Annotated in this window: 184 protein-coding genes, 1 tRNA gene, 1 pseudogene and 1 riboswitch (2 of these 187 only partly in view); of the genes and pseudogenes, 85 read left to right on the top strand and 101 right to left on the bottom strand. The window is 64.9% G+C overall.

From position 1 onward, the window contains the following. Positions 1–688, top strand: partial view of a histidine ammonia-lyase gene (gene hutH / locus GC088_RS05290; RefSeq protein WP_323961133.1) — the 3' end only. The gene continues 887 nt to the left of window position 1, outside the view; 688 of the gene's 1575 nt are visible here — the last part of the coding sequence; the start codon falls outside the window, past its left edge; the stop codon is at positions 686–688. Positions 689–695: 7 nt separating this feature from the next. Here hutH and GC088_RS05285 read toward each other — a convergent pair whose 3' ends face one another. Beyond that, positions 696–1238 (bottom strand): AMIN-like domain-containing (lipo)protein, encoded by a 543-nt coding sequence (locus GC088_RS05285; RefSeq protein ID WP_323961131.1) that lies wholly within the window; start codon positions 1236–1238, stop codon positions 696–698. 275 nt (positions 1239–1513) lie between these two features. Between GC088_RS05285 and GC088_RS05280 the strand changes: the two genes are divergently transcribed. Together GC088_RS05280 and GC088_RS05275 are read left to right on the top strand one after the other, a co-directional pair. Next, a complete protein-coding gene (locus tag GC088_RS05280; RefSeq protein WP_323961129.1) occupies positions 1514–2188 on the top strand; it encodes a hypothetical protein in 675 nt (224 codons plus the stop codon). After that, complete coding sequence (locus tag GC088_RS05275; protein ID WP_323961127.1) at positions 2185–4533, top strand: multicopper oxidase domain-containing protein; 2349 nt, start codon at positions 2185–2187, stop codon at positions 4531–4533. Before GC088_RS05280 ends, GC088_RS05275 begins: the two co-directional genes overlap by 4 nt. 40 nt (positions 4534–4573) lie before the next feature. Here GC088_RS05275 and GC088_RS05270 read toward each other — a convergent pair whose 3' ends face one another. From GC088_RS05270 to GC088_RS05215, 12 genes are all read right to left on the bottom strand, one after another. Next, the gene (locus tag GC088_RS05270) at positions 4574–5752 is read right to left on the bottom strand and encodes a cation:proton antiporter (RefSeq protein ID WP_323961125.1); all 1179 of its coding nucleotides are present in this window, start codon (positions 5750–5752) and stop codon (positions 4574–4576) included. 7 nt (positions 5753–5759) lie between these two features. Continuing rightward, complete coding sequence (locus GC088_RS05265) at positions 5760–6242, bottom strand: cation:proton antiporter regulatory subunit (protein ID WP_323961123.1); 483 nt, start codon at positions 6240–6242, stop codon at positions 5760–5762. Positions 6243–6348: 106 nt separating this feature from the next. Beyond that, positions 6349–7455, bottom strand: coding sequence for an NAD(P)/FAD-dependent oxidoreductase (locus GC088_RS05260; protein WP_323961121.1), 1107 nt, complete (start codon positions 7453–7455; stop codon positions 6349–6351). Between the two features lie 22 nt (positions 7456–7477). Next, positions 7478–8224, bottom strand: a complete 747-nt coding sequence (locus GC088_RS05255; protein ID WP_323961119.1) for a hypothetical protein — start codon at positions 8222–8224, stop codon at positions 7478–7480. Further along, complete coding sequence (locus GC088_RS05250) at positions 8221–9108, bottom strand: aminoglycoside phosphotransferase family protein (protein ID WP_323961951.1); 888 nt, start codon at positions 9106–9108, stop codon at positions 8221–8223. Before GC088_RS05250 ends, GC088_RS05255 begins: the two co-directional genes overlap by 4 nt. Positions 9109–9153: 45 nt before the next feature. Beyond that, positions 9154–10668 (bottom strand): Asp-tRNA(Asn)/Glu-tRNA(Gln) amidotransferase subunit GatB, encoded by a 1515-nt coding sequence (gatB, locus tag GC088_RS05245; RefSeq protein ID WP_323961117.1) that lies wholly within the window; start codon positions 10666–10668, stop codon positions 9154–9156. Then, positions 10668–12167 (bottom strand): Asp-tRNA(Asn)/Glu-tRNA(Gln) amidotransferase subunit GatA, encoded by a 1500-nt coding sequence (gene gatA / locus GC088_RS05240; protein ID WP_323961115.1) that lies wholly within the window; start codon positions 12165–12167, stop codon positions 10668–10670. The genes gatB and gatA overlap by 1 nt, the downstream gene beginning before the upstream one ends. Positions 12168–12171: 4 nt before the next feature. Beyond that, entirely contained in the window at positions 12172–12468 is a 297-nt protein-coding gene (gatC, locus tag GC088_RS05235) for an Asp-tRNA(Asn)/Glu-tRNA(Gln) amidotransferase subunit GatC (protein WP_323961113.1), read from the bottom strand. 43 nt (positions 12469–12511) lie between these two features. Next, positions 12512–13039, bottom strand: a complete 528-nt coding sequence (locus tag GC088_RS05230) for a GNAT family N-acetyltransferase (RefSeq protein ID WP_323961111.1) — start codon at positions 13037–13039, stop codon at positions 12512–12514. A 76-nt stretch (positions 13040–13115) separates the two neighbouring features. Beyond that, entirely contained in the window at positions 13116–13607 is a 492-nt protein-coding gene (locus GC088_RS05225; RefSeq protein ID WP_323961109.1) for a GNAT family N-acetyltransferase, read from the bottom strand. 86 nt (positions 13608–13693) lie between these two features. Further along, on the bottom strand, positions 13694–14155 hold the full coding sequence (locus GC088_RS05220) for a DUF2087 domain-containing protein (protein WP_323961107.1): 462 nt from the start codon (positions 14153–14155) through the stop codon (positions 13694–13696). Positions 14156–14210: 55 nt separating this feature from the next. Continuing rightward, a complete protein-coding gene (locus GC088_RS05215) occupies positions 14211–15707 on the bottom strand; it encodes a CitMHS family transporter (protein ID WP_323961105.1) in 1497 nt (498 codons plus the stop codon). Positions 15708–15901: 194 nt separating this feature from the next. Between GC088_RS05215 and GC088_RS05210 the strand changes: the two genes are divergently transcribed. Continuing rightward, entirely contained in the window at positions 15902–17632 is a 1731-nt protein-coding gene (locus GC088_RS05210; RefSeq protein WP_323961104.1) for a sensor histidine kinase, read from the top strand. Then, the gene (locus GC088_RS05205) at positions 17625–18287 is read left to right on the top strand and encodes a response regulator (protein WP_323961102.1); all 663 of its coding nucleotides are present in this window, start codon (positions 17625–17627) and stop codon (positions 18285–18287) included. The genes GC088_RS05210 and GC088_RS05205 overlap by 8 nt, the downstream gene beginning before the upstream one ends. A 28-nt stretch (positions 18288–18315) precedes the next feature. On the opposite strand, the gene GC088_RS05200 is transcribed toward GC088_RS05205, so the two are convergent. From GC088_RS05200 to GC088_RS05110, 19 genes are all read right to left on the bottom strand, one after another. Then, positions 18316–19152, bottom strand: a complete 837-nt coding sequence (locus GC088_RS05200; protein ID WP_323961100.1) for an inositol monophosphatase family protein — start codon at positions 19150–19152, stop codon at positions 18316–18318. Next, positions 19149–21311, bottom strand: a complete 2163-nt coding sequence (gene ligA, locus GC088_RS05195; protein ID WP_416377517.1) for an NAD-dependent DNA ligase LigA — start codon at positions 21309–21311, stop codon at positions 19149–19151. The genes GC088_RS05200 and ligA overlap by 4 nt, the downstream gene beginning before the upstream one ends. Before the next feature lie 128 nt (positions 21312–21439). Continuing rightward, positions 21440–21709, bottom strand: coding sequence for a WXG100 family type VII secretion target (locus GC088_RS05190; protein ID WP_323961098.1), 270 nt, complete (start codon positions 21707–21709; stop codon positions 21440–21442). Between the two features lie 200 nt (positions 21710–21909). Further along, positions 21910–26349, bottom strand: a complete 4440-nt coding sequence (locus tag GC088_RS05185) for a type VII secretion EssC family protein (protein ID WP_323961096.1) — start codon at positions 26347–26349, stop codon at positions 21910–21912. Between the two features lie 72 nt (positions 26350–26421). Then, positions 26422–27132 (bottom strand): flagellar basal body rod protein FlgC, encoded by a 711-nt coding sequence (locus tag GC088_RS05180; RefSeq protein WP_323961094.1) that lies wholly within the window; start codon positions 27130–27132, stop codon positions 26422–26424. A 16-nt stretch (positions 27133–27148) separates the two neighbouring features. Further along, positions 27149–28822, bottom strand: a complete 1674-nt coding sequence (locus GC088_RS05175) for a serine/threonine-protein kinase (protein ID WP_323961092.1) — start codon at positions 28820–28822, stop codon at positions 27149–27151. Continuing rightward, entirely contained in the window at positions 28819–30603 is a 1785-nt protein-coding gene (locus GC088_RS05170; RefSeq protein ID WP_323961090.1) for an FHA domain-containing protein, read from the bottom strand. The genes GC088_RS05175 and GC088_RS05170 overlap by 4 nt, the downstream gene beginning before the upstream one ends. Next, positions 30600–31412 (bottom strand): PP2C family protein-serine/threonine phosphatase, encoded by an 813-nt coding sequence (locus GC088_RS05165; protein WP_323961088.1) that lies wholly within the window; start codon positions 31410–31412, stop codon positions 30600–30602. Before GC088_RS05165 ends, GC088_RS05170 begins: the two co-directional genes overlap by 4 nt. Beyond that, complete coding sequence (locus GC088_RS05160; protein WP_323961087.1) at positions 31409–32482, bottom strand: RDD family protein; 1074 nt, start codon at positions 32480–32482, stop codon at positions 31409–31411. Before GC088_RS05160 ends, GC088_RS05165 begins: the two co-directional genes overlap by 4 nt. Before the next feature lie 179 nt (positions 32483–32661). Then, complete coding sequence (locus GC088_RS05155; protein WP_323961086.1) at positions 32662–35082, bottom strand: transglutaminase TgpA family protein; 2421 nt, start codon at positions 35080–35082, stop codon at positions 32662–32664. Further along, entirely contained in the window at positions 35079–36461 is a 1383-nt protein-coding gene (locus GC088_RS05150) for a DUF58 domain-containing protein (RefSeq protein WP_323961084.1), read from the bottom strand. Before GC088_RS05150 ends, GC088_RS05155 begins: the two co-directional genes overlap by 4 nt. 14 nt (positions 36462–36475) lie before the next feature. Beyond that, positions 36476–37447, bottom strand: coding sequence for an AAA family ATPase (locus GC088_RS05145; protein WP_323961083.1), 972 nt, complete (start codon positions 37445–37447; stop codon positions 36476–36478). 91 nt (positions 37448–37538) lie between these two features. Beyond that, on the bottom strand, positions 37539–39479 hold the full coding sequence (locus tag GC088_RS05140; protein ID WP_323961081.1) for a fibronectin type III domain-containing protein: 1941 nt from the start codon (positions 39477–39479) through the stop codon (positions 37539–37541). Then, positions 39473–43630 (bottom strand): Ig-like domain-containing protein, encoded by a 4158-nt coding sequence (locus GC088_RS05135; RefSeq protein WP_323961079.1) that lies wholly within the window; start codon positions 43628–43630, stop codon positions 39473–39475. The genes GC088_RS05140 and GC088_RS05135 overlap by 7 nt, the downstream gene beginning before the upstream one ends. 127 nt (positions 43631–43757) lie before the next feature. Next, entirely contained in the window at positions 43758–49715 is a 5958-nt protein-coding gene (locus GC088_RS05130; RefSeq protein ID WP_323961077.1) for an Ig-like domain-containing protein, read from the bottom strand. 359 nt (positions 49716–50074) lie between these two features. After that, the gene (locus GC088_RS05125; protein WP_323961947.1) at positions 50075–51145 is read right to left on the bottom strand and encodes an adenylate/guanylate cyclase domain-containing protein; all 1071 of its coding nucleotides are present in this window, start codon (positions 51143–51145) and stop codon (positions 50075–50077) included. Positions 51146–51225: 80 nt separating this feature from the next. Continuing rightward, positions 51226–51810: a PH domain-containing protein gene (locus GC088_RS05120; protein WP_323961075.1), complete on the bottom strand. Its 585-nt coding sequence runs from the start codon at positions 51808–51810 to the stop codon at positions 51226–51228. 3 nt (positions 51811–51813) lie between these two features. Further along, positions 51814–52695 (bottom strand): biotin--[acetyl-CoA-carboxylase] ligase, encoded by an 882-nt coding sequence (locus GC088_RS05115; protein WP_323961073.1) that lies wholly within the window; start codon positions 52693–52695, stop codon positions 51814–51816. A 53-nt stretch (positions 52696–52748) separates the two neighbouring features. Continuing rightward, positions 52749–53597: an SDR family oxidoreductase gene (locus GC088_RS05110; protein ID WP_323961071.1), complete on the bottom strand. Its 849-nt coding sequence runs from the start codon at positions 53595–53597 to the stop codon at positions 52749–52751. 230 nt (positions 53598–53827) lie between these two features. On the opposite strand from GC088_RS05110, the gene GC088_RS05105 reads away from it, so the two are divergent. The 8 genes from GC088_RS05105 (at position 53828) to GC088_RS05070 (ending at position 63893) form a co-directional block, all read left to right on the top strand. After that, positions 53828–55462, top strand: a complete 1635-nt coding sequence (locus tag GC088_RS05105; RefSeq protein ID WP_323961069.1) for an acyl-CoA carboxylase subunit beta — start codon at positions 53828–53830, stop codon at positions 55460–55462. Further along, positions 55459–55695: an acyl-CoA carboxylase subunit epsilon gene (locus GC088_RS05100; RefSeq protein WP_323961067.1), complete on the top strand. Its 237-nt coding sequence runs from the start codon at positions 55459–55461 to the stop codon at positions 55693–55695. Before GC088_RS05105 ends, GC088_RS05100 begins: the two co-directional genes overlap by 4 nt. 127 nt (positions 55696–55822) lie before the next feature. Next, on the top strand, positions 55823–56266 hold the full coding sequence (locus GC088_RS05095) for a pyridoxamine 5'-phosphate oxidase family protein (protein WP_323961066.1): 444 nt from the start codon (positions 55823–55825) through the stop codon (positions 56264–56266). 121 nt (positions 56267–56387) lie between these two features. Beyond that, positions 56388–56462: riboswitch (cyclic di-GMP riboswitch) on the top strand. Positions 56463–56476: 14 nt separating this feature from the next. Next, complete coding sequence (locus GC088_RS05090; protein WP_323961065.1) at positions 56477–57769, top strand: glycoside hydrolase family 26 protein; 1293 nt, start codon at positions 56477–56479, stop codon at positions 57767–57769. A 106-nt stretch (positions 57770–57875) separates the two neighbouring features. Further along, on the top strand, positions 57876–59588 hold the full coding sequence (locus GC088_RS05085; RefSeq protein ID WP_323961064.1) for a DUF885 domain-containing protein: 1713 nt from the start codon (positions 57876–57878) through the stop codon (positions 59586–59588). A 231-nt stretch (positions 59589–59819) separates the two neighbouring features. Continuing rightward, complete coding sequence (locus GC088_RS05080) at positions 59820–61223, top strand: dicarboxylate/amino acid:cation symporter (protein WP_323961062.1); 1404 nt, start codon at positions 59820–59822, stop codon at positions 61221–61223. Between the two features lie 127 nt (positions 61224–61350). Beyond that, a complete protein-coding gene (locus tag GC088_RS05075; protein WP_323961060.1) occupies positions 61351–61974 on the top strand; it encodes a Maf family protein in 624 nt (207 codons plus the stop codon). A 128-nt stretch (positions 61975–62102) separates the two neighbouring features. Continuing rightward, a complete protein-coding gene (locus GC088_RS05070) occupies positions 62103–63893 on the top strand; it encodes an acetyl/propionyl/methylcrotonyl-CoA carboxylase subunit alpha (RefSeq protein WP_323961058.1) in 1791 nt (596 codons plus the stop codon). A gap of 81 nt (positions 63894–63974) precedes the next feature. Here the strand turns inward: GC088_RS05070 and GC088_RS05065 are convergent, their stop codons facing one another. The 3 genes from GC088_RS05065 to GC088_RS05055 all read right to left on the bottom strand — a co-directional run bounded on the left by GC088_RS05065 (position 63975) and on the right by GC088_RS05055 (position 67421). Beyond that, positions 63975–64646, bottom strand: coding sequence for a hypothetical protein (locus GC088_RS05065; protein ID WP_323961056.1), 672 nt, complete (start codon positions 64644–64646; stop codon positions 63975–63977). After that, positions 64643–65875, bottom strand: a complete 1233-nt coding sequence (locus GC088_RS05060; protein WP_323961054.1) for a protein kinase domain-containing protein — start codon at positions 65873–65875, stop codon at positions 64643–64645. The genes GC088_RS05065 and GC088_RS05060 overlap by 4 nt, the downstream gene beginning before the upstream one ends. A 145-nt stretch (positions 65876–66020) precedes the next feature. After that, on the bottom strand, positions 66021–67421 hold the full coding sequence (locus tag GC088_RS05055; RefSeq protein WP_323961053.1) for an MFS transporter: 1401 nt from the start codon (positions 67419–67421) through the stop codon (positions 66021–66023). A gap of 245 nt (positions 67422–67666) precedes the next feature. On the opposite strand from GC088_RS05055, the gene GC088_RS05050 reads away from it, so the two are divergent. From GC088_RS05050 to GC088_RS05040, 3 genes are all read left to right on the top strand, one after another. After that, positions 67667–69067: an MFS transporter gene (locus GC088_RS05050; RefSeq protein WP_323961052.1), complete on the top strand. Its 1401-nt coding sequence runs from the start codon at positions 67667–67669 to the stop codon at positions 69065–69067. Positions 69068–69179: 112 nt separating this feature from the next. Further along, positions 69180–71246, top strand: coding sequence for a molybdopterin oxidoreductase family protein (locus GC088_RS05045; protein WP_416377499.1), 2067 nt, complete (start codon positions 69180–69182; stop codon positions 71244–71246). Further along, entirely contained in the window at positions 71243–72787 is a 1545-nt protein-coding gene (locus GC088_RS05040) for an FAD-dependent oxidoreductase (RefSeq protein ID WP_323961050.1), read from the top strand. Before GC088_RS05045 ends, GC088_RS05040 begins: the two co-directional genes overlap by 4 nt. A gap of 133 nt (positions 72788–72920) precedes the next feature. Here GC088_RS05040 and GC088_RS05035 read toward each other — a convergent pair whose 3' ends face one another. After that, a complete protein-coding gene (locus tag GC088_RS05035; RefSeq protein ID WP_323961945.1) occupies positions 72921–73736 on the bottom strand; it encodes a DUF559 domain-containing protein in 816 nt (271 codons plus the stop codon). Positions 73737–73988: 252 nt separating this feature from the next. Then, the gene (locus GC088_RS05030) at positions 73989–75389 is read right to left on the bottom strand and encodes an NAD(P)H-quinone dehydrogenase (protein WP_323961048.1); all 1401 of its coding nucleotides are present in this window, start codon (positions 75387–75389) and stop codon (positions 73989–73991) included. A 106-nt stretch (positions 75390–75495) separates the two neighbouring features. Between GC088_RS05030 and GC088_RS05025 the strand changes: the two genes are divergently transcribed. Together GC088_RS05025 and GC088_RS05020 are read left to right on the top strand one after the other, a co-directional pair. Next, entirely contained in the window at positions 75496–76308 is an 813-nt protein-coding gene (locus GC088_RS05025) for a purine-nucleoside phosphorylase (protein WP_323961046.1), read from the top strand. A gap of 2 nt (positions 76309–76310) precedes the next feature. Next, positions 76311–78059: a phospho-sugar mutase gene (locus tag GC088_RS05020; RefSeq protein WP_323961044.1), complete on the top strand. Its 1749-nt coding sequence runs from the start codon at positions 76311–76313 to the stop codon at positions 78057–78059. Here the strand turns inward: GC088_RS05020 and nirD are convergent. Continuing rightward, a complete protein-coding gene (gene nirD / locus GC088_RS05015; protein WP_323961042.1) occupies positions 78056–78430 on the bottom strand; it encodes a nitrite reductase small subunit NirD in 375 nt (124 codons plus the stop codon). The genes GC088_RS05020 and nirD overlap by 4 nt on opposite strands. Before the next feature lie 214 nt (positions 78431–78644). Here nirD and nirB point away from each other — a divergent pair, with 214 nt between their 5' ends. From nirB to GC088_RS05000, 3 genes are read left to right on the top strand one after another with little or no spacing between them, the layout of a single operon-like run. Beyond that, positions 78645–81296 (top strand): nitrite reductase large subunit NirB, encoded by a 2652-nt coding sequence (gene nirB, locus GC088_RS05010; protein ID WP_323961040.1) that lies wholly within the window; start codon positions 78645–78647, stop codon positions 81294–81296. Between the two features lie 8 nt (positions 81297–81304). Continuing rightward, positions 81305–82345 (top strand): uroporphyrinogen-III C-methyltransferase, encoded by a 1041-nt coding sequence (gene cobA / locus GC088_RS05005; protein WP_323961038.1) that lies wholly within the window; start codon positions 81305–81307, stop codon positions 82343–82345. Further along, complete coding sequence (locus GC088_RS05000) at positions 82342–83490, top strand: uroporphyrinogen-III synthase (protein WP_323961035.1); 1149 nt, start codon at positions 82342–82344, stop codon at positions 83488–83490. The genes cobA and GC088_RS05000 overlap by 4 nt, the downstream gene beginning before the upstream one ends. Positions 83491–83591: 101 nt before the next feature. Here GC088_RS05000 and GC088_RS04995 read toward each other — a convergent pair whose 3' ends face one another. Together GC088_RS04995 and GC088_RS04990 are read right to left on the bottom strand one after the other, a co-directional pair. Next, positions 83592–84275, bottom strand: a complete 684-nt coding sequence (locus GC088_RS04995; RefSeq protein WP_323961943.1) for an ArgP/LysG family DNA-binding transcriptional regulator — start codon at positions 84273–84275, stop codon at positions 83592–83594. Beyond that, positions 84176–84460: a LysR family transcriptional regulator gene (locus tag GC088_RS04990; protein ID WP_323961033.1), complete on the bottom strand. Its 285-nt coding sequence runs from the start codon at positions 84458–84460 to the stop codon at positions 84176–84178. The genes GC088_RS04995 and GC088_RS04990 overlap by 100 nt, the downstream gene beginning before the upstream one ends. Positions 84461–84530: 70 nt before the next feature. Between GC088_RS04990 and GC088_RS04985 the strand changes: the two genes are divergently transcribed. The 5 genes from GC088_RS04985 (at position 84531) to GC088_RS04965 (ending at position 88052) form a co-directional block, all read left to right on the top strand. Continuing rightward, a complete protein-coding gene (locus tag GC088_RS04985) occupies positions 84531–85130 on the top strand; it encodes a LysE/ArgO family amino acid transporter (RefSeq protein ID WP_323961032.1) in 600 nt (199 codons plus the stop codon). Between the two features lie 52 nt (positions 85131–85182). Further along, the gene (locus tag GC088_RS04980) at positions 85183–85470 is read left to right on the top strand and encodes a hypothetical protein (protein ID WP_323961030.1); all 288 of its coding nucleotides are present in this window, start codon (positions 85183–85185) and stop codon (positions 85468–85470) included. Positions 85471–85653: 183 nt separating this feature from the next. Further along, positions 85654–86487 (top strand): amino acid ABC transporter substrate-binding protein, encoded by an 834-nt coding sequence (locus GC088_RS04975; RefSeq protein ID WP_323961028.1) that lies wholly within the window; start codon positions 85654–85656, stop codon positions 86485–86487. A gap of 142 nt (positions 86488–86629) precedes the next feature. After that, entirely contained in the window at positions 86630–87295 is a 666-nt protein-coding gene (locus GC088_RS04970; RefSeq protein ID WP_323961026.1) for an amino acid ABC transporter permease, read from the top strand. Continuing rightward, on the top strand, positions 87282–88052 hold the full coding sequence (locus tag GC088_RS04965) for an amino acid ABC transporter ATP-binding protein (protein ID WP_323961025.1): 771 nt from the start codon (positions 87282–87284) through the stop codon (positions 88050–88052). The genes GC088_RS04970 and GC088_RS04965 overlap by 14 nt, the downstream gene beginning before the upstream one ends. 18 nt (positions 88053–88070) lie before the next feature. On the opposite strand, the gene GC088_RS04960 is transcribed toward GC088_RS04965, so the two are convergent. Then, positions 88071–89102, bottom strand: a complete 1032-nt coding sequence (locus tag GC088_RS04960; RefSeq protein ID WP_323961024.1) for a helix-turn-helix transcriptional regulator — start codon at positions 89100–89102, stop codon at positions 88071–88073. Between the two features lie 87 nt (positions 89103–89189). On the opposite strand from GC088_RS04960, the gene GC088_RS04955 reads away from it, so the two are divergent. Together GC088_RS04955 and GC088_RS04950 are read left to right on the top strand one after the other, a co-directional pair. After that, a complete protein-coding gene (locus tag GC088_RS04955; RefSeq protein ID WP_323961023.1) occupies positions 89190–89693 on the top strand; it encodes a cupin domain-containing protein in 504 nt (167 codons plus the stop codon). Continuing rightward, a complete protein-coding gene (locus GC088_RS04950) occupies positions 89690–90097 on the top strand; it encodes a DUF1304 domain-containing protein (RefSeq protein ID WP_323961021.1) in 408 nt (135 codons plus the stop codon). The genes GC088_RS04955 and GC088_RS04950 overlap by 4 nt, the downstream gene beginning before the upstream one ends. Positions 90098–90142: 45 nt before the next feature. On the opposite strand, the gene GC088_RS04945 is transcribed toward GC088_RS04950, so the two are convergent. From GC088_RS04945 to GC088_RS04925, 5 genes are all read right to left on the bottom strand, one after another. Next, the gene (locus GC088_RS04945) at positions 90143–91273 is read right to left on the bottom strand and encodes an NAD(P)/FAD-dependent oxidoreductase (protein ID WP_323961019.1); all 1131 of its coding nucleotides are present in this window, start codon (positions 91271–91273) and stop codon (positions 90143–90145) included. A 3-nt stretch (positions 91274–91276) separates the two neighbouring features. Continuing rightward, the gene (locus GC088_RS04940) at positions 91277–92365 is read right to left on the bottom strand and encodes a Gfo/Idh/MocA family protein (RefSeq protein ID WP_323961018.1); all 1089 of its coding nucleotides are present in this window, start codon (positions 92363–92365) and stop codon (positions 91277–91279) included. Continuing rightward, a complete protein-coding gene (locus GC088_RS04935) occupies positions 92362–93258 on the bottom strand; it encodes a carbohydrate ABC transporter permease (protein ID WP_323961017.1) in 897 nt (298 codons plus the stop codon). Before GC088_RS04935 ends, GC088_RS04940 begins: the two co-directional genes overlap by 4 nt. Beyond that, positions 93258–94145, bottom strand: coding sequence for a carbohydrate ABC transporter permease (locus tag GC088_RS04930; protein ID WP_323961016.1), 888 nt, complete (start codon positions 94143–94145; stop codon positions 93258–93260). The genes GC088_RS04935 and GC088_RS04930 overlap by 1 nt, the downstream gene beginning before the upstream one ends. Positions 94146–94223: 78 nt before the next feature. Next, on the bottom strand, positions 94224–95534 hold the full coding sequence (locus tag GC088_RS04925) for an ABC transporter substrate-binding protein (protein WP_323961015.1): 1311 nt from the start codon (positions 95532–95534) through the stop codon (positions 94224–94226). A gap of 168 nt (positions 95535–95702) precedes the next feature. Between GC088_RS04925 and GC088_RS04920 the strand changes: the two genes are divergently transcribed. Then, positions 95703–96794 carry a LacI family DNA-binding transcriptional regulator gene (locus GC088_RS04920; protein WP_323961014.1) on the top strand — a complete coding sequence of 364 codons (1092 nt, stop codon included), beginning with the start codon at positions 95703–95705 and terminating at the stop codon, positions 96792–96794. Between the two features lie 96 nt (positions 96795–96890). Here GC088_RS04920 and GC088_RS04915 read toward each other — a convergent pair whose 3' ends face one another. The 7 genes from GC088_RS04915 to GC088_RS04885 all read right to left on the bottom strand — a co-directional run bounded on the left by GC088_RS04915 (position 96891) and on the right by GC088_RS04885 (position 108812). Continuing rightward, positions 96891–97772: an aldehyde dehydrogenase family protein gene (locus GC088_RS04915; RefSeq protein WP_323961012.1), complete on the bottom strand. Its 882-nt coding sequence runs from the start codon at positions 97770–97772 to the stop codon at positions 96891–96893. Further along, entirely contained in the window at positions 97769–99274 is a 1506-nt protein-coding gene (locus GC088_RS04910) for an aldehyde dehydrogenase family protein (RefSeq protein WP_323961010.1), read from the bottom strand. Before GC088_RS04910 ends, GC088_RS04915 begins: the two co-directional genes overlap by 4 nt. 10 nt (positions 99275–99284) lie before the next feature. Continuing rightward, entirely contained in the window at positions 99285–100301 is a 1017-nt protein-coding gene (gene deoC, locus GC088_RS04905; RefSeq protein WP_323961009.1) for a deoxyribose-phosphate aldolase, read from the bottom strand. A gap of 342 nt (positions 100302–100643) precedes the next feature. Then, a complete protein-coding gene (locus GC088_RS04900; protein ID WP_416377516.1) occupies positions 100644–101966 on the bottom strand; it encodes an aspartate kinase in 1323 nt (440 codons plus the stop codon). Positions 101967–102079: 113 nt separating this feature from the next. After that, positions 102080–103387, bottom strand: coding sequence for a diaminobutyrate--2-oxoglutarate transaminase (gene ectB, locus GC088_RS04895; RefSeq protein WP_323961005.1), 1308 nt, complete (start codon positions 103385–103387; stop codon positions 102080–102082). A 455-nt stretch (positions 103388–103842) separates the two neighbouring features. Beyond that, positions 103843–106473: a helix-turn-helix transcriptional regulator gene (locus GC088_RS04890; RefSeq protein WP_323961003.1), complete on the bottom strand. Its 2631-nt coding sequence runs from the start codon at positions 106471–106473 to the stop codon at positions 103843–103845. After that, positions 106470–108812: a LuxR C-terminal-related transcriptional regulator gene (locus tag GC088_RS04885; protein ID WP_323961001.1), complete on the bottom strand. Its 2343-nt coding sequence runs from the start codon at positions 108810–108812 to the stop codon at positions 106470–106472. The genes GC088_RS04890 and GC088_RS04885 overlap by 4 nt, the downstream gene beginning before the upstream one ends. Positions 108813–109111: 299 nt before the next feature. Between GC088_RS04885 and GC088_RS04880 the strand changes: the two genes are divergently transcribed. From GC088_RS04880 to GC088_RS04860, 5 genes are read left to right on the top strand one after another with little or no spacing between them, the layout of a single operon-like run. Beyond that, positions 109112–109636, top strand: coding sequence for an alternate-type signal peptide domain-containing protein (locus tag GC088_RS04880; protein WP_323960999.1), 525 nt, complete (start codon positions 109112–109114; stop codon positions 109634–109636). 30 nt (positions 109637–109666) lie between these two features. Beyond that, positions 109667–110251, top strand: coding sequence for a hypothetical protein (locus GC088_RS04875; protein ID WP_323960997.1), 585 nt, complete (start codon positions 109667–109669; stop codon positions 110249–110251). Continuing rightward, the gene (locus GC088_RS04870; RefSeq protein WP_323960995.1) at positions 110248–110853 is read left to right on the top strand and encodes a signal peptidase I; all 606 of its coding nucleotides are present in this window, start codon (positions 110248–110250) and stop codon (positions 110851–110853) included. Before GC088_RS04875 ends, GC088_RS04870 begins: the two co-directional genes overlap by 4 nt. Continuing rightward, entirely contained in the window at positions 110850–111572 is a 723-nt protein-coding gene (locus GC088_RS04865; RefSeq protein WP_323960993.1) for an LPXTG cell wall anchor domain-containing protein, read from the top strand. Before GC088_RS04870 ends, GC088_RS04865 begins: the two co-directional genes overlap by 4 nt. Further along, positions 111569–112054, top strand: a complete 486-nt coding sequence (locus GC088_RS04860; protein ID WP_323960991.1) for a hypothetical protein — start codon at positions 111569–111571, stop codon at positions 112052–112054. Before GC088_RS04865 ends, GC088_RS04860 begins: the two co-directional genes overlap by 4 nt. Before the next feature lie 432 nt (positions 112055–112486). On the opposite strand, the gene mfd is transcribed toward GC088_RS04860, so the two are convergent. Beyond that, entirely contained in the window at positions 112487–116116 is a 3630-nt protein-coding gene (gene mfd, locus GC088_RS04855; RefSeq protein WP_323960989.1) for a transcription-repair coupling factor, read from the bottom strand. Between the two features lie 326 nt (positions 116117–116442). Between mfd and GC088_RS04850 the strand changes: the two genes are divergently transcribed. From GC088_RS04850 to GC088_RS04825, 6 genes are all read left to right on the top strand, one after another. Beyond that, a complete protein-coding gene (locus GC088_RS04850; protein WP_323960987.1) occupies positions 116443–119775 on the top strand; it encodes a VWA domain-containing protein in 3333 nt (1110 codons plus the stop codon). After that, positions 119772–120629 carry a hypothetical protein gene (locus GC088_RS04845; RefSeq protein WP_323960985.1) on the top strand — a complete coding sequence of 286 codons (858 nt, stop codon included), beginning with the start codon at positions 119772–119774 and terminating at the stop codon, positions 120627–120629. Before GC088_RS04850 ends, GC088_RS04845 begins: the two co-directional genes overlap by 4 nt. A 38-nt stretch (positions 120630–120667) precedes the next feature. Continuing rightward, entirely contained in the window at positions 120668–121165 is a 498-nt protein-coding gene (locus tag GC088_RS04840) for a DUF2505 domain-containing protein (protein WP_323960983.1), read from the top strand. Beyond that, positions 121165–121386 (top strand): SCO4848 family membrane protein, encoded by a 222-nt coding sequence (locus GC088_RS04835; protein ID WP_323960982.1) that lies wholly within the window; start codon positions 121165–121167, stop codon positions 121384–121386. The genes GC088_RS04840 and GC088_RS04835 overlap by 1 nt, the downstream gene beginning before the upstream one ends. Before the next feature lie 91 nt (positions 121387–121477). Further along, positions 121478–122824 carry a Na+/H+ antiporter NhaA gene (nhaA, locus tag GC088_RS04830; protein WP_323960980.1) on the top strand — a complete coding sequence of 449 codons (1347 nt, stop codon included), beginning with the start codon at positions 121478–121480 and terminating at the stop codon, positions 122822–122824. A 131-nt stretch (positions 122825–122955) separates the two neighbouring features. Beyond that, positions 122956–124017, top strand: coding sequence for a hypothetical protein (locus GC088_RS04825; RefSeq protein WP_323960978.1), 1062 nt, complete (start codon positions 122956–122958; stop codon positions 124015–124017). Positions 124018–124024: 7 nt separating this feature from the next. On the opposite strand, the gene sufU is transcribed toward GC088_RS04825, so the two are convergent. From sufU to GC088_RS04780, 9 genes are all read right to left on the bottom strand, one after another. Further along, positions 124025–124477, bottom strand: a complete 453-nt coding sequence (sufU, locus tag GC088_RS04820; protein WP_323960977.1) for a Fe-S cluster assembly sulfur transfer protein SufU — start codon at positions 124475–124477, stop codon at positions 124025–124027. Further along, positions 124474–125775 (bottom strand): cysteine desulfurase, encoded by a 1302-nt coding sequence (locus tag GC088_RS04815; protein WP_323960976.1) that lies wholly within the window; start codon positions 125773–125775, stop codon positions 124474–124476. The genes sufU and GC088_RS04815 overlap by 4 nt, the downstream gene beginning before the upstream one ends. Positions 125776–125865: 90 nt before the next feature. Beyond that, positions 125866–126459: a DUF305 domain-containing protein gene (locus tag GC088_RS04810; RefSeq protein WP_323961941.1), complete on the bottom strand. Its 594-nt coding sequence runs from the start codon at positions 126457–126459 to the stop codon at positions 125866–125868. 28 nt (positions 126460–126487) lie between these two features. Further along, positions 126488–128596 carry a heavy metal translocating P-type ATPase gene (locus GC088_RS04805; RefSeq protein ID WP_416377498.1) on the bottom strand — a complete coding sequence of 703 codons (2109 nt, stop codon included), beginning with the start codon at positions 128594–128596 and terminating at the stop codon, positions 126488–126490. Between the two features lie 49 nt (positions 128597–128645). Then, positions 128646–128969 (bottom strand): heavy-metal-associated domain-containing protein, encoded by a 324-nt coding sequence (locus GC088_RS04800; protein WP_323960975.1) that lies wholly within the window; start codon positions 128967–128969, stop codon positions 128646–128648. Between the two features lie 346 nt (positions 128970–129315). Continuing rightward, positions 129316–132009, bottom strand: coding sequence for a LuxR C-terminal-related transcriptional regulator (locus GC088_RS04795; protein ID WP_323960973.1), 2694 nt, complete (start codon positions 132007–132009; stop codon positions 129316–129318). Positions 132010–132015: 6 nt separating this feature from the next. Further along, entirely contained in the window at positions 132016–134643 is a 2628-nt protein-coding gene (locus tag GC088_RS04790) for a helix-turn-helix transcriptional regulator (RefSeq protein WP_323960972.1), read from the bottom strand. Between the two features lie 459 nt (positions 134644–135102). Then, positions 135103–135690, bottom strand: a complete 588-nt coding sequence (gene pth, locus GC088_RS04785) for an aminoacyl-tRNA hydrolase (RefSeq protein WP_323960971.1) — start codon at positions 135688–135690, stop codon at positions 135103–135105. Positions 135691–135711: 21 nt separating this feature from the next. Next, positions 135712–136362, bottom strand: a complete 651-nt coding sequence (locus GC088_RS04780; RefSeq protein ID WP_323960969.1) for a 50S ribosomal protein L25/general stress protein Ctc — start codon at positions 136360–136362, stop codon at positions 135712–135714. 253 nt (positions 136363–136615) lie between these two features. On the opposite strand from GC088_RS04780, the gene GC088_RS04775 reads away from it, so the two are divergent. From GC088_RS04775 to GC088_RS04755, 5 genes are all read left to right on the top strand, one after another. Then, positions 136616–137515: an ABC transporter ATP-binding protein gene (locus tag GC088_RS04775; protein WP_323960967.1), complete on the top strand. Its 900-nt coding sequence runs from the start codon at positions 136616–136618 to the stop codon at positions 137513–137515. After that, positions 137515–139134 (top strand): ABC transporter permease, encoded by a 1620-nt coding sequence (locus GC088_RS04770; protein ID WP_323960965.1) that lies wholly within the window; start codon positions 137515–137517, stop codon positions 139132–139134. The genes GC088_RS04775 and GC088_RS04770 overlap by 1 nt, the downstream gene beginning before the upstream one ends. A 46-nt stretch (positions 139135–139180) precedes the next feature. Further along, on the top strand, positions 139181–140398 hold the full coding sequence (locus GC088_RS04765; protein ID WP_323960963.1) for a glycosyltransferase: 1218 nt from the start codon (positions 139181–139183) through the stop codon (positions 140396–140398). A gap of 170 nt (positions 140399–140568) precedes the next feature. Continuing rightward, entirely contained in the window at positions 140569–141072 is a 504-nt protein-coding gene (locus GC088_RS04760) for a sigma factor (protein ID WP_323960962.1), read from the top strand. Then, entirely contained in the window at positions 141069–141272 is a 204-nt protein-coding gene (locus GC088_RS04755; RefSeq protein ID WP_323960960.1) for a hypothetical protein, read from the top strand. Before GC088_RS04760 ends, GC088_RS04755 begins: the two co-directional genes overlap by 4 nt. Before the next feature lie 55 nt (positions 141273–141327). On the opposite strand, the gene GC088_RS04750 is transcribed toward GC088_RS04755, so the two are convergent. The 4 genes from GC088_RS04750 to GC088_RS04735 form a co-directional block, all read right to left on the bottom strand. Continuing rightward, a complete protein-coding gene (locus GC088_RS04750; protein ID WP_323961937.1) occupies positions 141328–143136 on the bottom strand; it encodes an APC family permease in 1809 nt (602 codons plus the stop codon). Positions 143137–143334: 198 nt separating this feature from the next. Then, a complete protein-coding gene (locus tag GC088_RS04745) occupies positions 143335–144009 on the bottom strand; it encodes a response regulator (protein WP_323960958.1) in 675 nt (224 codons plus the stop codon). Next, positions 144006–145442 carry a sensor histidine kinase gene (locus GC088_RS04740; protein WP_323960957.1) on the bottom strand — a complete coding sequence of 479 codons (1437 nt, stop codon included), beginning with the start codon at positions 145440–145442 and terminating at the stop codon, positions 144006–144008. Before GC088_RS04740 ends, GC088_RS04745 begins: the two co-directional genes overlap by 4 nt. Continuing rightward, positions 145433–146452, bottom strand: a complete 1020-nt coding sequence (locus tag GC088_RS04735; protein WP_323961935.1) for a magnesium and cobalt transport protein CorA — start codon at positions 146450–146452, stop codon at positions 145433–145435. The genes GC088_RS04740 and GC088_RS04735 overlap by 10 nt, the downstream gene beginning before the upstream one ends. Before the next feature lie 230 nt (positions 146453–146682). Here GC088_RS04735 and opgC point away from each other — a divergent pair, with 230 nt between their 5' ends. From opgC to GC088_RS04700, 7 genes are all read left to right on the top strand, one after another. Next, positions 146683–149136: an OpgC domain-containing protein gene (gene opgC / locus GC088_RS04730; protein ID WP_323960955.1), complete on the top strand. Its 2454-nt coding sequence runs from the start codon at positions 146683–146685 to the stop codon at positions 149134–149136. Positions 149137–149233: 97 nt separating this feature from the next. After that, a complete protein-coding gene (locus GC088_RS04725; protein WP_323960953.1) occupies positions 149234–149809 on the top strand; it encodes an arsenate reductase/protein-tyrosine-phosphatase family protein in 576 nt (191 codons plus the stop codon). Continuing rightward, positions 149806–150285 carry a VanZ family protein gene (locus GC088_RS04720; protein ID WP_323960951.1) on the top strand — a complete coding sequence of 160 codons (480 nt, stop codon included), beginning with the start codon at positions 149806–149808 and terminating at the stop codon, positions 150283–150285. Before GC088_RS04725 ends, GC088_RS04720 begins: the two co-directional genes overlap by 4 nt. A gap of 116 nt (positions 150286–150401) precedes the next feature. After that, positions 150402–151400 (top strand): polysaccharide pyruvyl transferase family protein, encoded by a 999-nt coding sequence (locus tag GC088_RS04715; RefSeq protein WP_323960950.1) that lies wholly within the window; start codon positions 150402–150404, stop codon positions 151398–151400. A 280-nt stretch (positions 151401–151680) separates the two neighbouring features. Continuing rightward, complete coding sequence (locus tag GC088_RS04710; protein WP_323960948.1) at positions 151681–152643, top strand: O-antigen ligase family protein; 963 nt, start codon at positions 151681–151683, stop codon at positions 152641–152643. Continuing rightward, a complete protein-coding gene (locus GC088_RS04705; protein ID WP_323960946.1) occupies positions 152636–153811 on the top strand; it encodes a glycosyltransferase in 1176 nt (391 codons plus the stop codon). Before GC088_RS04710 ends, GC088_RS04705 begins: the two co-directional genes overlap by 8 nt. Beyond that, the gene (locus tag GC088_RS04700; protein WP_323960944.1) at positions 153811–155028 is read left to right on the top strand and encodes a hypothetical protein; all 1218 of its coding nucleotides are present in this window, start codon (positions 153811–153813) and stop codon (positions 155026–155028) included. Before GC088_RS04705 ends, GC088_RS04700 begins: the two co-directional genes overlap by 1 nt. A gap of 493 nt (positions 155029–155521) precedes the next feature. Here the strand turns inward: GC088_RS04700 and GC088_RS04695 are convergent, their stop codons facing one another. Continuing rightward, positions 155522–156364, bottom strand: a complete 843-nt coding sequence (locus GC088_RS04695) for a glycosyltransferase family 4 protein (protein WP_323960943.1) — start codon at positions 156362–156364, stop codon at positions 155522–155524. Positions 156365–156654: 290 nt separating this feature from the next. Further along, the gene (locus GC088_RS04690) at positions 156655–157440 is read right to left on the bottom strand and encodes a WecB/TagA/CpsF family glycosyltransferase (protein ID WP_323960941.1); all 786 of its coding nucleotides are present in this window, start codon (positions 157438–157440) and stop codon (positions 156655–156657) included. Between the two features lie 156 nt (positions 157441–157596). Here GC088_RS04690 and gmd point away from each other — a divergent pair, with 156 nt between their 5' ends. From gmd to GC088_RS04660, 6 genes are all read left to right on the top strand, one after another. Then, entirely contained in the window at positions 157597–158628 is a 1032-nt protein-coding gene (gene gmd, locus GC088_RS04685; RefSeq protein ID WP_323960939.1) for a GDP-mannose 4,6-dehydratase, read from the top strand. Continuing rightward, complete coding sequence (locus tag GC088_RS04680) at positions 158625–159629, top strand: GDP-L-fucose synthase family protein (protein WP_416377497.1); 1005 nt, start codon at positions 158625–158627, stop codon at positions 159627–159629. The genes gmd and GC088_RS04680 overlap by 4 nt, the downstream gene beginning before the upstream one ends. 62 nt (positions 159630–159691) lie before the next feature. Beyond that, on the top strand, positions 159692–161152 hold the full coding sequence (locus GC088_RS04675) for a tyrosine-protein kinase domain-containing protein (RefSeq protein WP_323960936.1): 1461 nt from the start codon (positions 159692–159694) through the stop codon (positions 161150–161152). 9 nt (positions 161153–161161) lie between these two features. Beyond that, a complete protein-coding gene (locus GC088_RS04670) occupies positions 161162–162628 on the top strand; it encodes a sugar transferase (protein WP_323960934.1) in 1467 nt (488 codons plus the stop codon). Between the two features lie 297 nt (positions 162629–162925). Beyond that, positions 162926–164569, top strand: coding sequence for a DUF4012 domain-containing protein (locus tag GC088_RS04665; RefSeq protein WP_323960932.1), 1644 nt, complete (start codon positions 162926–162928; stop codon positions 164567–164569). A gap of 236 nt (positions 164570–164805) precedes the next feature. Next, on the top strand, positions 164806–165435 hold the full coding sequence (locus GC088_RS04660) for a peptidase (protein WP_323960930.1): 630 nt from the start codon (positions 164806–164808) through the stop codon (positions 165433–165435). Between the two features lie 136 nt (positions 165436–165571). On the opposite strand, the gene GC088_RS04655 is transcribed toward GC088_RS04660, so the two are convergent. From GC088_RS04655 to GC088_RS04645, 3 genes are all read right to left on the bottom strand, one after another. Then, positions 165572–166552 (bottom strand): ribose-phosphate diphosphokinase, encoded by a 981-nt coding sequence (locus tag GC088_RS04655; protein ID WP_323960928.1) that lies wholly within the window; start codon positions 166550–166552, stop codon positions 165572–165574. Continuing rightward, positions 166549–167964: a bifunctional UDP-N-acetylglucosamine diphosphorylase/glucosamine-1-phosphate N-acetyltransferase GlmU gene (gene glmU / locus GC088_RS04650; protein WP_416377515.1), complete on the bottom strand. Its 1416-nt coding sequence runs from the start codon at positions 167962–167964 to the stop codon at positions 166549–166551. The genes GC088_RS04655 and glmU overlap by 4 nt, the downstream gene beginning before the upstream one ends. A gap of 127 nt (positions 167965–168091) precedes the next feature. Further along, positions 168092–168163: transfer RNA gene (locus tag GC088_RS04645), tRNA-Gln, on the bottom strand. A 753-nt stretch (positions 168164–168916) separates the two neighbouring features. Here GC088_RS04645 and GC088_RS04640 point away from each other — a divergent pair. Next, positions 168917–169057, top strand: a complete 141-nt coding sequence (locus GC088_RS04640; protein WP_323960924.1) for a hypothetical protein — start codon at positions 168917–168919, stop codon at positions 169055–169057. A gap of 21 nt (positions 169058–169078) precedes the next feature. On the opposite strand, the gene GC088_RS04635 is transcribed toward GC088_RS04640, so the two are convergent. The 4 genes from GC088_RS04635 to GC088_RS04620 are packed head-to-tail and all read right to left on the bottom strand — an operon-like array spanning position 169079 to position 173906. Next, positions 169079–170683, bottom strand: coding sequence for a gluconokinase (locus GC088_RS04635; protein ID WP_323960922.1), 1605 nt, complete (start codon positions 170681–170683; stop codon positions 169079–169081). Beyond that, positions 170683–171699 carry an L-idonate 5-dehydrogenase gene (locus tag GC088_RS04630; RefSeq protein WP_323960920.1) on the bottom strand — a complete coding sequence of 339 codons (1017 nt, stop codon included), beginning with the start codon at positions 171697–171699 and terminating at the stop codon, positions 170683–170685. Before GC088_RS04630 ends, GC088_RS04635 begins: the two co-directional genes overlap by 1 nt. Positions 171700–171753: 54 nt before the next feature. Continuing rightward, on the bottom strand, positions 171754–172524 hold the full coding sequence (locus GC088_RS04625; protein ID WP_323960918.1) for an SDR family oxidoreductase: 771 nt from the start codon (positions 172522–172524) through the stop codon (positions 171754–171756). After that, a complete protein-coding gene (locus GC088_RS04620; RefSeq protein ID WP_323960916.1) occupies positions 172524–173906 on the bottom strand; it encodes a GntP family permease in 1383 nt (460 codons plus the stop codon). The genes GC088_RS04625 and GC088_RS04620 overlap by 1 nt, the downstream gene beginning before the upstream one ends. A 90-nt stretch (positions 173907–173996) precedes the next feature. On the opposite strand from GC088_RS04620, the gene GC088_RS04615 reads away from it, so the two are divergent. Further along, positions 173997–174758 (top strand): FadR/GntR family transcriptional regulator, encoded by a 762-nt coding sequence (locus tag GC088_RS04615; RefSeq protein WP_323960914.1) that lies wholly within the window; start codon positions 173997–173999, stop codon positions 174756–174758. Positions 174759–174792: 34 nt separating this feature from the next. On the opposite strand, the gene GC088_RS04610 is transcribed toward GC088_RS04615, so the two are convergent. Beyond that, on the bottom strand, positions 174793–175137 hold the full coding sequence (locus GC088_RS04610) for a hypothetical protein (RefSeq protein ID WP_323960912.1): 345 nt from the start codon (positions 175135–175137) through the stop codon (positions 174793–174795). A 71-nt stretch (positions 175138–175208) separates the two neighbouring features. Here GC088_RS04610 and GC088_RS04605 point away from each other — a divergent pair, with 71 nt between their 5' ends. From GC088_RS04605 to GC088_RS04595, 3 genes are all read left to right on the top strand, one after another. Then, the gene (locus tag GC088_RS04605) at positions 175209–175640 is read left to right on the top strand and encodes a DUF6098 family protein (RefSeq protein WP_323960910.1); all 432 of its coding nucleotides are present in this window, start codon (positions 175209–175211) and stop codon (positions 175638–175640) included. 116 nt (positions 175641–175756) lie between these two features. Beyond that, the gene (locus GC088_RS04600) at positions 175757–176149 is read left to right on the top strand and encodes a DUF7793 family protein (protein WP_323960908.1); all 393 of its coding nucleotides are present in this window, start codon (positions 175757–175759) and stop codon (positions 176147–176149) included. 38 nt (positions 176150–176187) lie between these two features. After that, positions 176188–177204: an ATP-dependent DNA ligase gene (locus GC088_RS04595; RefSeq protein ID WP_323960906.1), complete on the top strand. Its 1017-nt coding sequence runs from the start codon at positions 176188–176190 to the stop codon at positions 177202–177204. A gap of 126 nt (positions 177205–177330) precedes the next feature. On the opposite strand, the gene GC088_RS04590 is transcribed toward GC088_RS04595, so the two are convergent. After that, positions 177331–178413: a TerC family protein gene (locus tag GC088_RS04590; RefSeq protein ID WP_323960904.1), complete on the bottom strand. Its 1083-nt coding sequence runs from the start codon at positions 178411–178413 to the stop codon at positions 177331–177333. Between the two features lie 306 nt (positions 178414–178719). Between GC088_RS04590 and GC088_RS04585 the strand changes: the two genes are divergently transcribed. After that, the gene (locus GC088_RS04585; RefSeq protein WP_323960902.1) at positions 178720–179376 is read left to right on the top strand and encodes an HNH endonuclease family protein; all 657 of its coding nucleotides are present in this window, start codon (positions 178720–178722) and stop codon (positions 179374–179376) included. A 56-nt stretch (positions 179377–179432) separates the two neighbouring features. Here the strand turns inward: GC088_RS04585 and GC088_RS04580 are convergent, their stop codons facing one another. Continuing rightward, positions 179433–181256, bottom strand: coding sequence for an ABC-F family ATP-binding cassette domain-containing protein (locus GC088_RS04580; RefSeq protein WP_323960900.1), 1824 nt, complete (start codon positions 181254–181256; stop codon positions 179433–179435). Positions 181257–181613: 357 nt separating this feature from the next. On the opposite strand from GC088_RS04580, the gene GC088_RS04575 reads away from it, so the two are divergent. Further along, positions 181614–181844: a hypothetical protein gene (locus GC088_RS04575; protein WP_323960898.1), complete on the top strand. Its 231-nt coding sequence runs from the start codon at positions 181614–181616 to the stop codon at positions 181842–181844. Positions 181845–181905: 61 nt separating this feature from the next. Here GC088_RS04575 and GC088_RS04570 read toward each other — a convergent pair whose 3' ends face one another. The 3 genes from GC088_RS04570 to GC088_RS04560 form a co-directional block, all read right to left on the bottom strand. Then, complete coding sequence (locus tag GC088_RS04570) at positions 181906–182880, bottom strand: 4-(cytidine 5'-diphospho)-2-C-methyl-D-erythritol kinase (protein ID WP_323960896.1); 975 nt, start codon at positions 182878–182880, stop codon at positions 181906–181908. Between the two features lie 89 nt (positions 182881–182969). Beyond that, entirely contained in the window at positions 182970–183125 is a 156-nt protein-coding gene (locus tag GC088_RS04565) for a hypothetical protein (protein WP_323960894.1), read from the bottom strand. An 87-nt stretch (positions 183126–183212) separates the two neighbouring features. Further along, positions 183213–184640 (bottom strand): M20/M25/M40 family metallo-hydrolase, encoded by a 1428-nt coding sequence (locus GC088_RS04560; protein WP_323960892.1) that lies wholly within the window; start codon positions 184638–184640, stop codon positions 183213–183215. Positions 184641–184749: 109 nt separating this feature from the next. Between GC088_RS04560 and GC088_RS04555 the strand changes: the two genes are divergently transcribed. Beyond that, a complete protein-coding gene (locus tag GC088_RS04555) occupies positions 184750–185490 on the top strand; it encodes an MBL fold metallo-hydrolase (RefSeq protein ID WP_323960890.1) in 741 nt (246 codons plus the stop codon). On the opposite strand, the gene GC088_RS04550 is transcribed toward GC088_RS04555, so the two are convergent. The 4 genes from GC088_RS04550 to GC088_RS04535 all read right to left on the bottom strand — a co-directional run bounded on the left by GC088_RS04550 (position 185487) and on the right by GC088_RS04535 (position 187546). Then, positions 185487–185951, bottom strand: a complete 465-nt coding sequence (locus GC088_RS04550) for a hypothetical protein (RefSeq protein ID WP_323960888.1) — start codon at positions 185949–185951, stop codon at positions 185487–185489. The two genes, GC088_RS04555 and GC088_RS04550, sit on opposite strands and share 4 nt — an antisense overlap. 179 nt (positions 185952–186130) lie before the next feature. Beyond that, the gene (locus GC088_RS04545; RefSeq protein ID WP_323960886.1) at positions 186131–186520 is read right to left on the bottom strand and encodes a hypothetical protein; all 390 of its coding nucleotides are present in this window, start codon (positions 186518–186520) and stop codon (positions 186131–186133) included. A 106-nt stretch (positions 186521–186626) separates the two neighbouring features. Continuing rightward, complete coding sequence (locus GC088_RS04540; protein ID WP_323960884.1) at positions 186627–187079, bottom strand: hypothetical protein; 453 nt, start codon at positions 187077–187079, stop codon at positions 186627–186629. Between the two features lie 119 nt (positions 187080–187198). Beyond that, a complete protein-coding gene (locus GC088_RS04535) occupies positions 187199–187546 on the bottom strand; it encodes an ArsR/SmtB family transcription factor (protein WP_323960882.1) in 348 nt (115 codons plus the stop codon). 92 nt (positions 187547–187638) lie between these two features. Between GC088_RS04535 and arsB the strand changes: the two are divergent. The 9 genes and pseudogenes from arsB (at position 187639) to GC088_RS04490 (ending at position 195567) form a co-directional block, all read left to right on the top strand. After that, positions 187639–188768: pseudogene (gene arsB, locus GC088_RS04530) on the top strand (ACR3 family arsenite efflux transporter). Beyond that, positions 188765–189178 (top strand): arsenate reductase ArsC, encoded by a 414-nt coding sequence (locus GC088_RS04525; RefSeq protein WP_323960880.1) that lies wholly within the window; start codon positions 188765–188767, stop codon positions 189176–189178. The pseudogene arsB and the gene GC088_RS04525 overlap by 4 nt, the downstream one beginning before the upstream one ends. Before the next feature lie 11 nt (positions 189179–189189). Continuing rightward, the gene (locus tag GC088_RS04520) at positions 189190–190542 is read left to right on the top strand and encodes an FAD-dependent oxidoreductase (RefSeq protein ID WP_323960878.1); all 1353 of its coding nucleotides are present in this window, start codon (positions 189190–189192) and stop codon (positions 190540–190542) included. A gap of 86 nt (positions 190543–190628) precedes the next feature. Then, positions 190629–191870, top strand: coding sequence for an MFS transporter (locus GC088_RS04515; RefSeq protein ID WP_416377514.1), 1242 nt, complete (start codon positions 190629–190631; stop codon positions 191868–191870). Between the two features lie 12 nt (positions 191871–191882). Beyond that, a complete protein-coding gene (locus tag GC088_RS04510) occupies positions 191883–192242 on the top strand; it encodes an ArsR/SmtB family transcription factor (protein WP_323960874.1) in 360 nt (119 codons plus the stop codon). 232 nt (positions 192243–192474) lie between these two features. Continuing rightward, a complete protein-coding gene (locus GC088_RS04505; RefSeq protein ID WP_323960872.1) occupies positions 192475–193614 on the top strand; it encodes a hypothetical protein in 1140 nt (379 codons plus the stop codon). Positions 193615–193833: 219 nt separating this feature from the next. After that, on the top strand, positions 193834–194970 hold the full coding sequence (locus GC088_RS04500) for a glycosyltransferase family 2 protein (RefSeq protein WP_323960870.1): 1137 nt from the start codon (positions 193834–193836) through the stop codon (positions 194968–194970). Positions 194971–194974: 4 nt separating this feature from the next. Beyond that, the gene (locus GC088_RS04495; RefSeq protein ID WP_323960868.1) at positions 194975–195163 is read left to right on the top strand and encodes a hypothetical protein; all 189 of its coding nucleotides are present in this window, start codon (positions 194975–194977) and stop codon (positions 195161–195163) included. Between the two features lie 23 nt (positions 195164–195186). Further along, positions 195187–195567: a hypothetical protein gene (locus GC088_RS04490; protein ID WP_323960867.1), complete on the top strand. Its 381-nt coding sequence runs from the start codon at positions 195187–195189 to the stop codon at positions 195565–195567. On the opposite strand, the gene GC088_RS04485 is transcribed toward GC088_RS04490, so the two are convergent. Beyond that, a complete protein-coding gene (locus tag GC088_RS04485; protein WP_323960865.1) occupies positions 195564–198188 on the bottom strand; it encodes a helix-turn-helix transcriptional regulator in 2625 nt (874 codons plus the stop codon). The two genes, GC088_RS04490 and GC088_RS04485, sit on opposite strands and share 4 nt — an antisense overlap. A gap of 279 nt (positions 198189–198467) precedes the next feature. Here GC088_RS04485 and GC088_RS04480 point away from each other — a divergent pair, with 279 nt between their 5' ends. Further along, positions 198468–199406 carry an SRPBCC family protein gene (locus GC088_RS04480; protein ID WP_323960864.1) on the top strand — a complete coding sequence of 313 codons (939 nt, stop codon included), beginning with the start codon at positions 198468–198470 and terminating at the stop codon, positions 199404–199406. Between the two features lie 210 nt (positions 199407–199616). Here GC088_RS04480 and rsmA read toward each other — a convergent pair whose 3' ends face one another. The 3 genes from rsmA to GC088_RS04465 all read right to left on the bottom strand — a co-directional run bounded on the left by rsmA (position 199617) and on the right by GC088_RS04465 (position 202544). After that, complete coding sequence (gene rsmA / locus GC088_RS04475; RefSeq protein WP_323960863.1) at positions 199617–200489, bottom strand: 16S rRNA (adenine(1518)-N(6)/adenine(1519)-N(6))-dimethyltransferase RsmA; 873 nt, start codon at positions 200487–200489, stop codon at positions 199617–199619. 113 nt (positions 200490–200602) lie between these two features. Then, a complete protein-coding gene (locus GC088_RS04470; protein WP_323960861.1) occupies positions 200603–201748 on the bottom strand; it encodes a resuscitation-promoting factor in 1146 nt (381 codons plus the stop codon). A 403-nt stretch (positions 201749–202151) separates the two neighbouring features. Beyond that, positions 202152–202544 (bottom strand): MerR family transcriptional regulator, encoded by a 393-nt coding sequence (locus GC088_RS04465; RefSeq protein ID WP_323960859.1) that lies wholly within the window; start codon positions 202542–202544, stop codon positions 202152–202154. Positions 202545–202724: 180 nt separating this feature from the next. On the opposite strand from GC088_RS04465, the gene GC088_RS04460 reads away from it, so the two are divergent. Further along, positions 202725–204236 (top strand): SulP family inorganic anion transporter, encoded by a 1512-nt coding sequence (locus GC088_RS04460; RefSeq protein ID WP_323960857.1) that lies wholly within the window; start codon positions 202725–202727, stop codon positions 204234–204236. 42 nt (positions 204237–204278) lie between these two features. On the opposite strand, the gene GC088_RS04455 is transcribed toward GC088_RS04460, so the two are convergent. Continuing rightward, a complete protein-coding gene (locus tag GC088_RS04455) occupies positions 204279–205226 on the bottom strand; it encodes a TatD family hydrolase (protein ID WP_323960855.1) in 948 nt (315 codons plus the stop codon). Between the two features lie 138 nt (positions 205227–205364). On the opposite strand from GC088_RS04455, the gene GC088_RS04450 reads away from it, so the two are divergent. The 3 genes from GC088_RS04450 to GC088_RS04440 are packed head-to-tail and all read left to right on the top strand — an operon-like array spanning position 205365 to position 210386. After that, positions 205365–206411: an AAA family ATPase gene (locus GC088_RS04450; protein WP_323960854.1), complete on the top strand. Its 1047-nt coding sequence runs from the start codon at positions 205365–205367 to the stop codon at positions 206409–206411. Between the two features lie 4 nt (positions 206412–206415). Further along, entirely contained in the window at positions 206416–207990 is a 1575-nt protein-coding gene (locus tag GC088_RS04445) for a DUF58 domain-containing protein (protein ID WP_323960852.1), read from the top strand. Then, the gene (locus GC088_RS04440) at positions 207987–210386 is read left to right on the top strand and encodes a transglutaminase TgpA family protein (RefSeq protein ID WP_323960851.1); all 2400 of its coding nucleotides are present in this window, start codon (positions 207987–207989) and stop codon (positions 210384–210386) included. The genes GC088_RS04445 and GC088_RS04440 overlap by 4 nt, the downstream gene beginning before the upstream one ends. A 148-nt stretch (positions 210387–210534) precedes the next feature. Here GC088_RS04440 and GC088_RS04435 read toward each other — a convergent pair whose 3' ends face one another. Continuing rightward, entirely contained in the window at positions 210535–212016 is a 1482-nt protein-coding gene (locus tag GC088_RS04435; protein ID WP_323960850.1) for an NAD-dependent succinate-semialdehyde dehydrogenase, read from the bottom strand. Between the two features lie 186 nt (positions 212017–212202). Continuing rightward, positions 212203–213027 (bottom strand): 16S rRNA (cytidine(1402)-2'-O)-methyltransferase, encoded by an 825-nt coding sequence (rsmI, locus tag GC088_RS04430; RefSeq protein ID WP_323961933.1) that lies wholly within the window; start codon positions 213025–213027, stop codon positions 212203–212205. On the opposite strand from rsmI, the gene GC088_RS04425 reads away from it, so the two are divergent. Both GC088_RS04425 and GC088_RS04420 read left to right on the top strand, forming a co-directional pair. Further along, a complete protein-coding gene (locus tag GC088_RS04425) occupies positions 213026–214822 on the top strand; it encodes a dolichyl-phosphate-mannose--protein mannosyltransferase (protein ID WP_416377496.1) in 1797 nt (598 codons plus the stop codon). The genes rsmI and GC088_RS04425 overlap by 2 nt on opposite strands. A 110-nt stretch (positions 214823–214932) precedes the next feature. Continuing rightward, positions 214933–216726 (top strand): AMP-dependent synthetase/ligase, encoded by a 1794-nt coding sequence (locus tag GC088_RS04420; RefSeq protein WP_323961931.1) that lies wholly within the window; start codon positions 214933–214935, stop codon positions 216724–216726. A gap of 112 nt (positions 216727–216838) precedes the next feature. Here the strand turns inward: GC088_RS04420 and GC088_RS04415 are convergent, their stop codons facing one another. Next, positions 216839–218359, bottom strand: a complete 1521-nt coding sequence (locus GC088_RS04415; RefSeq protein WP_323960848.1) for a TIGR01906 family membrane protein — start codon at positions 218357–218359, stop codon at positions 216839–216841. Between the two features lie 157 nt (positions 218360–218516). Here GC088_RS04415 and GC088_RS04410 point away from each other — a divergent pair, with 157 nt between their 5' ends. Beyond that, positions 218517–220052: an HNH endonuclease signature motif containing protein gene (locus tag GC088_RS04410; RefSeq protein WP_323960846.1), complete on the top strand. Its 1536-nt coding sequence runs from the start codon at positions 218517–218519 to the stop codon at positions 220050–220052. 189 nt (positions 220053–220241) lie between these two features. On the opposite strand, the gene GC088_RS04405 is transcribed toward GC088_RS04410, so the two are convergent. Beyond that, positions 220242–221234 carry a stage II sporulation protein M gene (locus GC088_RS04405; protein ID WP_323960844.1) on the bottom strand — a complete coding sequence of 331 codons (993 nt, stop codon included), beginning with the start codon at positions 221232–221234 and terminating at the stop codon, positions 220242–220244. 116 nt (positions 221235–221350) lie between these two features. On the opposite strand from GC088_RS04405, the gene GC088_RS04400 reads away from it, so the two are divergent. Then, complete coding sequence (locus GC088_RS04400) at positions 221351–222154, top strand: RDD family protein (protein ID WP_323960842.1); 804 nt, start codon at positions 221351–221353, stop codon at positions 222152–222154. Here GC088_RS04400 and GC088_RS04395 read toward each other — a convergent pair. The 4 genes from GC088_RS04395 to GC088_RS04380 form a co-directional block, all read right to left on the bottom strand. After that, positions 222151–223431, bottom strand: coding sequence for a L,D-transpeptidase (locus tag GC088_RS04395; protein ID WP_323960841.1), 1281 nt, complete (start codon positions 223429–223431; stop codon positions 222151–222153). The genes GC088_RS04400 and GC088_RS04395 overlap by 4 nt on opposite strands. Before the next feature lie 134 nt (positions 223432–223565). Beyond that, positions 223566–225044, bottom strand: coding sequence for an adenosylhomocysteinase (gene ahcY / locus GC088_RS04390; RefSeq protein ID WP_323960839.1), 1479 nt, complete (start codon positions 225042–225044; stop codon positions 223566–223568). Beyond that, entirely contained in the window at positions 225041–225280 is a 240-nt protein-coding gene (locus GC088_RS04385) for a Trm112 family protein (RefSeq protein WP_323960837.1), read from the bottom strand. Before GC088_RS04385 ends, ahcY begins: the two co-directional genes overlap by 4 nt. Positions 225281–225587: 307 nt before the next feature. Continuing rightward, entirely contained in the window at positions 225588–225968 is a 381-nt protein-coding gene (locus GC088_RS04380) for a DUF3499 domain-containing protein (protein ID WP_323960835.1), read from the bottom strand. Between the two features lie 291 nt (positions 225969–226259). On the opposite strand from GC088_RS04380, the gene GC088_RS04375 reads away from it, so the two are divergent. After that, entirely contained in the window at positions 226260–226574 is a 315-nt protein-coding gene (locus GC088_RS04375) for a metallopeptidase family protein (RefSeq protein ID WP_323960833.1), read from the top strand. 29 nt (positions 226575–226603) lie between these two features. On the opposite strand, the gene GC088_RS04370 is transcribed toward GC088_RS04375, so the two are convergent. Next, positions 226604–228247: a DUF5719 family protein gene (locus GC088_RS04370; protein ID WP_323960831.1), complete on the bottom strand. Its 1644-nt coding sequence runs from the start codon at positions 228245–228247 to the stop codon at positions 226604–226606. A 1-nt stretch (position 228248) separates the two neighbouring features. Then, positions 228249–230686, bottom strand: partial view of a glycosyltransferase family 2 protein gene (locus tag GC088_RS04365; protein WP_323961928.1) — the 3' portion only. The gene runs 1105 nt beyond the window's last position; the window shows 2438 of its 3543 coding nt (coding positions 1106–3543); its start codon lies off the right edge, out of view — the gene reads right to left on this strand; it ends in the stop codon at positions 228249–228251.

The following is a 230686-nucleotide window of genomic DNA, read 5'->3' as shown; positions in this document are numbered from 1 at the left end:
GCAGGTGCACGGAGCTGCGCGGGCAACCCTGGCGCATGTCGAGTCCGTTGCCGCGATCGAACTGGGCTCCGCCGTCGACAATCCGGTGGTCACGGTGGACGGTCGGGTGGAGTCGAACGGGAACTTCCACGGTGCGCCGGTCGGATACGCGCTGGACTTCCTGGCGATCGCCGTAGCCGACGTGGCGTCCATGAGCGAACGGCGGACGGACCGGTTCCTCGACAAGAGCAGGAACCACGGGCTGAACCCGTTCCTTGCGCATGATCCCGGCGTGGACTCGGGCCACATGATCGCCCAGTACACTCAGGCGGGAATCGTCTCGGAACTGAAGCGGCTTGCCGTTCCGGCATCGGTGGACTCCATCCCGTCGTCGGCCATGCAGGAAGACCATGTGTCCATGGGCTGGGCGGCCGGGCTGAAGCTGCGGAAGGCGCTGGACGGTCTGGCGCGCGTGCTGGCGGTGGAGCTACTGACTGCGGCGCGGGCACTGGACGAGCGCGACGGCGGCCTGGACAGCTCGGAGAGCTCCGATGCTATCCGAGCCGCACGGGTTGTCATTCGGGTGGTAGTGGCCGGTCCCGGGACCGACCGCTACCTTGCGCCCGAAATTGAGGCCGTGCGGCTCCTGGTCGAAGCAGGGTCACTGCTGGAGGCCGTCGACGCTGCCTTGGGTGATCCGCTCCTGTAGTCCCCTGCTACCAGCGGTGGGCCACGTCGATGACGAGACGTGACGAAGTGCCCGGCCCGTTCAGGGTGAACACGCGGAACGGCAACCGTGCCCGGACGCCGAGGCCGAAATTGGTGTGTGCCTCGAAACTGTCGATGTAGGCAACCTGACGGAACGTGGTGAAGCCGGCCACGTTGACTGCTTCCCGACGATTCGCCGGGCGGTAGGTCGCCCTGCCGGACGTGTCGTAGGCGGGCGCGTTGACCGTCACCTGGAGGTCGGCCGCACCGCGGAGCGGCGTGGCGAGGCCGGAGGTCCCGACGACAGCCTTTACGTACCGGACGGTGTAGCCGGCACGGCTGCCGCGGACGTCGATGACCAGACGGTCGAAGCAGGCGTGGCGACCGGCGCGGGCGTTGACCACGGGACCGAAGGACTGGGTTGTGCTGGTCTTCGCCAGCGATCCCCACGTGATACCGCAGAACGGGGCTGCCGAAGCCGGAGCCGGCGCCACCAGGCCGAACCCGACAATGAGGAGCAGGCTCGCCAGCAGCGCACGAATAGTGTGCATGGTGCACCACCTTTCGAAGGAGTAGGTGCACTCATGGTAGGACCGCCTCAACCCGCGGGAGCCTGCGAAGAAAGCATCGGCGCACAACTGTTACTGCAGGCAGCTGATCCCGATTTTCCCCGTCACGATCCGGCCATCATTGCAATCATCCAGTGGCCTCAATGTCACCGACTGCTTCCTGTTCATACGGCGCGCACCCGACGGACAGGTTCAAGTTTTCCTCAAGGTTGCGGGATCACCATGGCGGTTCGAGCTTGTAATTCCGGGGGGAAGAAATGGACTTTTCACTCAAGCTGTTCCAGGAAAATTTGACCCGCCGACAGTTCGGCCTGTTACTCGGTGGAGGTGCGGTCCTCGTGGCCGCAGGTGGAACATACGGCGTCATCGCACACAGCGAAAGCAGCGGAAGCGCACCGCTGAGTTTCGCCACACCTTTCGGCATGGTGATCCTTCGCCGAGCGGGACGCTTCGCACGTCTCGACGCCCAGGGACGCAGGGCACCCAGCAACCTTGCGATGGCCGCTTCCCACTTCAGCGGTCACGGCGGAGCAACCGCCCATCTGCTTGACCAGACACCCGGGACGGTTCCGGTCCTTGAGGACCACAGCCACGGAGGGTCAGCTGTAACAGGCGGCCGGCGGCCGCTGAACCTTACCTGGGCGCACGTGGTGGTTCTGGAGGTGGAAGTGCGGAACGACGGCGCAGCGCCAGTTCTTTTCAGCCCCGGCCAATTGCGGCTCAAGCTCGCACCATCGGAGGTGACCGTCACCCCACAGGACTCGGACCATCCCCCGGGAACAGTCCAGCCACACGCGATCGAGCCCATCCTGATCAGTTACCTTGCCCCTGAGGACTGGACACAGCTTGAGCTCGAGTACACGGATGACGTCAATCTGACCCGCCAGCGGCTCGCCCTGCCGCCGCTTACCGGTACGGCGGTGCTCTCATGAGCCCGCTCACCATGCACATCAATGAAGGCTACCTTCCCATGGTGGACGGGTCGCTGGTGTACCACCGCGGTTTCGGTGACCGGGCCAGCGCTATCTCCGATCCGCAGCCGGCGCTGAAGCTCAGTCCACACGTGTTCACGGCCGACGGGGTGATCATTGCCAGCCGGGCCTATCCGTTGGAGGCAGCAACGCCGGCAAGCGGCCGGCCGGCGCCCCTGCAGGCGGACCCGGAGTATCCGCTGCACTATCTGGCCCGTCGTGCACACTGGGCCAGCTACTTCCCGGAGCGGACGCTCATAGCGGAAGCCGGGAGCACGATCAGCATTCAGCTGCACAACAACCTTGCGCAGCCGCATTCCCTCCGCTTTCATAGCGCCGGCCCGGCTGGGGAAGATGTCACCAGCCCGGCGGTTCCGCCCGGCGGGACAACCCTGCTGACCTTCGACGCCCCTGAGCCTGGTACGTACCTATTCTCGGATCCTGTGAACGCGCCCGTCGAGCGGACCCTGGGGCTCTATGGTGCATTGGTGGTTATCGACCCCGAGAACGCGTGGCGCCTCAGCGCCGACGGAGCGGAGTTCGAGCGCCAATGGTTGTGGATGTGCCACGATGTGGAACCGAATTGGGCACGGATAGCCGCGTCCGGACAGACCGTCGATCCAGTGACCACCCCGGCGGTGCCCCGTTATTTCACCTTGAACGGGTATGCCGGCTTCCAGTCCCTCGCTCTCACTACCGACAATGAGTTCAACACACGCCGGAAGGAAGACACGTTGCCGTCCGGGCTCCCTCGGGAAACCGACGTACGGAACTTCAGTGCCTCTCCAGGACCCGGCGCCATTCGCACCGGTCACCTCATGCGGATGGTGAATGCCGGGGTCGCGGACCACCAGTTGCACTATCACGGCAACCATGTCTGGACCGTGCGTGCCGACGGCGTGGACTTCCCACGCATCAACGGCGTCGTCAGCCCGGTGGGGGACGTCCTTTTGCAGCAGTGGGAGGACACCATTCAACTGCAGCCGCTGCAACGCAAGGAAGCCATACTTCCGATGCGCCGCCCGCCCGAAGTGACCGATGAGGTCTGGAACGCCAGGCAGGAGGAATGGGTCTATCCAATGCACTGCCACGCCGAGCCTTCACAGACTGCAGCCGGCGGACTGTACCCCGGCGGACTGCTCGCAGACTGGATACTCGCAGAGGACACAACACCCGAATCGGGACTGCCTGGAACCGCGGCTGATGATCCTCACCACGTGTTTCGCAGCCAGGTGGACTTTGCTTCAGACCAGCCGCATGAAGGCAGTCCCGAGACGGAGTTCCCGCTTCGACCGGACGTCTCCATGGAGCTCGATTTCTTCAGCCGGGATCTCGAGTTCCCGGACGGCGCCGAGTACGAGGTCTGGTCTTTCGAGAATGACAAGTCCGGACGCCAACTTCCCGGCCCTACGGTGAGGATCACGGAGGGGCAAATCTTCCACGGAACCATCAAGCCCAGCAAGAACGTCCACACCGTTCACTGGCACGGGATCGAACCGGACCCCCGGAACGATGGAGTGGGCCACACTTCCTACGAGGTGACGGGACATTACACCTACCAGTGGCGCCCCGATGCCGCTGAATTCGGCAACCCCAACCGGGGCTCCGCGGGAACCTATTTCTATCACTGCCACGTCAATACGCCGCTCCACGTGCAGATGGGCATGTTCGGTGCCATTGTGGTGGACCCACCCGTCGATCCAGCGAATCCGGCACCTGCCGGCGCCCGTCGGCACTCCTCGCAGGGCCCGTTCTACGACATCGCGACCGAGACCCTGATTGGGCCGTACTCAATCGATCCGCGGTGGCACGAACTCAACCACGCAGCGGGACTCTCCGGTGAGGATGTGGGACTCAATCACTTCGTGCCCAGGAACTTCTACCTGCTCGGCGGCGTCATACCCGCCCGCCCCAATGACGACCGGGTGTGGGCGATCTCGTCGATGCGCGCCAATGTGGTCGGGCCGGAGAGATATCCCACCCTGGTGCGATTTATGAACATCGATTATTTCCCGACCGTGACGAGATTCTTCGATGGGGCCGGAAACCCGGCACCGATCGCGCAACTGGTTGCACACGACGGACGCCCTTTTTGGAACACTCCTGATCCGGAAGGTCCTGCCACGCAACCCTCTGAAACCGGGGACCAGCTGTTGACCAGCATCATCAAATCGGGGGCAGCAGAGAAGTTTGATCTGCTGCTGCGGCCACCGACGCCGGGAACGTACACGATCGCCGTCGACTTCCTGCACTGGATCACCAGCGAAGTCCTCGCGACGCGCACCGTGACAGTCACAGCCAGTTAGCACCGCAAGCTGCCCCCGGCGCCCTGGCCAAGGGGGAAGCCTATGCGGGTTGCGGCGCTCTTCGGAGCAGGAGGTTCATGGCTGGCTCGGCAAGGCGCGCGGCAATGGGCCCGAGCACGGCCATGAACAGCACGTAGGCCGTGGCGAGCGCTGCGAGCTCACCGTCTACGGCACCTGAGCCCACGGCCAGGCCGGCGATGACGATGGAGAACTCACCGCGGGCGATCAACGCTGCCCCCGCGCGTGCCCGTCCCAGCCGCCCGACACCCTGCTGTTTTGCTGCCCACCACCCGGTGATTACCTTCGTTGCGGCGGTCAGTACGGCGAGCAGGAGGGCATAACCGAGGACAGGTGGGATGCTGGCCGGATCCGTGTTGAGACCGAATGCCACGAAGAAGACACCGGCGAAGAGGTCCCGCAACGGTTCCAGGAGACGGGCGGCGTTGGTGGCCGTTGCACCCGAGATGGCGATCCCCAGCAGGAAGGCGCCGACTGCCGCAGAGACCTGCATTGCGGACGCGATTCCGGCAACCAGGAGCGCTCCCCCGATCAGCGTCAACAGGAAGACCTCCCGGTCTTTCGAGTCCACGATTGCGGACACCGTAGGGCCGAACCGAAGGGCTATAACCAACACGGCGGTGACTACCAGCAGGGAGATTCCTACTGCCGTAAGTCCTCCAGCGAAGCTGACTCCCGCAAGCACGGTGGTGAGGATGGGCAGGTACACGGCCATTGCCAGGTCCTCGAAAACCAGCAGTGAGAGGATCACGGGGGTTTCTCGGTTTCCGAGCCGGCCCAGGTCGGTCAGCACTTTGGCGATGATGCCGGAGGATGAGATGTAGGTGACTCCACCGAGGACCAGGGCGCCGATCGCACCCCAGCCGAGCACCAGCGCGATCAGCACACCGGGAAGGAAGTTCAGCACGATATCCAGCAGGCCCGCCATCCAGGACTGCTTCAGGCCCGTCATAAGCTCGCCCGCAGTGTATTCGAGTCCCAGCAGCAGGAGCAGCAGGATGACCCCGATCTCACTTGCGATGGTGCTGAACTCGGCGAGTCCGTCGAGCTCGATCAGTCCGCCGTGCCCGAAGAACAGTCCGCCGACGAGGTAGAAGGGTATGGGAGACAGACCGATCCGCCCTGCAAGCCGTCCGAGAAGACCCAGCCCGAGAAACACTGCTCCAAGTTGGATGAGAACCAGCGCGCTGTGACTTCCCACGGGCGGTTCAGTCGGCGCGAAGGATCTCGGCGGCGGCGTCGAGTCCCTCCGACGTACCTACCGCAACCAGCAGGTCGCCTGCTGCAAGGGTGAAGTCGGGAGTGGGTGACGCCTGGACTTGTCCGCGTCGCAGGATGGCAACAATGGAGACGCTGGTTCGGGTGCGAAGCTTGGTGTCGCCAAGCTTCCGCCCGTCATAGGGAGAGTCGACGTCGATGAGGATCTGCCGGGTGTTGACTCCCGGCAGATCGCGGTGCTCCTCGGTCAGCTGGGCAACAAGAGTGTGTGCTCCCAGCAGGTTTCCAAGGGTGGATGCCTCTTCCGACGTCAGCGGGATCGAGGCAAGGCAGGCATCGGGGTCATCAACCCGCGAGATGATTAGCTCGGTGTCACCGTCGCGCTGGATCACAGTCCCGATCCGGCGGCCAGAAGCAGTCACAATATCCTTGCGAACGCCGATTCCAGGTAACGGCGTTTCTTCAACCTTCATGCTTCCACTCTAGTCCTGTGCTGCCCGCCCGGAGCGCCGGGATCCGTCCACCTATGGCGAAACATCGGCTCCCCTGGCACATGCCGCTCACCGCCTCCTCTGGTGCTCAACGGCGGGGTGCGAGGGCAGCCGCGATATCAGCACCGCAGGCGCGTCCGGGTCCGCTACCGGTGATCAGTCCCGCTGCCAACTCGGCAATGCCTGCTGAAGTCTGGAAGCCGTAGCCGCCCTGGCCCGCCAGCCAGAAGAACCCGTCGGCGTCCCGGTCGAATCCTACGACCGGCAGTCCGTCCGCCACCTGGGTGCGCAGACCGGTCCAGGCGCGCCGCACCCCGCTGATGCCGAGACTGGTCAACCGGTTCAGGCGCGAGATGAGCGCCTCGATGTCCCCGGGTCGCGGCTGTGCATCCTCGGGAACGCTGGGTACCGATTCCGAAGGCGAGATGAGCAGAGCGTCGCCGTCGGGGCGGAAATAGAAGCTGTCGTCTGCAGCCGCGACCATGGGGGCACCGGGCCCGGGAAGGCTGCCGGCGTCGACGATTGCCGCCGTGCGGCGGTACGGCCGCATGCCCTGGGTGGATACCCCGGAGAGCACCGCGAGTTCGTCCGCCCATGCGCCCGCTGCATTGACGACGACGGCGGCCTGCAGTGACTGTCCGCCCGCCCCGACCTCCCAGGCGGTCCGCAACCGCTGAACCGAGTGGACCGGCGCTCCCGTCAGGATTGCGATCCCGCCGGCATCGGCTGTGGAGCGGTGGTACTCGAGCAGTGCGTCTGTGTTGCACCCCACGGCGGTGGTGTCCAGGCCGGCCGCGTCGAAACCAGCGCCGGCATTTGAGGGCGCGATCTGCGGACACAGTTCCACCGCATCTCCCCACGGTATCCGCTCCATGGCACCGCTGGCGCGGGAGTCGACGTCGTTCTCTGATCCGATCAGCAGGAAGCTTCGCGGCGAGAGGATCGGGAGTTCCGGATCGCGGTCGATGTCCCGGACAAGGTGCAGGGTGCGCTCTGTCAGCCGCTGGATTTCCGGCGGTCCGTAGCTGGGGATGAGCTGTCGGGCGGACCGCGAGGACGTGTGGTAGGCGAGGGTTTGTTCGCCCTCCACCAACGTGACCCGTAGGCTCACCCGGTCATTGGAAGCCAGGGCAGAGGCAAGCGACAGTCCCGCGATGCCGCCGCCCACAATGACGATGTCAGCTGTTTCAGCCATAGCCTTCCAACTCCCCCTGGGTCTACTCCCGCAGTGTCACACACAGTACCGAGGCGTCGTCGGCCGATTCGCCGATCTCCTCCTGGGTGGTTCGCAGCATCAGCATAAGCTCGAGCGCCCCCATCGGCGTCTGCACCGCGTCGAGAAAGTCAGCCGGCCCGCTGACGACGCCGAGGTCCACAGCCCGCCAGGCCCCGTCGGAGGCGAGGGCAACGGTATGACCGGGACCCAGTTCGGTGAGGCGTGCGTGCTGGGCCGCCGCGGACTCCCGTCGGGCGACCCAGAGCCCGCCGGGCGTATTCCGTTTTAGTCGGTCCTGGCGCAACTGCTCGCGCGTCCAGGACGACGGCGCCTGCAGCGGATGCCCTACATGCGCCACTTCGCCGTCATTCAAGGCAGCCACGACGTGGCAATCAGCGAGGCTGAGGACGGAAAGGGCGCCGTCGTCGTCAGCTGTCACCAGTGAAACTGCGGCGCTTGGAAAGCGCTGGGACTCCGGTCCCACCAGCTGGCGGCCAAGTTCGTCCACGCCGGCTAGCGCGCCCGCCAGCACTGTCCGCGGATTCGCGGGGCCGGCGTTTTCGGCGAGGGCGAGATTGAGCACCTGCGCATACCAGGAAGGGTTGGAGGCGGCGGGAAGGTCGAGTTCGTCCAGAAGGGAGGTGGCGCCGTCGATCATCCAGGCTGCATTGCCGCGATAGCCGCAGGCGTCCTCCTGGATGTGTCCATCGCCCTCGGTCTGCACCCGGGAGACGTGGGAGAACCTCATGCGGTCCTCCCGTCGTCGGTCAGGACCTCGGAGAGTACAGCCAGTCCCATGCTGCGGAAGGCCGGGTGGTCATCCGACATGGCGGCCAGTGCGCTGCCCATGCAGAGTGCCCAGCCCCGCGCACGCTGCCACGTTTCGGCGTCAGTCCGGCGTTCCCGATTGATCCGGTCCATGAACTTGCCGCGACCGCCGCGGTCAAACACCATCCACGCTGCCGCCAGGTCCGTGGCCGGATCCCCTGAGGCCAGGTCGCCGAAGTCGAGGACAGCGGCAAGATGGCCATGTCCCGTAAGGAGCAGGTTCCCGGCATGCAGGTCCCCGTGAAGCCACATCGGCGGACCCTGCCACTCCGGGATGCTACAAAGCTCCCTCCACAGGGCAAGGAGGTCCGATGGCAGGGCCGCGGCCGCGAGCCTCTCCTCGACCGCACCGCTACGGGAGGACAGCTTTCCTCCTCGCACAGGGTTGCGCGGGGCATCGGCGGGCGCCGGCCGGTGAATCGAGAGGACAAATTCGGCCAGATCCTCCGCCGCCGCGGACCGTCCGGCGGGCGGCACCTCGATCGCCGGAATTCCCTTCAGCCAAGGGGTGATGCTCCAGTTCCAGGGGAAGTACGACGACGGCACGCCCGTGCGTACCGGCACCGGCGTCGCGATCGCCAAGCCGCGGGACAGCTCCGGCAGCCAGCGTTGTTCGTTACGAATCAGTTCGGCCGCCGCCTGCCGACGAGGCAGGCGGACGGCGAAGTCGGAACTGAGCCGAAAGATCGCGTTATCCCAGCCGTTGGCAACGAGCTCCAGCGGGAGCCCGACCAGATCGGGATGCTGTTCCGCGAGGAGGCGCAGCACCAGCGAGGGAGAGATTTCCACCTCGGCTGCCGGCATATTTGCCACTGATGCGCCTCCTGCGGTTCGCTCCTTAAGGCGTTCCTAGCCTTCGACGCCGAGGCGCTCCAGGATAAGCTGACGCACTCGTCCGGCGTCGGCCTGGCCGCGGGTTGCCTTCATGACGCCGCCGACGATGGCTCCGACCGCCTGCAGCTTTCCGCCACGGATCTTGTCGGCAACGTCCGGCTGCGCGGCGAGTGCGCCGTCGATCGCTTCCAGGAGGGCGCCGTCGTCGGACACGACCTCCAGGCCGCGCTGCGCCACCACTTCTGTGGGTGTGCCCTCACCTGCCAGGACGCCGTCCAGCACCTCGCGGGAAAGCTTGTCGTTGATCTTGCCCGAATCGATGAGACCCTGCAGCTCCACGATCAGCGCCGGGGTGACGCCCAATTCGGCGGGTTCGACGTCGGCCACCTTCGCGCGGCGCGAGATCTCTCCCATCCACCACTTGCGGGCGACGGCGGGCTTGACGCCCGCGGCGACGGTCTCCTCAATGGAGTCCATGACCCCGGCGTTCACGACGTCGCGGAACTCGGCGTCCGAGTAGCCCCAGTCGGTCTGCAGCCGCTTGCGGCGGGCGGCCGGCGGCTCGGGCAGTTCGCTGCGGAGCTTCTCGATCCACGCGTCGTCCGTGACGACTGGCACCAGGTCCGGCTCCGGGAAGTAGCGGTAGTCGTCGGCGTCGGACTTGGGACGTCCCGCCGTCGTCGACCGCGTGTCCTCGTGCCAGTGGCGGGTTTCCTGCGTGATGCTGCCGCCGGCGTCGAGCACTGCGGCGTGGCGCTGGATCTCGTAGCGGACAGCGTGCTCGACGGCGCGCAGCGAGTTCACGTTCTTGGTCTCGGTGCGGATGCCGAACTTCTCCTGGCCCTTGGGCTTGAGGGAGACGTTGGCGTCACAGCGGACGTTGCCCCGCTCCATGCGCGCATCCGAAACGCCGAGGTTCTTCACGATCTCGCGGATGGCCGCGACGTACGCCTTGGCGAGTTCGGGCGCACGCTCGCCGGCGCCGACGATGGGCTTGGTCACGATCTCCACCAGGGGAACGCCTGCGCGGTTGTAGTCCACAAGCGAGAACTCGGCACCCTGGATACGCCCGGTGGAACCACCCATGTGGGTGAGCTTTCCGGCGTCCTCTTCCATGTGCGCCCGCTCGATCTCGACGGTGAACACTGTGCCGTCAGCGAGTTCGATGTCGATGTGCCCGTCATAGGCGATCGGCTCGTCGTACTGCGAGGTTTGGAAGTTCTTCGGGGTATCCGGATAGAAGTAGTTCTTCCGGGCGAAGTGGCACTTCTCTGCGATCTTGCAGTTCAGCGCAAGGCCGATCTTGATGGAGGATTCCACCGCCACGCGGTTGATCACCGGAAGGACCCCCGGCAGGCCCAGGTCCACCGGCGTCACATTGGTATTCGGGTGGTCGCCGAAGGCATTGGGCGCCGAGGAGAACATCTTGGTGCGCGTGTTCAGCTCAACGTGCACCTCGAACCCCAGTACCGGGTCGAACTTCTCCATAGCCTCATCGAAGGACAGGATTTCGGCGGTTTCAGTAGTCATTACTTCACTCCAGCGATCTCTGGTGCCTGTGCCAGCAGCGGCGCACCCCAGGTGTTTTCGAGCAGCGTCTCGAGCGCGGCGCCGGCACGGTACAGGCGGGCATCCTGCCGTGCGGGGGCCAGGAACTGGATGCCCACGGGCAGTCCGTCAGCGAGTCCACCGGGCACGGAGATACCGGGAACACCGGCCATGTTGGCCGGGATGGTGGCTACGTCATTCAGGTACATCGCCAGCGGGTCGTCCAGCTTCTCCCCCAGCTTGAACGCAGTGGTGGGAGCGGTGGGCGAGATCAGCACGTCGGCCTTCTGGAAGGCGGCGTCGAAGTCGCGCTGGATCAGGGTTCGGACCTTCTGCGCGGAGCCGTAGTAGGCGTCGTAGTAGCCGGCGCTCAGCGCGTAGGTACCCAGGATGATGCGGCGCTTGACCTCGTCGCCGAAGCCGGCCGCCCGGGTGGCGCCCATGACGCGCTCAATGGTGGGTGCACCGTCCGGCACAACGCGCAGTCCGAACCGGACGCCGTCGTACTTGGCAAGGTTGCTCGACGCTTCCGAAGGCATGATGAGGTAGTACGCGCCCAGCGCGTACTTGAAGTTGGGGCAGGAAACCTCAACGACGTCGGCGCCCGCCTGGCGCAGCAGGTCCAGTGCTTCGTCGAAGCGCGCCTGCACGCCGTCCTGGTACCCCTCGCCCTGGAGCTCGGTGATGACGCCGATGCGCATGCCCTTGACGTCCGCGTTGCGGGCGGCTTCGACCAGGGCGCCGACAGGATCGGTCAGTGACGTGGAGTCGTGGGGGTCATGGCCGCCGATGACCTCGTGCAGCATTGCCGAGTCCAGCACCGTGCGCGTCACCGGGCCGATTTGGTCAAGCGAGGAAGCCATGGCGATGGCGCCGTAGCGGGACACCCCACCGTAGGTCGGCTTGACGCCGACGGTGCCGGTCACGGCGCCCGGCTGGCGGATCGACCCGCCGGTGTCGGTGCCGAGGGCCAGCGGAGCCTCGAAGGCTGCCACCGCAGCAGCTGAGCCACCGCCGGATCCGCCGGGGATGCGGTCAAGGTCCCACGGGTTGCGGGTGGGTCCGTAGGCCGAGTGCTCGGTGGAGGAGCCCATGGCGAACTCGTCCAGGTTGGTCTTGCCGAGGATCGGCATCTTGGCCTCGCGAAGCTTCCGGACTACGGTCGCGTCATACGGGCTGTGCCAACCCTCGAGGATCTTGGAACCGGCCGTGGTGGGCTGGCCCTTGGTGACTATGAGGTCCTTGACTGCGATGGGCACGCCGGCGAGCGGGTGCATGGCGTCTCCGAGGGACCTTTCCTTGTCGACCTCGGATGCGACCCGCAAAGCCTCCTCCGTGTTGACGTGGAGGAACGCGTTGATCGCCGGGTCAACCTCGCCGATACGGTCGAGGTGTGCCTCTACTGCTTCTACCGCTGATACCTCGCGGGAGGTGAGCTTCTCCGCCAGTTGGGCGGCGCTGAGCCTGGTGAGATCTGTCATCGGGTTACTCCTCATCCAGGATTGCCGGGACCTTGAAGCGTCCGTCAGCCTGGTCCGGAGCTCCACTGAGCGCCTCATCGTTGCTGAGGGTGTCACCGATGACGTCGTCGCGGTACACGTTGCTCAGCGGGATGGGGTGGCTGGTTGCCGGAACGTCGTCGCCGGCTGCCTCGCTGACTGCCTTCACGGAGTCGACAATGACGGCGAGTTCGCCGGCCATCCGGTCCAGCTCCTCCGTACTCATGTCGATGTGGGCGAGCCGCGCCAGGTGCGCGACCTCCTCACGGGTGATCTCGGGCATGTTTCTCCAGGATCTTGGGGTGGGCTGGGTTTCGGGTTCTAGTCTATGCGTGACCGGGAACAGTACTGGACTGGTGCAACGGCAGGCGGAACACCCACAGCTCGATGTCCTCTCCCGGTACCAGCCAGTCCCGGCTCGGCACGCGCTGGAAACCGAGCGACTCGTAGAGACGGTGGGCACGGACCATGTCCGTGCCGCTGGTGAGGCTGACCGCCTCGATGCCCTCGAGGCTGCGAGCATACTCGATGATCCACTCGACCATCCGGCGGCCGTAGCCGCCGCGCTGCGCTGCCGGATCCACGGCCAGCATACGGAACTCCAATTCACCCGCGATGGCGATATCGGTGTAGCGCTGCCCTTCGAAGGTCACGGCAAAGGAACCGACGACGACGCCGTCATCCTCCGCGACCCACACCTGGGCATGCTCGGCACGGTGCTCGACGTCAGCCAGCACCTGCACGTAGGGGTGATCGGCGGCGTCGAAGTAGCCCGCGTGCAGGTACGCATCGCGCGTGATCCGGCGGACGTCGTCGTAATCTGCCGGCGTGGCACGACGGATGGTGAAAGTCATGGGTAAGGCCTCTTGCAATGGAAAGGGCGCGGAAATGCGCCTAACCATTGTGCCCCGATCAGAGGCGCAGCAATGCCTAGAGTGCCAGCTTGTACACGTGGAGCGCGAAGGAATCCGTCAGCATGAAGTCCCGCGCCGGGATCCGGGTGAAGTTCATCTCCTCATACAGCTTGTGCTGTCCGTCCATTTGAGGCGCGATGGTCAACACCACTCCGGACACTTCGGGATCCTGCCGGGCGTGGTCGATGACCGCCTGCACCAGGTGATGCGCAATTCCCTGATGCTGGTAGTCGGGCGCCACAGCGAGCATCCGGAACTCGAGCTCGCCGTCGTGGGCCACGTCGCTGAAGTCACCCCCCGGCCGGGTGAGGAACACTGATCCCACAATCTTGCCGTCCGCCTCGGCCACCAGCAGCGATGACCCGGACGTGCCCTCCTCCAGTGCTGCGAGGATGTGGTTGTAGGCGTATTCGTCGTCGACGTACCCGGCATCCGAGTATGCATCGACCGTGATGCGCCTGATGTCTCCGAAGTCGCTTTTGCTGGCCTGCCGAACTGTAATGTCCACGAACGCCTCCTCCTGCGTTGGACGACCGATAGTTAGAGGGTGACAGACAAAAGCCGCGGCGGACCCGGAGCAATGCAACAATCAGATTAATCTTCGCTGCGTGCGGCCCGTCGGTAGCCCGTTCCATCGGCATTCCGCTCCAGGTATCCGTAGTCGACAAGCGCCCGCCTCAACGTCGGGATGTCCCTGGTGACGGTCGCGATGAGAAGGTTCACGGTCGGCTCATCCAGTTCCCGATCCGCTGGGAAGAGCCGGTCGGCGAGGTGCTCCAGAACCGACTGCCGGTCCACATGCCCGGCGGGTAGTCCGTCGAGCATGCCGTTTCGAAAGAAGCGGTCCACTCCCTCCGGCCGGGGACGGGCGGAGGCGGCAAGCAGCTCGGAGAACACACCGCCGTCCACTCTCCCCTCCGGTAAAAGGAGGCCCGCCTCGGTCAGCTTTCGGCGCGCCCGCGGGTCCGCATCGAGTTCCTGACCGAGGACCGCCCGGGCGTAGGCTTCCCGCAGCCCGGGCGAGGCAAGGGTTGAGAGGACTTTTTGCCAGCTCATGGATGTTTCGGCCTCCTCGACAGCGCAGGAGTTGGAGGAAAGCGGGAGCTTCAGGCTAGCCGATGCCGATGGCCCCAGTCAGCATTCCGACCCCGAGCATGACCAGGGAAACTACGGCGCTGCGCCACAGCACCTTCTTGTGGTGATCGCCCAGGTCGACCTTGGCCAGTGACACCAGGAGCAGGATCGCGGGCACCAACGGGCTCTGCATATGGAAGGGCTGTCCCGTGATGGAAGCGCGGGCCATTTCCGCTGCGCTGATGCCGTAGTGGCCGGCCGTCTCGCTCAGAATGGGCAGCACGCCGAAGTAGAACGCGTCGTTACTCATGAAGAACGTCATCGGGATGCTCAGGACACCGGTGATGACTGCCAGGAACGGTCCCATGCTGGTCGGGATGATCTGCACCAGCCAGGCCGACATGGCCTCCACCATTCCGGTACCGGTGAGCACGCCGGTGAGGACGGCAGCTGCCATGACCATGCTGACGACGGCAACGATCGACGGCGCGTGAGCCACCAACTGGGCACTCTGGTCCTTGACGTGTGGGAAGTTCACCAGCAGCGCGATGGCGGAACCGACCATGAAAACGTAAGGCAGGGGCACCAGGTCCGCGATGAGCATTCCCATTACGGCGACTGTGAGGGCGAGGTTGAACCACTGCAGCCGGGGACGGAGGGTCTTGCGGTTCGGGTCCAGGGCGGTGCCCTGCAGGGCGTTCCCGCCGTCTTCGGTCGGATCGCTCAGATCAGAGGAGAGACCACCGTTGCGTTCCAGCACTGCCACGGACGAGTCTCCGACGGCGGGGCCGCCCACCGGGGCGGTTCCGCCGGGATGGCCCTTGCGTCCCCTGCCAGCGGAAGAGCCACCGACGCCGGTACCGCCCGCGGGGGCGCCGTCGTCGTTCGCGGAACGGGTTCCCCAGATCTCCGGCTGGGTGGCACGGAGGCGATTGCGCTCCTGGATGCCAAGCAGCCACGCGAACCCGAGGACCACTGCGATACCTACCAGCAGTGCGGGAAGCATCGGAACAAACACGTCATTGACCTCGAGGCCCAGCGCGGTGGCGGCGCGGGCGGTAGGACCGCCCCACGGCAGGATATTCATGGTTCCGTTGGCCAGGCCGGCCACACAGGTGAGGACCACCGGGCTCATCTTCAGGCGAAGGTAGATCGGCAGCATCGCGGCTGTGGTGAGGATGAAGGTGGTGGAGCCGTCGCCGTCTAGCGATACCGCTGCCGCAAGCAGTGCGGTACCGAGAACCACCTTGGCAGGGTCGTTGCCGAGCTTGCGCAGGATGAACCGGACCAGCGGGTCGAAGAGACCCACATCGATCATCAGCCCGAAGTAGATGATGGCGAACATCAGCAGTGCTGCTGTCGAGGTCATGGAGGCCATCGACTCCATCACCATGTCTCCGATGCCAAGCCCGGCACCGGCGAAAAGTCCAAAGACTGTGGGGACGATGATCAACGCCAGCACAGGCGTCAACTTCTTCGTCATGATCAGCACCATGAATACCGCAATCATTGCGAATCCAAGCAATACCAGCACGGCCGGCTCCTTCTTTGTGAACGGCGGCACAGCGTTGTGACGCGTGCTACAGACTGTAGGGTGACCGCTGTCACGGTCCTGCCTTTGGCAGAATTGATTGGCATACTGCTTATTGCGAGCATTTTGCTCATTCTGCTCACCGCACTTCGGGACGATTCCACGCCCGTCCGCCGCCCATGAGATCAAGGAGGATCATGGCCCGGTCCGAACCACGGACGCCGCTGCGCTTCTCCACCCAGACGCTGCTGCTGCAGCTTGCGGTAGTACTGCTTGTGGTCCTGCTCAGCGCCGCAGTCCACGCCTGGCTGACCTACCAGCGCGTGGGAGATGAGGCCGAGGCGCGCGCGCTGACCCTGGCGCGGACGGTGGCCTCGGACCCGTCGGTGAGAACGGACGTCCTGGAGATCAGCCGGCAGGCCGGCACTCCCCCGGCCGCCGAACTCGCCGACGGACCGCTTATGGCCACGGCCGAAGCTGCCCGGACCCGTACCGGTGCACTGTTCGTAGTCATCACCGACGAAACAGGCCTGCGCCTGGCCCACCCGGATCCCCAGCGGCTCGGCGAGAAGGTCAGCACCGACCCCTCGGAAGCCCTTGCCGGCCGGGAGGTCACCACCCGGAATACCGGAACGCTCGGCCCCTCGGCAGGGGCCAAGGTGCCGGTCTACGCCCCCGGCAGCGAAGTGGTGGTGGGCGAGGTGAGCGTCGGCTACTCCATGGAAACCGTCGGCCAGACGGTGGCACGCGACATCGGTCCCGTTGCCCTGACCGCGGCCGGAGCGTTGGTGGCCGGCGTCCTGGGCTCCTTCCTGCTCCGCAGGCGCCTGCAACGGCTGACCCTGGGCCTCGAGCCGGAAGAGATCAGCACCCTGGTCCACGACCAGGTGGCGGTGCTGCAGGGCGTGGACGAGGGCGTCATCGGCATCTCCGCCGACGGCAGGATCAGCGTATTCAACGCCGCAGCCGGGCGGCTCCTGGGACAGAAGGACCTCACCGGATTCCGGTGGGAGGACGCTCCGGTTCCCGACCAGCTCAAGTCCCTGATCGCTCCGGGTTCGGGATCCGCTGACGCTGTGGAGCTGGTGGCAGGGGGACGCGTGCTGGTGGTGAGCGCTCGAAAGACCCTCCACCGGCGGGAGGACCTGGGGTGGGTCGTGATGCTGCGGGACCGCACGGAGCTGCAGCAGCTCACCCGGCAGCTCGACGCGGTCGGAACCATGGCCACGGCCCTGCGTGCCCAGCGCCACGAATTCGCGAACCAGTTGCACACCCTCGCCGGATTCCTGAGCATCGGCCAGCACGCACAGGCGCGGAATTACCTGGCCCAGCTGGCCGCGACCGGGCCGCTGAAGTTCCCCGTGGACCAGGCGGAGCTGCTGCAGGACCCGTACCTCCAGGCCTTCGTCGGCGCGAAGTCAGTAGAGGCTGACGAGCGCGGCGTCGCCCTGCGCATCGGCCCGGAAACGCTTGTCCGCGGACAGGTCACTGAACCCCAGGATGTCACTACCGTCCTGGGTAACCTCATCGACAACGCCGTCAATGCCGCCGTCGCCGGCTTGGCCGAAGAGCGCTGGGTCGAGCTGGAAATCCTGGATGAACCGGCCGACGACGGCGGGACCCTCTATGTGGTCGTTGCGGACTCCGGAGACGGGTTGGCCGCCGGAACGGACCCTGAGTCGGTCTTCGCCGAGGGTTACACCATGGCTTCCGGGCCGGTCCGCGCCGGCGGCGGCCAGGGTTTCGGGCTGGCGCTTGCACGGCAGCTGGCCCGGCGGCGCGGCGGGGACGTATCACTGCTGGATCCGGGCAAGCCTGGTGGGCCGGGTGCGGTCTTCATGGCCACCCTTCCGCAGACGACCGCTGCGACCAGGGCGTCCCGGGTTGCGAATGCTGGTGGAACAGGAGGAGAGGAAGAGCATGGCTGAGGACTTCCGGGTTCTGATTGTTGATGACGACTTTCACGTGGCCAAACTTCACGCGGCCTACGTGGACTCCGTTGCGGGATTCCTGGCACTGGCACCGGTGGGAACAGCTTCGCTGGCGCTGCAGTCCATCCATAGCCTGCGGCCGGACCTGGTTCTGCTCGACGTCTATCTGCCGGACGCGTCCGGGCTTGACCTGCTCCAGCAACTGGATGTCGACACCGTGATCCTGAGCGCGGCCTCCGACGCCGTTTCCGTCGGGACTGCATTCCGACGTGGAGCACTCGGGTACCTGCTCAAACCGTTCACCGCAGAGTCCCTGTCCCAGCAGTTGCGTTCCTACGCCCGGTACCGCCGGGTCCTGTCCCAGCCCGGCGCGCTGAACCAGGATGCCGTTGAGCGAGCCAAACGGTCCCTCATCCCAGGGGACGTGACGCCGTCGTTGAAACCACGGTCTGCCACTGAAGCGGCGGTCCTCGAGTCGCTCCTGCCCGGCGAACAGTACTCCGCCGCGGAAGTCGCAAACCGGGTGGGCGTGTCCCGCGCTACTGCACAGCGGTACCTGTCGTCGTTGGCCGACGACGGCGCTGTGGAGATCCAGCTGCGCTACGGGACGACCGGCCGCCCCGAGCACCGCTACGGCCTGCCGGCAATCTGAGCTGCGCCTGCAAGCTAGCCGCGCCTGGTCAGGCCCTCGATTCGAGGCGCTCGGCCAGCTCCACGATCTGCTGTGTGCCCGCGACGGTGAACGCGGAGAACCGCTCGTCGTCGTCCGGACCGCCCTCTAACGCCGGCGTCAGCGCCGGACGGCGGACGACGGCGCCGGCTTCCTCCGCAATCAGCGCACCGGCTGCCCAATCGTGTTCGTTCAGTCCGCGTTCGAGATAGGCGTCGAGGCTGCCGTCGGCGACCATGCACAGGTCCAGCGCGGCCGAGCCGATGCGCCGCAGGTCCCCGTGCCCAGCGAGCAGGTCGGCAAGCTCGCTCAGCTGTTGAGTGCGCTGAGCCGGGTTGTAGTTGAACCCGCTTCCCAGGATGGTGCCCGGTCGCCCTTCGACCGGACCGTGAAGCTGGCGGACCGTGCCCCGCTCGCGGACCCAGGCGCCCTGCCCGCGGGAGGCCCAGTAGGTGCGGTCCAGGGCTGGAGCGGAGACGACGCCGGCAACCCAGGTACCGTCTTCGTCCACTGCGGCCACTGAGGTGCAGTAGTAGACGATATTCCGGATGAAGTTGGTGGTGCCGTCAAGCGGGTCGATCGACCATCGCACGCCGGAAGTCTCGCCCTCCGGAACTGTGGTGCCGTACTCCTCGCCGGTGATGGAATCGTGCGGGCGGGCCCGCCCGATCACATCACGTACGGCCCGTTCCGCCGCCGTATCAAACGCCGTTACCCAGTCGCTGTCCGAGCTCTTGTTCTCAGCTTCAAGCTCACCCTCGCTGCGGGCGCGCAGGACGTCCGCCCCGGCTTCGGCCGCCTGAAGTGCAACATGGAGCAGTTCGGCCGGACTGGCGCTGGTTGTCATACGCTTCCTTCCTGAAGCAGCTTGCGGAAGCCATCCTCATCGAGGATGGGCAGGCCGAGCTGCTCGGCCTTGTCGAGCTTGGTGCCCGCGTTCTCGCCTGCGACCACGTAGCTGGTGTTCTTCGACACCGAACCGGCCGCCTTGCCGCCGCGGAGGATGATGGCCTCCTTGGCCTCGTCCCTGCTGAAGCCCTCCAGCGATCCGGTGACGACGATCGTGAGGCCCTCGAGCGTGCGGGGCATGGACTCGTCCACCTCGTCGGCCATGCGTACGCCGTCCTCGGCCCACCGGTCCACGATCTCGCGGTGCCAGTCCTCGGCGAACCACTCCTTGAGGGCAGCGGCAATAGTGGGACCAACGCCGTCGACGTTAGCCAGTTCCTCTTCGCCGGCACTGCGGATCCGGTCCATCGACCCGAAGGCGGTGGCGAGAGCACGGGACGCGGTGGGACCAACGTGCCGGATGGACAGTGCAACGAGAACCCGCCAGAGCGGCTGCGACTTGGCCTTCTCGAGCTCGGCGAAAAGCTTGCGCGTGTTCGCCGTGGGCTCGGAGGGCTTTTTCGCGGTCCCCCGGGTGAAGAAGTACGGGACGAGCTCCTGCCCGGTGACCACTCCCTTGACCTTCTTGTCCCGGAGGATCCGGACGTCGGCAAGCTTCTCGGGGGTGAGCCGGAACAGGTCCGCTTCCGTGGTCAACGGGGGAACTGCGGGTTCGGCCGGCTGGGTCAGGGCGATCGCTGCTTCCCAGCCCAGCGCCTCGATATCGAAAGCGCCGCGGCCCGCAACGTGGAAGACCCGCTCACGCAGCTGAGACGGGCAGGACTTTGCGTTGGGGCACCGGATGTCGACGTCGCCCTCCTTGGCGGGCGCCAGGGCCGTGCCGCAGGACGGGCAGTGCGTCGGCATCACGAACTCGTACGGCGGCGGGTCCTGCTGCGAGCGCAGCGCGACGACGGGGCCCACGATCTCCGGGATGACGTCGCCGGCCTTGCGCAACACCACGATGTCCCCGATCAGCACACCCTTCGCTTTGACTACTTCCTGGTTGTGCAGGGTGGCCATCTCCACGGTGGACCCCGCGACCTTGACGGGCACCATCATCCCGTAAGGGGTCACCCGGCCTGTGCGGCCGACGTTGACCCGGATATCCAGGAGCTTGGTGTTCACCTCTTCGGGCGGGTACTTGTAGGCCACAGCCCAGCGGGGCACCCGGGAGGTGTGTCCGAGGGCGCGCTGCAGGGCGAAACTGTCCACCTTGACCACGATGCCGTCGATCTCGTGGAGGAGGTCGTGGCGGTGCTCCCCGTAGTGCTCGATGAACTCCAGCACTTCCTGGTAGGTCGAAAGGACCTTGAAGTACGGCGAGACAGGAAGCCCCCACTCCTGCAGGAGGCCGTAGGTCTCGGACTGGCTTTCGGCTGCCAGGCCCTCGCGGGCACCGATGCCGTGCACGTACATGTCCAGGGGGCGCTGGGCTGTGAGGGCGGGGTCCTTCTGACGCAGCGAGCCCGCCGCGGCGTTGCGCGGGTTCGCGAAGGGCGCCTTGCCGGCCTCGACCATCGACTCGTTCAGCTGGGCGAACTCCTTGGACGGGAAGAACACCTCCCCGCGGATCTCCACCTCAGCGGGATGGCCGGTGCCCTTGAGCGTGCGTGGGATGCTCTTGATGGTGAGCACGTTGTGGGTGATGTCTTCGCCCGTGGTGCCGTCACCGCGGGTGGCTGCACGAACCAGCTCTCCATTTCGGTAGAGCAGGTTGACCGCCAGGCCGTCGATCTTCAGTTCCGTCAGCCAGGTGACGCTGCTTCCCGGGCGCTGTGCCTCGATGCTCGCCTCGGCACGACGCACCCAGGCATCGAGCTCGTCGGTGGAGAACACATCCTCCAGGCTGTACATGCGCTGCAGGTGGGCCACCGGAGCGAACGCAGCGGAGACATCTCCCCCGACTTCCTGGGTGGGCGAGTCGTTGGAAATGAGCTCCGGATGTTCGGCCTCGATCTGCTCCAGCCGCTGGAACAGTTCGTCGAACTCGGCGTCGGAGATGAGCGGCGCGTTCTCGTTGTAGTAGGCGAACCGGTGCCGGCGCACCTCGTCGACGAGGCGCGCGTACTCCTCCTTCAGCGGGTCTCCCGGCACCTCGTCTGCGGGCAGTTCTATCCCGTCGCCGGCTCCCGCTTGTTCATCAGCCTGCTGGTTCACTGTAGCCACCGTCCTATCTTGCCCCACCAAAAGCAGAACGGCCCGCAGCCGAAGCTGCGGGCCGTTGGTGCCGGAAGACCGACAACCTACGCGTTCGAGACTGATTCCTGGTCCTGGCGGTTGCGCTGTACGGTTGCGCTGACTTCCTGCAGCTGGCCGGCGATCTGGGCCAGCTGTGCGCGGTGGGTCTCCCACTCGCCGCGGAAGCGCTCCGAGTCGGGGCCGACCCAGGCCGTGTTGGCAAGCTGCTGAGTCAGCTGGGCTGCTGTCTGGTTCAGTTCCTCGGACTTCACGGTAAGCAGCTGCGCCAGCTGTCCCATCTGCTCCGGGTTGTTACCGTGCGTAACGTTGCTCATTGTCCCCACCTTTCGTTGTGGCGGTCCGGCGTGTCCGGCACCTGCCTGCCCTCTCCGGGATAGTTTCCCCGGGCGACTGATTACAACCTATCCAAGCCTGTTCAGCAGTGTCGATGGGGACCGCTCCCCAAGCAGGACTCCCCAAGGACCGCTCCCCAAGCAGGACTCCCCAAGGAGTACTACCCAAGCACGGATCCCCATCAATCGAGTGCGCCCATGGCGGTTGCCACCTGGAGCTTGTAGGCCTTGCCCCTCCCAATCACGTACCCGCGTCCGGGAATGAACCGGTTGCCCGCTGTCCTGCCCAGCGATGTGTTCAGGAGGGTGTCGCCGTCGAGCTCATTGGGATTCAGCAGCAGACCGCGCCGTCCCGACTTGAATGGACCGGACAGGTTCCAGGCACTGGACCAGGTTGAGGTCTCAGCCTCCCCTACTACCCATTGGCCGGCTTTGACTGCGGCCTTGACCAGCGTGGACAGTTCGAGTTCGGCCAGGGAGTCGGTGAACTCCGTAACCCCCTCGATGAAGAACGCCACGGAACCTTCCGGTCCCTCCACAAGGGAAGCCAACCGGGAGAGTTCCGGCTGGACCAGCGCCGGCGTCGCGTACGCCTCGTCCCACACGCCAAGCGATGCCACGGTCGACCTGCGGGCACCGAGGTAGATGCGCTTTACCGACGGCGACGACTTCTGCAGCGCCGCGGCAAGGGTCACCAGTGCCACAGTCCGGCCGGAGCCGGGCGGACCGGAGACCATGAAGGCGCCTGATGCCGGTACGGCGGCCGGCTCGAGGTTGAAGTCATCAACACCGATGACGGCCATTCCGCTGTTCCCGGGCGGCAGGACGTCGAGTTCGATCGACTCGGGGAGGCTGAGCACGCCGGGTGCCTGAGGTACACCCTGGCGCACCATTGCGTCGCGCATCCGTTCGAGCTCGCGTGCCTGGAGCTCGAGGTTGGCGTTACCTCCGAAGACCGCAAGCTGCACCTCGAGCCCGTCAAACAGACCGCGCCCCGGCGGGGAGGAGCTCGACAGGACATCGCGGGGCACCCCGAGCGTCGAGTAGTCGTCCTTGCCTGCCATCCGCAGGACAATCCGGCGGCTGATGGAGGACGCCAACGACGGCGGCAGTGAGTTGGTGCGCTCACCCGTCACCACTACGTGGACCCCCATTGGGCGGCCGTCGGTTGCGATCTGCTGGAACAGCTCGAAGTGCCGGTCACGGCCCTTGAATTCGTAGGTCTCGCGGAACGTGGTGATTCCGTCCACCAGGAGCAGGATCCTCGGCTCATCCGGGCGGCCGGCGAGGCGGCGGTACTCGGTGATCGTTCCGGCCCGCACCTCGGCGAACCGGTCGGCGCGCTCGTTGATGATCCCGCGCAGGTACCTCAGCAGGCGGCCGATGCGCTCGGAGTCTTCGCCGTCGAGAATTGCCCCGACGTGCGGCAGTTGAGCGAGCATCTGCAGGCCGTTGGACGCGCAGTCGATGCCGTAGACCTGGACCGGGCCGCCTCGCACCGTGACCGCCGAACCGATGGCAACCGTGCGCAGCGCAGTTGACTTGCCCGAGCCGCCGGAACCGAGGATCGCCAGGTTCCCGTCGGTATCGGGGTGGTAGAACACGGTGGGCTGCGCCTGGTGCTGCGGGTCGTCAACCACGCCGAGCAGCAGTGATTCATCCGTGCGAGGGTTCGGCAGCTTCGAGAAGTCGTAGGCCTCAGCCAGCTCAGCGAGCCAGGGTTTGCGGGGCGGCTTGATACCCAGTTCCAGCGCCGCCTGCGAAACGTTACGCACAATGCGTGCGATGTCATTCGGGCCACCCGGATCGGCAACCTCACCGTCGGCGGCTGATTCCCAGCGCACGCCGGAGCCGAAGTTCATTTCGACGACGTCGATGCGCGGCCGGGCAGGAGTCCGCGTAGTCCAACCGCCGGCATAGCCGGTCTGGAAGCTCTGGATGCGGCCCGGGCCGGTCTTCGCGGCGCCGCGGCCGGGAATGGAAGGGCTGAAGTAGGCAGCCATCGGGATACCGAGGATGTCCTGCGAATCGTCGGTGTCAGCCATGCGCAGGGCGATGCGGAGGTTCGTATTGGCACGCAAGTTGTCCTTGATGACACCCGACGGCCGCTGTGTCGCCAGGATCAGGTGCAGGCCGAGCGAACGGCCTCGCGCGGCGATGTCCACTACGCCGTCCACGAACTCCGGCACCTCGCGGGCAAGGGCCGCGAACTCATCCACCACAATCACGAGCGATGGAGGTGTCTCCGGATCGGCCTCCCGCTCCATTGCAAGCAGGTCCTTGGCCTTCTTCCGGTTGAACAGGTGCTCGCGGTAGTGCAGTTCCGCCCGCAGGGAAGTCAGCGCACGGCGCACAAGGTGGGGAGAAAGGTCAGTGACCAGGCCGACGGTATGGGGCAGGTTCACGCAGTCGGCGAAGGCAGCCCCGCCCTTGTAGTCGACGAACAGGAAGCTGAGCCGGTCAGGGCTGTAGGCAGCCGCCATTCCCAGGACCCAGGACTGCAGGAACTCGGACTTTCCGGCGCCCGTGGTTCCTCCGACGAGGGCGTGCGGCCCCTCCGTCTTGAGGTCCAGGTACATGGGCTCTACGCCCTTGGACCCCACCAGCGCCCGCAGTGACCCCTGGTGCTTCCGGTTGGGTACTGCCCGGGATGCCACCGAGTTGTTCTCGGTCCAGCGGTCGGCAACTGCCGCCGTCGTCTCAACCAGTTCGTGGCCCGCGAGGGTCACGTAGGACACGGCACGGGGAAGGTCGGAGTCGTCCTCGACGGGCTTTCCGATATCGACGACGGGAGTCAGCATCCGGGCAAGCTGACCCGCCAGCTCCAGATCCACGCTCTCGCAGCTCACCGGCGTCGAAAGTTCGCCGAGGCGCACCTGGCCGCTGACGTTGGCGCTGTCGGAGTCGACGAACAGGAAGTCGCGGCAGGCGGCCGGCAGGGCGGCTACCGTGCCCGCGATCCACAGCACGTGGACGCCGACGTCGGCCCCTGCCTCCGCGATGCGGGTCAGGCGCGCGCGGTCCACCGTCACATCGTCTTCAACGATGACCAGCACGGAGGGTGTGACGGGAGAGGGCAGCTGAATTTCGCGCTTCGCGTCGACGCGCCCCCGCAAGGCGGTACCGCTCCGCTCGCGGGCGCGGACCGACACCAGGTCCTCGAGCCGGGAGAGCAGCAGTCCGCCCGCTGCGGGACCTGCGGCGAGGTGGTCTCCGGTCAGCGGGCTGTGCACCGACCCTGTGTGCGGCAGCCACTGGAGCCAGGACCACCGCTCCTTGGACTGGACCGAGGTCAGGGCCACCACCGCCAGCTCAGCCGGCGAGTGCAGACCGATCGCCTGGATCACGAGGCCACGTGCGACGTCGTCGACAGTTCCCCGTGCCCCGGCCACGCCGAGTGCACCTGACAGGCGCAGGTTCGCGACGATCGGTACGTCGTCGATGTACGCGAACTCTTCGGCAGTGTCGCGGATCTCCTCGGAGAACTCCGGCAGCGTATCGGATCCGGCGGGCTCCGAAATTTCGATGCGGGACGGCGCCCGCCCGGTCCCGAAGCGCAGGGTCAGGAAGGAATCGTGCTCAGGCCGGTGTGTCCACAGCAGCGGCCCGAGTTTGTAGATGGCATCGACGGTATCGGCCACGGACGGCGCCTCGGCATGCCGGACCGCGCGCTCCACCTTGCGGGTCCGTTCGATGTCGCTGCGGAAGAACGCCATCGCGTCACGGAACTGTGCGACGGCTTCCTTGAAGGTGCGCTCGGCGTTGATCCTCTGGTCCAGGTAGCTGCCGACGAGGATCATCGGCATCATCAGGACGAAGATCAGGCTGAAGGGGCTGCGCGTAATCGAGAACATGATGCCGCCCAGCAGTATCGGCGCGATTAGCAGCAGGTAGGGAAAGCGCATCGGGTTGGGGCGGCGCGGCCCCGCCGGGAGTTGGCGCGGCTTCTCATCGAACGCCGGCACCACACGGGGTGAGCGGTTGAACTCGATGACGGGATTCGTGGGGTCTGCGGAATAGCCGCGGGTCAGGGGCACCACGGCAATGGTCGTGTCCCCCAGGGTCACTTCATCGGCGGAGGTCAGCGACGTCCGGGTGACCCTGGTGCCGCCCATGAGCAGCCCGTTGGCAGAGTTCGTGTCGATGATCTCGATGCCGTCGCCCACGTTGATCCGCGCATGGCGCTTGGACATCATCGGGTCCGAGAAACGGATGTCCGAGTTACGGTCGCGGCCCAGATAGCTGGCGCCGGCGGGCAGCGAGAACTCCTTGCCGGCGTCGGGACCGGACAGCACGCGCAGGGTGGCCACGGCCGGTCCACGGTCCTGTCCGGGCACGTTGAACTGGTCGCTGACCCGGCTGATGGTCACCGTGGAGCCCGGCCGCAGGCCGGATTCGAAGAGACTCACCGCCGGGTTGAGGGTGCGTCCGCGCATGCCGCCGGCCACATAGGACTCCTCGACCGTCAGCGACAGGTCTCCCGGCGGCTGCGCCCCGGCACGTCCCGGATCCGCGACATACAGCTCATGGGCTACATCGCGCACCGTCGCCAACCCATCCACTGTTACGGCGAGATCCTTCGCGGGGTCGGGGTCACGCCGCAGGGTGAGGCGCAGCTTCATACGGGAACACTCCGGTTTCGGTAAGGGGTGACGTGGGCAGGCGGTACAGAAGCGAGGACGACGGCGGCAGCGTCAGTCCTCGTCCGCCTTGCCTTTCATGGTTTCCAGCAGGTGCAGATCCTCAGGCGTGACGATGTGCGAGGTCACTGCGTGCTCCACCAAGCGGGCGCGGCGGTTGGTGGCGAGCTTGCCGCCTCCCCCGCGCAGGCCCACGACGCCCACGCGGTCCAGCTTGTCGCACACGTTGTCGAGCTTGCGGTTGAACTTGGTGAGCGCCCAGCCCAGCCGCTTCGCGGCAGCCGCCGAGGACGGAATGGAACTGAATCCGGTGCCTTCACGGCGCAGCATCGGTTCGGCGAGCGCAACGATCAGGGCGCGCTGGGAATCGGTGAAGCGGACCGGGCCGATCGTGGTGGTGCCGGATCCGTCGTCGTCGACCTGGCGTTCCTGGCGGAAGGGCGGGGTCTTGAGGTGGACGTCGAATTCGTAGGTGGTGGGGCCGGCCGTGAACACAACCCGCGTCTGCCCGAACACCAGCGGGATGCGCGCTCCCGGGGCCACCCAGGCCTGCATGCCGCCGGTGGTGTCCGCAACCGTGGCGGAAAGCATGGTGCCGACGTTGCTGAGCCACCAGATCCCGTTTTGGCGGGCGATCTGAAGGAACTTGCGGTGCAGGTACGGGTTGTCGTCTACCTCGAGGTCGCCCTCCCTGCCGATATTGAACGGACCGTCATCCTTCGGCTCATGCCACTCGCCGCAGAAATCGATCGCCAGTTCCCCCACGTGTATTCCCTTTCCATCACTCGGGCCAGCAAGCACGTTCAGGCTCCGATGCGGTCCCGTTGGCCCGCACTATCTGTATATCAGCGCACGTTTGGCCGTCCGGGTTGGCCACGACGGGCGCTTCTGTCTGCACTGTCCGCTTCCACTCGCCCTCGTCCTGCACGGTGACGGTACGGAACCGGTAGACATCGCCTTCCAGCGGGTCGGAGTTGGTCCACGTGAACACCACGTTGTTCCCCGATTGGGCTGCCTTGATGTCTGCGGGCGGCGGAACCACACCTTCCACTCCGGCGAGGGCGTCCGGCGGTGCCTGCGTGGGTGCGGTGACCACCGGGTCCTCCCCGGACTGGCCGTTGACGACGGCGGCAGCGCCGATCGCCGCGGCGGCTAGCACGCCCACTCCCACGAGGATTCCCACGAGCGGCCCGCGCTTCCGCCGCGGCTCTTCGTGGGCCTCGTCCTCCTCCGCGACGCTGGGGGCCGGACGGTTGATCGTGGTGTCCATCCGCACCGAGTCCGTGTGCGCCGCACTGCCGCGCAGCACGGTGCGGTCGCGCCAGGCGTGGTCCGCCGTTTCCTCATCCGCTGCCGGGTCGGGCCGGAAGGCGGGCGGTGCCGGCTGGGTGCCCTGGGTGGGAGATGACGACGACGGCGGGGCACCGAAAGTGGGCACGTCCCGTTGGAGCGCCCGCGAGGGCGCGGTACCCGTCGCCGTCGGGAAGGTCGGCGAGAAGGTGGGTGACTCGGGGTCGATGGAGACGACCTTGCGCACCCGGGTGGCCTCGACGTCGTCGTCCTCGTCCTGAATGTGCTCGGCGTCGTCAAGCACTTCGAACGGGGTGACCGCGATACCGAGTTCGGTCTGGATGCGCTGCAGGGTGAGCGCGAAGGAATGGGCGGAGCTGTAGCGCGAGGCGGGGTTCTTCGCCATGGCGGTGGACAGCGCCAGTTCCAGCGACTGCGGCACGTCGTCGCGGCCGATGGAGGCCAGCGGCATGGATCTGATGCGGTCCATCAGCTGGCGCTGGGAGTTGTCCATGCCGGGGAACACGAAGGGCGACCTGCCCGCAAGCAGCGTGTAGAGGGTGGCGCCCAGCGACCACACGTCCATGCGCACGCCGTCGATGCTGCCGCCCGCGAACGCCTCGGGCGGTGACCACGGGATGGACATTCCCATGTCTTCGTCGCCGCTGCCGTCGGTGGTTCCGGAGATACCGAAGTCGGTGAGCGCGGGGCGGCCGTAGTCGGTCACCAGGATGTTGGCCGGCTTGATGTCGCGGTGAACAATGCCCGCCCGGTGCGCCGACTCCACGGCTGAGGCTACCTGGATCCCGATCGTGAGCGTCTCGGCGAGGGACAGCCGTCCGCGGCGGTACCGGACATCGAGGCTTGGACGGGAGCAGTACTCCATCGCGAGGTACGAGTGTCCGTCATCGGTGATGTTGGCCTCGTAGATGGTCACGATGTAGGGGTGCGTGGAGAGCTGGGCCATCAGGTTGGCCTCGGACTCGAACGCCCGGCGGGCCCCCTCCGTAAGCAGGCCGGACACCAGCACCTTCACGGCTACGCGGCGGCGGGGCCGGTCCTGCTCGTAGAGGTAGACGTCGGAGAAGCCGCCCGAGCCGAGCAGGCTGATGTACCGGTATCCGGGGATGTGCGGGGGTGGGGCGGCGGCGCGCCGTGAACTCATCGCAGGCCCTCGAAGCGGAGGAAGACGTCGTCACCGAGCTGTGCAACATCGCCGTCGAGCAGGATTGCACTCTCACCCTCTCCGAGGCGCCGGGGCGCCTGGCCCGGGCGGATCAGCACGGTTCCGTTGGTGGCCCGGAGGTCGCACAGCAGCACGTGCCAACCGTCCAGCCGCACCTCGACATGCGAGCGGGAGATATCCCCGCCCGCGCTGGTGACCTGGATCAGCTTTGGCATGCCCTTGCCCTGCACACGTGAAACGGACGGCTGCCTCCCGATGACCAGCGGCTGGTCCAGCTCCACGACCTCTCCCGTGGAGATGCGCATGGTGCCCAAGCTCGGCCGGCGCACCTCCTGCGGCTCGTTGGTGAGAGGCGACGAACAGACGCCGCACGTTGATGCTTCCGGTGGGTTGGCGTGCCCCTGTCCGCAGAGGCGTGCCAGCACCATGGGGCCGGTTCCGGGACGGGAATCCGCGGGTGCCGGTATGGGGGCAGCAGCGGCCTGCTGCAGGTCGCTGCGCATGATCGTCTGGCCGTCGTGGTCGTCCAGGTTTGCGGAATCCATGGCCTGCGTCGCCGGCAGGGAGTTTACCGGCAGGGAGTTTGCCGGCATGGTCAGAGGCTGGATGGGGGCCGGGGCTGGGGCGGGCGGCACGGCCGAAACCGGCGCTGAGAGCGGAGGGACGACGTCGGCGGTCGCGGCCGGCGGAAGCGGCGTCGTGCTCTTGCGCGCCCATGGCACGGAGTCAATCAGCCCAGGCGCGGACGGCGGGACCGGTGTAGGCGCAGGGGCCGGCACTGCCGGCTGGGCCTCCACCCGGGGCGCGGAAGCTTCATGTGCCGCGGACGGCTCATCTTGCGACGGCGACTCAGTCGCCCGCGATGCAGGTCCGCCCGGTTCCGGCGCTGGTTCCTCGTCCTCGTTGTCCGCCGGCCGTACGGCAGCGTCCTCGACCCTCCGGACCACAGTGCGGTCCCACAAATGGTCGTACCCGGTTGTCTCCAGGTCGGGGTCGTCGCCCTGGCTCGGCTCTTCCTGTGCCAAGGCTGCGGACGGGTAGACGGTGGCCTCTGTGCCGTCCGTAAAGCCGACCGCAGTGTCTTCTGCGGCGTCATCAGCGGTGCCGTCAGCAGGGTCGTCGTGGGAACCGTCCGTGCCCAGGAAGAGCGCCGGATTGATCGTCGCGAGTTCCTCGGCCTCCGCTGCTCCAGTGGCCGCCTTCTCCGGATCCGTTTGGTGGAGATCGGTTTCAGCAACACCGGCAACCACCACCGGCTCATTCGCCAGGGGCGCGACCGCCACCCAGGGTGCGGGGGCAGGGCCCGCAGTGACCAGGGAGGTCTGCATCATGCCCGCTTCGAGCGTCAGCAGGTGCCCGGAGTCCGGCCCGCCATCCGATGAGCGGTAACCGTTTCCTGCCCGCAGCGTGAAGTTCGGTTCCCCGGCGTCGAAAATGCGTTCCGTCCAGGTGGTGACGTGCTCACCGGAGAGTTCGACGGCGTCGTCCCCCTCGCCCACCGTAAGCCGAACCGAACCACGCAGCACGGCATGTAGCCGGTCGGAGAAGAGAACGACGGCGAAGGGCGGCATGGAGGCCAGCCCCTGGCCGAACCCGCCGCTCACGAGCTGCAGCACCGACTGCAGGTCGACCGTGTCCGCCAGCCTGCTCCACAACCGGTCGAGCATGCCCTGATCCGTCGAGGACGGGAGAAGGACAACCGCACCGGCGCGCACAATTCCCAGCCAGTCGCCTCCCGGCTGGTAACGAACCGCATTCACGAACGCTCTGCCTCCGGGTCGAGCAGGCGCGGGGCCGTGGTCTGGAGATCGTCGCCGTCGACACCGTGGGCATCCACCACGATTACGGTGACATTGTCGCGGGCTCCGTGGCGCAGGGTCTCCTGGACCAGCTCATCGGCTGCCTGCTGGGGATTCGCCACCGAGCTGAGCACTGCGTAGATCTGTTCCTCCGACAGTTCGGTGCTGAGGCCGTCGGAACAGATGAGGATGCGGTCTCCCATCTCGACCGGCATGAGCCAGTAGTCGGCCTCGGAATCGTCGCCGGTGCCCAGGGCGCGCGTGATGACATGCCTGCGCGGATGGCCAGCCGCCTGTTCCTGGGTGATGTGGCCGCGGTCCACCAGTTCCTGAACCTCGGAGTGATCAACGGAAATCTGGCCGAACCGGCCCTGGCTGAGGCGGTACGTGCGCGAATCACCCACGTTGAAGAAAAGCCAGTACGGCATGCCGGACTCCTCAACGAAGACGACGCCGGACAGTGTTGTTCCGGCCCGGCCGCCGGTTTCGGCGCGGATATGCTCGTCTGCCGACTGGAGGAGTTCCTCGAGGTCGGCGGCAGAGAAGCGCGGGGCATGCGTGCCGATGATGCTGCTTTCACCAAGCGTGCGAACGCAGATGCCGCTGGCTATCTCTCCGGCTTCGTGTCCGCCCATGCCGTCGGCGACGGCGAAAATCGGTTCAACCGCGATCAGGGAATCTTCGTTCAGTTGACGCTTGAGGCCGCGATCCGACGCGTACCCGACGGTGAGTTTGATATCCCAATCCTTTGCTTCTACCGGTGCGTTCATGCCTGCTCCACCTGGAAGCTGCGGTCGCCGAAATGGACGGTCGAGCCGGGCTCTGCCCAGTACGGATGTCCGCCGGCAAGTGTAGTCCGGTCCCCGTTCACACCGGTGACGGCGCTCCCATTTGTCGAGTGCCGGTCGGTAACCCAGAGCCGTCCGTCCTCCACCCGGAGGTGCAGGTGGGTCTTGGAGACGGAGCGCCCCTCATCCTGCACCGGGATCAGCTCCGCGGTTTCCGTCTCTTTTGCTGCAGGGTTGCGGCCGATCAGGGCAGCGGACGTCAACACCAGGTCCCGCCCGTCATCAAGGCGTATGCGCACTCCCCTGGGCTTGGCCCGCCGGGTCACGACGGTCTGCCCAGCTTCCTCGTCCGGGTGTGTGGGTTCAAGGTCCGGTATCAGCGGTGCTGTCCGGCCGGTCGGCACCTTCTCGGGGGCCAAAGCGCTTGGCCCGCTCGGCGCCGGTGCGGGAGCCATCGGAGCACTCACGGCCTCGCGTTGAACCAGCGGTGATGAAACGGGCTGGAGGGCTGGCGGAGGAGGCTGCGGCGCGAACGACGACGGCCCGTTGATTCCCCCGGTGAGCAGCGGGTTGCGTCCGCGCCGGACATCGAAGACGAAGGTCCGGCCAGCCTTGTCGTACCAACCCTGGCGGCGGTCGGGGCCGTCGAACAGGTTTGAAATCATCACCAACACGAAGCCGATGACCGGAACGATCCCCGAAAGCCCGATGATGAGGTTCCGCAGGAAAACCGCGAGCCATCCGGGAGCGAATCCCTCGAGGTTTGTGGTCCGGATTCCGAACAGCAGGTTCCCGAGGGTCTTTCCGGTTTTCGCTTCCCAGCCCCACAGGAAGATCCAGTAGCCCAGGGCGAGGAGGTTACCCGCTCCGGCGACCACGAAGAACATGCTCAGGTCCAGCACCGCGGAACTCGCCGATACCTGCTCATAGCCGATCAGGGGCATCGCGACGGCGACCGCCAGCCCGGAGATCAGGGCAGCAGGAATCCCGTCCACGAGTTTGGCCCCAAACCGCTTTCCGGCCGATCCGTTCTCAAGGTTGAGCTGAGCCATGGCGCTCTGCGTTCCTCCCTCACCAAGCGTCCGGGAAACAGAGTATGAAGCACTACCCGGTGGGTCCACTGTACGGACATGGGCGGCGCGATTGGGAATGGAAGCGCCGCAACGCACGCAATAAGCAGTGCCGGAAGCAACCCGTGAGGAACAGCGCGGGCACCCCAGCTCCCCTGCTGTCACCGGCGCCGCCTTCGCACAACTCCTGCCAGGCCCGCTGCCCGCCCGTCTGTCGGTGCACCTGAGCGGCGACGCTCCATGGTGGGCCGTGCTTCGCGGATGAGCGAACGCGGGGAAAAACGCGCCCGCTGTCGGCCGAACCAGCCCACGGATCCCCGCATGTCGTTGAGCGAGGCATCGACAGCGCTCCAGTACTCCTCCACTTCCCGCTCGCTCGGCTCCCCCGCCGCGAAGATATTCGCGTCGGCGCGTTCGGCGAGCATGGTGGTGGAAACTGCACTGCCGGGGAAGGACTCTCCGAGTTCGCGAGCGCTCTCTCGACGGGTCGCCTTTGAGTTGGTCTCTGCGCCCAGATCAGTGGCCAGGCTCAGGATCTCGCTCCAACCACCGCCGACCCGCTGTGACGGCGCGCCGTCGTTCGCCCGCCGCTTCCGGCGTCGTAGTTTCAGCAGGGCGATCAGCAGCAGCGGTAGCAGCAGCACGCCCAACGGAATCAGCGCCAGCGCAATGGCGCGGATCAGCGGCCCCCAGTCATCCCAGAAGTCCTTGGTGCGCTCTTCGGCGTCCTGCGGTTCCGGCGCGGAGTCCGGCGGCAGTTCGGCCGGCTCCTGCGGAGGCGGCGGCGGCTGCAGAACCTGCGGTTTCGGCGAGGACCGGGGCTGCTGCTGGGGCGGTACGGGCTCGTTGTCCTCAGGCGGAGTGGGGTTAAAGGGAACCCAACCGGCATTGTTGAAGGCGATTTCAACCCAGGCGTGGACGTCCTCGCCGGTGAGCGCGATCGGAGCGGATGGATCCTCAACCTCATCCCAGTCCGGGTAGAAGCCCATGACCACGCGGGCGGGAATGTTGAGCTTGCGTGCCATCAGTGCCATGGAGACGGCGTATTGTTCGTCATCGCCGACCATCTGCTCCGAGTCGAGCAGGGTGAGCATGCGGGCGGCGCCGTGCCCGGGCAGTGAGGGAGCTTCGCCGTCCTTGCCGTTGCTGAAGAACCCCTGCGATGAGAGCACCTGCTCGATCCGGCGCGCCCGTTCGATGGGTTCGGGGACCTCACCGACGTACTCGCTGGCCTTCGAGGCGATGACCGGCGGGTCATTCTGGACCCGGGGCAGGCTGAGGTCGGCGAAATCGTACTGGGTCAGGACCTCGTCACTGGGGACATCCGGGAACACCACGTTCACGGAGTAGCTGTCCCCCTCCTGGACACCTGTGGTCGAAAGGGCGGTCAGCGCGTCGTCGTTGTAGTACAGGGAACGGTTCAGTTCCTGCGCGCGCGGCCCGTTCAGGTCCACTCCCAGCAGTTCACCGCCGGAGGGCAGCCACACTCCGCTGTAGCCCTCAATGGTGATGTCCAGCGTCGCGACCGTGCCGTCGTCGTCCGCGACGTCGGTGCTGCCCAGTTGCTGCGCGTCGCCGACCCGGGCGAAGTTGCCCGCTGCCTGCGGGTTCACGTTGTAGACCACGCCGTCGTAGGCGTCCATGGCGGCCAGGCGGATCCGCTGACCCTCCGGCAGCCCCTGGACTGTCAGGAGGGTCTCCTCCGATTGGTCCTTCACATACTTGCGGAAGCTGGTGAGGGGGCTGGGATAGTCGAAGAGGTCCACTGGGGGCTCGACGACGTCCCGCAGTACATCGCGGTCAGCGTCCGAGGCGAACACCGGACTGATGACGAGGGTGATCGCCGTTCCAGCTGCCAGCACCGCAGCACCCAGTCCCAGCCGCCGCGTCCGGCCGCTGCGGCTGACGACCTGTGCGGCAGGGTCGTCCTGGGAGGAGGCGGAAAGGGCCGAATTTTCGTCGGTGCGCGCGATGTCGCGCCGGTAGGCCAGCCACCCGGTTGCCGTCACGATCAGGAGGATTCCGCGCAGTTCCGGCAGGGAGGCGCGGTTGGTGCCGAAGGAAATGCTGACCACGAACAGCCCAAGCACGGGCAACAGCACCCAGTAGGGTGTGCGCAGGCGCCACGCGAGCAGGCCGGCTACCGCAGACAGGATCAGGGTGGCAAGGAAGGGCACCACCAGCATGCCGCGGCCGATGCCTACCGGGTCGGCTACGGTCAGCAGGTCCTTCCAGGAAAAGACGATTCCCACAATCAGGACGCGCAGCGATTCAAGGGTGGGCAGGAAGCCCAGGAACGATTCGACCGGTGCTGCCAGGGCATGGCCGAGCAGCAGGTAGGCACCCAGCAGCACCGCGGCCGTGGTCCAGAATCCCCAACGGAAGCGCGCGCTGCACCAGGCCGCGCCCAGACCAAGGGCGAGGCCGCCAAAACCCGACACCAGATAGCGCAGGTCTCCGCCGAAAGTGGGCCCGAACCCGAGCACGCCGATACCCAGCAGGACCGTCAGCGCGCCCACGTCGATGAGCGCCTGCAGTTTCCGGGGAAGGCGGCGGGGATTGCGCCCGGCCCTGCGGCTCATGCTGCTGCCTTTCGAAGGATCATGGGGAGGTCGGAGAGGTCGTTCAGGGTCAGGACCGTGAGATCACCGATCGTGGCGCGGCCCTGTTCCTGGTCTGCGACGCAGCGGATGGCGATGCATCGGATGCCCGGCGGGATTGAGGCAGCGGCAGACCGGAGCTGGGAGGGTGTCACGTGCGGCCCGACGACGAAGAACACTACCGACGCGTTGGGTACGGTGTCCGCCGTGCTGCGGGCGAGGTCCACAGCGGTGTGGCGTGTACTCCGTCCCTCGATGCGGGTCATGTCATCGAGGAGGTTCCGCCCGGTCTCCGAACGCAGCGGCCCGTCCTGGGTCAGCACGCTGAGGTTCCTTTGTTCGCGGATTGCCTGCAGCCCGATCGATCCGGCTACGGATACACCGAGCTCGAACTCATTCTCCGAGCTGTACTCCTGGGTGTTGGTCGAGAGCGCAACGGCAAGGTGGGACCGCCGTGTCTCCTCGAACTGGCGGACCATGAGCTGGCCCGTGCGCGCAGTCGTCTTCCAGTGGATGTGACGGCGGTCGTCACCTGGAACGTAGTCGCGCAGGGCGTGGAAGGAGACATCGGCGCTGGAAAGCTCCCTGGTGGGCAGGCCTTCCAGGTCCTTGATGAAGCCGGCTGCCGAACCGACCAGTGCCACTGTCCGCGGATGCACGAAAAGGTCGGTGGGTTCGGTCCAGAGGACCTGGCGGCGCAGCAGGCTCAGCGGATCTGCGCGCACTGACCGGACGGGACCCACCACGATGACGGCGCGGCGCTGGGTGGGAATCGTGAAGAGGTCCTCGTGCAACTGGCCGGGTTTCAGCCGGGGCAGGTGGAAGATCGCCGTCGCAGCGCCTACCGGCAGCTCCAGCGACGCCGGGAGCAGCGCCTTGCTGGAGGTGTTGGAGACGGAAACACTTCCGACGGCACGGTCCCCCACCGCCACGCGCGTGCGCGTCAGATCAAGCTCCACCGCGTAGGCGGAGCGGCCGAGGATGAACCCCACGGCCAGGAGAAAGAGCACCGTGCCGAGCAGTGCGGCTACAAGGGCTTCCCGCCAGCCGAAGACGACGCCGGCCAGCCAGAATGCTGCGACCGTTCCCGCGATGATCCAGCCCAGAGGGCTGACAACGCCGAGGACCGGGCCGCAGTAGCGCTTCAGTCCCGCCGCGGCTCTTCCCACGACCGGCGTAGCGGCCGAGCGCGCAAGCAGCCAGGCTTCCCGGCTCAGTGATCCCGGGTGCAGACGGGACTGCGGTCCAGGCCTGCGTGTGCGCTTCGGAGTCTTGGCAGGGGCAGCCGCACGACGGCGGGAAGAGTCGGCAGGACGCCGGCGCGAGGAGCGCTTCTGCTCGGTTTCGGTACTCGTGGACATGGATTCGTTGGAACTCAGGCGGTAGCGCGTTGCTGCGGTGCGGAAACGTCGGCAAGCACCCGACGGAGAACCGCTTCGGCGGTGGCGCCGGCGAACTCCGCCTCGGGATCCATGACGAAGCGGTGCGTCCAGACAAACGGCGCAAGCTCCTTGACGTCGTCGGGAAGCACATAGTGCCGCCCTTGGCCGGCCGCCCAGACCTTCGCCGCCCGAACCATGGCCAACGCGCCACGGACACTCACGCCGAGGCGGGTTTCCGAAGCCGTGCGGGTCTCCTCCGTCAGGCGGGAGATGTATTCAAGGACCGCCGGGTCAACGTGGGTCTCCGTGGCGAGGTCCGCCATGTCGGTCACTGCCTGCGTGGTGATGATCGGGTTCAGTGCTGCCGAGCGGTCACGCGTGGAGGATCCGCCGAGCAGCTGAACGGTTGAGGCGTGGTCGGGGTAACCGATCATCGTCTTGATCAGGAAGCGATCGAGCTGCGCTTCGGGGAGCCGGTAGGTGCCTGCCTGCTCGATCGGGTTCTGGGTTGCGATGACCATGAACGGCCGGTCATTCGTGTAGCTGGTGCCGTCGACGGTAACCCGGGACTCTTCCATGACCTCAAGCAGTGCCGACTGGGTCTTCGGAGATGCGCGGTTGATCTCGTCCGCGAGCACGATGTTGGCGAAGATGGGACCCTTGTGGAACTCGAATTCCTGGGTTTTCTGGTCATAGATGGTGATGCCGGTGACATCGGAGGGCAGCAGATCGGGGGTGAACTGGATGCGGGAATGGGTGCCCTGGACGGTCGCAGCGAGTGAACGCGCGAGCATGGTCTTCCCCGTACCCGGAGCATCCTCCAGCAGCACATGCCCCTCGGCGAGCATGGCAGTCAGAACAAGCCGCACCACCTGCGACTTGCCAAGAACGGCCTGTCCCACGTTGCCGACAAGCTTGTCGAAGGTACCGGCAAACCAGGTGGCCTGTTCGGCGGTCATAGTCATGATCGTTCTGTTCCTTTTTCTCGTGAGAGTTCTCGTGAAAGCTCTCGTGAAACTTGTTTGGATGATCCGGCGTTCAGGTTGTCTTCACGGTTCATGAGCACGTCCGGGCCCCTGGTTCGGCTGCCACGGCAACCTCCTTGTACCAGCCGCCGTTCATTGCCTTGACCCACTCGCTTGAGCTGCCTGTTTGGGTGAAACGGCCCGGCGACGGCATCTCGTAGATCGGGTAGACACCGCCGTTCGGGCGCATGCACTCGATCTGGAACCTGTAGCCGACGACCCGCCAGGTGCCGCCTGCATCCGAGCAGTTGGCCCTGTTCGCCGGCTTGTCGTTGGCGGACGCCGGGTACTCGCAGGTGCCCGTGGCGTCGGTGTCATTCACCGTCGCGTACTTCGTGGGCCAGGGTCCGGTACGGCCAGTGGCGGTCGCGGTTGATTGCTGTCCTTCGGAGTCCGTCACGGTGACCGTGATGGTCACGTCGCGTTCGTAGCCTGCCTTACCGGACGTAACCTGCCCACCACCGGCACCGACGTCACCCCCGGCAGCGGCAGCCTCCCACTTCACCGAGGTGACGGGCCTGCCGTTGGCCGGGGTTTGACCTATGTTGAAGACCACCTGCTCCCCGGAGGGAGAGGAACTGATCGATGGCGTATTCGGCCGGCCGAACGGCACCACCTCGTTGGACTGCGTCGGCTCCCCCGCGAGGGAGGCGCCGTTGGCTGTATTTACAGCCCGGACTCCTACCCGGTAGGTGGTTCCGTTGTTGAGGCCCCCGATGACGCCGTCCGCAGGCAGAGGAGAGAATCCTCCGCCGTTCAACTGGTACTCGTACCGGGTCTGGGCTGCGGTTGCGCCGTTTCCCGGGGCCTGGCCGTGCGTAACCGTCAGCCGCCGGTCCCCCGGTACGGCCTGGACGTTGGGCACCGCGCCCGGCGCCCCGACGGCCTGCCGCGGTTCCGACGGCGCACTGGCCGCAGACGTGCCGGCCTTATTGGTGGAGGTAAGGGTGAAGGTGTAGGGGCTCTGCGAGTTGGGCAGCGTGACTGTCGTGTTGAAGACGGACCCGGACAACTCCATGGACCGCAGCGCCTTGCCGTCCTGATGGGTGGTCAGGGTGTAGCTCTCGATCTCGGCGCCGTTCTTCTCGGCGGTGCTCGGCTGCGCCCAGGACACGGAGAGCACTGAGTTCTCTGATCCGCCCTGCGACGACACCTGCGCGGTGGGCGCGGCCGGGGCGGCCGGTACGCCCGCCGGAATCTCGGCGGCTGAGTAGGCGCTCCAGTCGGACGGGTCGGGTGCTTTGTTGAACGCTCGCACCCGGACCTTGTACGGAACCCCGTTCTCCAGCCCCGTCCATTCGGTGGAGGTGCCGCTGATGCCGCTCTTCGAGAATTCACCGGTAGGCGGCGCGGGCGAGATTTCGAGGTCGTAGCTCTCTACCGGGGAACCCTCGGTGGGCGGCACGTCCCAGTTCACGGTGAGGGAAGAGTCACCGAAGACGAGGCGGGGCGCGGACGGTGTGGACGGCTTTTCGTCCGGGCGGGCGGGAGCGGAGGCTCCCGACGCCGGCGACTCGCCGACGTCGTTCACTGCAACGACAGTGAAGGTGTATTCGGTGTTGTTGGTCAGTCCCGTGATGCTGCACGTGGTGGCAGGGCACTCCTGGCTGACGCCGCCGGTGCCGCTGACCCGGTAGCCGGTGATTCGGGAACCGTTGTCGGCGGGCGGATCCCAGGACAGGACTACCGTCTCGCTGCTTACTTCGCCTACAGCCGGTGTGGACGGCGCGTCCGGCGCACCCTTGACGGTCAGGCGGATACGTCCGTCGACTTCACGTTCAGGGTCATTTGTGCGGTCACCGATGCGGTACTGCACCACCATGGTCCCGACGAAATCCTCCGCGGGTGTGACCGCGACCGAGTCCCCCTGGGCGCTTGCAGACCCGAGGCCGGTCTCGGTGTTGACCGAGATGAGCTTCAACGGCGAATCCGGGAAGGGATTGGTGTCGTTGGCCAGAGCGTTGATCACCACGGTCCGCCCTGAACGGCGTCCTGCTCGACGTCGTCGTTCGCCACTGCCAGCGGGCGCGTGGAACTGACCACCGTTACGTTGATTGCCGCCTCCACGGGGTCACTCCGGCCGTCGGTGACGGAGAAGCTGATCGGGAGAACTTGATTCTTCGGCGCTGAGCCTGCCGCCACGGTCAGGACCGTTCCGTCCAGGCTGGCATCAAGTCCCGACGGTGTGTCGCCTGAGAGGGAGAACTCGAGAGTGTCTGCCTCGTCGATGTCCGAAGCGAGCTTGGCCAGGTCAATGGAGGCGCTCTCCTCCTGGGCTACCTGCAGTTCACCCGACCGCGCCTCCGGGGCGTGGTTTCGGTTGGGATCCGGAAGGACCATGATGCTGACCGTCAGCATGGACTTCAGTCCCTCGGGGTCGTCCACGGAGGTTCCGTCGGTGACCTCGAAGTTGACGGAGGCTGCTCCGGAATAGTCGTCAGCCGAGGTGAACACCAGCGTAGTGGCGTCCCGGACCAGCGGTTCATTATTCGACGCGACGGCAGTGACCTTTGCGTCGTCAGTCAGCTGCACGGACCGCCCTTCACGGACCACCACGAGCTCCTCGAGGTCGAGTACGAGCTCCTCACCGCTCATCACTTCCTGCGCCCCTGCATCCAGGAGTGCCGGCGGCTGGTTCGCCTGGCCCGGAACGTGGATGAATGCGGTGCCCCTGAGGCCGTCGATGTCGGTCACTGTGTAGGCAATGGTCTGGGCCTGCGGGAGCAACTGCACGTTGACGATGCTGGTGCCGCCCTCGCCTGCCCGAACAGACGCGGTTTCGGTTTTCTCGGGGAAGCTGATCTCCAGTTCCTCGGGGGAACCGTCACGGTCGGTGTCGTTGTCCAGAACCGGAACGTCGACGGCAGCCCTGCCGAGGGTCTCCGGGAAGGAGACCCGGTCGTCGTGCGCGATCGGAGCCAGACGAGGAGCGTCCGGGCTGGTCCGCACCCGGACGGTTCCCACTGCGGTACCGCCACGTGCGTCGTCGACCGTATAGCGGACTGCGGTTGTGCCCGTTTCCTGCGGCGATGTGAAGCGGACCTTGTGATCGCGCACCTCGGCCGACACAGCCTCGGCAGCCTCAAGTCCGTCCGGCGCAAGGGCGAGCGCATCGCCGTCCGGATCGGAGTCATTGGACAGGACGTCCACGGTGACGTTGCGTCCCGGCAGGACATCCACTAAGTCATCCACGGGCACCGGAACCTGGTTTGCGGTACTCGGCAGGGCGACGCCGACCAACACCGTTCCCGTGGAGCGTGCACCGAACCTGTCGGTCACCACGTAGCTGAACGAGTCCTGGCCGGAGGTATCGGTGGCCGCGGTGTACTCGATGAAGGTGGCGCCAACCCGCACGGTTCCCTTCGAGGGAGCCTGGTCGATTCCGACAAGCGACACCGAGTCACCGTCCGGGTCGATCCCCGTCAACGGGATGGGGATGCGGGTGGTGTTTCCGGCGATAGCCCGGGCCTTGACGGTTTCGGGTAGCGGCCGGGAATTGTTCTCCTCGTCAACGGCGGTGACGTGGAAACTGACCGAGGCCGAGTCTTCCTGCCCGTCCGGCCCGCGTACCGCGTAGACGGCGCGGTAGGTGCCCGGCGTAGTAACCGCTTTGAAACGGAGGGTGTTTCCGGACACCGCGAGCAAGCCCTGGGCGGGTGCGACCGTCTCGACAAGTTCCGGGTCGAGGGTCAGTTCGCCGCCGTTGGGATGGGTGTCATTGCGCAGCACTTCCACGGTGGCGACGTCGCCTGCGCGGACAGTTATTTCGTCGTCGGCAGCGCGTGGCGGCTGCAGCTTCACCGGCGCCGGAATCGGCACAACCGAAACCTGACCGGTGGCGCTTTCCCGACCATTGGACACGCTGTAGGTGAAGCTGATGCGCTCCTTGAGTCCGCGGGTGTCGCTGATGCGCAGGATGTTGTGGCTCAGGACGGCCACAGTGACCGGGGAGTCTGCGGGAAGCGACACGGACTGCACCACGAGGACTCCTCCCCCAGGGTCAGTGTCGTTGGCGAGTACGTCGACGAACGTCTGCCCGCCGGTTGGCAGCAGCGCACTGTCCCGAACCGCTACGGGCGCTCCCGCTTCACCGCCCTCGGGCAGCACGTCGATGCGGATGATGCCCGGCGCACTCGCGGGGCCGTTCGCAACCACGTAGTCGAGGTAGACGGGCCCGGGCTTTTCCGAGCGGTAGGTAAAGGTGCCAACCTCATAGTTGGGCGTGACCTCCGCACCTTCCCCGCCGACAATCCGGGTCAGGCGGAGGCCCCTGCCAGAGGGATCAAGGTCGTTCTCGAGCGGCGAGACCAGGAGTTCCTCGCCGGCGTTGACGGTGAGGTGGTCGGGGTTGGCCACAGGCGGCACCTCACCGGGCGGAACGACGTCGACGATCACCACACCTTCGGAGGTTTCCCTGCCGTCCGAGACGGTGATCGCCACTTCCTTCTCACCGATCTGCTCTCCGCCGTCGGCGAAAGTGAGCAGTCCGTCGTCGCGGTGCTTCGCACTGTCTGAGGGGGTGGTGGCGGTCGCCGACTGCAGATACAGGTCGTCACCGTCCGCGTCGGTCCAGTCCGAGAGAATGTGCTGGTTGGCGCTCTGGCCCTGCTCAAGCACAATGCGGGTCTTCCGCTTCTGCGCCGGCTGCTCATTGGCGTCGGCGGAGCGGACGTTCAGGGTGACGGTGGCGGTATCTCGGCCGCCGCGGCCGTCGTCGACGGTGTAGTCGAAGGTGTGCCGGCCCGGAGGAACGTCCGCCCCGAGCACCACCTGCAGGCCGGTCGCGTCGTAGACCGGCTGCACCGCACCAACGTCGGGAATTCCCTCGGGCACGGTCACGGTAAGCAGGTCGCCGTCGGGATCCGAGTCGTTGTCCAGCACCGGAAGCAGTGTGGTGGAACCGACGCGGGCACCCAGCTCGTCGTCCTGCGCTACCGGTTCCTGGTTTTCCTTGGTGCGGTCGGGCAGCGTGTTAACGGGACTTTCGCTGGCTGATTCCTCGTCTTCCCGGTCGTCTTCCTCAGGAGGCGGGATGATCTCGTCCCAGTTCTGCACCAGCTGCATATTCTGCTGCACCAGCCAGATGCTGCCGCCGCGGATGTCGTTGAGTACGACGACGTCGCGGTTGGTGCGGAAGACCAGTTCCGATTGGGCGCTGATGGAGGGGATTTTAGAGGTGGCGTCCCCTGAATCGTCGTCGCAATTTCGCACGTAGGTACCGGATCCCGCCCAGGCAGCGTGCACGCAGCCGTCCTGCTGGACAGGGGCGGAGGGAGCAGCCGGAGTCTCAATAGGCTGGGACTGCGGTTCGGAACCGTCCAGCGGAACGCTCACCAGTGCCCCCGTCGTCGCCACAGCGACGTTGTCGGAAGCGGGACCGCTCTGCTGGAGGCGGGCGCCGTCGGCGTCGGGCAGGACGATTGTCTTGCCATCCGGCAGGAACACTGATCCCGACTGCGGATCAAGCGCTACTGCTTCATCGCCCACCGTGGTGAGCTGGAGGTCTTCGACGTTACGGATGCCGTCCGTCTGCTGCCGCGACCGTTCCTTAAATCCGCCCTCGCCGTCGGGCTCCCACGCGGTGATGGCGCCGGTGGAGGGGTCGGCAGTGACAACGATGTCGAGTGCCGTGATGGCCGCTGCAACGCCGGGAGCACCCTCCAGCAACGGGGCGGAGTCCTCGCTCGCGAACCCGGCCAGGCCGGTGACCGGTGCTGCGCGAACGGTTCCCTCGGCGCTGCTGGTGGACAGCACGTAGTCGGTGCCGAGCTGCGGCAGTCCACTGCCCGGAAGTTCCTGCTCATCCCCGGTGGTGACCTGCGTGACGCTGACCTGGCTCAGTGTGCCCTGGTCCTGGTTGTGGTTCAGTACCGTGGCATCCCGCTGCAGAACGTCGAAGGCATTGCTGCCAGCGATGAAGCCTCCGTCGAGGGTGCGGGACGGGTAGTTGAGGTGGCCCACCTTGCCCTGCGAGAGGTTGGTCACCCAAACGCCGCCGTCGTTTAGATCCACTTCGGCAGTAGTGATGCCCGGGTTGAGGACGGCACCCACGACGGCGGCAGTTACGGCAAGGGCGGTACCGGACACAATCCTGCCCCTGCGGCTATCGAGACCACGTTTCATGAAAGAGTTGCTATCCCCCGAGAAGAAGGCGCCTGGACCGTTCGCTGCGCCTGGATAAGTGTATAGCTAAGGGTGCTGTCCTCCCATGGGCACGAGTACCCATGGGAGGGCGGAATTATTCGCTAATTCAGCATCGAGGCATCCCCGCAGGCGGGTTGGCTCCCTGAGTGGTCGTGTTTCCACGGACATGCAGTCCGTCGTTGTTCGCATAGGTATTGGGACCCGAGAATTGCTTGTACCAGGCACCGGACGACCGCTGGATGTAGCACTTGGAGACAATGGTTTCGCCGTAACCCAACCAGTGGTTTCCCCTGCAGTCACTGCCTGTCCAGTTGGTCCCATTGGCCGGATCCATGCAGGTGCGGTGTCCCGTCTGCAGACCCGGTCCTCCGGCGGTGATCTTCCACTCGGTCTGCCGGGGCGGTTCCGGCGGTGGCGGCGCGTCCCCGGCAGTGCCTGTGACGACCGTTGAGTTGGAGCACTGACCGGTTTCGTCACAGGCCTTGAACTCGACCGTCTCGGTATCGCCGTAGTTTCCTACCTTGTAGGAGACGTTGCCTGAGGTGCCCCGAGATACCCATACGGTTGTTGGATGCAGTCTTCTGTGCTGAACTTCGACGACTCGGCGGCCGTTATCCGCTTGTGCTGACCAGTTGAAGTGCACTTCCATGTCCCCTCGAGCGCTCTTCCCGGAGCTTGCCCTCGGAGCCAGCGGCTTCCCGTACGGAACCACGGTGTTGGATCTAGGGCTATCGCCACTGCTATAGCTTGAGCCGTCGGTAGTCCCAACGGCTTGCACGACAGCCCAGACCTGTGAACCGTTCCGGAACCCTCCGACCTCTTGGCCGTTGGTGACCGTAAGGGAACGGCCGTCGCTGAAGCGCGCGAGGTAGCTGATTTCCGAGGCGCGCGATCCATTGCGCTGCTCAGGCGTAAGCTCCGCGAATTCGATTCGAACGTGTTCGCCCACGCCGCCGGTTCGCGTCTCAGTCAGGCGTGGCGCAGCTGGAGCACTGGGTGCCCCGACCGCGCGGCGGGGAGCTGACTGTGCACCGTACTCGGTCCAGCCCGCTTTGTTGTAGGCGCGGACAGCGTAGGTGTAGTCGGCTTCGGCGTTCGGAACGTCGATGGTCTGCTCCGAGACTGTCACTTCAGCCAAGGTGCGGGTGAGAGTGCCGCCCTGGAACTCCTGGACCTGGTACTTTGTCACCTCCGCACCGTTCGGTGTGACGTCCGCCCAGTCCACCACGAGTTGGCTCTGCGTACCCACGGATTGCGCCCGCCTAGTGGTCGGGGCCGCCGGGGTGCCGGGCAGGCCGGCCGGGGTTTCCGCGGCCGAGTAATCGCTCCAGTCCGAGGGTTCCGGAGCAGCGTTCCGCGCCTGGACCCGCACCTTGTAGGCGGTGCCGTTCTCCAGGCCCTCCCAGGTCAGCGGGCTGGCGGTCGCCGAGCGCTGGGTGGCGCCGTTCGGCGGGGCCGGGGAAATCTGCAGGTCATACCCCTCAATCGGAGAGCCTTCGTTCGCCGGCGGAGTCCAGTTCACTGTCACGGCGCCGTCGCCGAATTTCAGCACCGGCGGGGCCGGCTGCTCCGGCTGCGTGTCGGGGCGGGCGACCGCCGATTCCGGCGACGGGTCCGACGTTCCGACGTCATTGGCCGCGGTCACCGTGAACACATACTCCACGTTGTTCGTCAGCCCAGTCAGGGTGCACGTGGTCGCCGCGCACTCCTGCGTGAACCCAACGGTGCCGGTCACCGTGTAGCCGGTGATCGGGGATCCGTTATCGGCAGGCGGGTCCCAGGACAACACCACAGTCTCACTTCGCGTGCTCTCCACCACCGGAGTTGACGGCGCACCCGGCTTACCCTTCACCGTGAGAAGGATCTGTCCTGTATCCACCCGCGATAGCTCGCCCGTTTTGTCCTGGACCGTGTATTGAACAGTCATGGTGCCAACGAAAGATGCGGCAGGTGTGACCAGAACTGAGTCACCCTGCTGCGACACACTCCCGTTGCCATCAGCGACAACATCGAGGATTTGCAGCGGCTCCTCGGGGAACGGATTCACGTCATTGCTCAGGACGTCCACCGATACGGGTTCGCCCTGCACCGCGTCCGGGACCTCATCATCGTTCGCCACCGGCAACGGACGGCTAGAAGCCAAGACGGTCAATGAGACCGTGCTGTTCGCGGTGTCTTCACCGTCAGTGACGGAAATGCCTACCGTTCCGGTCTGACCGACGGCAGCTCCGTCCTGTGCGGCAACGCTGAGCACCGAACCGTCGAAGGACACATCAAATCCTGCGGGCCTGTCGCCGGTCAGGGAAAACTCGAGGCTGTCTTCAGGGTTCGGGTCGGATGCCAGTCCGGTCAGGTCCAGGGTGACCGCCGGCTCGGCGATCGCAACATCCAGCGAGCCGGAGTCCAGCGTGGGCGGCATGTTGGGGCTCTCCTCAGCGGGGATCACGTTGGTCAGGACAGTCAGGGTCGATGCGAGCCCGGCCGGATCATCGGGTCCGGATCCGTCGGTGACCTCGAAGGTGATCGAGCCCCTGCCTGCGTAGTCAATGTCGGCCGCGTAGCGCAGGGTGCTCGGGTCGGCCACCCAGTCGTTGGCGTTGCTGGTACCGATCGCGGTGACCTTCTCGGCGACCGTCACACGCGGAGTACGTCCTTCCCGGACCTCCACCAGGTCGCCGAGGTTGAGGGTCAGTTCCTCGCCGGCCTTCACGTCGATCGGAGCGTCATTGATCAGGGTCGGGTACTGCTCGCTCAAGCCGGGCACCCAGATGACCGCTGTCGCGACACCGCCGTCGATGTCCTCGACCGTATACGGAATGGTTTGGGCCTGCTCGCTCAATTCGACCCGAACCACCCCTTCGTTCCCCACGGAGGCGGTGACGTCTGCCGCGTCCACGCTGACAACCAGGTCCTCGGCAACCCCATCGGGGTCTTCATCGTTCTTCAGTACGGGCACGTCCACCGCCGTTTGGCCGCGGGTTTCTTCCGGTTCCACCCGATCATCGCGGGCAATCGGCAGCAACAGCGGCGCGTTCTGATCCACGGTCACGTTGATGTTCCCGTTCGCCGCGCCACCGCGGTTGTCCTCAATGCCGTACCGGACGCTGAAGTCCCCCTCCGCCTCAGGCGCGCGGAACAAGACCCTGCCCTCGACAACCTCCGGCGCCATCTCTTCGGGAGTAGCCGCGACAGCTTCCGGGTTTAGTGCAATGGGGTCACCATCCGGGTCCGAATCGTTGCGGAGCGCGTCCACAGCGATTGCGCGTCCCGGCCGCAACACTGCGCCGTCGTTCACGGCGATGGGCTTCTGGTTCGCCTCAGCCGCCGGTGCTACGCCTACCTGCACGGTGCCGGTGTTCTCCGCACCGAGCCGATCCCGCACCGTATAGGTGAAGGTGTCCGTTCCCGCACCGGCCGAGGAGGCGGTGAAGTCGATGTAGTTCGGGCCCGGCACCGCGGCACCCATCTTCGGTGCGACATCGATACCGGCCAGGAAGGATGAGTCGCCGTCGGCGTCAATCCCGTCCAGCGGCACTGGAATCCGGACCGTGGACCCAGCAATCACCCGCGCGTCCAGATTTTTCGGCACCGGCGGCGTATTAGCAGCATCCAGCGGACGGATATTGATTCGCACCTCGGCCGAGTCCGTCTGTCCGGTGCTGTCGAGCACCTCGTAGATCGCATAGACCGTCTTCGCCGTCGGACCGGCGACGAACCGCAGCGAGTTCTCCGACGCGAACACCCGCCCGTCGGCCAGGTCGATGCCCTGAGCCAACACCGGACTCAGCGTCAGCTCATCCCCGTTCGGGTGCGTGTCATTTTCCAGCACCGGAATGTTCACTACGTCCCCGGCGCGCACCGTCACCTCATCCGGGTTGGCCTGCGGCGGCAACAGCGTCTCCGGACCTTCAACTGAGAGCACACTGACCTCACCCTTAGCGGAAGCTTTCCCGTTGGAGACGGTATAGGTGATTGTTGCCTGTTGGTTCAGACCGCGGACATCGTGAATCCGCAGCACGTTGTGGTCCAGGACTGCCACATCAATGGGCGAACCGGCCGGCACGTCCACTGACTGGACCACCAGCACACCGCCGGTCGGGTCGCTGTCGTTGCCCAGCACGTCCACCAGTACGTCCCCGTTGCGCGGCAGCAATGCCACGTCGCGCACCGCGATCGGCGCACCGTCTGCACCTTCGGCCTTCGCGTCCACCCGAATCAGACCGCTGGCACTCTGCGGCCCATTCGTCACCAGATACTCCACGTAGTAGGTACCGGCCGCCTGCGGTGTGAAAGAGACGGTCCCCGTGTCATAGTCAGGGGTCACGGCGGCCTCACCGCCGGCGAGTTCGGCTTTGGCCAGGCTCAGTTGACCGCCGGCCGGGTCCAGGTCGTTCTGCAGCGGGGTCAACTGCGATTCCTGCCCCACGACGGCGGTGAAGTGATCAAAATTCACCACCGGCGGCAGCGTCCCCGAGGCACGGACATCGAAGCTTACGACGCCGGAGGTCTCGTCCCTGCCATCCGAGACCACGATCTTGACCTCCTTCACGCCCTGGCCCTTGCCGACATCGCGGAACGTCAACAACCCATCAGAGCGTGTGCGCACCTGGTCGCCGTCCGGAGTGGGCTCCGCACTGACCAGGAACAGGTCATCACCGTCAGCATCCATCCAATTCGACAGGATGTTCTGGCTGACCGCCTTGCCCTCCTCCACCAGTATCTTCGTCGGCCGCAAAGGGTTCGGCGGCTTATTCGACTCCGCTCCGCGAATGTCCACGCTGACCTGCGCGGAGTCGCTGCCGCCCCGGCCGTCGTCGACCTCATAGGTGAAGGTGGCAGTTCCAACCGGCGCGTCGTCGGGAACGACAATCTGCAGACCGGCGCCGTTGTAGATGGGCTGAACGCTGCCCGCAGCCGGCTGGTCGCCGCTCAGTCGGGTGGTGAGTAGATCTCCGTCGGGGTCGGTGTCATTGGTGAGGACGTTCAGGATGGTGGTGCGCCCGGCGCGGGCACCGTACGAGTCGTCCTCAGCAACCGGCGGCCGGTTCTCCCCCGTCCGATCCGGCAACGTATTTACCGGATTCTCACTCGCCGACTCCTCATCCTCCTCATCGGACTCCTGCTTCGGCGGAATGATGTCACCCCAGTTGTTGACCAGCTCCATGTTCTGCTGCACCAGCCACACATTGCCGCCATTGACGTCATTGAGAACCACCACGTTCCGGTTCACCCGGAACACCAACTCCGACTCAGCACTCAGCTCAGGAATCTCCTGCCGCTGATCGCTGGCATCATCGGCACAATCGCGCACATACACCGCCGAACCAGCCCACGCTGCATGCACGCACCCGTCCAACTGCACCGGAGCAGCCTGAACACCCGTCGCCTCCAACGGCTGGATGGTCGGCTCACCACCGGCAAGGGGCTGCTTGATCAACGACGACGGCGTCGCCACCACCACGAAACTGCTTGCCGGACCGCTCTGCTGCAGCTTCCCACCAGCAGCATCCGGCAACTGGACAGTCTTACCGTCGGGAAGAACGATGCGGCCGGATTCCGGCTCAAACACCACCGCCTGGTCCCCCACCGCGGCCACCTGCGAATCACCGAATGAGTCGAGGCCCTCGACCTGAACCATCTCGGGGTCGGCGACAGAACCATCAGAACCGACCGCAAAGGTGGACACTGCCCCGGCCTTGATATCCGCGACGATCACCCGGTCGTTCGAGGACACCGCCGCGACCACACCTGCAGAACCAGTCACCACCGGCTCAACCGACTGATCACTGAACCCAGGCAAGTCCTGCACCGACGTAATCCACACCGAGCCCGCGGCACGATCCGTCACCGCCGCCGTCGAACCACCCATCGCAACCACCGCAGAACCCGGCAACTGCACCTCAGTGCCACGAACCACGTTCGCTACATCAACCGGGGAAACCTTCGACTGATCCGTATTCAGGTTGAATACAGTCCCGGCATCCTGCAGGACATCGAACCCGTCGCTGTTCGCGGCATACCCGCCATCAAGCAATCGGGACGAATAGTTCAGGTGACCCACCATTCCCGAACTCCGGTTCGTCACCCACACACCGCCGTCGTTCAAATCCACCTCTGCCGTAGCAAACCCCGGGTACAAGAGGGCTCCACCAACCACGGCCAAAGAAACCGCCGACGCGGTCGAAACCGAAAGTGCCCGCTTATTCCTGGTGCTGAATCGTCGAAGGCGGTTCAGAAGCTTCAAAGTTTTCCCCGGATGAGACAGATGGCTGGGTCCCTTCAGCGAAGGCGACCGGCCGGATACAGGACCGGTACTAGTCTAGGCACGTCGGAAGATCCCACTCCGCCCGACTGCATGGGAACTACTGCCCATGCCACTATGCGCCAGTCAGTCCAGAAGCCTGGATTGAGCCCAGCAGGAACTTAGTCCAAAACCAGGCCTGTGCCTGTCCCGCGGGCGAGGGTGACCGGGTACACCTCACCAAACCCGCGTACCGTGCGGGGCTTGTGCGGCATGAGGACAAACCGGTCGTTGTCCCGAAGGGTGGCTGCGGTGGTGGCGTCGATGAGTACGGTGCCCGGCTCGGCCAATGAGGTCAGACGTGCCGCCAGGTTCACGGTGGGGCCGTAGATGTCGCCAAGGCGGGACAGGATCCTTCCCCATACCATGGACACCCGGGCGGACGGCAGGACCTCGTCCTCGGTGAACGCCTTGGCGAGCGCCAAAGAAATTTCCGCTCCCGCTTCCGGTGTCTCGGCGATGTAGAGGACTTCATCGCCGATGGTCTTGACGAGACGCCCGCCGCCCACGGAGATAATTTCGGCGCACTTGTTCTCGAACCGCTGCACCAGCTGCGCCAGCGTCTTCTCGTTCATCTGACGCGACAGGCTGGTATAGGACACCAGATCGGCGAAGCCGACGGCGCGCGCCAGGGGCAGGGGTGCGTCGTCGGGCGTGTCCGGCTGGTTGGCCGCAGCGGTCTCTGCACGAACGGCGAGACGCTGGACTGCGGCATTGAGCTGTCTGCGCCAGGCATAAACAAGCGTTTTCTCGAGGGGCTCGATGAGCTGGGGCAGTTCAGCTACCAGGTGGCGACGGGCAGCGGCGTCCGAGATTCCGCGCTGGGCGACCATTTCTTCGACGAGTGCTTCGATCTGCCAGACCACCATGCGGTCGGTCATCTGCCCGATGGCCCGGGTGATCGAGATCGCCGCCGATTCGGTCAGCTGCTCCTTGCGCACCAACTCGATGATGGTGGTGAGCGCTTCCATGTCGTTGGGAGTGAAGGCTACGTCTTCATCGCCGATATTCGGAAAACCCATGGCCCGCCACAGCTTTCGGGCAGAAAGCAGCGACACTCCAGCCCCGGAGGCAACCTCACGACGGCGGAGTGTGCGCTCTGCGCCGAGGAGTTCCACCTCGAGCCGCCGGACGGACTCGCGGTCGAGCTTGTCGGGTGCGGGACGAGGGTCGGGGCGCCGGATGATCGGCATCGAGAGGGTCAGCGGATGATCGGGATCTTCGTCCTCGAAGCCGGGCTCGTCGATTTCGTCTGCGTCGTTGTTGGCGCTCGTCACCAGTCCTGCTCCTTTCCGTTGATCGATTCGTCCGTCACTGCCAGCGGCTCAGCTTCCATATCTACACCATCGAACATTGCGGTCAGGGGCAGATCCCGAATTGCCAGAACTATGAACTCCTTGAAGGTCCGCACCTGCGGAACATCGCCGAAGACCAGCATCCGGTCGCGGCCCAGGTCCAGAACCAGGCTTCCTCCGCCGGTTAACCGCTCAACCAGCGTCTGTTCGATGATGACCTGGAGGATGGCGGTCAGCCGGACCTCGCCTTCGCTGCGGCGGGTGAATCCGCTGCGCCGCAGAAGCCTTCGGCTGGTCAGCACGTAGCGCGTGCCGGACCATCGCAGCAGCGGACGGAGAAACACCCGGATCAGCAGGAGCGCGGCCAGGACCAGGATCGCCGGAGCGATGGCAGGCGACCACTGCTCCCAGCCAAGCGGCAATTGCGCACGGGTGGACCATCCCAGCCCGTAGCCGGCGCCCGCCAGGATCAGGAGTGCACCACAGAAGGGAAGGATGAGTCGGCGCGGGTGCGGACGCGTGCGCACCACAACGTGCTCCCCCGGTTCGAGCTTGATCCGCATGGACTAGCCGGCGGGCCGCAGATGCACGACGTCGCCGGCGGAGACCGTGTGCCGTTCTCCGTCGTCGTCGCGCACCACCAGTGCACCGTGCTGGTCAAGGTTCATGGCCCGGCCGGTGATCTCACTGCCGTTCGGGAGGTCAGCGCGCACCTGCTGCCCGATCGTGACCATCCGGTCACTGACGCGCTCCAGCAGCGACGGGCCGCCGATCCAGGGGCGGGAGGCATCGCCGTCGACCGCCGTAAATTCCTTGTAGTACTGCGCGAGCCGGCGCAGGTAGGCCTTGAGCAGGATGTTGCGGTCGGTGGTGGTTGCGTACTCGAGCAGTAGGCTCGTGGCCGTGGGGACCGGAAGCTCCTGGTCCGTGAGGCTCACGTTCACCCCGGTTCCGACGACGACGGCGGGCTGGCTTCCGCCCGTGCCCGGAACGAGTTGGGCGAGGACTCCGGCCAGCTTCCGCCCGTCGACGTGTACGTCGTTTGGCCACTTCAGTTGCGGGCAGACTTCGGTGTGCTCCTCGATGCTCTCGGACAGGGCGAGGGCCGCCAGGAGCGAGAACCAGGCGAAACTCTGCGTCGGGAGGGGCTTCCCCTCCCGGTTTGCCGGGCGCAGCAGGACGCTGACGATCAGGGACGAGCGCTCGGGCGCTGTCCAGATCCTGTCCATGCGTCCGCGCCCCGCGGTCTGCTCCTCCGCGGTGAGAACGCTCAGGTCGGGCCACTGGGCGGGGTCCTGCTCTGCGTATGCGGCGAGGTCCGTATTGGTCGATCCCGTTGCCTCAACCAGTTCCAGCCTGCTGAAGGGGCCGTGCGGGAGGCACAGCACCTCGCGGAGCCCGGTCCGATCCAGGCCGGGGCGTTCGAGGTTGGAGTAGCGGGAAGTCATCCTCCAAGACTACTGGCCGCCGAACCCCCGCCGGGTTGGGAACCTTCCTGCTGCTACAGGAAGATGTCCGGCACCAGGCGGTGCTCCTCTGCGCCGAGGCTGTAGCGGCGGAAGTCGGTCACTCCTTCCTGCCGCAGCACCTCCTCGTCGGTGAGAAAGTTTCCCGTGCATTCCCGCGCGGGCCGAACCAGGATTGCGTGCGCGGCGTCGGCGACAATCTGCGGGCTGCGCGAGGCTGTCACCAGTTCACTGCCTCCGGGCATGGTCCGGATAGCTGCAGTATCGATAAGTGTCCGCGGCCACAGGGAATTGACCGCGATGCCCGCTTCTTTCAGTTCCTCGGCGAGCCCGAGCGTCGTCAGGCTCATGCCGTACTTGGCCATGGTGTACGCCAGGTGTCTGCCCGCCCAGACCGGGTCGAGGTTCAGGGGCGGGGACAGGGTCAGGATGTGCGGATTGGATGCCCTGCGCAGCGCGGGCAGCGACAATTTGCTGAGCAGGAAGGTGCCACGCACGTTGATGTCGGTCATCAGGTCGTAGCGCTTCATCGAAATGTCGTCCGTCGAGGACAGATCGATGGCCGATGCGTTGTTGATTACGACGTCGATACTCCCGAATTCGGCGACCGTCGCCTTTACAGCCGAGGCGACGTCGTCGTCGTTCCGCACGTCGCCGACGACGGCGAGACCGCCTCCGCCGGCGGAGCGGATCTGCTCCACTGCGGTGTGAACCGTGCCTTCAAGGCTCGGATGGGGCTGGTCCGTTTTGGCGAGGACAGCGACGTTGGCGCCATCTTGGGCCGCACGAAGGGCGATGGCGAGGCCGATGCCCCTGCTGCCGCCGGACATGAGGATGGTGCGGCCGCGAAGGGACCTCTTGGGAAGTGCGCCGTTGCCTGTCATGAGGGCCACCATAGACCCGCATCGCGGGTGGAAACCTAATTGTTACTGGCGGGTAACTTCCGGTCGAGCGCTAGCTTTTCGTGGGACTTGTTGTAGGTGTCCTACAGCCATAGGCGCCAAAATCGTCACTAGACTGGGCAAAGAGTCCGGCTCTTTGTGGGAAACCTACTTAAACCCTCGAGGAACCGGCTGACCGCCAGCCCGCCAAGACACCAACCGGAAGAGACTCGATGCAACCCGAAACGCTTCCCGTCGATCAGGACTCCAGCGCCGGCGACGGCTCTGCTCCCGACCTCCAGACCACCGCAGGGAAGCTCGCTGATTTCCGGCAGCGGCAGGAAAAGTCCCTTGCCCCCTCCGGACCGGAAGCAATCGAGAAGCAGCACGCGCGCGGCAAGGGAACGGCCCGCGAGCGCATCGACATGCTGGTGGATCCCGGTTCATTCGTGGAGTTCGACGCCCTCGCAGTGCATCGCTCCACCGCCTTCGGCATGGAGAAAAAGAAGCCCCTAGGTGACGGCGTCGTGTCCGGATACGCCACCGTCGACGGCCGCCAGATTGCCATCTACAGCCAGGACTTCACCGTGTACGGCGGCTCTCTGAGTCAGGTGAACGGGGAAAAGATCGTCAAGGTGCAGGAATTCGCCCTGCGCAACGGCTGCCCCCTGGTGGGGATCAATGACGGTGGTGGCGCGCGCATCCAGGAGGGCGTTGCCTCGCTTGCGATGTTCGCCGACATCTTCCGCAACAACGTGCATGCCTCCGGAGTCATCCCGCAGATCTCCCTGATCATGGGACCTTGCGCCGGTGGTGCAGCCTACTCCCCCGCCCTGACCGACTACGTGGTCATGGTGGACAAGAGTTCCCACATGTTCATCACCGGCCCCGACGTCATCAAGACCGTGACGGGTGAGGACGTGGACATGGAGACCCTTGGTGGTGCCCGCCAGCACAACGCCACCACCGGAACCTCCACCTACCTGGCAAGCGACGAGCAGGACGCCATCGATTTTGTCCGGGAACTGCTGGACTTCCTGCCGTCCAACAACCTGGCCGAGGCGCCGCTCGCGGAGTTCTCCGAGGAGCTTGAGCTCGATGAAGCCGACTCGGAACTGGATCTGCTGATCCCGGACTCCGCCAACCAGCCGTATGACATGCACACCGTCATCTCAACCATCGTCGACGACGGCCACTTCCTGGAGATGCAGTCGCTCTACGCACCTAACGTGATCATCGGCTACGCCCGGGTCGAGGGACACACCGTCGGCATCGTGGCCAACCAGCCGATGCAGTTCGCCGGGACGCTGGACATCGCGGCATCGGAGAAGGCCGCGCGCTTTGTCCGCCACTGCGACGCCTTCAACATCCCGATCCTGACCCTGGTTGATGTTCCCGGCTTCCTGCCCGGCAAGGACCAGGAGTTCAACGGCATCATCCGCCGCGGCGCCAAGCTCCTCTACGCGTACGCGGAGGCAACCGTGCCGAAGCTGACGGTCATCACCCGCAAGGCCTACGGCGGCGCCTACATCGTCATGGGCTCCAAGAAGCTCGGCGCCGACATCAACCTGGCCTGGCCCACGGCCCAGATCGGTGTGATGGGTGCACAGGGCGCGGTGAACATCCTCTACCGCGGTCACCTGAAGGCAGTGGCCGACGCCGGCGGCGACGTCGATGCGGCGCGCACCGAGGTGATCAATCAGTACGAAGAGGAACTGCTCAACCCGTACCAGGCCGCTCAGCTTGGTTACGTGGATGCGGTCATCGCGCCGTCGGAAACCCGGGTCCAGGTTGTCCGCGGGCTGCGCGCGCTGCGCGACAAGCGCGCCTCCCTGCCCGCCAAGAAGCACGGGAACATCCCGCTGTGACCGCGGAGTTCACGGTGGAGACAGAGTCGCCCGAGCCTCCGCTGTTCCAGGTGGTTGCCGGGAATCCGACCCCCGAGGAAGTAGCGGCCCTCGCCGTCGTCGTGCTTGGCCTCCAAACAACCGACGACGGCGCGGCCAAGCCGGCACCGCACCGTTCCTGGATCCGGCGTAGCCAGCTCCGGTTGGGGCCGCTGCCCGGACCCGGCTCCTGGCGGCGAAGCGCGCTGCGCTGACCCCGAGCACATCGCGGTTCGCCGTCCACAGGTCCTTCCGCTGCGGGCAGGGCCCGCTTTAGGCTGGGTGTGATTTCGCCCGAATCACGAGTGACGGCACTGAGCCGTTCTGCCCGGAAGGACGCACATGGATCCCAGAGAAGCCGAATATCGGGGAATGCCCGGCACGCTCCACATGTCCGAGGATCTGACTGAGACAAAGTGCTGGTCGCTCCTGAGCACGCAGCAGACGGGTCGGCTTGGCTTCGTGAAGGACGGCGCCGTCCACATCTATCCGGTCAACTACCTGGTGCACGACGGCGCGTTGTACTTCCGTACCAGTGAGGACGGGGATATCGGGAGCCTGATGCCGCTGGCCGACTGCGCTTTCCAGGCGGACGAGGTCAAGGCAGCTGAAATGGCGGGATGGTCCGTGCTCGCCCACGGCAAGGCTGAGATAGTGCGCGATGACGCCCAGTTGACGGAACTGTGGGGTCGTGCAGCGGAGCCGCCGTGGGCCGGCGGATCACGCACCACCTTCATCGAGATCCGGCCCAGCAAGGTGACCGGGCGGAGCGTACGGACCGCCTGACGGTCCGGGCTTGCTGTACCTGCGCTTGGGGCGCCCGCGCTTTAGCGAATTGCGCTTTTCCTGCGCGTTTGGTGAGGCCTACTTCGGCGTGCCTTGAAGTTGAGCTGGAAAATTGAACCAGCAACGATAACGGCAAACCCGGTGCAAGCCGGGGACGCAAAGCCACGGGGCCCTCGGGGTCAGCCGGGTTACCGAACACAAAGGCACTTCATGTCAGCAATCAGTGGGCTCAATTCTCGTCCCCGTACCGCTTCAGCCCCGACGTACGCACCCGGCACGGCTGTGGGCCGGGCAGCAGGGCGCATCCTCCTCTTCCTCGCAACCGTCGCCCTGTTGGCAGTTGGTATTGTTCCAGCGGCTCAGGCGGCAGCCGTGGTTACGCTGAGCAGCACGTCCGGGGAAGCAGGCAGCACGGTAACCGTCACCGGAACAGGTTTCCCCAAGCGCACTTCCGGGACCGTCACTACGGAGGGCGCGTCGGTGAAGGTGAGGACCAACGGAGCCGGCGCGTTCGAAACGCGCATAGCCGTGGGCAGCGGCCCTACCGCCACCATCACGGCGACGGTAGGCGGTACCACCGCCTCGGCGACATTCACGGTCATCCAACCGGAACCTGTGACCGAGACGGAGACTTCGCTCACCGGAACCAGCAAGGCTATTCGTTTCGGTGTAGGCACCAACGGCGGTCCGGCGGCATCGACCGAACTGGACGAGGTCACGGCGATCGCCGGGGAAGCACCATCCATCGTTCTCTCCTACAAGGACTTCAACCAGGCTCCGCCCATCTGGGAGCTGGATCAGGTCCGGGCCCGCGGGGCCGAAACTCTGCTCACCTGGGAGCCCTGGACCTGGGGCGGCGGGGTGGAGCAGCCGGCCTACTCGCTCGACCGCATCACCGCCGGTGACTTCGACGACTACCTGCGACAGTGGGGCTACGCGCTGCGGGACTGGGGTCACCCCGTGTACCTCCGCTTCGGCCACGAGATGAACGGAAACTGGTACCCGTGGGCCGAGGGCGTCAACGGCAACGGACCCGGTGACTACGTCGCCGCCTACCGGCACGTGCACAACGTCGTGTCTTCCACGGGTGCCGCCAACATCCAGTGGGTCTGGAACCCCAATGTGCCCTACTGGGGCTCCACCGACCTGGCGCAGCTTTTCCCCGGCGCCGAGTACGTGGACCTGGTGGCGCTCGACGGCTACAACTGGGGAACCTCCCAACTTTGGAGCACGTGGCAGGAACCCGACGTGCTGTTCGGCAAGGGGCTGTCCCAGCTGCGGGCAATTGCGCCCGGGAAGCCGATCATGATTGCCGAAACAGCGTCCTCGGAAATCGGTGGGTCCAAGGCCGCTTGGAACAGGAACCTGTTCGCTTATCTCTCGGCCCAGCCCGACGTCGTCGCACTGGTCTGGTTCCATATCCACAAGGAGGCGGACTGGCGGATCGACAGTAGCGAGTCGTCCGCAATCGCCTTCCGTGAGGCGCTGGCCGGCCGGCGGTAGCGGCAGACAGGCGTCACGGTTCCAGGAGCACGATCCGATCACGATCCGTCCACACCCCACCCCCTTCTGTTCACGTCGGCAACAACGTGCCGCTAGGCTCTCGGGTGTGATCAACAAGACTCTTCCTGAACACCAGACCGCCGAGGCTCCAGTGCGCGCCCAGACGGCCATCGACGCCGTTGCCGAGGCCTACACCAAGACGCTGCTCGAACTCGACCCGGGTTTTGCCACCGAACTGGGGCTTCCAGGCCACGAAACCGAATACCGTGACTACTCCCCTGCCGGACTTGAGGCTTTTGCAGAAGCCACCCGGGAAGCCCTCAGCCGGCTTGATGACCTTGAACCAACTGACGACGTCGACGCCGTCACCCTCGATGCGATGCGCGAGCGACTCGGCCTGGAGTTGGAAATCCACGAGTCCGGGCTCAACCTCGCAGACCTGAACAACCTCGCCAGCCCGCCGCAGGGAATCCGCATGATCTTCGACCTCATGCCCACCGACACCGCGGAGCAGTGGAGCCATATCGCCGGTCGTCTGTGCAACGTTCCCGATGCGATCAGCGGGTACATCTCCTCCCTCCGCGAGGGCAGGAACCGCGGGATCGTGCCTGCCGCCCGGCAGATCCGGATCGTGACTGAGCAGGCGTCGTCGTACGCGGCTGACGGCGGATACTTTGATGAATTCGCCGCCGGTGCCCGCACCACCGACGGCGAGTTGCCTGACTCAGTGCGCACGCAGCTCACCGCTGGAACGGAAGCGGCCCGAAATGCGTACCGGAACCTTAGGACCTTCCTCACCGAAGAGCTTCTTTCGTCCGCCCCGGAGAAGGACGCGGTGGGCCGCGAGCGCTACTCGCTGATGTCCCGCCAGTTCCTGGGTGCAACCATCGACCTGGAGGAGACCTACCGCTGGGGTGTCGAGGAACTCGACCGGCTCATCGCCGAGCAGGAGGCGGTGGCCAACGAAATCCGGCCGGGCGCCACGATCGAGGAGGCCATGCGCATTCTCGACGAATCGCCGGAGCGGCAGCTACATGGAACGGACACGCTTCAGGCCTGGATGCAGGGCCTGTCCGACCGGGCGGTCAATGAGCTCGCCGGAGTGCACTTCGACATCCCGGACATCATGCGCACACTGGAGTGCCGCATTGCTCCCACCAAGGAAGGCGGCATCTACTACACGGGTCCCAGCGATGACTTCGCCCGTCCCGGCCGCATGTGGTGGTCCGTCCCCGAGGGCGAGGACACCTTCACCACCTGGAAGGAGACCACCACCGTCTACCACGAGGGCGTCCCGGGGCATCACCTGCAGATCGCCACTGCAACCTACCAGCGCGGATTGCTTAACTCCTGGCGTCGGAATGCCGTGTGGGTCTCCGGACATGGTGAAGGCTGGGCGCTCTATGCGGAACGGCTGATGGAAGACCTCGGCTACCTGAGCGATCCCGGCGACCGCCTGGGCATGCTGGACGCGCAGCGGATGCGTGTGGCCCGCGTGGTGTTCGACATCGGCGTCCACCTCGAACTGGAAATTCCCGAGCGCTGGGGCACCGGAACCTGGACACCTGAGAAGGGCTACGACTTCCTGAAGAAGAACATCGCCATCAGCGAAGGCCAGCTCAACTTTGAGTTCAACCGGTACCTCGGCTGGCCGGGGCAGGCGCCGGCGTACAAGATCGGACAGCGGCTTTGGGAGCAGATCCGCGACGAGGTGAAGCAGCGCGAGGGCGAGGACTTCAACCTCCGCGACTTCCATACCCGCGCACTCAACCTCGGTTCGGTCGGGTTGGATACCCTCCGCAGGGCTCTTCTGAGCTAGACCCCCCTCGCGTTGAGTTGGCAGGGCACACCCCGAAAGAGCGTCCGAAAGGGGTGTGTCCTGCCAAGTCACGGTTGTCGGCTTAGTCACACGGGTACTAGGAATAATTTCTGCGATCCGCGACGGTACTGGGAAGAAGGACGGCGAGCTCTGCTCAGCACTTCAGCAAGCGCCGTAACATTTCGCAATCTCTAATCTCTTTGCTATCGCGTGTGGCCCTACTGTTTCTGGGTGACTTCAGAAACCGCACCGGCGTCCCGCAGGCTGCCCCGCTGGGCAACTTCCTTTGGACCGCAAATCATCGCTGCCCTCCTGGTAGGGCTTGCCCTCGGCCTCGTGGCCAAGTACACCGGCCACACCGAGGAGACCCCGAACGCACTCGGGACCACCCTCGCAACCATCGGCTCCAGCTACGTGTCGCTGCTCCGCGCCGCCGTCGTACCGCTGATCTTCACCGCCGTGGTCAGCTCGATCACCAACCTACGGGCCGTGCACAACGCCGCCCGCCTCGCCGGCCAGACCCTGCTCTGGTTCGCGATCACCGCCCTTATCTCCGTTGTCATCGGAATCGGCCTCGGTGCGGTCTTCCAGCCGGGCGCCAACACTGACGCCGCCGCCCCCGGTGAGTACACCGGCGGAACCGGCGACTGGTGGGCCTTCCTGACCGGACTTGTTCCCGCCAACTTCCTCGGCCTTCAGGCGTCCTCGAGCGTGGACGACGCCGGTGCAGTCACCACCGGCCTCAGCTTCAACGTGCTGCAGGTGCTGGTTGTCGCCGTCGCCGTCGGCATCGCCGCACTCAAGGTGGGCAAGCCCGCCGAAGCCTTCATCGCGTTCAATGCTTCCGCCCTTGCCGTTATCCAGAAGGTCCTCTGGTGGATCATCCGGATCGCGCCGTTGGGCACCGTTGGCCTGATCGGCAAGGCAGTCGCGGTCTACGGCTGGGACACCATTGGCTCGCTCGGCAAGTTCACCCTGGCAATCTATGTAGGGCTGGCCCTGGTTCTGTTCGCGGTGTATCCGGTCCTGATCCGCGCCAACGGGCTCTCCGTCAAGCAGTACTTCTCAGGTGCGTGGCCGGCCATCCAGCTGGCATTCGTGTCCCGCTCCTCGGTGGGCACCCTGCCGCTGACCCAGCGTGTCACCGAACGGAACCTCGGCGTCCCCCGCAGCTACGCGTCATTCGCGGTGCCGCTGGGCGCCACCACTAAGATGGACGGCTGCGCCGCCATCTACCCGGCGATTGCCGCGATCTTTGTCGCCCAGTTCTTCGGCATCCAGCTGGACTTCGGCCAGTACCTGCTGATTGCCCTCGTATCGGTTCTCGGCTCGGCTGCTACTGCCGGCACCACCGGTGCGGTTGTCATGCTCACGCTGACCCTCTCCACGCTGGGACTGCCGCTGGCCGGCGTCGGACTGCTCCTGGCCGTCGACCCGATCCTGGACATGGGCCGCACTGCGGTCAACGTTGCCGGACAGGCCCTGGTGCCGACGATTGTTGCCAAGCGCGAGGGCATCCTGGACGCCAAGCTCTACAACGCGAAGCGCACCGGCGATCCGTTCACGGACGATGTCGACGCCGATACGGCAGCTGCCGCGAAGGAGACCGAGGAGCTCGCCGCTACCAAGGTGTAGCGCTCCCCTCCCTCCGTCACCTGCGCCCCGCGCGTTGAGTTGGCAGGACACACCCCGAATGGGGCGTGTCCTGCCAACTCATTTCGTTTGGGGGTAGCGGCAGAACAGTGACACTAGGCTGGACTTCATGACTGTCCGGCTCATCCTCGCCTCCGCTTCGCCCGCCCGCACCAAACTCCTGACCGAGGCGGGCATCGCCCACACGGTCACCGTTTCCGACGTCGACGAGGACCGCGTCACCGCCGAGCACGGCACACCCAGCCCCTACGACACCGCGCAGCTGCTCGCGCGGGCAAAGGCCGAGGCTGTCGCTGCACTGCCGGAGGCACAGGGCGCTCTCGTCATCGGTTGCGACTCGGTCTTCGAGTTCGAGGGCGAGGCCCACGGCAAACCCTACGAGGTTAACGTCGCCCGTGAGAGGATCCGGCGGATGTCCGGATCGCACGGCTCCCTGCACACCGGCCATTGGCTCGTGGACAACAGGAACGACGGCGGCCGGCAGTTCTCGGGCGGGGCGGTCGCCTCCGCGGAAGTCCATTTCATGCCGTTGGAGGACGCCGAGATCGAGGCTTACGTCGCCACGGGAGAGCCGCTGCATTGCGCCGGCTCCTTTACGATCGATGGCCGCGGCGGGGCCTTCATCCGCAAGGTTGATGGGGACCCGCACGCCGTCGTCGGACTCAGTATTTCCACCCTGCGCGAGCTCCTGCGCGAGGCGGGAATAAGCATCACAGAGTTGTGGCGCGCCTAGCGGGTGCCGGACCGTTTGTAGCTTCCCTACAAATATTTCTTCGGTAACACGGGGAATCGGCATGGTTTATGGGCGGTAGCAACAAAACCGCGCTAGGCTCCCAACAGATCAAAGGAGCCAAACACCCCATGAGCGAGTCGATGTCCGCGCCTGTCGCACACCCCGTCACCAAAGTCCTGATCGCCAACCGCGGCGAGATCGCAGTCCGGGTGATCCGGGCGGCTCGGGATGAAGGCATCGCTTCGGTTGCGGTGTACGCCGAGCCGGACCGCGACGCCCTCCACGTCAGGCTCGCCGATGAGGCGTTCGCACTGGGCGGCAATACCGCGGCCGAGTCCTACCTGGTCATGGACCGCATCCTCGAGGTGGCCGCCCGCAGCGGCGCCGATGCCATCCATCCCGGTTACGGCTTCCTCTCGGAGAACGCCGAATTCGCGCAGAAAGTGCTCGACGCCGGACTCACCTGGATTGGCCCCTCACCTGCCTCCATCGCCCAACTCGGCGACAAGGTACAGGCACGCCACATCGCCGAAAAAGTGGGCGCTCCGCTGGTCCCGGGAACCAAGGACCCCGTTGCTTCAGTGCAGGAAGTCCTCGACTTCGCTGACCAGTACGGCCTCCCCCTCGCTATCAAGGCTGCCTATGGCGGCGGCGGACGCGGTATCAAGGTGGTCCGCTCGCGCGAGGAAATTCCCGAGGCGTACGAGTCAGCCGTCCGTGAAGCCACCGCTGCCTTCGGTCGGGGTGAGTGCTTTGTCGAGCGCTTCCTGGACGCACCGCGCCACGTCGAGACCCAGTGCCTGGCGGACGCCTACGGCAACGTCGTCGTCGTCTCCACCCGCGACTGCTCCCTCCAGCGCCGCAACCAGAAGCTCGTGGAGGAAGCGCCCGCTCCCTTCCTGAGCGAGGAACAGAACGCCCGCCTGTACGAGGCGTCGAAGGCCATCCTCCGCGAAGCTTCCTATCAGGGCGCCGGAACCTGTGAATTCCTCGTCGGCCAGGACGGAACCATCTCGTTCCTCGAGGTGAACACCCGTCTGCAGGTGGAGCATCCCGTCTCCGAGGAAGTCACCGGCATCGACCTGGTGCGCGAACAGTTCCGCCTGGCCCGGGGCGAGGAGCTCGGTTACACGGACCCCGAGGTGCGCGGCCACTCCTTCGAGTTCCGCATCAACGGTGAGGACGCCGGCCGGGGCTTCATGCCCGCACCCGGAACCGTCCGTACCCTGAAGCTGCCCACCGGGCCCGGCGTCCGTGTGGACTCAGGCATCGAGGCCGGAGAGGTGGTCGGCGGCAACTTCGACTCCATGCTGGCCAAGCTGATCGTCTCGGGTGCTACCCGCGCTCAGGCACTCGACCGCGCCCGCCGGGCGCTGGCCGAGATGCAGATCGAAGGCATGCCGACGGTCCTGCCGTTCCACGCCGCCGTCGTCAGCGACCCCGCCTTCGCACCCGAGTCCGGCAGTTTCACTGTCCACACCCGCTGGATCGAAACGGAATTCAACAACACGATCGCGCCGTGGACACCTGAGGCAGGTGCCGAGGGCGCAGACGACGCCGACACCCGGCAGCGCGTCACCGTCGAGGTGGGCGGCAAACGGCTGGAAGTGGTGCTTCCCGGTTCGCTGGGCATCGCGAACGGAAAGGCGTCCGCGAAGCCGAAGAAGGTAGCGCGTGCACGCGGAGGCGCTGCGTCATCTGCCAGCGGCGACGACCTGACCTCGCCCATGCAGGGAACCATTGTGAAGGTCGCGGTGAAGGACGGCGACGAGGTTTCCGAGGGCGACCTCATCGTGGTGCTGGAGGCCATGAAGATGGAGCAGCCGCTCACGGCGCACAAGTCGGGAGTGCTCTCCGGCCTCACGGCGGCCCCGGGCGACACGGTGTCGGCAGGTGCAGTCATCGCGGCAATCAGCTAGCCGTTTTCCTCCGCAGTAGGGACCAACGACGCCGTTACAACGGGGTCGTTGGTCCGTAGCGCGTCATGCTGCCCGCCTGGATCAGTCGTCGTTGCTGCGGCCCCGCCCTCGGCCCTTGCCGCCGTCGTCATCGATGTCGTCGTCGGCACTGATCACGATCACCGGCGCGGGAATCTGACCCCCGCCTGGGCTGCCGCTGCCGGTGCTGCCGCTTCCGGAACCGGCGCCCGAACCGCTGTTTGAAGTGTCAATGGGTGCAGGGGCCGGGGCGGGTGGTGCCGGTTCGGCGGAAGGCGGCGGCGGGGGCGCCGCCAGCACGGGTGCGGGTGCGGGCTCCGGCTCCAGCGCAGGCGCGGGCTCGGATTCCGGGGTCGGTGCGGCCTTGGGGCTCGCCGGCGACGCTTTGACGGGCTCCGGCTTCGGCATTGCGACCGGCACCGGGGCATCCATGGGCGCCGGCGCTGCCCCTGAAGCGGCCAATCGATCGACTAACTGGTCCACGCGCTGCAGGATCAGCAAAGCCCGCTCGTCGGTGATGTGGCCTTGATCCTGCTCGGCTCGCACCCGGGCCGCCAGCCCGTGGGCCGCCTCGAGGGCCTCCGCTGTATCGCCGCGCGCAGTGTGGTCTGCAATGTGCTTCACCTCAGCCTGCAATTCGCACGCAACCTGGCTCTCAATCGGTGTCTGGGAACACCCGCCGAGCGTCAACACCGCAGCCATGACCAGGTACCGCAGGCCTTTCAAACCGGTCACGGCTGCACGCTCTCATACAGGTTGTCGAGCAGCGCGCCGGTTGTTCCCGGCACGGTGGGCAGCGGCGACGGGCTCGCGGCCGGATCCTGTCCCAGGAAAAACATCATGGCAACTGCCGCTATAGCCATCAGCAGTACGACGACGACGGCGGCCAGCCCGAGCGCGCGCCGCCCACCCTTGGAGCGTCGTGGTGCCTCAGCAGGGGCCGTATGCATGTCGCCACCCGGCTCGGTCACGTCCCGATCCGGCACCGCCAAGCCCGAAACCCCCTGAGCCGGGTCGGCAACCCGCTCGACCGCCGCGTCGGCTGCGAGAGGCCGCTCGGCAACCTCATCCGCCTCGTCCGATACGTGCCCGGTAACCTCTGCCGTGAGCTCAGGGTCCAAAGTCTCCAGCCTGCGCACCACCTCGGTGGCGGTCGGCCGGCTCTGCGGATCGTCCCGCGTCATGTCGGTGAGCAGGCTTTGCCAGCCCGGTCCGAAGGATTCGGGGATTGTCGGCGGGCGGCTGAGGCGTGCCAGCGCACTTTCGAGGCCCGTGCCGGGGAAAGCCGGTTGGCCGGTGAGGCATTCGATCAGCACCAGTCCCAGGGCGTAGATATCTGTGGGCGTTCCCACCCTGTCTCCACGCGCCTGTTCCGGGCTGAAGTAGGTGGCCGTGCCGATGAGGCTGCCGGTGGCGGTGACCCGACTGCTCTCGAAGAATCGAGCGATCCCGAAGTCGGTGAGCAGGAAATCGAACAGGCCGTTGCGGGTCTCCCCCTGTCGCATGAGGACATTCGAGGGTTTGATGTCGCGGTGCACAATCCCCCGGCCGTGGATGTATTCAAGCGTGCGCGCAATGTCCCTGCCCGCCGTCGTCGCACGTTCCAGGGAAAGCGGCCCGCCGCGCAGCATCGCGCTCAGGTCCGGGCCCTTTACGTACTCCATCACGAGGTAGGCCGGTTCGACGCTCACGCATTCGGCGTCCATGTCCAGCACCCGGACCAGGCCGGGATGATGCAGGGCTGCGAGCATTCGGGCTTCACCGGATCCGCGCGCCACCCCGTCAGCTGATCCGCGCCGGAACATCTTCACCGCAACGTCGCGGCCAAGACGGGTGTCCCGCGCGCGATACACATCGGCCATTCCGCCGGTACCGATGACCCGGTCGAGTATGTACCGTCCGCTCGCGAGCGTTTCCTGCTTCATCCCATCCGCTCCCGCCCAAACAAAGGTAAGCCAGGACATGATTCTGTCCTTTCCTCCCTGCGGAAAACTTGGGAAGAGAAGCCCTGCATACTGCGGGCAAAGCAGCATCCGAGGCAGCACGGAGACGCAAAACTCCCGCCCTTCCCAGGAGGGAAGAGCGGGAGTTAGCTAGCCGTTTGGGAGCCTAGGCGATGTTGTTGTCGTAGTCGTGGTCCCTGGTCTCACGCGAGATCCACAGGGCGATGAACGTCAGCACCGCCGCTGCGCTCAGGTAGAGCCCCACCAGCAGGGTGCTGCCGTCAGCCGCCTGCCAGAGGGCGATTGCCACGAACGACGCCGGAGCGGCACCGATCACGCTGGAGAGGTTGTAGGCAACAGCCGAACCGGTGTAGCGCACGTTGGCCGGGAACAATTCGGGCAGGATCGCCGCCATGGGCCCGAAGGTCAGGCCCATCAGGGTGAAGCCGACCATCAGCAGCACCATTGCACCGACGGTGCCTGCGCCGAAGAACGGCACCCAGGTCAGGCCGAAGAGCGCGATACCCGCGGTTACGGCTAGCAGCATGCGGCGGCGGCCGAACTTCTCCGCCAGCGGACCGGACACCACGGTGAAGATTCCGAAGAAGACGACGCCGAAAATCAGCATCCAGAGGAAGTCACCGCGGGCGATGCCGAGACCCGGAACGAATGTCTCCGCGTTGAACGGCTTTCCTGCGGCTTCGGCCGCTGCAGCAGCTGCTTCTGCTGAGGCTGGTGCCGTGCCGAAGGTCAGCGTGAAGGAGGTCATCAGGTAGAACAGCACGTACGTGGCGAACATGATGAAGGTGCCGAGCACGATCGCGCGCCACTGGCGCTTGAAAACCGAAGCCAGGGGCAACTTCACGACCTTGCCCTTGTCCAGCACCTGCTGGAAGGAGTGGCTTTCGATGAGCTTCAGGCGTACGTAGAGGCCGACGATAACCAGGACGGCGCTGGCGATGAAGGGAACACGCCAGCCCCAGGCCATGAAGGCCTCCGGGGCAAGGGTGGCGTTGAGCACCACGAACAGCAGGTTCGCGAGGATGAAGCCGATCGGCGCGCCGAGCTGCGGGAAGGTGCCGTAGACGGCCCGCTTGTTTTTCGGCGCGTTCTCGGTGGCGAGCAGGGCAGCGCCGCTCCACTCACCGCCGAGGGCAAGGCCCTGCAGAAAGCGCAGGAGCACGAGGATTGCGGGCGCGAGGAATGCCCAGCCGGGCACCTGCGCCGTGGGTAGCACGCCGATCAGGAAGGTGGCAATGCCCATCGTCAGCAGCGAGGCGACCAGCGTGCCCTTACGTCCGATGCGGTCGCCGAAGTGACCGAAGACGATCGAGCCCAGCGGGCGCGCGACGAAGGCGACACCGAAGACCGCGAATGACTGCAGGAGTGCGGTGGTCGGGTTCGAGTTCGGGAAGAACAGGGCCGGGAAGACCAGCACCGACGCGGTCGCGTAAATGTAGAAGTCATAGAACTCGATGGTGGTGCCGATGAGGCTCGCGAAGATGACGCGTCCCCGGGAGTTCAACGGCTTGGCCGAGGACTCCGTTGTCGATGAAGACGATGACATTGTTACTTGCTTTCTCTGTTCGACTGCTCAACACTCACACAGCCGTGGTATTTTCTGCGCCTTCAATCTCACCACCTGAACCAATTAGTGAGATAACTCGTCCACATAGTGGACACCTGCTTCCAGCTAACCACCCATTGCGTGCCTGGATAGGCCGATGTCACACCGCGTTTACAAACCTGGTCCGGACCCGAAACGCACCTTTCCTACTGTGGGCGTACTGCCCCTTGAACGAAAGGTTCGCCATGAGCGTTGACCGCGCAGTCACCCCGGATTCCCCAACTGCACCGGCAACCGGAACAGCAGCTGATGCCGCACTCGTGCACCGCCCCGGCCGCTGGATCGACAACTGGAACGCCGAGGACCGCGAGCAGTGGCAGTCGGGCGGCAAGGCCATCGCCCGCCGCAACCTGCAGTGGTCCATCGCGTGCGAGTTCCTCGGCTTCGTTGTGTGGCAGCTCTGGTCGATCGTGGTGGTCTACCTGCCCGCCGCGGGCTTCAACTTCTCGACGGCGGAAATCTTCTGGCTCATCTCGATGCCGAGCCTGGTCGGCGCGACGCTCCGCATCCCCTACACCTTCATGGTTCCGCGGTTCGGTGGCCGCAACTGGACCATCATCTCGGCCCTGCTGCTGCTCATCCCGTCCATCGGGCTGGGCATCGCGGTGAGCAACCCCGAGACCCCGTTCGCAGTAATGCTCACCATTGCCGCTCTGGCAGGCTTCGGCGGCGGCAACTTCGCCAGCTCGATGGCGAACATCACCTTCTTCTACCCCGTCCGTGAAAAGGGGTGGGCACTGGGACTGAATGCCGCCGGCGGAAACCTGGGTGCCGCCGTCGCGCAGTTGGTTGTTCCGCTTGCAATTGCGGCAGGCGCCGCCACCACCCTCAACCTGCCGCTGGCCGGCTGGATCTGGGTCCCGCTCATCCTCGTCGCTGCCTTCGGCGCCTGGAAGTACATGGACAACCTGTCCAGCGCCAAGTCCGACCTTGCCGGCTCCATCGCGGCTCTCCGCGAACCGCACCTGTGGGTTATGGCCTTCCTCTACATCGGTACGTTCGGCTCGTTCATCGGCTTCTCCGGCGTGTTCCCCAAGCTGATCCTCGACTCCTTCCCCGAATTCTCGACCTTCGCGCTTGGTCCGGCGGCCCTGTCCCTGGCCTTCCTCGGCCCCCTGGTCGGTTCCCTTGCCCGCCCGTACGGCGGCCGCCTGGCCGACCGCTGGGGCGGTGCCCGCATCACGGTCTGCGCATTCGCCGTCATGGCCCTGGTTGCCTTGACCGTGGTCTGGACCCTGCCGCTGGCCAACTTCTGGCTCTTCCTCGGACTGTTCCTGGTGCTCTTCGCGGCTGCCGGTGCCGGCAACGGCTCCACCTACCGCATGATCCCCGTGATCTTTGCCCTCCGCGGAAAGTCCGACGGCGCCATGAGCACCGGGCGCAAGGCCGCGGCCGCGCTGGGACTGATCTCGGCCATCGGCGCCTACGGTGGCTTCGTGATCCCGCAGGTGCTCAACGCCTCGAAGGGCGCCACCGGAGGTTACGACGCCGCGTTCTACGGCTTCGTTGCGGCCTACGCGCTCATGCTGACGGTCACGTGGTTCTTCTACCTGCGCCGCAGCCGCTCGTCGGTGGGACACGTCTAGGATGTGCGGCACTACCTCAGGTTCCAGCACAGGCCCCGGCGCAGCCGCCGCGACCGCCGGTACAGCCGCCGGGACCCCGACACACTGCCCCTACTGCGCCCTGCAGTGCGCCATGACACTGACGCCTTCGGTGCCGGGCCCCGCGCCCGGCAGCGTTGAGGTTTCAGGCCGCGACTTCCCCACCAACCGCGGCGGCCTGTGCCGCAAGGGGTGGACCTCCACGGAGCTGCTGAAGCACCCTGATCGGGTCCGCGAACCGCTGTTGAAGGACGACGACGGCGTGCACCGGCCCATCGGCTGGGACCGTGCACTGGAGCTCATCCGGGATCGGGTCCTCGAGACCCGCGCCCGGTACGGCGCGGACGCTGTGGGCGTCTTCGGCGGAGGCGGACTCACCAACGAGAAGGCGTACCTGCTGGGCAAGTTCGCCCGTCTCGCCCTACGAACCTCGCGGATCGACTACAACGGACGCTTCTGCATGTCGTCGGCGGCAGCAGCCGGGAACCGGGCCTTCGGCCTGGACCGGGGGCTGCCGTTCCCGCTGGCCGACCTGGACTCCGCGCGCACCATCCTCATGCTGGGGTCCAACACCGCCGACACCATGCCCCCGTTCGTCCAGCACCTGCAGGGTGCGCGGGATGCCGGCGGCCTGATTGTCGTGGACCCGCGACGGTCCGCGACGGCGGAGCTCACGTCAGAGGGACGCGGACGGCACCTGCAGCCGGCACCGAAGACCGACCTCGCCGTGCTGCTGGGCCTCACGCACGTGGTGATCACGGTGGGCCTGGTGGACCACGCCTACGTGGACCGGCGCACCAAGGGGTACGACGCGATCGTCCGCAGCGTGATGCCGTGGTGGCCGGAGCGGGTCCAGGCCGTGACGGGTGTGCCGGCGCAGCTCATCCGCGAGACCGCCCACCGGCTCGCCGAGCCCGGCGGGACCTACATCCTCACCGGTCGCGGCATCGAGCAGCACGCCAACGGCACCGACACCGCGACGGCGGCCATCAACCTCGCCCTGCTCCTCGGCCTTCCGGGCACTCCGGGCAACGGCTACGGCACCCTGACCGGCCAGGGCAATGGCCAGGGCGGGCGGGAACACGGCCAAAAGGCGGACCAGCTTCCCGGCTACCGCAAGATCACCGACCCCGCCGCACGGGCACACGTCGCCGGCGTCTGGGGAGTCCCCGAGGAAGCCATCCCGGGGCCTGGCCTTCCCGCCGTCGAACTGCTGGCCTCCCTCGGCCGGCCCGACGGCGTGCGCTGCCTCTTCGTGCACGGTGCCAATGTGGCGGTGTCCGCACCGAACGCATCCACAGTCCTGGCCGGCCTGCGCAGCCTCGACTTCCTGGTGGTGTGCGACTTCTTCCGCTCCGAGACCGCAGCTGAGGCGGACCTGATCCTGCCGGTCCTGCAGTGGGCCGAGGAGGAGGGCACCATGACCAACCTCGAGGGACGCATCCTGCGCCGCCGTGCCGCCGTCGCTCCCCCACCCGGCGCGCGGAGCGAGCTGTGGATCATGGCGAGGCTGGCCGAGCTGCTGGAGGCGCCGTCGTCGTTCCCGGAAGATCCGGAGACCGTCTTCACGGAGCTGTGCGCGGCATCGGCCGGTGGGCTGGCTGACTACTCCGGCATGGACTACGCCATGCTCGACGACGGCGTCCCCGCCTACTGGCCCTACCCCGCCGGTTCAACAGGCACCCCGCGCCTGTTCACTGATCGCTTTGCCCACCCCGACGGGCGGGCCGTGCTGCACCCGGTGGCGCCGCCATCGTCGGCTTTCAGCCGGGCTGCGGACGGCACCCTCGCGCTGGCGACCGGACGGCTGCTGGAGCACTACCAGTCCGGCACGCAGACCCGGCGCGTAGGTGACCTGCTGGCCACGAGCAGCGGCCAGAGGCTGGAGATCCACCCGGTGACGGCGGCCGGGCTCGGCATTGTTGACGGTGCCGACGTCGAAATCAGCAATGACCGCGGAACCGTGACGGCGCGGGCAAGGCTGTCGACGGCGGTGCGGCCTGACACTGTCTTCCTTTCCTTCCACTTCCCGGGAGCGGGTAACGCCAACGTGCTGACCTCCTCCGAGACCGATCCCATCTCCGGGATGCCCGAGTTCAAAACAACGCGGGTGTCGGTGCGCGTGCGCCGGCCCGCCCAGACCGAGGCGGTGGCCGTATGAGCGTTCCCGAGCGGATTGTGGTGGTGGGTTTCGGCCCCGTCGCGGCGAGGTTCATCGACGTCCTTGAACCGTCCGTTGCCTCCGGGGACGTGCAGCTGACGGTGATCGGTTCCGAGCCGGAGGCAGCGTACAACCGCGTGCTGGTTGCCGACGTCGGGGTGGGCCGGACCTCCGAGGATTCGATCACGTTGAGCGACCCCTCGCGGCTGGCCGGGCTCGGGGCCGAAGTGCTGCTCGGGTCCGGTGTCCGCCGGATCGACCGGGCGCGGCAGCAGATCCAGCTCGACGACGGCACCGTCCATCCCTATGACCGACTGGTTCTGGCGACCGGTGCACGCCCGGTCATCCCGTACCTCGCCGGGCTGAACCCCGATCCCCTTCGCCCGACCTTGCCGACCGGCGTCACGGCGCTGCGGGACCTGGCCGACGCGCGTGAGTTGCGCTCCGTCGTCGAACGCCGGGGCGACGTGGTGATTCTTGGCGGCGGCATTCTGGGCCTTGAGGCGGCGCTGGCCGCGGCGAAGGAAGGCGCTCGGGTCACCGTGGTGCATCACGGCGACTATCCGCTGGCCCGCAACATTGACGACGGCGGCGGCCGGGTGCTGTCCTCCGCTCTCCGTGCGCAGGGGGTGCGGCTGGTGTCGGGTGCCAAGGCTGTTGGCCTCGAGCACGACGACGACGGCGTGTTCACCGGATTGCGCCTGGACGATGGCCGGCTGGTGTCCGGGGACCTGCTGGTGCTGTCCTGCGGTGTACGGCCTCGGATTGAACTTGCCGAGGGTGCGGGGCTGCCCGTTGATTCGGGGATCCTCGTGGGGCACTCGCTGCAGGCGCACCACGACGAGCATGTGTACGCCATCGGTGACTGTGCCGAGGTGCGGTGCGCGTCGGCGTCGTGCGTTGAGTGTAGGCGGAACACGGCGCCGTCTGGCCTGATCGGGCCGGGATGGCGGCAGGCCGAGTGGCTGGCGGAGGCGTTCGTTGCCGAGTTGACCGGTTCTGCTGGTTCGCCGGCCGTCGCTTCCGAGTATGTGGAGGCGGTGTTGCCGCCGGTGGTGATGCTGAAGGCACGCGGACTGGACGCAGTGATGGCCGGCGATGTCTCGGCCGACCCCTGGGCAGCGCACGACGACGGAACCGCCGTCGCACTCTGGGCCGACCCGCAGCAGGGACGTTACGCGAAGATGATCACCCGGGATGGTGTGCTGCAGGGCCTCGTGTGCGTCGGAATGCCGCGCACGGGAGCCGAGCTGGTGCTCCTGTTCGAGAGCGGCGGGGTGCTGCCCGCCGACCGGTCGAGCCTGCTGCGGCTGGACGGGGCCGAGGAGGCGGCGGCGCCGTCGTCGTCATCGTCCGACCCTGCCGCGGTGGTGTGCCGGTGTGCGGGGGTGAGCCGGGGCAGTATCGAGCAGGCCGCCGTCGTCGGCTGTTCGACGGTGGCGGAAGTGTCGGCGTCCACGAGGGCCGGCACGGGCTGTGGGGGCTGCCACAGCGACATCAAGGCGATCATCGAGCAGCACTTCCAGCCTGCCGCCGTCTAGCCCTAACCCCTTCCCTGGTCCGGCCCCGCGGCCCAAATTGCCCACCTTCTGGGACCTTGCATGGCGTGTCGCGGGCGGCACGCCGCGAAACGATGGGTGACGGCGGGAGAAGACGGGCAATCCGGCACGCCAATTAGCGAACGACTCGCCCGGAGAGGACCGCGCGTACCTCAGCAAGGACGTCCTCCTGGTGGAACATGATGTCCTCGTAGCTGTAGCGCAGGACCAGATAGCCGCCCAGGATGGTCCTGTTGTTGCGGATCAGGTCGCGGCGGAGCGCTCGGCGGTCTGAGTGGAAGGCAGCGCCGTCGATCTCCACCACCAGAAATCCCTCGAGCAGGAAGTCGACCCGCCCCACGCCGTCGATCGGCACCTGTGTCTCCACGTGAAAGCCCGCGCCCCGGAAGAGCACACGGGCTACCACCTCAATGGCAGAATCGGCGCACCCGGTCACCAGGTCGAGTGCGGCCCGAGCCCGCCCATTCCGGTCACCCTGCAGCCGCTCCTGCAGAAAGTGCCGCACCGTGTCACCTCGTCGGAGCGAGCACTCCACCATCGCTGCTGCTTCGACCGGCGGAAGGCACTGCAGCGCGTGTACCAGCACATCCACCACACCAACCAGGGGAAGGTAGGGGTGAACTGGAACTGTTCGTTCGCGGTGATTGGCATAGCCGCTCCCCCGCCCGTGCAGGCAACTCAGGTGAAGCCGGGATGGAGGCGTCAGACACCACAGCTGGTAGTAGTGGGCAGCAGACGCACAGGTAAGAAGACCGTTGTTCACCAGTGCCGTCCGGATATCTGCCGGAGCATCGGGAAGCGCCAGCACTCCGGAGCGCAGCCGCACGATCTGCCCACGCGCAACGAAACCAGCAATCTGTCGTTTACTGACCCCGGAATCTCTAAGCGTTTGGGTTCGCGCCACACCGCCTGCACGTCGCAGCACTGCCATTGCGTCCACGCCTCAACTTCACTCGCGCGAACCACTACGCAGCAGCGCGGTCCCCAGGATGTGGATGGCCCGCACGGAATCGGCTGCACTGTGCAGGAGCGGTGGCCGCCATAGCGCCGGACCGGATTGCCCGCCTTCTAAGCCTGGAGCGGCGTGTCACTCCGCGACACGCCGCAACAACAACGACGACGGCGGCAGAACCTGGGCAATCCGGCCCGCCTTGCAGAAGGAATGGGAGGCGGGAGCGAGGGGCTAGAGGTGCACGTGGAGGCGGCGGGCGGCCTCGGAGATGGACCCGGTCAACGAGGGGTAGACGGTGAAGGTGTTTGCGACGTCGTCCACGTGAAGCTTCTTGGTGACGGCGAGCGCCAGCGGGAAGATCAGCTCGGACGCGCGCGGAGCAACCACCACGCCGCCGATTACGGTCCCCGACCCCTTGCGGGCAATGATCTTCACAAAGCCGTCCTTGACGTTCATCATCTTGGCGCGCGGGTTGGTGCTGAGCGAGAGCTTGAAGACGTCACCCTGGTACTGGCCGGATTCGACGTCGGCCTCGGACACGCCCACGGACGCGATCTCGGGAGCCGTGAAGATGTTGGACGCCACCTGCTTGAGCTTCAGCGGGGTGACGGTGTCTCCCATGAGGTGCGCCATGGCGATCCGGCCCTGCATTGCAGCTACCGAGGCGAGCGCCAGCACGCCGGTGCAGTCGCCTGCGGCGTACACGTTCGGCGCGGTGGTGCGGGAAACGCCGTCGACCTTGATGTGCCCGGTCTCGGTGACGGCCACTCCGGCCTCCTCGAGCCCGATCCCCTCCGTATTCGGGATGGCGCCCACTGCCACGAGGCAGTGGCTGCCGTCCACGGTGCGGCCGTCGGACAGCGTTACTCGCACGCCGTCGCCGCGCCGCTCCACGCCCTCGGCCCGGGACTTCGAGAGCACGGTCATGCCCCGTGCCCGGAAGACGTTCTCCAGCACCTCGGCGGCGTCCTGGTCCTCGCCGGGGAGCACACGGTCGCGGCTGGAGATCAGCGTCACGTCAGCGCCCAGGCCGTGGTACGCCGACGCGAACTCCGCACCGGTCACGCCCGACCCGATGACGATCAGGTGCTCCGGCACCTCCGTCAGGTTGTAGATCTGCTTCCAGTTGAAGATCCGCTCGCCGTCCGGAACGGCGGTCGGGAGCTCGCGCGGATGGGCGCCGACGGCGAGAAGGATCGCGTCCGCCTCTACGGTGGTGGTGCCGGCGTCGGTTTCCACCTCGAGCTTGTGGTTGTCGAGGAGCCGCCCGGATCCGATGATGATCTTCACGCCGACCCGCTCGAGGGCGGCCGTGATGTCGCCGGACTGGTTGGCGGCGAGGTTCAGCAGCCGCTCGTTCACCTGGGCGAAGTCGGCGTACGCGGCGGTTGCGTCGTCGAACTTCACGCCAAGGTTGTGGGCATTGGCCACCCGGGCCATGGTGTCGGCGGTGGCGATGAGCGTCTTGGAGGGCACGACGTCGGTAAGCACCGCGGACCCGCCGAGCCCGTTCCGCTCGACGATGGTGACCGTCGCTCCAAGTGAGGCGGCAACCATGGCCGCTTCATAACCGCCCGGACCTCCCCCGAGAATCGCGATACGGAGGGCGCTGAAATCCAGTTGACTCGTCACACGTGCCATTGTGTCCTATCCCATCGCAGCCCTCAAACGCTGCGATCACCAGTTCGAAGGGGCGAATCAGGTGGAACAACGCCGGGCCGAGCGATAGGTTGGACCGGTGATTGACGACTCCACTGCGGACCCGTTCGACCTCGCACGCGCTGCGGCAGACCATATCGCCCAGGCAACCGAAGTCCCGGCACACGACATCGCCCTCGTTCTCGGCTCGGGCTGGGGTGAGGCGGCCGAGCTGATCGGCGAGACCACCCACACGCTCAAGGCCGCGGACATTCCAGGCTTCACCGCCCCCGCCGTCGCGGGCCATGTGGGAACCGTCCGCTCGATCCTCACTCCCGCCGGCAAGCGCGCCCTTGTGCTCGGCGCGCGCACTCATTATTACGAGGGCCGCGGCGTCCGCGCCGTCGTCCACGGCGTACGTACGGCAGCTGCCGCCGGCGCCAAGACGCTGGTGCTCACCAACGGTTGCGGCGGTCTCCAGGAGCGCTGGGCGCCCGGCACGCCGGTCCTGATCAGCGACCACATCAACCTCACCGCCACGTCGCCGCTCGAGGGTGCCACCTTCGTTGATCTCACCGACCTCTACTCCTCCCGCCTGCGCCAACTGGCCCGCGAAGTGGACCCGAGCCTCGACGAGGGCGTCTACGCCCAGTTCACCGGCCCCCACTACGAGACGCCCGCGGAAGTCCAGTACGCCAAGCGGATCGGTGCGGACCTGGTCGGCATGTCCACCGCCCTGGAGGCGATCGCCGCACGCCACGCCGGAATGGAGGTCTTCGGCATGTCGCTCGTGACCAACCTCGCGGCAGGCATCAGCCCGGTGCCGCTGAGCCACGCGGAGGTGCTCGAAGCCGGCCAGGCAGCCGGCCCGCGCATCTCCCGCCTGCTCGCCGACATCATCGGCAGGCTGTGATGATGGACCTCTTCACGCAGGCCCGCGAGTGGGCTGCCCAGGACCCGGACCAGGAAACCCGCACGGAACTTGAGCAGCTGCTCGCCCGCGCCGGGAACGACGACGACGCCGGCCAGGCAGCTGCCCTGCAGCAGCTCGAGGACGCCTTCAGCGGGCCGCTGGTTTTCGGGACGGCCGGCCTGCGTGCCGCCCTCGGCCCCGGCCCCAACCGGATGAACCGGGTGGTGGTGCGGCGTGCCGCCGCCGGCGTTGCGGCCCACGCGCTCGACCTGGCCAAGGGCGCCTACGCGCCGCGCGCCGTCGTCGGCTTCGATGCGCGGCGCAACTCGCGCGTCTTCGCCGAGGAAACCGCGGCCATCTTCACTGCCGCAGGCCTGCAAACCTTCCTGATGCCCTCTGAGCTCCCGACGCCGGTGCTCGCCTACGCGGTTCGCGCCCTGGAGTGCGAGGTCGGCATCATGGTGACCGCGAGTCACAACCCGCCGGAGGACAACGGGTACAAGGTGTACCTCGGTGGGCGTGCCGTGGAGGAAACCGCGCGCGGCGTCCAGATCGTCGCGCCGCATGACGCCGACATCGCGAGGCACATCGCGGCCGTCGAGCGGATTGAGCTCGCGGACGAGGGCTGGAGCGTCCTCCCCGAGAGCATCGAGACCGACTACGTGGCGTCTGTGGTGGCCCTTGCGGATGCCCAGACTTTCCCGGCCCGGGATCTGAAGATCGTGCTGACGCCGATGCACGGAGTCGGGGGTCGCACGGCCCAGAATGTGCTGGCGTCCGCCGGATTCGAGAACGTGTTCGTGGTCCCCGAGCAGGCTGAGCCGGACCCGGCCTTCCCCACCGTCGAGTTCCCCAACCCTGAGGAAGCCGGAGCGCTGGACCTTGCCCTGGCGGCCGCCGCCGAGCAGGACGCAGACCTGGTCCTGGCCAATGATCCCGACGCCGACCGCATGGCCGCCGCCGCCAAGGATCCGGCAACGGGTGAATGGCGGATGCTCCGCGGAGACGAGACCGGCGCACTGCTGGGCCTGCACCTGGCGCACCGGCTTTCTGCAGCACGAGAAACAAGCGGACCCGGCAGCGCGGGCAACTCCAGCGCGGGCAACCCCGGCAACCCGGTCTTCGCCAACTCCATCGTGTCCTCCCGCCTGTTGTCCCGGATCGCCGAGGCTGCAGGAGTTGAGCACGCGCAAACGCTGACAGGCTTCAAATGGATCTCCCGTGTGCCGAACCTGGCCTATGGCTACGAGGAGGCACTCGGCTATTGCGTCGCGCCGGAGCTGGTGCGGGACAAGGACGGGCTATCGGCGGCGCTCCTGTTGGCCGAGTTCGCCGCGGCCTGCCGGGCTGAAGGCAGAACCCTGTTCGACGTCCTCGACGAGCTCGCCCTCGTCCACGGGCTGCACGTCAGCGACCAACTGTCTGTGCGTGTCGCCAGCCTGGGCTTGCTGGGAGCGATGATGAATCGCCTTCGGGAGGCACCGCCGTCGTCATTTGCGGGCTCCGACTTGGTGGTCGCCGAGGACCTGGCGGAGGGTGCCAACCTGCCGCCGACCGATGGGCTGCTGTACGTGACTCGCGACGAGACGCGCGTGATCATCCGGCCCAGCGGCACCGAGCCCAAGCTGAAGTGCTACCTCGAGGTGATCGAGCCCGTGGATTCCGCGGCGGAACTGACCGAGGCGAAAACAACATCGCGGACCAGGCTTGATGCCGTGATCCGCGATGTCGAGGAAGCGCTCGGGCTCTAGACGAGCACTTCCACCGTTCCGTCGATTACCCGCGTCGGGAAACTGCGTAGCGCCGTCCCTGTTCCCGCTACGGGTTCGCCGGAGTCCAGAAAGTAGACCTCCTTGTGCAGCGGCGAGGTGATGGTGAACCGTTGGCCCTTCGAGCCCACGATTCCGCGTGCCATCACCTGTGAACCGCTCACGGGGTCCCTGTGCGAAACCGCGAAGACCTCGGTTGAGCTCACCCGGAAGAGAGCCACCTGGCGCCCGTGAATAAGCGCCGCCTCGCCCCAGCAGAGCTCAAGGTCATCGAGCCGGCAGATGGGATACCAGCTGCCGTCAGTAGTCGTTACTGAATCAATTACCGGTGTGTGGTCGAGTTGCAAAGTCATGCATCGACGCTATGGAAAAGGCGTTACGCCTTCCCGCCTGCTGTGTTGCGGGCGCGTAAAACGCACCTCACCGAGCACCAATCCGCCGGTGAAGGTGAAGTTAATCTTCGTTTACATAAGTGAAATCAGGGGGCAATTGCGCGTCCGTACGCTCGATAGTCAGGTGCGGAGACCGACCCGGTCGGAATCTGCAAAACGGCGAAAGGTGCCCCACATGACATCCGAGACAACGCAACAGATCCTCGTCGTAGGCGGCGGGCCGGCTGCCCACCGATTCGTTGAAGCGATGGTTTCGCGCGGCCTGGACGGCTTCGCCATCACCGTCCTTACCGAGGAGTCCTGGCTCCCCTATGACCGGGTTGCGCTGAGCCAGGCCCTGCTCGCCGACGTGGAGCTCACCCTCGGCGACGCAACCATGTGGGAGCACCCGGCGGTCACCTTGGCTACCGGGTCCCGCGCGGTCTCCCTTGACCGCGAAGCACGTACGGTCACCACAGAGGCCGGCGATGTCTACCCCTACGACCAGCTGGTCCTCGCCACCGGCTCCAATGCGGCCCGCCTTCCGCTGCCGGGCATGGATGCCGCGCATGTCTACCGAACGGTCGACGACGTACGTGCCCTCCGCGGCGAGGTCACCCGCCTGACTGCCGAGTACGGCCGCACCATCGACGCCGTTGTCATCGGCGGCGGCCTGCTGGGCCTTGAGGCGGCCGGCGGCATGCAGACGCTTGGGGCGAAGGCCGCGGTCATCAATGGTGCGGACTGGCTCATGAACACTCAGCTGGATCAGGGCGGCGGGCAGGCGCTCGACCGCCTGATCACCGCCAAGGGCCTGACCGTCCACGGCGGCGTCTTCCCCTCCGGATTCGTGGTCGAGGACGGGCGCATGGTCGGCGTCGACATGGCCGACGGCCGGCGCATCCCCGCCGACCTCGTCGTGGTCGCCGTCGGCGTCCGCCCCCGTGACGAGCTCCCCCGCGAGGCGGGCATGGAGATGGGGCCGCGCGGCGGCGTCGTCGTGAATGAGGCCTGCGCCACCGAGGACCCGAACATCTGGGCCATCGGCGAGGTGGCCTGTTTCGGCGGCATGTGTCTGGGCCTCGTGGCGCCGGCGAACACCATGGCGGAGATCGTCGCCGACCGCATCAACGGCGGCTCCGCAACCTTTCCCGGCTTCGACACCGCCACCAAGCTCAAGCTCTCCGGTGTTGAGGTGGCCAGCTTCGGCGACGCCTTCGCCAAGGCCGAGCACAGCCTCGAGATCGTGTACGCGGACCCCGCCCGCGGCCTGTACCAGAAGCTCGTGGTCACCGACGACGCCAAGACCCTCCTGGGCGGCATCTTCGTCGGCGATGCGTCCCCCTACACGGCGCTGCGTCCGCTGCTCGGCCGTGAGCTGAGCGCCGAGCCGGGGGCTTACCTCTCCGCGTCAGGCGCAGGCGAAGCACCGGACACCGAACTTCCCGACGACGCAATCCTCTGCTCCTGCAACAACGTCTCCGCCGGCTCGATCCGCGACGCCGTCAACGGCTGCGGCACCTGCGAAGGCTCCGAGCCGGTCCGTGAACTGGCCCCGCTCAAGGGCTGCACCAAGGCCGGCACCGGCTGCGGCTCCTGCGTGCCGATGCTCAAGAAGCTCCTCGAAGGCGAACTGAAGAAGAGCGGCATCGAGGTCTCGAAGGCGCTCTGCGAGCACTTCACGATGTCCCGCCCCGAGCTCTTCGAGGCGGTCCGGGTCCTGGAACTCGACAGCTTCGAGGGCATCATCGAGCGGTTCGGCGTTCCGGAAGCCGGCGCGGTGGGCTGCGACATCTGCAAGCCGGTGGTCGCGTCCATCCTCGCCTCGCAGCGCGCCGAGTACGTGCTCGACGGCGGCCGCGGCATCCTGCAGGACACCAACGACCGCGCGTTGGCCAACATGCAAAAGAACGGCACCTACTCGGTGGTCCCCCGCATTCCCGGCGGCGAGATCACCCCGGAGAAGCTCGGCGTGATCGCGAAGGTGGCGCAGGACTTCAACCTGTACACCAAGATCACGGGCGGCCAGCGCATCGATATGTTCGGAGCCCGGCTGGAGGAGCTGCCCGAAATCTGGAAGATTCTGGTGGACGCCGGGTTCGAATCCGGCCAGGCCTACGGCAAGAGCCTGCGGACCGTGAAGTCCTGCGTCGGCTCCACCTGGTGCCGCTTCGGCGTGCAGGATTCGGTGGCCATGGCCATCCACCTGGAACTTCGCTACCGCGGCCTGCGCAGCCCGCACAAGCTCAAGTTCGGCGTCTCCGGCTGCGCCCGCGAATGCGCCGAAGCCCGCGGTAAGGACATCGGCGTCATCGCCACCTCCGACGGCTGGAACCTCTACGTCGGCGGCAACGGCGGCGCGACGCCGGCACACGCCCAGCTCCTGGCGAAGGACCTCGACGACGACACGCTGATCAAGTACATCGACCGCTACCTCATGTACTACATCCGCACCGCGGACCGGCTGCAGCGCACGGCGGCCTGGCAGGCGGAGCTCGACGGCGGCCTGAATCACGTTGAGGATGTCATCATCAACGACTCCCTCGGTATCGCCGAAGACCTCGAATCCGCGATGGCGCGCCACGTGGACAACTACGAGGACGAGTGGGCAGCCACCCTCAAGGATCCCGAGCGCCTGCGCCGGTTCCGCTCCTTCGTCAACGCACCACACGAGAAAGACGATTGGATCGCCAACGTCCCCGAACGCGGCCAGATCCGGCCCGCCACTGACGAAGAGCGCGCCGCGGCGCAGGCCGGCACCGGCCCCGTACTGCTCGGCGCGGGCATCCCCGTCCGCCCGGGAGCAGAGACTCCCGCTCCCGCCACCGCCACAGAAGCAGCGAAGTGAGGACCGCCATGAGCACCGAACTGACCCTCGACGTCACCGGCCTCACCGTCCTCATTGCAGGCACGACGACGACGGCCCGCCAGGCGGTACGACGCTACGGCGCCGGAGGCGCTATCGTCCGCCGTGTCGCTGACCCCGAGCAGTTCCACCCGCGCATGCTCGATGCAGTCAGCCTCGCCGTCGTCGTCTCCGGAACTGACCCGGTCCGCGAGCAGTGCTGGGAGGGCCTGCTTGAGGCCTGTCGTGAGCGCCGGATCCTCACCACCCGCGAAGAGGGCGCGGCGCCGGGAGGCCGGGTCACGCTGATCGGCGGCGGGCCGGGCGTGGAGGACCTGCTCACGGTGCGGGCAAAGCAGGCCCTGCGGGAGGCCGACGTCGTACTTCATGACCGGCTGGGCCCCTACCGGACGCTGCCGCAACTGGCGCCGGGAGCTGAACTGGTCGACGTCGGCAAGACGCCCGGGCACCATCCCGTGAGCCAGACCGACATCGAGAAGCTGATGGTCGCGAAGGCGCGTCAGGGCCACAACGTGGTCCGGCTCAAGGGCGGCGATCCGTTCGTGTTCGGGCGCGGCGGCGAAGAGGTCAACACCTGCCTGGCCGAGGGTATCCCGGTCACCACCGTGCCCGGCATCAGCAGTTCCATCGCCGTCCCGGCGGCAGCAGGGATCCCCGTCACGTACCGCGGAGTGGCGCACGCGTTCACCGTGGTTTCTGGCCACCAGCCGTTGACGGACCAGGAGCTCGATGCGTTGGCGAAGCTGGGCGGCACTATCGTTGTCCTGATGGGAATTGGAACGCTGCCGCAGCTGACGTCGGGCCTGCGGAAGGCCGGGCTGGCTTCGACCGTGCCCGTCGCGATCGTTGAGAAGGGGTACAGTCCCGAGCAGCGCACCACCATCTCGAACCTGGGCGAAGCGGTGACCGCGGCAGGACTGGCGCGCTGCACCTCGCCCGCCGTCGTCGTCATTGGCGAAGTGGTTCGGCAGCATCAGGACTTCCGCTCCACCCTTGAACAGGTCCTGACGCATCCGCTGGTGACGACATGACGGCTGCTGTTACCACTCCGGCAGTGACTCAGTCGGCCGCTGCCGAGGTTGCCGACGGCTCGCTGTCCGGCTTCCGGATCGGCGTGACGTCCGACCGGCGGGCCGGGGACCTAATCGACGCGCTGGAACGGCGCGGGGCAACCGTGCTGCACGCGCCCGCGCTGAAGATCGCACCCGTCGCAGCCGACCTGCCCCTGCTCGAGGACACGCGGCGCATCATCGCCGCGCAGCCCGACTACGCAGTGGTGACGACGGCGTACGGCCTGCGCCGGTGGTCTGAGGCGGCCGACGCCGCGGGCCTGGGTGATGCGCTGCTGTCCGTCCTGTCCGACGCGAAGATTTACGTGCGCGGCCCGAAGGCGCGCGGTGCGGTGCGAGCGGCGGGCCTGAACGACGTTGGCATCAGCCACGACGAGACAACGGCCTCGCTGGTGAACATGATGCTCGGGCTGGACCTGCGCGGGAAAAAGGTTGCAGTCCAGCTGCACGGCTACACCGACTACCGCCAGCTGGACCGGCTGCGGCAGGCGGGTGCCGAGGTGCTCACGGCAACTCCCTACCGGTGGGTGAAGCCTGCGGGCTCGGACCAGCTGCCGCGCCTGATCGAGGCCGTCTGCAACGGCGGGCTCGACGTCGTGACCTTCACGAGCGCCCCCGCCGTCGACGCCGTCCTCAGTACGGCCTCGGAGTTGGGATGCCGGGAGGCGTTTATCCAGGCGCTGCGCGGGCCCGTGGCGGCCGCCGTCGTCGGGCCGGTGACCGCCCAGCCGCTGGTGGAGGCGGGAGTGTCGCCGCTGATCCCGGAGCGGTACCGAATGGGGGCGCTGATCCGACTGGTGTGCGAGTTCCTCGGCCAGCACCGGGTGATGCGGTACCCGAGCGCCTTTGGGCTGATCGAGCTGCGCGGGAAAAACCTGCGCATCAACGGCACCGCCGTGGAGTTGGCCCCTGCGCCGATGAGCCTGTTCCGTGCGCTGCTCGAGGCCAACGGCGCCGTGATGTCGCGCGAGCAGCTGGCTCGGGTGCTGGCAGGTGACGCCGGCGAGCACGCACTCGACATGACCATCAGCCGGCTCCGGAAGTCATTGCCCGACGCCGGCCTGGTTGCCACCGTGATCAAGCGCGGCTACCGCCTCCAGCTCTGACGCGTTCACTTGGCAGGACACGCCGCTAATCGCGCGCGAAAAGGGGTGTGTCTTGCCAAATGAACGGGGGTGGATAGCGCAAGGAAGCTAGCGCCAGGGGTTTAACGCAGGGCGGCTTCACTCGCGGCTCGGATGGCGTCGGTGATGCGGGTGAGCCGCTCTGACCTGATGGTCCAGGTCTGCCAGTAGAGCGCGACGTCGTGATGCGCGTCTTTCTCGAGCAGCACCAGGGTGCCGCGTGACAAATCCCCATCCAGCTGCAGCTCGGGGATCATTCCCCAGCCCAGTCCCGCGCGGACCGCTTCGAGAAACGCTTCCGACGACGGAATCAGGTGCCGCGGTGGAGGTTGGCTGACGCCGTGGGCGCGCAGCATGTGGTTCTGCAGTTCGTCCTTGGCGTTGAACTGGAGGACCGGCATGTGCTGCCAGTCGACGTCGTTCTTGTGTGTGAACCGTGCCCGAAGCTCCGGGGTGGCCACCGGGAGGTAGCGCATGAAGCCCAGGCGCTGGGCGCGGCAGCCATTGACGGGAATGGGGTCGGCGGTCACCGCGCCCAGTACGTCGCCCTGCCGGAGGAGCTGGCTGCTGTAACCCTCGTCCTCCACGCGTAGGTCGAGGCTCGTATCGGTCCAGCCGGCCACCTCACGGAGCACGGGCCGGAACCAGGTGGCCAGGGAGTCGGCGTTCACGGCCACGGGAGTAACCGTGCGCTCGGAGGCACCGGAGCCGAGAGCGTCCCGAGCCTCGGCCTCGAGGACCTGAAGCTGTCGGGCGAACCGGAGCAGGACCGCGCCCGCCTCGGTGGTGTGGAGGGAACTCCCCTGCGCACCACGATCTGGCCCACGGAAGCCTCAAGGGTTTTGATGCGCTGGCTGACTGCGGAGGGCGTGATGCAAAGCAGGTCCGCGGCGGCTTCGAACGTGCCCTCGTCGATGATGGCCGCCAGAGCGCGTAAATGCTCGAGGTTCATGAAGCTTTCCTAATGAATCAGTAGAAATCTTTGTTTGTCTTCATTCTTTACGCTCCCTACCGTTGATGCCATGTTGAGTATTTGGGGCACGGGTCTGCTCTCCGGCCTGGCACTGATCGTGGCCATCGGGGCACAGAACGCCTTTGTGCTGCGCCAGGGCATCCGGCGCGAACATGTCGGCGCGGTGGTCGCGGTGTGTATGGCGAGTGACGCGATTCTGATCCTCGGCGGCACGCTAGGGATCGGAGCGCTGGTGTCCAACTTCCCGATAGTGCTGGAAATCCTGCGGTGGGGCGGTGTTGCCTACCTGACGTGGTGGGCGGTGAGGTCGTTCCGGTCGGCGGCGAGGCCGTCGTCGTTGGTTGCGGCGGAAGCGCCCCGCTCGCGGAGTTCTGTGGTCGCCACGACGCTTGCCCTGACGTACCTGAATCCCCACGTCTATCTCGACACGGTGGTGCTGCTGGGAAGCCTCGCGAACCAGCAGGGGCCGGACGCACGGTGGCTGTTCGCGGCAGGGGCCGTGGTCGGCAGCGTGATCTGGTTCGGCGCGCTGGGCTACGGCGCCCGGGCGCTTGCCTCAGTACTGAACAATCCGCAGACCTGGCGAATTGTCGACGTCGTAATTGGTGTGGTGATGCTGGCTCTCGCCATCAAACTGGTCCTGGGTTGAACTGACGCTAAAGTTAAGCGCAGCACATCCTGCACAGAATTCGAGGAGACTCATGGCTCACCCGGTAAGCACGTCTAGCACGTCCCGCGAGAAGACGCCCCGCGAGAAGCGGCCCACCCACTCCGGTGACGGACACCTGCTCGGAAGCATCCTGGCCTTCGCCGTCATGCTGGTTCTCTTCGCAGGAGCAATCTACTCCCTGACCTTCTTCGAGAGGACCAACGTCTGGCCGTTCGCCGTCTGCCTGACCCTCTTCTTCCTCGCGTTCTGGATTCCGCAGACCATCCTCGGCCGCTCCGACACGGGCTACAGGATGGCCAAGGGCGAACGCAAGGCCTAGGACTGAGCGACAGGGGCGTCGGATGGATATCCGGCGCCTTTTTCGTGCCCGGATTCCACTTCCGCGTTCGAGCCCGCGAAGTATTACGAAGTGTGACGGGAGGGGAATATGGGATGTCCCATTAACGCTGAAATGGACAGCCCGTACCCGGGCAAAACCCTCAAGCGTCAAAGGATATCCCCCATGATTTCTCGCCGTCTTCCACTGCTCGGCGCCGCGACCGCCCTCGTCCTTGCGGTAGCCGGATGCGGATCTTCCGCGTCCTCCGAGTCAGGCGATGCCGGTTCCGAGACCTCGTCCGCCGGCGGCACCACCCTCGCCGAGGTCCAGGAGTCCGGAGTGCTCACCGTCGGCACCGAGGGCACCTACAAGCCCTTTTCCTACCACGAGGGCGGTGCCGGCGAACTGACCGGCTACGACGTCGAGGTCATCACCGCCGTCGCCGAGAAGCTCGGCGTTGAGCCCGAGTTCGAAGAGACCCAGTGGGACGCGATGTTCGCCGGCCTGGACGCGGGACGCTTCGACGTCATCGCCAACCAGGTCTCGATTACCCCGGAGCGCGAGGCGTCCTACTCCTTCTCCACGCCGTACACCTACAGCAACGGCGTCCTGGTCACCACCGCCGACAACTCCGAGATCACCTCCTTCGAGGATCTCGAGGGCAAGACCACCGCACAGTCGCTCACGAGCAACTGGCGGGATCTCGCTGAGGAAAACGGAGCGAGCATCGAAGCAGTCGAGGGCTGGGCGCAGTCCATCACACTCCTTGAGCAGGGCCGCGTCGACGCCACGATCAACGACGAGTTGACCTACCTCGACTACCAGAACGCCACTCCGAACGAGAACATTAAGGTTGCCGCCGAGACTGAGGAGCAGTCCCAGAGCGCCCTGACCTTCCGCCAGGGCAGCGACGACCTGGTCGAGGCCGTCAACGAGGCGCTCGAAGAGCTCCGCACCGACGGCACCCTCGCCGAGATCTCCGAGAAGTACTTCGGCGAGAACGTCAGCGAAGAATAAGCCGATCACGACGGCGAGCGCCGGCTTGGGTTCTCTTGCCCGCCGGCCGCTCGCCGTCGTCGTTATTTTTTGTGTGAGCGCTGCAGTGCAGCAGGCGGCGATGCAGCAGACACCGACAGGGGCGGGAGTAGCGTAGGACTTCATGGACATTGACTGGGATTTGGCGCTGACGTCGCTCTGGCCGCTGGTGCAGGGCGGGCTGACCGGTACGATTCCGCTGTCGTTGGCGTCGATGGCCCTCGGTCTGGTCCTCGCGCTGCTGGTTGCGCTGATGCGGCTGAGCAGCAACCGGGTCGTGTCCGGGATTGCGAGGGCGTACGTTTCGGTGATCCGCGGAACCCCCCTGCTGGTGCAGCTGTTCGTGATTTTTTACGGGCTGCCGTCGATCGGTTTGACGATCGACCCGTGGCCGAGCGCGATCATCGCGTTCTCGCTCAACGTCGGCGGTTACGCGGCCGAGGTCATCCGCGCGGCGATCCTGTCCGTCCCCCGCGGCCAGTGGGAGGCCGGGCACACGATCGGTATGTCCCGCACCCTGACTCTGCGACGGATCATCCTGCCGCAGGCCGCACGCGTGTCGGTGCCTCCGCTGTCCAATACGTTCATCTCGCTGGTGAAGGACAGTTCGCTTGCGTCGCTGATCCTGGTGACGGAACTGTTCCGCCAGGCGCAGGAGATCGCGGCGTTCAGCCAGCAGTTCATGCTGCTCTACATCGAGGCCGCGGCCGTGTACTGGGTGTTCTGTCTGGTCCTTTCGGCCGGGCAGTCCCGACTGGAGAAGAGGCTGGACCGCTATGTCGCTCACTGATTCACGCACCGTCCTGACCGTCGAGGGGCTGCGGAAGTCCTTCGGGAACAACGAGGTGCTGCGCTCCATCGACCTGTCGGTGAACGCCGGCGGCGTGGTTGCGCTGGTGGGCCCGTCCGGGTCGGGCAAGACCACGGTGCTGCGATCCCTGAACGGGCTAGAAATTCCCGACGCCGGCCGTATAACCTTCGCGGATGGTCCCGCCGTGGACTTCGGTTCCCCTGTACCGAAGCGCCAGCTCATGGCCCTGCGGGACCAGAGCGCCATGGTCTTCCAGCACTACAACCTCTTTCCGCACATGACCGTGCTGGAGAACGTGATCGAAGGGCCGGTGCAGGTTCAGCGGCGGCCGCGGGCCGAGGCTGTGCGCGACGCCGAGTCGCTGTTGGCTCGTGTTGGCCTGGCGGACAAGAAGGACCAGTACCCGCACCAGCTTTCGGGCGGCCAACAGCAGCGCGTAGGAATCGTGCGCGCGTTGGCGCTGCGGCCTTCGCTGCTCCTCTTCGACGAGCCCACCTCCGCGCTGGACCCCGAGCTGGTCGGCGACGTGCTCAGCGTCATCAAGGAGCTCGCCGACGAGGGCTGGACCATGGTGCTGGTGACTCATGAGCTCGCCTTCGCCCGCGAGGTGGCAACCCAGGTTGTGTTCATGGACGGCGGCGTCGTGGTCGAGAGCGGTCCGCCGGACACGGTGCTGCGGAACCCCACCGAGGAGCGGACTCGCCGGTTTGTGCACCGGCTGTTGCATCCGTTCTAGGTCGCTTGCCGGCAGTTCCTACCGCGGCTGTAGGCGGGCCACAAGTTCGCCGCGGCTGGTCACACCCGTCTTGGCGAACACTGACTTCAGGTGATCCTGCACGGTGTTGGGAGTGACCGAGAGATGCCGAGCGATATGTCGGGTGGGCGATCCTGCCATGACCTCGAGGCAGATGGCCCGTTCCCGCGCAGAGAGCCCGTAGGCCGCAAGGAGCATGCCCGTGAGCTGGGCACCGGTGGCGGGCGTGATCACCACGGCGATCTGTCCGTCGTCCTCCCCCGTGAGCGGGCTTGCTTCCATGTGTGCCCACTGGCCGTGCCCGTCCCTGAGGGTTGCCCGAAAACCGTCCGCGGAGTTGCTTCTCAGGCCCTGCACCATGATGTGCATCATGGTGTCGAAGCGGTGGGGTGCAAACTCGTCGAGGTGTTCCTGCCAGTGCCGCGCCTCCGGGGTTGCCGAGCACACGTCCCCGGCAGAACTGAGCACCACGATCGCCGGCCGCGAACCCCAGGCATGGGCGGATAACTCACTGCGAACCGCCAGTCGCGTCGCCGCAGCGATCGACGGCGCGACGGCGGTCAGGTACTCCACTTCCCTTTCACTGAAATCCGTCCCTGCACGGACCATTCCCGCAGCACCCCAGCAGGAACCGTCGGCGCTGAAGAGGACGCGCAACTCCTGCCTTACCCCGAGCGGCTTCCACACGTTCCGGTACCTGGCGCTGCGCTCCTGGTCGTGCAGCGGCAGGTCGGACAGCCGGGCCAGCGGCTTTCTGCTCCGGGCCATCCCGGCGAAGGTGTCGAGCTCCTCGCCGGAGTATTCGGCGTCGGCGAGCAACGGTTCGTACTCGGCAGGCAGTCGCGTCTCCCCGCTGACCATGGCGCTGATAACCAGGGATTGGGGATCAATGGTGGCCCAACAGGTCAGGTCGGTGCCGACGTCGCGCGCTGTGAGTTCGATAGCGGCAGCGTGAAGGTCATTGACGCCCACTCCGCTGGCCGCCAGGGCTGCGATATCCCGTCGGGTGCGGCGGGCCCGTTCCTCCCACACGCCCTCAGTATGGCACCGGCGGGAGTGCCGGTCACTCCCAGAAATCTGGGATCGTGAGGCCCGACGACGGGACTTACCGTTGAGGCCATGAGTTACCTAACGCAACACCTTCAGCCGGGCGACGGCGTCGAGTTGCACGCCCCGGATGCAACGCTCACCGCCAAGGTGGACGCCGAGCACACCGACGGAACCTACGAGCTTTTCGAGGTCGATGCGGTGCGCGACGACCCCACTCCCCTGCACCGCACCGGGTGGGCGAAGACCTACTACGTCCTGCAGGGGCGGATTCTGGTGCAGGTAGACGATGAGGGCTTCGACCTGGGTCCGGGCTCCTCGATCGCCATTCCGCCGAATGCACCGCACACTTTTACTGTTCTGACGCCCTCGGCCAAGTTCCTGGTGTTCAGCATGGGTTCAGGCATGGGGCGGTTCCATGCTGATATGTCCTCCACGGTGCCGCAGGGCCATCCGATGGAGGAGGTTCTGGAGCAGATCCAGCAGGTGCTGAGCCGCCATGACGTGACGGTCGAAGGCATGGGGACACCGTCGGAGGCACCTTCGGGAGCATCGCGACTGGGGGCATCGCAATGACCTTGATCGTCTGGATCTTCGCGCTGATTGCGGCCGCCCTGCACATCCTCGTCTTCGTCTGGGAAGCGCTGGCCTTTCAGCGGCCGGCGGTGCACCAGGGAGTGTTCTCCACTCGGACCGTCGACGTCCCCGCCATCCGGCTGTGGGCCTTCGGCGTGGGGTTCTACAACTTGTTTCTGGGCCTCGGGGCCCTTACCGGGGTGCTGACCTGGATGGGCGGCAACGAAACGGTGGGCAGGACGCTGGTTATTTACACGTGCCTGTTCATGTTCCTCTCAGGCATTGTGCTGCTCATCGCCGATCGGCTCGAGATGGGCCGGGCGAAGGGCAAGGGCATCGGCGGGGCAATCGGCCAGGGCATTCCGCCGCTGATCGCGCTCGTCGCGGTCATGATCGCAGCCTGACATGGCGGGCTGCTCAGTGCAGCAGCCCGCCACCGCCTGACCGTGTCAGGAGAAGCGCTCGGGACGGAAAGTCTCGAACATTGGGTGTGGGCGTCCGCTCATGATCTCGTCGGCGAGTAACTCACCGGCGATCAGACCGACAGTTGCCCCTGAGTGGGTGAACGCGACATAGCACCCGGGGACTTTCTCAAGCTGTCCGAACACCGGCTCCCCGTCGCCGGGGATAGGTTTCCTACCCAACTTGTACTCAGCTGCCTTCAGCTTTGGTCCACCTTCGAGCAGCGCTGATGCCTCATCAAGAAGTTCCTGCACCGCTGACTCAGGGATAGTGCAGTTGCCGTTCGAATCCTCGGTGATCTGGCCGACATACCAGTCGTGATCAATAGCGAGCGTATTGCCGGGATTGGGCCGGGTTGCCGCACGCGGGGTGTTGAGCACCGCCTTGATGTCGTGTTGGAGTGGTTCGGTGGTGACAAGCATCGACAGCGGCGAACCGTCATCAATCCTCACGCCCAATTCAGCTACCACCTGCGGGGTTGAAGGGCCACACGCAACCACGACAGCTTCAGCTTCGTACTGCTCGCCGTTGGTGCACAACACGCCAGTTGCCCTTCCGCCCGTCACAACGACGGAGGCCTTGCCCGCGTGAGTGATGACTCGCCCGCCGCGCGAAACCAATTCGTCTGCAAGATATTCGATCAAATGCGGCAGGGATACCCATCCGTCTCCAGGGTTGAAGATTGCATTGCCTGGCACTGCGTCGGCGGCAACACCTGGAGCCACTCGGGGAATCTCGGTCGATGCTACGAGCTGAGAGTTGTAGGCATGGTCCTTCTCATAGCGATGGCGTTCAAAGGTGTCCGCTTCGCTGTCGACACCGTCCCAATAGACTCCGCCGTCGAAGCGCAACCACTCCCGCTGCGGGTCGGCAGCGAAGAGAGTACGGTAGCGATCGATGCCTGCCACGCGTAGTGCGTGATAGGCGTCCGATCGAATCCCTGCCGAATTGAGCCATGACAGGGACCGGCCGGAGGCTCCGCTGGCGAGCGAAGTTTCCGTGATGAGGACGACGGAAGCACCCTCGCGTTGCAGGTGGACCGCGGTCGATACACCGAGGATGCCGCCGCCGATGACAGCAACGTTCTTGTTCGAGGGGTTGTCGGTTGTGCTGGACATGGATCAGCTTCCTATGGTGGTGAGTTGATGGTGGGATGTCGTCATACCGGGCAGGCGATGTACCTGTTCGATGATGTGAAGAACCTGTACTGCGTCCTTCGGATCGACCGGAATGGGCGTGCCTTCGAAAAGGTGTCTGCTCAACAGCCTGTAGAACCGGGGATAGTCGCCTCGCTGCGCCGGAATCGGCTGTTGCGTCGCTCCTGAGCTGAGAGAACCCCAAGCGGTTTCTGGTTCAAACCCGAAGTCGTCGTCATTCGGGCTCTTGCCTGCATCCAGCGCCGGTTCCTGGCCGTCAAGTCCCCACTTCAGGTAGGTGCCGCGGGTGCCGAAAACGTGAAATCGCGGCCCGGGTTGTGCTGCCAAGCCGCTCATGGTCAATCGCGAGCGGGTGCCGCTCGCGTGACGCAGGACCACGAATGCGTCTTCGTCGGCATCTGTGGAGGCACCTGAATATCGGGTGGTTTGACCGTAGACGTCCTGAACCGGTCCGAACAGTTGCAGGGCTTGATCGATCAGGTGGCTTCCCAGGTCATACAAAATTCCGCCGGCTTCGTCCAGGCTTGCGGCACCCTTCCAGCTTCGGAAGCCGTCAGGCTGCCACCATTCGAATCGTGACTCGAAGGTTGCGATTGGCCCCATAGCATCCTGACGGACAAGGTCCTGCACGGTGAGGAAGTCCGCGTCCCAACGGCGGTTCTGGAAGACCGTGAGACTTACTCCTGCCCTCTCTGCCTTCCGAATGAGATCCTCGCCCTGCTCCGATGAAGCTACGAAGGGCTTGTCAACGACAACATGCATGCCATGCTCGATGGCGTTGCTCGCTAGTTGGTAGTGCGTGGACGGCGGTGTACCGATGACGACGAGGTCTATGTCATCTGCATGTTGGAAGACATCTTCGGGCTGGTTGAGCACGGTCGCCGTCGGATAGAGCCCGCGAGCCTGACGCGATCGCTCCTCGTTGCTTGTCGTGATGAACCGGAGACTGTAGTCAGGGTTGGCTGCGAGCAGCGGGGAATGAAAGACCCTGCCGGAAACTCCGAATCCCAATACGGCAGTCCGGATCGTACGCTCAGCTGTGTGGTTACTCATTTGCCCATACCTTCCGATAGCCCCCGGATGAAGTAGCGCTGCCCGATCGCGAAGGCCACGATCATGGGCAAGCTCGCAATGGCCAGGCCGGCAAAGAGCACCGACCAGTCGGTCTGGAGCGTGCTTTTGAAATCAAGCAGCCCGACGGGCAAGGTCTTCAGATCAGCGTCATTGAGGAAGACCAACGCAAAGGGAAATTCGTTCCATGCGAAGAGCACGTAGACAAGACCGGCGCTGGCAAGCACGGGTTTGCACAGCGGAAGGATGACCCGTAGGAAGATCTGGACCGAGTTCGCGCCGTCGATCCGCGCCGCTTCCACCACTTCGTCGGAGAGCGTCAGCATGTATGCACGGATGAGGAAAATGGTGAAGGGGAGCCGATAGGCAACGTAGACGATGATCAGTCCGGCGTGGGTGTTGTAGAGGCCCACAGTCTGTAGCAACTGGAACAGGGGAACGAGGATCATCGTCGGGGAGACCATCAGTCCGCCGAGGATGAGGAACGTGACTGTCCTCGAGAACGGTAGGTGGAGCTTGGTCAGCGCATACGCAGCAGCTGCACCCAGCAACAGCGTCGCCGCCAGCGAGATCGCGGTGATGAAAAGGCTGTTGGCGAAGTAGGAGACGACGCCCTGGTTCCAGGCTTTGACATAGTTCTCGAAGGAGAAGGCATTGGGTAGTGCCCAAGGATCCGCGAAGATCTCAGCGCTGGTCTTGAAGGCTGATGAGAACATCCAGAAGAGCGGGTAGAGGACGCCCATGCTCATGACGACAAGCAGGGTGCGGACTAGATACCGGGCGACCATCCCCAGGTAATCCGGACGGCGCTTCGGCTGTGCCGCTCTCCCCGCACGGGTGGTTGGCGTTGTCGGCTTGATTGTCATGGTGCTCATTAGAGGCTGACCCTCTTCCTGCTTGTGTAGAACAGTTGCACTGCGCCGATGATCAAAGTGATGAAGAGGACAATGGTTGCGATCGCGGAGGCGTAGCCCATGTCGTCGTTCACGAACGCGTTCTGGTAGATCAGGGTGCCCAGCACCTGGGTGGCGTTGTTGGGACCGCCATTGGTCATGGCGACGATTTCGTTGAAAACGAGGAAAGCGTTGCTGACGGTGACAATTGACATGACGGCAACCATCTCCCTGGTCAGCGGAATCGTCACGTTGAGGAACTGCCGTACCGGACCGGCCCCATCGAGCGCTGCGGCTTCATACAGCTCGCTCGGGATACGCTGGATGGCCACTAGCAGGAGGGCCGCGACATAGCCCGTCCATTGCCATTGGCTCATGGCGATGATCGCCCAGATTGCAGTTTCGGGTTCACCCAGCCACACCCTTGCGAGCCATTCCAGACCGAGCCCGCGTAGCGCCTCGTTGAGGAATCCGACTTCAGGGTGGTAGATGAACGAGAAGAGCACACCTGTCACCGTGATTGAAATGGTGGCCGGCAGGAAATACACACTGCGGAAAAAGGCCTGAAGTTTGCCCTTCACGAACCTGTCCAGCAGCGCCGCCAGCATCAGGCCGAGGCCTACCTGAATGACGAGGGAGGCTGCGGCGTAAGCCACGTTGTTGCGGATCGCGATCCAAAAAACCGCGTCGCTGAAGGCCGCGATGTAGTTTTTGAAGCCAACGAACTCCTGTTCCGGGGAGAAGACGCTCCACTGTAGGAAGCTCAACCGCAGGTTCTGGGCCAACGGGTAGTACAGGAGAGCGAGGATCACCAGAATCGCGGGTGCTGCCCAGAGGATTGCGCTGAGGCGGAGTCTTCTTGTCGTCATGCTGCACGAGTCCTTTCACTCGGGTGCCACCAAAGCGGCGCCGCCATTGGATCGCCGCTTTGGTGGTTGAGGCAATGCCTACTTCAAACTGTTCGACGCTGCTCGGATCGAATCCAGAATCTGTTCCGGAGTTTGTGATCCGTCTATGGCTGCCTGTCCGCCTGCCAGGAACGCCGCACCGACTTCGGGTTCGGTGGCTGTATCCAGCCAGATGTTGAAGGTCTCGACTCCCTCCAGGTGCGTCAGCGCTTCCTCCAGCTGAGGCAGTACATCTGCGACCCCTTCGGCAGAGCCAACGACAGCTGACGGACGGTCCCGCATTTCAAGCAAGCGGGCACCGTTCTCTTGGGTGGTGAAGAACTTGAGGAATTCGATCGCCAGGTCCTTGTTGTCGCTCTTCTCGTTGACGATGAAGCCGTCAGGTGCGCCAGTGAGCGATTCGGCGTCACCTTCAGCACCTTCGATGTCCGGGAAGGCGAAGAAGTTCCAGTTCGCCGCGACGTCCGGGGTGGCTCCGTTTGCTTCCCGGAAGATGGAGAAGATGTTGCTTTCGCCGTAGTACATGGGTGCTACACCGGTCTGGATCTCTGCCTTTGCGGAGTCGTTCGAGATTCCATTCGACCCGTCCGTGAAGCAGCGCTCAGCCAGTTCGTTAAGGTCCTCCAGTGCCCTAATGTACCCGGGGTGATCGAAAGTGGCGGTTGCCGGATCGAAGTCCGCCTGCATGACGTCATGCGGAACATGCTTGGCTATGAGCGTGGTCAAGTAATGCACTCCCGGCCACATGGCGTTGTTTCCCATGGTGATTGGTGTGAGCCCGGCTCCTTTGAACGTATCGCAGGCCCTCAGGAGCTCTTCGTAGGTGGTGGGTACCTGCACCCCGTGTTCGTCGAACATGGCCGAGTTATAAATCATGTACTTCCCGGACATGCTCACGGGCACTGCGTAGTTCTTGCCCTCGACCGTGTAGGCCTCGACGGCTGCCGGCATCAGGGACTCTTCCCATTCGCCGTCCATCTCCGAACTGAGGTCGGCGGCGAAGCCTGCGTCGAAGTACTGCTCGCCATAGCCGCCCGGCCAAGCGAAGTACACGTCCGGAAGGTCATTTGACGCTGTCAGCACCCGCAGGCGCTCCTTATAGGGGTCGTCCTGAATAGCCTGCATGTCCACGGTTACTCCGGGATTGGCCTTCTCGAACTCGTCAACTACCTTCTCGAAGAACGCCGCGTGATCGCCCTCGGGCCACTTGTGCATGACGGTCAGGGTCTGGTCTCCCCCGCTCGTGCCCTCGCTGGCGTCTCCGCTCCCGCCGCATGCGGAAAGGCTCAGGGCGACCAGGGTGGAGATGGCTAGGACGGACTTGCATGGGCTGCTGATTTTCTTGGGCATGGTAGGGGTTCTCCAAGGTAGATAGCGAAATCGGGACGAAAGAAGCGCCGCCACTGCGTTGTGAGCTGCGTCTCGTTGAGTCCGGTCTCAACGTATAGCATTGAGACCGGACTCACAAGTGTTTCAATTGAAGTGACTTCCTCTTCCCCCAGCAGACAAAGGATCTATATGAGCACCAGCTCCATCCGTCGGGAGACGACCGTCGCCGATGTCGCGGCTCTCGCGAAAGTGTCAAAGGCGCAAGCTGCGCGCGCGCTCGGGGGCTACGGAGCCGTCAGCAGTGAGGTCCGGTCCAGGGTTATGGACGCGGCGCAGCATCTGGGTTATCACCCGAACATGCTGGCCCGCAGTATGAATACCGGCAGATCCCATACCATCGGCGTCGTCGTCGGGGACATCCAGAATCCCTACTTCAGCTTGGCATTGAGGGCTATCTCCGATACGGCGCAGCCCGCCGGGTATGACGTGCTGCTGGTCAACACCGGTGAGGATATGAAGGCGGAGCAAGAGGCAGTCCGTGTTCTGCAGGACAAGCGGGTAGATGGCTTCATCGTTGCGCCGGTATTGTCCGATGACAGCGCCCATCTGCGCGCGGTGGTCGACTCCGGACGACCCCTCGTCCTTCTGGACCGGTCAGTGGAGGGTCTGGACGTGGATGTGATCGCAACAGCGTCCGAGCAGGCCTCCTTCGAGGCCGGCCAGCTTCTGATCAATCAGGGACACGAGCGCATCGCCTACATCTCAACGCTCAGGACACGGTCTGGTGATATCGACGAAACGGCGCTCGGGTCAACTCCGGTTGCTCAACGGCTCGCTGGAATGAAGCGCGCCTTCAACGAAGCAGGGAAGGACTTCCCCGTCGACCTGATTCGCATGAATGCCGGCACGGACGAGAATATCCGCCGCGTCGTGAGGGAACTGCTGTCCTCGCCGTTCGATGCGACTGCGATTATGGCTTCCGACAGCGTGATCGCACTCAGCGCACTGGAAGAAATTGCGAACCTCGGTCTAGCCATCCCCCGGGACCTTTCCTTCGTGATGTTCGACGATCTCCCGTGGACGAGGCTAGTTACACCGCCCCTCACCGTTGTCTCCCAGCCGGTGTATGAGCTCGGCGTCGCGGTGGCGACCACGCTCATCCACCGAATGCGCGGCGAGGAGTTCAGCCCTGAGTATGACTTCCGCGCTGAACTAATCTGCCGTGACTCCGTTGCCGCTCCTCCGCCGGAACGCGCACTTCAGGGCACAACCAGAAGTTGAGCTGAATCTGCTGGTTCGCTGGGATTGTCTAGACAGTCCCAGCGAAGCACGCGGTTCGGTGGGATAGACCAACAGTCTGTGGGTCCCGCCGAGCCCCTAGAGCAGGCCCTTCGTGTGCCAGACCGTCTTGGTCTCCGTGAAGAAGGTGATCCGGTCCAGGGAGGGGGCACCGGCGTCGGGCCCTACCTCCGGAGGAAGCACCCGCTTGAGGGTTTCCGCGGCGGTGATCTGCAGGTCAACCCAGTCGAGCCCGCCTGCACCGAGCAGGTCCAGCGCGTTGACGTCCGCGTGCGCGGCGAGCCACGGCGCGATCTCCGCAGGCGAACCGCTCAAGATATTGACGACGCCGGCCGGTACGTCGCTCGTCGCCAGCACCTCGCCGAAGCTGAGGGCGGCGAGCGGCGCCCGCTCGTGCGGAATAACGACGACGGTGTTCCCGCTCACGAGGATCGGCGCCACCGCGCGGACCAGGCCGAGCAGGGACCCGCCGCCTGCCCCGTCCTGCGGAGCGATGGCGGCGACGACACCGGTAGGCTCGGGCACCGAAAGGTTGAAGAAGGACCCGGACACGGCGTTTCCGTTGCCGGCGACCTGCACGTACTTGTCAGCCCAGCCGGCGTACCAGACCCAGAGATCGATCGCCTGATCCACCTGCGCCGACGCGGCGGAGAGCGACACGCCCTCGGACGCGGCGATCTCCTCGGCGAACTGCGCGCGTCGCCCATCGAGGATCTCCGCGATCCGGTACAGCACCTGCCCACGGTTATACGCGGTGGTTCCGGACCAGCCGCTCACGGCAGCGCGGGCGGCCACCACGGCGTCACGGGCGTCCTTGCGCGAGGCCTTCGCGGCGTTGACTGAACTCACCGGGAAGCTCCCCTTCGTGGTCGAAATCTCGTACACGCGCCCGGACTCGCTCCGGATGAACTTGCCGCCGACGTACAGCTTGTAGGTCTTCGGGACAGCGAGGCGGCTCATCGGGTCTCTCCGTTCTCAACGGCGGCGACGGGAGCGACAACAGGCGCCGTCACGGCGGGCACGGCAACAGTGGGTGCCAGGTAGGCTGCGAGCCCCTGCTTTCCGCCTTCCCTGCCGTAACCGGATTCCTTGTAGCCGCCGAACGGGGAGGCAGGATCGAACTTGTTGAACGTATTGGCCCAGACGACGCCGGCGCGCAGCTTGTCGGCGACCGCCAGGATGCGGCTGCCCTTGTCTGTCCAAATGCCGGCTGACAGGCCGTACGGGGTGTTGTTGGCCTTGGCGATCGCCTCGGCCGGTGTACGGAAGGTCAGGACGGACAGCACGGGGCCGAAGATCTCGTCCCGCGCGATCCGATGGCTGGTGGAGACATTGGTGAAGATGGTCGGCGGGAACCAGAAGCCCTGCTCGGGAAGGTTGCAGGCGGGACTCCACCGCTCGGCGCCTTCCTGCTCGCCGATGTCGGACAGTTCGCGCATGCGGCCCAACTGGGAGGCCGAGTTGATGGCGCCGACGTCGGTGTTCTTGTCCAGCGGGTCGCCCACGCGCAGGGTGGCGAGCCGGGCCTTCAACCGCTCCACGACGTCGTCGTGAATGGATTCCTGCACCAGCAGGCGGGAGCCGGCGCAGCAGACCTGGCCCTGGTTGAAGAAGATCCCGTTGACGATGCCCTCGACGGCCTGGTCGATGGGAGCGTCGTCGAACACGATGTTGGCGCCCTTGCCGCCAAGCTCGAGCGTCAGCTTCTTGCCGGTACCGGCGGTGGCGCGGGCAATTTCCCGGCCCACCGCCGTCGAACCCGTGAAGGCGACCTTGTTGACGTCGGGGTGGTTCACGAGCGCCGAGCCGGTGGCACCGGCTCCGGTGACGATGTTGACCACGCCTGCCGGCAGGTCAGCCTGCTGCAGGATCTCGGCGAAGAGGAGGGCCGTGAGCGGGGTGGTCTCGGCCGGCTTCAGCACCACGGTGTTGCCTGCGGCGAGCGCGGGCGCGATCTTCCACGCGAGCATCAGCAGCGGGAAGTTCCACGGGATCACCTGGGCGGCGACGCCGAGCGAGCGCGGGTTGGGGCCCAGACCGGCATATTCGAGCTTGTCGGCCCAGCCGGCGTAGTAGAAGAACCAGGCGGCGACCAGCGGGATGTCGACGTCGCGGCTTTCCTTGATGGGCTTGCCGTTGTCGAGGCTTTCGGCGACCGCCAGTTCGCGGGCGCGCTCCTGCACGAGGCGGGCGATGCGGAACAGGTACTTGCCGCGGTCGGACCCGGACATGCGCGACCAGGTCTTCTCGTACGCGCGGCGGGCGGCGACGACGGCGGCGTCAACGTCCTGCTCATTGGCGCAGGACACGGTGGCCAACTGCTTCTCGGTGGCCGGAGAGATGGTGGTGAACGATTCGCCGTTACCGGGGACGAACTCGCCGTTGATGAAGAGGCCGTACTCGTCGCGGAGGTTCAGGATCGCTGCCGACTCGGGCGCGGGAGCGTAGTCGAGGAAAGTCATGGCAGGTCCTTCAGTCGATCGTGACGTAGGCCGGGCCGGAGTAGCGGCCGCTGGTGAGCTTCTGGCGCTGCAGGAGCACGTCGTTCAGGAGGCTCGAGGCGCCGAAGCGGAAGAGGTCTGGCTGCAGCCACTCCTCCCCCACAGTTTCGGCAACTGTGACAAGGTGCTTGATGGCGTCCTTCGATGCGCGGATTCCGCCCGCGGGCTTCACGCCGATCTTCTCGCCGGTGAGGCGGTGCCAGTCGCGGACCACCTCAAGCATGGACAGCGTCACCGGGAGGGTTGCCGCCGGGGACACCTTGCCGGTGGACGTCTTGATGAAGTCACCGCCGGCCAGGATGGCGAGCCACGACGCACGGCGCACATTGTCGTACGTGTTGAGCTCACCGGTTTCGAGGATGACCTTCAGATGCGCGTAGGAACCGTCGGGGCGCTTGCACGCTTCCTTCACGGCGACGATCTCATCGAACACGTGACCATACCGCCCGGAGAGGAAGGCGCCGCGGTCAATGACCATGTCGATCTCATCGGCTCCGGCGGCCACGGCTTCCGAAGTATCGGCGAGCTTGACCGCCAGGGACGCGCGGCCGCTCGGGAAGGCGGTGGCGACGGCGGCGACGTTGATGCGCCCCGGGGCGCCGTCGTCGTGCGCGGCACCGAGGGCTTCCACGGCATGGGGCACCATGTCGCCGTACACACACACGGCGGCGACACGCGGGGTGGAGAGGTCGTCGGGATCTGGAACGAGGGCCTTCGCAACCAGCGAGCGGACCTTGCCGGGGGTGTCGGCGCCCTCGAGGGTGGTGAGGTCGGTGAGCCGGATGATGGTGTCCAGCGCCCAGGCCTTGGAGGTGGTCTTGATCGAGCGGGTGCCGAGGGCAGCGGCCCGCGCTTCCAACCCGACGGCGTCGACCCCGGGGATGCCCTCAAGGTAGCGGCGCAGGCTGCGCTCGGTGAGATCCGATCCGATGACTTCCAGTGCCCTCGACGCCGGTGCAACAGTGGTGCCGGCGCACGTGGTTTCCATGGTCACATGTTCTCCATACTTCTCGGTCTCCACGGCGGGGCGGTTCGCGCCGCACCCCGTTTCGGCATTGAAGTCCACGGGGTATCGGTAGCGTCGCGACAGGTGATCGGCCCGCCATGGACGGGTACGACTTTACCACCGGGTAACCGCGCGGGGCCTTGCAGCTTCTGAAGGCCGGCAGCAGCACGGGAGCTCACCCTCGCCACATGGACGAAGCTGCTGCCGACCCGCTCAGAAGCCCCGCTTTCAAAAGGGGCATGTCCGCCCTCCAGCCGTAATCAACAGTAGGCAGCCAGTCCGCCCCGAAACACGAGTAATTGCCACTCGTGTTTCGGGGCGTGCCTACCCCAGCACGGCTGCACGGACGCGGGCGGACGCGTCTCTGATTTCCGGCACCTGCTCGGGCGGCGTCAGGTCGAATGCCGCCTTCAAGGCATTGACGGCCTCGGTGAGCTGTTCGGCCGGCACGGCGGCGGCAATGGACAATTCAGACATGGAGACCAGCTCCACGCTGATGCCGGCGTGGTTGAGTGCCTTGAAAAAGGTATGGAAAGGATCGGGGCACGAGCGCATTCCCAGCCCGTTCAGCCAGACCCTGCCCATCTCATCGTTGTGCTGAAGTGCTTCGAAACCGATACGGTTCCGGTCCGCCGCCAGTGCTGCTATTGCTGCGCGCAGTTCCGCGGCGGGCAGGGTAAGGGTTACGTCGGCGAGATTTGCCTCCGTAGCTCGCGGGTGTCGGGCGACCATCTCTACGTGCACCCCCGACGCGGCAAGGTCCATCAGTACCTGCCCTATGGTCTGGGAACAGTCGGGGACGCCCGCCACGGTGATCCGCGCGGCAGAGTTGGAACTTTCGACGCCGGATATGAGTGTCCGCTCCCCCGGTTTCGCGTCCACTGCCTGCCTATGCACGTTCGGCATGATCATGGTTCCCCGTTTCTGCACGAACGAGGAGCGAACGTGAATGGGAACACCGAAGCGGCGGGCGTATTCGATGCAGCGGAGGTGCAGCACCTTGGCTCCCGAGGCGGCGAGCTCAAGCATCTCCTCGCTGGAGAGCACGTCAAGCTTTCGCGCTCTTGGGACAATCCGTGGATCTGCCGTATAGATACCGTCAACATCCGTGTAGATCTCGCAAACGCAACCCAGAGCTGCCGCGAGCGCGACGGCGGTGAGGTCGGAGCCTCCCCTCCCCAGGGTGGTTACCACTCCCTCGTTGCCGCTAATACCCTGGAACCCCGCCACGACGGCGATCTGTCCACGTTCGAGACAGGCCTGGATCCGGCGCGGCTTCACGTCCGTAATGCGCGCCTTTCCGTGGCGATCATCCGTGATGAGGCCGGCCTCCGTGCCCGTAAACGTGCGCACATCGGCTCCGAGGTCGGCCAACGCGATCGCCAGCAAAGCCGCAGACACAAGCTCGCCTGTGGTCATGAGGGTGTCAAGCTCCCGGGCGCGGGGATGGGGGGAAATGCTGGCCGCCAGGTCCAGCAGCTCGTCGGTGGTGTCGCCCATTGCGGACACCACCGCAACCACTTGGTACCCGGAAGCCTGTGCGTCGTATATCCGTTGGGCAGCACGCTTGATACCTGCGGGGTCGGCGACCGACGATCCTCCATATTTCTGCACCAGTACGTTCGTCGCTGGTCCCGTCATCCCCATCCCTACTGGCAGGTTGTCCGGGGGCAGCAGCTCTCTGATGGGAACCTCGCTGCGCGGGAATACCCTGTCCTCCACACCCCGCGCATCCGATTCGCCCATACGGTCGAGTGAGGTCATCGTGTGCCTACCCCCGTGACTTCCCTGCGGTGAATCCGCGGCATGGGGTCGAGCAGCTCGCCGGTTACCGAGCGGACCGCCTCGCAGAGGATGTCGAGTCCGTACGCCATGCTCTCAGCACTGATTGTCAGCGGTGGCATGACTTTGACGACTTCTCCCTGTGGCCCGGAAGTTTCCACGAGCAAACCGGAGGCGAACGAAACGGCAGATACATTACGTGCCGTTGCCGCGTCCGGACAGTAGATCCCGGCCAGCAGCCCTCGCCCGCGGACGTGGGAACCCTCGATCTTGCCTGCAACTGTCGCCAGGCCGGCGTGCAGTTGAGCCGCCCGTGCAGCGATCTGCGATTCGAACTCCCGCCCGTTCCAATAGTTCTCCAGCGCGGCAGCTCCAGTGACGAAGGCTGGGTTATGGCCGCGGAAGGTTCCGTTGTGCTCGCCCGGCTTCCAAATGTCAAGGTCAGGCCTGAACAGGGTTACAGCAAGCGGCAGCCCGAAACCGGAAAGCGACTTCGACATGCAGACAATGTCCGGTTGGATCCCCGCTTCTTCAAAGCTGAAGAACGTACCTGTGCGTCCACACCCTGCCTGGACGTCATCGACGATGAGGAGAACCTCGTGATGGCGGCAGAGGTCGGAGAGGGCACGCAACCAGCTTGCCCTGGCCGCCCTTACGCCTCCCTCGCCCTGAACAGTCTCTACGATGACCGCAGCCGGTTTATCCATTCCGGATCCGCTGTCCTCCAGCGCGCACCGCAGCCACAGCAAATCGTCCGGCTGTCCGTTGAGGAACCCGTCGTACGGAATGCTCGAGGTGTTGTTAAGGGGTATTCCTGCTCCTTGGCGCTTCATGGAGTTCCCGGTCACCGCCAGCGCGCCGAGAGTCATCCCGTGGAAAGCGTTGGTGAAACTCAGTACATGGTGCCGGCCGGTTACCTTACGGGCCAGCTTCAGCGCCGCCTCGACGCTGTTTGTTCCGGTGGGACCGGTGAACATGACCTTGTAGTCCAGATCACGCGGAACGAGGATGAGTTCCTGGAACATCTCCAGGAAACGGCGTTTCGCCGTCGTCTTCATGTCCAGCGAGTGAATCACCGACCCCGATCGCAAATATGCGATCAGCGGTTCGAGGAGGAGTGGATTGTTGTGCCCATAATTGAGTGCGCCGGCACCGGAGAAGAAGTCGATGTACTTCCTACCGTCCTCGCTGTACAACCATTCCCCGGCGGCTCGGTCGAAAACCGTATCCCACTCCCGGCAGTAGCTGCGAACTTCGGACTCCACGGACGCGAAGATGTCTCCCATGTCTCTCCCTTGGGTGCCGCCAGCCTCCCCTTGGGTTCCCCTGGGGAACTGAGCATTGAACAATCTGATGGTCTGATGCTGACCATGTGTGAAACGGGCTTCAGGTTTCCTCGTTCGAAGCGAGGGTCTGCATTCGTCTACAGCCGCCGTCAAGGCCTGCCGTGCTCTCTATCGAGGATCTCCCTCAGCCATCGCTTCCCCCTTCCGCGCTGAACTCCCGATATCCATCGAGCGGCTCATCCACAACCAGAGCGCCGTTGCCCTGCCTCTTCGTTTGGCCCCATTGCTTGAGACGAAGCGGTGGCGGTGAGCCTGAATTCAGCTTAGAAATTCGCCATGCGCCATACCCGCGTAAGCCCCACTCGACTTGGGAAACCGCCCTGCAGGTGCCGGTCCGGCCTTACTCGATCGACTACTTGGAAAATGGCAATTACCTACTCTAAGGAGCGCCGGTTTCAGCTCTCGAGATGGTCCTGTGAGAGCTCGTCCCTTCGCGTGATCCCGAGCTTCATGTAGATGCGATAGAGATGGCCTTCTACTGTCCGGGTGGAAACTGTGAGGCTTTCGGCGATTGCGTGGTTCGTCAGACCTTCCAGGACCAGACGCACAATCTCCCGCTCGCGCGAAGTCAGCGAGACAGCTGCGACCTTCCTCAGGTCGGTGCGCGCCTTCGGCAACCCGGCGGGGTGGCGTTTGAGCTGCTGCAGGGTAGCCCGTTCCATCCTGGACAGGCCCTGCTCCGCGTATGCATGTGCCGCGCGGGCCAGGCATTCGGCGCCCAGTAGCGGCAGGCCGGCGGCGTCGGCCCTACCCGCGGCCTCGACCATCACATCGGGACTCCCCTCAAGGAGGGCCTTGGCGATGAAATGAAGGGCACGCCCGGTTTCACCCTGCAGCCCCTCGGCCAACTCCGCCATCCGGTCAAGGTGGCTGGACCCGCCGAGCAGGGTCAGCAATTCGAGGAGCTTCCGCTCCGCCGCTGCCATGCCGCCAGCGCGTGCCCGTTCGGCCAGGGTCAGGAGAGCGGGGTTGTCCGGCGAGTTCAACCCCTCCAGCGCAGCTGCGATGTATCCGCGGGCGATCATGTGTTCGGATTCGGGGCCCGGGTTCTGCAGCGCCTCAAAGTCCGCAGCGAGGCGCCGGGAACCGGCCCTGTCGCCGAGCAGCATCATGGCGAAGGCGGCATGCCCGACGGCGTACGGCAGCATGAGCGCAGCGTCGCTCTTGCGGAGGGCCGCGATGCCACCGGTCAGGTACGACAATCCTTCACTGACGTGACCGCCCCGGATGAGTGCGATACCGCGGAGGGCCGGCGCCTCTCCGCCGTAGTAGATATACCGGGGAGGCGCGGTCAACGAGCATTTGTCGATGAATCGGATGGCGTCGTCGTGCCTTCCTGCACGCAGCACAGTGAGAACGCAACGGAATAGCGCCGAGGGGTAAAAGGCTGCCAGAGTCGGGTCCGATCGAAGGAGGGCTCCCGCGTGTAACGCGATGTCCACTCCGTCGTCTGTTCGGCCCACGGCATCGAGGGCTTCTGCAAGTAGGATCCGGGCCAGCATCTGCTCACGACTGGTTCCGAGGCCGGCGGATACGAGGTCCTCCAGCGTCCCGAGCGTGCGCGTGTGACGGCCGGCCAGGTGTTCGGAGTACAGACGCAGAATGGTACCCGTGAGGGTGCTGCCTTGGTCTGCGGGGGCAAGCCGGGCCCGGGCGCTCTCCCATGCGTCGGCAACGGATGCGACGGCGGCACCGGCTCGGCCCGTGTGCAGTGCGATAGCAGCCGCCACCAGAGCAGCTGAATCCAGAGTTTCCCCGTCCGCGGCCGATGCGAGAGCCTCCTCGACCTCTTCAAGCGCCGCATCAATCTCGTCCGTGCACATGTGGGCGTAGGCGGATTGCATCTGCGCCTCCGCTTTCCGCTCGGGGGACACCACGGCGGAGGCGAAGCGCAGGGCCGCTTTTGGGTCGAAGCTGATGTTGGCCAGTCCCGCGGCGTTGAGCAGGTCCAGATCATCGACAGCTTCACCTATGTCCAACGACCAATGGACCCAGCGCATCAGACCAATGGTTTCGGGCAGGGAATTCCCCACGAGCCGTTGTGCCTGCTCCCGGAGCTCGCGGCTGCGGCCCACCGGTACTCCGCGCCGGGCCACGTCAGCGCAGAGCGGGTATCGGTTGGTCACCTGTTCTGTTCCTTCATCCGCCAGGTTGAGCAGGCCGCAGTCAATCAGAAGGGTTACCAGGCTAATGTCGATCAGCTCCGCGAGGACTGAGAGGGTGACCGGTTCCAGCAGGGCAACCGTCTGGATGAGGTACCACTCCGCCGGGCTGCAGCGCTGCAGCAGTTCCTTGACAAGGTTGGTGAGGAAGGGATCGATCTGTTCCGTCCTGCTCGTCGCCACCCAGACGCCATTGACCTCCTCGAGTTGGCCGGTGCGCAGACCGTGGGAGACCATCGCCCGCATGAGATACGGATTCCCTCCCGACCAGTCCGCGATCATAGTGATCGTGCCAGCCGCAACCTGGCCCCCGACTTCCCGTTCGGTATAGGTCCGGACGTCCTCCTCCGAAAGTGGAGACAGTTCGAAGCACGCCAGGAGCCCATCCCGACTCAGCGCGAAGACACCCTCGTTAGACGCGTGGTCCCTGCCCAGTACCAGGAGCCGGACGGTCCCTGCCATGAGGAGTTGCTCCAGGATGTGGCTACTGCTCTCGTCCAGTTCATGGGCGTCATCGACGATGAGCAGCACCGGTCGGCCGTCCGTCTCCTGAAGCTTTTGGAAGCGGCTTTTCAACCGCCGCAGCACTATCAGCGGGGAGCTGAGCTCGCTTTCCTCCAGCCCGTGCACAAATTGCGAGAGCGCGCCATAGGGAATGCTTCCTAACGCCGCGCTGGCGCGAAGGTGGAATACCAGCATCTCACTTTCGAACCGCCGAACCAGCACATCGACCAACGCCGACTTCCCCATACCGACTTCCCCGAAGACCGCTGCTCCACTTACACCCGACCGGAGACTGTCGGCTATTGATTCGACAACGTCTTCCCGTCCGACGAGTTCAGTGGTCCCGTCCCCGACCGTCACGTGATCCGGCCCTGGTCAGCGGCCAGCAGCCGTGCAAGTTCCTCCCTGTTTCGGACATGAAGCTTCGAGTAGACCTGATAGAGGTGTCCTTCCACGGTGCGGACGGAGACATCCAGATGCGCGGCAATCTCCTTGTTGCTTTTTCCCTCCGCGATCATTCGCACAACCTCGGCCTCACGGGCGGTCAGGCTGTTCAGTATGCTCTCCCGGCGCCCATGTTCCCGGAGGTCGGTGAGGGTTGCGTCGACCCTCCGGTGCGCCAGTCGACTATCGCTTCGACGGCGGGTCTCCGCAGCGAACTGGAGGGCTGTCTCCGCGGCGTCCTGGGAGAAGGACCGGTAGTCGAGGCTGCGCGCTTCCTCCATCGCCTGCAGCATCAGCTGAAGGTCGAAGTTGTCCATCCCCTTGGCGTACAGCTCGCAGAGCCTGGCAAAGTCTCCCTGGCAACGGGCGCTTACGGTCAGCAGCGGTTCGATGGCGCGCGCCTCACCTAGCCGCAACGCACTGGAGAGGCTCAGCAACTCGAAGGCGCTGACGCCCAGAGCATGGTCCTTCCTGCTGAGCGCCAGCAACTCCTCAGCGGCCTGGCCACGGGATTTCGTATATGCACCGGTGAGGATGGTGAAGTGCAGGGTCAGCCGGCGGACCAGCCAGGAACTCTTGCCCACTTCCGCGGCGTCGGGCCACAGGAACGACGACGACAGCCGGCTGCCCTGCCCCAACACCGCCTGGCAGTAGTCCACAGCTGCTGATGCCAACGCGCCCAGTCCCGCGAGATTGCTCGCTTCACACTGGCGTAGGGCAGGCATAAGCATGGTGAGTGCTTCCTGTGGGTTGCCGGCGAATGCCAGGAGCAGCCCGTCTGCGAGTTCGCACCAGGTGCTGTCGGCTATCGGGTGTTTGCTCGCATGGCGCGAGTTCGGGGTGGTGGTCCAGACACCGGCAGCGAGGCGCATGTTCGCCAGGCACTGTGCCGCCTGGTCAGCGACGGGGTGCTGCTGTGAGTCGACGATGGCTTCAGTACTCTCGGCGAGCGCCAGCGAATCGTCGATGCGGCCGGTCATCGCGAGGGCTTCGGCGACGAGGGCCACGGCGAGTGTGCGGTATTCGGGGTGCAGGACGTCGAGCTCCGGGGTGGTGTGCTCACGTAACTGCAGCAGGACGTCGGCGTACCGCCCCTCGCGGGCCGCGGCGAGGGCCCCTGCAACGCGGGCCTCGCCGCGTTGCCGGCTACCGCCGTCGTCGGTTGAGTGGGTATGCGGGTGAGCCGCAACAGCTTGTACTGGAGCTGCCGCGCGTAGTTGCTGAACGAGTGCCTGCCGGCGGCTGGTGAGCATTCCGCTGCGCACCGCCTCGCGGAGGAGGTTGCAGGTGAGCCTGACCGTCAGCGCCCTGTCGCTGCCGATCGTCACCAGCGACTGCTCCTGGAGGGCGTCAAGGTCCGTCGGGTCGCAGTACTGCTGCAGGGCCGCCAACGGAACCTCTCCCGCTGCGCCTATGAGGTTGATCAGGTCCCGCTGGGAGGAGGGCAGGTGCGCGACAGTCTCACAGATTGCGTCCCTGGTGGTGCTTTGCATCTGGAAGTGGTGATCGGTGATAACCCAGACACCCTGGTGGAGTTCGAGTTTGCCGCACTGAACGTAGTCGTGGCAGAGCAGGGAAAGCCACCTGGGATTGCCCTGACCGTGGCGGTACAGGGTGGAAATTGCGAGGCGTGACATGGGCTGACCGAGGATTTCCCGCAACAGCAGGCCGGTGTCTTCTGCAGACAGGGGCGTCAGCTCAAACCGCTCCATAGCGTTCGCCCGGCACATCTGCGCGAACTCGTGGACGGAACCGGCTACTTCCCTGCAGCTCGCAAGAATCAGCACGGTTTGGCTCGACACAAGCTGGCCGATCAGCATGACGGAGTTTTCGTCCAACTGGTCCGCGTTGTCTATCGCCAGGATCACGGGTTTGCCGGCTGCACGTTCCTGAAGCAGCCCGATAAGCCCCTCGAGGATCAGGACAGGGCGGTCGAGAATGTTTTCATCCAGCTCTGCGAGCAAGAAGCTCAGTGCTCCATAACGGACTCGAGACCCGAAAGCCGATCCACGGAGTTGCACGACGTACGCGTGGTCCGCGAGCGCGGTGGACGTGTGTTGCAGCAGGACTGATTTACCGATACCCAGTTCGCCGAGGATGACAGCGCCTGCTGTGTTGCCCGACATCAGTGCCGCAGCAATCTCCTTGGCGAGGGCAGCGCGCTCACCGCTCAGCGCAGCTGTACCGGGAAACGTCACCGGCAGTCCGCCGATGAACCCTGGGTCTTTGGTCGCGCTGGTGTCTTGTGGACTCACGATCCATCTCCCTCTACCTGGATGAGTTGGATTCACTTCCCAGCGTAGAAATCAGACCTTGTATAAACATGAGTGCCGGTTACCCGTCTTGGAGCCGGGCATACTCAAGGGATTTTCGCGATTACGTGGGCTACTACTCGCTTTCGCGAACGGTGCATCAATACATGGATGAATCCCGAGGTTTTCGTAGCCCCAAGCAAGGAAAGGCTCGCGCGATCTTTAGGTTTCATCCCAGACGCACTTGAACTTTCAACGACAGGCTTATCAGCATCAGTCAGCTTCTGGGGAAGGGAATAGTTATGAACAAGATGGCAAAGGGCGCCATTGCAACAGCCGCTGGAGTCGTGTTGCTGATCGGCGGCGGCGGGACACTGGCGCTTTGGCAGACAGATGCCGAAGCCGAGGCCGGCACCATCACAGCAGGCAACATGACGTTGAGTGCGCAGGGCGAAGGCGTATGGACGGTCAACGGGGGAACTCAGCCAATCAAAATCGGAGAATATCCAATCGTTCCGGGCGATACTGTCACCTTCACGCAGACCCTTACTGCTGACCTCGATGGTCAGAACTTGGTCGCCAATCTGAGTGTTAGCGGTCTTGAGGATGACCTCAGCGAATTCGACAGCCTTGATATTTCAGAGCCCCGATTCATCACAGTCCCGGAAACGGGAACCGGTACGTCGATCACACAGGTCAGCGTAGGAGTTACGAAGTTTACTGGGGCGATTGACTTCACGTTCGAAGACGTAGACGAACTCATTGATGCAACTGAGGTGCATGACCTCGGACAGATTAGCTTCTCGCTTCAGCAGGTACGCCCGTAGGCGCACTTGAACCAGGAGATTGAATTTCCAATGCGTACGGCGACAGCGATACGAACCGCACTCGCGGTAGTTGTCGCCGTCGTATTGGGTCTTCTGGTGGCACCGGCGTCGCATGCTTTGTGGTCGGTATTTGTTCCTTCTAATGCAGGGACCATTCAGGCGGCTGATTTCTCCGTGCCGTTGACGGGATATCCGTCGAACCTCAGCCAGGAGATGGCCCTGGCCGATGGAACGCCGGCAACGCTCTCACTCACCGGCACGCAGGTACCGCAGCTCTCCCCCGGCGCAAGCGCGACTGCGGGAGTACTCATAAAGAACAACACCAATGCGGGCTCCGAATTCACAATCCGTGTTTCGGCAACCAGTCAGGCAGCAGTTACGGGTGCGCTGGCCGGCTACGTCTCGGTTGGCTACGGCACGGCTGCCGACCTAGCCGGCTGTGCGACAACGACATACACGGCCGCATTGCCGGCGGCCATCGACATTCCGAAGGGGGGCTCGGCGGTGAGGTGTTTCAAGGTGGAGCTTGCATCGGCAGCGCCGGCGAGCGCCCTCGGACAAAGCGCGACAATTTCCGTGAATCTCAACGCGGCCCAGATCGGGAGGACTCCATGACCGTCCTCAAGTCTGTCGGCAAGGCAGTCAGTTTCACTGCTTTGATGCTCGCGGTGCTTGCCGCTCTGGTACTTATCGTCTTCCCGCGCGTTACGGGTTCCTACACCTACACCGTGCTCACCCAGTCGATGGAGCCGGGCTACCCGCCGGGAACGTTCATTGTGGTGAAGCCCATCCCGTTCGATGAGTTGCAGCTGGGCGACGTCATCACCTACCAGCTCGAATCCGGCAAGCCCGAGGTGGTCACCCACCGCATCACCGGCGTCAGCTCCACTCAACAGGGCGAGCCAACCTTCATCACCAAGGGCGACAACAACTCCGCCGAGGATCCGGTCCCCGTGCGCGAGATCCAGGTCCGCGGCAAGCTCTTCTATGCCGTCCCCTACGTCGGATTCGTCGCCAACGCTGCCGGCCAGGGCGACCGCAACAGTGTCATCTACATCGCGGCCATCGGGCTGATCGCCTACGGCGTCTTCACTGTTGGTCGTGGCCTTATCGGCAAGCGGAAGTCGGGAGATTCGCACGCGCAGGCTGAAGACGCAGTTGCTGAAACCGATCCGCCAGCGGAGCTGACCGCGCCAGGGCAGAAGGCACGAGCGTGAGGCGAGCAGCCGGCGTCGTACTTGCAGTGGTGACTGCGACGCTGCTGCAGGCAGCACCGGCGCAGGCAGGCGACCAAGACCAAACGCTGCAGTTCAGCACGGACGGGGTCTCCTACTCTTCGGTCCTGACCCGTCCGGTTCTTCAGACAACGGAGCCGATCGTTCCGGGCGGGGCCCTTCAGGCGCCGGTGTGGGTTCTCAACAACAGCGACGACGACGCCTGGCTCTCCGTGGCTGTGCTGGCCGGCGCGGTGGATTTCGCTCTTGAACAGGAGTTGAGGGTCCGCACGTCGACTGACGGTTTCTCCGGGGCGCAGAAGCCGCTCGGGAAATCGGGCTCATGCAGCGATCTGGCGGTCGGACTGGAAGTTCCAGCCGGCGGAAGCGTGCGACTGGCCTTTGATCTGGCGTTCGACGCCGACGCCCCCAATGACACACAGCAGCAGTCCGCAGATTTCGCGCTGCGGTTCCTGCTGCAAGATTCACGCGCCGGTGAGGCGGCCGGCGCGTGTACTGACCCGCGCGGCGTCGTGGTTCCCGGTGTGGGCTCGACTGCTCCCGTCGATGACGGCATCGCCGCGGCGCCGCACGGTTCCCTTGCCGATACTGGTGCGTCGGGCACGCCCTGGTTGCCGATCGGTGCAGCCGGTGTTGGACTTGGCGTGCTGCTGCTGGTGTTGGCGCGTCGAAGGGCTGACCGGGAGGAGGGGCAGGGATGAAGGGCGAAAGGGTGAACCGCCGGCTGGTGGTGATCGCGTTCATCGTTGCTGTCCTGCTCGGAGCTGGCGGTCAGGCGGTGGCGCTGTGGTCGCAGAGCGGGAACGTCACGATGGGCGTGACCTACGGGAAGTTGCCTCCAGTGACGTTTGAGCCCTGCGGTAATCGGGGTGGTTCGAGCCAGATTGCCTTGGATTGGGATGTGAACAAGTCACTGAATGACTACCTTCTGACTGTGTCTAAAACCAGTAACAACGTCACGACCGTGGTTTCAGAAGTTCGCCAAGCAGCGAACAGATACGTCATACAGACTCCGTCCGATGCAAAGACCGGTGACGTCTTAACGCTTCGGGTGATCGGACATTCGGGCGGCTACCAGACCGAAGTTAAGGCTTATGGTCCCATCGATGTAGGTCCGCCAAATGGCAGCGGTAACAACAGCGGCAAGAACGAACTTCCGCTCTTGTGCAATAGGGCCACCTAGCAATCTTCGTGCACCTCTGGCGACCTCCGCCCCACCGGGACCCGCCGGAGGTGCACGAAACCTCCCGCGCCTACACCTAACGCGTCCCGGATTGCCCACCTTCTGCTAACAGAGCGTCTAGAACGACGGCGCGGCGTCGCCGACACGCCGTCCTAACCCCTAGAACCTGGGCAAACTGGCACGCGGCCGGGCAGTCGGGCGCACCGCAGGCTGGGCTCCAAACACCCCATCCACCACGTTCTGCGCCCACTCGAGGATGGCGGCGTAGGTCAGGCCCACCGGCCTCGTCTACACCTACCCCGTCCCGGATTGCCCACCTTCTAGCCACAAAGCGACCAGAACAACGGCGTGTTCCCGCCGACACGCCGTCCTCACCCCTAGAACCTGGGCAAACTGGCACGCGGCCAACCCGGCCCGGAGCCCACAGCAAAGCTAGGCCGCGAACACCGCGTCCACCACGTTCTGCGCCCACTCGAGGATGGCGGCATCGGCCAGGTCGCGCCCGCCCACCGACGAGGTCTTCGGCTTCGGAATCAACGCCGCGTTCATTGCCGGCTTCACAGACGCCCCCGGGTACATCCGCTTGAGCCGCATCTCCTTGGACTCCGGCAGGTTGGCCGGCGCGAACTTGATGAAGTTGCCCTGCAGCGCGACGTCGGTCAGCCCCACCGCACGCGCGCGAACCCGGAACCGCGCCACCGAGACGAGGTTCTCCACCGGCGCGGGCAGGTCGCCGTACCTATCGCGCAGTTCCTCCACCACCTCATCGATCGCGGCGTCCGTCGCGGCAGACGCGAGCTTCCGGTACGCCTCAAGCCGCAACCGCTCGCCCGGCACGTAGTCGTGCGGCAGGTGCGCGTTGATGGGCAGCTCGATCTTCATTTCGGCGGCCTTCTCCTCGGCCTCGCCGCGGAAGTTCGCCACGGCCTCACCGACCAGACGGATGTACAGGTCGAAGCCCACGCCGGCGATGTGCCCCGACTGCTCCCCGCCCAGGAGGTTGCCCGCACCGCGGATCTCAAGGTCCTTCATGGCAAGCTGCATACCGGCGCCGAGCTCGTTGTGCGACGCGACGGCCTTCAACCGCTCCAGCGCCACCTCGCCCAGCGGCTTCTCCGACGGGTAGAGGAAGTAGGCGTACGCCCGCTCGCGCCCACGGCCCACGCGCCCGCGCAGCTGGTGCAGCTGCGAAAGCCCGTAGTTGTCGGCCCGGTCCACGATCAGCGTGTTCGCATTCGAGATGTCCAGACCCGTCTCGATGATCGTTGTACACACCAGCACGTCGAACTTCTTCTCCCAGAAGTCCACGATGATCTGCTCCAGCCGCGACTCCGTCATCTGCCCGTGCGCCACCGCAACCCGAGCCTCCGGAATCAGTTGCTGGATGTGCGAGGCAGTCCGGTCGATCGATGACACCCGGTTGTGCACGAAGAACACCTGCCCTTCGCGCATCAGCTCGCGCCGGATCGCCGCCGACACCTGCTTGTCCGTGTACGGCCCCACGTACGTGAGCACAGGATGCCGCTCCTCCGGCGGCGTCGCCAGCGTCGACGTCTCGCGGATCCCGGTCAGCGACATCTCCAGCGTTCGCGGAATCGGCGTCGCACTCATGGCCAGCACGTCCACGTTGGTGCGCATCTTCTTCAGCGCTTCCTTGTGCTCGACGCCGAACCGCTGCTCCTCGTCCACAATCACCAGGCCGAGGTCCTTGAACTGCACCTCGGTGGACAGGAGCCGGTGCGTGCCGATGACGACGTCGACCGACCCGTTCTTGAGCCCCTCCACCGTTTCCTTGGACTCCTTCGACGTCTGGAACCGCGACAGCGCCCGGATCCGCACCGGGAAGCCCGAGAAGCGCTCGGAGAACGTCTCGAAGTGCTGCTGCACCAGGAGCGTGGTGGGCACCAGCACCGCCACCTGCTTCCCGTCCTGCACAGCCTTGAACGCGGCCCGCACAGCGATCTCGGTCTTGCCGTAGCCAACGTCGCCGGACACCAACCGGTCCATGGGCACCTCACGCTCCATGTCCGCCTTGACCTCGTTGATCGTGGTCAGCTGGTCGGGCGTCTCGATGTACGGGAACGCCTCCTCCAGCTCACGCTGCCACGGCGTATCGGCCGCAAACGCATGACCCTTCGACGCCATGCGCGCCGAGTACAGCCGGATCAGCTCGCCCGCGATCTCCTTGACCGCCTTGCGCGCCTGGCTCTTGGTCTTCGCCCAGTCCGAGCCGCCCATCTTCGACAGCGCCGGCGTATCCCCGCCCACGTACCGCGTCACCTGGTCCAGCTGGTCGGTCGGCACGAACAACCGGTCCCCCGGCGCACCGCGCTTCGACGGCGCGTACTCCAACACCAGATATTCGCGGACCGTCTTGGTGGGCCCCGCCCCCGACGACCGCTGGATCAGCTCCACAAACTTCGCCACACCGTGCTGCTCGTGCACCACGAAGTCGCCCTCGCGCAGCTGCAAAGGGTCGACGGCGTTACGCCGCTTCGAGGGCATCTTCCGCATATCGCGGGTGCCGGCGGCGGTGGTCCGCCCCAGGAGATCGGCTTCGGTCAGCAGCCCCAGCTTCAGACCGTCCAGCACGAACCCGCGCCCCGCCGACGCCGTCGTAATCTCGATGATCCCCGGCTGCGGCGCCCGGTCAAGCGAGTCGACGCGCGACGCCGGGATGTCGGCGTCGTGGAACAGTTCGGCCAGGCGCTGGGCAGGGCCAGGGCCCTCAGTGACGACGACGACGCGCCACTGATCACGCACTCGCCCACCGATGAACTCCATCATCTCCGCAACGTCGCCCTGGTAGCCCCGCGGCTCGCGGGCGGCGATCGTGAAGGTGTCGACCTCGGTAAGCAGCTCGTCCGAGCCGAACGACGTCACCGACCACCACGCGACGTCGTTCTCCAGCGCCGCCGTGCGGGTGTCGGCGAGCGACTTGAAGCTCGCCGCCTGCAGGTCTGCGCCCAACTGGCCGCTCAGATCAACCGGCGCCGCACCGCCGTCGGACGCTGTTGCCCACGCCGCGGCGAGGAATTCCTCGTTGGTCGCTTCGAGGTCGTGGGCGCGGGCGCGCACCTTTTCGGGTTCGACGACGACGGCGATCGACCCGGCCGGCAGCTCGCCGACGAACGGGACCATCGCGTCGACCAACACCGGCGCGAGGGACTCCATGCCCTCGACGGCGATCCCGCCGGCAATCTTCTCGAGCATCCCCGCGGCGGCCGGCAGCTCCGACTTCAGCTTCGCCGCCCGCGACATGACCGACGGCGTGATCAGCAGCTCGCGGCACGGCGGCGCGTACAACTCGGTGGGGACGCCGCGGTCGCCATCGGTGGGTAGCGAGCGCTGGTCGGCGACGGCGAACCAGCGCATCTGGTCCACCTCGTCGCCGAAGAATTCGATGCGGAGCGGGTGGTCTTCGGTGGGCGGGAAAACGTCAATGATGCCGCCGCGCACGGCGAACTCGCCGCGGTGCGTGACCATGTCCACGCGGGAGTAGGCGGCGTCGGCGAGCGCCCGGACAACGTCGTCGAACCCGCGCTCCTCCCCCACCTTCAGCGCCACGGGCGCCAGCTCACCAAGCCCCGCGACGAGCGGCTGCACGACGGCGCGGATCGGCGCGGTGATCACCTTGATCGGGTCGCCGGCCGGGTGGGACAGCCGACGGAGCACGGACAGCCGCCGTCCGACCGTGTCGGAGCGCGGCGATAGCCGCTCGTGCGGCAGGGTCTCCCAGCTGGGGAACTCTTCAATGGACGACGCCGGCAGGTAGCTCCGGAGGGCAGCGGCCAGGTCCTCCGCCTCCCGCCCTGTGGCGGTGACCGCGACGACGACGGGTTCCGCCTGCGAGCCGTTCGCGCCGCCGTCGTTGGTTGCCGACGCCAGCCCGTCCACCATCTCCGCGAGCAGGGCCGCACGCAAGCCGGTGGGCGCGCCGATCTGGAGGTCGCTGCTGCGCTCGGCGACGGACCGCGACGCGTTGGTGCGCACACGCGCGAACGACGAGTCCTCTGCCAGGGCGGCACGCAGTCCGGTGAGGGTGGGTCCGTTGGGGGCCATGACAATCCTTCGCCGCGATGAAGACAACACGAAAACCCGAAATTCGTGAGAATCCCGGGGAGACCAGTTAAGACTACCGCCCCCGGCGGGCGGTAGTGGCTGGCCCGCACCCCGCCCGCGAGGCGGCCCGGGGTAGCTGAACTGAACCGGACTGAGGATGGTGGGGTATCCCTGCGCGGAACACCTTCCAGCAGCCACTTCCGGACCGTTATCCAACCGTGATACGCGGACTATGACGGTCGCTGGGTGTTCGCTGTTAGCCTAACTCCGCCGGAGTGGGGACGGTCCCCGCCATGGTTATGGGGGAAAACATGGCGCGTTCCGTCATGAAGTCTGCAAACATCGCGTTAGCGCTGGCCGTTGCCACCGCCGCACAACTTCTCGGGCCGGTCGGACCGGCCCAAGCCAGGAGCGCTCTCAACAGCGAAATCGCTGCAGTGAGTTCCGAATCATTCGCGCTGAACAGCAAGGGCTCCAAAGAAGCACTTCTCTCGTCCTTGAAGGCTCTGGAGACAAAGGCCTCGGGCCCGGGCCGCATCGATGCTGTCTCACAAACAGTCGAAGGTTACGTCGACGGCGCGCGCTACCGCGAGGACTTCGATGGTGAGCAGGCCTACCTCGATGACAAGCAGCTTGCCTCGCACCTGGACCAGGCTGCACGCAAGGCGAGCAGCCCGGACGAGGCGGAGGTCCTCACCTCAGCCCTGACCAATCTCTTGCTTGCTGGCAGACTCACCGCCGAAGTAGCGGTGAGCGATGCGCAGACCGCGCTCACGCCGCCGTCGGCCGCTGACGATGTTCCGGCGGATCGCGCGGACGCGGAACGAAACCTCGCCTCCGCTGAGAAGGCACTCTCACAAGCGCACAGCGCCTTGGCGAAGGGACAGCCCACCGCCGCCGAAGCGCACTTCGCCAAGGCATGGCGTGATGGCACGGCTTCCCTATCAAGCCTTGGAATCACCTACGACGGCGACCGGGACGGCGACACGATCCCGGATCGCGCCGAACTGTCGGCGGGCGGTTCGCCCCTCGTGCTCGATAGCGACGGCGACGGGCTGGCCGATGCCTTCGAGTTCAAGGCCATGGCCGTCCTCGCCCTGAACAATGCCGACACCGACGGCAACGGTGTGCCGGACGGCAAGGAAGACCACGACGGCGACAGTCTTACCGCCGCCGAGGAGCAGACCGCGAAAACGTCGCCGGTCAACCCGGATACCGACGACGACTCACTTGCCGACAATGCCGAAGCTACCCACGGCGCCAACCCCGTCGAGGCGGATTCCGACGGCGACACCCTCCCGGACGGCGCTGAGGTCCGTGCCGGCCTGAATCCGACCAACCCGGACACAGATGCCGACGGCGTCCGCGACGCCGACGAGCTTCTCTCCGTTCCGGTGGACGGTCCAGCAGGGGCTTCCGCGGTGGTGACGGGTGAGGACGAGTCGGCGCTGGACGCGAGTATCGCGGCTGTCGAAGAGGCAGATCCGCGCACCGGGATGGCCGGGCGCCTTGGCGCGGCGTTCGAATTCGAGTCGCCCGGCGACGGGATGGTCAAGGCGGACATCACCCTCCCCTACGACGCTGCCGCGGTTCCGGCGGCGGTAGCAGCCGAGCGGGCACGCGTGTTCTGGCTGGACGAGTCTGCCAACGCCTGGGTTCCCGTGGGCGGCAACCAGCACGTGGACGCCGCTGCCGGAACTGTGACAGTCACCGTGGATCACTTCTCAACCTACGCGGTCTTCGACATCGTGAACTGGAACGAGACGTGGACAGCCAAGGAAAACCCGTGCCGGACGCGGTCCGATGGCGGAGGCGACGACGTCGTCTTCCTCGACCTTGCCCTTTCCATCGACTCCTCAGGTTCGATGGTCTGGAATGACCCGGAGGGCCTCCGCAGAGACGCGGCGAAGAACTTCGTCGACGCACTCCTGCCGGAGGACCGTGCCGCCGTCATTGATTTCGATAGCAGGGCTCGGATCCTGCAGCCCCTGACCACCAACAAGGACGCCGTTAAGAGTGCCATCGACCGCATCGATGACGTTGGCGGAACCAGCATCTCGGCCGGTGTGAGTGCGGCGAACAGCGTGCTCGCCAACAACCGGGATGCCGAACGCGGCAGGGTGATGATCCTACTGACGGACGGGGACGGGTCCTGGCACGACTTCTACCTGACGCAGGCCAAGCAGAACCTGATCACGATCTATACGATCGGGCTCGGCAGCGCAGTGAACTCGGCACTGCTCAACAGGATTGCCTCGGAGACGGGCGGAAAGTTCCACCAGGTCGACACCGCCTCTGAGCTACCGGAGGTCTTCCGCCGCATCAGTGACGATACCGGCGGCGACGAGGGCGTCAACGCCGACGCTGACCAGGACGGGCTCAACGACTGCGTCGAGGTTCAGGGCGCGTACAGCCCCGGTACGGGATTGCGGTATCTATCCGACCCGTTCGATGCGGACACCGACGGCGACGGGATGAAGGACGGCGAGGAAGTCCTCCCGCTTGACGCCGGCTTCGGGCTCCCCACCGCGTCGGACACCTTCCGCGTACTTTCGGACCCCTCGAACGCCGACACGGATGGCGACGGTCTTCCTGATCCCGCCGAACTCGATGAAGGAACGAACGTCTGGCGTGCCGATTCCGACGGCGATGGGCTGAGCGACTCGGACGAACTGACGTGGACAACTGATCCGCTAGCCAGTGATACCGACGCCGACGGCTACCGCGACGGTACCGAGGTTGCCGACACGGACGCCGGATTCAACCCTGTCGTGTTCGACGATCCCTTGACCCCGGATGAGTGGGCCAGCGAATTCGCACAGGGAGCAGCCCTCGGCGATGCAGGCGAGGGCACCACCATTCCCTACCTGCTGGGATCGATCAGCTCATCCGCGGTCAGCTTCATCCCGTTCATCGGATGGATTGCCGGCGCGGTTCTCGACCTGCGCGACGCTATCGCCAACACGGTTCGGGGCGAATGGATAGCTGCGGGCACATCGCTCGCCGGATTCATCCCCTACGTCGGCGATTCAGCGAACATTATCGCCAAGGTCACCAAGTTCGTGGGCCGCAGCTCCCACCTCATTGACGACGTTATTGCCGCGATAGCGAAGATTGAGGATCTGCCGGCCAGTACTCGGGCTGCGATCATCACCGGGATCAACAGCAATTGGGACGCCCTGCGTAGAGCTTCGCCCAATATGAGCGAAGAAAGCTTCCTGCGGCTCGCCTCCTCGCGGCAGGGCGCGGATCACATAGTCGCTTCACTTCAACGGTCGAGGACCCAGATCGGTGCGACCGTGCCGTTTGTCAATCACTGGCGCGACGCCGAAGACGCGGTAGCGGGACTGTTTGGTGTCGCCTCTGCAAACCGGCAGGTCTACCGCGCCGCCCCAGGCTTCACGTTCGGTCGGCATGCCGACATGATCAGCAACAACGTCATGCGTGAGGTCAAGTCCGGCTACGTCCCGTTCAGAACCCGGACCATCCAACAGATTGAAAAGGATGCCGCCATCCTTGCCGATAATGCTGGGAACGCTGATGTGGAGCAGGTCGTCTGGCATTTCGTCGGCGGTCGCACCGGCTCACTGGGAGCGGATCCCCGTGTCCTGAACTTGCTGGAAGACCGGGGCATCGCCTACGTTATCCACCTGCCATGACCCACTATTTGAACCAGACCAAGGCACAGGCCGCTGCCTCTCTGCAGGAGTTCCTCGACGAGCGCGACGGCGCCCTTGAGTACCTGCGGAAGTCCCTTAGCGCGGCCGGTCGCAGTGCCGAAGAATCGCTCGACGGAACCGTGGAGAGCCTGGTGCCGCTTTGGCAGTGGATTCTGGCACAGCTGCAACGCCCGGAGGCGCCCGGCGCCACCGCTCCCGCATCGGTCCCAGCGGAGCAGTGGCCGTCCTGGGAACGGTATACCGAGGAGGAGGAGCGGGTTCTGTCCATGGAATCCGTGCGACTCCTGGACGGTCTCGTGTCCTACCTCGCCCAGGTGGTTCAGCAGCACGCTCCGGGCGCCCGCTGGGCAGTAGCCCGCCACCGGGTGAAGCGCTATGCCTTCAACAACCACCCGGTTCTGGTCAGCGACCACACGGACGCCCATATCTTCCTCCCATCGGTACCTGCCGGGAACGCACGCGCTGTCCTATTGGGCATGAGGGAATCGCCGGCTGACCGCATCGCCGAGTACGCCAATGCAGTCATCGAGGATCTGAATCCGAGCCAGGAAGCAACCTCTGAGGAGGCCCTCACCTCAGAGCCGCTCGTTGAGGTCGAAGATCTGGGTGAGAACTTTCTCCGCGGCCGAGAACTCGAACTCGGTATCCGGGAAGACATCGCGCACGAACACTCGCGCACCGTCGACCGGCTCGCCAAGGAGCTCAAGAAGCAGGACGGCATCACCGGCGTCGTCCGTGAAGACCGCGAAGTACTCCTGGTCCAAACCTCGACCTGGACGCCGGCCCAGCTGGAACAGTGGGCCGTCAGCTACCTGACGTCGAAGCTCACATAGGATGTACGGGACGCAAACACTCGAACTTCGGAGGATTCGTGGCACTCAGCGCCTCAACCACCCTGCCCTACGACGTCCAGACGGTGACCAACACCTTCGCCGACGAAGCGTTCCTCAAGCACATCAGCGAGCACGTCGGCGGCGAACTGAAGTCCCTGACGGTCGACGGCGACACCACCTCCGCCTTCACCCTCACCGCTGTCCGCGCCCTCCCCACCAAGCGGCTTCCGGATTTCGCACGGAAGTTCGTCGGCGAGAGCCTCACCGTGACTCAGACCGAGCAGTGGGCAGCGCCCGCCGCTGACGGCTCCCGCGAGGCCAAGGTGTCCATCACCATTGCAGGCGTCCCCGTCTCGGCCGACGCCGTTCAGCGCCTGGTTGCCGAGGGCACCTCCACCCGCGTGGACGTCGAGGGCAGCGTCAGCTCCTCCATTCCGTTCATGGGTTCCAAGATCGCCGACGCCGCCGAGCCGTACATCGGCAAGGCCCTCAACATCCAGGCAGCCCAGGCCAAGAGCTGGCTGGAAAGCCGCTGATGGAGCTGCCACTCGCGCTCTCGATCGTCCTCGTTGTCGCCGGTATCTGGACCCTGATCGTCTGGCCGCCGTTCCTCCGTCGGGTCTTCAAGGATCCGCGCTCACGGGATGAGAACGGCGCACCCACGCGGTTCCTGAAGGTGCACTTCATGCTCGTGACCACGTCGATGATCCTGGGCGCCGCAACCCTGGTGATCGGCATCCGGACGCTCGTCGCGTAGCAAGCTGCAGCCCTGTTAGGGTTGACCCCACGGTGAGCCGGGAAGTCTGGTCGGCATTGGTTTTGTCCTGCCCACTGAAGGAGATTTTCCCGTGTCCCACCAGCAGCAGCCCCGGAACGTCCTCGGACGCTCCAGCTATCCCGAGTACCTCCGCATCGGAGAGATCCTCCGGAAGGAAACGGTCGGCGGCATCCTGCTGATCATCGCGGCAGGCCTCGCCCTGATCTGGGCCAACTCCCCCTTCTCGGACAGCTACTTCGCACTGCGGGACTACGAGTTCGGCTACGAACCATGGCACCTGAAGCTCTCCGTAGGCCACTGGGCCGCGGACGGTCTGCTGGCTATCTTCTTCTTCCTCGTCGGCCTTGAGCTGAAGAAGGAGTTCGTTGCCGGCGACCTCCGCAGCCCAAGGCGCGCCGTGGTTCCGGTCGCGGCGGCGGCGGGCGGCGTCGTCGTACCCGCGCTCATCTACGTGGCAGTCAACCTGGGCTCGCCCGAGACGCTGCGCGGTTGGGCCATTCCCACCGCCACCGATATCGCCTTCGCACTGGCGGTCCTCGCTGTCATCAGCTCGCACCTGCCAAGCGCCCTGCGGATCTTCCTGCTCACGCTGGCCGTGGTTGATGACCTGATTGCCATCGCGATTATCGCCTTCTTCTACTCGGAGGATGTGGAACCCCTCTATCTCCTGCTGATGCTGATCCCGCTGGCGCTGTTCACCTTCCTTGCCCAAAAGAACCCCAAGTTCTTCGGCCGCAGGACCCCTGCGGCATGGCTGATCCTGCTGCCGATCGGCGTCGTCGTCTGGGCCCTGATGCACGCCTCCGGCGTACACGCCACCGTTGCAGGAGTACTCCTCGGTTTCGCGGTCCCCGTGCTCCGCAAGGGCAAGGACGGCAAGGCGCTGCCGCCTGAGGAGGGCAAGCCCGGCCTCGCTGAAACCTTCGAGCACCGCTTTCGCCCGCTGTCCACGGGCATCGCCGTGCCCATCTTCGCGTTCTTCTCCGCCGGCGTCGCCATTGGCGGTGCTGAAGGATTCGTCTCGGCACTCAGCGATCCGGTGACGGTTGGCATTGTGCTCGGCCTGGTGGTCGGCAAGCCGATCGGCATCCTCCTCACCACCTGGCTTGTCACCAAGACCACACGCGCCACCCTCGATCCGGACCTGCGCTGGGTGGACCTCCTCGGCGTCGGACTGCTGGCGGGTATAGGCTTCACCGTCTCGCTACTCGTCAACGACCTCAGCTTCAGCTCTGGCTCCGAACATAACGACCACGCCAAGGTCGCGATCCTGGGCGCCTCGCTCCTTGCGGCGCTGCTGGCTTCCGTACTGCTGCGCTCTCGCAACAAGCGCTACCGCCGCATTGAGGAAGCCGAGAAAGTCGACGCCGACCAGGACGGCATTCCTGACCTCTTCGAGGACGAAAACCGCCGCTGAATCAGTTGGGCCAACCGCCCGGATTACCCCGGGTGTTCGTCCGCCCTCCTGTTGCACGTTGCTCTTAGTTCATATGGGTTGGGGACCTTGGTACCGGACATCAAAGGATCCGGTACCAGGGAGACCCACCCATGTCACTCACCACCCAGCTCTATCCCGCCGAAATTCATTGTGGCTCCTGGGATGCGGGCCATATCCAAGGGATCGCCGTGGACGAGGCGAACGGCTACGTCTACTCCTCCTTCACGCGAATGCTTGTGAAGAGCGATTTTCAGGGCAACATCCTCGGCACCGTGGAGGGATTCGTCGGGCACCTCGGTGACCTCGACTTCAACCTGGACGACGGTCGCGTGTACGGGTCGCTGGAGTACAAGGCGGAACAGGCTTTCTACGCCGCCATCTTCGACGTCGAACAGATCACCCGTGTCGGCATGAACGCGGAGGACTCCGGTGTTGTGACCGCTGTCTATCTCAAGGAAGTCGTGGCGGACTACACCGCCGACATGGACGGCGACGGTGTGTTCGACGGCGATACCGCCTCCACCGCGGACCACCGCTACGGGTGCAGCGGAATCGACGGCATCTCGTTCGGGCCTGAGTTTGGTAATGAGCACGGCCCACAGCAGCTAATGGTCGCATACGGGATCTACGGGAACCCGAGCCGGACCGACAACAACTACCAGGTCATCCTGCAGTACAACGTGTCCGAATGGAGCAGATACGAGGGGCCGCTCAATCAGGCGGACCCGCACCGGTCCGGCCCGGAGGAAGTCAACGCCAAGTACTTCGTCTACACGGGCAACACGAGGTACGGCGTACAGAACCTCTCATACGACAAGGTCCACAAGCTCTGGTTCCTGGGTGTTTATCGGGGTTCCAAGCCCGAGTTTCCAAACCACAACCTGTACGTCGTCGATGGAACAGTCCAGCCGGCTCTGCAACTCCTCGAAGGACAGCGCGGCGAGGAGAAAGGGCTGGTGCTGCCGCTTCTTCAGGAAGGCGTCTTCTCGGAGGAGACGGGGCTCTACGGGTGGGAATTCAAGGCCGACGTCGGCTTCGATCCTCTCTCCGACGGCTCCTTCTACGTGGCCCGCAACTTCTACGACTACTCAAGCGGCCGAAGACAGGAGTCCGCGCGGCTTGAACTGTACCGCTGGCACGGCGTTCCACCGATGGGCTTCTCCAGAGTCTGACGCCGGATCACCGGTTCGCGGCGAGGACCGCCTCTTCGAGGGCTACCCACGCGAGCATCGCGCACTTCACTCGCGCCGGGAAGCGGGAGACGCCTGCGAAGGCCGCGGCGTCCCCCAGCAGCTCTTCGTCGGGCGTCACGCTGCCGCGCGAGCGCATGAGTTCGCGGAACGCATCGAGCTGTTCCATCATCTCGTCACGCGTCTCCCCGCTGACCAGTTCGCTCAGCACGGAGGCGGAAGCCATGGAGATGGAACAACCGGCGCCGTCCCATGCAACGCGCGAAATGCGCGAGTCGTCCATCCAGACCTTTAGCGTGACTTCGTCGCCACAGATGGGGTTGAGCTGGTGTGACTGCGCAGAGGCCAGGCCCGGCAGGTCCGCCCCGGCAATTCCCTTGCCCACCCGCCGCTTGGCGTGGTCGAGGATGATCTCCTGGTACAGCCCTTCCAGCCCGCTCATCGGGACACCCCGAAGAACGAGCGGACCTCGGCGACGCCGGCCAGGAAGGCGTCCACCTCGTCCGTGGTGTTGTACAGATAGGTACTGGCGCGGCTGGACGCAGTGATCCCCAGACGCCGGTGCAGCGGCTGGGCGCAGTGGTGACCCACCCGGACCGCGATGCCGCGGGAATCGAGGAACTGCCCGACGTCGTGCGGGTGCACCCCCTCCACATGGAACGATGCCAGCCCGATCCGCGGCAGGCCCGCGCGCGGGCCCAGTACCCGAACTCCGTCGATCGCTTCCAGCCCGGCCACGAGCCGCTCCCCCAACTGGCGTTCCCATTCCTCAATGCGGTCCATGCCGGTCTCGGTGAGGTAGTTCGCTGCGGAGGCAAGCGCTATGGCCTGCGAGATGCGCTGGGTGCCCGCCTCGAACCGGGTGGGCGGCGGAAGGTACTCGGAGGACTCCATGGTGACCGTGGTGATCATCGAGCCGCCCGTCAAAAAGGGCGGCAGCGCATGCAGGTGCCGGGACTTGCCGTAGAGCACGCCGATGCCGGTGGGCCCCAGCATCTTGTGCCCGGAGAAGGCGAGGAAGTCGACGTCGAGCTCTGCAACATCCACCGCAAGGTGCGGCACAGACTGGCACGCGTCGAGCACCGTCAGGGCTCCCACGGAGCGCGCAAGGGCAACCAGCTCCGCGACGGGATTGATGGTGCCCAGGACGTTGGACACGTGCGTGAACGCGAGCACCTTGGTGCTGGCATCCACAATCTCGGCGGCGCAGTCGAGGAGGAGGGCGCCGTCGTCGTCCACCGGGATGTAGCGCAGGGAGGCACCGGTCCGCGCGGCCAGTTCCTGCCAAGGAACCAGGTTGGCGTGGTGCTCCATTTCGGTGACCGCAATGGAGTCTCCCGGACCAAGAGCGTAGGGCCGTGCGGCTTCTCCGCCTCGGCCCAGCGACGCGTTGGACAGGCAGTAGGCCACGAAGTTGAGCGCCTCGGTGGCGTTGGAGGTGAAGACGATCTCCTCGGCGGCGGCGCCCACGAAGGAGGCGATGGTGGCCCGTGCGTCCTCGTACGCTTCGGTGGCTTCTACCGCGAGGGTGTGGGCTCCGCGGTGCACGGCGGCGTTGCGCTGCTCGTAGTACTCCTGCTCGGCTTCCATCACGCTCACCGGGTTCTGCGAGGTGGCGCCGGAGTCCAGGTACACGAGCGGGTACCCGTTGAGCTCGCTGGCGAGCAGTGGGAAGTCGTTGCGGATGCGGCTCACTTCGTCGTCCGACAGCGGATGGGACGGAGCTGACAGGATGGGCATGGAACTCCCTTGACGGCGAAATGTGCGCTACTCATTCTACCGGCGGCACCCGGAGAGGGCGCCGCCGATAGTTTGAGTAGCACAGCGGGTTTATTCGCCCAGCAGTTCCTTCATCTCGGTGATTTCGGCTTCCTGGGTCTCGACGATCGTCTCGGCGAGCGCAACGGCTTCCGTGTTCTCGCCATTGGCGATCTCCTCCTCCGCCATGGCGACGGCGCCCTCATGATGGGCGATCATCGATTCGAGGAACAGCTCGCCGGCCGCATCGCCGTCGGCGGCTTCTAGCTCAGCCATCTGCTCCCCGCTCAGCATCCCGTCCATGGATTCCGCGGAGTGCCCGGCGTGACCCTCGGCCGACTCGCCCCAGGCCTCGAGCCACCCGTTCAGGGTCCCAATCTCCGGCGCCTGCGCCTCCTTGATGCGGGTGGCCAGGTCGGCGACCTCCGCGCTGACGCCGTCCTTCCCCAGAACGACGTCACTCATCTCAACCGCCTGCTCATGGTGCGGGATCATCATCTGCGCGAACATCACGTCGGCGTCGTTGTGGGCACCGGCTTCCGCCGTTGAGTCGGCCGTCGAGCCCGTTTCCGCCGTCGAGCCGGCCGCATCTCCCGTCGCACCGCACCCGGCAAGTACGACTACGGCGGCAGCAGCGAAGGCGGGCAGGGCCAGGTAACGCTTCATCACAGTAAGTTCCTTCATCAGGTAGGGGTCAAATACGTTCTGGACTGAGGTCGATCCGCCGCAGCAGCTGCGCGTTCAGCGCTACCACGATGGTCGACACGCTCATCAGCACCGCCCCGACCGCCGGGGAGAGCACAAACCCGGCGAACGCCAGCACGCCGGCAGCGAGCGGAACCGCGAGCAGGTTGTACCCGGTGGCCCAGATGAGGTTCTGGATCATCTTCCGGTAGCTGGCGCGGGACAGGTCGATCATGGCCAGCACGGAGCGCGGATCGTTTCCGGCAAGCACGACGCCGGCACTTTCCATTGCCACGTCGGTTCCGGCGCCAATCGCGATCCCCACTTCGGCCCGGGCGAGCGCAGGGGCGTCGTTCACGCCGTCGCCCACCATCGCGACCTTGAGGCCGCGGGACTGCAGCTCGGTCACCTTGGAGTCCTTGTCCTGCGGCAGGACGTCGGCGAAGACCTCGTCGATCCCCAGCTCGGCACCGACGGCGTCGGCAACCTGACGGGCGTCACCGGTGATCATGGCCACCTTGACCCCGCGGGACTGCAGGGCGCGGACGGCGGCACGGGACTCGTCCCGCACACGGTCCTCGAGCCGGACTGCGCCGATGACGTTCCCGTCGCGGACCACGTGCAGCACCGAGGCGCCGCGGCCGATCCACTCCTGCACAGTTCCGGCTATCTCCGCCGGCGTCTCCAGGGAGAGTTCCCTGAGCATGTTCGGGCCGCCGACCGCAACGTCGGAGCCGTTGACGCTGGCCCGAACTCCGCGCCCGGTCATCGACGTGAAACCGGTCCCCCGGTAGCCAAGCCGGGGTGCTTCGTCGTGGTCCGCCGCGGCCTGGACGATGGCGCGTGCCACCGGGTGCTCGCTGTCCGACTCGACGGCGGCAGCCAGCGCCAGCAGCTCGGCCTCGCCCACCCCGTCCACACTTGCGACGGCGGTGACGGCATGGCGGCCCTCGGTCAGCGTTCCGGTCTTGTCGAAGAGCACGACGTCGACGGTGCGCATCCGCTCCAGCGCCATGCGGTTCTTGATCAGCACGCCGGCCTTCGCAGCGCGCTCGGTGGAGATGGCAATCACCAGCGGAATCGCGAGGCCAAGCGCGTGGGGGCAGGCGATCACCAGGACCGTGACGGTGCGGATCACTGCGTCGTCGGGGCTGCCCAGGAGCAGCCACGCGATGAAGGTGAGGATGCCGGCGAAGAGGGCGAAGTAGAACAGCAGCGCCGCGGCCCGGTCGGCCAGCGCCTGAGCTTTCGACGACGACGCCTGGGCTTCGGCCACCAGCCGCTGGATACCCGCAAGCGTGGTGTCGGACCCCACGGCGGTGACCTGGACCCGCACAGCGTTGTCGGTCGCGACGGTGCCCGCGACCACGGTCTCACCGACCGCGCGGGACACCGTGCGGGATTCACCGGTGATCATCGACTCGTCGAACTCGGCCGCGCCGTCCACAATGCTGCCGTCGGCGGGCACGCGGGCACCCGACCGGACCAGGACAACATCGCCGGGAGCCAGCGAGGCAACGGGAACGGTTACGACGCCGTCGTCCGTCACCTTGTCTGCCTCGTCTGGAAGGAGCGCGGCGAGCGCGTCTAGGGCGCCGGCTGCGGAGCCGAGGGCCCTCATTTCCATCCAGTGGCCCAGCAGCATGATCACGATCAGCAGTGCAAGTTCCCACCAGAAGTCGAGGTTGAAATTCCTGATTCCGAGGGTGGTGATCCAGGAGGCGAGGAACGCCACGCTGATCGCCATCGCGATCAGCAGCATCATCCCCGGCTGACGGGACTTCAGCTCGGCAAACCCGCCCTTGAGGAACGGCGTCCCGCCATAGACAAAGATGACGGTGCCGAGGATCGGCGAGATCCACATCGCGCCGGGGAATTCGGGCACGGTGTACCCGATGATCTCGGCGAACATGTGGCTGAAGAGGACCACCGGAACGGTCAGTGCAAGACTGATCCAGAACCGGTTCTTGAACATGGCAGTGCTGTGCCCGGCGTGCTGGCCGTGCGTGTGGACTTCATGGTCAGCGTCCATATGGTCGGCCTGTACGTCATGGCCGCTGTGCTGACTGTGCTGACTGTGCTGGTGGGTGTCCAGGGCGGAGGTTTGTTCGTGTTTCATCAGAGTCTCCTTCGGTCGGACGGGACGCGAGTCCCGGACCCTTGGAAAGTCAGTTGTTCTGAAGCTGGTAGCCCGCACCTTCAACCGCGGCACGGATGGCTGCGGCAGGAACAGGCTGGCTGCTGTGGACGGTCACTGTGGACGTGCCGTCCTTGACCAGGTCGATCGCGACGTCGGTGACGTCGTCGAGCGCGTTGACCGCGGACGATACGCGCGCGGCGCAGGAACCACAGTTAAGGCCGGTGACGCCATATGAGGCGGCGAGACCATCAGCAGCGGGAGTGACAGGCGCGGCGGCGCTGGTTGCGCAGCAACCGCAGCCGGAGGACGACTTGTCGGTGACGCTCAGCTCAAAGGAAGGGGTAGCGGACACTGGAATCTCCAAAGGATTGACGGCTATTCGGCAGATGCGGCCGCTGGTGGTCAATTGCCGCCGGCAGGCGCCGCATCAAGTGACCTTCAAGGAGTATGCGGCCCGTCAGGGCTCGGACTTCCTGTCTCCGGTACCTTCGAAGGTATACCCCCTAGGGGTATGTGTCAAGCTCAAAAAAATTCCGCTGAAGAGCGGAGTGGAAGGAGCCGGCGACGGCTGGGGACGAGCCTTAGTCTGGGGAAGGCATCGACGTCGCCGGCTCCACGTTGATAACTCTAGGATCGGCGCAAGACCCAAACACGAGTAGTGAGTACCCGATTTTCGGTTACGGATAGGACACGGGTACTTACTCGGTACTTGCTGATTCAGCACCTGGAAGTTCCTCCCGGCGCGTGATGCCGAGCTTGGCGAAAATCCGGTACAGATGGCCCTCGACGGTGCGGACGGAGACGCCCTGAGCCTCGGCGATCTCCTTGTTGGTATAGCCCTGTCCGGCCAGCCTCGCGATGTCGGTCTCACGCTGCGTGAGCTTGGAGGTGGAGCGCACGGCGGAGAACTGGGGGCTCTGCAGCCCCTCCAGTTGCCCGATCACAACATTGAGGCGTTGCTGCAGTGTCCGCGACTTGTGTTCCTCGCCGCGCTGCGAGAAGTACTTTACCGCCTTGCCCAGGCATTCGGCCGAGACCAGGAGGTAGCCGTTCAGGTGCGCGAACTCCCCTGCCTCGACCAGGGCTTCCGGATCCCTGCGCAGCGCCGCCTTCGCCATGGCGTTCATGACGGCGCCTTCCGGCCCCTCGTAGTCCTCGGTGAGCCGCGCCAGCGCTTCGAAGCACCGCTCGTCGCCCAGCCGGGCGGACAGTTCAAGTGCGACGACGGCGAGCACCTTCATCCCATCTGCCTCTGCCTGCTTCGCCAGGACCTGCAGTTCCTCGATGCTCCGCCCAGCACCCTGGAAAAGCGCGCGGGCGCCGATGATGTGAATCTTTCCAAGCAGTTGACCCTGGCGGGTGCCCAGCGCGGCGACTTCCTCGAACTCATGCGAGTAGGCGCGGGCGCGCGCGGTGTCCCCCACCATGGCGCACGCAAATGCCGCCAGCCCCAGTGCCATCGCCATGAGCTGGTTGGAATCGCCCTCCCGCAGCCCCTCAACTCCGAGGATCAAAGCGGTGCGGGCACTCTTCATCAACCCCTTGCGCAGGGCGATCAGGCCCTCAGCCATCTCCTGCACGCCGGTGAAAGCGGCACCGCTGGACTGTTCGCGAACCATGCCGTCCAGCAGTTCCTCAATCTCGTCCCAGCAGCCGGCGTGCGCCAGCGACACGAAGTGCCGGGTGAGGACGAACTCCGCGTGCGGCACGTACTTGGTGCCGTTCGCCCAGATGATCTGCAGGGCCTCACCGGTGGCGCGCGCTCCCTCCAACCCCTTGCCCGTGGATCCCAGGGACTCCCCGAGCAGGGCGAGCGCCCCGAGCCGCACCTCCTCGGTGCAGTACTTGTCCGCCAGAATTTCACGCAACTGTGTCTCCGCTTCGAGGAATCGTCCCTCGTAGTTCAGCGCGAAGCACTCGAGGATCCGTTGCCCGTTGCGCGAGATGGCAATGCCGGCTGCCAGTGCGTCGTCCTCCGCGCCGGTCTTGTTCGCCGCGATGCGGTCAGTGATTGCTGCCCACCGTACGGCGTCGGCCCGCATCATCTGGGGAGCGTTCATTTCCCGGATCCGAAGCGCGAGGGACAACAGGGTCACCTCCTTGGCCAGGGTGAAGCTGTTGCACTGATCGAGCACCTCGTCCACTATCTCCCGCGCGTAGCCCAGGTTGCCGCGCACCAGCTGGGCGCGAGCGATCTCGGCGAGCGCGCGTCCGCGCAGCTCGGGCGTGTGAACGGCGCGGGCGGCACGAAGTGCGAATTCGGCGTCGTGCAGGCGGTTGGCCACCACAGCCGCGCGCAGGAGGGTCTTGTCATCCGGCGGCAGGCCGCAGTCCAAACCCCACGCGACGAACCGCAGGAACCCGTCCGCGGAACTGGACTCCTGGTCGAAAACGTCCAGCACCTTCCGCCGGATCGTAAGGCTGCGTCCGGCCGGCACGTCCTGGCGGATCACCTCGCCGTACAGCGGGTGGCTCAGGCTCACCATCTGCTCGCGCCCGCCGGCGATCACGATCATGCGGTCTTCATGCAGGTCTGTCACAGCCTGCCGGTCGGTGCACTGAACCAGTGCTTCCAGCGGCATGGGTTCGGCGAGGGCAAGGGTTTCCAGCACGTTCAGTTCCTCGTCCGGCCTGCGGCGGAATCGGGCCTTGATGAGGTCAACCAGCCTGGTGTCCAAGGGCGGCGGCGCGCCCATCAGGCGCCACACGCCATTGCGCAGTGCGAGGTAGCCGGACCGCCTGCCTTGGCGGAGCAGGGCCAGCAGGAACATCGGGTTTCCGCCGGACGTCTGAGCCAGCGTGCTGCTCACGCTGGTCAGCACATCATCACCGAGTTCCCGGACGCACAGCTCATGCACCTCGGACACGGTCAGCGGCCGGATCATGTAGCGGCGCAGCAGGCCGTCCTGGTGCATTGCGCCGAACTCCGACATGGGCCCGGGCGTCGTGCGGGACAGTGCCAGCAGGCGGGCACGGCGCCCGGTCACCAGTTGGGAGAGGAGGATGCTGGTGCTGTCGTCCAGCTCGTGGCTGTCGTCCACCAGGAAGAGCGGTGTCCGCTTTCCACCGTTCCCGCTCGACTCCAGGTGCGACATGATGCTGCGGTATACGGCCACGGAGGAACCGACGTCGTTAATCGACAGGGAGTGCAGGTAGGGCGAAAGAGCGCCGAACGGCACCTTCTTGAGGGATGGGCTGGCGGCGACCGGTAGCACGGACACGTCGCCGTCGAGCCTTTTTGCGACAGCGCGCGCCAGCGCCGTCTTGCCGACGCCGGCCTCCCCCACCAGCAGCGCGCCAAGGAACTGCGACCCGCGCAGCGCACCGACTATCTCCTCAATCAGGTCTTCCCGGCCTACAAGATCCTGCCCACCCTCAGAATGTTCAGCCATCTTCAGCTACTCAAGAAGAAGTGCCAGCTGGCTACGCGAGGAGACCCCAAGCTTGTTGTAGAGACGGTAGACATGGCCTTCGATCGTGCGTACGGAGACGCACATGATGTCGGCGATGTCGCGGTTGGTGCGGCCCTTAGCCACAAGTACGGCGATACTGCGCTCGCGCTCGGTGAGGGAGTCAAGTGCACCCCGGCGCCCTGCGACACCAGGAGCCCCCACCTCACGAAGCACCTTCTCGGCACCGTTGATGGTCGCCTGATCGTTGCCCTCCTGCGCAACCTGCGCTGCGAGGCGGGCCGCGTCCGCCGCGAGCCGGCAGTTGCCCAAATCCGACGCCTTCTGCGCCGCGAGCAACAGCTGGTGCGTATCGCGGGAGGCAATGCCCTTCCCATACAGGGCGCATACCTCCGCAAACGGTCCCTGCGCGGCCAAAGCGGAAGAAAACAGCCGATCCGCTGCAGACTCCACTCCAAGCTGAACGGCCTGGCACAGGAACAACAACTCGTGCCCGTGGTTGCCCATGGCACGATCCTCATCGGCGAGCTCCAGCATGCGTTCGCCAACCTCGACCGGCGCCTTCACCGCGAGCAATGCCAGCGTCGCAAAGTACTGCAGTGCGCGATAGGTGTGCCAGGAGAGCCGCTCGGGCCGGTGTTCGGAGCGCTCCAGGTGCTCCTGCGCCGCATGCGCCTCACCTGCCAGGGCGTAGGCGTAGGCCGTCACGGCCTCAGCGATGGGCAACGTGTGCTGCCTGTCGCGCACCCTCATCTGGCTCAACGCGGGAAGTAGCTTGTCGAGGGCTTCAGACCCGCGCCCCCCATAGGCCAGTAGGCACCCTTCGGCGAATTCGGAGGCGGATCCGTCGTAGGCGGACTCCTTCCCATGGCGTGCCGGTGAAGCTGCCATTTCGAGGCACTCAGCCCAGCGTCCGGACAGCACCATGATCTTGAACAGTCGCGCGATGGCCGCTTCGTGCAGAAGCGAATCCGAGGTGGTGTCCATCAACCGGGACAGGACGGTGGAAGCCAGCCGGACGGCGTCGTCCTGGCGGCCGGTCATGGCGAGCGCCTCCGCGAGCCAGCCCAGCAGGGCCTGGCTGTGGCCGTCGCCCGTGTGATCGGTGATCAGCGAACCGAACTCCTCAAGAAGCTCGGCGTAGCGCCCGTTGTGGACGGCAAGTTCGGCGGCGAGTTCGTCAGAGTCATGCACCAGGTCGGCGACGTCGGCGCTGCTTCCCTCCTCCTGCAGCCGTTCACGGACCTGGGCGAGCAACGGCTCGGCGTCCGCGTACCTGATTGGGCTCTTCATCAGCAGCCTGCACTGCAGCAGCCGGATCTCAACCCAGTCCTCGAGAATCGGGGCGGTGTGTGTCTGGAGGAACTGATCCAGGACGGTGAGCCCGCCGGTGACGTCGCCCTCCTCCCCCAGCGCCTTCGCCTCCTCGATTACCGCCGGTGCAAGCGAGGAGTAGTTGTGGATGGACCGGATGAACCGCAGCGCGAGCGCTCCCTGGCGGTGCCGGTTAGCCAGACAGGCGGCGTTAATCATTTTCCCGGCGGGCAACTCCGCTCCGGTGTCCAGGCACCACGCTGCGAAGGTCATACGCGCGAGCGGAGGAATCTCCCATTCGCGGGCTTCGGCGGCCAGTGCGCGCATCAGTTCGCGACCCCGGCCCAGCGGCACCTGGGTGCGCACCACTTCACTGACCAATCCGTTGGTGATGCGAACCACCGGCGAGTCCCGCTGGTCAATGGAGATGACCTGGCGGTCCTGCAGCGTATCTACGGCCGATGACGGCACGAACCTCAAGAGGAGATCAAGCGGGATCGCTCCAACCACCGAAATCAGTTCGAGGGTCTCCCGCTGCTCGGTAGGCAACCGGCGGACGCGCGCCATGACCCAGTCGGTCATGGACCGGCGCGTCTTCGGTGCGGACATCGGCTTGGCCACCCAGACGCCGTCGCGCTCCTGCATCTCGCCGGTGTCCACCTGCTCGCGGGTAAGGGCCTGCAGGAAGAGCGGGTTGCCACCGGTGGTGTGCCACATGCTGGCGGCAGCGGCTCTGGAAACCGGCGCGTTCAGCGCACGGGAGAGCAACTCCGTTGTGGCCGCCAGGTCCAGCGGTGCCAGGTCGATCCGGTTCAGGAAACCGTCTTTCCAGAGGTCGCCGAACTCCTCCGGAGAGGAATCGATCGTCTGGCAGATGCCGATGAGCTTGACGGCGCCGACCCGCACCAGGTGGGCAAGAGCCATGGAAGAGGAGGAATCCAGTTCCTCGAGGTTGTCGGCAAGGATCAGGGTCCTGCGCCCGTCCTCCCTGCGCTGGTACAACTCCTGAAGGCCCCTGAGCAGCATGAGCGGGTTGTCAACGATCGCGTCATCGAGATCGCTGAGGACAAAGCTCAGGGCGCCGTAGGGCATCTTCGAGGCAAGCGCGGATCCGCGGACGTACACCAGCTCATAGGTGTCTTCGAGCTCACGCGCAATGCTCTGGGCCAGCGCCGTCTTGCCGACGCCCGACTGCCCGGTGAGGATCACCCCACAGCAGTCGCCGTCCTGCAGCGCTTCCCGAATATCTTCAATTTCGCTGTCCCGGCCGATCAACGGCCATTCCCCATGGACGTTCAGCATGATGGCATTCCGACGCTCGGGAACACTCGGCCTGGTGGCCGATCCTTCTTCAACCTCGGTGCCAACAGGTCATCGTTCGCACCGGACATCACAAAAAATTTCATCAGTCCGCCCCAACACTCCGTGCGCTAGGCCACAAGACTACGCCCGAACGGGTGCTGACTGAACCCCAATTTCTCCGCTGTTACGAGCAAGAAAATTGAAGAACGCGCGTCCCCGTTGAAGTGTCCAGATAATAAGGTAGCTGATTGTCCACCGTATTGAGAAGGGGGTTGCAGCCCGGATTCGGCCGGTTCACAGCTGAAAACTAAGCACGAAAGGTGTCGGCAGCAGGGCACGAAAAAGGGGCCGACGTTGGGATGGGGGTGGCCCAGTCTCAGAGGCCGCCCAACGTCGACCCCCGCTTTCGGGGCCGTAAGGCCGTGCAGCCCTGTTACGGACTGCGCAATAAGTTTACCGCTATTTGCCGGCAGAGTGAAACTTTTGCTGTGCCGGAACCAGCCCTTCCAGCACCACGCTTTCGACGGCGTCGGCCGCCTCTTCGAGGAGGATCGGCAGGTCCTTCTTCTCGGTGGTGCTGAAGTCCCGCAGCACGTGGTCGGCGGCGTCCTGCCGGCCGGGCGGGCGACCCACACCCACGCGAACGCGCAGGTAGTCCTTGGTGCCCAGGGCCTTGCTGATGTCGCGCAGGCCGTTGTGCCCGCCTTCTCCCCCGCCGATCTTCAGCTTGATCGTGTTGAAGGGGATGTCGATCTCGTCGTGCACGGCAACAACATGGTCGGGCTCGATGCCGTAGAACTTCGCCAACTGGGACACGGGCCCGCCGGTGAGGTTCATGTAGGTGAGCGGCTTGGCCAGGACCAGCCGCGGTCCGCCTATTCCAAGGCGGCCTTCGAGTACGACGGCGTTCGCCTTGGAGCGTCCGAACTTGCCTCCCAGCCGCGCGGCCAGGACGTCGAGGACCATCTGGCCCACGTTGTGGCGGTTGCCGGCATAGCCGGGCCCGGGGTTACCGAGCCCGGCTATGAGCCAGGTGTTGTCAGCCATAAATGCTTCCGACAGGGAGGATTAGTCCTCGACTACCTCGGGAGCAACGTCGCCGGTTGCTTCCTCAGCGGTAGCTTCGCCGCCGTCGGAGTCAACAGTGGTCTCGCCCTCGGCTGCTTCCTCGCCGAGGTCGGCGACTACCGGAGCGGTGACGTTGACGATCACGGTCTCGGCGTCGGTCAGCAGGGTGACGCCGTTGGGGAGCTTGATGTCGGAGGCGTGGACGTGCTCGCCGACCTTGTGGCCCTCGATGTTCACGGTGAGGGACTCGGGCAGGTGGGTTGCCTCGGCCTCGACGGTGACGGTGGGCTGCTCGAGGTTGGTGACAACGCCGGCTTCGGGCTCGCCCTCGACGTGGATGTTGACGTCAACCTGGACCTTCTCGCCGCGCTGAACGGTCAGGAGGTCGATGTGCTCGACGATCTGCTTGATGGGGTTGCGCTGGATGTCCTTGGCGAGCGCCAGGTGGGATTCGCCGTCGAGGTCGATGCTCAGCAGGGCGTTGGCCTGGCGGACTGCCAGGGTGGTTGCCTTTGCGGGGAGCAGGACGTGGATGGGGTCTGCACCGTGGCCGTAGATGACGGCGGGAATCTTGTTGGCGCGGCGTGCCTGGCGGGCAGCGCCCTTGCCGAAGTCAGTGCGCAGTTCTGCGGCGAGCTTCTGCTCGGACATGATGTCTCCTGAAGAGTTGAGGATGTTCCGGACGTACCGGGCGAAAAGCAACGAAGCCCAGCATCATCCCCCTGCGCAGATGTGCGCGATCAGGAAAGCCGCCAGCCACCGTCGATAACGGAACAGGCCCTGAAAACTCAGAGCGGGCTGTTCCCTCGCCTAGGCATCAACAGTCAATCCTACAGCATGCTTACAGCACCCAATCACGCGGGAGTACCCTGTGGCATGGAACGTCCTGAGGAGCGCAGCGCCGATGAACGCAGCAGCAGACCTTGTTATTGAAGTCCGGGGGCTGGGCAAGAACTTCGGCCGCACCCGGGCACTCGACGGCCTTGACCTGACAGTGCGGCGCGGAGAAGTTCACGGTTTCCTGGGACCCAACGGGGCGGGCAAGTCCACCACGCTGAGAGTCCTTCTGGGACTCATCCGCCCGGACTCCGGCACCGCTCGGGTCTTCGGACTGGACCCGTGGTCAGACCCAGTGGGAGTCCACCGCAACCTCGCCTACGTTCCCGGCGACGTGAGCCTGTGGCCGAATCTCTCAGGCGGGGAGATCATCGACCTCCTCACCGGGCTGCGGGGCGGCGCCGATGAGCAGCTGCGCCGCGGCCTCATCGATGAGTTCGAGTTCGACCCGCGCAAGAAGGCCCGCACCTACTCCAAGGGCAACCGGCAGAAGGTGGCGCTGATTGCCGCGTTCGCGCGCCCGGCCCGCCTCTATGTGCTGGATGAGCCGAGCGGCGGCCTCGACCCGCTTATGGATGCGGCCTTCCGCCGCCAGATCGAGCGCGTCAGCCGCGACGGCGCCACGGTCCTGCTCTCCAGCCACATATTGAGCGAGGTGGAACAGCTGTGTGACCGGGTGACCATCATCCGCGCGGGAACGGCGGTGGAGTCGGGCACTCTGGGCGAGCTCCGGCATTTGCAGCGCACGCACTTCCGGGTGACCGGCTTGACTGACCCTTCCCGCCTGTCCGCCTTGCCCGGCGTCCACGCCGTCACCGTGGGCGACGGCGCGGTGGAGTTCGACGTCGACCCCTCCGACCTCGCCTCCGTTCTGGCCGGCATCGCCGAGCCGGGAGTCAGCAGCGTGTCGGTTGCGCCGCCGTCGTTGGAGTCGCTGTTCCTTCGCCACTACAGCGAGGTCGCGTGATGTCCGGGGCGTTCCGGCTCGTCCGCTTCATGGCCCGGCGGGACCGGGTGACGCTGCCGATCTGGATCGCCGGCATCGCGCTGCTCACCTTCGTGACTTCCACGGCTGTGGGCACGCAGTTCGGGGACGAGGAGTCGCGGGCGGCGATCGTCCGGTTGGCGGCGGCGAACCCGGCCTTCCTTTTTCTCCGCGGCCTGCCCGACGGCGTCAGCGTCGGCGCCGTCGTGTTCTTCCAGGGGTTCGCGTTCACTGCTGTCCTGGCGGGCCTGATGAGCACATTCCTGGTGGTCCGGCACACGCGCGCGGACGAAGAGCTGGGGCGTGCTGAACTTGTCGGCGCGGTTCCGCTCCCCCGGGCGGCGTCGCTCGCCGCGACCCTGGTGCTGGGCATCGCGGCAAACCTGCTGCTCACCGTCCTTGTGGCCGTCGCTTTTCTCGCTAGCGGGCTGCCGGCGGGCGGGTCCGTCGCCGCGGGCGCCGCCGTCGGAACCGTGGGAATCTTCTTCACGGCGGTTGCCGCCGTCGCGGCCCAGCTCATGCCCACGGGCAGGAGCGCCAACGGCATCTCGGCGGGCCTGGTCGGCGCGGCTTACGCGGTCCGCGGGATGGGCGACGCGCTCGGCACCGCCTCCGCCGACCTGCTGTCCGTGACCAGCGCCTGGCCGTCGCTCCTGTCGCCGATTGGTTGGGGGCAGCGGGTGCGCCCGTTCACCAGCCCTGACCCGGCCATGCTGCTGGTCCCCCTCGTTGCCGCGGTTGCGCTGGGAGCAGTGGCAGTACTGGTACGACGACGGCGCGACCTCGGTGCCAGCCTGCTGCCCCAGCGCGTGGGCAGGGAGCGGGCCGGTGTGGGTGGAGCCTCCATCGTGGCGCTTGCGTGGCGGCTGCAGCGCTCCGCCGTCGTCGGCTGGTGCATTGGTGCTGCGGCGCTTGGTGCCGTTGCGGGCGCGCTGGGGCCTGCGGTGTCGGAGGCCATCTCGAGTGCGGCGCCGCTGCGGGAGCTCATCGGCCGGCTGGTGCCGGGAGGGCAGGCCGGGCTGGTCGATATCTATGTGACGGCGCTGTTCGGCATCGCGTCCATCTTTGCGGCGGCTGCGGGCATTCAGGGGGTCCTTCGCATGCGATCCGAGGAGGCGGAGGGCCGGGCCGAACTCCTCCTCTCGGTTCCCGCATCCCGCACCCGCTGGTTCGGCGCTAACCTGCTCACGGCCACTGTTTCCGCGGCCCTGGTGTCGGGAACGGCAGGCATCGCCGCCGCAATTGGGCTGAGCTTGTCCGGCAGTGCCGACGGGCCGAACTGGTCGCTGGTTCCGGCGGCGTTGGCGTACGTGCCGGCCGCGCTGGTGTTTCTTGCCGTGGCTACGTTGGCTTTTGCCCTTTTCCCAAGGGTCAGCATCGTGTTGAGTTGGGGGATGCTCGCGGTTGGGGTTGTCCTCGGAGAATTCGGGGAGCTGCTTGGCCTGCCGGCGTGGCTGCAGGACGCCAGCCCGTTCCGGCACTCGTCAGCCATGCCGGTTGAGGCTTTCGACGGGGCCAGCGCACTGGGCCTGATCACCGTGGCCGTCGCCGGGACCGCGTTAGCGGCCTTCTTCCTGCGCCGGCGTGACCTGAGTGCGTGATGCCCGACATGCCGATTTCTGATCGATCTAGGGAACGGAGCACCTCATGAAGATCCTGTTGCTGACCGCCGGTACGCGCGGCGATGTGGAACCGTTTCTTGCGCTGGCGCGCGCCGCGGTCGCCCGTGGCCATTCGGTGCGGACGGCCATCCCGGACAACTCGGGGGTCGACGTCGGCGGCCTGGACACGGTCAGCCTGCGGATGGATCTCGCTCAGTTCATCAGCGAGCACGGCGTGTCACCCGGCATGGCGGCGAAAGAATTCCGCACCGCCATCCGGCCGGCGATGAGCCAACTCCTGTCCGCTGCCGTGGAACACATTGTGGAGTTCGCTCCGGACGTTGTGGTCTACCACCCAAAGGTCCTCAGCGCTCCGATCGCGGCTCAGCGGTTGGGCATCCCGTCGGTGCTGGTGGAGACGATTCCGTCCTTCACCGCCACCCGCGAGTTCCCGGCGCCTTTCATCAGCAGGGCCAGCCTCGGTCCGCTGAACCGGATGACCTACCGCTTCGCGGACGTTGCCACACTGATGTTCCGGCGCGAACTGGACCAGGCGGTGAAGGACCTCCCGCCCGCCCCGCGAACTAAACCGCGCCCGGACGCGACAATGATCCCGATTAGCCCCCAGCTGCTTCCCCGCCCCGTGGATTGGCCCGACTCCGTTCACCTCACGGGCCACTGGAGCACTCACCCGCCGGCTGGAGAGGAGGCGGCTGACAGTGCTGAAAATGATCAGGAACTCCTCGACTTCCTGGACGGCGGTGACTTTGCCTACGCCGGGTTCGGTTCGATGAAGGCGGGTGACCCGCGCGCGTTGGGCACGGCGATTGTGGAAGCGGCCCGCCGGAACGGGCTGAGGGTGGTGGCGGCCACCGGCTGGGGCGGCATCGACGTCCCGCCCAATCTCAGGAGCCACGACGTCCTGGTGCGTGAGTCGGTGGACCACAGCCTGGTCCTGCCGCGGGCTGCCGCAGCGATCCACCACGGGGGCGCCGGCACCACGCACGCCGTGGTCAGGGCCGGCGTCCCGTCGGTGGTGGTTCCGTTCATCGCGGACCAGCCGTTCTGGGGATATCTCCTGCACCAGCGCGACCTCGGTCCCGAGCCCGTCCCCTACCGCAAGGCCACGACCGCCCGGCTCGCCCACGCCCTGGCGCACATCGGGCGGTACCGGGAGCAGGCGGCCCACACGGGATCGCACATGCGCAGGGAAAATGGGACCGCCGTCGCACTGGATGTCCTGGAAAGCCTTGCAAGGTCATAGGCAGCGGAACCCGTGGACTCCGATTCCAAAGATCACCGAATAGTAACGATCAGCTAGCTTAGTTTCAGTTTGGGATGTATTCGTGGGAAAGTCGGGATCGGGGCAACACCACAGGGCGCGATTCGCGCGGCCGGAATGACTCGGAGAACGCACAGCGTGATACGTCCGCTATGAACCAAAAGCACTTGCAGTCCGCTGCGGACCAGTCAGAATCGCTGGTCGCGTTGGTTCAAGGCACGGCACATGGAGACCGGAACTCGTTCGCCGAGTTGTACCGGCGCACCGCCCACAGGGTGCACGGGCTGACCCTGCACCTCCTTGTGGATCGAAAAGTCAGCGAGGACACAACCCTGGAAGTGTTCCAGACAGTCTGGGAACGAGCCGCTACCTTCGACCCGGCCTCCGATTCTCCGATGACGTGGCTCATGTCGATCACGCATCGTGCCGCTGCGCACAGACTTCGTACCGGCAACAGGCCCGTCGAACATTCGGAGCCGGCGTGCCTTGACCAGCTCACTGGATTGCAGCGCGAAGCACTCAGCCTGACCTTCTCCGAGTGTCTCACCTGCGGACAGGCTGCCAAACGCCTGCACGTACCCCAGCCCGTGATCAGGGCCAGCGTTCGGTCCGGCCTGCAGCAACTCAAGAACACCTTGCCGAAGGGGGAATCATGACGGCGCAACCGAGCGACGGAACCGACTACCTGGCGAATCTCGAAGCAGCGCGGGCGCAGATGGCCGCGACAGTGCTCGAGATTCGGGCCCGGTACGAGCGGGAGGACGCCAACCTGATCGGTCAGAGGCTGCTCAGTGCAGCCGTCCGGGATCTAGAGGACATCGACCTGAAACTGGACCAGGTGCGCCGCGCCCTCTGAATTCTGGAGTGTCGGCCTGAAAGCCGCACCCCTCCTGCTCTTCATTGGTGAGGGATCAGCCGACGTGGACCCAGGGCCTCCGGGAGACGTCCGGCTCGGCCTCTCGCAGCACCTCGCGGGTGACCGGGGCGATCTCGCCCTCCCCGATCACCAGGAACTTGAACAGGTTGGCCAACGGATCGCCCTCGGTCCAGCGGAAGTACACGTGCGGCATGAGTCCGGTGATGTCGCGGATGTGCAGCATCACCGCAGCGATGGTGTTGGGCACGTTCGAGCTGTGCACCTCGAGGATCCGGAATCCGTGGCGGGTGATGCCGCGGACCTGCAGGTGGGTCTCGAACTCGGATGAGTCGTCCACGATGACCTCGATGAACAACGGGTCGTCGCTCGGAGTGAGGTGGCTGACGCTGCAGGTGTGCTGCAGCTTCCTGCGGTACGCCGCGGCGCTCAGCCGTTCGGGCTCGTGCGCGATCAGCGTGATCTCGCGGCCTGCCTCCACCCGGAGGAACGCGAGCGCCTCCTCGTCCAGCGTGATGGTGGCAGCACGCAGTTCGAACGCCCGCCGCGCACGGGACGCGAAGGACACCACCACAATGCCGAGGATAAAGAGCGCGGCGATCCCGGCGCCGTCGGGCCTGTCCCAGACGTTCGCCAGCGTGGTCCACACCAGGATCAGCGACACCAACCCGAAACCCACGACGGCGCGGTACCGGCCGCGCCGCCGCGCGGACAGGATCACAGCCACCGACGCGGACGTGATCAGCACCAGCACGCCGGTGGCGTAGGCACCGCCCTGGGCGTCGACGTCGGCCTTGAAGGCCACGGTGACAACCGCGGCGACGGCGGTGAACACCAGCACCATGGGCCGGGTGGCCCGCGACCAGGCTGGAGCCATCCCGTACCGCGGCAGGTAGCGCGGCACGAGGTTGAGGAGGCCGGTCATGGCCGAGGCGCCGGCGAACCAGAGGATGGCGATGGTGCTGATGTCGTAGAGCGTGCCGAACCCTTCGCCGAGGTATTCGTGCGCCAGGTACGCGAGCGCGCGGCCCTGCGCCTCACCGCCCTCCTCGAATTCCGACGCCGGGATCAGCAGCGTGGTCACGAAGCTCGAGGCGATCAGGAACCCGCTCATGATCAGCGCCGCGAGGGTCAGCAGCTTCTGGGTGCCGGCGATGCGGCCTTCGGGCCGCTCCTCGGTATCGAACGGGCCGTCCTTGATTTGGGGCATGACCACCACGCCGGTCTCGAACCCGGAGAGGCCCAGCGCCAGCCGTGGGAAGACCAGCAGGGCAATCCCGATCATGGCCAGCGGGTTGCTGTGCTGCGCGGTGAGGACGGCCCACCAGTCGTCGATCGGTTGCGGCTCGATCGCGACCTGGCCGGCTGCCGCAACAATCACCACCAGGTTGAGGGCCAGGAACACTGCCACTATGACGACGGCGATGCCGATCGCCTCCCGGAACCCCCGCAGGAAGACGACGGCGAGGAGCAGCAGGAACACCAGCGTCACCGGCACTTCCTGTCCGTGCAGCCACGACGGGGCGAACGGGTTTTCGATGAGGTGGGCGGTCGCGTCGGCCGCGGAGAGGGTCATGGTGATGGTGAAGCTCGTGGCGGCGAAGCCCAGGAGCGCCAGGACAAAGATCTTGCCCTTCCACCTCGGCAGGAGCTTCTCCAGCATCGCGATGGAACCCTCACCGTGCGGGCTCTCCCGGGCAACGCGCTTGTAGACCGGGAGCGCACCGAACAGGGTAACGGCCACGAGGATGAGGGTGGCGATCGGGGCGAGGGCACCCGCGGCAGCGGCGGCGATCGCCGGCTGGTAGCCGAGGGTGGAGAAGTAGTCGACGCCGGTCAGGCACATCACCCTCCACCACGGCTGCTTGCCGTGCTGGGGGCCGCGTTGCGGGTGCGGGTGGCGTTGGTTCTCGTCGTCGAGCAGCCAGTGCCCAAAACGGCGGGCTGGGCGGGACGAAACGAGATGGTCGATGGTTGCGCTCACGGCTCGAATGTAGAGCCGCCCGAGCAGCCGAAATGCGTTCCTTAACGGAACCTTTACGGGTCAGGGTTCAAACCTGTAACCCATGCCACTTTCGGTGATGAAGTGTCGCGGCTGGGCGGGGTCCGGTTCGAGCTTGCGCCGGATCTGGTTGAGGTAGACGCGCAGGTACTGCACTTCCCGCGCGTACGCCGGTCCCCAGACGTCGAGCAGCAGCTGCTGCTGCCCCACCAGCTGTCCGGGCTTGCGGACCAGCAGCTCCACGATCTTCCATTCGGTGGGCGTCAGCCGCACCTGCTCCCCGTCGCGCTCGGCCTTTCGAGCCGAGAGGTCCAGCGTGAAGCTGTCCGTGCTCACCACAGGTGTGCCGGGGGTTCCCACGGACCGGCGCTCCGCCGCCCGTAGGCGAGCCAGCAGTTCCTCCAGGCCGAACGGTTTCGTTACATAGTCGTCCGCGCCGGCGTCGAGCGCTTCCACCTTGTCCTCGGGGCCGTGGCGGGCGGAGAGCACCAGGATCGGCACCTGTGTCCAGGCGCGAAGCCGGGTGATGACCTCCACGCCGTCCAGGTCGGGCAGGCCCAGGTCGAGGATCACCAGGTCCGGACGATGCTCGGACGCGGCTGCGAGCGCGGCCGCACCGTCGGCGGCAGGGATCGGACGGTAGCCGTGGGTGCGCAGGTTGATCTGCAGGGCGCGCAGCAGCTGCGTTTCGTCGTCGACAATCAGGACGGTGGTCACTCCCACACCCCCGTGGACAGCGGCAGCCGCACCACCAGGGTGAGTCCGCCGCCGGGTGTCGGCTCGGCGAGCAGTTCCCCGCCCATCACCTCGGTGAAACCGCGTGCGACGGCGAGGCCCAGTCCCAGCCCGGTGGCCTGCGTGTCGTCCAGCCGCTGGAACGGCTGGAACATGCGTACGACGGCGTCCTGCCCAACTCCCCGCCCATGGTCGCGGACACGCAGCTCGCTCGCGGGATGGTCGCCAACGGTGCCGGACACGTGGGCGCTGATTTCGACGTCGGACTCCCCCGCATACTTCAGCGCATTCTCCGCAATGTTGGCGATCACCCGCTCCAGCATCCCGAAGTCCGCGTGCACGGGCGGCGTGTTGGCCTCGAGCAGGATCCGGACGTTTTCCGCCGGCATACCCTTCAGCGCCGCATCGACCACGTCGCTCCAGTGCACCGGACCGAGGTGGGGGGTCACTGCATCGCCGGTGAGCCGGGACATGTCCAGGAGGTTGTCGATCAGGGAAGCCAGCCTGTCCGCGGACGTTTCGATGGTGGCCAGCAGCTCCGCCTCCTCCTCGGGCGTGAACTGCACCCCCTGCTGCCGCAGGCTGGTGACCGCGAGCTTGATCGTGGCCAGTGGAGTCCGCAGGTCGTGGGAGACGGCCCGCAGGATGGCGGTCCGCATGACGTTCCCCTCGGCTAGCCGGCGGTTCTCCTCGCTGCTGGCGATCAGCTGCTGCCGCTGGCGCAGGGCGGCGAGCTGCGATCCGAACGCCACAAGCAGCCGCTGCTCCCGCGCGCTGAGCGCGTGGCCGGACAGCACCAGCTTCAGCCCGCCGGGAACCAGAGTGCCGGCTTCGCTGTCGACTGCGGGAACGGACGACGAAGGCCCCTCCGACGCGAGCAGCGTCCACCGATCGGTGGAGCGGGGGTCGTCGTCGAGCGCGTACAGCGCGGCGCCGTCCATCCCGAAGTGGGTGCGCACGTGGTGGAGGAAGCCCTGCAGAGTGTCCTCGGCCGCGAGCACGCCGCGGGCTAGTTCGCCCAGCGTCGCAGCGTCGGCGGAGGCGATGGCAGCTTCGCGGGAGCGACGCGCCGCCAGGCCCACTACCAGGGACACCGCTACTCCAACGGCCACGAAGATCAGGACCGTGAGCACGTTCTCCGGGTGGGCGATCTCGAGGGACCCGAACGGCTCTGTGGAGAAGTAGATGAGAATCAGGCTGCTCCACAGTGCGGCAAGCAGCGCCGGCCACAGGCCCCCGACCAGGGCAACTGCCACCACGCCCGCCAACTGCACGAGCACGTCGGAGGCGAGAAATCCGCTGCCGGCAGCGAACATGACCCACTCCAGCAGCGGCGGCAGCACCAGGGCCAGCGCGAAACCGGTGAGCGTTCGCACCCGGCCCAGCGGCCCCTCGTCCCACGGAATCAGAGCCACTTGAGCCGCTTGAACGTCAGGTAAAGCGTGATCCCCATGGCCACCATGAGTCCCAAGGCAAAGGGATAACCGTATGCCCAGTCCAGCTCGGGCATGTGTTCAAAGTTCATGCCGTACACCGTCCCGACCAGCGTCGGAGCGAACAGTATGGCCGCCCAGGAGGATATCTTCTTGACCTCTTCGTTCTGGGCGAAGCTGGCTTCGGTGAGGTGGCGCATTTCCTCGTTCTGCTGCTGTCCAACCAGGGCCGCGTTGACGGTGAGCGCGTTCTGCAGGAGCGCGCGGAACCCGTCCACGCGTTCGACGACGCGCAGCACGTGGTCATGGACGTCGCGCAGGCGGCGCTGCAGTTCCAGATCCAGTGCGTACTTGTCGGATCCGCGCAGCAGGGCTTCGAGCATCCCGCGCAACGGATGGGTGGCCCGCTGGAAGGCGATGACCTCCCGGGAGAGTTCGTAGATCCGGCGGGTGACGTCCGGAGTGGAGGACCCGAACAGCTCGTCCTCGATCTCGTCAATGTCGTTCTCGAGCCCGGCGGCGACCGGTTCATAGCGGTCCACCACCTCGTCCAGGATGGCGTAGAGAACGGCCTGGGGTCCCAGGGTGAGCAACTCCGGTTCGTTCTCGAGTCGGCGCCGCACCCGGGCAAGATCCGGAGACTCGGCGTGGCGGACGGTCACGGCGAAGTCCGGGCCAACGAAGATGTGGAGCTCGCCGAACTCGACCTTCTCGACGTCGTCCAGGTAGCGGGCCGGACGCAGCACCGTGAAGAGGGTGTCCCCGTACCGTTCGAGCTTGGCCCGCTGGTGCCCGTGGAGCGCATCCTCGACGGCAAGCTCGTGCAGACCGAACTCGCTGGCCACGGAGTGGAGTTCCTCCGTCTCCGGTCGGTACAGCCCAATCCACGCCATGCCGCCGCGGTCGCGCATTACCTCATATGTCTCGTCCAGGTTCCGAGGGTTGTCGGTCCTGTGGCCGTTGACGTAAACGGCGTTGTCCACCATGGTCATGGGCGAAACCTCCCACTTGGGAACGGGCATTGGAAGCAGCACACCGCCCGCGGCGGAGCGGCAAAGCCCAGCCGAGGCCGCGGAGGGCTCCGCTTACTTTACGACGGCGGACGCCCCCTCGGTTGCAGTCCCGCGCCGAGGCCCATGCCTGCCCTAACATCGAAACCACCAGCAGCATCGAAAGGCTCGCGGCGCTAACGCACCTGAAGCCTCGCCCGTAAGGAGTAGCAGTGCCTCGGATCTCCGCGACCCTCTGGACTCGTTTGCTCTCCATTGCACTCCTGCTCGCAGCCCTGCTACTTCCTTCTACGCCCGCGCACGCCCAGGAACAGCCCGCCGACCCGGACGAAACGCTGTACGGCACGGTCCTGAACTGGTCGGAGGACTCGGCGGACGCCCACGCCCAGCGCCTCGGCGCCCCGGCCGCGATCTACGGCCAGAACGTGCCCTTCCCGATGACCAGCCAGGAGCAGTCCTACCTCAAGGCCTTCTTCGCGCAGGCAGCGGGCCAGGGCTCGCACGCGCTGGTCACCGTCGAGCCGCGCGTCCCCCTCGCCGACATCACGCCCGACGCCGCCACCGCCTTCGCCGACCAACTGGCCGACGCCGCCACCAACTTTCAGGGCGAGGTCTACGTCCGCTTCGCCCCTGAGATGAACGCACCCTGGGTGCCGTGGGGTCAGCAGCCCGAGGCGTACACCGCGGCCTTCACCGCCGTCTCCTCCGCCGTCCGCAACAGCCTGGACAGCGCGCTGATGGTCTGGTCCCCCACCGCCGCCCGTGACTACCCCTTCCGCGAGGCCACCTCCCAGCCTCCCAACGGCGCGCCGCTGGAACCGCTGGACACCAACGACGACGGCGTGTGGGACCAGGACGACGCTGCCTACGATCCCTACTACCCCGGCGACGACGCCGTGGACTGGGTCGGCCTGTACCTCTACTACGATCCGATCGGCGAGCGCTCGGCCCGCAACACCACCCCCGACGACGGCGACTTCCTCGCCGACCTCGACCCGTCCGGCTCCCGTGCGACAGACGACTTCTACACCGCCTACGCCGAAGACCGTGACAAGCCCGTCATGGTGCAGACCGGCGCGTTCTTCTCCCCCGGCGCTCCCGGGGACACCGAGCTCGAGATCAAGAGCAGCTGGTGGGACCAGGTCCTCGGCGTATCCAATGACGACCACCCGCAGCTGAGAACGGTGATCTGGGATGAGACCGTCGACTCCCGCGGTGAGACGCCGTTCACCATCGAGTGGGGCGTCACCGGAACATCCGAGGTAGCAACCGCGTTCCGCACCGCTCTCGAGGAATCGGGCGTCGAGGCCCGCCCCGTCACCGCACCAACCGAACTAGCTATCCCGGCCACGGAACAGCCCTCGGGAACCGGCACCGTTCTGACCGGCTGGCCGGCCTGGGCGCTGGCTGCAACCGTGCTCCTGGCCGTCGCGCTCCTCTGGTTCTTCTCCGGCCGCGCCGCCCGCAACCGCTGGGCCTACAACTCCGACGGCGGCCGCGACGCCCGCATCGACATGCTTCGCGGCATGGCGATCGTGTTCGTGGTCGTCAATCACGTGGGTATCAGCTCCGCGTTCCAGCTCTTCACGCAGGAGACCATCGGCGTGGTCTCCGGTGCTGAACTGTTCGTCCTGCTCTCCGGGGCGGTGGTGGGCCTGGTCTACGGTCCGCGCATCGCGGACGAGCTGGGCGACGTGGTCGACCGCACCACCAGCCGCGCCTGGAAGTTGTACGTGACCGCGCTGGTGGTGGTGATCCTTGTCTATCTGCTGTCGCTGCTGCCGTTCATCAACGCCGCCGCGGTCACCACCTTCACCGACCAGGGCACGGGTGCAGCTGGTCAGGGAGCGGCCGGAACCACGTACGACCTGTACGCGGGCATGGAAGGCCTGCTCGAGTTCCCGGTTCCCGCGGGCCTCATCCCCGCCCTGCTCCTGCTGCAGGTGGGTCCGTGGCAGTTCAACGTGATGGGCCTCTACGTGATCCTGCTGCTGATCAGCCCGCTCATCCTCGCCGCCATGGCCCGCCGGCTCACCTGGCTGGTGCTCACCGTCAGCCTCGCGCTCTGGGCAGTGGGCACGCTGCTGAGGCCGCGGCTGCTGCCGTCCCAGTTCGAGGACTCGTTCCCGCTGCTGGTCTGGCAGGTGCTGTTCGTGCTCGGGCTCGTGGCCGGCTACCACCGCCACCGCATCGTCGAGTGGTTCTCACACCCCCGACGCAAGGCCGTCCTGGGACTCTGCCTCGTCATCGCCGCGGCGTGCGCGGTGTTCTCGTGGACCGGACCTTATCTGTCCAACGCGCTCGACGTCCGACTGGGCCTGCTGCCCGAAGGCACCTTCCAGCGGATCTACGACACCTACTTCAACCGCACCTACCTCGGCGCCGGCCGGCTGCTGAACGTGCTGGTGATTGTGGTGGCCCTGTATGCCCTGCTCAGCGCGTACTGGAAGCCGCTGCAGAAAGCGCTGGGCTGGTTCCTGATCCCGCTGGGCCAGGCGACGCTGTACGTGTTCATCATGCACGTGTTCCTCATCCTGGCGGTGGCGAACATTCCGGCCCTCCGCGAGGGCGACCTGTGGCTGAACACCGCCGCCTACGTGCTGCTCCTCGGGCTGCTCTGGGTCATGGTGCGCACCCGGTTCCTGTTCCGCCTCATTCCGCGCTAGCTGTGTGAGCACCGGCTCGTAACACAACCCGAACCCGGTACCCTCGAAAGAGACCCGACCTCCGCGCCGCCAGGCGTAGTCTCCAGGAATAGAGGCCATGACCACCGATACGCCCTTCCGGATCCTTGCCGTGTGCACCGGCAACATCTGCCGCTCCCCCATGGTGGAGCGTCTGCTGCAGAGCGCGCTGGGCAACATCGCGCCGGGCGAGTTCGAGGTGTCCAGCGCCGGCACCGGCGCCCTGGTCGACCGGCCGATGGACCCGCAGGTGGCGGGCTTTGTGCACGTGTTCGACGGCGTGTCCGAGGGCTTCCGCGCCCGCCAGCTCGAGGAGCGCATCCTGGACGGCAAGGATTTGGTCCTGGCGCTGACCCGCGAACACCGCGGCCGGGTGATCGAGATGGCGCCACACCTGCTGCGCAAGACCTTCACCCTCCGCGAATTCGCGCGCCTGCTTACCGAGCTCGACGGCGACACCACCGTCTCCGGCCCGCAGCGGTGGCGCAGCATCCTGCCGAAGGTGGTGCGTGCCCGCACCGTTCACCCGTCCGATCCCTCCCACGACGACGTGGTGGACCCCTACCGCCGCCCCGACGAGGTGTACCAGCAAATGGTGCGCGAGTTGGTCCCCGCCGTGAAGACGCTGGTGGACTGGGAATACAGCCACCGGTGACAGCCGGCCTACAAAAACCAGCACGACGACGGCGCCTCCTCGCTGCGCTGCTGGCCAGCTACCTGTTGGCGTTGGCTTTGATCGGTTTCTGGCCGTCTCCCGTCGATGAGGGAGCGTCGGGCCTGATCGACCGGGTACTGCGGTTCCTGCACCGCAACGGCGCTTCGAGCTGGTTCGACTACTCGACGATCGAGTCGGGAGCCAACGTGCTGCTCTTCATTCCATTCGGGTTCCTGGTGGCCGCGCTTCTGCCGCTGCAGCGGGCATGGCTGGCGCTGCCGATCGGGATCATTGCGTCAATGTGCATTGAGGTGGGACAGGAGGTGTTCCGTCCGGAGCGTGTGGCGACGCCGCGCGATGTGCTGGCGAACGCGCTCGGGGCTGTGATCGGTACTGTGGCGGTGTACATGATGTCCTTATGTAACCGCTGCGTGGCCTCAGAATACGACCAACCGGTGAAGAGGGCCCTCCGCTGAGCCCTGACCGGTACGACTCTCCCGTGAATCTCTAACAAAATGAACTTGTGTTTGCTCGTCACACGCAGCGTGGGCCAGATCGATCCTTGTCGCTGGCCCGTATAGCATTGACCGAGGTGGCATCCGTTGACATAAGACTAGAGGGGAAGTTTGTGGGACAAGAACACGTCGTCGGTTGGTTGGATCCGAGCCTGAACTCAAGGAACACGGGGGACCAGATAATCGCGGATGCAGTGGAAACAGAACTCGCAGGCATGCTTCCCGATTCCTACCTGTTGCGCCTTCCAACTCAGACGTATCTTACGAGGAAGGAACGCCAACTCGCCGCCCACTGTAGTGACTTCGTGGTAGGCGGGACTAACCTTCTGAACGGCAATATTCCTACATACATCCAATGGAAACTTGACCCACACACTGTTCACACTTACAAGGGCTCCGTTTCGTTGCTCGGAGTTGGATGGTGGCAGTATCAGGCCAAACCGAACCTTCTCTCGCGGTCGCTCTGGAGAGGACTCCTAGGCGCGGGCGTGAATAGTGTTCGAGACGGATACACACAGAAAATGCTTACCGAAGTAGGTGTAGAAAGCATCAACACCGGCTGCCCGACGATGTGGCGCCTACCAAGCGAGATACCCGTATCTGACAAGCGTCCCAGTGGAGTCATCATGACTCTTACCGACTACCACAGGAACCCCCTCAGGGATGCGAAATTGGTCCGTGGACTCAAAGAACGGTACGAGGAAGTTCTCGTATGGCCTCAGGGCTCGAAGGACCGCACCTATGTTCGTTCGCTTGATCGAGGTGTGCAGTTCTTGGGTGACGGTCTCGAAGATTTCAATTCGGCCTTGAACTCTAGACAGTTCGACTACGTTGGCACTCGACTTCATGCTGGAGTTCGTGCCCTACAGCTGGGCGCGAAATCCACGATCGTTGCAGTTGATAACCGGGCTGTAGAGATCGCGAAACATACCGGCCTACCAGTCATTTCCGGGAACTTGGAAGCACGCGACTGGGCTGTAGTGGACGAACGCTCCGATATTCGTTTGGAGCTTCCTCGAGAAGCTATAAACAACTGGAAGGCAGCGTTCGTTGCCGCAGTTGCGCGGGAGATTTAAAACCACCCGCCCTATTCTTGGTGTGTCATCAGTCGGTGACGGCGTAGACACACCAGTCAATAATCAAGGGCCGGGAGTAGAGCATTATCGCATCACATATCCACTAACACTAACTAGTGTTATTGCTATTTCTGCCGTAGATATCAGCGGATGGGTTAGTGGTGGCCCATCAATTCGGTATGTACTGCTGCCATTCATGGTGCTACTTGCTATTCTGATCGACGGACGAAATAGACTCGCGACGAGTACAATAGACACTCGCAGTTATGCCTGGATACTCGTGTTCGCAGGATACTTGTACAGCGTCTATGTAATCGCACTAGTATCAGGACAGATTAAGAATGATTCAACCGTAATAGTGGCTGCTATACTTCCAGCGCTGTTGGGGCCCGCCTTCTTTGTCTCGACCAGGCCTGCAAGTAAGTCGGGCAAGGATCGGGTCGGCAACGCCGACTTCCTATTACAACTGTCCGCCCTGATCTTCGGGGCAACCGCCATCTACGATGTTGCTTCGGCAAGCAATGGCGAACCACCAGCGCACTTCAACCACGAGACGGCTTTTATCGCCGTCCTCATTCTTTGCCTTCCTGCATCCCGTTTCTCGAAACTCAGCAAGGCTATGGTCGTAGTCGCCCTCGCGATGGGCGGCGTTCATTATGCTTCGGCTACAACTATTGCGATCCTTATGGCCGGACTCATGACGTACTTGAGCCTGAGCTATCTGACGCCTCGCGTGTCTATTGCTCTCATATTCACGACCCTGGTCGCAGGTCTGAGCGCGCTGCCATTTCTTGAATCACTTCTTGACCGGTTCTACAACAGCTTCGGGAGAGTCGATAATACTGGAACTAGACAAGTCCTTTGGACTCAAGCGATGGAAATATGGGACGAAAACTTCCTGTTCGGATCCGGGGCGTCTGAACCCATCACGGCAATCGCGAATATTCGAGGAAGCTTGCAATTCGTTCCTTTTCATAACTCCTTCCTCTCCCTAGCCGTCTTTGGCGGTCTCATCGCACTTGTTCTCTTTGCGGTTCCTCCAGTTCGCCTCCTGATACGGGCATTTCGTTCGATTGCGATCGAACGAAGTTGGGCGAAGATATGGGCTCCTGCCTTAGTAGCTGCATTCATCTCGATGAGCGTCAACCCCATCCTTGAAAGCCTCGTTACAGCTTTGCCGTTTTACACTCTGGTCTTTTGCGGCATAGCTTCCAATCACAAGGACGAATTCACCGATGCATAAACGCCTCGATACCGGCGAATCAACTGTTATCTTCTTCGAAGCAAACCCATTTGCGTCGCGCCTACATGTGCTTCAGCCTCTGGTTGCCGGCGCCAGCGAAACCTGCGCCCATGCCAGTGTGCTGATGCCCAGGCGGGAGTCAGGTCCCGACCTCGAAGACTTCGTTCAGAATGTGCCATCAGGTGCCCGAATACAGTGGGTAGATGTATCGCGTATCCCCCGGTTGCATGCGAAGGTTTCCACTCGCACACTGCTCAGAATGTTGGTAGCGCTGCGCCGCATAGCGGGTGGCAAACCCACCATCGTCCTAACTTCTCCTGACGATTACGTTCCACATTTATGGTGGATTGCCATAGCCCTTCGGGTGCTGACTGGCAGGTCGAGCTTAGCCATGGTGCGATATCGGGTGGCCGATCTCCATCCGGGGCGACCTGGCAACCTACGCGCGGCGGTGAAACGCGGTTACTTCAAATTAGTTCAGGGCATACTCCGCGCTCACCTGATCGTGCTCGATGAGAGGATTCCCACCGGTCCCCGAATAGACCGAATTCCCGACCCATGGGTTGGACCCTTCGGTGGAACGAACCGCGAGGAATCAAGAACGCGCCTCGGTTGGAGCCAGTCGGCAAAGGTGGTCGCACTGGTAGGACGACAGGACGATCGCAAAGGATTCGATGTGGCCGCGAAGGCCTTACTGTCCGAACCGGGGCTGTTTAACTTATCGGAACTCTCGATCGTAGTGGTAGGCGCGATAGACGAGCAGTTCAAAGCTTGGAATGAAAGTCTGATCAGACAGTTCGGCGAACGCTACTCACAGGTGACGGAGTTCATTTCAGATGAAGAACTCGCCCTGGTATTTTCGGCATCCAATGTTGTTCTTCTTCCTTATCACACACAGTTCACCTCTTCTTCGGGCGTCTTGGTTCGTGCTGCCGCTTCCGGCACGCCGGTGGTGGCAAGCGATCACGGATTAGTCGGATGGCGAGTGCGTGCCTATCATCTCGGAAGGACCTTCCCGTACCCGGACGCTGTCTCACTCGGCAAAGCAATTCTCGAAGTCCTGCAAAGCGAACACGACGAATCTGAGGGCTTACGATATGCAGAAAGATCGACGGAAGAGGCGACCTCCCGAGCTTTCGCTGCAATTATCGATCGCATCCATCGATGATGGCTGGGTTCTCCCGTGGTCTTCCGGCCCTTTCCAGTGTGTTCTCCCAATTAGCCCAGTCGGCCCTAAGCCTTATCGCTACAATTCTTTTCGCACGACTGTTGAGCCCGAGCACCTTTGGAATTCTTGCAATATTCTGGTTGATCTGGATGCTGTGGCTGTCCATGAACCGATCTGTCTTCAGCGAGCAGCTACTGGCGTCGGCAGCGAGCACACGGGCCAGACGGGGATATAAGAGCTTCGTTCTGATTTGGCTGACAGCGGCCCTGACCATTTCCCTCGGGGCTTCGCTCCCATTCGGTGATGTCGCTCTCCTAGGGGGGGTTACCTACATCGCCTTCTTTGTGGGTTCGGATGCAGCTCGATACTACGTGATGGCTGCAACAGGTGGTCGTAGAGGCGGTTTCTATGGCGCCGCCGGCATTCTGATCGTGGACGTGTTAAGACTCCTCCTTGCGCTTGGTGCACTTCTGACTGCTTTTGCTGGCGCACCGACGGCCCTTACCTTGACACTCGTCAACATGTCTGCAGGTATTTGGATCCTTTGTCTGATAGATAGCCGACAGTCATTCAGCCTACGTTTGGCGCGGGGCTATGTAGGTGGCCTGGGAAAATTCGAGCGAGCGATCAGCCTGCAATTCATTCTCGGAACAGGCGTAAGCCAAGCGGCGCCGGCGATTGCCCTCCTTCCATTTGGCTTCGCTTCAGTAGGTGCGATCCGGCTAACTCAGACTCTTTTGTCTCCGATCACGCTTCTCACGACTGCATTTCAACCCACCGTGATAAAACTGTTCGCCGCACGGAAGGCCGATGAGCAAGGCCTGCGCCGCTTACTCCTGGGTTTAATCGCTTCGGCCCTCTTGATTGGCGTTCTTCTTGCCTCAACTGCCGTGGTTACAGTGAACTTGTTCGGCGAAGAATTCATTCCGGCCCAGTACGTCGATTTGGTCCGCGAGATATGCCTTCCAATCGCTGTCATGCTTGCTGTAGCCGTCGTGGGGCAACCCGGCGGCGCTATAATCCGTGTTCGACGGTTGGGGGTAGAGAGCTTGCGAGGGCAAGTGATCGGCTCGTTCACCACACTGGCCCTATGCATAGCGGCAGCGCCATTCACCTTGACTCATTTTGTGTGGGCCCTAGCCGCTGGCTCGATTACGACAGTATGCGTCACTTACGCCTTGATGGCTGCCTCAGAGCTCTCGAAGTCTCGCGGGTGACCCTACTGCCAGGCTGTTCGGGGAACATCCATTAGCAACAGTGCTTGGGCAGCCACAACTGAGTGATCCCCCACCTCGATGTCACCGAGAAGGCAGCTATGTGCTCCAAGCATGACGCCGGTGCCGACCTTTGGGTATTGATCCTCGTCTGGTCCACCCGAAACTTGCTTTCGCCCTAGCGTCACTCCGCCCATGAGCGTACAACCCGACCCAAGGCGCACTCCACCCCCCACGGTCACTCCGACAGGATGTTGAAAGAGGACGCCTGGCCCGATGACGGCTCTCGGATCGATGTCAGCACCGTGCAATCGCAGATTCATCGCTGATACAAGCCTCGCCAGGCCAGGGTGCCAAGTTTGCAGCATGTGGGACAGGCGATGGAGTACGGCTGTAGCGAAGGCAGCGGAGGTTAAGAAGAGAAGAATTTTTCTGTTTGCCGGGCTAGGCGCCCCGATCAAACGCGCGGCGTCTTCATTAACGAATTGGCGCATACTCATCGTCGTTCAACTCTAATTTGACCCAACAATTCGCCCCATGCATCACGAAATCGGGAACGACTGTAGTTTAGTTCGTAGCTGTGGCTTGCCGCCCGGCCCGCAGACAGACGCCATTCAGTGGAAGCGAGGGCTCCCTTAACAGCTTGCAGCAATCCTGCCGAGTCCCCAGGCTCCACAAGCACACCATTCGTACCACTGTCAATCATGTCCGGTATACCCCCGTTCGCGTAGGCAATTACAGGTACACCGCAGGCGAACGCTTCCACGATTGTGAGGGGTTGGGCCTCGTTCAGCATGGACGGGAAAACTAAAAGTGACGAAGAGTTGAGTATATTCCACTTCTGCTCACCCGCCTGAGCGCCGTGAAAGAATATGTTACGTTCATAGCCAGCGGACCGCACTCGTTCTCTATACTTTTCGATCTGAAACTCATATGTTGCCGGCCCTACGATATCGAATACAGTATCGAGCGAATCATGACAATATTTTATTGCGAGATCGACGAAGGTATCTATACCCTTTTCAGGGAGCAGATTGGATAGAAACAGTACCCTTCTCTGCTGAGCAGCGAACTCAGCTTTCCCTTGATCCGGGAAGTTAGGCTCCGACAATAACGCATTGGCAACAAATGTCACCTTCTCTTTTTCAACCAAGCTAGACACGTCATCGTAAAGTCTGGGACTCAGGCAGACGACCCTGCTTGCGTTGCTGAACAGCCTCCGTGCAGCAGTCCTGAAGAGAGGATTACGATCACGAAGATCCCTGAAGCCTTGAGAATGAAGATAAAGTACGGTGGGTATTTTGAAGAAATTCAGGGTCTCAGCAAGCAACCAGTCCACGAGAAATGAGGGAACTCTGGTAGTAGCGAAGAAGATCGCTTTGCTGGGTTTGAGCCTATAACATGTCTGCGTCAATCTAAGCACTAGATGGACAGCGGCAGATACCTTAGACCATTGGAATTTCCCTACCTGATCAATCGTACTGCTGAAACGGCGGTCTACGAGGTGCGCGTTATTCTGCAACTCAACCAATGTGTCCAGTAGCACTTTCGTCATCACAGTTGAACCATGTGTAGGCGGAGGAAGTTGGCTGATGACGACTGTTGGAGTCTTATCTTCCAGCATCGAAATCACTTAGCCTCGCGCAGGACCGCGCGCAGAAACCGTGCGTTTCCGAAAAGGTAGCGCCGCCATAGCCGTTTCGGTTCCATCATCAACCTGAAAAGCCATTCAAGGCCGACTGCTGTCATCCAGCTCGGAGCGCGACGCAACGTACCAGCACTGAAGTCAAAGGCTGCTCCAACCGCTATGACCACGACGTTATGCAGGCGAGCAATACGTTCCGCTTCGTAATCCTGCTTCGGCGTCCCCAGCCCAATCCATACGATGTCAGGGCGTGATTCCTTTATTTCTGATGCCTGCGACTCGAGTTCCTCGTCGCTAAGGGCGCGGAAGGGCGGGGAGTTCCGACCTACAACCCGCACTTCTGGAAAACGTCGAGTGAGGTTTCGCTCCAAGGACTGCAGGACCTGAGGAGTCGAACCAAGCAGGAAATGGCGCAGGCCGGCTGAGCCGCCGGCACGCATCACCTCCTCGAACAACCACGGTCCCGGAACCTGCTTCAACGGAGGGGAATGTCGGCGAAGGCGTGAAACCCAGGTAAGGGGCTTCCCGTCCGCGAATATGACGCATCTTCCTTCGAAAACGCCCGCATACCGTGTGTCTTTGTCAGCCAGGGCAATCGTGTAGGCATTGGCGAGGTGGACATGTATTCCTGCGGTTTTCGGGCGGGAGGTTAGAGACAGGATCAAATCAACCGCTTGCCCGGGGGTCTCCGTGCGACTGAAACGCAGCCCCCCAATCTTCACCGGTTCTCCAACACTTGCATCTACAGGACCAATTGATTCGTGCTGCACAGAGACGAGTCTATGCGACCACGCATCGGCATCGTCGACGTCCAGTGGATGGCATGTGTTACGGTCCGTTCGCAGCCACATTGACGATGTGCCGGGCGGGGCACGATACGATTGATTCCGGTAAGATCCGAGGCATTTGAACAATGGGGGGTTTCTTTGAAACGTCGCGCTTTGATTACTGGCATAACCGGACAGGACGGTTCCTACCTGGCGGAGTTGCTTCTGTCCAAAGGATATGAGGTTCACGGTCTCATTCGGCGTGCTTCCACCTTCAACACATCGCGAATTGACCACCTGTATGTAGACCCTCATGATCCCAACGCAAAGCTATTTCTGCACTACGGAGATCTCAGCGACGGAGCTCGGCTAGTCACCTTGCTTGCAGAAATACAGCCCACCGAGGTCTACAACCTGGCGGCTCAGTCCCATGTTCGGGTCTCGTTTGAGGAGCCGGAACACACCGGGGACACAACTGGTATGGGTTCCGTTCGTCTCCTTGAAGCAGTAAGGATGGCAGGGATAGAAACTAAGTTCTACCAGGCATCGTCGTCGGAAATGTTCGGAGCAACGCCGCCGCCGCAGAATGAGGAAACCCCCTTCTACCCGCGCTCGCCCTATGGAGCAGCAAAGGTGTACAGCTACTGGATCACCAAGAATTATCGGGAAGCCTACGGCATGTTCGCTGTGAACGGCGTCCTCTTTAATCACGAATCACCTCGGCGCGGTGAAACTTTCGTTACTCGCAAAATTACTCGCGCTGTCGCCGCTATCAAAGCAGGGCAGCAACAACATTTATTCATGGGCAACTTGGACGCAGTGCGCGACTGGGGTTATGCCGCAGAATATGTCGAAGGAATGTGGCGAATGCTGCAAGTCGATGAGCCGGATGATTATGTCCTTGCGACCGGCGTCGGCTACTCCGTCCGCGACTTCCTGGAGGTATCTTTCGAGCACGCCGGCCTTCGTTGGGAGGATCACGTCAGATTCGACGAACGATACCTTCGACCAACGGAGGTTGACGCGCTAATCGGCGACGCATCGAAGGCACATGCGAAGCTCGAATGGAAAGCCACAGTCGAGACCCCCGAACTCGCCAGAATTATGGTCGATGCTGACATCGAGGCCTTGAAGCACGCTGGTCGTCCTTGGATTGACTCCGTGCAGTTGGACAGCTGGGGGTCCATGTGAGCGTGCGAAATCTGAGCCTGACTAGCGCGGGCGACAATGTCACCTATGACCTTGGTGAGCTGGACCGCAGCAAGCCCTTTTATGTAGCTGGCCACAATGGACTTGTCGGTTCCGCAATCATGCGCCATCTAGAAAGACAGCAGTTCGGGAATCTCTTAGGACGTTCATCCCGCGAACTAGATCTGCGAGATCGAGATCGTGTATTCGACTTTTTCAGCGAGAAACAGCCCCATTACGTCATCATGGCTGCAGCCCGTGTGGGCGGCATACTCGCAAACAGCACTCAGCCTGTTGACTTCTTAAGCGACAACCTGCGAATGCAGGTCAACGTCTTAGATGCGGCGAGGGAGTTCGGCGTTGAGCGCCTTCTATTCCTCGGCTCATCCTGCATTTACCCGAAATTTGCGCAGCAGCCTATTCAAGAAGGTTCGTTGCTCACTGGGCATCTTGAGCCCACGAATGACGCATACGCCATCGCAAAAATCGCGGGGATCATGCATGTCCAGGCCATTCGAAGGCAGTACGGACTCCCTTGGATCTCCGCTATGCCTACCAATCTGTACGGTCCCGGGGATAATTTCTCCCTGAAAGGCTCGCACGTACTTCCGGCGATGATTCGGCGATACGAAGAAGCAGTTAGCCTAGGCGCGACGTCCGTCACTAACTGGGGATCTGGATCTCCCCGTCGGGAGTTCTTGCACGTGGATGATATGGCGGCTGCATGCCTGCATCTGATGGAGCAGTACGACGGTCCTGACCAGGTGAACGTCGGGACAGGCACCGACGTCTCGATCCGCGAACTCGCCGAGATTGTTTCGACGGCAACGGGGTACGAGGGCGAGACTATCTGGGACTCCTCAAAACCTGATGGCACGCCACAGAAGCTGCTCGATGTATCCAAATTGAACTCGTCAGGATGGAGGGCTCAGATAGACCTCGAACAGGGCATCGCGGACACGCTCACCTGGTTCCGAGCCAATCAGGGGCTACTTCGAACTTAGTTTCCCTGAGCGACCGAATCACTGCACGGAAACAGAACGCTCGATCAAGGAAGGCCTCCTAATTGGAGCTAACAGAGTACCTCCGCATATTACGTCGCAACTGGTTGTTCGTAACCCTTTCCGTGCTGACTTTCGGTGCAATCTCAGCCGCCTTATCTCTGACGATGAGTCCAACCTATTCGTCGGAAACTAAGTTGTTTGCGGCTATTCAAAGTTCGGGATCTGTGACTGAACTACAGCAAGGCAACACGTTCACACAAGCGAGAGTTCTATCGTATGCCGAGACCGTGGACACCCCGCTTGTGCTACAGCCAGTGATCGACAGCCTTGGGCTGAACGTCACCCCTGCCCAGCTAGCAGGACAGGTAGAGGCTGAAGCCGATCTCAACACGGTGCTACTTAGCATCACTGCCGTTGACCGTTCACCCGCACAAGCTGCAGCTATCGCCCAAGGTGTGGCGGAGAGCCTAGTCGAGGCAATTGACGCTCTGGAAGCGACATCCAGCGAAGGCGATTCGCCAGTCAAATTATCAGTTGTAACGCCGGCTACTGCGCCCTCTGAGCCGTCAACTCCTGATTTGAAAGTGAACATCGCAGTTGGTCTGGGTGCCGGACTGTTACTGGGTTTACTCGTTTCCGTCCTGCGAAGCAGGTTAGATACGAGGATTCGAAATGATGCGGACCTAAAAGGCGTCTCGGACCTGCCTGTCCTCGGCGGCATAGTCTTCGACCAGGACGCGACTAAGAAGCCTCTCCTTACGCAAACTCATGCCCAAAGTCCGCGCGCTGAATCTTTCCGTCAAATCCGTACGAACCTTCAGTTTGCGCACGTCAGTAACGACTCGAAGTCGATGCTCATAACGTCTTCTCTGCCGGGGGAGGGCAAGAGCACGACTGCAGTCAACTTAGCAATCGCGATCGCGCAGTCCAATCAATCCGTCGTACTTGTCGATGCAGACTTGCGACGCCCACGAGTTCATGAGTACCTCGGTTTGGAACATAGCGCGGGTCTGACTACTGCTCTTTTGGGACGAGCTGACCTTCAGGAACTCTTGCAGCCGTGGGGTGAGGACGACTTGTACGTGTTAACTTCCGGCCAGCTGCCACATAATCCAAGTGAACTGCTCGGGTCATCAGCTATGAAGGAGCTGATTGATAGGCTGGCAGAGTCATTCGACGCCGTGATCATAGATGCTCCCCCCTTACTGCCCGTCACGGATGCCGCGGTTTTAGCGCGTCAGGTGGGCGGCGTGGTCATGGTTGTGGGTGCAGCGAAAGTTAAGTCATCCGACCTGCAGAAGTCCTTGTCCGCTTTACGTATGGTGGAAGCCGATGTGTTGGGGGCAGTGATGAATCTCCTGCCAGCTAAGGGCCCCGATGCCTACAGCTATTCCTATTATTCGTCTGATGGGGTTGACAGCGCGTCCCCAGCACGTGCGCGGAAGCGCGATAGCACGCGCGGTGGCCCGAACAACAGAGCCGGAGTCATGTCTGTGACAGGCGAGCGGCACAGAGCCTGGTGAGGTTCTTTCATGCTGGGGGAAGAAATAAAGAATTTCGCAGGACGACAAAGCCCTAACTGGAGCGTCCGTTATGAACGAACGCTTGGCATAACGGATGCGGCCGTAGTGCTATGGGCGACTATCGGCGCGCTCGTAGTCCGCTTCGGAGTCCCAGAAGGAGAGGGTCTCGACCCTCTGACACGGCCCTATGTGGGGTTGTCATTTGCTCTTGCTGCAGCATGGTGGTCCATGCTGTATCTCTTTGGCTCTCGAGAACCACGTGTCCTGGGCTACGGCACGGACGAATATAAGCGGGTGCTCTCAGCTTCGCTGTGGCTCTTCGGTCTGATTGCAATCATTTCTTATGCATTGAGGATAGATACGGCGAGGGGCTACGTCGGGGTCGCTTTGCCTGCTGGATTAGCAGCTCTGCTGATCTCTCGCGTGATCGTGCGAAAGTTCCTACACATCGAGAGGCAGTTCGGCCGGGGCACCCAAGATGTCTTGATCGTCGGCGACGCCAGCACCGCAGAGCATTTGACCCGTTCCCTTCAGAGTCAACCAATGGCTGGCTATCGACCGATTGGGGTTTATCTTCCTGGAGATTCAACTCCCGATGAGGATCTCGAGAGCTTAGATCTTCCTATCATCGGAAGGAAACTCAATGCCCAAGAGATGATCGATGATATTGGAAGATTGCAACCCCATTCAGTTGCACTCTCAGGCGGAGCACGGCTTACTCCGCCCACCATTCGAGCATTAGGTTGGGCGTTAGCCGAGATGAATATCAAACTCATCATGGTGCCAGCTCTTACTGACATAGCCGGACCGCGAATCCACACGCAGCCAGTTGCTGGACTACCTCTGATTCACGTGTCCACGCCCAATCTCGAGAAGGGACAGCGCTTCCTAAAGAGATCCTTCGACGTTCTTGGTGCAACTTCTTTGCTCCTCCTCCTAGCACCGGTATTCTTGGCGGTTGCGGTTGCGGTGAAACTTACGAGTAGCGGCCCGGCAATCTTTCGGCAGCATCGTGTCGGAGCTGCCGGAGTTCCCTTCACCATGTACAAATTCCGCTCTATGGTCGTCGATGCTGAGAAGCTCCTCCCGCAACTGCGCGAAGGTAATGAGGGAAACAGCGTCCTGTTCAAGATGAAGGTTGATCCTCGGGTGACAAGAGTTGGAGCCTTCATTCGCCGCTACAGTATCGATGAGCTTCCTCAGCTATTCAACGTTGTGCTTGGCTCCATGAGCCTCGTTGGTCCAAGACCGCCGTTGCCGAGTGAGGTAGAGAAATATGATTCGCACGCCCATCGGCGGCTGCTGGTAAGGCCCGGTTTGACAGGCCTATGGCAGGTTAGCGGCCGCTCACTTCTATCGTGGGACGATACTGTGCGATTGGACCTCTACTACGTGGAGAATTGGTCCTTCTTAAGCGATCTGGCGATCCTGTTGCGAACTGTGCGCGCGGTAATTGGTCGCCACGGCGCATATTGAACCAGTCCCTCATCCAGGCAATTCTCTCAGGAAGAAGAGGATGACCACCCAGAACAAGGCGTCGAATAACAGGAAGAATTGGGGAGCAGGCAGTTGACCGCCTTTGAACTAACCACTGACTCTAAGCGCAAGCTCAGCCACGCCAGGAAATTGGCTGCACTTGGTTCTTCTCTAGTTCTACTTTTATGCGCCGCCTGCGCTTACTGGTTGGTCCAGCGTGCTAGTCAGATCGAGTCGAGTTTAGAAACAAGCCGGACCTTGATCTCGCAACTCAGATCTCAAGCTCTCGCTGGTGACATGGAGTCCATACAAGTCACACTTGGGGAACTAGAGCACGAGACCGATATCGCTCACGACGCAGGAACAGATCCCCTGTGGCGACTGGCTGCGTACCTTCCGTTCGTCGGTGCCAATTTCGCTGCTGTAAGCGAGGTTGCGGTTTCGGCGAAAGATGTCGTTGACGGCGCCCTAGCACCCCTGATTCGCGATTCTGCTGATTTTGATTTTGAGGCTTTGGCTCCAGTGAATGGACGCATAAATGTGTCACCCCTCACACAACTCTCGCCGCGACTCGCAGCCGCAGCGGATACTTTAGAACGTTCACACGAGCGTCTTCTGAATATCGACGGCTCAGGTCTAGTTCCGCAAGTACGTGAGCCTCTGAACGCCGGAACTACTGCCCTTGGTGAAGCTAGTCGGCTACTGACTCAGGCTGCTTCCGCGGCCGAGATAATTCCCCCCATGCTTGGTTCAACTGAATCCCAACAGTATCTGCTTCTAATTCAGAACAACGCGGAACTCCGAGCGACAGGAGGAATCCCCGGCGCTCTAGCAGTAGTGACCGCAGACGATGGCAAGTTGGAAATGAGCGCTCAGGGTAGTGCTACTACTCTGGGCCGGTTTGATCCATCTATCACGGTCGACCCGGACCAAATTGCGATCTACAGCGGCAGGATGGGCGCCTTCATGCAGAGCGTCAACCTGACCCCCGATTTCCCGACCGCCGCAAGCACAGCTGCCGAAATGTGGGAACAGCGCAACCCAGGCTCGGGCTTGGATGGTGTGGTCGCACTGGACCCGATCGCCCTAAGCCACCTGCTCCGCGTAACAGGACCCGTAGAACTGCGATTCGACGATCCAGCGTTGGGTAGATCCACCGCACAAGCCGGTCTACCATCATCACTCACAGCAGACAACGTCGTTCCGACCCTGCTCTCCGATGTCTACGCCGCAATAGAAAGCCCGAAACTCCAGGACGAATACTTCGCCGCCGTTGCCGCCGAGGTATTCGATTCTATAACTCGAGGCGGCGATGAGGGCTTAGGACTCCTGAAGGCACTTGCGCAAAGCGCGGAGGAGGGGCGCCTGTACGTGTGGGCAGCAAACCCGAAACAACAAGATGTGCTCGCCAAGGCGAAAGTTGCGGGCAACGTCACGGGAGTCGGTACCGGAGGTGCAACATTCGGGGCGTACTTCAATGATGGCACGGGGGGCAAGATGGACTACTACATGCGGCGCACGGTTCAGTTACACCGAACGTGCGCGCCGCAGGGCTATTTCAATTACACGCTCATCGCTACTCTCACAAACACCGCACCATTGAACGCAGCAAAGACGATTCCCCCCTATGTAACTGGCGGGGGCGCCTTTGGTGTGCCTGCGGGAACCGTTCAGACCAACTTCATGGGTTATGGTCCAGATCAGGCCCATCTGCAGACCGCGCGCATTGACGGCGTCACCTCGCCTCTTGGCTCCTATCGTCATGGAGATAGACCAGTCGGGGTGCTCACTACAACCTTGGCCCCTGGCGAAACAGCCACAGTCGAACTGGACTTCACGGCAGTTGTGCAGCAGTCAGAGCCATCGCTGGACGTGACCCCAACAATTCAGCCTCTTAGCGAGGTTATCCTGCCTGTTGAAGGCCAGAAGAAGTGCAACTAGTTGTTCGAAAACGTTAACTTCCGGTTACATTTCTACTTTTGTCACTGCTCGATCTCGATCATGCGGTAGTGTCTACTGCGGAAACCCTGAGGAAGATCTGCAGGTCCGTGGCCCATTTGCGCCGCGACCACTGGTAGAGTTTTCTGTGGGGCAGTTGGGGCTGGGGGAAAATTCACATCTTCAGGTCGAGCACCGCTACAAGTCTGTCGCAAATACCTTTACTGGGGAGAGTCTCTATGAAAAAAGCTATTGCAGCCGTGGCTATCGCCGGCTCACTCACATTCTTCGGGGCCAGCGCTGCGCAGGCCTACACACCCGATCCTGCACCCGCCACCGTCAGCGATGCGACCGTCGCTCCCGGTGAGGCCGTTGTCTTCAGCAGCAACGAAAGCCTCTTCACACCAGGCGAGATTGTCGATATCGCAGTTGATTTTGTCGCCGACGAGCCCGAAGCTGCCGCTGGCGCATCCGGTGTTGGACGCGTAGGCGCCGCATTCGGTGGAGTTATCCTCCCGATGGCGATCGTCCTCGAAGACACGGTGACGGCGGATGCCAACGGTAACTTCTCCTACTCCTTCACACCGCAAGAAGAGGGCACCTACACCCTGACGGCAACCGGCCGCGACTCAGGCCAGACCGTGTCGGCGACCGTTGTAGTGGATGCTGCAGCAGTTGGCGGCGTCGGCGGCGGTGGAACCGCTGTCGGCGGCACCGGAACGGGCTCGACCGGGACCACTGGTGGAGGCCTGGCCGACACCGGTATCGATTCCGCGATGCTCCTCTGGGGCGCAGCCGGCATCGGCGCTCTCGGTCTGGGTGCAGGAAGCATCTTCATCGCTCGTCGCCGCGCTGGCGCAGAGGCGTAATCAGCTAGAAGCAACAAAGAGAGTCCCGTTCGGAGCGTTGCTCCAAACGGGACTCTTCTTTTGTATGCACTGCCAGCTGAAAGAAGCGCCGGCCACTCTAACTGGCCGGCGCTTCTAGAAGGACCAAGTAAAATAGCTAGGCGTTGCCGTCAAAAAGGCTCGTCACCGAGCCATCGTCGAACACCTCACGAATTGCTCGCGCAATCAGTGGAGCAATCGACAGAACCGTAAGCTGTGGGAATCGCTTCTCCGGGCCGATTGGCAAGGTGTTGGTGACTACTACCTCCCTGGCGCCAGACTCAGCGAGGCGGCGCGCTGCAGGGTCAGAGAACACCGCATGAGTGGCGGCGATGATAACATCCTTGGCGCCTGCGTTCTTCAGCACCTGAACAGCACCAGAAATTGTTCCACCCGTGTCGATCATGTCGTCGATAAGTACGCAAGTGCGTCCTTCGATCTGTCCTACGACGGTCTTTGAAACTGCTTGGTTGGGAACTGTGAGATCTCGACTCTTGTGCACGAAAGCGAGCGGGGCACCACCAAGCCTCTCCGCCCACTGCTCAGCTACGCGTACTCGGCCAGTGTCCGGAGAGACAACGGTGATGTTGTCTGCGTCGACGCGGGTCCGGATGTAGTCGGCAAGAAGCGGAATGGCCATGAGATGATCCACCGGACCATCGAAAAAGCCTTGGATCTGTGCTGTGTGGAGGTCGACAGACATGAGGCGATCTGCGCCGGCCGTCCTGTAAAGATCTGCGACGAGGCGAGCTGAAATCGGCTCACGCCCCCTCCCCTTCTTATCCTGGCGTGCATAGGGGTAGAACGGAGAGACGACGGTGATCCTCTTGGCGGACGCGCGCTTGAGCGAGTCGACCATGATCAACTGTTCCATCAGCCAGTTGTTTAACGGTGCAGGATGAGCCTGAATTACAAATACGTCGGTACCGCGGACGCTCTCCCCTGAGCGAACATAAATCTCGCCGTTCGCGAAGTCGTACGCGGAGATGGGCAGCAGCTTAGTCTCCAAGACCCTGGCGATCTCTTCCGCCAGTTCCGGGTGTGCTCTGCCCGCCGCGAGGACGAGTTTCTTTTCCCCGCGTGCCGTTATCTCACTCATGAAGGGTCGCTTTCTTTGGTGGTTCGTGAGTTGGAAGCTTGCGTGGCTGCCGTGGCTGCCGTGGCTGCCGCAGTGCCTGCGCGGCTTCGTTCTACCCAGCCGTCCATATTCCGCTGCGGAGCCGCGACGACGGCCAGCGCTCCGGCTGGGACGTCCTTCCGCACGACCGCTCCAGCACCGGTGTAGGCACCGTCTCCTACGGACACCGGCGCCACAAAGACCGTGTTGGATCCGGTACGAACTTCATTCCCGATGATCGTGCGATGCTTGTTTACGCCGTCGTAATTCGCGGTGATGTTACCGCAGCCGATGTTGGTATTTACGCCTATTTCAGCGTCACCGGCGTAGCCAAGGTGAGAAAGCTTCGAGCCGCGGCCGATAGTGACGTTCTTTGTTTCATAGAAGGCTCCGATCTTGCCGGACTCCCCCAGTACTGTGCCCGGGCGAAGGTAGGTGAAGGGGCCCACCGTAGCTCCTGCACCGATTCGAGCACCGCTGCCGTGGGTACGCACTACCTTGGCGCCTTCTTCGATGACGACGTCCGTGAGGGTGCAGTCGGGACCGACTACGGCGTCCCTGGCTACCTGGGTGGCACCGTGCAGCTGCGTGCCCGGGAGGAGGGTGACGTCCTCGTCGAGCTGCACGCCGACATCGATCCAGGTGCTGCTCGGATCCACGACGGTGACTCCTGCCCGCATCCAATGCTCGACCGTGCGGCGGTTCAGTTCAGCACCCAGCGCTGCTAGCTGGACGCGATCGTTGGCACCTTCGACCTGCCACCGGTCCGACGAGACCACTGCGGCCACTCGTCCTCCGGCACTCCGTGCAATTGCTGGGACGTCGGTCAGGTACATCTCGCCCTGTGCATTGTTGGAGTCCACACTGGTGAGGCTGTGACGCAGCACTGCAGCGTCGAAAGCGTAGATGCCCGAGTTGATTTCCGTGATGGCGTGCTGCTCCGCGGTCGCGTCCTTGTGCTCCACGATGCCCGACACGGTGCCGTCTTCAGCACGCACGATGCGACCGTATCCTGATGCATCGTCGAGCACAGCGGTGAGCACAGTGACGGCGTTGCCTTCGTCCTCATGGATGCGTACGAGGTGCTGCAACGTTGCTGTGTCGAGCAACGGGACGTCACCGTAGGTGACTACAACGGTTCCCTCCACAGTGGCGCGCGCATCGAGGGCCTCCAGCGCGACTTGGACCGCTCGTCCAGTGCCCGGGATGTCGTCCTGATCCACGATGGTGGCGCCGGCATCGAGTTCTGCGATATGAGCGGCTACCCGGTCTCTCTCGTGACGAACCACGACCGCCATCTCATGTGGTGCTAGGCCACGAGCGGCTGCCAGCGCGTGGCCGATCATGGAGGTGCCGCCGATGCGATGCAAGATCTTTGGGGTGCGGGACTTCATGCGTGTCCCGGCTCCGGCTGCGAGAACAATGACTGCTGCAGGCGATGGTGCCGCCTGCTTGGACTGGTTGTCGTGGCTCACGAAGAGGGCCGCTCCTTGCCTGTCTCTGACGCCTGCTGGCCTGCCGTTCCGCCCATAGGATTCGAACCTATACTCCACGGCTCCAAAGGCCGGGGTGCTGCCGTTACACCAGAGCGGACCGCGTGAGTCGGTCTACGGACCGAACAGTTCACGCGACTATCTAGTTTGCCATGCGCGGGAAGCTTCTGCGACTCGGCGAGGCTCCGACCGCCCCTCTCCGCCATGCAGTTGCCGATTGGCACAGTCTGCGGAATTGTCAGGGCGAGCTTCTAGCCTTTCCCGCATGCGACACCTTCACCACAGCGCTCCGCCGCCACACCGTGATGACTGCATTCCGCCAGTACAGGAAGATGCGCCACAAGATCGTGCGTACCACCCTCAGAAAGGCGTCCCCTGCTGGGTCGACCTGGAGTGGGCGTCGGGACGACGGCAGAGGTACCCAGCGTTTGCGCAAGCCTGGACTGACGAGTTGGTCTATGTGCAGTGGGTGGAGCAGTCGGAGGGCCGCCGGGCATGGGTCAAAGCGAGCCAATGCAGCAGGAGGCAGTTAGCGGCGACTGGTAGATTGCGGAATTAGCTGCTGAGAACCTCAGCGAACCTGAAGTACGAAGGCCGTGAAGATGATGGTGCCTGCGGCGTATAGCGATAGACCGGAATAAGTTACCCAAGCTGGAATCCTGCGCATCGCGCGCTTCAAGCGCCTCGTTCTTCTACCCACGGTCGAACATCCTATAAATGGGCGCTAAAGATACTCTCAAGTAGCGTTCAAGCTTGGCGGAGAATCTGCCGCGATTTGTCTTGCTCAAGCTAATCCCAAGGCTTTCGGAGAACATTGGGCGTCACTAGCCCTACGCTCAACGAGGAGCAGAACATGGGACACCTGCAGGAAGCGTTCCATCATTTCGTGGAGCAGCACATCGTCGCCACGGACCCTTGCCCCGAATATTCCTGGCTCGACAGGCAGTCGCTCGAGCTGGAGCCACCCGAGGAAGACCTTCCCGTGACCGCGTAACTCATCTCAGCACGCGCCGGATCAGGCCTTCCGCTGGTCCGGCTCCTCATCCGCCCCGAGCAGGTCGATCGGCAACGACGGCGCCAGCCGGCGCAGCGACGTGAAGGTCGGCACCAGCGCGTTATACAACTCCGCGAACACCGGCAGCAGCGACGCATACACGGCGGCTGCCGCCGGATGCGGCTTCACCGTCTCCTCGATGTCCACCATGTCGGCAACCACGTCGATCGACTCGATCAGGCCTAGCGCCTCCATGCCGAGCAGTGCCGCGCCGAAGCCCGAACCCTCCTGCCCGTGCGCGAACTCCACAGGCATCCCGAACGTGTCCGCCAGCAGCTGCCGCCACAGCGGACTGCGCATCACGCCACCGGTGGCACGAATGCGGTTCACCTCAAGGCCGGCCGACCGCATCGAATGCAGCACCAGCGCCAACTGCAGACTGACCCCCTCCAGCGCCGCGCGCACCAGATGCTCACGCCGGTGCGCCCTCGTGAGACCCACATACGCGCCGCGCGGCAGGGAGCTCCAGTGCGGGGCACGCTCGCTCATCAGGTACGGCAGCATCAGCAGCCCGCCAGACCCGGGCGCCACCTTTGCCGCCAACGCCAGCAGCTCCTCCTCCGGCGGATCGGCAAGGTCCGGGGCCAGCGAGTCGCCGGCCCAGCCCATCACCAGTCCCCCGTTATTGATCGCGCCGCCCACCACCCACCGGGTGGACGTGAGCGCGTAGCAGAACACACCGCCTAGCGGGTCCACCGCGGGACGCTCAACTGCCACCCGCATCGCCCCGCTGGTACCGATCGAGCACGCCGCCGTACCCGGCTCCACCGCGCCGACGCCCAGGTTCGCCAGCGGGCCGTCGGCGGCACCCACCACCACCGGGGTGGTGACGGGCAGGCCCATGGAGGCAGCGGCGTCGTCAGTTAGAGAGGGAAGAATGTGAGTGGTGGGAACGAGCTCGGGCAGCTGCTCGGGCTGCACGCCGGCAATCTGCAGCGCCTCCTCGTCCCATGTCAGGGTGTGCATGTTCATCAACCCGGTGGCCGAGGCCACCGAGTGATCCGTCACCAGCGCACCGCAGAGCTGCGACAGCACATACTCCTTAATACCCACCCAGAATCCGATGCCCTCGCAGAGCTTCGGCTCCTGCTCCCGGAACCACACCAGCTTGGGCAGCGGGGACATGGGATGCAGCGGGGTCCCCGTACGCCGGTGCATCGCAAGCCCGCCGGCCGAGGCGCGGAGCCGCTCGGCCTGGACGCGGGAGCGGGTGTCGGCCCAGGTGACGACTTCGGTCACCGGCTTGCCCGTGGGTGAAAGGCCGATGAGGCTGTGCATGGCGGAGCTGAACGACAGCCCGGCGACCCGGTCGGCGCCAACTTCGGAGACCACCTCGCGCACGGATTCGAGTACCGCCGCCAGGATGAGTTTGGGGTCTTGGACCGCGTGGCCGGGGTGCGGCTCGTTCAGCGGGTAGCCGGCCGAGTGCGATGCCACGAGCATCCCGTCGGTCCGGAAGGCGACCACCTTGGTACTGGTGGTGCCGAGGTCCACGCCGAGGACAAGCTGCCCGCCCGCCGTCGTTCCGGCGTCGTTATTGCCGCCGTTGCCCACCGGAGCAGTCATTACTGATCTCCCCACAGGGAGATGATGACCTTTCCGGAGGACTGTGAGTCCTTGGCCGTCGCGAAGGCTTCGAGCGCCTGGTTGGCCGGCAGCTCGTGCGTGATGACGCTCTCGATCGCCGGGTCCTGGTCGAGCAGTTCGATGGCGCGGTCGATCTCGTCATTGAACCGGAAGGCCCCGCGAAGCTGAAGCTCCTTGGAGATCAGCGGTGCGAGGTTGATGCCGCGCGGTTCGTTGGGCACCATGCCCACCTGAACAACGATGCCCGCGCGGCGGGCTGCCAGCAGGGCGCCGTTGACGGCGGCGGGAACGCCGGAGCATTCCAGTACGACGTCGAACGCCAGGGCCGGGATCTCCTCGGTACCTACCTGGATGGTTCCATGTGCGCCGAGTTGCCGGGCACGTTCCAGCGGGCCGGGTAGTACGTCGGTGGCGACCACTTCTGCGGCACCGTCGGCGAGGGCACCGGCGACTACGAGGAGTCCGATCGGACCGGACCCCGAAACCAGGACGCGCTTGCCGCGCACTCCCCCGGCCACGTTGATCCCATGCAGTGCGACGGCGAGTGGTTCAGCCAGCGCAGCCCGGCGCAGCGGCAGGCCGGCCGGAAGGGGACGGACCATGTCCCTGGCAACGATGAGGAATTCGCTCATCCCGCCCTGGGTGTGCGGGGTGGTGGACGCACTGCCGAGGTACGCGCCGCCCGGCCACAGGTGGCGGCGGTCCTCGATGCCGGGCTCGGGGTGGCCGAAGGTGGCCGGGTGCACGGTTACCGGAGTGCCGGGCGCGAACTCGCCGCTCGGGTCCAGGTCCACGGTGCCGGAGACTTCGTGGCCGGGAACCAGGGGTTCCCGGACTACGTACTCGCCGTTGGCGCCCTCGTTGTAGTAGTGGAGGTCGGACCCGCAGACGCCACCGAAGGCCATTCGCAACCGGACCTGCCCAGGGGCGGGCTCCGGCGTCGGAAGTTCGGTTTCGACGAGGTCAAGCTTTCCGTTAATAACGAGGGCTCTCATGGCGCCTTCCTGTGTAAATCAGACCTCCGACGGGTGGGGCCGCCGAAGGAGTCTCTAGACGACGGACGTCATCCCGCCGTCAACGAAGATGTTCTGGCCGGACACGAAGCTCGACGCGTCCGAGGCCAGATAGATCAGCGTGCCGATGAGTTCCTCGAAGTTCCCCCACCGCTGGGCAGGGGTGCGGTTGATGACCCACGAGTTGAAGGCCTCATCCTCGACGAGCGCGCGGTTCATCTCGGTGGCGAAGTACCCCGGGGAGATCGCGTTGACCTGGATGTTGAACCGGGCGAGGTCCGCCGCCATGCCCTTGGTGAGCATGGCGACGGCGCCCTTGGTGGCCGAGTACGGCGCGATGGTCTGGCGGGCCAGCATCGACTGCACCGAACCGATGTTGACCACCTTGCCCGAGCCGCGCTCCGCCATCGCCTTGGTAATCGGCTGCGAGACGTAGAAGACGCTGGAGAGGTTGGTGGTGACGATGTCGTCCCAGTCCCCCGGATCGAACTCGTTGAACGGCGCGCGCCGCTGGATGCCCGCGTTGTTCACGAGGATGTCCGGCACACCGTGGTCGGCGATGATCGCCTGCACGCCGTCCGCTGCGGCCTGGGCGTCGGTCACATCGAAGGTGGTGGTGGCCGGTGCGGTTCCGGTCAGCTCACCGATGGTGGCCGCGGCTTGCGCCACGGTCTGCTGGTCGCGGCCATGTACGACGACGCGGGCACCGGCCTGCGCCAGTCCGGTCGCCAGGGCGTATCCCAGTCCGCGGGAGGAGCCGGTGACCAGCGCGAGCCGGCCGGTGATGTCGAAGGTGTTCAGGGTCATCAGCCGATCCAGAAGATGACGAGGGTCAGCGCGAAGCCGGCGAGGGATTCGAGTGACTGCTGGACAGTCCAGGTCTTCAGGGTGGTCTTCACGTCCATGCCCATCAGGCGGCCGACCAGCCAGAAGCCGGAGTCGTTGACGTGGCTGGCGAAGACGGAGCCGGCAGCGCTGGCGAGGGTGATGGCTGCGATCTCAAGCGGGCTGAAGCTGCCGGCGACAACTGCCGGTGCCATGAGTCCCGCCGTCGTAACCAGGGCGACGGTTGCCGAGCCCTGCGCGACGCGGAGGATGACGGCGATGACGTAGGCGGCCACGATGATCGGCAGGCCGATGGCTTCCAGGGAGTTGGAGAGGGCGTCGCCGATGCCGGAGGCGCGCAGTACGCCACCGAACATGCCGCCGGCGCCGGTGATGAGGATGACCGAGCAGACCGGACCCAGCGAGGAGTCGAGAACCTTCTCCAGTGCGGTGCCCTGCTCGCCGCGGCGGTGGCCGAGGACTGCGGTGGCAACGAGGACGGAGATGAGCAGTGCTACCGGGGAGGATCCGATCGTGCTGAGGATCTGCACCCAGGTTTGGTTCTCGGCGTCGACAACGCCTGCGCCGTCAAGGAAGTCCAGGCCGGTGTTCATGAAGATCAGTACCAGCGGCAGGAGCAGCATTGCGATGACGGTGGAGGGCTTGGGCGGGTTGGCCGGCTGGTCCTCGTCAATCGATCCGAACAGTGCGGGAACGGGAAGGATGTACTTGGTGGAGACGAACTTCCCCCACAGGTAACCGGTGAGGTACCAGATCGGGAATGCGATGAGGATACCGACCAGCAGCACCAGGCCGAGGTTTGCGCCATACAGTTCGGTGGCTGCAACGGGGCCGGGGTGCGGCGGCACGAACACATGCATGACGGAGAAGGCCGTGGCGGCCGGGATGCCGTAGAGCAGCACGTTGTTTCCGCCCATGCGTCGCGCGACGGCAAAGATGATCGGCAGCATGACCACCAGGCCGGCATCGAAGAAGATGGGGAAGCCCATGATCAGCGAGGCGAGGCCGAGGGCGAACGGTGCGCGCTTCTCCCCGAAGATGTCGACGAGCTTGTCCGCGAGGATGCGGGCGCCGCCACTGTGTTCGACCATCTTGCCGAGCATCGCGCCAAGACCGATCAGAAGGGCGACCGAACCGAGGGTTCCACCGAAGCTTGTAACGAGCGTATTGACGATCTCACCGGCAGGAATTCCGGTGGCGAATGCGGTCAACAGGGAAACTAGGATCAGCGCCAGGAACGCGTGTACCTTGAACCTGATGACCAGCAGGAGGATGAGGGCGACCGCTCCGGCAGCGATGCCCAGCAAGGGCCCCGCTCCGAGCGTTTGGGTGAAGTTTTCCACTGAACTCTCCATTGATATTCGAGCCCGGGCAGGGCGACATGGCTTTTCGGCTTGTAGTGTGGCACACATTTCTCAAGCGGAGCAAGAAAGGTGACACCTTTGGGATCGGACGCTCCTTCCGGCAGCGCGCCTTCGCCTGCGCAGGCGGGTACGACGGCGCCGGCGCCGGTACTGCACAACTCTGTCCTTGAGCGCGTGGGCACCGAGATCGCCCAGGGAATCCTTCCGGCGGGCAGCGTCCTAACGCTGGCTCGGCTTGAGGAGGAGTCGGGGGTTTCGCGGACGGTGATCCGGGAGGTGGTGCGGATTCTTGAGTCGATGGGGATGGTGGAGTCGCGTAGGCGCGTGGGCGTGACCGTGCTTCCGGTCAGCGCCTGGAACGTGCTGGATCCGCAGGTGATTCGGTGGCGGCTTTCGGGGTCCGAACGGGTGGCCCAGCTGAACCGGTTGACTGAGATGCGGCTGGCGCTCGAGCCGACGGCGGCGCGGCTCGCGGCTGCCCGGGCCACGCCGGAGGTGGCGAATGAATTGCTTGAGCTCGCCCGGCAGCTGCGGACGCTCGGTGAAAAGGGCGAGGGCAACCAGCAGCCTTACCTGGACGCGGACATCGCCTTCCACGCGCTGCTGCTCGCGGCCAGCGGCAACGATATGCTCGCGTCACTGCACGGGATCGTGACGGAGGTGCTGGCCGGGCGCACGGACCTCGGCCTCTCCCCTGCTGACCCGGCGCCGGTCTCGTTCGACAACCATGAGGGCGTTGCCCAAGCCATTCTCGATCGGGACCCGGACGCGGCAGAGAACTATGCCCGCGGCGTCGTAATGGAGGTCTGGCAGGAACTCAGCGAGATCTAGGGGCTAATCCCCCTAAGTCTTCGTCTTATTCGACCTACTGCTCTTCCCAACCCGACTGACCAAACTTCGCAACCAGCTCACCTGAACCGGTTTGAGTTGAGTCGCTGGGATCGTCATAGAGGAGCCCTGTTTCTGCCTTGCTGTGCCGGAGAATCTCTTCTGCCTCGGCTTTCGCCTCCGCGATGCTGGAACCCAGAATGCTGGTCCGTACCGGCAGTTCTTCGCTTTGAACCACCTCAGCGTCTGTTTGGGTCAACGGCACCGTATAGCCCCGCTCTTGCTCGCTGACCGGGAAGGCGATACTCCCGTCAGCATCAGTCGGAACGGTGTACTCAAGGAAATATGCCATGACATCAGCATTACAGACCTGGAAGCGCATGGCACCAGAAAAACAGGTGGGAAACTTAACCGCAGGTTCAGCAACCGCCTGTTCGAAGAGGTGAAATCGCTATGACGAACGAGACCGAGACAACCTTCGACAACCTGAAGGCCCTTGAGCGGCTGGTGAACGAACAGGGCCAGGTCTTTTTGCGCTACTCGCGAGGCTATGAAGCGGACGCCGGTTCCGGAAGCAGAGATACTGAAAGCGGCCTGACCCTCCCGGGCCTCTCCGTGAATCCCCTGACTCCGGAGCCTTGGTGGACCCGACCCCTCACTGACTGGCTCGCTCGTCAGATATGCCAGTACAAGCACCTGGACGAGAAAGAGGACCGCCACGCCTGGGTGCTTACTGGCAGGTGCGTAGGCAGAGGACCGGACTGCGAGCCCCTCCTTACCGAGGTGCGGCCGCTGGGTGTATTGAGCAGCAAGCTGCTGGCAGAAGCAGAGCGGGTCTACGAGGAACGGTTCAATGCGCGGCAAGGCCCGGAAGACCAAGAATAAGCGCCTCACGGAATGGAGCGCGGGAAGAATAGGGGACGAGGGTAATCTGGGGCGATGGTCTCTGCTATGTCGTCCCTCACTTCGTTGGCTGGTGTTTGTCCGAGGGGAGTTGTTCGTTGAGTGAGTTCGTGGTTGCGCTGGAGGACGGGGTGCTGAGCTTGCGATGGGCTCGCGGGGTGCGAATCACTCACGCCCTGGCGGTGGAGGCAGCGGCAGCCCTGCGTGCCCTCAGTGATGGGCAGATCCTGCCTCTTCTGGTCCTTATGCGCGGAATCGAGGGGCTCACTCTGAAAACGCGTCTGGGTATGAATGCGTACCGTGGCTTCAGCATTGTGGCGCTGATCGGGGATAGCCCGGTCGACGAGGTCCTGGCAGGGTTTGCCCATAACTCAAGCACTCCAACCCGGTACTTCACCTCCGAAACGGACGCGATGTCCTGGATCCGGAGCCACGCGTCTTTCTCGGGCGACAACGATAAGACAACCGTGCAGCAGCACGGGCATTCGTAGCCAACTCTGAAAGCTCTTCTCGGGGAGATGATTGTGCGATGAAGGGCAAGCCCTCCGATATGGGTCTACCGGTCGCTCTGGCCCTGGCTCGGGCAGTGCCGCGGATCCCTGCGGCTGACGCTCTGCCCGGAGGGTGCGTGTATGAGCCCAAGTGGGACGGCTACCGGGTAGCGATTGTCCGTACCGAACAGGAAACGATTTTCTGGTCCCGGCAGGGCAAGGACCTCACCCGCTATTTCCCCGACCTTGCGGCGACGGCCGAAGAGCACATCCCTCCAGGCTTCATCATCGACGGCGAAGCAGTGATCTGGACCGATGGCAGGCTCGACTTCGAGTCGCTGCAACGGCGGCTTACTTCCTCCAAGCGGAATCTGCCGGCGCTGGTGAGTGAGCGTCCGGCGTCGTTTGTGGCGTTCGACCTGCTGCAGGCCGCCGGCACCGACACCCGCGGCTTGGTGTTGCAGGACCGGCGGGAGCTGCTGGCAGAACTGGCGTCCTGGTGGGAGCCGCCGCTGGACCTCTCCCCCATAACCGCCGACCTGGCCACAGCGACCAGATGGTTCGAAACCATGCCCTCAACTGGGATCGAAGGGCTCGTGGTCAAAGGAGCCGCGCAGGAGTACCAGGGCGGCGAAAGGCAATGGCTGAAGGTCAAGCATCGGGAGACCTTTGACGTGGTGTGCGCGGCGGTGATCGGCCCTATCAACCGGCCCGAGATGGTGGTCGCCGGGCTCCATATCGAGGGTGAGCTGCGCATCGTCGGCCGCTCTTCCCTCCTCAAAGGGCAGCCGTCCAGAACGCTCGCTACGCATCTCAGGCCCGCAGCGCCCGGCCATCCATGGCCGACGGAGGTGAAGTCCGGTGCGATCGACCGATTCAACAGCACCAGCCCGACGACGGCGCTGACCCTGGTTAAGCCCTTGGTAGTGGAAGTCTCCGCGGATACAGCGTTCTCCGGGTCCTCCTTCCGCCATGCCCTGAGGTACCTCCGGGCCCGTCCGGAGTTGGATCCTGCCGACGTCGTTCTGCCGGGGCACCTTCTTCGCGGAACTTGACGGGAAAGCTGCTTCGGATCGCCACACGTGGTGTGATTTCCCCCGAAAGCGCATGCAGTGCATGCAAAGAGTGCACTGCATGCGCTTTCAAACGGGGCTGACCACAGGTGATGCTCCCCGGAGGCGCTACTTGAACGTGACTCCAGACGACGCCGACACGTCGTCGGCCTCGGAACCCTTGTCGCGGGCCTTCGAATCGGCGGTGATTACCGGTTCGCCGTCGACCAGTGCGCGGTCGTCCGCCTTCTTGTCGCCACGGGACTTCAGCAGGCTCGCAATGGTGGCCACCACGATGGTGGCAGCGATGAAGAGCAGCGAGAACCAGATCGGGATCTCGGGCACCCAGAGCAACGGTTCCCCACCGTTGATGAACGGGAGCTCATTGACGTGCAGGGCGTGGAAGAGAAGCTTCACGCCGATGAACCCGAGGATCACGGCCAGTCCCTGAGCGAGGTAGACCAGACGCTCGAGCAGTCCTCCGATGAGGAAGAACAACTGGCGCAGACCCATCAGCGCGAAGGCGTTGGCGGTGAAGACGATGTACGCCTCTTCGGTCAGGCCGTAAATCGCTGGGATTGAGTCGACGGCGAAGATGAGGTCCACGAAGCCGATGGCAACGATGGTGAGCAGCATCGGGGTGACGAAGCGCTTCCCGCTCTTCACCACGGTCAGCTTGTCCTCGTTGTACTCATTGGAGACGGGCAGAATCCGCCGCACGAAGGTCATGAACTTGCCGTTGGCCGGGTTGGAGTCGTGATCGCTGAACGCCTGCCGGTAGGCCAGGACCAGGAGCAGCGCACCGAAGAAGTAGAAGACCCAGGAGAAGTTTTCGATGAGGGCCGCGCCGATGGCAATGAACCCACCGCGCAGGATCAGGGCGATGATGATTCCGATCATCAACACCTTCTGCTGGTACTTCTTCGGCACCGCGAACCCTGCCATAACGATGAGGAAGACGAACAGGTTGTCGATCGACAGCGCCTTCTCCGTGAGGTATCCGGCGAAATACTCACCGCCGAATGTCCAGCCCGAAAACATTCCGATCCCCACGCCGAACAGCAGCGCTAGTCCGATGTAGAAGGCGGACCACCGCGCTGATTCCGCGATGGACGGTTCGTGGGGTTTACGTACGTGTGCGAAGAACTCGTAGACGAAAAACAGAATCGTCACGGCAATGGTGATGAACCAGATCAGGGGTGTGACCTGCATAAGAAAGTGCTCCCAAGGGGTAGGCGTTGGACAATTACGCCAAGGTCTCCTCCGTCCCGATCACCGGAACCGACGGCCCGAGATGCTTGGGCATCCGTAATGACGAGCCGATCGCTGATGGGAGTACTCCCCTTGATGGAAATATCGTAACGCATCAAAGCAGTCGCCCGCTCCGCAGAAAGGATGCAGTCGGTTGTGCGAAGGATTCGCACAGCTTCTGTTCAATTCGGGCGTGAAAGGCGATGCCGGATGCCATGATCGTTCGAGCGCCCGCTGGGGGCGCCCGTCATCATCTGGGGGAACACCTTGAGGTCGAAATTCGCGCTGGTCAGCGCGCTCACTGCCGGACTACTTCTCACCGGTTTCGCCACGCCGGCAAACGCAGCCACCACGTACACGACGGATTTGCGCAGCGCCGTCCGCGCATTGCCCGTCGCGGTTGAGAACAACGCCGGTTATGACCGGAACCGCTACTTTGGCCAGTGGATCGACCAGAACAAGGATTGCCAGAACACCCGCGCCGAGGTCCTCATCTCGGAAAGCAGGGTCACGCCAAAGTACACGACCACCAAGCCCTGCACCGTCGCGTCCGGCAGGTGGGTCACCACGTTCGACAACAGGACACACACTTCGGCCAGCACTGTCCAGATCGATCACATGGTGCCCGTGCACGAAGCCTGGGGATCTGGGGCCAGGAATTGGACGCAGGCCCGCCGGGTCGCGTTCTACAACGATCTTGGGTACGCCGGTTCTTTGAACGCGCAAACCTCCAGCCTCAACGCCTCAAAGCAGGCATCGGGTCCCGAGGCCTGGATGCCTCCGGCGAACCAGTGCTCCTACATCGCCCAGTGGACGATCGTGAAGGCTCGCTGGCGCATGACTGTAGACAAGGCCGAGAAGGCCGCCCTCATCAAGTGGGCTGACAAGTGCGCGGCCGTGAAGATCTCGATCACGCGGGTCTGATCAGTCGTCTTCAGGAGGGGTGCATGCACTGCATGCACCCCTTAGGAAGGTAACCCCTACTCCCCCAGAACCTCCGCGGCCTCGAGCCACTGCTCCTCGAGGGTCTCCTGCTCGGCCTGCAGGTCCTTCAGCTTCGCGTTGAGGTCCGCGATCTTCTCGAAGTCCACCGACGCCTGACTGCCGGCCTCAGTCATCTGCTGGTTGATCTTCTCGATCTGCCCGCCCAGCTTGGTCATCTGCCGCTCGATCCGCGTCAGGTCCTTCCGCGCCTGCCGCGCCTCCTCCGGCGACGGACCCGACGAGCCGGCCGCCGCCGTCGTACCGTTTCCGGAGTCCGCGGCAAGCGGTGTGCCGGCCAGCGCCTGACCGGTTTCCGCCGCCCGGCGTAACTCCAGATACTGATCCACCCCGCCCGGCAGGTCACGGATCTTGCCGTCGCCGAGCAGCGCCATCTGCGAATCGGTGACGCGCTCCAGCAGGTACCGGTCGTGGGACACGACCACCAGCGTGCCCGGCCACCCGTCCAGCACGTCCTCGACGGCGGCTAGGGTGTCGGTGTCGAGGTCGTTGGTGGGCTCATCGAGCATCAGCACGTTTGGCTCCCCCACCAGCAGCCGCAGCAACTGCAGACGACGGCGCTCACCACCGGACAGGTCACCCACCGGTGTCCATTGCCGCTGGTTCGTGAATCCAAGCTGCTCCACCAGCTGGCTCGCCGACACCTCGCGCCCGCCGACCGACAAGACCCGCTTCTCCTGCTCGATCACCTCGGTCACGCGGAGGTGACTGACGTCGTCGAGCTCGCGGACATCCTGCGACAGGATCGCCGTCTGCACCGTCTTGCCCTTCTTCAACCGGCCCGACGTCGGCGCCACCTGCCCGTTCAGCAGCCGAAGCAGCGTGGTCTTCCCAGCGCCGTTGACGCCCACAATCCCGAGACGCTGCCCCGGCGCCAGCCGCAGGGTGATCCCCTTGAACAGGTCCTTCTCCCCGACCTGAAGCGACACGTTCTCCAGGTCCAGCACGTCCTTGCCCAGCCGGGCGGTGGCCAGCTTGCTTAGCGCCAGCGAATCGCGCGGCTCCGGCACATCCGCGATCAGCGCGTTGGCCGCCTCGATGCGGAACTTCGGCTTCGATGTCCGCGCCGGCGCACCGCGACGCAGCCACGCCAGCTCCTTCTTCACCAGCTGCTGGCGCTTGCCCTCGACGACGGCGGCCATCCGGTCACGCTCAGCCCTCGCCAACACGTAGGCGGCGTATCCGCCGTCGAACCCTTCCACGATCCCGTCGTGGACCTCCCAGGTGCGGGTGGAGATTTCGTCGAGGAACCAGCGGTCGTGGGTGACGACCAGCAGACCGCCCTCGGTGGGACGCCACCGGTTCTTGAGGTGCTGCGCGAGCCAGGCGACGCCCTCGACGTCGAGGTGGTTGGTGGGCTCGTCGAGCATGATGACGTCATGGTCCTCGATGAGCAGCTTCGCCAGTGCAACGCGGCGCTTCTGCCCGCCGGAGAGTGAACTCACCCGTGCGTGCCAGTCCACCTCGGAGACCAGGCCGCCCATGACGTCGCGGATCTTCGGGTTGGAGGCCCATTCGTGGTCGGCCTGGTCGCCAACGATCGCGGTACCGACGTCGAGGTCGCCGTCCAGCACGTCGCTCTGGTCCAGGTAACCGACGTTGACGTCGCGGCGCTTGGTGACGCGGCCGTCGTCGGGTGTACTCCGCTGGGCCAGCAGGCGCATCAAAGTGGACTTGCCGTCACCGTTGCGGCCGACCATGCCGATCCGGTCACCCTCCTCAAGCCCGAGGGTGACGCCGTCCAAAACGGTGCGGGTGGCAAAGGTGACGCTGATGTTCTCAGCACCAAGCAAGTGGGCCAACGTGTGCTGCTTTCTGAAAGACGGACTCTTAGCGCTTGACGGGCGGGCGCTGTCCATCCAACTTAAGCCACTCGCGGGTAGACAGAGAAACAGCGATGTGCCCCTGCGGCTGGAAAGTCCGTGCCGCGGGTCTTCCGCTGTGATCTTGCTGCGGTAATGTTGACAGCGCCACGCTCACAACGTTTCTTCAGCAAGCAGGGAACGTTGCCTCCACCTCTTCTACATGAGGTGCACTATTTCATCAGTCTCACGAAGCTGACATTCAAGCTCCCTTTACGCCGAGATTCTCGGCATGCTGAAGACTTTCCTCTCTCGACCGCTCACTATTGCTGAGCGGGCGCTCCGGAAGGAGAACCAATGAGCTACACGAGCAAGATTTCCCCCATCGACCGCTTTCCCGCTGACCTTCGCGCACTCGACGACTGCGCCCTGCATGTGCTGAACAGCAAAGTGCTGCGCGAACTTGATCACGAGTATCGCTTCGGCGAGCCTGAGCCGGAGACCGAGTTCCGAAAGGAAGAACTCGACGAGGAGCTGACCCGGCGGGAGCGCGCCGAGACCCATAAGACGTCGCTGACCGCAGGCTGAATACGCGCCACGACTTCCAGAACTGAACGAAACCGGTCGGGCACAAGCCCGGCCGGTTTCGTTATGCGATGTAGTCGCTGACGATCCTCGCACCGTGAGCGGGCCCGGACACCAGTTCCGTGGAGAGGCCGGCGGTAGAGAGCATCGCCTCAACGGTTGCCGCGTGCTCTTCCGACTCGGCCAGGAACGCGACCGTGGGACCGGATCCGGAAACGATACCGGCGAGCGCTCCGGCGTCCTTGCCGGCGTGCAGGATGTCCTTCAGTTCCGGCGCGAGCTCCAGCGCGGCTGCCTGCAGGTCGTTGTGCAGCAGGTCGGCGAGCGCATGTGCGTCACCTGCCCGCATGGCGGTGAGGATCTGCGGGTCGATCTCGGGGATCTCTGGCGGCTCCTCGCCCGAGGCCACGCGAAGGTCATCTAGGGTGCGGAACACCGCCGGCGTGGACAACCCGAACGACGACGTCACCAGCACCCAGTGCAGCGGCGTCTTGGAAATGGCCGGCGTGAGCTGCTCGCCCACTCCAAGACCGACGGCGGTGCCTCCGATGAGCGCGAACGGCACGTCCGCACCGAGGTCGACGGCGATCTTGGCGAGTTCATCGCGGGAGAAGCCGCTGTTCCAGAGGGCGTCGCACGCCAGTAGCGCTGCGGCAGCGTCGGCGGAGCCGCCGCCCATGCCTCCGGCGATGGGAACGCGTTTGGTGATGTTGAGGTGTACGCCGGTGGAGTTCTCGCTCAGCTCGGCCAGCAGGGCCGCTGCACGTGCGGCGAGGTTGCTGGCATCGAGCGGGATCTCCTCCATGGGGAGGTTGAGACTGCCCTGGCCGTCGACCGTCACGGTGATCGCGTCGTCGTCGGTTACTGTCGCGGTGACTTCCTCGTAGAGGGAGACCGCCAGATAGACGCTCGCGACGTTGTGATAGCCGTCATCACGGGGCGGGCCGACGCGGAAGGAGACGTTGATCTTGCCAGGAGCCTTCACACGGACGGCGCGGGGCCCGGTTGTGCGAATCCCTGCCGTTTTGCCAGACACCATGCTGTCCAACTTAGATCACGCCCGGGCGGAGGAGAAACCGCTCAAAGGAGCGTGACGGCGCTTGCCGATTCACCATTTGGAGGATGAATTCAGGGGGTTGTTTCGCCCGCGGCGACCTTCGCCGGACATGGCTGATTCCGCTGCGCCACCGCTCGGCGGTCCAGGACAATCTTGGCGACCAGCGCCAGAACCAGGACGGGGGCGGTCAGCAGGGCCATGCCAATTAAGAGGTCGATGAGTTCCAAATCGGTGCTCCCTTGAACGTTTGAGCTTGCAATTACTCGACGGACGCCTCATCCGTAGTCCAACCTAGCCGCTACAAAGCAGGCTGCCTAATTTTCGTTCTTCGGCGAGTCGGCTGCCTGCTGCCCGCTTGGCCCCGCCCCCAGCTCCTCCCACAGGTACGCGAGGGTTGCAGCGCCGGCGCAAAGGACGTCCAGCCGCACGCTCTCGTCACTGTCGTGCCACTTGTCCTCCACCAGACCGGTCCCGAAGAAGACCACGGGCACCTCCAGCGCCGAGGCAAGCAGCTGAGCCGGTCCTCCACCGGCGTTGCCCATCCTGCCCGCCGTCTCCGCGCCGAATCCTCGCGCCATCGCACGGGCCAATGCCTCAACCACCGGCGAGTCAGGGGTCCGGTACGCCTCCTGCGACGTTTCGATGGACAGCGACAGGTTGTACCCGTAGCCGCTGCTGATGTTCTCCTTCACCCACCGCTCCAGCTGCTCACCGACTGCCAGGACCTCCTGGCCCTCCACGGTGCGAAAGCTCAGGTCCGCCGAGGCCTTCTGGGGAACGGCAGCCCGGGCAACTCCTTCGGGGTCGCCCGCAGCCAGCGCAATGATTTCGACGGCGGGCCGCTCCCACAGCCGCTCCAGCTCGGTATAGCCTTCCTCACCGACCACAGCCGAGGTCTGCGACCGGGCCAGCCAATTCTGCTCGTCGAACGGCAGTGCCGCGAGCTCAGCCTTGCGTTGGGCCGGTATCTCCTTGACGTTCGCGTAGAAGCCGGGAAGGGCGATCCTGCCCTGCTGGTCATGAAGCGCGGCCAGGAGCCTGCTCAGTTCAAACGCCGGGTTGGGCGCCACGCCCGACACAGCACCGCTGTGGACGTCGGTCTGCGGCCCGAACACCTCCAGCTTCGCTCCCAACATGCCTCGAATGCTGGTGCACACGGCTGGATGGTCGGCCCGCCAGAGCAGGGTGTCAGAGAAAATAACGACGTCGGCGTCCAGCTTGCTGCGATGCAGCTCGATCAGTTTCGCCAGGCCGGGCGAACCCTCTTCCTCTTCGCCTTCGATCAGAAACTTCAGGTTGACGGCAGGAACGTGGCGGCCGGTGGTGTGGAGGTGGGCACGGAGCGCCCATAGGTGGGTGAGAATTTGACCCTTCGCATCTGAGCTTCCGCGACCGTAGAGCCTTCCGTCGCGGAACACCGGGGCGAAAGGCGCTGTCTGACCCCAGTTCTGCTCCTTCACCGCCCGCACGTCGTGATGGCTGTAGACCAGGACGGTGGGTGCGCCCGGAGCCTGGGCCCACTCCGCGAATACCGCCGGCGCCTCGGCATCCGACCATACTTCCGTAGTGGGGAAGCCGTTGGCCCGCAGTTCGGCCGCGAGCCAATGTGCGGAGCGGACCAGATTGTGTGCACGCTCCGGAACACCAGCGACGGAGGGAATACGGACCCACTCCGAGAGACGGTCGAGAATCTCCCCCTCATGGCCGTGCAGGTAGTCCGGGATCCTTTGGTCAGGGTCCATGCGAGGGGTCCTTTCGGTGATCCCAAATACCTGCGGCGTCCGAGGGCGAAGAACTGTAAGCTAGCTGATTATCCAGTCTTTCATGCCGAGTGCAGCAGGAGACCGAAGAATGTTCATTCGCGGTGTGGCCGACCGAATCCACCTTCTCCAGCACGCGTACGTGAACGTCTACCTGATCGAGGACGCCGACGGGATCACCCTGATCGATTCAGGAGTGCCGCCAATGTGGAAGATGCTGCTGGGAGCCCTACGAGAGCTGAACCGGCCATTGTCCGACGTCAAGGGCCTCATCATCACGCATCCCCACTTCGACCACATGGGATTCGCCGCCCGGGCCCAGAAGGAGTTGGGGCTGCCGGTTCTGGTGCACGAAGCCGACTCCTTCATTGCACGGCACCCGTACCGCTACTCGCACGAGAAGACCCGCACCTTTTACCCGATGCGCCACCCCGGTGCCCTCCCGGTGCTTGGGGCATTGTGGGCGACCGGGCTGGGCATCAAGGGTATCGAGCAGTTTCAGCCTCTCCTGCCCGGGCCTGTGAACTTCCTGCCCGGCCGCCCCCACGTCATCCACACCCCTGGCCATACTGATGGGCATTGCGTGTTGCATTTTCCCGATCGCGGTGCGGTTGTCACAGGTGATGCGCTGGTGACGCTCGACCCGTATACCGGGCGAAAGGGGCCGCGCATAGTCGCAGCAGGTTCCACGAACAGGACATCCGATGCCCTGTCCTCTCTTAGTGGGATCGCGGAGACAGCGGCGCAGGCTGTCCTTCCGGGCCATGGGGTTCCATGGCTGGGCGGAGCCGCGGAGGCCGTGCGCCTCGCTCGGACGCGCGGCGCGATCTAGGTTTCCGGGGGCTCTTGCTCTTCCAAGTGGATCCAGAGGCGGCTGGCCGCGCCGGCTTCAGGGCTGTCCACGCGCAACTGGATCTCGTAGCCGCGGTCCTCCACGGTGCCCGAGCAGACGCTGCGAGTACCGATGTCGCCAGCCTGACGCAGACAGTCGCCCTCGATCTCCAAAATCCAACCCGCCGACAGCGCAAGTTCGTGCAGGTCGTCCACCTCGAGTTCAGTTTCTGCCTGCCAAGTCCGAGACATGCTGGGGCAGGGATTGGCGTTCAGGCAGATGAGCTTCTCGCTCTCCACCACCTCCGAGACCATCGGCCAGGTCTCGGGAACCTTGAGCCGGTCAGCGACGGCAACCATGTCAGCCGTGGTGGAGTCATGGATGCTTTTGATCACGAGGAAGGCGCAGACCCACAGCAGGATCAGGCCGATCAGCACCCAGGCCGCCACTCGCTTTCTCAACGCACTCCCCCGAACGCGTTCCGACTTTCCCTCCAGCATACGAGCGGGAATCCCGGCCGTTCAGGGGTGAGAAGAAGATGATGCAGAACCGGTATACGCGCTCGGTGGGCGTCGCCCACGGCATGGCTACGACGAGGCTCGGTGCGGGCCGCGACCGTGGCGAGGATCGCCGTCGTGCCCTAGGAACTGGCCTCCGCGCTGAGGCTCATGCGCACGACACTGTCCGAATCCGCTCCGGGACTATCGAGGTAAAGGCTGAGCCGGTGACCATCGATGGTTGCGGTTGCCGAACAAAGCCTACTGAAGCCCGTGGCGTGGACCGCCCTTGTGCAGCTTCCGTCGAACTTGAGGTTCCAACCGGCTTTGCGCGCCAGTTGCCGCAGATCCTCGGCATGGAGGACCCGGTCTGCCTGCCACGACCGACTGAACGCTGGACAGGATTTGTCGTTGAAGCAGATGTGCTGTTCGCGCTCGATGTGCTGGGAGAGCCGCACCCAGGAGTCGGGGACCTTCAGGTGGTCGGCAATGGAGCCCATCCTGTTGGTGACCGAATCCTGATGGTCCTTCACAACAAGAAAGGCGCCAGTCCAAAAGATCAGCATGCCCAGACACAGTGCCGCCAATTGCCTCACGATCCGAAGCTTACTGATGATTCGGGACGTGGCAAAGGGCGGCTCACTCGTCGGACGCCTCCACGCCGAGGACCAGGATGCTGTCTGCCCCCGGCTGCGGACTGCTGATGGTGAAGGAAAAGTCATAGCCGTCATCCGCGGCGGTGCCGGTGCAGAGGGCAGCGTCGCCGAGGACGTTGTCCGGGCGTGCGCAGGAGCGGTCGACGGTGAGGCTGAGGCCGGCGGAGGAAGCCAACACCTGGAGGGAGTCTTCGCTGAGTTCTTCGGACGTCTGCCATCTGCGGTGCAGGCTGGGGCACGGATTGCTGTTGAGGCAGGGGAGCTTTTCGCTCTCGATGCGCTCAGAGATAAGAGTCCAGTTCCCCGGGATGTCGACGCGGTCCGCTGCGGCGACCATACTCTGAGTTTCCCGGGCGTGCATCTGGTTGAGCGCGAAAAAGGCGACAGCCCATAGAACGAGGGCCGCAAGGACAGCCCAACCCAGTATTTTTTTCACGCACTCCCCCAAGGAACGTTCAAGCCACGCTGAGCATATGCCGGAGCAGGACTTTTTCGAGCGCAGGATAGGCGCAGGTTTGCGCAGTTTCACCCGCTGGGTGTGGCGCGTGGAACTCGTCAGAGCGTACTGATCAGGTCGGCAACCTTGTCCAGCGCACCGGGGGTGAGCGAGTAGTAGGCCCACGTTCCACGCTTCTCACGCTGCAGGAGGCCAGCCTCCACCAGAACCTTCAGGTGATGCGAGACGGTGGGCTGACCAAGATCGAGCGGCTCGGTGAGGTCGCAGACGCACGATCCTCCGGCGTCGCCCGCTTTCACAATTGACAGCAGGCGCAGCCGGTTCGGGTCGGCGAGCGCCTTGAATACCAGTGCCCGCTGCTGCGCGTCCTCGACGCTGAGCGTCGGCCGGCCCGACGGAACACAGCAGGAGTCGTCCAGCATCTCGAGAGTTGGTACAGAGGCCATGAGGTCCATTATGCACTGGATTGACAACCATCGATATAGCTGGTGGTATTCGTATCGATCGATCGTCGTCAATGTTTGCCAACTGGAGTTCCGTGAGCACCCCTACCTCTTCCTCCGTCGCCCGTGCCAGCGAGGTTGCCGCCGACTCACTCGTCGCGGAGCGGCTCTCAACTCTCGACCGTTTCCTGCCGGTGTGGATCATCGCGCCATGGCGCTCGGCCTAGTGCTTGGGTCCGCTGTGCCCGGCCTGAATATCGCACTGGAAGCGGTGAAGATCGGCGAGGTGTCGCTACCCATCGCGATCGGGCTGCTGGTGATGATGTATCCGGTGCTGGCCAAGGTACGCTACGACCAGACCCATCGCGTGGTGGCAGACCGCAAGCTCATGGCCGCCTCACTGGTCATCAACTGGTTGGCCGCGCCTGCGTTCATGTTCGCTCTGGCCTGGATCTTCCTGCCCGATCTTCCGGAATACCGCACCGGTCTGATCATCGTTGGACTTGCCCGCTGCATCGCAATGGTCATGATCTGGAACGACCTGGCCTGCGGTGACCGCGAAGCCGCCGCGGTGCTGGTCTTCCTCAACTCCGTTTTCCAGGTGATCGCCTTCGGTGCCCTGGGCTGGTTCTATCTCCAGCTGCTGCCGTCCTGGCTTGGCCTGCCGACCACCAGCGCCGGCTTCTCCTTCTGGGCCATCACAGCCTCCGTACTGGTCTTCCTCGGCATACCGCTGGTGGCCGGTTTCCTGACCCGCACCCTCGGCGAGAAGGCCCGCGGCAGGCACTGGTATGAAGGCGCGTTTCTGCCCAAACTTGGACCGTGGGCTCTGTACGGACTGCTGTTCACGATCGTGCTGCTCTTTGCCCTGCAGGGCGAAACCATCACCGCCCGTCCGCTCGACGTCGCCCGCATCGCGCTGCCCCTTCTCACCTATTTCCTGGTGGTCTTTGCTGCCGGGATGCTCGTGGGCCGGTGGCTAAACCTCGGCTATGCACGGACGACGACGCTCGCCTTCACCGCCGCCGGCAACAACTTCGAACTGGCCATCGCAGTGGCAATTGGCACCTTCGGTGTGACGTCCGGGCAGGCGCTTGCCGGCGTCGTCGGCCCGCTCATCGAAGTGCCGGTCCTTGTGGCACTGGTCTACGTTGCCCTCTGGGCGCGCCGGCGTTTCTTCACCTCCACCCCTCTGACCGTCCAGCCGCCTAGGAGACTCCCATGACCGAATCCAAGAAGCCCTCCGTCCTGTTCGTCTGTGTGCACAACGCAGGCCGCTCGCAGATGGCGGCAGCGTTCCTCACCACGCTTTCGAACGGAGCCATCGAGGTCCGCTCGGCCGGATCCCAACCCGCGGAGAAGGTGAACCCTGCCGCCGTCGAGGCCATGGCCGAGGTCGGAATCGACATGAGCAACGAGATCCCCAAGGTGCTTACCACCGAGGCGGTGCAGGAGTCCGACGTCGTCATCACCATGGGTTGCGGCGACGAGTGCCCGTACTTCCCCGGCAAGCGCTACGAGGACTGGGTACTCGAGGACCCGGCGGGCAAGGGCGTGGAGTCCGTGCGTCCGATCCGCGACGAGATCCGGTCCCGCATCGAGAGGCTCATCGAGTCCCTCACGCCTGCCGCGTAGGTAGTGCGGCCATGAAAAGCGTCGCAGTGATCGGGGCGGGCCCCATCGGACTCGCCGCTGCAGCCCACCTGCTGGAGCAGGGGTTGGAGCCCATAATCTTCGAGGCTGGTGCTACCGCTGGAGCGGCTATTGAGCAGTGGCGCCACATCCGCTTGTTCTCGCCGTGGCGGTACAACGTCGACGACGCCGCGGCGCGCCTGCTGGAATCCACCGGTTGGGAGCACCCACGGCCGACGGCCGTGCCGTACGGCGGGGAACTGATCGATCAGTACCTGGCGCCGTTGGCGGCGGTCCCTGCGATCGCCTCCCGCCTCCACACGGGCGCGCGGGTTGTCGCTGTAACGCGTGAGGGCATGGACAAGACCCACACCAAGAACCGGGAGGCGGCGCCATTCGTGGTCCGCGTCCAGCACAGCGGTGGTTCGACGACGGACCACGTGATCGACGGCGTCATCGATGCGTCCGGAACGTGGTCAACTCGGAATCCGCTGGGTGTCTCCGGCCTGGCAGCGCTCGGCGAGGAGGCAACCGGGAAACGGGTCTCTGTTCCACTGCCGGACGTGAAAGGTAGAGATCGCGCGGACTTCGCGGGCCGCCGCGTCCTGGTGGTCGGTGCCGGCCACTCCGCGGCGAACACGTTGATCAGCCTCACTGAACTGGCGCGGGAAGAGCCCTCCACAAGGATCCTCTGGGCGGTGCGCGGCGCTTCCGCGCAGAAGGTGTACGGCGGCGGAGATCTGGACGGACTGCCGGCACGCGGCCAGCTCGGCGCCCGACTGCGCAGGCTCGTCGAGTCAGGCGCCATCGAGCTGCGGACGGGGTTCGGCATCCGTGCGCTGTATGACCGCCTCGACGGTGTGACCGTTGAAGCGGTGGACGGGCGCGCGGTGGAGGCCGACGTCGTCGTGCCCTGCACCGGCTTCCGGCCGGACCTGTCCATCCTGCGGGAGCTGCGCCTTGAACTGGATCCGGCGGTGGAGGCACCCCGCGAACTCGGGCCGTTGATCGATCCGGAGTTCCACTCCTGCGGCACCGTCCCTCCGCATGGCGCGAAGCTGCTCGCGCATCCCGAGCGGGACTTCTACATTGTGGGGATGAAGTCGTACGGCCGGGCGCCGACCTTCCTTCTCGCCACCGGCTACGAGCAGGTCCGCTCTGTTGCAGCCGCACTTGCCGGGGACCGCGAGGCGGCAGATCACGTACGCCTCGAGCTACCTGAGACGGGCGTGTGCTCCACCGACGCCGGAACCAGCTGTGATGTTCCGGCGCCGGCCGATGCGGCGGCGTGCTGCGGGGCGCCGGAGCCGGCACTGATCGGGATCCCGACCGGACTCGCGCACGGCCGTTCGGGCGAGAACGCCTAGCGGCTCGGGGCGCACGGAAGTCGTGATCGTTCCGGCGCTCGCGAACGCTTATGTGCACGTCTGCGCACATGAGCTACTATGCAACTGTGCTCAACGTGCTGCGGGTCGCCGCCTACCGGAAACTGTTCTCGGCCCAAATTGTGGCCCTGCTCGGCACCGGGTTGCTGACCGTGGCGTTAGGCCTGCTCGCGTTCGACCTCGCCGGCGGTCAGGCAGGCGCGGTGCTCGGGACGGCGCTGACGATCAAGATGTTCGCGTACGTTTTCGTGGCGCCGCTGATGACGGCGCTGGTCGAGCGGCTCCCTCGCAAGACCGTGCTGGTCACCGCCGACCTGGTGCGGGCCGGCGTCGCTGTCCTGCTGCCGTTCACCGACCAGGTGTGGCAGATTTACGTGCTGATTTTCGTGCTGCAGGCCGCGTCCGCCACGTTCACCCCAACCTTCCAGTCCGTCATCCCGACGATCCTGCCGAAGGAACGCGACTACACCCGCGCACTCTCGCTTTCGCGGCTCGCCTACGACCTGGAATCCCTGCTCAGCCCCATCATCGCCGCTGCCCTCCTGTCGGTCCTCGCCTACAACGACCTGTTCCTGGGAACCGTGGCTGGCTTCGTCCTCTCGGCCATCCTCGTGGTGACCACCCGCCTGCCTCTTACGACGACGACGGCGAGCACCGGCTCGTTGCTGCACCGCACCACCCTGGGCACCCGGATCTTCCTGCGGGAACCGTCGCTGCGCGGGCTCGTGGCGCTGAACCTCGTGGTGGCCTCCGGGACGGCGCTGGTGCTGGTAAATACGGTGGTCTACGTGCGGGACCTGGCGGGCGGGTCCAACGTACACGTGGCGCTGGCGCTGGCCTGCTACGGCGCAGGGTCAATGATCGTGGCGCTCACCGCGCCCACTGTCCTCGACCGGATCACCGACCGCTCGCTCATGCTCACCGGCGCTGGAGTGGTCGCGCTCGGGGTGGCGGCCGCCGTCGTCGTCGCTGTTATTCCCGCCGCGCCGCTGCTGGCGGCGGTGTGGGTACTGCTGGGTGCGGGGACATCGATGATCAATACGCCGTCGGCGCGGCTGCTGCGCAGGGCTGCCACGGAGGACACGCGGTCCTACCTCTTCACGGCGCAGTTCTCGCTCTCGCATGCCTGCTTCATCCTCAGCTACCCGATCGCGGGATGGGTAGGCGCTGATGCGGGCCTGCCGACCGCTGCCGCTGTGCTGGCTGTGATCGCTACACTGGGCACGGTGGCTGCGTTCCGGCTCTGGCCGGGCGTTGGCACGGCTGAGAGCACCGTGCAGGCGCCGGAACTGAGTGAACAGGCACGCTAGAACGAGGGAATAATGGGCGAGGTCCTACCGAAACGGGAACCGAGCCTCCACCACGCCGACAATCCCGACCAGCCCCGTCTCGAAGCCGGCGCGGCGACCTTCCGGATGCTCGCCGACCCCACCCGGCTCCACCTGCTCTGGCTGCTCACCGAAGGACCGTCCGACGTCGGCGCCCTGGTCGAGCGCACGGGCGCCTCCCGCACCTCAGTGAGCCAGCACCTGGCCAAGCTGCGGTTTTCCGGCCTGGTCAGCACCCGCCGTGAGGGCAGGAACGTTGTGTACAGCATCGTCGACGGGCACCTCACGCGCCTGGTCCGCGAGGCTATGAACCATGCCGACCACCAGATCACCGGCGAGCCCTCGCACGAGTAGGCGCCGCCGTCGTCGTCCTGCCCCCTCTGAGTGCGCAGAAGGTGCGCTTTTCCAGCGGAAAATGAGTGGTTAGCTGCGCGTTTGGCAGGACTTTTAAGCACAGTCAAGCGGCTGTCAAAGCTTTGGGAAGAATGCGGTTGCGCTGATGGGTTCCTGCCGGAATCAGAGGGAAGCCCAAACATACTCGATCGGGAGCAACACCAAGTCTCGATCGAACAGCCAGGAGCATCCCGTGAACCTCACCCGCGCCCTACCCAGAAGCCTCTTCGTTGCCGTCACCGCAGTCGTGCTCGCCGCCGGCACGATCACGCCCGCGAATGCCGTTGGCACTGTTAGTAATGAACCCATGACTACCGTTGACCCGGGCCCCGCCGGCAGCTTCTCCTGGAAGGGCTTCAACTGGCAGAAACGCTTCTGGGCCGGCGCACCGCACTACAACCGACTCGTGGATCCGGCCAACGTCGCGAATCCCGATGCCCGCGGCCACGTGAAGCTGAGCATCACCAACCCCACCGGGAATGCCCCCGTCGGCGCCGAGTTCCTCTCCACCCGCAAGGGCTTCGGCTACGGAACCTACAGCGTCACCGTGGAGAAGGACCTGCGCAGCCTCCAGAAGGAAGTGGTGTGGGGGTGCCTGTTCACCTACGACCCGGACGCCGCACCCGGCTACAACGAAATCGACCTGTGCGAGGCGTCAGCTTGGGGCGGAGGCGCCGCGTACGGCGAGTCCTGGCCCGTCAGCGCCGCACACGGCTACTGGTTCGACGCCACGAAGGCGCCAGGCCAGGGCGGCAACAACACGGTGACCTTCGGCGTCACCGCCGATCCCGTCCTGACCCACCGCATGGTCTGGGAACCGCGACGGATCACGTTCGAGACCTTCGCCGGCGAGGGCTACACAGGCAAACTGCTCAAGCGGACCATCTTGGAGGGCTCGACCGTCCCGGTCCCGGCACGCGAGGCCATCCACTTCAACCTATGGGTCACCGGCGGGGGCGGCGGCTCCCCCGCTACCGTCCGACCGGAGAGCGTGGTGCTGCGCGACTTTTCCTTCACACCTCGCCCTGCGGTGCAAAGCACGACGCCGGCACCCGTCATCGCGCCGATCCCCCTCTCCTCCACCCCGACCATCCAGGGCACCGCCCGGGCGGGACGGACACTGTCCGCAAACCCCGGACGGTGGACCACCGGCACCACCTTCCGGTACCAGTGGTACCGCTCCGGAGTGGCCATCTCCGGTGCAACGGCGAAGTCCTACAGGGTGAACGTTCGGGACAGGAACGCCCAGCTCACGGTCCGCGTCACCGGAATCAAGACCGGATACCGGTCGGTGGCCAAGACCTCCGCACCTACCCGGGTAGCTGCAAGGTAGCGCCCTCCGATCTCATCTGCCGCAGCCCTACCCGGGTAGTTCTCCGGGTAGGGCTGCGGGTGTTGCACGTACTTCCCAGTAGCCCCCCGGCGGATTTCGCATAATTCCCACGTACATTGCACGTAAATAGCCGCAGGGATTCGCGTAGGAATTACGCGTGTGTAATGCATTGCGCGGTGAATAGTCTTCTCAACAATTGCGAGTTGTTGAGGAGATGTAATGCCCGCTGCCCTAATCCGGGAATCGACAGTCTCGCCGGGGACATTCGAGGACCGGCGGGTAGTCGCACTTATTCCTGCCCATAATGAGCAGGAGCTTATTCTTCAGGCCGTGCGCGGTCTCCTGCAGCAATCCCGACGCCCCTCACAGATTATTGTCATTGCCGACAATTGCACGGACCGAACGGTGGAGCTGGTCCGCGACGCCGATCTTCCCGGTGTCTCCGTCTTCGAGAGCTTCGGAAACACAGCCAAGAAGGCAGGTGCGCTCAACCAGGTCCTCGCGAATCTTTTGCCGACCCTGCACGACGACGACACCGTGCTGGTGCAGGACGCGGACTCCATCCTTGACCCGCACTTTGTGGCCGGCGCCCGTCGGCATATTGGAGGTGACGCCTCCCTGGGAGCGGTAGGCGGGACGTTCCGCGCCGTCCAGGCCGGCCCTGATGCTTCCCTTGCCGAGCGGTTCCTGATCCACCTGCAGGACAACGAGTATGCCCGGTACGCCCGCGACGTGAGGCGGCTCAAAGGCAAATGCCTTGTTGTCACCGGCACCGCCGCCATGTTCCGGGCCAGCACGCTGCGAAGGATTTCCCAGGCCCGCCTCACCGGCGAACTGCCTGCCGGTGACGGCGCAGGTGGCGTCTATGACACCACCGTCCTTACCGAGGACAACGAATTGAGTTTCGCGGTGATGACTGTCGGCATGAAGCTACTGGCGCCGTCGGACTGCCTGCTTGTCACCGACGCAATGAGCTCGTGGCGCGAACTCTGGGCACAGCGGCTGCGCTGGAAGCGCGGTGCCATGGAGAACTGTTTCCAGTACGGCTTCACCCGCGTGACGGCCGCCTACTGGGGAAGGCAGCTCCTGAGCCTGGTGGGAATACTCGTGACGCTCGCCTACCTCGGATCCTTGATTTGGAGCCTGGTGGCCGTGGGAAGTATCAATATCCACCCATTCTGGCTCGCTGTGACAGGAATTTTTGTGCTTGAGCGATCTATCACACTTAAAGACAAGAATCGCACTCAGCGATTTCTCGCCGCCACAATGTACGAACTTCCCTACGACATCTTCCTTCAAATTGTTCACGCTCGCGCTTATTTCGATGTCCTGCGCAGATCAGAAAGAAAGTGGTAATTCCATGTACAACAATCCCTCTTCTCCCATGGCCGCCGGTATCGGGTCCGGAGCCCTGGCCTACACGGGCGCCGGAGACATTTTCTGGCTGGGCCTGGCCGGCTTCGCCCTGCTCGCCGCCGGCATGGCCGTGACCCGCATGGTGCCGCGTTCCGAGATGGCAACTCCTGCCGCCGACGGTGAGCAGGACTAGCTGCCTACATCGGAATGATCGCAGTGACATCACCCGACGAAGCCCCGCTGCTCGACCTTTCCGTGCTGGTGGCCATGGAAACGGACTTCCACGATCCGGAGCCGGTGCACCAGTTTGTCCGGAACTTCATCGAGATCTGGGATAAGCGATACACCAGACTGGTCAACGCCTCACGGCACAGGGATCCCACGGAGGCCCAGGAGGTTCTGCTGGGTATCATGACGTCCTCTCGGATGCTGGGTGCCACCCAACTGGCAGCACTCGCCGGGGACCTGGAGACGCGCCTCAGCCGCGGCGCCGTCCGGGTTCCCCGGCCGGCTCTGAGCACGCTGGCTGACTGCGGAGAACGCACGGTGAAACAACTGGCCGACGAGTATCTGGGAAGGGGGGCGCAGCAGACTTAGGAGGCTTCGCCGTCGAGCGCGGCGAGGAGGTCATTGCGGCTGCTCACGCCGATCTTCACGTAGATCTGGTAAAGGTGACCCTCGACCGTGCGGATCGAGACGTGCAGGCGCGCGGCTATTTCCTTGTTGGATAGGCCGCTTCTAGCAAGCCGGGCCACTTCCCGTTCGCGTGGCGTGAGGAGGTTCAGCTGCGCGCCGGAACGGGAAGCGTTCGGGTGAAAGCCGGACGCGGCTGTGGCACGCCGAATCTTCTTGGTTAGCGTGCGGTCGCCCGATGCCACTGCGAGTTTCCGCAGAAGCTCGCGGATGTCCTCCGCGAAGCCATAGCTTCCCATAGCTTCCGCTGCTTTGGCCGCATCCGCCAGAAGGTTCGGCTTCCGGGAACGGACCCCTTCCCCAAGGAGCGCACAGAGGTCGGAGAACGGGCCTTGCGTGCGGGCCGCGGCGGCCACCAGTTCAGCTGCCGCGTCCCTGTCACCCAGGCAGACCAGCTCAGCCCGGACAACAACTTCGAGCCCGGACCGCCCTGCAGACTTTTCCTCCTCCGCCTGCATGCTCAACATCCGTCGCGCCTCGGCGGTGGAACCGAGCTGAACGAGGGTGAGGGCACGGAAGTAACGGAGGGCGAACTGCGGGATGCTCGCCTGCGCAGTCCTATCCTCAAGCGGGAACATCAGAGGCCGTACCTTGCCGGACTCGCCCTGAAGCGCATAACAGTAAGCGGTGGCGGCAGCAGCCGTACACCTCAGACCGGCGGGATCGCTTACATGCAACTGAGCCAGGGCCGGCACGAGCAGCTCCAAAGCCTCCTCGTGCCGACCTTGGAGGGCAAGCGTCACCCCGTCCATCAGTTCACCGGCGGTGCCGTCAGCGGAGACCGACGGTTGATTCTGCGGTACCTGACCCGCGCCTCCCGTAACCAGGGACACCAACTGGAGCCAAAACACCAGGCGGGCACGCACCCTGGGAGGCACCGCGACGTGCTGGAGGGACGCTGCGAGTTCCTCACTGAGGGCGTGAGCCTCGTGCTGGCCGTCGGTTACCGCATCGGCGAGCGCCAGAAGGCCGGTGAGCTGCAGCGCCATCTCCGGCCCGTCGGCGCTCCACTCCTTCTGCGTTTTCCTCAGGGTTGATGCAATGTCAGTGAAACGCCCCTCGGTGGCAGCCTGCTCCATCTGGGCCAGGAGAATACTCCCCGGTTCCGGCCCGATTCGGGCTGCGGGACCGGAGCTGCCGAGCGGACGGCTGTTCCATGCGGCCAGAATCGAGCGAGCAGCCTCCATGCGGACACGAAGGGCGCGGTTCTTCGGGTTCTCGAGAAGTGCCAGCTCCTCCTTGGGGATCACGGTACGTGCCGCTTTCTCGAATTCCCCCATCACTGTGGCCGCGGACGTCAGGTCCTCGGCCTTGATGTGGGCACGGGCCGTTTCCAGCAGCAGGGGCAATGCCGCTTCGCCTTCCCCTGTAGCGGAACCGAGGAGCCTCAGGGCGGTCTCAGTGTCGTGGTGATCGTTGGCCAAGGTGGCTGCACGAAGCGCGATTTCCGCACCCAGTGGCAACCCGCATTCCAGAACCCACTCGGCATGGCGTACGGGATGGATGGGCGGGACGCCATCGGGGCTCTGCTCCCGCAGCCGTGCGAGATGACCCACCCGGGCAAACGCCCCGACCTGGTTTCGGATCACCAGACCGACCAGATAGCCGACGATCACGAGCTGCTGGGGATCACGGCCAAGCTCGATTGCTCCAACGCCCCGCAGGTGATCAAGGTCCCCAACGGAGCCAAGAGTCGAAGCGAGGCTCAACGGCATTGAACCGGCCAGCGCCAACATCTCCAGTAGCGCCAGTTGCTCAGGCGTCAACGCACCGAGGTGAGCCATCACAGCGTCCGCCGTCGCCTGCGACACCTCGACCGGTCCCCGGCCGCGAACCCAGATGTCCCCGTGGCGGACGAGCCGACCTGAACTGACAAAATCCTGGACCAGCAGTTGCATCAGTCGCGGGTTGCCGGAGCTGGCGTCCCAAAGGGCATGCAGCGCTCTTCGCGAGATGACGCCGTCGAGCGCTGTGGTAAGCAGCTGCTGCGCTTCCGCCAGCGGGAGGCAGTCCAGGTCCACGCGCGCGAGCGCTCCCTCAAGCCAGAGCGTCCGCAGGCTCGGCGGACATCGCGTAAGGTCCCTGCAGGCGACCAGCAGCTTGGCGGAGCGGTTCAGGGCGAGCTGCGCAACGACCTCCGCCGATGCCGCATCCAGTGCATCAGCATTCTCGACCACCAGGACAATCTGCTTCCGGTCGGCCATCTCCCGAAGGTGCGGAGCCAGCGCGTCCACAATGTCGTGGGGGTCCAACTCGAAGCTCAGGCCGAGTTCACCCATGAGGAATGACAGGGCTGCGAAGGGTTTGTCCGTCGAGAGAGCCGTGCCGCGCATGTGGATGGCGAGTTGGTCTACCTCGGTCTTGCTGAGCGCCTCATGCAACAGGAAGGATTTACCGACGCCGGGTTTACCAACAATGATCGCTCCCAGTTGATGGGAGCTGGATAGCGCGCGCAGAACCTCGGGCACCGGCTCGTTCCGGTCGACGGCAGGCAGGACTGCACCCGCCAACCACGTTGGACTCATACGCCTCACCCCATTCCCCGACAGGGCACTCTATCTTTTTGTGTCTCTAGTTGTCCCAATGGAACGGCGAAGATTCCCGGTACTTTCCCGGCCAACCGGCGTGTACAGCTGACGAAACGTTGAGGTGGATCTTCGCCCAACCTGAGAGATTCGGAGCGGCTGGCCGACCGGACTGGTCAGAAGAGCAAATTTCCGACGCGTAGCCAGCGGCCGGGTGTTTATGTATCGTAAGCATACTGATGAATTCATTTCATCGACGTTCGAACCGAAGGAGACGCTGTGAGCACGAGGATCGAAAAGCAGATCATGGTCAACGTTCCGGTGAGCGTGGCCTACAACCAATGGACACAGTTCGAAGAGTTTCCCCACTTCATGGGCGGGGTGAAGAAGGTAGAGCAGCTTAGCGACGACCGGCTCCACTGGGTCGCTGAAATCGGTGGAGTCAAGCGCGAGTGGGAGGCCCGGATCCTCGCGCAGGAGCCCGACCGCCGCGTGGCCTGGGCTGCGACCGAAGGAGCAACCAACGCGGGCGCTGTCTCGTTCGAGGATGTCGGGGGCGGCCAGACCTCCGTCCGGCTCGAGCTTGAGTACGAGCCCGAAGGCCTGGTCGAAAAGATCGGCGACAAGCTGAACGTCGTCGAAAAGCAGGCTGAAAGTGATCTGGAGCGGTTCAAGGCCTTCATCGAGGATGAGGGTTACGCCACGGGCGCCTGGCGCGGCTCGGTTGCCGGCGGCACTGTCGGCACGCCCACTGTTGCTGACGCGGCTGCTTCGCGTGGTGACGATGGCAAGGCCGGCATCTCCGGCAAGGCAGCAGCGGCGGCGGGCGTCGCGGCGGCAGCCGGTGTCGCTGCAGCAGCTGCCGCGGCAGGCGGCAGCAAGAAGGACACCGATGACGTCGACGTGGTTACCACTGACGTGCCGGCCGGCGACTCCCTGATGACCGACGTACCGCCGGCCGTTCCGGTCGAGGACACCACCCCTCCGGACGTCACCCCCGAGGTTGGCGTCACCGGTGCCGGAGCTGCAGGAGTTGGTACCGCCGGAACCGTCCCGGACCGTCCTCTCGGTGAGCCCTTCGACCAAACCAACGGCCTGATCGACGACGATGGCGAATCCGACGGCCTCGCCGGAAGCGACACCCGCAGCGCGGCCGATCGCGACGACGACGACCAGACCGGCGGCTTCATGCCCCCGACCCGTCAGGGCGGCCTGTAGGTCGGTTGGACTTATAACCAGTTCCTAACGCCGAACGGCGGCTACCCCCACGCGGGGTGGCCGCCGTTCGGCTTTTGCCGGTTGTACTTGCGGGCAGAAACCTGCAGGTTCTACACCTCGGAACGGCGTCTTGCGGAGGACTTCCGCACTTTGGCGGGGGCGCCGCCGTCGTGCGTGCATCAGAAGTTGCAGGATTGTGCGCAAGGGCGGTTAGGGCTTGGGCTTTCCCTCGGCGATGCGTGCGAAGGCGTGGATGTCCAGCACCTCGCCGCGGGCTGAGGGTTCGACGCCGGCACTCACCAGCGCTTCCTCGGCGCGGGCCGCTCCGCCCGCCCAGCCCGCCAGCGCCGCACGAAGCGTCTTGCGCCGCTGGGCGAACGCGGCGTCGATCACGGCGAACACTTCCTCGCGGGAGGCGGAGGTCTGGGGCGGGTCGTGCCGTTCGAAGGCCACGAGTCCCGAGGCGATTTTCGGCGCTGGCCAGAACACGTTCATGCCGATCACGCCGGCCTTGCGCATGGTGCCGTACCAAGCTGCCTTCACGGACGGGACGCCGTAAACCTTGGAGCCCGGAGGGGCGGCGAGCCGGTCCGCCACTTCGTCCTGCACCATTACCAGGCCGTGCCGGATTGAGGGGAACTGCGCTAGCAGGTGCAGCACCACGGGAACGGCCACGTTGTACGGCAGGTTGGCAACCAGTGCGGACGGGTCGGCGGGCAGTTCGGTCACGCGCAGCGCGTCGGCCTGGACCACGTCGTAGGAGTCGACCCGCTCGGGACGCCACTGCGCGATCGTCTCCGGGAGACGGGCTGCAAGTACCGGATCGATCTCGACGGCGACCACGTGCTTGGCGGCGTCCAGCAGGCCAAGGGTCAGCGAACCCAGCCCGGGACCGACTTCCAGGACCGTTTCGGAGGGGTCGACGTCGGCCGCGGACACAATCCGGCGGATGGTATTGCCGTCGATGACAAAGTTCTGCCCCAGCGTTTTAGTGGGACGGATGCCCAACTCCTCCGCCAGCCGACGGATCTCCCCCGCTCCGAGCAGGGGGGTTGCCGGGCTCTGGCTTGCCTTGTCATTCACCTAGCCATCGTAGCGGGACGCCGCTGCACGCCCGGCAAGCATGCCCCAGACGCAGCAGCGCCCGTGCCGGGAACCGACACGGGCGCTGAACGGGGAGGCTTCAGTTAGAGGTACTATCTAAGGCCAAGCTTTGCGGAGCACGAAGGCCAGTGGCCCCAGCCGCCGTTCTGCTTGAGCACCTCGGCCGTTGCGATTTGCTCTGCACGGGTTGCCTGGTGCGGCAGCGGGGCGTACTTGCCGCCGCCTGCTCCGAGCCAGCTCGACTCGCTGAACTGCAGGCCACCGTAGTAGCCGTTACCGGAGTTGATGGACCAGTTGCCGCCGGACTCGCACTGGGCGAGGGCATCCCAGGCTCCGCCGCCCGCAGCCACCGCTTCAGGGGCAGGTTCCGGGGTCTCTTTCTCTTCCTCCGCGCCCGCTGCGGCAGCCTTGGCGGTCTCCTCTTCCTCGGGCTCCGGCTCCGGCTCCTCCTCGCGGGTGCCCACGGCGACAACTTCCTCAACGGCCTGCCGCGTGACCTTGTCGCTGACCTGCTTGCGGCCGGTTTCCTTGCCATCGACCAGGGTCACGGAGAACACGAGAGTGCGTTCGCCGGCCACACCCGCCTGAACGACTTCGCGCTCGCCGACCAGGAGTTCGTCGGTCTCCTCAGTGCGGGTTCCGAAGTCGATGACCTCGGTCTTGGTGACCTTCTTGTCAGTCTCCACACGGGTGATCTTCAGGCCCATCCCGGTGACGAGCGAGCTGTTGACCGGCACCGACACGCGGTCTTCCTTGCCGAGCGTGATCTTCGCTTCGGCGAGGAGGTCCTTCACGGTGTTGACCTTGGTCTCGATGCGGCGGTTCTTGCCGTCAACCGCGAGCGTGACCGCCTTCGGCGTCGAAATGGTGAGGGTGGAGCTGAGGGTGACCAGGCGCGTGGCGGGAGGTGCGGAGACATCGGAGTCACTGGCCACACCGAGCTCGTCGACGAGCTCACCGACTGTGTCAGTGGTGGTGTGGACTACCGTCTCGGCTCCGTTGAGGCGGATATCGACGGGTGCGGCTTTGTGCACCTGAATGGCTGTGCCGTCATCGACAGCGCTTGCCAGCGCCGGAACCACCTCGTCATTCGCGGTGACCGTCACGTCCGCGGCTTTCAGGACATCGTCAACGGTGTCGGCGAAGGTCTGGACGGTTCGGCTTTCGCCGTCGATTACGACCTGCACGCTCTTGCCGTCGCCCACGAAAGCCACGAGCCCGGCAACCAGACTCACCATGACTGCCCCTTGCCCGGCCAGAACTGCCCAGGCTTTAGCATCCCTCTTTGCCACACGCACCTACATCCCGCGAAGTATCCGGGCACGGGGAAATGGCGCTCTGATGGGCGCGCAGCAATAGCTGGCGCAGCACAGAGTGCACAGGCAAATGAACGACGGCGGCAGGGCACTCACCGGGGCACGCCGACGTCGTGCTGTGGCATCCGGGCACAGGGCACCGAAGGCACATCACATCATTGGCAAAATCCCAGAAAGAACCCGTCCGCAGCGGACGGCATTAGTCCGAAAGCCTTCCCCGACCCCGGCTAATAACATGCCACCGTAATTGAATCGTGATAAATGGGCAAGCTCGGCGAGTCGCGAATGATGCGGCTCACACAGGGCCTCCAGGCGGCAGGGCGCGTTAGAAGCGGCTCAGAGTGGCGATGAACTCGTCCGCGCCGCGGAGGTTTTCCTCAAGCTTTCGGCGCTTGGCCGCGGCCGATTCGACGTACGCAGCGAGCCGTTCCCGTAACCCGGCAGCCTCTGCGCCACTGGCGCTTTCCAGGCCGTCGACGATCGAGAGCAGGTCTGCCATTTCCTCCAGGCTGAAACCGAGCGGCTTCATGCGCCGGATCACCAGCAGGCGTTCGACGTCAGCTTCGGTGTAGACGCGGAAACCGCCCTCGGTGCGGGACGAGGCTGGAAGGAGGCCAACCTCGTCGTAGTGCCGGATGGTGCGCAGGGACAGCGACGTCCGCTCTGCGACCTCACCTATGTGCATGGTCGCGGACGCAGTTGAAGCGGATTCACCCATTGTTCGCCCTCGCGTTGCTAATCAACCCTTACGTTAGGGTAGAGTTGAAACAGGGCACATGGCTATAGCGCCGCCCTTCGTACATCGGCGTACAGCCTACCGTCCGTCCCACTGCGGCGCCGCCCCTCAGCATCCGGCACGTGGCGGACACCTCTTCACTCTCACCGAAGGAATCTCCGCATGCCCACGGCCACTTCTGCCCTCACACCAGTGGAGCGCCAATCCGTCCTAAAAACGCTGAAGAGCCCGCGCCTGCTCAAGGTCGAGGTGCTGGCCGGCCTCGTGGTGGCCCTTGCGCTGATTCCGGAAGCCATCGCGTTCTCGATCATCGCCGGGGTGGATCCGCGACTGGGCCTGTTCGCGTCCTTCACCATGGCGGTCTCGATCGCGTTCCTCGGCGGGCGTCCGGCGATGATTTCCGCGGCAACCGGCGCCGTCGCACTTGTGATCGCGCCACTGGTGGCAAGCCACGGCGTCGAGTACTTCATCGCGGCGGTGATCCTCGGCGGGATCTTCCAGGTGGTTCTGGGACTGCTTGGCGTAGCGAAGCTTATGCGGTTCATTCCGCGTTCAGTCATGGTGGGCTTCGTCAACGCACTGGCCATCCTGATCTTTCTGTCGCAGGTTCCCGAGCTGCTCGGGGTGCCGTGGATGGTCTACCCCATGGTGGCGGTGGGCCTGCTGATCGTCTTCGGGCTGCCCCGGTTCACCAAGGCAGTCCCCGCTCCACTGGTCGCGATCATCGTGTTGACTATCTTTACCGTGGTTGCCGCCGTCTCCGTCCCGACCGTGGGCGACAAGGGCGAACTGCCCGACAGCCTCCCCAGCCTGTTCTTCCCCAACGTTCCCTTCACGCTTGAGACCTTCCAGATCATTGCGCCGTTCGCCCTCGCGCTGGCGCTGGTGGGCCTGCTCGAATCGCTGATGACCGCCAAGCTGGTGGACGACATCACCGACACCCACTCGGACAAGACCCGCGAAAGCTGGGGCCAGGGCGCCGCGAACATCATCACCGGCTTCTTCGGCGGCATGGGCGGCTGCGCGATGATCGGCCAGACCATGATCAATGTGAAGGCTTCCGGTGCTCGCACCCGCATCTCCACGTTCCTCGCGGGCGTGTTCCTCCTGATCCTGGTGGTCTCGCTGGGCGACGTCGTCGCGATCATTCCCATGGCCGCACTGGTGGCCGTCATGATCTTCGTGTCCGTGGCCACGTTCGACTGGCACAGCATCCACCCCGCCACCCTCAAGCGCATGCCACGGAGCGAGACCATCGTGATGGTGAGCACCGTCGTCGTAGTGGTGTGGACGCACAACCTCGCCATCGGTGTGGGTGTGGGCGTGCTGGTGGCCATGGTGGCCTTCGCCCGGCGCGTGGCGCACTTCGTCACCGTGGAGCGCACCGTTTCAACGCACGACGGCGGCGAGGTCGCCACCTACGTGGTGAACGGGGAGCTGTTCTTCGCCTCCTCCAACGACCTCTACACCCAGTTCGAATACGCCACCGACCCCGACCGGGTGGTCATCGACATGCACGCCTCGCACCTGTGGGACGCCTCGACCATCGCGGCGCTCGACGCAATCACCGAGAAGTATCACCACCACGGCAAGGAGGTGGAGGTGATCGGCCTCAACGACGCCTCAGTCCTCATGCGTGAGCGCCTCGCCGGGAAGCTCGGTGCAGGCCACTAGCGCCAGGCCACTGAGCGGGCCACTGAGCGGGCCACTGACCGCCTAGTCCCACTCCCCGTAAGCGCGGCGCGTGTTCGCGTTGATGCGGCGGCAGAGCTCCTCAAGATCCGTCCCGAGGTGCTCTGCCATGAATCGGACGGTGTAGGGGACGGCGTAGGTGGCGTTGGGCTGACCCCGGAACGGATGCGGCGTGAGGAACGGCGCATCCGTTTCGGTCAGCACCAGCGACGGGTCGGCAACCGACAGAGCTTCCCTCAGGTCGCCGGCGTTCTTGAAGGTAACCGTGCCGGAAAAGGACATGAACCAGCCGTTCTCGTTGCAGATCCGCGCCAGTTCGGCATCACCGGAAAAGCAGTGGAAGACCACCCGCTCCGGAGGGTTCTCCGACTGCAGGACCTTCACGACGTCGTCGTGCGCGTCCCGGTCATGGATCTGCAGGGCGAGGTCCAGCCGGCGGGCAATGTCCAGGTGGCGGCGGAAGGAGTACTCCTGCCGTTCGCGGCCGTCCTCACCGGTGCGGAAGTAATCCAGCCCGGTCTCGCCGATCCCGCGGATGCGTGGGTGCCGGGCCAGCTCCTCGATCTCGGCGAGCGCGTCCTCGAGCGTCCCTTCGGCAGCGAGCACCGGCGCCTCGTTCGGATGGATCGCCACGGCGCCGAGCAGGCGGCGGTCGCGCTCGACGGCGTTGACCGTGAAGCGCGACGACTCCAGGTCCGTGCCCACCTGCACCGCGAATCCGACGCCGACAGCCTCCGCCGCGTCCATCGCGTCAGTGGCGCTGACGGCCACGTCGCCGTCCCGGAAATCAAGGTGCGTGTGGTTGTCCATGACTGGGAAAGGCAGCGGCTCAGGTGCGGGCGGGTACTGCAGTTTCCGGCTGCGGCCCCCCGATTCGGAAGCGCGGGTGCGGCCGGTGGGCGAGTCTGTTGAAGCGCCTGACGGCCCGGTCTCCGCGGGCCGGTACTGGGCAGGGATCTGGCTGGTGCACATACTCCAACCCTAGAGCCCGGAACTTTCCCCCACGACCAGCGTTTGTCCTAGTAATCTGTAGGAAGTTGACAGCCGCTGCACGACGACGATTCCACACCGACGTGGACCGGGGTCCCGGCGATGTTCCGGAAGGTATCCATGGACGCCCATAACCAGTACGCGACCCCCAACGGCAGCACGGCGCCCTCAACGGAAACCGCCCACGCAGGCACGCCGATGACCGGCGAGACCTTCCGCGAGACCAGCGCCCGCATCCTCAAATCCATCAACACCGTGATTGATGGAAAGCCCGACGCCGCGCGGCTGGCTTTGACCGTCCTGCTCGCCGAGGGGCACCTGCTGCTGGAGGACGTTCCGGGTGTGGGCAAGACCATGCTCGCCAAGACCCTGGCGCGGACCATCGACTGCAGCGTCAACCGCATCCAGTTCACGCCGGACCTGCTGCCCTCGGACGTCACCGGTGTCTCGATCTACAACCAGGACTCCCACCGGTTCGAGTTCCGGCGCGGACCGGTCTTCGCGAACATCGTCATCGGCGACGAGATCAACCGGGCCTCGGCCAAGACCCAGTCGGCCCTCCTCGAGTGCATGGAGGAACACCAGGTCACCGTGGACGGAGCGTCCTACGCGTTGAGCAACCCCTTCATGGTGGTGGCCACGCAGAACCCCATCGAGATGGAGGGCACCTACCCGCTGCCCGAGGCCCAGCGCGACCGCTTCATGGCCCGCATCTCCATGGGCTACCCGGACATGAGTTCCGAGATGGACATGCTCGAGACGCACCAGTCGGTCTCGCCGCTGAGCTCCATCCGCCCCGTCGCAGGAGTGGAGGACGTCGCGGCCATGATCCGGCAGGTTCGCCAGGTCTACGTTTCCCCGGCTGTGAAGGAGTACACGGTGGGCATCGGCCACGCCACGCGTGAGCACCCGCAGCTGAGGCTCGGCGCCAGCCCGCGCGGCCTGCTGCAGATGCTGCGGGCCGCGAAAGCCGGGGCTGCACTCGAAGGGCGCGACTTCGTCCTCCCCGATGACGTCAGCGCCGTCGCCGACGCGGTCCTCGCCCACCGGCTCATCCTGGACCGCAAGGCACAGAGCACGGGTGAGACGCCGTCGTCGATCATTGCCGGCATCCTCGCCCGGGTACCGGTGGCGCGCGACGCCGCCAGCGCCGCCCGATCCCGCTAGCGCCATGGCACTGGTCGAGCGGCTGCCGCGCATCCTGACCGCCAGGGGCTGGGGGCTGACCGCCGCCGGTGTGGTGTCGCTGCTCCTCGCCCAGTTCCTTGGGCGCCGCGACCTGCTCTACCTGGGGATCCTGCTGGTCCTGCTGCCGCTGGTTTCCGTGCTAGTGCTCCGGCTGGTCAAACCGCGCTTCACGGTCCACCGGACCTTCGCCCCACAGACCATGGAGACCGGCTTCACCACCACGGTGACCCTCTCCGTCGCGTCCGACGGCCCCCTCGGCGGCTCCGTGACCATGCAGGAGCAGCTGCCGCAGCGCTTTGGTGAGGCCCCCGAATTCCACTTCCCGGCCCGGCATCCCACTCCCAGCGGAGTCAGCCTGTATGAGTACCGGCTGCGCTCGGCCGCGCGGGGCGTGTACGACGTCGGCCCTGTCACCGCAGGCTTCACCGACCCCTTCGGCCTCGGCGTCTCCCGCCACACCCTGGGCGGGACGGACCGCCTGGTGGTCACCCCGGCGCCGATCGAACTGCCCTACTCGCCGCTCACCGGGGTGCGTGGGACCGACGGCAATTCGGTGACCCGGCGCAACGCCAACCCCAGCGACGACGACGTCATGACCCGCGAATACCGCCACGGTGACCCCATGCGCCGTGTCCACTGGGCCGCGACCGCCCGGCACAACGAGCTCATGGTCCGCCAGGAGGAATCGGTTACAACGCCCGAGGCCACCCTGATCCTGGACCAGCGGCAGGCTAGCCACGGGTCAGGTTTCTTGTCCGCATTCGGTGGGGATCACGACGCCGACGCCGGCGTCCTCTCCTCCCCCACCTTCGAATGGGCGGTAGTTGCGGCGGTCTCGATCAGCGCTCACCTGCTTGAGCGCAGCTATGCCCTGCGCTTTGTGGACGAGACCGGATCGCCCGCGCTGCGGCGGTCCGTTTCCGCGCCCTGGCCCGAGGACGAGGAGTTCGTGGGCATGAGCGGGCAGCACAGCATCGCGCAGGGCCTGGCCGCCCTCGACCTGCTGCCGGACCCGTCGAAGCGGTCCTCAGGCTCGAGACAGGCGGGCTCGAGACAGGCCGGCTCGCGTCGCGTATCCGGTTCCGGCGAGTCCGGGCTCTCCGGGTCCAAGGCGGGATCGTCCCGCCGGATCGGAAACAGTGGCGCCTCGCACGGGGTTGCCTTCGGAGACGCCATGCTGGACAAGCTCGCCCTGCTGAAGCACCACGGGCCGCTCATCGCGCTGCTCGGATCCATCACCGAGCAGGAGGCGCGCGAGCTTGGTCCGGCGGCGGAGTACGGTTCACAGTCCTTCGCGATCCTCGTCTCCGAACACCCGCGCAACCTCCACGGGGTCATGGACATCCTCCGCAACGCGGGCTGGCATGTTGTCGCCGTGACGCCCAGTGCGTCACTGGCGACGGCGTGGGCCCACTTCGACGCGCCTGGAACCGTAACGTCCTCCACCGCGAAGACCACCCTCTCGGGTGGCGTTAGTGCTGGTCCCGGCGCCTCGATTGGCGCCCCGGTGGGCACATCCGGCCAAGCGAACCCAGCTAGCACAGGAGCAAGGGCATGACCGCCACACTCTCCCGTCCCGCCGAAGGGCAGGCACAACGCATCCTTCCCACCGCTCCCGAGAAGCCGCGACGGAACTACTGGCACCTGCTCGTGAGCGCGGCGTCGTTGGCGGCAGTAATGCTCACATCATTGAGCCTCACCGGAGTCATCTTCGGGTCCGAATGGTTCACACCGGTCCTGGTGACCGTGGCAACCGTGCTCTTCTGGATGGCGCTCACCCGCGTGTGGCGCCTGCCCGGGTACTTTGCGCCGCTTGCCGGGATTTTGGCGCTTGCGGGGTCGCTGATCTGGCAGTTCTTCCCCGGCCAGAGCATCCTTGGCGTCCTGCCGGGTGAGGGTTTCACCGGGCGGCTGGCGATCCTGCTCGGACACGCGGAGAACACCGTGGTGTCCCAGGTGGCTCCGGTGCTGCCGGGGCAGGGCCTGTTCCTGGTGGTGTGTGCCGGAGTCGGGCTCATCGCAATCCTGGTGGACACGCTGGCCAACACCCTGCGCATGCCCGCCACGGCGGGACTGGCGCTGCTGGCGATTCTGGTGGTTCCCGCCGTCGTGCGGATCAACAGTGTGGGGGTGCCCTCGTTCATTGTTGCAGCGGCGGGTTTCCTGCTGCTGCTCGGCTGTGCACACTGGCGGGAGGCGCGGCTGGAGTCGGCGTCCTCGCAGGAACTGTCGGGCGCCCATCTGTCGCGCGGGATGGTGATCGGTGCGCTGGCGGTGGGCATCGCCGTCGTGCTGCCGCTTGCCATCCCCGGGTTCAATACGGGCGCGTTCCCGCAGGGCGCCCGCGTGAACCTGTGGGGAACGGCCACCGGCCTGAACCCGATCGTCACGCTGGGCAACGACCTGCGCAATCCCAACGGCTTTGGCCGCATCGAATACGCAACGACGGCGGAGGATCCGCTCTACCTGCGATCCGTCACCCTGGAGGACTTCAGCGGGCAGCGCTGGGAGCCTGACCAGCGGCTCGGGCAGCGAATTGCGGGTGTGGAGGAGATGTCGTCGGAGACCCAGCCTGGCGGGAATCCGGTCCTGACCCGGATCGACACCGAAAGCTTCACCAGCCCCTGGCTGCTGGCCCCGTACGCGCCGGTCTCCATCAACGGGCTGCGCGGACAGTGGGCGTGGGATCCGGGGAACCTCAGCATCCTGGCGATCGACGGCGGATCCACCGCCGAGCAGGACTACCTGGTGGAGAGCACCGAGCCCAACCTCACACGTGAGCGGCTGCAGGCCATCCCGGCGGCCGACCCGTCATCGGTGCCGGAGCAGTTCCTTGCACTGCCGGACTCCATGCCCGGGGTCATCCGTGACACCACGGCCTCCGTAATCGACGGTATCTCCAACCCGTACCGGCAGGCCCTGGCCATCCAGAGCTTCCTGCGTGGGCCGTCCTTCGTCTACTCAGTTGATGCCCCGGTGGACGGCGGCTACGACGGGAACAGCCTGGACGTGATGGCACGGTTCCTCGAGTCCCGCTCCGGTTACTGCGTGCACTATGCCGGGACCATGGCAGTGATGGCGCGCATCGCCGGAATTCCCAGCCGCGTTGCGGTGGGCTACTCCCCCGGCACACCCACGGGTGAGGTGTTCGTGGGCCCGAACGGGACCGAATTCACCGAGTTCGCGGTCAACTCCAAGGACGCCCATGCCTGGCCCGAGCTGTACTTCGAGGGCGTCGGCTGGGTGCAGTTCGAGCCCACCCCATCACGCGGCGTCGTGCCCGACTACGCTCTTTCTTCCCTGGACCCCGCCACTCCGCCGGTCAACAGCGACAACCTGAACCCGGGAACCGGAGTGGTTCCACCGTCCACCGCCAGTCCCTCGGCGCAGGCGGAGGAGGAGGTGGAGACCGCGCAGGAGGTGCGGGAGGGCACCGAACGCAGCTCCGCGCTTGGGCTCGCGCTTTTGGGCGTGCTGGTGCTGCTGGCGTTCACGCCGATGACCGTGCGGATGATGCGAACGGCGCGCCGTCGTCGTTCGATCACTTCCGACGCGGAAGGAGTGGGTACAGCGACCGTCGCGTGGGCGGAAACGGTGGAGATTGCCGCTGACTACGGTGTTCCGATGCTGCCCACGGACACGCCGCGCTCGTTCGAGCAGCGGGTGAGGGAGCGGGTGCTGGAGCGGGTCTTTACGGGCAAGGTCAGCTCGGACGAATCCGCTGCTGCGGCGCTGGAGCGGCTGCGCCGGGCGTACGAGGAAGAGGAGTACGCCGAGCTGGCCGGACCCGACCCCCGGGCCGGCAACAGCTGGGACGATGTTCGGGCGGTGACGGAGGCGTTGGCGTCGTCGGCGTCGTCGCGGGTGCGGCTGCGGGCGCGGTTCTGGCCCCGGTCGCTGTGGCAGCCGTTCGGTGCGCAGCGCAGTGAAGAGGCCGCCCGCGCCCGGATGTGATCGCCTCGGGGCCTGATCACCTCGGCCTCGCCGGCGGGCCATCTTGCCCACCTTCTGGCTGGCCGGACGGCGTGTCATGCGCGACACGCCGTCCGATTGACCTCGCCGGATCAGAACCCGGGCAATCCGGGACGGTCCAGCGCGAACGCTAGCTCGCGGTGGGGTCCGCGATGCCCACGTACTGGGTGTAGAGGTACTCCTCGATGCCCTCTTCGCCGCCCTCGCGGCCCAGGCCCGACTGCTTCACGCCCCCGAACGGTGCCGCAGCGTTGGAGATGACGCCGGCATTCAGGCCGAGCATGCCGGTGTCAAGCCGCTCACCCATCCGCAGGCCGCGGTTCAGGTCGCGCGTGAAGACGTAGGCCACCAGGCCGTACTCGGTGTTGTTGGCCAGCCGCACGGCTTCGTCCTCGGTGGAGAAGGTCACGATGGGCGCAACCGGCCCGAAGATTTCCTCCTGCAGGATGCGCGACGACGACGGCACGTCGGTCAGCACGGTCGCCGGGTAGAAGTAGCCGGGTCCGTCCACGGGCGCACCGCCTGCAAGGCAGGAGGCACCGGCGTCGACCGCGTCCTGCACCAGGGCGTGTACGGCGTCGCGGCTCTTGCCGTCGATCAGCGGGCCGAGCTTGGTGGAGTCCTCGGTGCCGCGGCCGGGGGTGACGTCCTCCATGCGGGCGGCGAGCCGGTCGGCGAACTCGGCAGCGATGGACTCGTGCACGATGAACCGGTTGGCAGCGGTGCAGGCCTCGCCCATGTTGCGGAGCTTGGCGGCCATGGCGCCGTCCACTGCCTTGTCCAGGTCAGCGTCCTCGAAGACCAGGAACGGGGCGTTACCGCCGAGTTCCATTGAGGTGCGCAGGACATTTTCCGAGGCGTCGGCCAGCAGGCGGCGACCCACCGGCGTCGAACCCGTGAAGGACAGCTTACGCAGGCGGCTGTCCTTGATGAGCGGGCCAGTGACCTGGCCGGCGCTGGTGGTGCTCACAATGTTGAGGACGCCTGCGGGCAGCCCGGCTTCCTCGAGGACCGTGGCGAACAGTAGCGAGGTGAGCGGAGTCAGGTTGGCGGGCTTGAGAACCATGGTGCAGCCGGCGGCGACGGCGGGAGCTATCTTGCGCGTGGCCATCGCCAGGGGGAAGTTCCACGGCGTGATGAGCAGGCACGGGCCCACCGGCTTCTTGGTCACGAGGATGCGGGACTTGCCGTCGGGCGAGGTGGAGTAACGTCCGGACATGCGGACGGCTTCCTCCGAGAACCAGCGGAGGAACTCGGCGGCGTAGGTGACCTCGCCGCGTGCCTCGGCCAGGGGCTTGCCCATTTCCATGGTCATGAGGAGGGCGAAGTCCTCGGCGCGCTCGGTCACCATCTCGAAGGCGCGGCGCAGAATTTCACCGCGCTCGCGGGGTGCGGTGCGGGCCCATTCGTCCTGAGCGGCGACGGCGGCGTCGAGTGCAGCCTTGCCGTCCTCGGGGGTTGCGTCGGCAATGGAGACGAGGGTCTTGCCGGTTGCGGGGTCCTCGACGTCGAACGTTTTGCCGTTCGAAGCATCGCGCCACTGGCCGCCGATCAGCAGACCCGTGGGAACCGTGGACAGGAGATCTTGTTCGCGCTGGGCGGTGATGGTCATGCCGGAGCCTTTACGATCGACGGTGCAGGTGTTCGAGGCGAGAAATGTGCCTTCGGACACTCACGCTAGCCCCGCGTTCTCAACACTGTCCATGCAAACCTGCACCACGGATGCCCGGAACCTCTGTGATTCTGCACAGCGGCTGAGGCCTCTACTTTCGGGCAGCCGCTTCCGGGCGACGCGCAACTACTTCCGGGCAGCGACGACGGCGGCGTACAGCTCGCGCTTGCTCACCCGCGCGTCCTCCGCAACAGCCGCCACGGCCTCCTTGAGGCGCAAGCCCTGATTCATCAGCTCGTTCACCGCGCCCACGTGGTCTTCCGGCGCGGACGGCGCCTCTTCCGGCGCACCACCGACGACGACGGCGATCTCCCCGCGCACTGAGGCACCTTCCACCCACTCGAGCAGGTGCTGGAGGGGCCCTCGGATCACTTCCTCGTGGAGCTTGGTGAGCTCGCGCGTGACACAGGCTGGACGGTCGGGCCCGAACTCGGTGTGCAGGGCGCGGATCATCGCCTCGAGACGATGGGGCGCTTCGAAGAACACCATGGTGCGGCGCTCGGCGCGAAGATCGGACAGCCGGGCGGACCGCTCCCCCGTCTTGCGCGGCAGGAAGCCCTCGAAGCAGAAACGGTCCGTGGGAAGTCCCGACAGCGCGAGCGCGGTGAGGACAGCGGACGGGCCGGGCGCCACGGTGACCGGGATGCCGCGTTCGGCTGCCGCCTCGACCAGTCGGAAGCCGGGATCGGAGACGGACGGCATGCCGGCGTCGGTCACCAGCAGGAGGGTTGCGCCGGCGTTGACCAGGTCCAGCAGTTCCGGAGTGCGGGAAGCTTCATTGTGTTCGTGATAGCTGAGCGTTCGGCCCCGCGGTGTCACCTCGAGGGCGGAAATCAGCCGCTGGAGCCGGCGGGTGTCCTCGGCTGCGATGACGTCGGCGGTCTCCAAGAGCGAGACCAGACGATAGGTCGCGTCCCCCAGGTTCCCGATCGGCGTTGCGGCGAGCACGATGGTGCCGCGCCCGGAGGTGGAGTTTGGGAGGACTGCCGATTCGAGGGTTGCCTCTGCGTCGTCGGTGTCGGCCCGCCCTGCCGCCCGGTCACCGCCGTCGTCGTTATGTTCCGTCACCAGTTCAGCCTACTGTCCGGGAACTGTCAGAGGCGCTCGCTACGATGATCCGGTGAGCCAAACCACCACAGCCACCGTCCCTCGCCAGGACTTTCAGCGGCAGTGGGTTGTTCCGGCGAGAACGGCTTTCTCCGAGCGGGTGCTGCGCAGACGGCTCCTCGGCGAGCAGTTGCGCTTTGGACTGTGGGGCTGGCTGCTGCCGGTACTGGTTTCGCTGATCGGCGGGGTACTGCGGTTCGTCCGGCTCGGTGAGCCGGATTCGCTGGTGTTTGACGAGACCTATTACGTGAAGGACGCTTACTCCTTCCTGCTCTCCGGCTACGAGCGCGAGTGGCCCGAAGAGGCGGATGCGGACTTCAACACGGGGAATGTGGACATCATCCTCGGAACCCCTGATTATGTGGTGCATCCTCCCGTGGGCAAGTGGATGATCGCGGTCGGGCTCGCACTGTTCGGCCCGGAAAATCCGTTCGCCTGGCGGTTTTCAGCGGCCGTGGTGGGTACGCTCTCCATCCTCATCCTGGCGTTCGTGGCGCAGCGGCTGTTCGGGTCGCCGGTGCTGGGTGCCATCGCCGGCTTGCTGATGGCGGTGGACGGCCACCACCTCGTCCACTCACGTACGTCGCTGCTCGATGTCTTCCTCATGTTCTGGGTGCTGGTCGCTTTCGCTGCCCTGGTACAGGATCGCTTCCAGGCACGACGGCGGCTGGCCGCCCTGCTGGCCCGGTCGGCCCAGGTGCGTGGCATGCCGAGCCGCGAGGAATTGCTGTACGGCCCCTGGCTTGGATTGCGGCCGTGGCGCATAGCCGCCGGAGTGGCGCTAGGACTGGCGTTGGGAACCAAGTGGTCCGCGCTGCCGTTCATCGCGGTCTTCGGGCTCATGACGGTGCTGTGGGATATGGCAGCGCGTCGAACGGTGGGGGTGCGGCGCTGGGTGCGTGGCGCTATCGTGCGTGACGGGCTGCAGGCTTTCGTTTCGATCGTGCCGCTGGGACTGGCCGTGTACCTGGCAACCTGGACGGGCTGGTTCCTGTCCTCCGACGCCTACAACCGGCAGTGGGCCGAGCAGAATCCTGATCCTTTGTGGGACTGGGTCCCGGCTCCCCTGCGGTCGCTCGCGGAGTATCACCGCAGCGCGTACTCGTTCCACCAGGGGCTCAGCTCGGAGCACCCGTATGAGGCAACGGCCTGGTCCTGGCTGCTGCTCGGCAGGCCCACGCTTTTTCTCTATGAGAACGAGGGGCTGGATTGCGGAGCCGACGCCTGTTCCCAGACCGTGAACGTGGTGGGGAACCCGCTGATCTGGTGGGCGGCTGCGCTTTCGCTGATCGCGGTGCTGCTGTTCTGGCTCGGCAGGCGCGACTGGCGGGCCGGGGCCATCCTCTCCGGTGTTGCTGCCGGCTACCTGCCGTGGTTCCTGTTCCCCGACCGCACCATGTTCTACTTCTACGCCATCTCCTTCGAACCCTTCCTGATCCTTGCCCTCACCTACGTTCTGGGGCTCGCGCTCGGCAGTCCCGGTGATGCCGTCTGGCGGCGCCGGGGCGGTATTGTGCTCGTGGGCGGCTATGTTGCGCTGGCACTGTTGCTGTCGGCGTACTTCCTGCCCATCTGGACCGCCGAAACCATCACCTACGAGCAGTGGAACGTACGCATGTGGATGCCCAGCTGGGTCTGATGCGTTTCGGAATTCCCGCCGTGCCGCTGCTCACGATTCGACCACTATCCGAAGCAATCAGCCGCCACCGACGCAACCAGATGCCTCCGAGGGAAAGTGAGCTCCAGCCGATGCGTGAATCCTCCACCGATCTCCTCGTCGATCTGCCCGCCGAGTCAAACGTCACCGACCTGCTGCTCGCCCAGCACCAGCGGGCTCCGCAGGCGCCGCTGTATGCGGTGAAGGAAGCGGGGTCCTGGCGGGATATCTCCGCCGAGTCGTTCCTCGACCAGGTCCGGGCACTCGCCAAGGGTCTGCTCGCCCGCGGCGTGCAGCCGGGTGACGGTGTGGCCGTCATGTCGAAGACCCGCTACGAGTGGACCCTGGCCGACCTCGCAATCTGGTTCGCCGGCGGCGTCACCGTTCCCATCTACGAAACCTCCTCGGCACACCAGGTTAGCTGGATTCTGGAGGACGCTGCCGCCGTCGTCGTTCTCGTTGAGAACGGTGAGAAGGCAGCCATAGTGCGGCAGGCACGGCCGGACGTCGAGCCGGTGCTGATGAATTACGACGACGGCGCCACCTCCTTCGCCACGCTGGTCGCCGAGGGCAAGTCCGTGACGGACGAGGCGCTGGAAGCGGCACGGAGCAGCCGGACGCTGGCGGATGTTGCGTCGCTGGTCTACACGTCGGGGACCACGGGCAGGCCCAAGGGTTGCGAGATCACGCACGGAAACTTCGCGCTGTTTGCCGTGAACACGATCGAGTTCCTGCCCGAGCTGCTGCGCGAGGAGAACGCCCGAACCATCATGTTCCTGCCGCTCGCGCACGTGCTGGCGCGGGCGGTGCAGCTGGTGTGTGTTGCCGGGGGCGTGAAGCTCGGTCACACCAGTAACGCCACGGAGCTTCTTGAGGATCTCGCGGTTTACAAGCCCAAGTTCCTGCTGGTGGTGCCGCGGATCTTCGAGAAGATCTACAGTACGGCAGCCCAGAAGGCCGAGGCCGCCGGCAAGGGCAAGCTGTTCACTGCCGCGGCGGATACCGCTGTGGCGTACTCGCAGGCGCTGGATAACGCTGCGCGCGGCGGGCGGGGACCGTCGCTTCCGCTGCGGTTGAAGCACGCGCTGTTCGACCGGGTGCTGTACCCGAAGCTCCGTGCAGTGTTCGGCGGAGAGGTGACGTATACGGTATCCGGTGCCAGCCCGCTCAGCGAGCATCTGGCACACTTCTTCCGCGGTGCAGGCGTGAACGTTCTGGAGGGGTACGGGCTGACCGAGTCCACCGCACCCTGCACGGTCAACCCGGTGGCACTTACGCGGATCGGAACCGTGGGCATTCCCATGCCGGGCAGCACCATCCGGATCGACGCGGACGGTGAAGTACAGGTGCGTGGCGTCGGTGTCTTCAAGGGTTACCACAACAATGAGGCCGCCAACGCGGAAGCCTTCACTGAGGACGGCTTCTTCCGAACGGGCGACCTCGGCAGCCTCGACGAAGACGGCTTCCTCACTATCACCGGCCGCAAGAAGGACCTGTTGGTGACCGCCGCGGGCAAAAACGTGGCACCGGGTCCGCTCGAGGAGAAGCTGCGGGAACACCCGCTCGTGGCGCACGCGCTTGTAGTTGGCGACAACCGCCCCTTCATTGCAGCGCTGGTAACGCTCGACGGCGAGGCGGTGCAGACCTGGGCACATGCACACGGACACAGCACTCCAGTGCCGCACGAGGCGCTTCGTGCCGAGGTGCAGCAAGCAGTCGACGAAGCGAACGAGATGGTGTCACGTGCAGAACAGATCCGGAAGTTCGAGATCCTCGATACCGAGTTCACCCTCGACTCGGGGCACCTGACCCCAACCCTCAAATTGAAGAAAGCTGCTGTTCTGGAGGACTACAGCGCCGACGTCGAGAAGCTGTACGCGCAGTAGCCGCGCTGGAGCCGGCGCGCGGGGTGAGGTAGCTGCTTGCGGCGGCGCGCGTGCGGTGAGATGGCCGCTTCCCGCGCCGCCGGCGTCGTCGTCCGTGCTCTGAAAAGCCCGGTCAGATGCCGCTGTTGGCGCGACGGGCGGCATAGGCACGCGCAGAGCGGTCTCGCCGCGAGCCCGTGGGCCAGGTGAAGGCGAGTGTGAGGCCGGCGACGATCAACACCAGCGCGCCGACTGCACCGGCCGCGTCAATCCAGAACTGTGCGGGGAAGAGCCTGATCAGGGTGTCGTCGAGGCGGAAAGTCCACGTGCCGTCGGCGAAGAACAGGGCGTGCACCTGGGTGAAGAACGTTTCCCAGGCAAGTATGGCAACGACGGCGAGCGCGACAGCCAGAAGCAGGGTTGCCGCGGCGCCTGCGAAGAGTGCTCTGCGGACACCTCCCGGGTAGCGGCGTGCAAGGTAGACGCAGGAGAGGATTGCGATGAGCGCCAGTACCGTCGCCACAACAAAGCCGGTGGACAGCACGAGTTTCACGTCGGCCATGTGGCCGACTTCGCTGTCGAGGAAGAGTTGGTCACCGTCGGTGTTGACGAGGTCACCGAGGTAGCGTGCGGGAGCCCAGTTGACGATGTAGTCCATGGCGTAGGAGCCGTACGTCATCCGGTCCTCGGTACTGAAACCGTAGCTGTCGGCAGGGAATCCGGGGCGGTGGTATTCAATCCAGAGGAACAGCGGGGTGGTGACGGCACGGACCGCAGCCGCGAGGAGGATGACCGGGAAGAACACGGCCACCACCACCTGTAGGATGCGGGGAAGGAGCGGCTTGGCGGCGGCGGCTTCGTCGCGCTGGCTTGCCCTGCGGGTGACGTCCTCCTCCGGCGGGCGGATGGAGAGGCTGGAGGTGTCGGGATTCGGGTCTTCGCCGAGACGGGGGCTCAAATTGTTCGTGGCGTCCTGGGGGTTGGGTGCCCCGTAAACGTGCGAGCCGCCGGCGGACTTGCCGGATGAATCCACCCGGTCGGAGGTGTTGGCTGCGGTGACGAGCTCGGCCGGGGTGGACCCTGTCGGCATCGCGACTGGGATCGTAGCGGTGCTCGCCTCGTCACGGCTTGCGGTGCTCGCGTCGTCCCGGCTTGCGCCGGCCTCATGCAGACCGGACGTCTGCTCGTCGCGGTCGAGCTGGTTCGAATCGCTTGTGGGCTCGCTGGAGTCGGTCGGAGATTGGGCGGCGTCGGCTGCTGAATCTTCAGATGCAAGGCGGTCGGGCTCGGTTGGGTTAGCCTCGACCTCCTCGCCGTCGGTCTCGCTCCGGCCGGACACCTGACCGTCGCGGCCGGGCACTAACTGGGTGGATCCGTCCTCAGACGGTGCGGCGATGAGACGCGTGTAAGGCTCGTTGCGAGTGCCGTCGTCGTCGTTGGAATCGGGCCGGTTCACACGGGAGGCACCTCCACGCGGGCGGTCCTCCGCGGAGGAGTAGGAGCTGAGATCGGGCAGCGTGCTGGCCTTCCGCATGGGGTAGCCGGTCTCACGAACCCGGGTGAAGCCGCCGACGGTCTCTTCGGACCGCATCGCCGCACGACGTTCTCCGCCGCCGGAACCGCCCTGATTCTCGTTCTCAGCTGTGTCAGCCACGACTGTCTCCTTGCATGATTTTCCTACGTACGACACTACCCGCGCCATCATCCACGAGCGCTTTCGGGCACGCCGGTTTGCGGGGGTTTGAGCGACTGGCTTGGGTGCTTGAATCGGGTGCTGCAGAAATGTCGGAGGTGGGTGATGGTGTGGGGTCATGGGTTATTCGGAGGGGTTCGCGGCTGCTGGAGGGGCTTCCGGTGCGGGTGCCTCCCGTGCGCGCTCATCCGCTGGACCCACGGACGGGTGGGCAGAAGAGCCCTCCGTCCCGCCGTCCCCGGGGCAGATTTGGGAAGGCACTGACGAGCCTGCTCCTGCCGGACCGTGGGGCGTAGTCGAGTTGCCAGTCACCAGCGACCTGGAGCACTTGAAGCAGGCGGTGGACACACTCGAACGCCTGAACCAACTGCAGTGCTGGGCTGACGCGCAAAAGGCCCGGCTGGTCGAACGGATTCGCGAACTCTTCGAGCAGAGTAACGACCGAAAGCAGGATCCCAGTGGCGCTGATTCAGACGAGGACTTTGCGGTGTTCCTGGCAGCTGAAGAGGTGGGAGCGCTGCTGCGCATTCCCATGAGAACGGCCAGGAGTCTTGTTGAGCAGTCCCGGCTTCTGGTCCAACGTCATCAGCCCACTCTGGCGAGCCTCGAGGACGGCAAGATGTCGTGGCGGCATGCAAGCACCGTTGTTGAGGAATGTGTGGGCGTTCCGGCCGATGTGCTGCCCGACTTCGAACAAGACCTCGTCAGTGCTGCTGAGTGCACCACGGTTTCGAAACTCGCTCGTCGAGCGCGGGTACGCCGGGAACTACTGCATCCTCAGGCCGCGCCTGTCCGAAAATCCCGGGCCGAGGCTGACCGTCGCGTTCAGCTCGAACCGGATCGCGACGGCATGGCTTGGCTCAGCGCCTACCTGCCCGCGGAGCAGGCCTGCGGGATCTATAACCGATTGGACGCCGCAGCGCGCTCCCTCCAGTGCCCGGACGAGGATCGCACGCTCACCCAGCTTCGTGCCGACGTCTTTGCGGATCTGCTCACGCACACCTGTACTGGAAACAACGACGACGGCACAGGCTTCCGCAGTGTCGGCGCCACGGTGCACATCACAGTTCCAGCCATGACGCTGCTGGAGCGATTACGGGGGTCTGAGGCAGGCTCGTGTCGGGAACCGGGACCGTGCGAGGGTACTAACACCGGTGTGGTGGAAGGTGCGGGTTCCGGAACCATGGCGGGTGCTGGACTTGGCGCGGCGACCAACGCGGGTGCTGGGCCAGGTGCCGGCGAAGCGAGTGTTCTCGAGGGATACGGTCCGATCGACGCTGACACCGCCGCCCGTCTTGCAGGACACGCGTCCTCCTTCATCAGGATCCTTACTCATCCTGAGTCCGGCGCTCCCCTGTCGGTTGGCAGAACGAGTTATCGGCCACCCAAACATCTGCAGGACTGGGTCCGCGCCCGCGACAGAACTTGCAGGCATCCGGGATGCAATCGCACCGCCACCGCATCGGAGATCGACCACACCGTTCCCTGGCATCAGGGCGGGCACACCGACCATGACAACCTGGCGTGCCTGTGCCGCAGACACCACGCATTGAAGACCAATGGACATTGGCGATATAGCCAGCCTGAACCGGGGACAGTCACCGCCACCTCACCCGCAGGCAAAACCTACACAACGCAGCCCCCGCCCTTCTAGAAGGAGGTGGGGCGGGCAGTCGACTTCGTCCCCGCTGCCGCAATCGAGATAGCGGAAGCGGGGACCGAGGTGCCGTTGGGATTGATCCCTGAGGGTTGCGCGTCGGCACCGAATGGGGGTCCGCAACGTCAGCGAATGGGGCGGTCCGCGAACGTTGCGCGCCGTCAGCGAATGGGGTCCGCCATCGATTCAGGCCGTGAGTACGGACGCGCCGCGGTCCTCCTCGGACAGGTCGCCACGGTAGCCGGCCTGCACTGCGCGCCGGCCGAGAACCAGGGTGTACACCCAGTAGGCGGCAAAGACGAGGAATCCAATGGTGATCCGGAGCCAGACCGGCAGCGGGCTCGGCGTGACGAAGCCTTCCACCAGACCGGACACGAACAGCACCAACACCAGCCCCAGCGCCACCGTGATCAGCGAGCGGCCCTCCTCAGCCAGCGCCTGCGGACGCGTGCGCTGACCCGGCGAAACCCATGCCCAGAAGATCCGGAGACCTGCCGCCGTCGCAATGAAAATGGCGGTGAGCTCCATGAAGCCGTGCGGCAGGATGTAGATGAAGAAGACGTCGAGCCGGTCGTAGGACGCCATCATTCCGGCAGCGATCCCCACGTTCTGTGCGTTTTGGTACAGGATTATCGGCCCCCAGATGCCGGTGACACCGAACGCGACCGCCTGCACCGCGATCCACGCGTTGTTCGTCCAGACGAGGCCAGCGAAAGACGCTGCGGGGTTTTCGGAGTAGTAGTTGACGAAGTCCTCCTCCACGTACTGCCGGATCTGCTCGTCGCTGCCCAGCGCCGCTATGACGGCAGGAGTATTGGCCACCCACGCCCCGTACAACCACCCGACGCCCACAAAGACAACCCCGATAATCACCGTGAGCCAGCGGATACGGTAAAAAGCAGCGGGCAACGAGATGACGAAGAAGCGCGCAATGTCTTCCAGCGCGTTGGACCGGGCGCCGGTGAACTTGGTACGCGCCCGCGAGAGCCGCATCGAGAGCTCATTGGACAACGCACTTTCTGGAGCGATGGACCGCATCATCGACAGGTGCGTCGAGGTTCGCTGATAAAGGGTGAGCAGCTCGTCGGCCTCATCACCACGAAGCCGCCGCTGCCGGGTCAGCGAATCGAGCCTGTTCCAGTCGTCCCTGTTGACTGCTTCGAATGCGTCCAGATCCACGGCTTCAGCTTAGCCCTGCCGGCAGATCCCGCTGCCCTACCCTGTCCGCCTGTGGAGGGAAGCCCGCACGCACGCGGGGCGGCTAAGCTGAAGCTGATCCACGGGGAGGACAATTAATGAGTTCGGTCATCACAGGCGAAGCAGTTGTTCTGGAGCTGCGCCCTGCGTCCTTCGGAGCCCGCGCGGTCAGCCTGCTGATCGATGTCATCGCCCAGGTCGTGGTGATCATCGGCATCATCGTCGCCGTCGGTCAAACGCTCGGCGGCTCCTTCGATCCCGCTCTTACCCAGGCACTGGTGATCGTCCTGTTGGTGCTGGTTCTGGTGATCATTCCGGTGACGGTCGAAACCGTTACGCGCGGCAAGTCCCTCGGCCGGCTGGTGATGGGATTGCGCATAGTGCGCGACGACGGCGGCTCCATCCGCTTCCGGCACGCCTTTATGCGCGGCATGGTTGGCGTGCTTGAGATCTACTTCCTGCTCGGATCGCTCGCCTTCCTGGTGGCTGTCTTCAACGAGCGTTCCAAGCGTCTAGGCGATCTGTTGGCAGGCACCTACTCGATGCACGAGCGAGTGGTGGTGAAGCGGCGGATCCAGGCGCAGGTGCCGCCGTCGTTGCGCGAATGGGTCAGCACAGCCGACATCGCCCAACTTCCCGACCCGCTAGCCCGCCGCATCGCCCAGTTCATTGGCCAGTCCGGACGGCTCACGCCCTCAGCGAGGGCCACCCTGGCGGTCGAGCTTGCCACGGAGGCGTCAGCCTTCGTGTTCCCAGTTCCGCCGCCCGGAACCCTGCCCGAGGATTTTCTCAACGCCGTGGTAGCACAACGTCGGGATCGCGACTACGAGCGCCTCCTCAAGCAGCGCGAGCGCACCGCCCGGACCGGCGAACAGCTACACCGCTTGCCGTTCAGCTCCTAGCTGACCTGCTGCCCGGTCCATTCCGACCACGGCACGTTCCAGTCGCCGAAGCCGTCCCACACCTGTACCGGACCGGTATCGGTGTTGCGGATTTCGAGCATGTCGCCGGGCCCGAAGACGTCGTAGAAGTACTTGGCGCCCTCCGGGCTCATCCCCACACACCCGTGGGACACGTTGGAGACGCCCAGAACCGACTGCGCTGCCGGCAGCGCCTCGTGGACAAACGCACCGCCGTTGGAGATACGGCTCGCCCAGTTCACGTCCGTAGCCTCGTAATAGGCCGGATCCCCGCGCTCCAAACCGATGGATTCGGCACTGAAGCGGGTCCGTTCGTACTGCTCCATCACCGTGTACTTGCCGTAGAAGGACGGCCATTCTTCGGTCCCCAGCGTCACGGGGAAGGTGCGCTCAAGCTTGCCGTCGATGAAGACCTGCATCTCCTTGGTGGCGTTGTCTACCACGGCCAACCGGTTGTTGTGCGTCTTGAATGACCAGGTGTCGTTGAAGTTACCGATCATCCCGTTACCGAACTCCACCCCGAACAGCTTCACATCCACCGTAATGGTGCTGTGCGGCGCCCAGTATTCCTCCGCGCGGTAGCGGACCTTGGTGTCGTTCAGCCAGTAGAAGTCGCCCTTCTGGCCGGAGGAACTGGTGATCGTGATGGCCTTCTCAACCTCGGCCTTGTTGGTCACGGGCTCGCTGAACGTGAGCTCGACGGCCTGTCCTGTGCCCACCGTCGACCCGTCCGCCGGATACATCCACGCGTTGGCCTCGTTGGCGGGCTGCACCGTGGTGAAGGTCTGAGCACGGCGGTGCTCGGTGCCGGATGCGTCGACCAGCACGAACTCGAACTCGTACTCGGTGGCGAAGCTCAAGGGAGCGTCCGCCTTCCAGGAGGTACCGTCGTCGGACAGTGTGCCTTCAACCGGCACTCCCCCGCCCACCGGAGCCAGACGGACGTCCTCGATGCTGGAGTGCTCGGCCTTGATTTCGACGACGGTGGCCGGGTTCACCGCGGTCGCTCCATCAGTAGGCGTGACGCCGAAGGTCGGCTTCTCTGCGGCCTCATCGGCTGCGGAAGCAGTAGCGGACGACGACGGCGCAGTCGCCTCAGCCGCAGGCGTGGCGTCAGGGTCAGATCCGAAGTTTGCCCAACTCGGCGCGGTGAGCGCGCCGACCGCGCCACCGCCGGCAACGAGCACACCCGCGGTTACGAGAGCGGCCACCTTCCAGCCGCGCCGCCGCGGCTGGTCCCCCTGGCTGAAATTCGACATGCCCTACCTTGCCTGCTAGTTGCTGTCCACTTGAATTTTACGACCGGCATTGAGCCGGCGACCGCCGGACACCCGGAACTACACGCAATTGAGATGCCGCCGGGGAGGCCCACCCCTCCCCGGCGCACTGTGCGTCAGTAGCGGTAGTGATCCGACTTGTATGGACCGGCGACGTCGATGTCCAGGTACTCTGCCTGGCTCTTCGACAGCTCCGTCAGCTCCACACCGAGGGCGTCGAGGTGCAGCCGGGCAACCTTCTCATCGAGAATCTTGGGCAGGACGTACACCTGGTTGTCGTACTCGGGCGAGCCGTCCTCGGCGCTGAGCCCGTGCTTGGTGAAGAGTTCGATCTGCGCGATGGTCTGGTTGGCGAACGAGTTGCTCATCACGAACGAGGGATGGCCGGTCGCGTTTCCGAGATTCAGCAGACGGCCCTCGGACAGCATGATGATGCTGCGCTGGCGGTCGGTGCCCTTGTCGAAGACCCACTCGTGCACCTGCGGCTTGATCTCGATCTTGGTGATGCCCGGGACGCGAGCGAGTCCGGCAATGTCGATCTCGTTGTCGAAGTGCCCGATGTTGCCAACGATCGCCTGGTGCTTCATGGCCGCCATGTGGTGCGCCATGATGACGTCCTTGTTGCCGGTGGTGGTGATGAAAATGTCACCTTGGGCCAGGACTGTCTCGAGGCGGGCAACCTGGTAGCCGTCCATGGCAGCCTGCAGCGCGCAAATCGGATCAATCTCGGTGACGATCACGCGAGCACCCTGACCGCGAAGGGCCTCAGCGGCACCCTTGCCGACATCGCCATATCCGCAGACGACGGCGACCTTACCGCCGATGAGCACATCGGTGGCGCGGTTCAGGCCGTCCGGGAGCGAGTGGCGGATGCCGTACTTGTTGTCGAACTTGGACTTGGTGACCGAGTCGTTAACGTTGATGGCCGGGAAGAGCAGCTTGCCCTGCGAAGCCAACTGGTACAGCCGAAGCACGCCCGTGGTGGTCTCCTCGGTGACGCCCTTGATCGACTGGGCGATGCGCGTCCACCGCTGCGGGTCCTCGGCGAGCGAGGAGCGCAGGACGTCGAGGATGACGGTGTACTCATGCGAGTAGTCGACGTCGCCCTCGGCGGGAGCGGCGGGAACAGCACCGGCTGCCTCGAACTCAGCCCCCTTGTGCACCAAAAGGGTGGCGTCGCCGCCGTCGTCAAGAATCATGTTCGGCTCGCCATCAGGCCACTGCAGGATCTGCGTGGTGGCCCACCAGTACTCCTCGAGCGTCTCGTTCTTCCAGGCGAAGACCGGGACGCCGGCAGGCTCGTCGACCGTTCCGGTTCCGACGACGATCGCCGCAGCCGCCTCATCCTGGGTAGAGAAGATATTGCAGGAGGCCCAGCGGACCTCAGCGCCAAGAGCGGTAAGGGTTTCGATCAGCACGGCGGTCTGGACCGTCATGTGCAGGGAACCGGCGATCCGTGCGCCCTTCAGCGGCTGGCTCTCACCAAACTCGCGGCGCAGCGCCATCAGGCCGGGCATCTCATGCTCGGCCAGGCGGATCTGGTGGCGTCCGGCCTCGGCGAGGGAGAGGTCGGCTACTTTGAAATCGAACGTCATTTTCCGGTGGGTTCCTCTGAAGAAGGGGCTGGGCTGGTGGGGGCAGCGGAGGGGTTGGCCGCGGCCCGAAGTTCTGGAGGGAGCAACACCGGAATCGATTCCTCGATCGGGTACTCGATGGGAATGCCGTCGGCACCAGGTGCCGCGGACCGAAGTACGTTGCCGTCCTGCACCAGCGCAGATCCCGTCACAGGGCACCGAAGGACAGCCAGCAGATCAGGGGCAAGGTTTGGCAACGGATGCAGCCTTTCGAGGATTTCGGGTGCAGTAGCGCCGCGGCGCTCCGCACGCAGTGCGGCGACACAGGCAACATCACAAGGGTAGCGCGGAGCGCATCGGCTCCAACAATCTGTGCTTCTCGCAAGCAGCTGCCGCGGCTAGCAGTCGAACTAGCGGCGGCTTGCGATCCAACCAGCGTCGGGCCTAGCGCTCCAACCAGCGTCGGGCCTAGCGCTCCAACCAGCGTCGGGCCTAGCGCTCCAACCAGCGTCGGGCCTAGCGCTCCAACCAGCGTCGGGCCTAGCGCTCCAACCAGCGCCGGGCCTAGCGCTCGCGCAGTACCCTCAGGTGGCCGCGCCGGGCACCCTGCTCCCCTGGCGGAGGCGTGAGCGGCGTCTTGGAACCGGGCGGTGCAGGTTCCGGTGCTGTACGGTCTACCGCGGCTTCGCGTACGGCGTTCGCTAGCGCGAGAAGGTCGTCGGGGTTCGGCTCCGGCGGTCCTGACGGAAGTGCCAGCCGGAGCACCTCCCATCCCCGTGGGACCGTGAGCTTCTCCGCGTGGAGCGCACACAGGTCATAGGAGTGAGGCTCCGCGTAGGTAGCCAGAGGACCGAGAACTGCAGTGGAATCGGCGTACACGTAGGTAAGCGTTGCAACAGCAGCACGCTGGCACGCTGAACGTGAACATTGCCGGATCGATCCCACGACTGAACAGCCTACCGCGTTCGCGGTACCTAAGCGGAAACCAACGCGCAGCCATGCGTAAACAGCTACGCGCGCCATGATGCAGCCCCACCCCGATCGGACTAGAGTTTTTACATGCGGGATAGCGCTCCACTTTCCATTCGACTCTCCGTCCCGGATGGTCCGATCGGCCGGGAGTCTCGGTTCGCCACGCGACGTCGCAACCGCCATGGACGGGGGCTGCGTGGCGAACTGATCCCGTCCCACCTTCCCGGTTCGCGCACCCGATCGGAACGGTTTGAGGACTGGGTGATGGAATCCGCGCAGCGCCTTGAGCGGTTGTGGGGCGACCGGATCCAGGACGTTCAGATCATCGTCCAGGAGATCCCCACTGGTCTGGAGCAGATGTCGAGGGATGCTCTGCGCGGCCTGCTCGGCGCGTGCGAACCTGCCGTGCCCGGACGTCCCGCAACCATCACCGTGTACCGCCTGCCGATCGAGATGGCGGCCAAGGGATACGTTCCCGCAAATGAACTGGTGCACGACGTCGTCGTCGAACAGATGGCCGAACTGCTCGGGATGACACCGGAAGCAGTGGACCCCGCCTACGGCCGCTCCCGCGCCTGAGCACGCAAGCCAGAAAACCGGGTACTCGCTCAGTACCCGAGATTCACCGGCACGGTCTGCTGTCCCGCGCCTCCCGGCGGGATGGGCGCCACGGAAATTCCCGGGCCGCCGCTCAGCGTGGCCAGCTGCGATCCGTAGACCGGATCACCCGACACACCGATCAATGCTGCAGCGGTTCCTTTGCCGAGATCCGCGGCGGGTACGGTCACAGTGGTGCCGCCAGCGACGTCGTACACCCGCTCCTCACCCAGCACACCGTCAGCGTTCACGGGAGTGAGGCGAACCTCCGCCCGTCCGGTCGGGGCGCTGAATACGAACGCGGCGCCCGCTCCCGATGGGAGCACAGACACGTGCTGGCTTCCGAGGCGCGCAGCGGAGGCAATGTGCGCAAAATCGAGCGGCTCCTCCGGTTCGCTCCCCCGAGCCGCACGCGCGGAAGCCGAGACCAGGACGTCTGAACTCACGACGGCGGAATAATTGCCTTCCGGGAGCGAGTCCAACGGAATCGCGGTCACCGCCCCCGCAGCAGCAGTGACGACTCCCCCACCGGGCAGTTCCACTTCACCGTTCGGCCCGAATACCCGCACGTCGAGCACGGCGTCGGTTCCACCGGGCACAGCCACCTGTAGGGACGGCGCAGCACCGGCATAGCCCTCCTGCGACACAAGTTCTTCCATGACATCCGGATCCTGGATCGGGATACCGGGAACAACCTGGGTGGAAGCGCTGGGAGCGGAGGCCTGGATCAGTTCCACGCCGCCTGGGGTCAGCCCGCGCAGCACGCTCTGCTGAATGAATCCGCTGACCCGGCCGCCGTCGCTGCGGACCCGGATCGCCACGTTCTCTTCATTGGCAGCGAGGGCCGCAACAACAACCGGCTTCGACGCGCCCGGTGCAATCAGGATGTCCCGCCCGGCCGGCGCTTCGATAGCACCCTTCGCCCCGTACAGATCGAGGTTAACGGTGGCGGGCGATTCCGTGGGATTGTGCAGGTTCAGGACTGCCGCAGCGCCCACCGTGGTGACCGCTCCAACCAACCAGAAATCGTTGGACGGCACCTGACACCCTGCGACCGCCAGGCCTGCCAGGTCACCGTCGGTCGCAGTGTAGGAGAAAGCGGCTCCCGCGGTTGCACGCTGATCGCCGACAGCCTGGGCACCCAGAACACTCGCGGCATCGACCGTCTGGTCGGCTGAAACCGCCGCAACCCGGTTGGTGAGGCCCTCCTCGTTACTGACCTGCGGACCCGCTTGCTCCGATTCCGGCACTGCGTCGGCCAGCACGGCCAGCGGATCCCCTCCGGCCAGCGGCACCAAAGCTGATCCGGGAACCACACCGCCGAGGTCGCTGAGCACCATGGCGCTCACCCGGTTGGCTGCTGTCCGGGAGACCGGACTGAATTCCGGGTCGCCTCCGTCGATCGTTCCCTCAAGCAGTCGCAGCGGCTCTGGACAGACAGCGGAATATTCTCCCGCCGGCACCGCTGCCGCAGGTACCGGAAAGGACTCGGTCGCGCCGTCGACATTCTGCACGATGCTGGCCCCAGCCAGCGCCCCGGTAGCCGAAACAAGCACGACGCCGGTTGCCAGCCCCGTAGCACTGCGCACCCAGGCGCGGCGCCCCTTTTCGGGCATCTCGCCAGTTGGCGTGGGTTGCTTTTTCGTGGCGCTCATGTCAGCCATCTGCCCTTCCGCCGGTCAGCACCGGTTCGCGGCCGTCGGTGTCGGGGCCGTCGGTGTCGGGGCCGGCTGTGGCGGCGCGGTTCTCAGCAGCGCCGGTCCCAACTGGTTCAGCCGTGGACACGGCTGCGGTTTCGCCTGTAATTGCTGCCCTGCGGCCGGTCGAGACCGGCTCGCTGACCTGCCTGTCCCGCCCCTGCGGGATATGCACAAAGCGTGGTCGTGCAGGGATCGGGACCGCCAGCAGTACCGTCAGCCCGAACACGATCGCCTGACCGATTCCCGACCAGGGCTCCCACGGCGTGACGTAGTGGACCTGGAGCGAGCCACCCGTTGCCGGCAGTGCAAAGGCTTGATTCCACCCCGACGACGCCGGCTCCAACCGCTCACCGTTAAGGGTCGCTTCCCAGCCCGGCGCGGACTGCTCGGCCAGGACCAGCATCCGGCCTTCGGGTCCCTCGGGCACCTGCGTAGCTGCTGTTGTGGAATCCGATTCCAGCACGCTGAGCGTAGCTCCGGCCTCGTCGACAACGCGCAACCGTCCCAGTTGGGCAGCGGCTGCACCCTCGCCTGCAGGCGCTTCGCTCGACGATGGGATGTCCACCCGCCACAGCCATCCGGCTTCAGTGCTGCCCACCGACACCAGGCCGGGAACGGAGTCGACCTGCCCGGCAAGAACTTCTGCCGCGGAATCGGACTGCTGCAGTACCACGAACCCCACACCAAGCCGCTGCAGTTCCGCCCGCGGATCTACCCCGGTGCCGGCCACCAGCGTGGCTACCGTGCGGCGGAGGTCGGCGGTGGCGTCGTCGTCCTCGCGGAGCTGCGCTTCCAGGAGCGGACCGTGAAGCTGCTGGGCGGAAGCTATCTGGGACAGGGAATCGAGCGTGGTTCCAGTGCCGCGCATTAGGGCGGCTCCGACGTTGCTGTCGCCGTCGATGTTTATCACCAGCGTTGTGCTGCGCTGGGCGCTGGCACCACGGTCGGCCGCCGTGGCCGGCAGTGCGCGCTCCGCGGTCGGAAATATCTGCAGCGCCGTGCCGAAGTCGGTGGCCTCAGCGGCAGGATCCGGTGTGCGGACCTGCGGGACCAGCCACAGCACCAGGCTGGTCACCGGACCCAGGGCAAGCACGACGGCGACAGCGGTCACCAGTACGCGCGAGCTGCTCTGGACCCGGCCGGACGACGTGCGGCGGCTGCTAAGCCGCTGCAGAAATGCTTCGCCGCCAAGCAGCGCCGCGGCCAACACCACGAAGGACAGAACCGAGACCCACGGGCCGGTGAACGGTGTGATGATGCTCGAGGAGCCCACCGCCGTGGCCACGAAGGAAGTCCCTACGCTGCCCACAAGGGCCAGCACGGCAAGCGCCCACAGCACGCGCGCCGCAGGCCTGCCCTTACCTGGCAGGAACAGCGCAGCGGCAGCGAGGAGCAGTACCGGAAGTCCGATCACCAGTGACGCGACCAGCGGCCAGGCACCGGCCGAAAGCTCAGGGAATGCGGCCAACTGCCCGAAAGCGGGGAAGGACACCGGATACCCAAGCAGCTGCTGCCACAGCGGCGCGCCGTCGAAGGGTGTAGGAACACCGGGATCACCGAAAATTGCACGCGGCCGGTCCAGCGTCGATACGGCGAACGGAACGAAAAGCGCCAGCGAAGGCAGCAGAGCCCACCACAGCGTCTTCGCCCGACGACGAGCCACGAGGCTGATCACGACCACGGCCAGGACAAAGAATGCCAGGAGCGACGGTGTGCCGGCTACGACGACGGCGAGCAACAACCCGGCGGCCGCGGCTGCCGTCCAGCTCGGGACGCCGTTGATTCCCGGCTTCAGCAGCAGCTGCAGGCTGCGCTGGCGGTTCCGGGCATCTGCAGGGTCATCAGCCTGCGCTCCGGATGTCTGGGCGCCGGCACGTCCCGGAGCCCGGCCCACTGCGCGCACAACAGCGAGCGCAACCAACGGCAGCAGGAGGTGAACCAGCAGGGCGCCCAGACGGCCATTGCCGGTGGCCACCTGCAGGACCGGCAGCGATCCCCAGAAGAGAGCCGCCCACAGCCGTAGTCCGCGTCCGCGCACCAGCGCTCCCGCACCGAACCAGGCGCTGAGACCCGCCAGCGGCGTGGCGCAGACCATCAAAATCACGACGGCGGCGTTGCCGTTGCCGAATCCGAGGACCGAGAGCAGCCACAGCACGTATGCAAAAGGGTCACCGTGACCGGCAATCCCGGCGCCGAGGTCGATCCACCAGCGTGAGCCGTTCGCCCAGATCTCGCCGGGGTCGACGGAGAGCGGAAGCAGGCCTCCACCGCCGAGAGCCGGGGCGCCGATCAGCTTCCGCAGCCCGACGAGTGCGACGCCGAGCAGCAGCAGTGCGGCGACAATCGCACCCCAGCCGGCCCAGAGACGGGACGGCCCCTCGAGCGCGGCGAAGT

The organism is Arthrobacter sp. JZ12, from assembly GCF_035189165.1.
Lineage (GTDB): Bacteria > Actinomycetota > Actinomycetes > Actinomycetales > Micrococcaceae > Arthrobacter_D.
The sequence above is the reverse complement of the archived record's forward strand: the minus strand, read 5'-3'. Positions and strand labels throughout refer to the sequence as shown.

Coding starts and splice junctions, on each gene's coding strand:
- GC088_RS05285 (WP_323961131.1), bottom strand. CDS start 1,238: ATGCACACTATTCGTGCGCTGCTGGCGAGCCTGCTCCTCATTGTCGGG.
- GC088_RS05280 (WP_323961129.1), top strand. CDS start 1,514: ATGGACTTTTCACTCAAGCTGTTCCAGGAAAATTTGACCCGCCGACAG.
- GC088_RS05275 (WP_323961127.1), top strand. CDS start 2,185: ATGAGCCCGCTCACCATGCACATCAATGAAGGCTACCTTCCCATGGTG.
- GC088_RS05265 (WP_323961123.1), bottom strand. CDS start 6,242: ATGAAGGTTGAAGAAACGCCGTTACCTGGAATCGGCGTTCGCAAGGAT.
- GC088_RS05260 (WP_323961121.1), bottom strand. CDS start 7,455: ATGGCTGAAACAGCTGACATCGTCATTGTGGGCGGCGGCATCGCGGGA.
- GC088_RS05255 (WP_323961119.1), bottom strand. CDS start 8,224: ATGAGGTTCTCCCACGTCTCCCGGGTGCAGACCGAGGGCGATGGACAC.
- GC088_RS05250 (WP_323961951.1), bottom strand. CDS start 9,108: ATGCCGGCAGCCGAGGTGGAAATCTCTCCCTCGCTGGTGCTGCGCCTC.
- gatB (WP_323961117.1), bottom strand. CDS start 10,668: ATGACTACTGAAACCGCCGAAATCCTGTCCTTCGATGAGGCTATGGAG.
- gatA (WP_323961115.1), bottom strand. CDS start 12,167: ATGACAGATCTCACCAGGCTCAGCGCCGCCCAACTGGCGGAGAAGCTC.
- gatC (WP_323961113.1), bottom strand. CDS start 12,468: ATGCCCGAGATCACCCGTGAGGAGGTCGCGCACCTGGCGCGGCTCGCC.
- GC088_RS05230 (WP_323961111.1), bottom strand. CDS start 13,039: ATGACTTTCACCATCCGTCGTGCCACGCCGGCAGATTACGACGACGTC.
- GC088_RS05220 (WP_323961107.1), bottom strand. CDS start 14,155: ATGAGCTGGCAAAAAGTCCTCTCAACCCTTGCCTCGCCCGGGCTGCGG.
- GC088_RS05210 (WP_323961104.1), top strand. CDS start 15,902: ATGGCCCGGTCCGAACCACGGACGCCGCTGCGCTTCTCCACCCAGACG.
- GC088_RS05205 (WP_323961102.1), top strand. CDS start 17,625: ATGGCTGAGGACTTCCGGGTTCTGATTGTTGATGACGACTTTCACGTG.
- GC088_RS05200 (WP_323961100.1), bottom strand. CDS start 19,152: ATGACAACCAGCGCCAGTCCGGCCGAACTGCTCCATGTTGCACTTCAG.
- GC088_RS05190 (WP_323961098.1), bottom strand. CDS start 21,709: ATGAGCAACGTTACGCACGGTAACAACCCGGAGCAGATGGGACAGCTG.
- GC088_RS05185 (WP_323961096.1), bottom strand. CDS start 26,349: ATGAAGCTGCGCCTCACCCTGCGGCGTGACCCCGACCCCGCGAAGGAT.
- GC088_RS05175 (WP_323961092.1), bottom strand. CDS start 28,822: ATGAGTTCACGGCGCGCCGCCGCCCCACCCCCGCACATCCCCGGATAC.
- GC088_RS05165 (WP_323961088.1), bottom strand. CDS start 31,412: ATGAACGCACCGGTAGAAGCAAAGGATTGGGATATCAAACTCACCGTC.
- GC088_RS05160 (WP_323961087.1), bottom strand. CDS start 32,482: ATGGCTCAGCTCAACCTTGAGAACGGATCGGCCGGAAAGCGGTTTGGG.
- GC088_RS05155 (WP_323961086.1), bottom strand. CDS start 35,082: ATGAGCCGCAGGGCCGGGCGCAATCCCCGCCGCCTTCCCCGGAAACTG.
- GC088_RS05150 (WP_323961084.1), bottom strand. CDS start 36,461: ATGTCCACGAGTACCGAAACCGAGCAGAAGCGCTCCTCGCGCCGGCGT.
- GC088_RS05145 (WP_323961083.1), bottom strand. CDS start 37,447: ATGACTATGACCGCCGAACAGGCCACCTGGTTTGCCGGTACCTTCGAC.
- GC088_RS05135 (WP_323961079.1), bottom strand. CDS start 43,630: ATGAAACGTGGTCTCGATAGCCGCAGGGGCAGGATTGTGTCCGGTACC.
- GC088_RS05130 (WP_323961077.1), bottom strand. CDS start 49,715: ATGGTGGGTCACCTGAACTATTCGTCCCGATTGCTTGATGGCGGGTAT.
- GC088_RS05125 (WP_323961947.1), bottom strand. CDS start 51,145: ATGCCGATCATCCGGCGCCCCGACCCTCGTCCCGCACCCGACAAGCTC.
- GC088_RS05120 (WP_323961075.1), bottom strand. CDS start 51,810: ATGCGGATCAAGCTCGAACCGGGGGAGCACGTTGTGGTGCGCACGCGT.
- GC088_RS05115 (WP_323961073.1), bottom strand. CDS start 52,695: ATGACTTCCCGCTACTCCAACCTCGAACGCCCCGGCCTGGATCGGACC.
- GC088_RS05110 (WP_323961071.1), bottom strand. CDS start 53,597: ATGACAGGCAACGGCGCACTTCCCAAGAGGTCCCTTCGCGGCCGCACC.
- GC088_RS05105 (WP_323961069.1), top strand. CDS start 53,828: ATGCAACCCGAAACGCTTCCCGTCGATCAGGACTCCAGCGCCGGCGAC.
- GC088_RS05095 (WP_323961066.1), top strand. CDS start 55,823: ATGGATCCCAGAGAAGCCGAATATCGGGGAATGCCCGGCACGCTCCAC.
- GC088_RS05090 (WP_323961065.1), top strand. CDS start 56,477: ATGTCAGCAATCAGTGGGCTCAATTCTCGTCCCCGTACCGCTTCAGCC.
- GC088_RS05075 (WP_323961060.1), top strand. CDS start 61,351: ATGACTGTCCGGCTCATCCTCGCCTCCGCTTCGCCCGCCCGCACCAAA.
- GC088_RS05070 (WP_323961058.1), top strand. CDS start 62,103: ATGAGCGAGTCGATGTCCGCGCCTGTCGCACACCCCGTCACCAAAGTC.
- GC088_RS05060 (WP_323961054.1), bottom strand. CDS start 65,875: ATGTCCTGGCTTACCTTTGTTTGGGCGGGAGCGGATGGGATGAAGCAG.
- GC088_RS05055 (WP_323961053.1), bottom strand. CDS start 67,421: ATGTCATCGTCTTCATCGACAACGGAGTCCTCGGCCAAGCCGTTGAAC.
- GC088_RS05050 (WP_323961052.1), top strand. CDS start 67,667: ATGAGCGTTGACCGCGCAGTCACCCCGGATTCCCCAACTGCACCGGCA.
- GC088_RS05045 (WP_416377499.1), top strand. CDS start 69,180: ATGACACTGACGCCTTCGGTGCCGGGCCCCGCGCCCGGCAGCGTTGAG.
- GC088_RS05040 (WP_323961050.1), top strand. CDS start 71,243: ATGAGCGTTCCCGAGCGGATTGTGGTGGTGGGTTTCGGCCCCGTCGCG.
- GC088_RS05035 (WP_323961945.1), bottom strand. CDS start 73,736: ATGGCAGTGCTGCGACGTGCAGGCGGTGTGGCGCGAACCCAAACGCTT.
- GC088_RS05020 (WP_323961044.1), top strand. CDS start 76,311: ATGGACCTCTTCACGCAGGCCCGCGAGTGGGCTGCCCAGGACCCGGAC.
- nirD (WP_323961042.1), bottom strand. CDS start 78,430: ATGACTTTGCAACTCGACCACACACCGGTAATTGATTCAGTAACGACT.
- nirB (WP_323961040.1), top strand. CDS start 78,645: ATGACATCCGAGACAACGCAACAGATCCTCGTCGTAGGCGGCGGGCCG.
- cobA (WP_323961038.1), top strand. CDS start 81,305: ATGAGCACCGAACTGACCCTCGACGTCACCGGCCTCACCGTCCTCATT.
- GC088_RS05000 (WP_323961035.1), top strand. CDS start 82,342: ATGACGGCTGCTGTTACCACTCCGGCAGTGACTCAGTCGGCCGCTGCC.
- GC088_RS04990 (WP_323961033.1), bottom strand. CDS start 84,460: ATGAACCTCGAGCATTTACGCGCTCTGGCGGCCATCATCGACGAGGGC.
- GC088_RS04985 (WP_323961032.1), top strand. CDS start 84,531: ATGTTGAGTATTTGGGGCACGGGTCTGCTCTCCGGCCTGGCACTGATC.
- GC088_RS04980 (WP_323961030.1), top strand. CDS start 85,183: ATGGCTCACCCGGTAAGCACGTCTAGCACGTCCCGCGAGAAGACGCCC.
- GC088_RS04975 (WP_323961028.1), top strand. CDS start 85,654: ATGATTTCTCGCCGTCTTCCACTGCTCGGCGCCGCGACCGCCCTCGTC.
- GC088_RS04970 (WP_323961026.1), top strand. CDS start 86,630: ATGGACATTGACTGGGATTTGGCGCTGACGTCGCTCTGGCCGCTGGTG.
- GC088_RS04965 (WP_323961025.1), top strand. CDS start 87,282: ATGTCGCTCACTGATTCACGCACCGTCCTGACCGTCGAGGGGCTGCGG.
- GC088_RS04955 (WP_323961023.1), top strand. CDS start 89,190: ATGAGTTACCTAACGCAACACCTTCAGCCGGGCGACGGCGTCGAGTTG.
- GC088_RS04950 (WP_323961021.1), top strand. CDS start 89,690: ATGACCTTGATCGTCTGGATCTTCGCGCTGATTGCGGCCGCCCTGCAC.
- GC088_RS04945 (WP_323961019.1), bottom strand. CDS start 91,273: ATGTCCAGCACAACCGACAACCCCTCGAACAAGAACGTTGCTGTCATC.
- GC088_RS04940 (WP_323961018.1), bottom strand. CDS start 92,365: ATGAGTAACCACACAGCTGAGCGTACGATCCGGACTGCCGTATTGGGA.
- GC088_RS04935 (WP_323961017.1), bottom strand. CDS start 93,258: ATGAGCACCATGACAATCAAGCCGACAACGCCAACCACCCGTGCGGGG.
- GC088_RS04930 (WP_323961016.1), bottom strand. CDS start 94,145: ATGACGACAAGAAGACTCCGCCTCAGCGCAATCCTCTGGGCAGCACCC.
- GC088_RS04925 (WP_323961015.1), bottom strand. CDS start 95,534: ATGCCCAAGAAAATCAGCAGCCCATGCAAGTCCGTCCTAGCCATCTCC.
- GC088_RS04920 (WP_323961014.1), top strand. CDS start 95,703: ATGAGCACCAGCTCCATCCGTCGGGAGACGACCGTCGCCGATGTCGCG.
- GC088_RS04915 (WP_323961012.1), bottom strand. CDS start 97,772: ATGAGCCGCCTCGCTGTCCCGAAGACCTACAAGCTGTACGTCGGCGGC.
- GC088_RS04910 (WP_323961010.1), bottom strand. CDS start 99,274: ATGACTTTCCTCGACTACGCTCCCGCGCCCGAGTCGGCAGCGATCCTG.
- deoC (WP_323961009.1), bottom strand. CDS start 100,301: ATGGAAACCACGTGCGCCGGCACCACTGTTGCACCGGCGTCGAGGGCA.
- GC088_RS04900 (WP_416377516.1), bottom strand. CDS start 101,966: ATGGGGATGACGGGACCAGCGACGAACGTACTGGTGCAGAAATATGGA.
- ectB (WP_323961005.1), bottom strand. CDS start 103,387: ATGGGAGACATCTTCGCGTCCGTGGAGTCCGAAGTTCGCAGCTACTGC.
- GC088_RS04880 (WP_323960999.1), top strand. CDS start 109,112: ATGAACAAGATGGCAAAGGGCGCCATTGCAACAGCCGCTGGAGTCGTG.
- GC088_RS04875 (WP_323960997.1), top strand. CDS start 109,667: ATGCGTACGGCGACAGCGATACGAACCGCACTCGCGGTAGTTGTCGCC.
- GC088_RS04870 (WP_323960995.1), top strand. CDS start 110,248: ATGACCGTCCTCAAGTCTGTCGGCAAGGCAGTCAGTTTCACTGCTTTG.
- GC088_RS04860 (WP_323960991.1), top strand. CDS start 111,569: ATGAAGGGCGAAAGGGTGAACCGCCGGCTGGTGGTGATCGCGTTCATC.
- mfd (WP_323960989.1), bottom strand. CDS start 116,116: ATGGCCCCCAACGGACCCACCCTCACCGGACTGCGTGCCGCCCTGGCA.
- GC088_RS04850 (WP_323960987.1), top strand. CDS start 116,443: ATGAAGTCTGCAAACATCGCGTTAGCGCTGGCCGTTGCCACCGCCGCA.
- GC088_RS04845 (WP_323960985.1), top strand. CDS start 119,772: ATGACCCACTATTTGAACCAGACCAAGGCACAGGCCGCTGCCTCTCTG.
- GC088_RS04835 (WP_323960982.1), top strand. CDS start 121,165: ATGGAGCTGCCACTCGCGCTCTCGATCGTCCTCGTTGTCGCCGGTATC.
- GC088_RS04825 (WP_323960978.1), top strand. CDS start 122,956: ATGTCACTCACCACCCAGCTCTATCCCGCCGAAATTCATTGTGGCTCC.
- sufU (WP_323960977.1), bottom strand. CDS start 124,477: ATGAGCGGGCTGGAAGGGCTGTACCAGGAGATCATCCTCGACCACGCC.
- GC088_RS04815 (WP_323960976.1), bottom strand. CDS start 125,775: ATGCCCATCCTGTCAGCTCCGTCCCATCCGCTGTCGGACGACGAAGTG.
- GC088_RS04810 (WP_323961941.1), bottom strand. CDS start 126,459: ATGAAGCGTTACCTGGCCCTGCCCGCCTTCGCTGCTGCCGCCGTAGTC.
- GC088_RS04805 (WP_416377498.1), bottom strand. CDS start 128,596: ATGAAACACGAACAAACCTCCGCCCTGGACACCCACCAGCACAGTCAG.
- GC088_RS04795 (WP_323960973.1), bottom strand. CDS start 132,009: ATGGCTGAACATTCTGAGGGTGGGCAGGATCTTGTAGGCCGGGAAGAC.
- GC088_RS04790 (WP_323960972.1), bottom strand. CDS start 134,643: ATGCTGAACGTCCATGGGGAATGGCCGTTGATCGGCCGGGACAGCGAA.
- pth (WP_323960971.1), bottom strand. CDS start 135,690: ATGGCTGACAACACCTGGCTCATAGCCGGGCTCGGTAACCCCGGGCCC.
- GC088_RS04780 (WP_323960969.1), bottom strand. CDS start 136,362: ATGTCCGAGCAGAAGCTCGCCGCAGAACTGCGCACTGACTTCGGCAAG.
- GC088_RS04775 (WP_323960967.1), top strand. CDS start 136,616: ATGAACGCAGCAGCAGACCTTGTTATTGAAGTCCGGGGGCTGGGCAAG.
- GC088_RS04770 (WP_323960965.1), top strand. CDS start 137,515: ATGTCCGGGGCGTTCCGGCTCGTCCGCTTCATGGCCCGGCGGGACCGG.
- GC088_RS04765 (WP_323960963.1), top strand. CDS start 139,181: ATGAAGATCCTGTTGCTGACCGCCGGTACGCGCGGCGATGTGGAACCG.
- GC088_RS04760 (WP_323960962.1), top strand. CDS start 140,569: ATGAACCAAAAGCACTTGCAGTCCGCTGCGGACCAGTCAGAATCGCTG.
- GC088_RS04755 (WP_323960960.1), top strand. CDS start 141,069: ATGACGGCGCAACCGAGCGACGGAACCGACTACCTGGCGAATCTCGAA.
- GC088_RS04750 (WP_323961937.1), bottom strand. CDS start 143,136: ATGTGCCTGACCGGCGTCGACTACTTCTCCACCCTCGGCTACCAGCCG.
- GC088_RS04735 (WP_323961935.1), bottom strand. CDS start 146,452: ATGACCATGGTGGACAACGCCGTTTACGTCAACGGCCACAGGACCGAC.
- GC088_RS04725 (WP_323960953.1), top strand. CDS start 149,234: ATGACCACCGATACGCCCTTCCGGATCCTTGCCGTGTGCACCGGCAAC.
- GC088_RS04705 (WP_323960946.1), top strand. CDS start 152,636: ATGCATAAACGCCTCGATACCGGCGAATCAACTGTTATCTTCTTCGAA.
- GC088_RS04700 (WP_323960944.1), top strand. CDS start 153,811: ATGGCTGGGTTCTCCCGTGGTCTTCCGGCCCTTTCCAGTGTGTTCTCC.
- GC088_RS04670 (WP_323960934.1), top strand. CDS start 161,162: ATGCTGGGGGAAGAAATAAAGAATTTCGCAGGACGACAAAGCCCTAAC.
- GC088_RS04665 (WP_323960932.1), top strand. CDS start 162,926: ATGGAGTCCATACAAGTCACACTTGGGGAACTAGAGCACGAGACCGAT.
- GC088_RS04660 (WP_323960930.1), top strand. CDS start 164,806: ATGAAAAAAGCTATTGCAGCCGTGGCTATCGCCGGCTCACTCACATTC.
- GC088_RS04655 (WP_323960928.1), bottom strand. CDS start 166,552: ATGAGTGAGATAACGGCACGCGGGGAAAAGAAACTCGTCCTCGCGGCG.
- glmU (WP_416377515.1), bottom strand. CDS start 167,964: ATGAAGTCCCGCACCCCAAAGATCTTGCATCGCATCGGCGGCACCTCC.
- GC088_RS04640 (WP_323960924.1), top strand. CDS start 168,917: ATGGGACACCTGCAGGAAGCGTTCCATCATTTCGTGGAGCAGCACATC.
- GC088_RS04635 (WP_323960922.1), bottom strand. CDS start 170,683: ATGACTGCTCCGGTGGGCAACGGCGGCAATAACGACGCCGGAACGACG.
- GC088_RS04630 (WP_323960920.1), bottom strand. CDS start 171,699: ATGAGAGCCCTCGTTATTAACGGAAAGCTTGACCTCGTCGAAACCGAA.
- GC088_RS04625 (WP_323960918.1), bottom strand. CDS start 172,524: ATGACCCTGAACACCTTCGACATCACCGGCCGGCTCGCGCTGGTCACC.
- GC088_RS04610 (WP_323960912.1), bottom strand. CDS start 175,137: ATGCGCTTCCAGGTCTGTAATGCTGATGTCATGGCATATTTCCTTGAG.
- GC088_RS04605 (WP_323960910.1), top strand. CDS start 175,209: ATGACGAACGAGACCGAGACAACCTTCGACAACCTGAAGGCCCTTGAG.
- GC088_RS04595 (WP_323960906.1), top strand. CDS start 176,188: ATGAAGGGCAAGCCCTCCGATATGGGTCTACCGGTCGCTCTGGCCCTG.
- GC088_RS04590 (WP_323960904.1), bottom strand. CDS start 178,413: ATGCAGGTCACACCCCTGATCTGGTTCATCACCATTGCCGTGACGATT.
- GC088_RS04575 (WP_323960898.1), top strand. CDS start 181,614: ATGAGCTACACGAGCAAGATTTCCCCCATCGACCGCTTTCCCGCTGAC.
- GC088_RS04570 (WP_323960896.1), bottom strand. CDS start 182,880: ATGGTGTCTGGCAAAACGGCAGGGATTCGCACAACCGGGCCCCGCGCC.
- GC088_RS04560 (WP_323960892.1), bottom strand. CDS start 184,640: ATGGACCCTGACCAAAGGATCCCGGACTACCTGCACGGCCATGAGGGG.
- GC088_RS04555 (WP_323960890.1), top strand. CDS start 184,750: ATGTTCATTCGCGGTGTGGCCGACCGAATCCACCTTCTCCAGCACGCG.
- GC088_RS04535 (WP_323960882.1), bottom strand. CDS start 187,546: ATGGCCTCTGTACCAACTCTCGAGATGCTGGACGACTCCTGCTGTGTT.
- GC088_RS04525 (WP_323960880.1), top strand. CDS start 188,765: ATGACCGAATCCAAGAAGCCCTCCGTCCTGTTCGTCTGTGTGCACAAC.
- GC088_RS04520 (WP_323960878.1), top strand. CDS start 189,190: ATGAAAAGCGTCGCAGTGATCGGGGCGGGCCCCATCGGACTCGCCGCT.
- GC088_RS04510 (WP_323960874.1), top strand. CDS start 191,883: ATGGGCGAGGTCCTACCGAAACGGGAACCGAGCCTCCACCACGCCGAC.
- GC088_RS04500 (WP_323960870.1), top strand. CDS start 193,834: ATGCCCGCTGCCCTAATCCGGGAATCGACAGTCTCGCCGGGGACATTC.
- GC088_RS04495 (WP_323960868.1), top strand. CDS start 194,975: ATGTACAACAATCCCTCTTCTCCCATGGCCGCCGGTATCGGGTCCGGA.
- GC088_RS04485 (WP_323960865.1), bottom strand. CDS start 198,188: ATGAGTCCAACGTGGTTGGCGGGTGCAGTCCTGCCTGCCGTCGACCGG.
- GC088_RS04470 (WP_323960861.1), bottom strand. CDS start 201,748: ATGGTGAGTCTGGTTGCCGGGCTCGTGGCTTTCGTGGGCGACGGCAAG.
- GC088_RS04465 (WP_323960859.1), bottom strand. CDS start 202,544: ATGGGTGAATCCGCTTCAACTGCGTCCGCGACCATGCACATAGGTGAG.
- GC088_RS04460 (WP_323960857.1), top strand. CDS start 202,725: ATGCCCACGGCCACTTCTGCCCTCACACCAGTGGAGCGCCAATCCGTC.
- GC088_RS04455 (WP_323960855.1), bottom strand. CDS start 205,226: ATGTGCACCAGCCAGATCCCTGCCCAGTACCGGCCCGCGGAGACCGGG.
- GC088_RS04450 (WP_323960854.1), top strand. CDS start 205,365: ATGGACGCCCATAACCAGTACGCGACCCCCAACGGCAGCACGGCGCCC.
- GC088_RS04445 (WP_323960852.1), top strand. CDS start 206,416: ATGGCACTGGTCGAGCGGCTGCCGCGCATCCTGACCGCCAGGGGCTGG.
- GC088_RS04440 (WP_323960851.1), top strand. CDS start 207,987: ATGACCGCCACACTCTCCCGTCCCGCCGAAGGGCAGGCACAACGCATC.
- GC088_RS04435 (WP_323960850.1), bottom strand. CDS start 212,016: ATGACCATCACCGCCCAGCGCGAACAAGATCTCCTGTCCACGGTTCCC.
- GC088_RS04425 (WP_416377496.1), top strand. CDS start 213,026: ATGGTGCCGCGCCCGGAGGTGGAGTTTGGGAGGACTGCCGATTCGAGG.
- GC088_RS04420 (WP_323961931.1), top strand. CDS start 214,933: ATGCGTGAATCCTCCACCGATCTCCTCGTCGATCTGCCCGCCGAGTCA.
- GC088_RS04410 (WP_323960846.1), top strand. CDS start 218,517: ATGGGTTATTCGGAGGGGTTCGCGGCTGCTGGAGGGGCTTCCGGTGCG.
- GC088_RS04400 (WP_323960842.1), top strand. CDS start 221,351: ATGAGTTCGGTCATCACAGGCGAAGCAGTTGTTCTGGAGCTGCGCCCT.
- GC088_RS04395 (WP_323960841.1), bottom strand. CDS start 223,431: ATGTCGAATTTCAGCCAGGGGGACCAGCCGCGGCGGCGCGGCTGGAAG.
- ahcY (WP_323960839.1), bottom strand. CDS start 225,044: ATGACGTTCGATTTCAAAGTAGCCGACCTCTCCCTCGCCGAGGCCGGA.
- GC088_RS04375 (WP_323960833.1), top strand. CDS start 226,260: ATGGAATCCGCGCAGCGCCTTGAGCGGTTGTGGGGCGACCGGATCCAG.
- GC088_RS04370 (WP_323960831.1), bottom strand. CDS start 228,247: ATGAGCGCCACGAAAAAGCAACCCACGCCAACTGGCGAGATGCCCGAA.